Origin of the sequence: Heliomarina baculiformis (genome assembly GCF_019966545.1) — a bacterium.
GTDB lineage: Bacteria > Pseudomonadota > Alphaproteobacteria > Rhodobacterales > Rhodobacteraceae > Heliomarina > Heliomarina baculiformis.
Window position 1 is genome coordinate 419,051 of sequence record NZ_JAIMIC010000003.1, and the last position, 164,777, is coordinate 583,827.

Consider the following 164,777-nt stretch of genomic DNA (forward strand, 5'->3'; position numbering starts at 1 on the left):
GCGGTGCTGGGGCTCGCCGTGGGCTATGTGGTGAAATACAACCTCGACCGGCGGTTCGTGTTCTCGCCCCCGGCGCGCGAGGCGGCATCATGATGTCGGCACGGTCCTTTACCGCCTATTTCGTGCTGCTCTTTCTTGTGCTGTCCCTTGTTCTTGTGCTGGTCTCGATGCAGGAGACCGGCGGGCGGCTGATCTATGTGCTGGACGATCCCTATATCCATCTCGCCGTGGCCGAGAATATCCTGAGGGGCGGGTACGGGGTCAATTTTCCGGAAGTCTCCTCGCCTTCCTCCTCTATTCTTTACCCGTTCCTGCTGAGCCTGACCCTGCTTCTGGGTTTTGGCGAGTGGGGGCCGCTTTTGCTGGGGCTCGGCGCGACCGTGTTGTCGATCCTGCTGCTGGCGCCGCTGCTGTTCCGGACCTGTATCGGAACACGTCCCGGGGCAGGGGTGCTTTTCGTGGTGATGCCGCCGCTCTTCCTGCTGGCGCTCAACGCTTTCGTGCTGCCGCTGACCGGGATGGAGCATCCGCTGCATGTGCTGGCCGTCGTGCTGATCCTGTGCGGGCTGGTCGATTACGCCGAGACGGGAAAAGTGTCGATCGGGCTTGGCATCGGGATCCTGCTGGGGCCGCTGATCCGGTTTGAGGGGTTCGCTTTCTCGGTTGCCGCGATTCTGGCGCTGCTGTTCACCCCGCGCTGGCGGGCGGGGCTGCTGATCGGGGCGCTGCTGCTCGCGCTGACGGTCTGCTACGTGCTGTTCGCGAAATGGACGGGCCTGCCGCTGCTGCCAAGTTCGGTGCTGGTGAAGTCGCGGGTGACCTCCACGGCCTATGACCGGTCGATGGTGAGCGCGCTGGCCGATGTCTATTTCGCGGTGCGCTATGCCCTGAGCAGCAAGGCCGGCGCCCTGATCGCCGTCGGGGGCAGCCTGCTGCTGCCGTTCTGCTTTTTGAAAACCCGTTACGCGGTGCCGGCGATCGCGCTTTGCGCTCTGCTGGCGGCGCATCTGGCGTTCGGCAATTTTGGCTGGTTCGGGCGTTACGAGATCTATGCGCTCACCGGGCTGTGCCTTGGGATCGCGGTCTATTACGGGCATTTCTTTCTGAACGGGACAGTCGCCCAGCGGGTGCTGGTCATCCCCTGCCTTCTGATCACCATCGCGGCGATGGAATATGTCGAGCTGACCTTCCGGGTGCCGGCTGCCTCGCGCAATATCTATGAACAGCAGTACCAGATGCATCGTTTCGCCACCGAGTTCTTTCCCGAACGCGTCGCGGTCAACGATCTGGGCTGGGTGACCTATCGCAACGATCTTTATGTGCTGGATCTCTGGGGGCTGGGGTCGGAGGATGCCCGGCGTGCCGTGGTCAGCAACGGGCGCAACGCGGAGTTCATGCGCGAGATCACCGAGCGCAACGACATCGTCTACGCGATGATCTACGATATCTGGTTCCTCGAGGGCGTGCCGCCGGAATGGTGCCGGATTGCCCAGCTCGACACGATCAAGGTGGCCGCGGCCAGCGGAGAAGTCGCCTTTTATCTGCTGGACCCGGGCCGCGAGGCAGAGATGCGCAGCGCGCTCGAGGCTTTTTCAGATGCCTTGCCAAACGGACCCAGTCTGGAGATATATCCCTGTAATGAGTGAGCTTTCGGGCTGGGGGCGGTTCCCCAGACACAAGACGCAACTGGCGGCCCCGCGCAGCGAAGGGGCCATTACCGCCCGCGTGGCGGAGGGCCGCGCTATCGCGCGGGGCAACGGGCGGGCCTATGGCGACAGTGCCGTGGGGGCCCGGCAGACTGTGTCGATGCGCTATTTCAACCATATGCTGTCTTTTGATGAGAAAACCGGGGTGCTGGTGGCCGAGGCCGGGGTCATTCTTGGCGATGTGATCTCGGCCTTTCTGCCGCGCGGCTGGTTTCCCGCAGTCACGCCGGGGACGAAATTCGTCACCCTCGGCGGCATGATCGCGGCGGATGTGCATGGCAAGAACCACCACAAGGACGGCAGTTTCGGCAATTTCATCGACTGGATCGAGCTGATCGGGCCGGATGGCACCCTGCGGCGCTGCTCGCCCCGGAGCAATGACGAGCTGTTCCGCCGCACCATCGGTGGCATGGGGCTGACCGGGGTGATCCTGCGCTGCGCGATCCGGCTGCGCCCGGTGGAAAGCGCCTGGATCCGCCAGACCATGCAGCCGCTGGAAAATCTCGACGCGGCGCTCGAGGCCTTTGAGGCGGCGGATGCGGCGACCTATTCGGTGGCCTGGATCGACTGTCTGAGCCAGGGCGACAGGCTGGGCCGGTCGCTTCTGATGCTGGGCGAACATGCCACGGCGGCAGAGCTGAGCGAGGACAAGGTCCGCTACCCGTTCGAGACGCCGCGCAAGAACAAGAAGACCGTGCCCTTCGATCTGCCGCAGGGGGTGCTGAGCCAATACACGGTGCGCGCCTTCAACGCGCTTTACTACTGGAAGGGCGCCCGTCAGAGCGGCGAGTCGCTGGTCGACTGGGACACCTATTTCTACCCGCTCGACGCGATTCTCGGCTGGAACAGGATCTACGGGCGCAAGGGGTTCATGCAGTTCCAGTGCGCCCTGCCGCTGGAGAGCTCGCCCGAGGGGCTGCGCGCCCTGCTCGAGGCGACGTCCGAAGCCGGGGCCGGATCTTTCCTCGCGGTGCTCAAACGCTTTGGCGAACAGGAAAGCCCGTTCTCCTTCCCGATGCTGGGCTATACGCTGGCGCTGGATTTTCCGGTGAACGCCAAGACGCTGGCGCTGATGGAAGAGCTCGACCGGATCACGCTGGATCACGGCGGGCGGTTCTACCTTGCCAAGGACAGCCAGATGAGCGCCGAGACGCTGCATCGCTCCGATCCGCGCGCGGCCGACTATGCCGCCTACCGTGACAGCGAGGGCCTTCGGGCCCCGTTTCAATCCCGACAGTCTGAAAGGCTCTCCCTATGACCAAAGGCCCTGTCCTGATCCTCGGTGCGACCTCCGACATGGCGCAGGCGGTGGCGCGGTCCTATGCCGCCCTTGGCCACCCGCTGCAACTGGCCGCGCGCCGTCCCGAGGCGCTGGAAAAGCTCAAGGCCGATCTGGAACTGCGCCACAGCGTGCCGGTGAGCCTGCACGCCTTTGACGTGCTGGACACGGGCAGCCATCCGGCTTTCATCGAAACCCTGCCAGCGCTGCCCGAGATCGCGATCTGCGCGGTGGGGATGATGGGCGAGCAGGTCGAGAACGAACAGGACATGGCGGCGGCGGCGCAGGTGATGCGCAGCAATTACGAGGGTCCGGCCACGATCCTTGCGCTGCTGGCCAACCGTTTCGATGCGCGCGGGTCGGGACAGATCGTCGGGATCAGTTCCGTCGCGGGGCTACGGGGGCGGGCGACGAATTACGTTTATGGCTCGGCCAAGGCCGGGTTCACCGCCTTTCTGTCGGGGCTGCGCAACCGGTTCGCCAAGCGCAACGTGCATGTGCTGACGGTGCTGCCCGGTTTCGTCGCCACCCGCATGACCGAGGGCATGGACCTGCCGCCACGCCTGACCGCCGAACCCGAAGAAGTGGCCGAGGCGATCGTGAAGGCGCTGAGCAAGGGGCGCAACGTCATCTACGTGCGAAAGATCTGGTGGCTGATCATGGCGATCATCACCTCGATCCCCGAGGCGATCTTCAAGAAGCTGCGGATCTGACCCGGGCGGCTGTCGGGCCAGTTTATAACGCTTTGTTTTCGAAGGGGAGACATCCTTCGGGGTGGCGCCATCTGTCACGCTGATAATGTAAGTTATGTTAATTTTAGCAACGTGACCCCACTGGTGGTTTGCCAGCAACAGGGGCTGATTACATGCGGTTGTGGATTTGCCTTTCGATTCGCAGCGGATAAGCCTGATGCCACTGAGCGTCAGGCAAACTGACGCCGTGTGATGGAGCAGGACATATGAATTATCAGGCAATGGGCGCGATCTGCGCCCTGATGGTGTGTGGAACGGGTCTGCAGGCGATGGAGCTGACCGGCGGATCGCTGGAAATCGGCTATTCGGCCTTCAACGACCAGACAGATCTCAACCGTACCGCCATCAAGGGTCAGGCAGAGGTGGGATTCAATCGCAATCTGGCCGCGCAACTGGATCTGGGCAGCTATAACTTTGGCCTTGTTGACGAAACAGGTACCAATTTCACGCTGCACGGTATCTATCACCTGAACGGGGAGACCTCCTTTGGCGTCTTCTACGCGCGGGACGATATCTTCAATGGCAGCGCCGACCAGATCGGTATCGAAGCCGGTTTCGACGTGTCCGAGGCTTTCGCCGCAGAAGTCTATGCGTCGACAGGTGACAACGCCGGGGCCGACGGGACAATGTTCGGATTCGATCTGGGGTATGACATCTCGGACCGGGTAAAATTGAACGCCGGACTGGATCGCGCGAATTACGATCTTGGCACGGATCTTACGCGTTTCAGCATCGGCGCGGAATACAACACCGGCGAGTATGGCAATTTCTACGCCGAAGTCGGCAGCCTCGACATCAGTGCATTCGGCCTGAACGGCTCGGAGGCCTATGTCGGTCTCGGCTTCCGGCTGGATTTCGGCGCCGAGCGTGGCGCGACCTTTGGCCAGCGCGGTCTGCTGGACATGCTGCCGGGGCTGTAAGCCTTTGCAGACGGGCCGGGCCGGAAACGGCTCGGCCCCGGCTTGTCTGAAATGTCTCGAACCGGACGTGGCATTTTTCTAGGGGAGCGCGCGTTTCGATCCCTGCTCTTTTCCCGCCCCCGTCCTCCTCAACCATCTTGCATCCTCGGCGCGCGGAGCCGACAGTTCGGGGAGGAGATTTACCCGGGCGTTTCCGCAGGTTATGACGCGCCGGCACAGGAGATTTGTTCATGAAGATTGCGATGATCGGCACCGGCTATGTCGGCCTTGTCTCGGGCGTGTGTTTTTCCGATTTCGGGCATGAGGTGGTCTGCGTCGACAAGGATCCGCGCAAGATCGAGATGCTCGAACAGGGGCGCGTGCCGATCTACGAACCGGGGCTTGATACCTTGATGGCGAAGAACGTCGAGGCCGGGCGGCTCTCCTTCACGCTCGATCTCGCCGCCGCGCTTGAAGGCGCGCAGGCGGTGTTCATCGCGGTCGGCACCCCGACCCGGCGCGGCGACAACCATGCCGATCTGACCTATGTGATGGCCGCGGCCGAGGAGATCGCGCGCACCGCCGATCACTACATGGTCGTGGTGACCAAATCGACCGTCCCGGTGGGCACCAACCGGCAGGTGAAGGAGGTCATCGCAAAGGCCAATCCCGATCTCGATTTCGACGTGGCCTCGAACCCGGAATTCCTGCGCGAAGGGGCGGCGATCGACGATTTCATGAAGCCCGACCGCGTCGTCGTCGGGGTTGAGAACGACCGCGCCGCCGAGGTGATGAACGAGATCTACCGCCCGCTCTACCTGCGCGATTTCTCGATCATCGCGACCGATCTGGAATCGGCGGAAACCATCAAATACGCCGCCAATGCCTTTCTCGCGGTCAAGATCACCTTCATCAACGAGATCGCCGCGCTCTGCGAAAAGACCGGCGCGGACGTCAAGGAAGTGGCCAAGGGCATGGGGCTCGACAACCGCATCGGCAACAAGTTCCTGCATGCGGGGCCGGGCTATGGCGGGTCGTGTTTTCCCAAGGATACCAAGGCGCTGGCGCGGATCGGGCAGGATTACGCGGCGACCATGCATATCACCGAAACGGTGATCCAGGTGAACGAGGACATCAAGCGGCGGATGATCGACAAGCTGCGCGATCTCTGCGGCGGCAGTTTCAACGGCAAGACCGTGGCGGTGCTGGGCGTGACCTTCAAGCCGAACACCGACGACATGCGCGACGCGCCAAGCCTGACCATCGTGCCGGCCCTGGTCGGCGGCGGCGCGCGCGTGCGCGTCTGCGACCCGCAGGGCAAACGCGAGGGCGAGGCGCTGCTGCCCGGCGTGACCTGGATCGAGGACCCCTACAAGGCGGCGAAAGAGGCCGACCTGCTGGTGATCCTGACCGAATGGAACGAGTTCCGCGCGCTGGACCTCAGGGCGCTGGCGAAGACGATGAACGACCCCCGCCTCGGCGATCTGCGCAACATCTACACACCCGAGGATGCCCGCAACGCCGGGTTCGTGGCCTATGACAGCGTCGGGCGCGAGGGGTTTGGCGGGATGTGAGGGGGGAGTGTCGCCAATGACGGGGCATTTCATCATGCAGGATGTGGTAAAAATCTGGTCCTATTAGGAAATGGAACGGAGAGTGCCTATCGAAAATAGATACGTGGGCATTCGCTGGAGCGCAGCGGGGCATCGTTGTGCGGGTTTCACCGCAGACACGCGGTCACAAAGTTCGCATTGGACTGGATCAGGCTGAGAAAAGAACAGCGTTCCGATAGGTTGCTAGGAGCACATCATACCGGCGCAATCCGCCCGAAGCGCGCTGTCAATTATGCTCCTGCCACCGCCGCCTAAATGGCATTGGCGCGGCGCATGGCCCATCATCGGGCTCGGACGTGGACAGATGCTAGGCAAGCCATGTCAGGTTGATGTCGACGAATGCGCGAATCTTCCCGCGCTGCTCGTCCGGCACATCATCGATCTGGGCTGACAAAAAAAACTTGCGAGACAAATGCGACTGTCGTCGTCCAGAGCCTTTTCGAAAGATCCCCGAATAGGCAAGCAAGCAGGCCGCTGGTACATCATTGGTCCGGGCAACCGGCTCATGGGCCGCCTTCAGATTCTCGCAATTCCGTCTGACCACGGCGGAGCCAACAGCAGCCTTGCTGAGAAATAGTGATCAAGGCTGGGGCCCTGGTGCCGACCTTCGCCGCCATGTCCCTGAAATTCAGGCCACAATAGCCATGAGCCTGCGCCAGCGTGCGCGCTGTGGCGAGTTATCTACCAACTGGTAGGTAGAGCCGTGAACGATGATGACGATTCATGACTTTGGCCTCTACCCTGCGCGCGTTCGCATTCCTGCAACCAACCTATCGCGCACGGTAACGAGCCGAAGTTATTGCCAAAGCGAACGAAGAACCTGAAAATGAGGATTGTCAGGTGACCCCGGCGTCGCGTATGCGATGAGATCGCCAGACATGAGCCGGTCGAACAGAGCACGCTTGAGATCGTTTCAAGCGCTATTGGCTGTTCTTGCGGTTGCCTGCCGCCGCATTTTGATTGAGGAGATGTGCCTAAGCTCTGCTTCGGGCCAACGACGACCACCGGGAGTCGTACGGGGCCGTCCGCGCGCATCGGGTTGCTGCCTTTTGAGGTCCTCCCATTTCTGCCATTGGTCTGGCAGAAATTCCTTCATCGCAGACAAATCTGGCACGGCGCCCTTTGGAGGTAGCGGAAGTACTGCGGTACGCGACACGTGTGAAGCCATCCTCGTAGTTAAGACGGACGTGCCCCCCCGCCACATTTCCTGAATTGTGCCCTCTCATCATGGGAGTATTCTAACGCGTGCTGCTGAAAACCGCTCCCGAAGTTTTGGCGTAGCCTTGCGCGCGGCAGTTTGGAGAGAAAGCGGTTCCCGCAAATTTTGGGGGGTGATGTAGAGGGCTTAAAAGTTGAACCGCAATGAAAATGGACGAGTTTTAGTGCGACCCGGGTTCGCTTCCTTGGCCAGATTAATAGCCCAGTTTCAGGGTGCAATGACACCGCGGTGCTCGGGATCAGATCAAACAGAACAATACGGATTTCTAAGAAATCGGAACGCGCTCGTTGCTCATACTCAAGCGACATCCAAGCTTAATTCTAAACCTCGAAAGCTCCTTATAAGTCATTGCTTAAATTTTGTATTTAGGTTGAGAAAGCCCGCCAGCCTAAGATCCAAAGCCAGCCGATCTGTTTACGGCCGATGCGTGCCGCGCGCCGAAAAACAGTTCGACGGCAGAGAAAACCCATCGACCACGGTTGTATTCGATAGGCGCGCCCGTGGCCGACAGGATCACCGAAATGACCCGCGCGTGTCGGTAAGCATATAGCAGTGGTGTGAAACGGTGTGAAACGCAGTCCATCTTCTGCAAGGGCATCCATAACCGGGGTAGGAACTGGCTCCCCGAACGTACCCGGCTGGCCATAGCCGAGGTCGTCAATCAGGATAACAAGGACGTTGGGTGATCCTTCGGGCGGCGTCACCGGCTAGGGGTGATCCTAGGTCGAGCCTTCGAAGGTTTCCGTGATAACGCCTTCGAAAGGCGCAGGCGGCAACGGCAAGATGGAGCCGTCGCGCGGTGCATCTTGTGCCCATACTGCCGTTGCTGACGCAATGAGCAGGAGGACAGCACCTCCTTTAAGCGCGCGACTGAAATAAAATTGCTGGGTCATATGCTTGCCTACGCAATCTTTGAATCAAATTCTGTCGCTAAGTTAAAATACAATCTATACATGTATCGAGTAATAATTATTCTTTCAAAAGGTAACCCGCCAACCACTCTCGGCAGTATGTCGGAGGATACCAATGAAGCGTTACGCGGGCTCCGTTCTGAGTCCAATCAGACGCGGAGGTGGAGATGCGAACGGCAGGTATGTCCCGTTGCAACCTATCGGAGCATGCGGCTTCTAGAACTTAATTTGTTGCTTGCAAATGGTTGTACGCTTTGCGGCAGAAAGCGGACGTTGAGAGTATCGGTTCGAATGTCCGTTCATCCAGCCTTTGTCTAACCTCTTCTGCCATTCGTCGTGCCGAGATAGACAGACGAGATGATGATCGCGAGTGCTGCGAAACGTTGGATGGTCATCGCCTCATTCAGCAGTAACACGCCAAGGAGTGCGCCACCCACCGGAACGGCAAAGTTTACCTGAGACATACGTGTAGCGCCGAGCCGGGGCACAAGAAAAAAATAAATCAGATTTGCGCAGGCCGTTGAAAACAGACCAAGATATAGAATAGCGCCAAGTGAACCCATAGTTGGTTCAATTGCTCCTATGTCTGCGTCCGAAAGGATAACGAACCCGGTCATGAAAAGAGTTCCGACAATCATGGAACCGGTGGCCATTTCCAAGGCAGGGCGTTTGACAAATCGGCGGATGTATACGGTGGAAGCGGCGTAGCACAGGGTCGCTCCAACAATCGCAAGCTGCCCGATCAGGTGTTCGCCTATGCCGGCGAGCGCTGTAGGCCCCACGAGAATGACTACACCGCATAACCCTCCCAAGACGCCAAGCGTTGTCCGAAGCGTCAATGTTTCCTCCGGGACGATCGCCGCCGCAAGCACCAAAGTGGCCATTGGCGCGACACCTATCAGGATCGAGGCAAGAGCGCTGTCGACTGTTTGCTCACCAAAGGTGATCAGCAAGAAAGGCAGCGCCGAGCCGAGCAGACCTGTAATTGTGTATGAAACCCAGTCTCGTATGTCCTTGGAGAGCACCATTTTGCGGAGCTTCAATACGGCATAGATGACAACGCTGCCAACAAACAGGCGCCCCAGAACAAGGACTGAAGGGTCTAGGTTGGAAACTCCGATTTTTATTACCGCATAGGACGAACTCCACATTGCTGCGAGTAAGAACCAGAGAGTTATATTGAGCGAGTTTTGCTTGCGCATGAGGTGACCAACAGCTACTGCTACGATAAACGTAGCGATAGAGCGCTTTCAAAACAGTAGCAAGAGAAATATGACGGATATTAACCGAAGATCAGTCGTGAAGGGCGGGGTTCCAGTCCGCGGGTCCACAACCGGGCAACCAATTATGGTTCTGTTTGACCTTCTCAGCCGCCGTTGGGCGATGGGCATCTTGTGGAATCTCGCCAGCGAGCCGCGAACTTTCCGAGATCTTCAAGCCCGGTGCGGGTTAGCATCCCCCAGTGTCTTGAACACCCGCCTGAAAGAGCTTCGTGAGGTTGGCCTGATAAAAAACGGTGAGGGCGGTTACGAACTGACCGCCACCGGACGGGAGTTGTTCGCGCATTTAGAACCACTCGGAGACTGGGCGATGGAATGGGTGCCAACGCTCTAAGCCGACATTCGGGCATCGCGCAGCATCGGTGAACCTCTGCGCGAAGCCGTCATTCGTCTCTGCCAGACAAAAGATGCAAATCGCTGGACGACGCGGGCGTGTACTCATTGGACTCCCGCGCCAAGTTTGATGCGGACTTCATTTGCGGCTGATGAGTCAGCCTCGAACAAAAATGGGGTCGAGCAAGGAGCTTGAAGGACGGAAAAGCTCTCTCCATCGGGATGCGGAAGGAGCGTTGTGCTTGGGCCCCGCAGCGGTGATCTGGGAGACGTGGGCGCAACAAGGGCAATCAGGTACGTCTCGCCTTTCAACCGGTCAGGTTCGGCAAACGTAGAATTGTCCCAAACCGCCGTAACTTCGTCTGAGCTGTCACCTTTTAAGACTTGCTCAACATGGATTTCGAAGCGGGCGTAATCACTCGGATACGCTATCTGGGATTTTAGAATTTTATTGATCTGTGGGTTTGCGTCATCCGCCAAACGCTGAATCTTTTCCTGACGGCGTTCGTTTGCGTTAGCGTTCAAAACAATCGCGTATTTTTTTACCGTGCCTATGACGATCAAGTCTGCCAGCTCGATATCTTGGATATTGATCGGTGTCTCGATCCGACATGCAAGCAGAGGTCCCGGGATCGTCCCAAGAAACCCGATGACGCAGAATATCCAAACCGAAAATCGCATTCAACAGCTTGTCCAGAGACGAGCCGTTGCCGTCAACCGGTCATACGTGGGCCGTTTGTGGACATCTGGAACGAAACCTCAAATGCGATGAGGAATGCAAAAAAAAACCGCCACCGAAATCCGGTAGCGGTTCCAATTATCCTTGATGTTCGATTAGAAGTCCCAGTCTTCGTCCTCGGTCGCGACGGCCTTGCCGATCACATAGGAAGAGCCGGAGCCCGAGAAGAAGTCGTGGTTTTCGTCCGAGTTCGGCGAGAGAGCGGCCATGATTGCCGGGTTCACGCGGCAGGCTTCGTCCGGGAAAAGCCCTTCGAAGCCAAGGTTTTGCAGCGCCTTGTTCGCATTGTAATGGAGGAAATTCTTGACGTCCTCGGTCAGGCCCAGCGGATCGTAAAGCTGCTCGGTATAGCGCGCCTCGATGTCGTAGAGATCGAAGATCAGCGAGAAGGCGAAATCCTTGATCTCCTGACGCTCGGCCTCGCTCAGCCGCTCCATGCCGCGCTGGAACTTGTACCCGATGTAATAGCCGTGGATTGCCTCGTCGCGGATGATCAGACGGATCAGGTCGGCGGTGTTGGTCAGGCGTGCACGGCTCGACCAGTGCATTGGCAGGTAGAAACCGGAATAGAACAGGAAGCTTTCAAGGAAGACGCTGGCGACCTTTTTGCGCAGCGGGCTCGAGGTCGCGTCATATTCGTCGAGGATCAGGCGCGATTTGGCCTGAAGATGCTCGTTCTCCGAAGACCAGCGGAACGCCTCGTCCACCTGATCGGTCTGGCAGAGCGTTGAAAAGACCGAAGAATAACTGCGCGCATGCACCGCTTCCATAAAGGAGATATTGCTCAGCACCGCCTCTTCGTGGGGCGTGATCGCATCCGCCATCAGGGTCGGCGCGCCGACCGTGTTCTGGATCGTGTCAAGCAGGGTCAGGCCGGTAAAGACGCGGATCGTCAGCGTCTGTTCCTGCGGCGTCAGCTGCGACCAGCTTTGGATGTCATTGGACAGCGGCACTTTTTCCGGCAGCCAGAAATTGACTGTCAGGCGGTTCCAGATCTCGAGATCCTTGTCGTCTTCCAGACGGTTCCAGTTGACGGCACGGGGCACGGCTCGGGTCGCGACAGTATCTTTCATGCGGGGCACCTTATGGCAGGCAGGTTCGGGGGCAGGCGGCCCGGGGATGCAACACCGGGACGGGAATCATGGGGCAGGGATGCCTAGAGCGAGCAGGAGACGCAACCTTCTACCTCGGTCCCTTCCAGCGCCATCTGACGCAGGCGGATGTAGTAGATCGTCTTGATACCCTTCTTCCAGGCATAGATCTGCGCCTTGTTGATGTCGCGGGTCGAGGCTTCGGCCGGGAAGAACAGGGTCAGTGACAGGCCTTGGTCGACGTGCTGGGTTGCCGCCGCATAGGTGTCGATGATCGCTTCGGGGCCGATCTCATAGGCATCCTTGTAGTACTCAAGGTTGTCGTTGGTCATGTAGGGCGCCGGGTAATAGACCCGGCCGATCTTGCCTTCCTTGCGGATCTCGATCTTCGAGGTGATCGGGTGAATAGAAGAGGTCGAGTTGTTGATATAGCTGATCGATCCGGTCGGCGGCACAGCCTGAAGGTTGCGGTTGTAAAGCCCGCCTTCCATCACCCTGTCGCGCAGCGCGGCCCAGTCCTCGCGGCTCGGGATCTCGATCCCGGCGGCTTCGAACAACCCGCGCACCTTGTCGGTCTCGGGCAGCCAGTCTTGCGAGACATAGCGGTCAAAGAAGCTGCCGTCGGCGTATTTGGAGTCCTCGAACCCTTTGAATTTCTCGCCTTTTTCGACCGCCAGCGCATTCGACGCCCGCAGGCAGTGGAACAGAACGGTGCAGAAATAGATATTGGTGAAATCGACCCCCTCGGGCGATCCGTAATGGATGCGCTCGCGGGCGAGGTAGCCGTGCAGGTTCATCTGACCAAGACCGATCGCATGACTCTGCGCATTGCCGTGGCGGATCGACGGCACGGAATCGATGCTGCTCATCTCGCTCACCGCATTCAGGGCGCGGATCGAGGTTTCGACCGTCTTGCCCAGATCGCCGCCATCCATCGTCTTGGCGATGTTGAGCGATCCGAGGTTGCAGGAGATGTCGCTGCCCATATGGGCATAGCCGAGGTCGTCGTTGAACTCGGAGGCCTCGTTCACCTGCAGGATTTCCGAGCAGAGGTTCGACATGTTGATCCGGCCCGCGACGGGATTAGCCTCGTTCGCGGTATCCTCGAACAGGATATAGGGGTACCCCGACTCAAACTGGATCTCAGCGATGGTCTGAAAGAACTTGCGCGCGTTGATCTTTTTCTTGTGGATCCGCGGATTATCGACCAGCTCGTGATATTTCTCGGTGACCGAGATTTCCGAGAATGCGCAGCCATAGACCTTTTCCACGTCATGCGGCGAGAACAGGTACATGTCCTCGTTTTTCTTGGCGAGCTCAAACGTGATGTCCGGGATCACAACGCCAAGGCTCAGCGTCTTGATGCGGATCTTTTCGTCGGCATTCTCGCGCTTGGTATCGAGGAACCGCAGGATGTCGGGGTGGTGCGCGTTCAGATAGACCGCGCCGGCCCCCTGACGGGCGCCCAGCTGGTTGGCATAGCTAAAGCTATCCTCCAGCAGCTTCATCACCGGGATCACGCCCGAAGACTGGTTTTCGATCCCCTTGATCGGTGCGCCATGCTCGCGGATGTTGGTCAGCATCAGCGCCACGCCACCGCCGCGCTTGGACAGCTGCAGCGCCGAATTGATCCCGCGCCCGATGCTTTCCATGTTGTCTTCCAGACGCAGCAGGAAACAGGACACGAATTCGCCCCGTGCCTTTTTCCCGGCGTTGAGGAAAGTCGGCGTCGCGGGCTGGAAACGCCCGTCGATGATCTCTTCCATGATCTTGAGCGCGAGCGTTTCGTCGCCCCGCGCCAAAGTCAACGCGACCATGACGACGCGATCCTCGAAACGCTCAAGATACCGCTGCCCGTCCCATGTTTTCAGCGTGTAAGAGGTGTAATACTTGTAAGCGCCGAGAAAGGCGGGAAAGCGGAACTTCTTGGCCCATGCCGCATCCCAGATCTTGCGCAGGAAGGTCGGCTCGTACTGATCCAGCACAGCGCATTCGTAGTAACCTTCCTCGACGAGATAACCGAGCTTTTCCTCGAGCGAGTGAAAGAACACGGTGTTCTGGTTCACATGCTGAAGGAAATACTGGCGCGCCGCCTTGCGATCGGCGTCGAACTGAATCTTGCCGTCCTCGTCATAGAGGTTCAGCATCGCGTTCAGCGCGTGAAAGTCGAGGTTCGCGGTTAGGCTGGAATCGAGCATTCTTGTCCCCAAAATGTCTCAAGCCCGGCCTGGACGCGGGCGATATCGGTATCGGTTCCGGCAAGCTCGAAACGGTAGAGCACCGGCACATTGCATTTGCGGGCGATGACGTCGCCCGCCTGCGCGAAGGTCGCGCCGAAATTCCGGTTTCCCCCGGCAATTACGCCGCGCAGCAGGGCGCGACGTTCAGGAGCGTTCAGAAAGCGGATCACCTGCCGGTGCACCGCGCCCCGCCCATGCGCATCCGCATATGTCGGGCAGATCAGAACGTAAGGCGCGCGGATATCCGGGAAAGCCTCGGTCTCGTCAATGGGGATTCGGTCCGCCGCGAGGTCAAGCTTTTCCATAAAGCGCCGGGTATTGCCCGATCGCGAAGAGAAAAAGACAAGCCCGCCCATGGCTTAGAATCCCCATCCGGAAAATTTACGAAAGACGTCCGATCATGTCCGGACGGAACCCGGCCCAGTGCTCGTCCCCGGCGATCACGACCGGAGCCTGACGATAGCCCATTTCCTGAACCCGTTCCATAGCGGCGGCGTCCTGAGTCAGGTCGACCACGTCGTAGTTCAGCCCGCGTGCATCCAGCGCGCGAGTGGTTGCGGTGCATTGTACGCATGCCGGTTTGGAATACACTGTGATCGTCATTGTCTGGTCCCTTGCCAATTTTCAGAGCCGTCTGAGTCGGGACCCGAAGAGAGGCGCTTTTGCCCCTGTCTTCCCTCCCGGACCCACCGTCCGTGGTCGTCATCTTCGCCGCTTTGGCAGGTCTCCTGACTTCGCGGCTCAATCGCCTTGGCCCGCCTTCCCGGAACGTGAATTCCAGTGGTTTCGGGCCTTGGCTCGCCGCTTACAGTTGCGGGGGCAGTGCCGGATTCTCACCGGTTTCCCTCTTTGCTGACGAGTCACCTCGTGAGCACCAAAGCTACAGCATATTGTGTCAGGGGCGGGCGGTGTGTCAATATCTAGAGGCGGCCGCTGGGGCGATTTTTTTCATTATGACGGAGAAAGGTGACTGCCATGTGATGGTCGCTCAGTCTGGGCGGGCGATCTTGGACGCGTCGCGTCAGGGGCGCGGTAAAAGTCCGGCAAAAGGGCTGCCCCACGAAAATGCCCAAGCCCGTCGCTAAAGGCAACTCCCAAATCGCCCAATTGCGACAGGCAGGATCGGTTGACCAAATTTAGGGCGTGTTGCGCCGGGAGCAGCCGCGCCAATGCACCGCATCAAGCCCTCTTCCCCTGCGGCGGGAATCCGCGCTACATCGGCAGCATGACCCGCAGACCGGCCCATCTCCTGCTGACCAGCCTTGCCGCGCTCCTGATCGCGCTGGTCAGTGTCATGTCTGCCCACCTGATGGCGCCCGACCGAGACGAACCTGCGCGTGAGATGGCCGCTCTCAGCCTTGGGCTCAGCTACGATGACATCTGTGGTGACCTTGAGGCAGCCCATGACCATCGCTGCCCGTTCTGCCGATTGCTGCCCGAGGCGCCGGATATGCGCCCCGAACTGGCCGAGGGTCAGCTGCGCTATTCGACCGATCTGGCGCAGCTTTCAGACCTGACAGCTACCGCCCAGACGGGCAATCCGAATATCTCCGCGCGCGCGCCCCCGGCGCTGATCTGATCCCCACGCCCGGTATCCGGGCAAATCCGATCAACCGGCCCTAGGGCCGCGCAATTTCCCCGTATCCGGCAAAAGAACCGCCTGCGGGGCTACTGGAGATACAGATGACCAAATCCCTTATTGCCGCAGGCCTCCTGACGGCGCTCGCCACCTCCGCCATCGCGCATTCCACGTTGGAACAGGCCGAGGTTGCGGCTGGTGCGACCACCAAGATCACCCTGCGTGTGCCGCATGGCTGCAACGGGCAGGCGACTCATACCGTAGAGCTGCGCCTGCCCGACGGGTTTTACGCGGCCAAGCCCATGCCCAAGGCGGGCTGGACGCTCGAAACCGAAACCGCGGAATACGCCACGCCATACGAAATGCACGGTCACACTATGACCGAAGGCGTGCAAAAGGTGACGTGGTCGGGCGGCAATCTCGAAGACGGCTGGTACGATGAATTCACCGTGCGCGGTACTGTGGGCCGCGACGTGGCTCCCGATACGGTTCTGTACTTTCCCGCTGTGCAGATCTGCGCCGATGGCACGGCTGACTGGACCGATACCTCCGGGTCGCACGACGTGCCCAACCCGGCCCCCAAGCTGACCGTCACGGCCGCTGAAATGCACGCCGGTCACGGTCATGGCGGTCACGGGGATAAAGCGGGTGAAATCACCCTTGGCGACCTGACGCTGTCGGGCGGTTTCTCTCGCGCCACGCTGCCCAACGCCCCTGTCGCGGGCGGTTTCATGACCATCGTGAACAATGGCGACGGCGACGACCGGCTTGTCGCGGCCTCGTCCCCGGCATCGGGCCGGACCGAGATCCACGAGATGAAGATGGAAAACGACGTGATGAAGATGCGCGAACTGGCCGATGGTCTGCCGATCCCGGCGGGGGCAACGGTAAAGCTGCAACCGGGCGGCTACCACATCATGTTCATGCAGATCGAAGAGCCTTTTGTCGAAGGTGAAACCGTCAACGCGACCCTGACCTTTGAAAAAGCGGGCGAGGTGACCGTGCCGCTTGCCATCGGCGCACCGAACGCGCGCAGCGGCGGTCATGGCGATCACAGCGGCCATTCCGGCATGGCCAAGGAGTAATCATGGCCCGTAAAAACCTTTTAATCCTTTTGCTCTGGGGGGCGGCGATTGTCGCCCTCGGCGCGTTTCTCTGGGTCCGCGTGCTAGAGCCGCGCATGACGCAAACGGTCGGAGACACGCTGGGGCAGGGGGATTATACCCTGACCACCACCGAGGGCGATACCTTTACCCAAGACAGCCTTGCGGGCGCGCCTTCGGCCGTCTTCTTCGGCTTTACCCATTGCCCCGATGTCTGCCCCACGACGCTCGGCGACATCCTGACCTGGCAAGAGGAACTGGGAGAAGAGGGCAGCCCCCTGCGCGTCTTCTTCATCACTGTCGATCCAGAGCGTGACAGTGTCGATGCGCTGCGCGACTACGTGTCATGGGTGCCGGGCGTGCAGGGTGTGTCCGGTCCGCGGGAAGAGATCGACAAGGCGATCCGGGCCTTCCGCATCTATGCCTCCAAGGTGCCGCTCGAAGACGGTGGCTATACGATGGACCATTCCGCCAGTGTTCTGCTCTTTGACGAAGATGGCCGGTTCTACGAACCTGTCGGCTATCAGGAAGACCCCGACCGCGTCCTCTCCAAGCTGCGGCACCTTACGCAGGGGTGAAATCCGCGTGCCGGGGAGTTTCCTCGGCACGCTTTCCTTTCGACGACTGTTAAACCCAAACAACAGGTTCATCTCCTCGTCAAAAGATCGGTGCACTACAGTATTGCGAATAATTCTCATTTGCATTACTTGACTTCTGCGACTGCGTCGCATTTACGTAATGACAAGCCCTTAAAACTCAGCGGAGCCTTGAATGGCACAGACCATATTGAAACGACTGGCCCTTGGCGCGGCGACGACGCTTGCCCTTGCAACGGGCGCGCAGGCCGATCAGTTCAAGGTCGTCACTACCTTCACCATCCTTGCGGACATGGTGCAGAACGTGGCGGGCGACGCGGCCGAGGTCGTTTCCATCACCAAGCCGGGGGCGGAAATTCACGGCTACCAGCCGACGCCGCAGGACATCGTGCGCGCCAGCGGGGCGGACCTCATCCTCTGGAACGGCATGAACCTCGAACGTTGGTTCGAACAGTTCATCGCCAATCTCGGTGACATGCCTTCGGCGGTGCTCTCCGACGGAGTCGATCCGGTCTCCATTGCCGAGGGCGACTACGAAGGTCTGCCCAACCCGCATGGCTGGATGGGTGTCGATAACGCCATGGTCTACGTCGACAACATCCGCGACGCCCTTTCCGAACACGATCCGGACAATGCCGAAACCTATGCCGCCAATGCTGAAACCTACAAACAGCAGATCACCGACACCGTCGGCCCGCTGCGCGATCGGATCAAGGCGCTGCCGGAAAACCGCCGCTGGCTCGTTACCTGCGAAGGCGCGTTCAGCTACCTGACCCGCGATTTCGACCTGAAAGAGGCCTATCTCTGGCCGATCAACGCCGATCAGACCGGCACGCCGCAACAGGTGCGCCGTGTCATCGACACCGTGCGTGACAACGACATACCGGCGGTCTTCTGCGAAAGCACCGTGAACCAGTCGCCCGCCCAGCAGGTCGCGCGGGAAACCGGCGCGAGCTATGGCGGGATGCTGTATGTCGACAGTCTAAGTGCCGCAGACGGACCGGTGCCCACCTATCTCGATCTTCTGCGGATCGATGCGGAAACCATCGCGAATGCGCTGGCACCCGCCGCGAACTGAGCTAAAGTTTTCCAGACACCAACAGGGTGTGACCCGGTAAGGACCCCCGATGCTCGACCAGCCCGCCGAAACCACGCAGCCCGCTTTGGGCACGATGGACGGCATCACCGTCCGCGATGTGACCGTAACCTATCGCAACGGCCATACGGCACTGCATGATGCCAGTTTCGAAATCCCGCGCGGCACCATCACCGCGCTTGTTGGCGTGAACGGGGCGGGCAAGTCCACGTTGTTCAAGGCGATCATGGGTTTTGTCCCGGCGGCGCGGGGCGAAATCACCCTGCTTGGCAAAACCGTCAAGCAGGCGCTGCGCGAAAATCTCGTCGCCTATGTGCCCCAGTCCGAAGAGGTTGACTGGTCCTTTCCGGTGCTGGTCGAAGACGTGGTGATGATGGGGCGCTACGGCCATATGGGCTTTCTGCGCCGCCCGCGTCAGGCTGACCGCGACGCGGTGGATCAGGCTCTGAGGCGCGTGAATATGCTCGACTACCGCCACCGCCAGATCGGAGAGCTGTCCGGCGGGCAGCGCAAACGCGTTTTCCTTGCCCGGTCGCTGGCACAGGAAGGGCAGGTGATCCTGCTCGACGAACCCTTTACCGGGGTCGACGTGAAGACCGAGGACCAGATCGTGGCCCTGCTGCGCGAACTTCGCGACGAGGGGCGGGTGATGCTTGTGTCCACCCATAACCTCGGATCGGTGCCTGAATTCTGCGATCGCACGGTTCTGGTCAAGGGCACGGTGCTGGCCTATGGCGAGACCGAAGACATCTTTACCCGGGACAACCTCGAAAAGGCGTTCGGCGGCGTGCTGCGCCACTTTACCCTTGGCGGCGATGCGCTCCACGACGACGACGACCCGCGTGAGCTGCGCATCATCACCGATGACGAACGTCCCTTTGTGCAATACAGCCAGCGCAAGTCGAAGAGTGTCAAAAAGACCGTCTCCAAGGACGGCACCAAGGAAAGCGCCGAATGATCGCTTTCCTGCTCGAACCCTTCAGTTACGGCTACATGTTCAACGCCATGTGGGTGTCGGCGCTGGTGGGCGGTGTCTGCGCCTTTCTCTCTGCCTATCTGATGCTGAAAGGCTGGTCACTGATCGGCGATGCGCTTTCCCATTCCGTGGTGCCGGGGGTTGCCGGGGCCTATATTCTCGGTCTGCCTTTTGCGCTTGGCGCGTTCATCTCGGGCGGGCTGGCCGCCGGGGCGATGCTGTTTCTCTCCGGGCGCTCCGGGCTAAAGATCGACGTGATCATCGGCATCATCTTTACCTCTTTCTTCGGGCTGGGCCTGTTCATGGTCTCGCTCGCGCCCATGTCGGTCAGCATCCAGACCATCATAATGGGAAATATCCTTGCCATCACCCCGGGCGATACACTGCAACTCGCGATCATCGGGGTGGTTTGCCTTGTAGTGCTGCTGGCCAAGTGGAAAGACCTGATGGTCGTGTTCTTTGACGAAAACCATGCCCGCACCATCGGTCTCAAGCCCGACCTGCTGCGCGTTGTTTTCTTCATGCTGCTCTCTGCCGCGATCGTTGCGGCGATGGTGACAGTGGGTGCATTTCTCGTCATCGCGATGGTGGTGACACCGGGGGCGACGGCCTACCTTTTATGCGACCGTTTTCCGCGCCTTATCGCGGTCTCGGTCCTGATCGGCACGCTGACCAGTTTCCTTGGCGCCTATCTCAGTTACTTCCTCGACGGGGCCACCGGCGGCGTCATCGTCTGCCTGCAAACGCTGCTCTTTCTCGTGGCCTTTGTCTTTGCGCCGAAACACGGGATATTGGCCGCCCGCCGCAAGGCGAGCGCCGCGCTGGATCGGTCCCCGCTCGAAACACGGGAGCTGCGCCCGTGATCGAAAGTATGCTGTTCCCCTTTCAGTTTCCCTTCATGCAGAACGCCTTCTGGATCGCGCTGCTGGTGGCACCGCCAACGGCGCTCTTGTCCTGTTTCCTTGTGCTCAAGGGATGGGCGCTGATGGGCGACGCGGTCAGCCACGCCACGCTGCCCGGCGTGGTGCTGGCCTGGATGCTGGGCCTACCGCTGATCGTCGGGGCCTTTGTCGCGGGCATGTCCTGCGCGCTGGCGACGGGATACCTTTCCTACAACAGCCGGGTCAAACAGGACACGGTGATGGGCGTGGTGTTTTCCGGCATGTTCGGCCTTGGCATCATCCTCTACACCTCGATCCAGACCAACGAGCACCTCGACCACGTGCTATTCGGCAATATGCTGGGCGTCGGACCGCAGGATCTCTGGACATCCGGTCTGATCGCGCTGGTGGTTTCTGCGCTGCTGGTGCTGAAATGGAAAGACCTGCTGCTTCATGCCTTCGACCCGGCGCAGGCTCAGGCCTCGGGATTGCGGACAAACTGGCTGCACTACGGGCTGCTCTGCGCGCTCTCGCTCACCATCGTCGCGACGCTCAGTTCCGTCGGGCTGATCCTTGCGGTGGCGCTGCTGGTGACACCGGGCGCGGTGGCGTTTCTGCTGGTGCGCAGCTTTGGCGCGATGATGGTCGTGTCTCTGATCATCTGCCTGTTCTCGATGCTGGCCGGTACCTATGCCAGCTTTTATCTCGACAGCGCCCCGGCGGCGACCATCGTGCTGATCCTGACGGGTATCTTCGTGCTGGCTTTCCTGCGGCGCCTGATCCTCGCCCGCGCTACCTCGCGCCGGATCGCGCAGGGCTGAGCCGCGCCGAAGAAACCGTAATGCTGCACGGTTGATGTACAGGGGGTGTACAGATGCTGTACGGCTTGTGCACAGCCCTTTTCGCCCCTGGCAGCCCTCTGCCCATTCGCCGCATCGCGGCAGGCGATTCCGGGTTGATCCTCCCCTTTGCTCCCACTAGTAAGACGCAAATTTCATCAGGCTGCCCCTTGGCGGCCTGTCAGTATATGCGAGGATGCACATGCAAGTCACCGAGACCCTGAACGAAGGTCTGAAACGCGGCTACGCGATCACCGTCAGTGCGAGCGAGCTTGACGACAAGGTCAATGAAAAGCTGGCCGAAGCCCAGCCCGAAGTCGAGATGAAGGGCTTTCGCAAGGGCAAGGTGCCGATGCCGCTGCTGAAGAAGCAGTTCGGCCAGCGCCTGTTGGGCGAAGCGATGCAGGAAACCATCGACGGTGCGATGAACAAGCACTTTGAAGACAGCGGCGACCGTCCCGCCATGCAGCCCGAGGTCAAGATGACCAACGAGGACTGGAAAGAAGGCGACGACGTGCAGGTCGAAATGTCCTACGAAGCACTGCCCGAGATCCCCGAGCTCGACCTGAAATCGGTCAAGCTGGAAAAGCTGGTGGTCAAGGCCAAGGACGAAGACATCGACGAAGCCCTTGAGAACCTTGCGAAAAACGCACAGGACTTTGAGGCCAAAGACGGCGCGGCCGAAGATGGCGACCAGGTCGTGTTCGATTTCGTCGGCAAGGTTGACGGCGAAGCTTTCGAAGGTGGCAGCGCCGAGGATTACCCGCTGGTTCTGGGCTCGGGCAGCTTCATCCCCGGCTTCGAAGAGCAGCTGGTCGGCGTGAAAGCCGGTGACGAAAAAGCCGTAACCGTGACCTTCCCCGAGGAATACCAAGCTGAGCATCTGGCCGGTAAAGAGGCCGTGTTCGACTGCACCGTCAAGGAAGTGAAAGCCGCGAAAGCCGCTGAAATCAACGACGATCTGGCCAAGAAATTCGGCGCCGAAGATCTCGCCGCGCTCAAGACCCAGATCTCCGAGCGTCTGGAAGCCGAATATGCCGGTGCTGCCCGCGCGGTTCAAAAGCGTGCGCTGCTCGACGCGCTTGACGGTATGGTCAGCTTTGATCTGCCGCCGAGCCTTGTTGACGCAGAAGCCGGTCAGATTGCGCACCAGCTGTGGCACGAGGAAAACCCCGACGTGCAGGGCCACGATCACCCCGAGATCGAGACCACCGACGAGCACAAGAAACTGGCCGAGCGCCGCGTCCGTCTGGGCCTGCTGCTGGCCGAGTTGGGTCAAAAGGCCGAGGTCGAAGTGACCGATGCCGAGATGAGCCAGGCCGTCATGAACCAGGCCCGTCAGTACCCGGGTCAAGAACGCCAGTTCTTTGAATTCGTTCAGCAAAACCCGCAGATGCAGCAGCAGCTGCGCGCGCCGATCTTTGAAGACAAGGTTGTCGACTATGTCTTTGAACTGGCCGAGGTCAGCGAGAAAGAGATCGACAAGGACGAGCTTCAGAAAGCTGTCGAGGCGCTTGAAGAAGAATAAGCCTTGCGCTTTTGTGATTTTCAAAGGGCTGCCCCTCCGGGCGGCCCTTTTTCTTTGCGTCTGTGAAACCCCGAAGTTTAACTGTTCCAACCCCGGCATCCAAAGCGAAGCGGTACGGTCGATTCAGGAAAGCGGCGAAGATATCCGGTACTGCTCTGAATAATTTATAGAAATCTACCTTAGGTTGAGTTATCTTGATGATATTTCAATCGGGGGCTTTTAGATGAAAAATAAACTTTTGGCGGAATTTTTCGGGACCTTCTGGTTGGTCCTTGGGGGCTGCGGCAGCGCGGTGCTGGCGGCTGGCGTGCCGGATGTCGGGATTACGTGGCTTGGCGTGGCACTGGCTTTTGGTCTGACAGTGCTGACGATGGTCTTTGCGCTCGGGCATATCTCGGGCGCGCATTTCAACCCGGCGGTCACGCTTGGGCTCGCGCTTGCAGGGCGTCATCCGATGGGGCAGGTGCTGCCCTACTGGGGCGCGCAGGTGGTCGGCTCGATTGTCGCCGCGTTTGTCCTGTTCCTGATCGCCTCTGGCGCGGCCGGGTTCACGGGGACGGGTGGCTTTGCGACTAACGGCTATGGTGAACTGTCGCCAATGGGCTATTCGATGAGCGCCGCTCTCATCACAGAGGTCGTGCTGACGGCGTTCTTCGTGCTGGTGATCCTTGGGGCGACCTCGGGCAATGCGCCGGTCGGTTTCGCCGGGGTGGCCATCGGTCTTGCGCTGACGCTGATCCACCTGATCTCGATCCCGGTCACCAACACATCGGTGAACCCGGCGCGATCAACCGGCGTGGCGCTCTTTGCCGAAACGGCGGCACTGAACCAGCTCTGGCTGTTCTGGGTAGCCCCGCTGGCGGGTGCCGCGCTGGGGGCGGCGATCTGGACGGTGATGGAACCTGCGCGGCTCAAGGCGACGGCCTGAACCGCTTGTCGGGCCGGTAGCCCCGGCCCGATCCGCTAACGAAACAGATTAGCCAATGCCGGTTTCTTCCAGCATGCCGCGCCGTTTGGCTTCGTAATAATAGCCGCGCGAGTAATGTTTCACCGCGTTGTCAAAGCTGCCGTCAGCCAGCAACCATGCCCCGCGCAGGTACTTACCCGCGTATTTGAGGTTTGTTTCCGCGTCGAGCAAATCCATCGGTTCGCCCTGGAAGCCCATCGACCGGGCCGTTGCGGGCAGGATCTGGAGCAAGCCGTAATAGGGCCGGTTGATCGCCTCGGGGCGATGCGTGCTTTCACGGATCGCGAGACGGTGCACCAAGGGGCGCGGGATTTCATAAAGATCGGCGTATTGGTTGATCAGGCGGCGCAGCTCGGGTGTTTCGTTGGGATAAAGCGGCGGGCCTGCGCGTGTGACCGTATCGTTGCCAGTGCCGCTGCACGCGGCGAGGGGAGAGACGAGGGGCAGCGCTGCAATGGCTACAGTTCGGCCCAGAAAACGGCGACGCGAAAATACCTGCATTTATCCATCCTGAATGTTGCGAAGGCAATTTAGCCAACCGGGATTATCTGGCAAGTCGTTAAAAATTCCATAGGCTGTGCTTTGCCGAAGCCCGAGTGGCCTTGAGAAGGATCACTTTTCCGGTTTTGCCGATGTGGAGTGTTAAAAGCTCTCGGGCCGTTCCAAAGTGCCGGACTGAGTGTTTCGGTTTCAGGTTCAGGCAATGTAATCAATGGCTTACTTGCGGATTCTTGCAAGTGAGAAGTGCCGTTACGTGCGCACTGAAGGGACTGCAACGGCGCGAAAGATTAAGGCTGGCATGGACTGGCAAAGCCTTAAAAACAAAAAAGCCGCGCGAAACCGCGCGGCTTTAATTCAATACGACAGGTTCCGTGATCAGGAAGCGGTGTTCTCGTCGTCCTCGGAGGGCGTTTCCGCGACACCGGCAGTTTCCGCCAGATCGTCGTCGTCGGAAGCGGCGCTGCCGATATCGTCGAACAGTTCCTGGATCTCGAATTCAGCTGCTGCTTCTTCCTCGGCGGCCAGTTCCTGAATGGACTTGCCGGAAGCCTGGAGCTCGGCCTCTTCGGGCGAACGGGCAACGTTCAGCTCGATGGTGACCATGACTTCGGGGTGCAGGTGCACTTCGACTTCGTGCAGACCCAGTTCCTTGATCGGCGTACGGATAATGACCTGCTTGCGGTCGATCTTGTAGCCGGCTTCGGTTGCGGTATCCGACGCGTCACGGGTGGTGACGGAGCCGTAGAGGTTGCCGCCATCGGAGGCCTGACGAATCACGACGAACTGCTGACCATTCAGCTTTTCGCCCAGAGACTCAGCTTCTTTGCGGGTCTCGAGGTTGTTGGCTTCGTACTGGGCTTTCTGTGCTTCGAAGGCTTCGATGTTCGCCTTGGATGCGGTCAGAGCCTTGCCCTGCAGCAGGAGGTAGTTGCGTGCATATCCGGGCTTAACGTCGACGACGTCGCCCATCTGGCCAAGTTTGGCCACACGTTCCAGAAGGATAACTTGCATGTCTCTCTCCTTACTTCACGGCGTAGGGAAGCAGGGCGAGGAAGCGGGCGCGCTTGATGGCGCGGGCCAGTTCGCGTTGCTTCTTGGCCGAAACGGCGGTGATACGGCTGGGCACGATCTTGCCACGCTCGGAAATGTAGCGCTGCAGAAGACGGGTGTCCTTGTAGTCAATCGCGGGAGCATTGTCGCCCGAGAAGGGGCAAACTTTGCGACGGCGGAAAAATGGTTTGGTAGCCATGATTTAGCGTCCTTTTCTCAAGCGTTCGGATCAGCGGCGTTCGCGGCGGTCGCCACGGTCGCGGTCATCGCGTTTCTGCATCTGGACCGACGGGCCTTCCTTGTGCTCGTCGACCTTGATGGTCAGGACGCGCATCACGTCGTCGTGCAGGCGCATCAGACGTTCCATTTCCTGAACGGCGGTTGCAGGCGCGTCGGAACGCAGAAAGGCGTAGTGGCCTTTGCGGTTCTTGTTGATCTTATAGGCCATCGTCTTGACGCCCCAGTACTCGTGATCAACGAGGTTGCCGCCGTTGTCGCTGAGGACCGAGCCAAAGTGTTCGATGAGGCCTTCGGCTTGCGTGTTGGACAGATCCTGACGCGCAATCATGACATGCTCATAGAGTGGCATGCGTACTCCTGTTTATATCAAGGCGCATTTCAAAGGAGGGGCCTTAGCCTTTTGCGGCCCCACCACGAGAGACTGCGCGGTTCATATGTTTTCGCAAAAGGAAGGGCTCATATACACGCTTTACCGCTCAGGGCAAGCCTGTGTTTCTGCGCGCCACCTGTGGGTTGGGTAATGCTCTTTTTCCGGTGCCCGTAGATTTCCCCGCCCGCGCCGCAATCTAGTCGTTTTGTTAACGATAGATGTCAAACAACAGCCGGAGCCCCAGCGGTGCCCGGCGGGTGGTGGAACGGGTGCAGTGCAAATGACGCAGCGACGAGGGCTGGAAAGCGCAGGCTTTGACGATCACCCGCCGGTGATGCTGACCTTTGCCGCCAACTGGCCGCTGCGCATCGTATTATTCCGTGTTGCGGGAACGGCGCTTGTCCTGAGCGCGGCCGGCATCTGGCTGTTCGTTGATCAGGTCGCAGATGGGCAGATGGTTATGTTCAAGCTGGGCACCTCGCTTTTCTTCTTTCTATGTGGGCTTGCGCTCTTGATGCGTAACCACGTCGATAACCAACCCGATGCCTATTTCGATCCGATCCGCCAGGAAATCCGCGTGCTCCAGAAGGACGACAGCGGACGGCCCCGGACGATCCTACGCCGCAGCTATGACAGCATTGGCGGTGTCGAGTTCTTTCCAGATGCGGTCGAGGTCTTTGACCTGGACGGAAGCCTGCTGATGCGGCTTGCCACTGGCGATGATCTGGTTCGCAACAGCCTGCGCGCCCAGTTGGGCGGTCTGGCAAAACCGGACGCCTGAAGGCGACCGGGCAGAGTTGTGTGTTAACGAGTATCGGGCCGGCCTCCGGGGGCCGGCCCAGTTTGTTTCTATCCCCATACGTTGCGTTGGTTTGCTGCGCGCTATATGCCACGCAAAAATGGATGAGGATGTTTTTCATGAGCAAGGCACTGGTATTCCCCGGGCAGGGGGCGCAGGCGATTGGCATGGGGCAGGCGCTGGCTGAGGCCTATCCTGCGGCTCAGGCGGTATTCGACGAAGTGGACGATGCGCTTGGCGAACCGCTGAGCAAGCTGATCTGGGACGGCGAAATCGAAGAGCTGACCCTCACTCAAAACGCGCAGCCCGCCCTGATGGCGACATCCATTGCCGCCCTGCGGGCGCTGCAGGCCGAGGGTGTCTCGGTTCAAAAAGCGGCCTTTGTTGCAGGGCATTCGCTGGGGGAGTATTCCGCGCTTGCGGCGGCAGGCAGCCTGAGCGTGGCCGATGCCGCGAGGCTGCTGCGGACACGCGGACGCGCCATGCAAGAGGCCGTGCCGGTCGGTGTCGGCGCGATGGCTGCCATTCTGGGCCTTGATCTGGAGGCGGTCCGCGAGGTCGCAGCCGAAGCGGCCCAAGGCGAAGTCTGCGAAGCTGCCAATGACAATGACCCGGCTCAGGTTGTGGTTTCGGGGCATCGGGCGGCTGTCGAACGGGCGGTCGAGATTGCCAAGGCAAAAGGCGCCAAGCGCGCGATGCTCTTGCCGGTGAGCGCCCCGTTCCATTGTGCGCTGATGGCCCCGGCGGCCGAGGTCATGGCCGAGGCGCTGGACGCGGTGGAAATCAAGGAGCCTGTCGTGCCTCTGGTCGCGAACGTGATCGCGGCACCGGTCAGTGACCCGGCCGAGATTCGCCGTCTTCTGGTCGAACAGGTCACCGGGGCGGTCCGCTGGCGCGAGAGCGTGGCCGCGATGGCGGCGGCAGGCGTGGACGAAGTCTGGGAAATCGGTTCGGGCAAGGCCCTGTCGGGCATGATCCGCCGCATCGAACGGTCGATTTCCTGCAAGGCGGTCGGCACGCCGGACGATGTCCGCTCGGTCATCGTCGGCGGCTGAGGTCAGGCGATTTCGGGGAGGTCGACCGCTGTGCCGATCTGGCGGGCGATCTGCTGCCTGATATAGGGAGCAGAATCGTCCGGCATGATTTCGATCATCGTAACGCCGGCGCGGCGCAGGGCTTCTCTCTTGACCGCATCGCGCATGAAAGCGCCGTTCTGGAAATGGCCGGAGCCCTGGTATTCGATCGCGGCGGCAATGAAACCGCTGCGATCTATAATCGCGATGTCGAGCCGCTTTGAATTGATGCAGGCAAAGGCCGCATCCGCATCGGTTTTCTTGTCGGCAGTGGTGCGCAGCAATTCGCCGAGGCTCGTTTGTGCCATGACACGGTGTCCCTGGCCGAGTTCGCGGCAATAGTTTTCCACGATGGGCAAAATTCGCGCCTCTTCCTTGTTCAGAAGGCGCACCTTTTGAAACTTGGCCTTGTTGATGACCGCGAGTTGCTGGACTGGGTCATGCAGGGCCGGTCTGGCAGGCTCCGCCGATTTCTTCTTGCGGGCCTGAATGGCGTTGAAAGCTGCTGAATAGGAAGACCGTTTGCGCGGATAGCGCGATTTATAGCCGGACTTGCCTGAAGGGTATTTCGACCGCCTGCGTTGAAATAGATTTCGTATCGCGATGGCAGCGCAGGTCATGGCAACGACGAGGATAATGATCTCTGCCAGCGGCAACTGGCCAAGCAGGCTGGTGCCGGGCAGATCGATGCCGGTATCCCGGGCTTCGACGGTCTTCCACATCGGTTCGATATCCTTGAAATCAATGTTTGGCGGTGCAATACGCACCGGGGATAGACCGCGAATTGGGAATTTTTAGGGCCAAATCGCCTCAAACGGGAGTTTTGCATGTTTGATCTGACGGGGAAATGCGCGCTGGTCACCGGTGCTTCGGGTGGTATTGGCGGTGAAATCGCGAAAACCCTGCACGCGGCAGGGGCCGTGGTCGGCCTTTCGGGCACACGCGTGGAGCCGCTGGAAGCGCTGGCTGCCGAATTGGGCGACAGGGCGTTCGTCCTGCCCTGTAACCTCAGCGATGCCGACGCGGTTTCGGGTCTGGTCAAGCAGGCCGTAGAGGCGATGGGGTCGGTCGATATTCTTGTGAACAATGCGGGCATCACGCGGGACAACCTGTTCATGCGCATGTCGGACGAGGAATGGCAGAGCGTCATCGACGTGAACCTGACCGCTACCTTTAAGCTGTGTAAAAGCGCGCTGCGGGGCATGATGAAGGCGCGCTGGGGCCGGATCATCAACATCAGCTCGGTCGTCGGTGCGACCGGGAACCCGGGCCAGGGAAATTACGCGGCGTCCAAGGCGGGCGTAATCGGCATGTCGAAATCGCTGGCCTATGAAGTGGCAAGCCGCGGGATAACCGTGAACGCGGTGGCGCCCGGATTCATCACCACGGCGATGACCGACAAGCTGACGGATGAGCAAAAGTCAGGGATTCTGACCCAGGTGCCCGCAGGGCGCATGGGTGACGCGTCGGAAATCGCGGCGGCAGTGTTGTATCTTGCCAGCCCCGAAGCGGCCTATGTCACTGGAAGTACCTTGCATGTTAATGGCGGTATGGCCATGTTCTAGGCGGGGAAGGGGGCGCAGGGAAAGCGTTTGCCATTGTCGCTGCGTATGCTATAGGCGGCGCAGATTCCGGCAGGTGGAGCCAATCGGCCCCTTTTTGTCGTCCCCGGATAATCCGGGAAATAGCCGCTCCGTTACGGGGTGAAACGGAACCCATCCCAAGCGGGTAAGGGCAGAATAGGGCAAATAGCCCGGCAAAGAATGAGGAACGGACATGAGCGACGTCGCAGACCGCGTTAAGAAGATCGTTGTGGAACACCTGGGTGTTGAAGAAGAGAAAGTGACCGAGAACGCGTCGTTCATCGACGATCTTGGCGCGGACAGCCTTGACACTGTTGAGCTGGTCATGGCGTTCGAAGAAGAGTTCGGGATCGAGATCCCCGATGATGCGGCCGAAACCATCCAGACTTTCGGCGATGCAGTGAAATTCATCAAAGAAGCATCCTAAGCCTTTCAGGATACTCTTTTAAACGGCGTCTCCCGGCAAGGAGGCGCCGTTTTTCGTTTCAGCGCCGAGTTGCCTCTTGCGCTTGTCGGGCGGGAATTGTCCATTGGTCTGAACGAGGCAGGCAGAAAGGACGGGCGCCAAATGATCCGATCCATTCCGAACATAAACACGTCACGGCTGGCATTGCGGGCGATGCGTCCCGAGGATTTCGACCATTACGCTGAAATCGCAACTTTGCCCGAGACTTTGCGCAACCTGAGCGGACCGGCGTGGGGGCGTCGTCGGGCCTGGGAAGCCTTTCTGCGTAATGCCGGGCACTGGCAGATGACCGGGTTCGGTCAATGGGCGGTGACAGAACTGGCGACGCGGCGCATGATCGGCCACGTGGGGTTCTTTTACGGCACTGAGCCGGTTGGTGAAGATTTCGATTCCTTTCCCGAGGCGGACTGGCTGCTGGTGCCCGAAGCGCAGGGTAAGGGGCTTGCCATCGAAGCGGCCAATGCGGCGCATGATTGGCATGACCGGGTCATTCCCGGTGCCCTTGTGATCCGCATCAATCTGCGTAACACGCCGTCCCTGCGCATGGCCGACCAGTTGGGGTACGGAGAGATAAGACGGACCGGTGAAGGCGACGATCCCGTGATCCTGATGCGGCGCAATGGTCCGCCGACGACGCGATAAACTCGACAGGTCTTGTGCGGCAATTATGCGAATTGGCGCGACGTAAGCTCACTTTATGGTAGAGTGATCGGAAGATCGCTAAGACTGTGGAGGACAGCCATGTTGATTTATCCCACCATCGAAATGCTGAATGGCCAGTGCGTGACGCTGGACAAGGGCGACCTTGAGCAACCGTCCATCTGGCACGTAGACCCGGTGAAACTGGCGGAGGAGTTCGCGGCAGCCGGGGCAGAGTGGATGCATCTGACCGATCTGGACGGGGTCATGGGGAGTGACCGCAACACCGCCCTCGTCGAGCAGGTGATCCGGTCTGCAGGGATACCCGTTCAGCTTGGAGGTGGTTTTCGCAGCCGGGAGGCTGTCGAGCGCTGGATCGACAAAGGTGCGGGACGAATCGTCATTGGCACGCTTGCCGTACAGGATCCCGAGCTGGTGCGTGTTCTGGCCAAGTATCATCCGGACCAGATTGTCGTCGCGCTTGACGTGTTCGAGGGCAGAGTGATGACGGAAGGCTGGCGCCGGTCCAGCGCCTTCAGCCCCGAGCAGGTGATCGAGGCTTTTGCCGATGTGCCGTTGGCCGCGATCATCGTGACCGACGTGGCAAGCGACATCGTGCAGGTCGAAGCGCAGCTTGGTCTGATTTCGGGGTTGGCGCAGATTTCACGTACTCCGATTATTGCCAGCGGCGTGGTGCGGACGGAGGATGACATTTCCCGGCTCAAGTACGTAGGGAACATTTCCGGCGCACTGGTCGGGCGAGCGTTGTTTCGCAAGACTATCGATCTTGGTGAGGCTCTTGCCGTGGCGCGGCCCGGGACCGAACGGGTTGCAGCCTTTATCTAGTGGTCCTGACGCGAAAATTACCTCATTGTTGAGCCGGTAGGCGCATTTGCGCGGAGTGTCCGGGGCTTGCACTCTTGCCCCTGAGCCCCTGTGCAGGGTATGAGCGGTTCGCGATTGGAAACGATATAGCAGTAATTCAACAGGCAGAAGGGCAGTTCATGCGCAGAGTTGTCGTAACGGGGCTGGGGTTGGTAACTCCTCTGGCAGATGGCGTCGAGCAAAGCTGGTCGCGGATTCTTGACGGGCAGTCAGGGGCAGGACCGATCACGCAGTTCGACACGGAAGGGCTGGCCACGACCTATGCCTGCGAAGTGCCGCGCGGTGACGGCGAGAACGGGACGTTCAATGCCGACAAGTACATGGCCCCCAAGGAACAGCGCAAGGTCGATACCTTCATCATGTTCGGGATTGCAGCGGCCAAGCAGGCAGTCGAGGATTCCGGCTGGATGCCAACCGAAGAGGAAGACCTTTATCGTACCGGTGTGCTGATTGGTTCCGGCATCGGTGGTCTGAACTCAATTGCGAATACGGCTGTAATGATGGAAGAGAAAGGTCCGCGCCGGGTTAGTCCTTTCTTTGTCCCGGGGGCGCTGATTAACCTGATCTCGGGTCAGGTGAGCATCGAGTACGGCTTCAAGGGGCCGAACCATTCGGTCGTTACGGCCTGTTCGACCGGTGCCCATGCCATCGGCGACGCCAGCCGCATTATCGCCCTTGGCGATGCGGATGTGATGGTTGCCGGGGGTGCCGAGGCAGCAATCTGCCGGATCGGTATCGCCGGGTTCAACGCCTGCAAGGCGCTGTCGACCAAGCGCGCGGATGATCCCACCAAGGCAAGCCGCCCCTATGATGCGGATCGTGACGGCTTCGTGATGGGCGAAGGTGCCGGGATCGTGGTATTGGAAGAATATGAACACGCCAAGGCGCGTGGTGCCAAGATCTATGCAGAAGTGCTTGGATATGGAATGTCGGGCGACGCTTATCACATCACGGCCCCTTCCGAGGATGGCAACGGTGCGGAACGGTCCATGCGGGCCGCACTGAAGAATGCCAAGCTGGAAGCAAGCGATATCGATTATATCAACGCGCATGGCACCAGCACGATGGCCGACACGATCGAACTTGGCGCGGTCGAACGTCTGATGGGCGATGCGGCGGACAAAGTGACCATGTCCTCGACCAAATCGGCGACCGGGCACCTGCTGGGCGCGGCCGGGGCGATCGAAGCCATTTTCTCGATCCTTGCGATCCGCGATCAGGTCGCACCGCCGACGATCAACCTTGATAATCCGGCGGTGGAAACCCCGGTCGACCTCGCGCCGAATGCAAAGCGTGAGCGTAAGATCGACGTCGCCCTGTCGAATTCCTTTGGCTTTGGCGGTACCAACGCCAGCGTCATTTTTGGAAAGATGGGCTGATGTGGCGCAGCCTTGCCTCGAACATGCTGACCTTTCTGGTTGTGGGGCTGTTCCTGATCGGTGGAATCGTGATCTGGGGACAGTCGCAATACACGTCCTCTGGTCCGCTGAGCGATGCGATCTGCCTGCGGGTCAAGAGCGGATCGAACATGTCCGAGGTCAGCCGGCAACTGGCTGATCAGGGTGCGGTCACCAATCCCGCGATCTTTCGTATCGGAGCGGATTACACGGAAAAATCCAGCCAGTTGAAGGCTGGCAGCTTTCTGATCGAGGAAGGCGCCTCGATGCAGGAGATCGTGGATAGCGTCACCCGTGGCGGTGCGAGCACCTGTGGCACCGAGATCGTCTATCGCGTCGGTGTGACCAGCATCGAGGCGCGTGTGCGCGAACTTGATCCAACCACGAACGAATTCGTGGAACGGGCAGCTTTCGATCCTGCTGGCGAAGAGGTGCCAGAGGTTTTCACCGCGCGCCGTGCGGAGTCCGATACACGCTATCGGGTGGCTCTGGCCGAGGGCGTGACGAGCTGGCAGGTGGTCGAAGCGCTCAAGGCGATGGACATGCTTGAAGGCGAGGTGGCAGAGGTGCCGGCGGAAGGAACGCTTGCGCCTGACAGCTACGAGATTAGCGAAGGCGCCACGCGTGACTCTGTTCTGGAGCGCATGAAAGCGACCCAGTCGGCCCGGCTGGCTGCCGCTTGGGAAGCGCGGGAACCGGATCTGCCGCTTGAGACGCCGCAGGATCTGCTGATCCTCGCGTCCATCGTCGAAAAGGAAACCGGCGTGCCGAGTGAGCGCGGGGAGGTTGCCAGTGTCTTCGTCAACCGGCTGAATGCGGGTATGCGTCTTCAGACCGACCCGACGGTCATCTATGGTATCACGAAGGGCCAAGGCGTTCTGGGGCGCGGCCTGCGGCAAAGCGAGCTTCGCCGTGCTACACCGTGGAATACCTATGTAATCGAAGGGCTTCCCCCGACGCCGATTGCAAACCCGGGTCAGGCGAGCCTTGATGCAGCAGCGTCTCCGACGGCGACAGATTACGTGTTCTTTGTTGCTGACGGCAGCGGGGGGCACGCGTTTGCGACGACGCTTGAGGACCATAATCGCAACGTGGCGAAATGGCGCCAGATCGAAGCGGAGCGGGCGAACAATTAAGATAGCGTTACTGGCCACCGTGCGGCGTTAATGAGAATTCCGTAATGATCGCACGGTGTTACAGGTCTTTGTTAACCTAAATTAACTTGACATACCGACCGGTCTTATGTAGGTTTTTCCTATGATCGGAGAAGAAAAGTCAGCCACGGGCAAGCGCCCGGAGGCTGATTTTTTTTTCCGTCATGCTGCTTCAGAACCTTGGGTGTAAGGATAAAAGGCCGAAATGACCGACAAGACCTCAGAAAAACGACTGTCTGAAGCGACGCAAATACTGCGCTCGCTTCGGGACTCGGTGTGTAGGGTCCGTCAACAGGCAGAAATACTCATGGAAAACTTACAGGAAGGGGAATTCTCGAGTCTTGAACGAATGAGAGAACAGATCGTGGCAATCGAAGGATTGATCCGTATCTGTCAGAAAACGGAGATCAGCCTTGTCGAGCATTTGGAAAAGGACGCAGGAGGCCAACGAACCGGGAATTTCCTCAACCTCGAAGATGCCCGGGCAGAAGTTGAGAGCAGACTCGCTCGCATCTATGCCGAAAGAGGTGTGGGAGACCTTCCTGAATGAACTGAGCGAGCAGGAAATCTGCGCACTGCCATACCTATTTGATTTCTGGGCCTTGCCCCATCAGAGAGCGCCAGAGGGTAAGTGGCGCTCTTGGCTGGTACTGGGCGGGCGCGGTGCTGGCAAGACCCGCGCCGGTGCTGAATGGGTGCGCAGCCAGGTCGAAGGAGCGCGTCCTGCCGACAAAGGCAAGGCGTCGCGCATTGCCCTTTTGGGAGAGACCTATGATCAGGTGCGCGAAGTCATGGTCATGGGAGACAGTGGCATTCTGGCCTGTTCGCCGCCGGATCGCAGACCGGAATGGCGGGCGAGCGAGCGTAAGCTGGTCTGGCCCAACGGCGCTGAGGCTCAATTCTTTTCAGCGCATGATCCGGATGGGCTTCGCGGACCGCAGTTCGATGCAGCATGGGCCGACGAACTTGCCAAGTGGAAGAAGGCTCAGGCCACGTGGGATATGCTGCAATTCGCTTTGCGGCTAGGGTCGGACCCGAGGGTTTGTGTCACCACTACGCCAAGAAACGTTCCCGTTCTCAAGGATCTGATGGCGCTGAAGTCAACCGTGACAACGCAGGCGGCGACCGAAGCGAACCAGGCCAATCTCGCCAAGAGCTTTCTTGCCGAGGTGCGGGAACGCTATGCCGGGACGCGACTGGGACGGCAGGAGCTTGACGGAGTACTCGTCGCGGATACCGAGGGCGCGTGGTGGACCGGGGAAATGCTTGACAGGGCGCGCTGCCTGTCGGTGCCGCCGCTTGACCGTGTTGTCGTTGCCGTCGATCCGGCGGTCTCGTCAGGTTCCAAAGCGGATGCCTGCGGAATCATCGTTGCCGGTGCGCAGGTTCAGGGGCCGCCGGAGGACTGGCGGGCCTATATCCTTGCCGATTGCACGATCAAGGGCGTGGGGCCGGTCGGATGGGCCTGTGCAGCGATTGCGGCGATGGATGCCCATGGGGCGGAAAAGCTGATCGCCGAGGTCAATCAGGGCGGACAGTTGGTCGAAGAGGTGATCCGGCAAGTCGATCCGCTGGTTCCCTACAAGGGCGTTCACGCGACACGCGGTAAGGTCGTGCGGGCCGAGCCAGTCGCGGCATTGTATGAGCAGGGGCGCGTGCGACACGTCGAAGGTCTGAGCGAGCTTGAAGAACAGATGGGTCTCATGACATCGCGCGGCTATGAGGGAGAAGGCTCTCCGGATCGGGTGGATGCGCTTGTCTGGGCGGTGCATGAGCTGCTGATCGCGCCTGCCAACCAATACCGCCGTCCACGGGTCAGGATCCTTTGAACCCCACCGTACGGTCACTTTTTCGGGCGTTAGCACTTGGCGGCTATTCAGTATGCCAAGCGACCGGAGCGGCCTTTGCGGGGCTGCCGGAGATTGAGCCAAGGAGCATCAGAGATGGTTTTGGATTTCCTGCGGAAGGCAAGCGAGCGCGACGCGCTGGAACAAAAGGCCAGCGCCACGGGGCCGGTTGTCGCGTTCCAGTCGAGCGGCCGCGTCGCATGGAGCGCGCGGGATACCGTTTCGCTGACCCGGACCGGATTTGCCGGGAACCCTGTCGGTTTCCGGTCGATCAAGCTGATTGCCGAAGCGGCCTCGGCCATTCCGCTCGTGCTTCAGGATTGCACGCAGCGTTACGATACCCACCCGGTATTGGATCTCGTACGTCGGCCGAACCTAGGGCAAGGCCGGGCCGAGCTTTTCGAAGCCCTGTTCTGTCAGTTGCTGCTGAGCGGGAATGCCTATGTTGAAGCCGTTCTGGGGGAAGAGGGTCTTCCGCTCGAGCTGCATGTGCTGAGATCCGATCGCATGCGTGTGGTGCCGGGGCCGGATGGCTGGCCCATCGCTTACGAGTATTCTGTGGCCGGGCGCAAACACAGGTTCGACGTGGGCGCGGCGGGTTCTGCAATCTGCCATGTAAAGAGCTTTCATCCGCAGGATGATCATTATGGTTTGTCGCCGATGCAGGCAGCAGCGATGGCAATTGACGTGCACAACAGCGCCTCGCGCTGGTCCAAGTCGCTTCTTGATAACGCGGCACGTCCGAGCGGGGCTTTGGTCTATCGCAGTACGGATGGCTACGGGTCGATGGCAGAAGATCAGTTCCAGCGCCTGTCGGAAGAGATCGAGGCAAATTATCAGGGGGCGCGGAATGCGGGCCGTCCGATGGTGCTTGAAGGGGGGCTGGACTGGAAGCCGATGGGATTCAGCCCCAGTGACATGGAATTTCAGAAAACCAAGGAAGCAGCGGCGCGCGAGATAGCGCTGGCTTTCGGGGTGCCGCCGATGTTGCTCGGTATTCAGGGGGATGCCACCTATGCGAACTACCAAGAAGCCAACCGGGCGTTCTTCCGTCTGACTGTGCTGCCGCTGGTGACACGTGTCAGCAGTGCCTTGTCCAACTGGTTGTCGGAATTCACGTCCGAAAACCTCGATCTGAAACCGGATCTCGATCAGGTGTCGGCGCTGGCCGCCGAACGCGATGCGCAATGGGCACGGGTCAGCAATGCGGATTTCCTGACCGATGGCGAAAAACGCGCATTGCTTGGTCTGCCGGCTTTGCCTGAAGGGGAGAAGGATGAGTGAAAACTGGAGGAAATACGAGCCATTCGAATGTGCGCCGGGGCTGAAATTGGCAGCGCATGAGAAGGTTTGCCAGATCCATCAGGATAACATCGATAAGCGGCTGGATCGACTGGAAGAACTGATTGAGCGACTCGAAAGACGTCTTTGGTTGGCGGTATACGGGGTGGCTGCCGTCATCCTCGCCCAGGCGTTTCAATCTGTCATCGTCTCGTCTCAGTGAGACAGTTCACGAAAATACAGAATGAGGAAGGCGTCATGGAGAGTGAGTATGGACTGGAGCACAAATTCCAGAAGTTCGGAGGCGGCATCCGAATTCGCGACAAGTCGGTGATCGAAGGATATGCCAGCCTGTTCGGAGAGCCCGATCAGAGTGGCGATATCGTGCAGAAAGGCGCTTATAGCGAAACCATCCGCAAGATCTGCGCGGCCGAAGACCGGGTAAAAATGTTATGGCAGCACGATCCCTTGCAGCCGATCGGTGTATGGGACGAAGTGCGGGAAGACGGGCGCGGTCTTTGGGTCAAGGGGCGCTTGCTTGACTGTACGCAGCGCGGACGCGAAGCCGCCGCCCTTATCGAAGCCGGGGCGATCGATGGATTGTCTATCGGATACAGAACGATCAGATCGACGAAGGATGACAGGGGCCAGAGGCTTCTGACCGAACTGGAGCTTTGGGAAGTTTCGCTTGTGACTTTCCCGATGCTGTCCAGCGCGCGTGTCGCCTGCAAGGGGGAAGACCCCGCCGCGGATGACAGCCTGCGTGAACTGGCAGCTGCTTTCGAGGCGGCGCGACTGGAACTGGCAGGCCGGTAAGGCTGCTTTCCGAAAATTGAAACAGAGGATGTTCGCATGAACAAGACCGAGACGAAGGCTCGGGCCGGGGAAGATCTGTCACCGGTTCTGGCGCTGAAACGGGCGGTGACCGGATTCATCGAAGACTTCGGCGGTTTCCAATCCGCCATGGAAGCGAAACTGAAACAAACGGAAGAGCGACTGACAATGCTGGATCGAAAATCACAATTGGCGGCGCGTCCGCATCTTGCCGGGTCTACCGATCATGGGGCTCCGCATTGCAAGGCTTTCAACGCTTATCTGCGGTCCGGCGATGACGACGCATTGCGCGGGCTTGAAATCGAAAGCAAGGGATTGTCCACCGTAGTCAACAGCGATGGTGGCTACCTTGTCGACCCGCAGACATCCGAACGTGTTCAGTCCGTGCTGTATTCGACCGCTTCCATCCGATCGATTGCCTCTGTGGTCAACGTCGAAGCGACGACATACGACGTGCTTGTGGATCACGCCCAGATTGGTGCGGGATGGGCAAGCGAGACTTCTGCTGTCGCGGAAACCGCGAGTCCGCAGCTGGACCGGATTTCAATCCCCCTGCATGAACTCTGCGCTTTGCCAAAGGCGTCGCAGCGGCTGCTTGACGACAGTGCTTTTGACGTCGAAGGCTGGCTGGCGGGGCGTATTGCCGATAAATTCGCCCGTGCCGAGGCGGCCGCATTTATCGACGGCGACGGCATAGACAAGCCGCGCGGCATTTTGGATCACACCAAGGTCGATAACGGGTCCTGGTCATGGGGGAACATCGGTTATGTCGCAACCGGGGTCGATGGCGAAATCGGCGATGCCGACGCGATCGTCGATTTGATCTATGCGCTGGGCGCGCAGTATCGGGCCAATGCGACCTTTGTGATGAATTCCCGAACGGCCGGCATGGTGCGGAAGCTGAAGGATGCGGACGGTCGGTTCCTGTGGTCTGACGGCATGGCTCAGGCCGAGCCCGCCCGCCTGATGGGGTACGCGGTTGTCGTGGCCGAAGACATGCCTGACGCCGAGAGTGACAGTTTCTCGATCGCATTCGGCGATTTCAATGCCGGGTATACGATTGCCGAGCGTCCTGACCTGCGTGTGCTGCGCGACCCGTTCAGCGCGAAGCCGCATGTACTTTTCTACGCGACCAAACGCGTCGGCGGAGACGTTTCGGATTTCGCCGCCATCAAGCTGTTGAAGTTCGGCGTCGTCTGAACCTTCCGCCCAAGATGAGGCCGGATCGCCGGCCTCATGCCGGGGGCGTCTCACCAAAAGCCGTTCCAAGTTGTCCTGCTGGGCGATCCTCGTCGAGCAATGTCGGATAATCAGCCCGTGCAATTCACGAGGGCCGTATCGGATAGGCGGAATTTACGGAGTGAATTCATGATGTTGATCGAAGAGGCAACTTTGCCTGATACGGCTCTGCCGGTTGATCAGTTCAAAGCACATCTACGTCAGGGAAGCGGCTTTGCCGAAGACGGTTTGCAGGATGCTGTTATCAAGGGGTTCTTGCGTGCGGCCATTGCCGCCATCGAAGCGCGCACGGGTAAAGTCTTGATTTCGCGCGCCTTCCTCTGGACGCGATCCGGTTGGCGCGACCGGTCCGGGCAAACCTTGCCTGTCGCGCCGGTCAACGCCATCACGCAGGTGACGCTAATCAACGCGTTGGGTCAGGAGACGGATGTTCCGCTCAGCCAGTTCCGGCTTGAGCAGGATAGTCAGAGACCGCGCATCCGCCCTGTCGGTGGCGTGCTTCCGATGGTGTCGCTTGGTGGGTCGGTGCGGATCAGGTTTATTGCCGGATTTGCCGAGGTCTGGGACGCCTTGCCGGCAGATCTTGCACAAGCCGTGCTGCTGCTTGCAGCACATTACTATGAATACCGAAACGAAACGGTTCTGAGCGACGGTTGCATGCCTTTTGGTGTGGCAAGCCTTGTCCAGCGTTACCGGCCATTGCGGGTGACGCCGGGGTATGGCCAATGACCTTGCCCAACCTGAACCGGCTGCTGATGCTGGAAACGCTTGAACGTGTGCCGGACGGTGGTGGCGGTTACGCCGAGGTCTGGGTGCCGCTTGGCCATCTCTGGGCCAATGTCAGTGCCCGTACGGGTCGGGAAAGGTCCGAAGCGGGCGTGCCGGTTTCCGCGATGAGCTACAAGATCGTCGTGCGGGGATCACCCCATGGGGCGCCTTCGCGGCCGAAGCCGGACCAGCGGTTTCGGGAAGGTCCGCGGTTGTTCCTAATACGGGCCGTGGCCGAGCGCGATGATAACGGAAGATACCTGACCTGTTTTGCGGATGAGGAGATCGTCACATGAGCTATGGCGAGGGAGATGCGCTTCAGGCGGCGGTCTATCAAAAACTCAGCTCCGACCCGGAGATACAATCGCTTGTCGGCAGCGCGGTTTATGATGCCCTGCCAAGCGGTACGATACCCCAGACCTATATCGCTTTAGGCGAGGAAGACGTCCGAGATAGGTCGGATGTGACGGGGCACGGTGCCATCCACCGGTTTCGCGTATCGGTGGTCACCGAAGCTTCGGGATATGCGGGCGCCAAGGCCGTTGCGGCTGCGATCAGCGATACGCTTGTGGATGCGGATCTGACGCTCAGCCGTGGCCGTCTTGTTGGTCTCTGGTTCGAACGGGCAACTGCAAGGCGCAGCGGCACGGCAGGAAGCGCCCGTCGCATAGATCTTCGGTTTCGCGCACGCGTCGAAGATTACTAAATTCATAAATCTGGAGAGGCACAATGGGCGCTCAGAACGGGAAAGACCTTTTGGTCAAAGTCGACATGACTGGCAGCGGCCAGTTTCAATCCATCGCCGGTCTGCGCGCGACGCGGGTCAGTTTCAACGCGGAAACCGTGGATGTCACCAGTCTGGAGAGCCAGGGAGGATGGCGGGAGCTGTTGTCCGGCGCGGGGGTGAAATCGGCGGCGATTTCGGGTTCGGGCATTTTCCGCGACGAGGGAACCGATGAACGTGCGCGTCAACTCTTCTTTGACGGGGAAACACCAGATTTCCAGATCGTTATACCCGATTTCGGCATCGTCGAAGGCCCGTTTCAGGTGACCTCGATAGAATATGCCGGAAGCCACAACGGTGAGGCGACCTATGAGATGTCACTGGCAAGCGCCGGTGCGCTGACCTTCAGCGCGCTGTGAACAAGATGGCCAACCCTTATTCGGGCGAAGTCAGCCTTGTGATCGACGGCCAGGAGCATGTGCTCAAGCTGACGCTGGGCGCCCTGGCAGAGCTGGAGGCTTCAATGAAGGCGGGCTCGCTGGTCGACATGGTTCAGCGGTTCGAAAGCGGTGCTTATTCCAGCTCCGATGTTCTGGCCCTGATTCTTGCCGGGTTGCGAGGTGGAGGATCTGCACTGGATGCCCAGGCGCTGCTGACGGCGGATATAGAGGGTGGACCGATGGCGGCGGCGCGGGTTGCGGCCAAATTGCTCGCCCGCGCTTTCATGGTGCCGGGCGAGGCATGACAACCCTCGATTGGCCTGCATTGATGCGCGCCGGGCTTTACGGGCTGCGCCTGACACCGGAACAGTTCTGGAAACTTACACCCGCCGAACTTCGGCTGATGCTTGGGCAGGGTGGAATGACAGGCGCGATGGACCGCAAAGGTCTTGATCGATTGCTGAATGCTTTTCCGGACGAGGTAACAGGAGAGTAAAATGGCTGACCGAGACGGAATTGATGAGCTCGATGATCGCGCCGAGGCACTGGAAGATAGCCTGAGCGCGGCTGCCAATATGGCGGCAGGCTTTGATAGCGAATTGCAACGGATGAGGGAGTCACTCGCCGCCACCGGTGCAGATGTCGCCGTTCTCGAGCGAGGACTGTCCAAAGGGCTGCGGCGGGCTTTCGACGGCGTGGTCTTTGACGGAATGAAGCTGAGCGACGCTCTGGAGACGATGGCGCGCTCGATGGTCCAGACCTCGTATTCCGCTGCGATGCGCCCGGTGACCAACCATTTCGGCGGGCTGATGGCCAAGGGGGTAAATTCAATCGTCGAGGGTCTTCTTCCATTCGAGAATGGAGCCGCTTTCAGTCAGGGCAGGGTCATGCCTTTTGCCCTTGGGGGCATCATTTCGGGAGCAACGACATTTCCGATGCGCGGCGGGATCGGACTCATGGGGGAATCCGGTCCTGAGGCGATCATGCCGCTTGCGCGGGGTGCTGACGGAAAACTGGGCGTAAAGGGCGGCGGTAGCTCGGTGAATGTCGTCATGAATATCACCACGCCCGATGTACAGGGCTTTCAGCGCAGCCAGGGACAGATCGCGGCACAGATGGGCCGGGCGCTGGGGCGCGGAAACCGGAACCGCTGAAACTTAGGGAGATGAGGCATGAATTTTCACGAGGTCAGGTTTCCCGCTAGTCTGAGTTTCGGGTCCATCGGGGGACCTGAACGACGCACGGATGTCGTCACTCTTGCCAACGGGTTCGAAGAACGCAACACGCCATGGGCCCATTCGCGTCGCCGCTATGACGCCGGGCTTGGGATGCGGTCGCTGGATGATATCGAAACACTAATCTCGTTTTTCGAGGCGCGGCGTGGACAGATGTACGGGTTCCGCTGGAAGGACTGGTCCGATTTCAAATCGAGCCGCGCAACTGTCGAACCGACATTTCAAGATCAGGTGATTGCTATTGCGGATGGCGATACCGTCTCATTCCAATTGGCCAAGACCTATCGCTCGGGAAGCTACGAGTACAAGCGTCCGATCAACAAACCGGTTTCAGGCACGGTGCGCATCGGGGTTGAGCAGGATGAGATGCAGGAAGCTATCGATTACAATGTCGATTTTGCCACCGGTGTCGTGACGTTTTCCTCGCCTCCGGTGGAATCGGCCCGTATCACTGCCGGCTTCGAATTTGATGTACCAGTCCGATTTGACGCCGACCGGATACATACAAGCGTCGCGAGTTTTCAGGCGGGTGACGTGCCGAACGTGCCGGTTGTCGAGGTCCGTGTCTGATGGGAGGTTTAGGTGCGGATTTGCAGGCGCATTTGGCGTCGGGTGTCACAACGCTCTGCCGTTGCTGGTCGATCACGAGGGCCGATGGCGAGATATACGGGTTTACCGATCACGATTGCGATCTGGTTTTTGACGGTGTCACGTTCATGGCCAATACAGGGCTTTCCGCAATGGCGCTGCAGCAGAGCACAGGCCTGTCCGTCGATAACAGCGAGGCGCTGGGCGCCCTGAGCGATGCCGCGATCCGCGAGGATGACATCGAGGCTGGCCGGTTCGATGACGCCGAAGTGCGCGCATGGTTGGTCAACTGGTCGAACACATCTTCGCGCTGGCTTCAGTTTCGGGGCAACATCGGTGAGATCAAACGGGGCGCTGGCGCATTCCGGGCCGAGCTGCGCGGATTGACCGAAAAGCTCAACGTGCTGATCGGGCGAGTCTACCAGAAGCCCTGTACAGCGGTACTGGGGGATGCGTCCTGCACCTTCGATTTGACGCAGCCGGGTTATGCGTTGGATATCGAGGTCGAGCGCGTCAGCGATGCGCAACAGTTCGATTGGAAATTGATCGAAGGCTTTGAAGACGGTTGGTTCTCGCGGGGTCGATTTTCCGTCCTGACGGGCAAAGCGACCGGTCTTTGGGGAGCAGTCAAGAAGGACCGGAAACTGGGAGAGGCGAGACAGGTTCAACTGTGGCGGCCTCTTCGCGGTCAGGTCTTGTCGGGCGATATGATCCGGCTAGAAGCCGGATGCGACAAGCTATTCGAGACCTGCCAGCTCAAGTTCAATAATCTTCTGAATTTTCAGGGTTTTCCGGACATTCCCGGCGAGGACTGGGTCATGTCGGTTCCCCGTCAATCGGGCGTGAATACAGGGGGGAGCCGCAGATGACGGTGTTGGCGGATCAGATCGTTCAGACGGCCAGAGACTGGATCGGTACGCCCTATCGGCACCAGGCCTCTGTCCTCGGGGCGGGGGCAGACTGCCTTGGTCTTGTTCGGGGTGTGTGGAGGACGCTCTATGGACGCGAACCGGAAATTGTGCCTGCCTACAGCTACGATTGGTCTGAGGTTCAGGGAAAGGAGCGGCTCTGGGCGGCAGCCGCCCGGCATTTGTCCGAGAAAGAAGCTGGCGTTGTATTTCCGGGCGATCTGATCCTTTTTCGGATGCGCAAGCGGGCCGTTGCCAAGCATCTTGGCATTCTGGTGCAGCTTACCCCTTATCCGACCTTTGTTCATGCCTATAGCGGCCATGGTGTTGTCGAGAGCATGCTTAGCGCGCCTTGGCGTCGCCGTGTGGTCGCGAGCTTTGAATTCCCTAGGGAGGTCGGGTAATGGCGACAATTCTTTTATCCGCCGCAGGCGCGGCCATCGGTGGGTCGGTTGGGGGCGCCGTAGCGGGCCTGTCATCTGCCGTATTGGGCCGTGCGGTTGGCGCGACTGTCGGGAAGGTCATCGACCAACGGCTGCTTGGGCAGGGATCGGAGCCTGTCGAAACAGGCCGGGTCGAACGGTTCCGATTGACCCAGGCCAGCGAAGGGGAAGCGATAGCGCAGGTTTACGGTCGCATGCGGGTTGGCGGGCAGGTGATCTGGGCGTCTCAATTCCGCGAAACCTCAATGACGACCGGAGGCGGCGGAAAGGGCGCGCCAAACGCGCCGAAGACTACTCGTTACAGCTACAACGTATCGCTGGCCATCGCACTGTGTGAAGGGGAGATCGCAAGCGTCGGTCGCATCTGGGCGGATGGGGAAGAGGTTTCGCGCGAGGATCTCAATATGCGCATCTACAAAGGCACGTCAGACCAGTTGCCGGACCCGGTGATCGAGGCTACCGAGGGCGCTGGGCAGGTGCCCGCCTACCGCGGTACCGCCTACGTTGTCATGGATAATATTGCGCTGGAGCGGTTTGGAAACAGGGTCCCCCAGTTTTCTTTCGAAGTTGTTCGGCAGGAACAGAAGAACGCAGACACATATGTGCAGGACCTTGCGCAGATTGTGCGGGGCGTTGCACTGATCCCGGGCACCGGAGAATATTCGCTTGCGACGACAGCCGTTCATTATGATGGGGGGCCGGGCAGCAAGTGGACAGCCAATGTACATACACCCTCTGGCCTCAGCGACTTCGAGACCTCTATCCAGTCGCTGTCGGAAGAATTGCCCAATTGTAGGGCCGGCTCTCTGGTTGTCTCATGGTTTGGGGGTGATCTCCGCTGTGTTTCCTGCCCGATAGTACCAAAGGTCGAACGTGCCGAATTCGACGGTGGTAATATGCCATGGCGCGTTTCTGGCCTGACCAGAGCCACGGCAGAGACCATCGCGCGCGTGGATGATCGTCCTATATACGGCGGCACGCCGGCGGATGCCTCTGTGGTGGAAGCGATCCGTCACATGAACGCAAACGGTATCGACGTGCTGTTCTATCCGTTCATACTTATGGATCAGAAACAGGGCAATACATTGCCGGATCCCTGGTCTGGCGCAGAGGAGCAACCGCATCTCCCATGGCGGGGCCGCATCACGCTGTCACAGGCACCGGGCCAGCCCGGCAGTCCGGATGGCACGGCGACAGCAGATGACGAAGTCGCGGCGTTTTTCGGGTCAGCTCAGGTTGCGGATTTCTCGATTGGCGATGGCGTGGTCACCTATTCCGGGGCCGAGAATTGGGGACTCCGTCGGTTCATCCTGCACTACGCGGCTCTTTGCGCTGCGGCCGGTGGCGTGTCGTCCTTTTGCATCGGCTCCGAAATGCGCGGGTTGACCCAAATCCGCGGCACGCTGGGCTTCCCGGCCGTTCAGGCATTACGGCAGCTGGCGGCGGATGTGCGTGTCATCCTCGGAGCGGATACCCGGATCAGCTACGCCGCCGACTGGTCCGAGTATTTCGGATATCAGCCGCAAGATGGAAGCGGTGACAGGTACTTTCACCTCGATCCCCTTTGGGCGGATGATAACATCGATTTCATCGGGATCGATAACTACATGCCGCTTTCCGACTGGCGGGACGGGGATACCCATCTGGACAGGCAAGCGGGCTGGGAGAGTATTTACGATCTGGACTACCTGCGCGCCAATGTCGAAGGCGGCGAAGGGTTCGACTGGTACTATCACTCATCCGAGGCGGAAGCTGGCCAGATTCGGACCGAGATCATGGATCAAGCGCATGGGGAACCGTGGATCTGGCGGTACAAGGATCTCAGGAGCTGGTGGCAGAACAGTCATCACGAGCGCATCGGCGGAGTGCGCCAATCCACGCCGACCGATTGGGAGCCGCGTTCAAAACCGATCTGGTTTACCGAACTCGGCTGTGCCGCCGTGGACAAGGGAACCAACCAACCGAACAAGTTCGTCGATCCCAAGTCGTCAGAATCGCGATTGCCCAAGTACTCAAACGGTCAGCGTGACGACTTTATCCAAGGCCAGTATCTGAGGGCGATCCTCGGCCATTGGGGAGAAGCTGCAAACAACCCGATTTCCGATATTTACGATGGCCCGATGATAGATCTCGGCCATGCCTTTGTCTGGGCGTGGGACGTGCGGCCCTATCCGGCCTTTCCTAACAATCAGGAACTCTGGGCGGATGGAGAGAATTACCTGCGCGGTCACTGGTTGAATGGCCGGGTCGGCGCACGCACTCTGCGCTCCGTTGTCGAAGAACTCTGTTCGCGCTCCGGGATTAACGCCGTGAATGCAGAGAGGCTGTACGGTGTCGTTCGTGGATATACGGTCGATCGGGTCAGCAACGCCCGCGCGGCGCTGCAGCCTCTCATGCTGCGGTATGGCTTCGATGTGATCGAGAAGGACGGGGTCTTGGAGTTTCGGCTGCGGGATGGCAAGAACCCCATTGTGCTTGAAGCCGAACGCCTTGCGTTAACGTCGGAGATGGACGGCTCTTTCGAGCAGCTCCGCGCGGCCGAGGCGGAAACCACGGGACGTATCCGTATCCGTTTCATCCAGTCCGGCGGGGATCATGACATCGTTGCCGAAGAGGCCGTGTTGCCAGATCAGGCAACGCACGCAGTTTCCGCCAGCGATCTGCCCATTGCCATGACCCGTGCCGAGGGCCGTCAGGTCGCCGAACGCTGGCTGAGCGAGGCGCAGCTGGCGCGAGACACCATCCGTTTTGCCCTTCCGCCCTCTCGGCTGGACCTCGGCGCCGGGGACATCGTTTCAGTGGCAGGGGACCAACTGGAAGGCGACGCCTTGTACCGCATAGACCGGGTCGAACACATGGAATTGCAATTGATCGATGCGGTACGCATCGAGCCTTCGGTTTACGAACTGCCGGAGATTGCAGGAAAACTGGCCGGACAACGCGCCTTTGCGGCGCCGACACCGGTACTGCCCTTGTTCATGGATCTATCGCTTATGCGCGGCGACGAGGTGCCGCACGCGCCCCATCTAGCTGTAACGTCACAGCCCTGGCCGGGAACGGTCGCCGTGTACAGTTCGGAAAGCGATGATAATTTCGTTCTGGATGAAATCATTGCGGCGCGCTCTGTAATAGGAACTATCGAAACGCCCTTGCGCTGGGCGCGCCCCGGGTTGTGGCAGAATGGGGCGCATCTGCAGGTCAAACTCATTTACGGCGCACTCGAAAGCCGACCCGAGGATGCCGTGCTTAACGGCGCCAATGTTGCCGCCATCGGCGATGGTGCGCCCGGCAACTGGGAACTTATCCAGTTTCGCGACGCCGAACTGATCTCACCCGATACATATTGGCTAAGTGGTTTCCTGCGCGGGCAGGCGGGAAGCGACCCCTTGGCAGCTGATCCTTGGCCGGTCGGCAGCTGGTTCGTTCTGCTGGACGGGACCGCACCGCAGATCGACCTTGCCAGCACCAAACGTCGCATCGCGCGGCACTACCGGATCGGACCGGCGCGGCGCCCTGTGGATGACCCGTCCTATGAACATATCGTTGCGTCATTCGACGGTAACGGTCTCCGCCCATATGCGCCTGCGCATGTGCTTGCCAAGAAAGTAAGTGGCGGCGCGATAAGCCTGACCTGGATCCGCCGGACCCGTATCGACGGAGACGACTGGAATACGCCCGAGGTGCCGCTGGGCGAAGAGCAAGAGCTTTACCTCATACGTGTCTGGCAATCCGGCGATCTGCTAAGGCAAATCGAGGTCTCGCTACCGGCGTGGACTTACTCGACAGGTGCTCAGGCCGCAGACGGATTGCAGGCCGACACAGACTTCGATGTCGAAGTCGCGCAGGTATCCGCGCGCTACGGTCCCGGCCTGTTCCGCAGGATCACGGTAGCCGGGTAGGGAAATGCGTCCACTGCTACACGGAGATGTCTCGAATGCCGCCCGGGCGCTGCTGGCGAGCGCACCCGGGCGCCGTCAGGCGCTGTGCCAGCAGATGGTGCGAGAGGCGGAACTGGCGGACCGGCATGTTCAGCGAACAGGACGCCTTCATCCCGAATGGGGGAACGGATCTCTCATGATGGCGGCGCGAAAGTACCGGCTGGCCAGTGAACCCGGTTTCGACAATGTCGAATTCATCGAGTGTTTTCAGACCGTTCTTGAGCAACTTAAGCTGGCTCTCCTGAAGGATCAGCGGTCAAACCCCTAAATCTGCATCAGCGAAGAATCCCTGTTTTTTACCAAACCGATTGACCATTCGGTTCCGGAATTAAGGCCATCACAGATTTGCGTTTGGGCATAAGAGCGAATACTGGCTAAGATGAACCTGTATTCATCTGACCGGAATCTCGGAAAACAAGGATTCACCTATGGCTGAGACCCGTACCAAACTGGCAAGCGTCGACCCTGTCTGGGATCGCATCACAAGCGAAGCACGCGAAGCGGTTCAGAATGAACCTTTGATGGGCGGGCTTATCCATGCCTGCATTCTTCATCACAAGACATTGGACAAGGCCCTTTCGTATCGAATCTCGGCCAAGCTGTCCTCGAATGAAATGTCGATGGCGATCCTGCGCGAAATCGCGGATCAGGCATTTTCGGAAACGCCCGAGTTAATTCAGGCCGCGCGAGCGGACCTTGTTGCCATCTATGAGCGTGATCCAGCCTGCCACAGGCTTCTGCAGCCGGTGCTCTACTTCAAGGGCTATCAGGCGGTGCAAGCTTACCGCGTCGGTCATTGGCTCTGGATGCAGGGGCAGCGCGATCTGGCCTATTTCTTCCAGATGCGCATTTCCGAAATATTTGGCGTCGATATTCATCCAAACGCCCGGATCGGCAAGGGGATAATGATTGACCATGCCCATTCCATTGTGATCGGCGAAACTGCGGTTGTTGGTGATAACGTATCGATGCTGCATTCGGTGACCCTTGGCGGGACTGGCAAGGAAGAAGAAGATCGTCACCCCAAGATCGACGATGGCGTGCTTATTGGCGCGGGGGCCAAGGTGCTTGGCAATATCCGCGTCGGTCATTGCAGCCGGGTGGCCGCGGGTTCGGTTGTTCTGGCCGATGTGCCGGCTTGCAAGACGGTCGCCGGGGTACCAGCCAAGATCGTGGGCGACGCAGGTTGCGACCAGCCTGCGACCAACATGAACCAAAGCCTTAAAGGCTGCGATTGTTCTGACTGAACGTTGAAAAGGCCGCCTTACGGGGCGGCCTTTTTCATGCCAGCGCGTGGTAGGTTCACGCCTCTATCGGCAAACCAAGCCTTGGATTGCGCTTTGCCGCGTACCAAGCTATCCCAAGCATCGCGATCCCGCCAAGAGCGAGAGCGGCACCAACCTGACCGGTAACTCCCCAGCCATAACCCGCCGCCAGCGCCTGACCGGCAAGACACGGCCCCAGCGCATTGCCCGCGTTAAACGCCGCGTGGTTCATGGCGGCGGCGAGTGTCTGTGCGGTTCCGGCAACCTCCATCAGCCGCATCTGGATGGGCATGACCAGCCCGGCGGTCATCCCCATGATCAGGATCGCCAGCGTCATCAGCATCCAGTTGCCCACGACAGCGGTGTAGAAAAGCGCGGCGAGGATCATGCCGATCAGCAGCACAAGCGCGCCTCCGAAATGGGACCAGTTCGCAAGCCGTCCGGCGAGAAAATTCCCCAGCGTCGCGCCGATGCCAAAGGCGGAAAGGGCAAGCGGGATGCTCCACACCGGCGCATTCGCAGAATCGATCATCGCGGCAGACAGGTAAGCATAGACGGCGAATACCGCGCCGAACCCGATTGCAGCGACCAGCAGGGTCAGCAGCACGTCGCGATTTGCCAGCGCGCTCAACTCGCTCAGCGGGTTCAACGTCTTGTCGCGCGGCACTGAGGGCGCGACACGGAACAGCATCAGCGCCGAGATTACTGTCACGGCGCCGACGATCACAAAGCACCAGCGCCAGCCAAAGCTTTGTCCGATTGCACCCGCGGCGGGCACGCCGATGACGTTGGCAATGGTCAGCCCGGTCAGAACCTGCGCAATCGCGGCCGCGCCGCGTCCCTTCGGGGAAAGCTGCGCGGCAAACAACATGGATACCCCAAGCAGCGTCCCATGGGGCAGACCGGACAGGAACCGGGACGCGACGAGAAGATCCAGATTGGGCGCAAATGCCGAGGTCAGATTTGCAACCCCGTAAAAAGCGACGAGCAAGAGGACCAGCGTCTTGCGATCCAACCATGCGCCCAGAACGGCCAAAATCGGCGCGCCGATGACAACTCCGATGGCGTAGGCGCTGACCGCATGTCCGGCAGCAGGTTCGCTCACTCCGAGATCAAGCGCGTAATAGGGCAAAAGACCCATCGCGGCGAATTCGGCGACACCAACGGCAAAAGCACCAATCGCAAGAGACAGGATCGTCAGCCGCGCCTGACGGTCGAAATGAGACATCGGAAACCCCGGGGTTAGAAAGCAGGCCCGTCGCGGATTTCCGCAGCGCAGCAATTTCGAACCTAAAGAATGTTGGCGCTATCGCAAGCGTGCCCGGTGCATGGGCGGCATGAGACTTTTGCATGGCTCATGGGCGGAAACGAAAAACCCCGGCCGCCTGACGGGAAGGCCGGGGTGATTTCTGTTCTGTCGTGCCGGTCAGGCGAGCATGACCATCGGGTTTTCAAGGTTCTCGACAATGGCCTGCAAGAGCTGCGCGCCGAGCGCGCCGTCTATGACCCGGTGGTCGACCGACAGGGTGACGGACATCACCGTTGCCACGGTCACTTCGCCGTCTTTTCCGATCACCGGCTTTTTCACACCGGCCCCGACCGCAAGAATCGCACCATGAGGCGGGTTGATCACCGCGTCAAAGTTATCGATCCCGAACATGCCAAGGTTGGAGATGGCAAAGCTGCCGCCCTGATATTCATGCGGCGCAAGCTTGCGGTCGCGGGCACGGGTGGCAAAGTCTTTCATCTCGGCGGACAGCGCCGAGAGCGATTTCATCTCTGCGTCCTTCAGAACCGGGGTGAACAGACCGCCTTCGATGGCGACTGCAACCGCCACGTCCGAAGGTTTCAGCTTTAGCATCCGGTCGCCTGCCCAGACCGCATTGGCATCCGGCACCGATTGCAGCGCCAGAGCGCAGGCCTTGATGATAAAGTCGTTGACCGACAGCTTTACACCGCGACCTTCAAGCTGCTTGTTCAGATCAGCGCGGAACTTCATCAGCGCGTCCAGCTTGATGTCGCGCCGCAGGTAGAAATGCGGGATCGACTGCTTGGCCTCGGTCAGGCGCGCAGCGATGGTTTTGCGCATCCCGTCAAGCTTGACCTCTTCGTAGTCGCGGCCTTCGTACATCTTGGTCACGGCTTCGGTGGATGGGCCCTGCGCCATCGCGGCGGGGGCCGCCGCCGCTGCCGGAGCGGCTTTTTCGGCCGCCGGTGCAGGTGCCTCACCCGGTTTCGCGGATTCCACGTCTGCCTTCACGATCCGCCCATGCGGACCCGATCCCTTGATCGAGCCAAGATCCAACCCCTTGTCCGCAGCGATCCGACGCGCGAGAGGCGACGCAAAGATGCGCTCGCCATCCTTGTCCGGGGCAGGGGGCGCCTTTGCGGCGGGCTTTTCCGGTTCGGCTTGCGCCTCTTTCGGTACCGGCTTTTCGGCCGGTTTCTCGGCGGTTTCCGATTTTTCGGGAGCCGAGGTCTCACCGATATCATCGGCGCTTTCACCCTCTTCCAGCAGCACGGCGATGGGCGTGTTCACCTTTACCCCTTCGGTGCCCTCGGCGACGAGGATCTTGCCGACGGTGCCTTCGTCCACCGCCTCGAATTCCATCGTCGCCTTGTCGGTCTCGATCTCAGCCAGCAGGTCGCCCGAGGATACGGTATCGCCCTCCTTGACCAGCCATTTCGCCAGCGTGCCCTCTTCCATGGTCGGGGACAGGGCGGGCATCAGGATTTCCGTAGGCATCTCGCGCGCTCCTTACCGGTAGGTGACTTTATGGACCGCCTCGATCACCTCGTCGGTGGTCACCAGCGCCAGTTTCTCGAGGTTTGCCGCATAGGGCATCGGGACGTCCTTGCCGGTACAGTTGATCACCGGCGCATCGAGATAGTCAAACGCCTCTTGCATGATGACCGAGCTGATGTAGCTGCCGACCGAGCCCTGCGGCCAACCTTCTTCGACGGTGACGCAACGGTTGGTCTTTTTGACCGACCGGATGATCGCATCCGTATCCATCGGGCGCAGGGTCCGCAGGTCAAGCACCTCGGCATTGATCCCGTCCTCGGCCAGCTTGTCGGCGGCTTCGAGCGCGTATTGCATCCCGATGCCAAAGCTGACGATCGTCACGTCATCGCCCTCACGCCAGATCCGGGCCTTGCCAAACGGCACGGTATAATCGTCGATATCCGGCACCTCGAAAGTGCGACCGTAAAGGATCTCGTTTTCGAGGAAGATCACCGGGTTTGCATCGCGGATCGCGGTTTTCATCAGCCCCTTATAGTCCGAGGCCGAATAGGGCATCGCCACTTTCAGGCCCGGGATCTGCATGAACCAGGCGGCATAGTCCTGGCTGTGCTGCGCCGCCACGCGGGCGGCTGCCCCGTTCGGGCCACGGAAGACCATTGGCGCCCCCATCTGACCGCCCGACATGTACAGCGTCTTGGCGGCAGAGTTGATGATCTGGTCCATCGCCTGCATCGCGAAGTTGAAGGTCATGAACTCGACGATGGGTTTCAGCCCGCCAAAGGCCGCCCCAACCGCGACACCGGCAAAACCGTGCTCGGTAATCGGCGTGTCGATCACACGTTTGGGGCCGAATTCGTCCAAGAGTCCCTGGCTGATCTTGTAGGCCCCTTGATACTCGGCGACTTCCTCGCCCATCAGGTAGACGTCCTCGTCACGGCGCATCTCTTCGGCCATCGCGTCGCGTAGCGCTTCGCGGACCGTCTGCTTCTTCATTTCGGTGCCTTCCGGCCAGTCGGGCGACGTGTCCGCTGGTTTCGACTTAGGCGCCTCGGCTGCCGGCTTCTCCTCCGGGTTGTCGGGCTTGGCTTCTTCCTTAGGTGCCGAGGAAACCTCGATATCGTCGGCGCTTTCGCCTTCTTCGACCATTACGGCGATGGGGGTGTTCACCTTGACGCCCTCGGTGCCTTCCTCAATCAGGATCTTGCCGACGATACCTTCATCGACTGCTTCGAATTCCATCGTGGCTTTGTCGGTCTCGATCTCTGCGAGGATATCGCCCGAGGAAACCGTATCGCCCTCTTTGACGAGCCATTTCGCCAGAGTGCCCTCTTCCATTGTTGGTGACAGGGCCGGCATCAGAATTTCGGTTGCCATCTCAGTTCACCTCCTGTGGAATTTCGGTGGCATAGATGTCGGTCCACAGCTCCTCGACGGCAGGTTCGGGGCTTTCCTTGGCAAACTCAGCCGAGGCGTTGACGATCTCTTTGATTTCCTTGTCGATTTCTTTCAGCTTGTCCTCGGTGATGGACTTGCCGCTCAACAGCTTGGCGCGGACCTGTTCAATGGGGTCGCGTTCCTCGCGCATTTTTTGCACTTCTTCGCGGGTCCGGTACTTGGCCGGGTCCGACATGGAGTGACCGCGGTAGCGATAGGTCTTGATTTCGAGGATGTAGGGACCGTCGCCTTTGCGGCAGTGGGCCACCGCGCGCTCTCCGGCCTCTTTTACAGAGATCACGTCCATCCCGTCGACCATCTCGCCGGGGATACCAAAGGGTTCACCGCGCTTGTGGATTTCATCGGTTGAGGTCGAGCGTTTCTGTGACGTGCCCATCGCATACTGGTTGTTCTCGATCACAAAGATCACCGGCAGCTTCCAGAGGGCGGCCATGTTGAAGCTTTCGTAAACCTGTCCCTGGTTCGCGGCGCCGTCCCCGAAATAGGTGAATGTTACGCGGCCGTTTTCCTTGTAGCGATCGGCAAAGGCCAGACCGGCGCCAAGCGGCACCTGCGCGCCCACGATGCCATGCCCGCCGTAAAAGTTCTTCTCTTTCGAGAACATGTGCATCGAGCCGCCCTTGCCCTTTGAGTAACCGCCTTCGCGGCCCGTCAGTTCGGCCATGACGCCCTTTGGGTCCATGCCGCAGGCCAGCATATGCCCGTGGTCACGATAGGAGGTGATCCGCTTGTCGCCTTCCTCGGCAGCGGCCTCGAGTCCGACAACAACGGCCTCCTGTCCGATGTAAAGGTGACAGAAGCCGCCGATCAGGCCCATGCCATAAAGCTGGCCGGCCTTCTCCTCGAAACGGCGGATCAGCAGCATGTCGCGATAATAGGATAACATCTCCTCGGGGGAGACCTCGGATTTCTTCGTGGTTTTTCGGGCGGCCATATCTCTGAACTCCCCATCTGGAAACATAGTTTAGTGTTAAACTATTCTATAGGGCAGATTATAGAGCGTTGCGAGCAATTTAAACCCCGCACGGCAAGACCGGCAGATATTTGGAAAAATTGTTACGAAACAGAGAGGCGAGGGGGCGTTCAGCGGATGACGATCTCATCAGCGCGCAGCAGGCCAAGCACGTCGCGCGCCTGCTGGTCGAGCAGATCCAGATCGAGGTAGTTGTCGGAGAGCCGCTTGGTGAGGTTTTCCATCACCTTGATATCCGACTGGAGCGCGGCGAGATCGCGGCTGAGCGTGTCGGCCTCGGCGGCGATTTCCACGCGTCGGAACAGCCCATAATTGCCCTGCACGGCCGCAAAGGTGAAATAGGCGCTCAGCGCAAAAGCCAGTGCGAAAAAGAAGATACCGCCTAAGCCGGGACGTGTGGAACGGGTCAACTGCTGCCTCTCATGCGCTCTTTTTGTAAACGCTTGATCCACTATGACACAGGTGATTCGCCAAGTGAATCCCCTGTTTCCAAAAATGAGGGCGCAGGCGTCATTTTTCGCCTACGCCCCGCTTTTCGCAGATGGGCCGATCAGCCTGCGTTTGAGGCCGTGTAGATGCCTTCGATGGTCTCATCCAGCGTGGCGTCGAAATCTTCGTCGCTCTGCTTGGCGTCGAGCCCTTCGGTCAGCGCCCGCGAGAAAGAAGCGATGACGCCGGTGTTCTTGGAGAGCCGCTCGTTGGCTTCTTCACGGCTGTACCCGCCCGAGAGTGCCACAACCCGCATCACCCGGTTATGGTTGACCAACGGCTGATACAGATTCTCGGTTTCGGGCAGGGTCAGCTTGAGCATGACCTTGAAGCTTTCCGGCAGCTCGTCGAGACGGCGCAGCAACTGGTCGAGCAGGATGCCTTCGGCTTCTTTCTTGTCGGCGATGCTGATGGTCACCTCGGGTTCGATGATCGGCACCAGATCGTGCTTGAGCACCTGCTCGCCGATGTCGAACTGCTGATCGACGACCTTTCGGATGCCTTCCGCCGAGGCTGCGTTGATCACCGAACGCATCTTGGTGCCAAAAATCCCTGCCTCCTTGGCGCGGCTGAGCAGTTCATCGAGGCCGGGCATCGGCTTCATCAACTGAACGCCGTCTTCTTCGTCTGCAAGGCCCTTGTCGATCTTGAGAAACGGCACCACGCCGCAGTCTTCCCAGAGGTACTGAGCCGACGGCTTGCCGCCGATTTCGCGATCCATGGTCATTTCGAACAGGATCGCACCGATAACCCGCTCTCCGGTAAAGGCCGAAGAGGTCACGATCCGCGAACGCATCGCATGGATCAGGTCGAACATCTCCGCTTCGGAGCTGTATTCGTCTTCCTCGATCCCATAGAGGCGCAGCGCCTTGGGGCTTGACCCGCCGCTTTGATCGAGCGCCGCGATAAAGCCTTTGCCAGAGGTCATCTTTTGCGTCTGTTCGGAATTGGACATAATGTTTTTCACTCGCATTTCGGGGCAGGCCGTTCTTGGCCGGAATCCATCGTTCACAAGGTCTTAGGCAATGCCTGACCTTGATTCAATGCTGGTGGCGCTAACTGCCTCCGTCACGCTTTCAGTGCGGCGACTCCGGGCAGGGTTTTGCCCTCCATCCATTCAAGAAACGCACCCCCTGCGGTCGAGATATATGTGAAATCATCCGACGCGCCGGCCTTGTTCAGTGCGGCCACGGTGTCACCGCCACCGGCGACGGTAATCAGTTTGCCCGCGCGGGTCAGGTCCGCCGCCGCCTTGGCGGCCGCATTGGTGGCAGCGTCAAATGGAGCGATCTCAAAGGCGCCCAGAGGTCCGTTCCAGATGACGGTTTTGGCGCGCTCGAACACCTGAAGGATATGCGATACCGAATCCGGCCCAGCGTCGAGGATCATCGCGTCGTCCGGCACGTCCTCGGTCTTGACGGTCTCACTCGGAGCGTTTTCCGCAAACTCGCGCGCAACGACCGCGTCGCGCGGCAAGAGAAGCTCGCACCCGGTTTTGGCCGCCTTGGCCGCGATTTCGCGGGCGGTATCGGCAAGGTCGTGCTCGCAAAGCGATTTGCCTACGTCGATGCCGCTGGCGGCAAGAAAGGTATTGGCCATACCACCGCCGATCACCAGCACATCGACCTTTTCAATCAGGTTCGAGAGGAGATCGAGCTTGGTCGACACCTTGGCGCCGCCGACGACGGCGACAACGGGACGTTCCGGGTCGCCAAGTGCGGATTCGAGCGCGGAAAGCTCGGCCTCCATCAGCCGACCGGCGCAGGAGGGCAGCAGTTGTGCGACGCCTTCGGTCGAGGCGTGTGCCCGGTGCGCGGCGGAAAAGGCATCGTTGCAATAGACATCACCAAGCTCGGCGAATTCCGCCGCCAGTTCGGCATCGTTCTTTTCCTCGCCGGGCTGAAAGCGCGTGTTCTCCAAAAGCAGAACAGAACCCTCGGGCAGGGCACCGACAGCAGCGCGGGCGGCATCGCCCCGGCAATCGGCGCAGAACATGACCGGCGCCTCAAGCGCGGCGGCAATCGGTTCGACCAGCGGACGCAGCGACATCTCGGGGACATGTTTGCCCTTGGGACGTCCGAAATGCGCCAGCAGGATCGGTTTGCCACCCGCTTTCAGAATGTCCTTAAGCGTCGGGACAATGCGCTGGATGCGGGTATCGTCGGTGACTCGCCCGTCTTCCATCGGAACGTTGATATCAACCCTCACCAGCACACGTTTGCCGTTCAGATCCATATCGTCCAGCGTGTTCCAGCCCATATCGCTCCCTTTCCTTTGGTGTCAGCAAGGTTTTTCCTGCATTTGCGGCACGGGTCAATGGTTCACTTGGCTTTCCCGCCCGCGAGCCTTAGGTAATCCGCCAAAGGTTAAAAGACAGGAGAGCCCGATGGCCGAGATCAAAGACCCGGAAAACACGATCCTGATGGAGCTGAAAGACGGCACCGTCACGATCGAACTCATGCCCGATGTGGCCCCCAAACATGCCGAGCGGATGAAGGAACTGGCCCGCGCCGGTGAATATGACAACGTCTGCTTTCACCGCGTGATCGAAGGCTTCATGGCCCAGACCGGCGACGTTCAGCACGGCGATATGGAGGACGGGTTCAACATCCGCATGGCTGGTACCGGCGGCTCCGAGCACCCGGATCTGCCCGCCGAATTCTCTAAGCTGCCCCATGACCGTGGCACCCTTGGCGCGGCCCGGTCGCAGAACCCGAATTCGGCCAACTCGCAGTTCTTCATCAACTTCAAGGACAACCATTTCCTGAACGGTCAGTACACGGTTTATGGCCGCGTCATTTCTGGCATGGAACATGTGGATGCGATCACCCGGGGCGAGCCGCCAGCGGATCCTGACCGTATGATCAGCGTCAAGGTGGCCGCAGATGTTTAAGCCTGCGCTGACCGCTGCGGTGCTGCTGGCCGCCGGGCCCGCGCTGGCCACAGGCCTTGAGATCGAAGTCGCGGGCGAAAACTCGGGCACGATCACCATCGACCTGCTGGAAGATGTCGCGCCTCAGCACGTGGAGCAGATCACCGCTCTGGCCGAGGCAGGGGCCTATGATGGCGTGGTGTTCCACCGCGTGATCGACGGTTTCATGGCCCAGACGGGTGACGTGGAGTTCGGCAAGCTTGGCGATGACATGCGCCGAGCAGGCACCGGCGGATCGGATCGCCCGGACCTGCCAGCTGAATTCTCGGACATTCCTTACGAACGCGGTATCGTCGGCATGGCCCGGTCGCAGAACCCGGATAGCGCCAATTCGCAGTTCTTCATCATGTTCAATGATTACCCGAGCCTGAACGGTCAGTACACGGTCGTGGGTCGGGTGACCGACGGCATGGATGTTGTCGATGCGATCAAGCGCGGCAAAGGCCCCAACGGGGCCGTGATCGGTGAGCCGGACCGCATGGTCAAGGTAACCGTTACCGAATGAAAATTTTTGCGCCGGGGCGGGGTTCCGGCGCATTACGCTCAAAGTTCAGGTGTCCGGCTTGCCTGCTTTGAATGCGTACCGGCATCAAGACTGATTGCTGAGCACAGCCGCGAGGCTTAAATCGCGCGATGGCTTTCCTGCAGTGCTTCCCGCGTATGGTCCCGGTTAACGGTTGCCAGCACCCTTTGGGCAAGTTTCGCGGTCGATTTGCGCGCTGTCAATGATCCGGCTGCCAGAGCTCAAGACGGATCATCGGTTTTGAGCAATGCGTTAAGGCATCTTCAACATCGACAACCCGCGCTAAGAGTAGCTCGTTGCTTCAGGCATTTGCAGGACCGAAATTAGTGCAGGTTACTGACCAAAACGGTGTCAAAACGTCCCCAAACGAAAAAGGCCGGCCGCCTTGCGGGCGGACCAGCCATCTTTTTATCCGTATTACGGCTACCTTCGTTCAAGCAGCAGCCCAGTTTACTTAGCCGATCAGGATGCGTTCGATTTTGGCGCGGCGGCAGCGGGTTGCGGTGCTGCGGCTGCTGCCGGGTTGCCGGTCTGCTTGGCACCCGAGCGGCTGGGGTTCAGCGGGTCGTCCTGACGCTGCACGGAACCTTCGAAATGCGCGCCGCTTTCAATGGCGATGGTCTTGTGGATGATGTCGCCTTCGACACGGGCGGTCGAGGTGAGACGAACCTTGAGACCACGGACACGGCCCACGATACGGCCGTTCACGACGACATCGTCTGCCGTCACTTCGCCCTTGATGGTGGCGGATTCGCCGATGGTCAGCAGGTGCGCGCGAATGTCTCCTTCGACAGTTCCTTCGACCTGGATGTCGCCGCTGGTCTTGATGTTGCCGGTGATGTGCAGATCGGCAGACAGGGTCGACGCGGGCGGTTTCGCCTTGGGCGAGCTGGTCTTGTAGTCACTTGCGGAAGGAGCACCAGTCGACGTGGACGGGGCAGGGGACGCGTGGGACTCGTCAGCGCTCTTGGAGCCGGGCTCGTTGATTTTGCTCTTTGAAAACATTGTTCGCAGCCTTGATGTAGATCATGGGGTTAACGGGCGTTCCGTCCACACGCACTTCGTAGTGCAGATGGGTGCCGGTGACCCGACCGGTATTACCCATATCACTGATGTGATCCCCGCGCGAGACCCTTTGTCCGACCTTCACACGAAGCTTTGAGTTGTGAGCGTAATAGGTTTCGATCCCGAAGGCGTGCTTGATCTTGATCAGTCGGCCAAAGCCCGACATCCAGCCCGCATGCGACACGACACCGTCGGCCGTGGCATAGATATTGGTGCCCATCGGACCCGCGAAATCCGACCCGTTATGCATGCGGCGTCCGCCGGTCTTGGGGTCGCGCCGGTAGCCGAAACCGCTGGTATAGCGAACGGCGTCGCGGATCGGGCTGGCAAAGGGCGCTTTCTTGGCTGCGATGCGATACATGTTCAGCAGATCCATCTGCGTCAGCAGTTTGTTGGCGCGCATTTCATCGGCCGAGGGTTCTTCGCCCCGTGTCGAGAAGGTCAGCGGCGTGAGGGGGCCGCCCTGGCCACTGTACCCGCGGCGCACCTGGTCGAGCAGACGGTCCGTCGAGAGACCCGCGCTCTTGAACATCTCGTCCAGCGGTACGATGGAAACGGCCATCGCGTCTTCGAGCTGGCCAAAGATCTGATCGTTCTTTTCTTCGAGCAGCCGCAGCTCCAGTTCCATCTCGTTGCGCTGCTCGATGGCGTTACGCGCGTCGGCATAGATCCGGTCGCGTTCTACCGCGGTCTCTTCCAATGCCTCGGACATGAAATTCAGCGGCTCGGGTGAGCTGCTGGCGACGCGGCTGGTTTCTTCGGATGTTTCCTCTTGCAGCGCGGCCAGCGCTTCGCGGGCGGCTTCGCGGTCCTGCATCGTGTCGCGCAGGGTGGACTGGATCACGTCAATGCCGGTGGCCAGTTCATCACGGCGGGTTTCGGATGCCAGCAGTTCGGACTGCATGCGCGAAATCTGCGCCAGCGCTGTGTTGAACCGTTCCTGCGCAGCTACGGCTTCGGCGGCGCGCATGTCGCGCTCGCTGCTGATCGCGTTCAGCCGGTCCTGAAACAGCTGCTGGTCGAGCTTTGCCTGATCGCGGAAGTTGCTCGCGCCGATCGTGTCCATAACGACGATGGCCGTGGCGACAATGGTCCAGCCGACGATTGCGGTCACGCCAGCATAGGCAACAAGCTGAATTTCGGGTTTGAGGCGGATAAAACGCGTATCAGAGTCGGATTTGAGGAAGATACGTCGTTCAGGAAAGAGTCTTTCCAACGTTGTGTGTATCTTGATTGCCAGCCGTGTCCGCACGCTGTGCTCCTTGTCCCATCCCACCCAAGTTGGCGCGCATTCCCCAATGCTTGCACCACGGACCATTGCATATCGTCGTGATACCCGTTGAGCAAGCGGCCATCCCGCAACACCGGCAGGTAAGCGCGGAATTTGAGCAAATTGGCAAAAAACCGCCGAGATGCAAGGACATGAGTTTTAATGTCATGTTAACCACCGAAGTGCTTCAGCGGCTTTTCGCGGCGTGGTTTACCATTCACGGCGATGGTGTCGAAACTGCCGGAAACGACGCGGACTAAATGAATTATTCGGCTTTAATGAATTGTTACTTACAATTGATGCGGAAGACATGCGCCATTTAAACGAATTGCTCGTCAGGCTTTGTCTTCAATTGATCCGATCGATCGCGAAATAAGATCAATTCCATCCGCGATGGGCAAGTTCGCGCCCGAATAGCCAACTCATGAGAGGTTACCCGCCAATTCGGCAGGCGGGGTTCGAATTGTTTTGGTCAGTAACCCAAGTCTTTCGCTAGTTTTGTGCCGTCGCTGGCGGCGCCAATCGCCTATGAGCGGTCTAGTTGGCCATCGACCGCTATTCTTGCCATGCGAGTATGTCCGCATGGCAAGGTGTAACGTTGAGACTAAAGAAGCTTTAACCGCCGCAACGTGCAATCCAACGTAATTACCTAGAGGGCGCGCACAGCCGCAAGCACTTCGTCGACATGGCCGTCGACCTTCACCTTGGGCCAGATCTCTTTGATCATGCCGTCCGCCCCGATGAGGATCGTCGAGCGTTCAATCCCCCAGAAAGTCTTGCCGTACATCTTCTTTTCTTTCCAGACGCCGTAATCCTCGCAGGTCGTGCCCTCGGCATCGGACAAAAGAGGGGTCGTCAGCGAATGTTTTTCGACAAAGTTGTCGTGCTTTTTCACGCTGTCCTTCGAGATGCCGAACACCTTCGCGCCTGCGGCTTCGAAGGCGGGCATTTCGCTTGAAAAGCCGATCGATTCCTTGGTGCAGCCCGGGGTGTTGTCCTTGGGATAGAAGAACAGCACAACAGGCGAGCCGCGCAGCTCGGACAGTGTGACCGTTCCGCCGCCATCCCTCGGCAGGGTGAAATCAGGGGCGGTATCGTTGATGTCGGGCATTGAATGGCTCCGCGAGTTGGGACAAATGTGAATTTCATAATAACGCGTTATCGGCGACAATAAAGGCGTGCAGGCGGAAATGAACGGGTTGCGCTATCGTGACTGAGGGCGATCAGAATGCACCGGAGCCGCCACCGCGCGGCGCCCGGCGCAAGCGAAGACTGGCCCTTAAAGCCTGTCTGATATCGCTTGTCTTCATTGTCCTGCTCGGGGCGGTCGCCGCCGGTGGCGTTTACATGATGATCGGCCGGACGATGAGCGCGCCGTTTTGGGTGCAGGAGCGTATCGAGGACCGTTTCGAGGCGGATTTCGCGCCGCTTCAGATCGAGTTCGACGAGCTTGAATTCGTGCTCGGCACCGGCTGGAGGCCACGAATCCGGTTGCAAAACACCGCTATCAGCGACGGCAGCGGGCGCGAGATCGTCCGGCTGAACCGAATGGGGGCCAGCCTTGCCATGCGGCCCTTGCTCAAGGGTAGTGTCCAGCCGAAACGGATCTACCTGTCGGGCGTGCTAGCAACCCTGCGCCGAGATGCCGATGGCAAGATGGCGCTGCTCTTCGGGGATGGCGCGACGCCGTTTCGCAGCGCGGCCAACCTGCCGCAGCTTCTCGATTCATGGGCCCAGACCCTGCGCCAGCCAAAGCTGAGCGCCCTGACATCGGTTTCCGTCGACGGGGTCACGCTGCGCTACGAGGATCTGTTTCAGGGCCGCGCATGGACACTTGATGGCGGGCAGTTGTCGATGGACCGCGACGGCGACGAATTGCAGATATCCTCTAGCGCGGGCCTGCTGGGCGGCAGCGATCTGGCCGGTCTGGTCGAGGCGAATTTTACCAGCCGCATCGGTGACGTCGCCGCGCGTTTCGGCATTTCGATCCGGGATATCGCGGCGCCCGACATTGCCGCGCAAAGCGTCGCGCTTGGCTGGCTGGGCGTTCTGCGGGCGCCGATCTCGGGGTCGCTTCGCGGGCAGGTTGATGAGAGGGGCAAGCTCGGCCCCCTATCGGCGACGCTTCAGATTGGGGCCGGGGCAGTGCAGCCCAATCCCAACGCGCGCCCGATCCCCTTTGACGGTGCCCGCAGCTATTTCACCTATGATCCGGCGGGGCAGGTGCTGCAATTCGACGAACTTTCGATTTCGAGCGCCTGGGGCTCGGGGTTTGCCGAGGGTCGCGCTTATTTGGGCAATGCCGAGGGCGAGGTGCTCAAGGAAATGGTGGGGCAATTCCGGTTCAGCGAACTGGTGCTGCAACCGGCTGACCTTTATGAAAAGCCGCTTGAAATCGACAGCGCCAGCGCCGATTTCCGTCTCGAACTCGACCCGTTCCGCCTGCAACTGGGCGAATTGCTGATCGGCGACGATGAGAGCGAGTTGAATATGTCGGGCCATATGTCGGCGGGCAGCAAGGGCTGGCAGATCGCCATGGACGCCCATCTGAACGAAATGACGCCCGAAAGGCTAATCGAGATCTGGCCCGACGGTGCCGCCGCCAAACCGCGAAAATGGGTCACGGATAATGTCCGTAGCGGCCTGTTGCGCGACGTGAACCTCGCGTTGCGGATCGAGCCAAAGCAGAAGCCGGAAGTTTACGTCGATTTCGATTTTGAGGATGCCGAGGTCAAGTTCCAGCGTCACATGCCGACGATGACCGGCGCTTCGGGGCAGGCGACGCTGGCAGAGAACCGGTTTGTCGCGACCGCGAGCTCCGGCATTGTGACCGCCGACGAGGGCGGCGCGGTGGATGTCTCGGGGACGTCCTTTATCATTCCGGACATCGGAATCCGTGAGGCGGCGCCGGGCATCGTTCGGTTCCGGGGCAGCGGACCGATCACCGCCGCCCTGTCGCTCCTGAACCGGCCGCCGCTTTCGGTGATGGACAAGACGTCCCTTCCGGTGGACCTTGCCAAGGGTAATATCGAGCTGACCGGAACACTGGCGACTCCGCTCAAGAAGGGCACGCCTTTCGAAAAGGTCGAATTCCATTTCGACGGCAATATCGAACAGGTCGAAAGCTCGGTTCTGGTGCCCGAGCATGTTGTGAATGCGGACAAGCTCCGTATTCGCGGCGATCAGGGGCAGGTCATCATTTCCGGCGATGGCGCGATTGACGGCGTGCCCGCGACGGTCGCCTGGCGTCAGCCCATTGGCAAGGGGGCACCCAAGGCAAGCCGAGTCGAAGGCAATATCGAACTTTCCCAAGAACTGCTTGATACGTTCCGGATCGCATTGCCTAAGGGCAGCGTTTCGGGGCAGGGCGATGCCGGTTTCACGATCGACTTTGCGCCGGACACGCCGCCCGCGCTGAACATCGAATCCGAACTTGTCGGGGTGGATCTGCGCGTGCCGCAGATCGGTTGGCGCAAGGGGCCGGACACGGCCGGGAAGCTGACCCTGTCTGCAACGCTGAGCCAGCCGCCCAAGGTCGAAAGCCTGTCCATCGAGGGCGCCGGTCTCTCGGCGCAGGGAGCGGTCAGCCTGACCGGTGACGGTGATCTTGAACGGGTCAGTTTTGGCTCTGTCCGGATGGGTGGCTGGCTGAACGTGCGCGCCGATCTCGTCGGACGCGGAGAGGCCCCGCCGATTTTGCGCGTCTACGGCGGCACGCTTGATATGCGCAGCGCCCAGTTCGGCTCTGGCGGCGGCGGTGGCGGCGGGGCCTCCAGCCCAATGGAGGTGTCGCTCGACCGGTTGCAGATCACCGATACCATGGCGCTGACCGGCTTTTCCGGCAGTTTCACCACGACGGGCGGGCTGAACGGCGAATTCCGGGGACGGGTGAACGACGGCACTGCGGTGACCGGGCGCGTGGTGCCGCAAAAAGGGCGCAGCGCTTTCCGGCTCTTGTCGCAAGACGCGGGCGGTGTGTTTCGCTCCGCCGGTATTCTGAAACAGGGGCGTGACGGCAGTTTCGAACTAACCCTCGTGCCAGCCGATCAGCCTGGCTATTTCGACGGCCAGCTAAGGGTCGAGAACACGCGGGTCGAGGACGCCCCGGCGATTGCCGCGCTGCTCAATTCGATCAGCGTCATTGGTCTCCTCGACGAGATGACCGGGCAGGGGATCCAATTCTCCGAAGTCGATGCCCGGTTTCTTCTCGGGCCGTCGCAGCTCACGCTTTATTCGTCCAGCGCGGTGGGTCCGTCGATTGGTATCTCGATGGACGGGACATTCGATGTGCGCAATGCGCTGCTGAACATGCAGGGGGTGATCTCGCCCGTTTATCTGCTGAACTCCATCGGATCGGTGCTAACACGCAAGGGCGAAGGCCTGCTTGGCTTTAACTTTACCCTGACGGGACCGGCGGCGGACCCGAAGGTCGGGGTCAACCCTCTGTCGGCACTGGCCCCCGGTGCGATCCGCGAGATCTTTCGCGCACCTGCACCGACTAGGCCCGACGGTACCACCCCGGCGACAAGGAACGCGCCGACTGCGAAACCGCCGGCAGGCGGATTTGGCGAAGGGGCCGGGGGCGGGCGATAAGAGACAGTGGTCAATCGCCGCGACAGGGCCTATAGCGCGGCGTCATGAAGCTTTCTGATTTCGATTTCGACCTGCCGAATGACCGTATCGCCCTGCGCCCCGCTGTGCCGCGCAGCTCGGCGCGCCTTTTGGTGGCTGATCGCGGGACAATCAACGACGCCCATGTCCACGACCTGCCGGACTGGCTGTGCTCGGGAGACCGGCTGGTGTTGAACGATACGCAGGTAATCCCTGCACGGCTCACCGGTCAGCGACGTCGCAGCGGCGCCCAGGGTGATACGGCAGCGCGGATCGAACTGACGCTGCTCGAACCGCGCGCCGATGGTTGCTGGACGGGGTTAATCAAACCGCTGAAGAAGATACGGCCCGGCGAGACGATCCATTTCACCGACGCGCTTTCGGCCGAGCTGGTCGGGGTCGAAGAGGGACAGGGCATCGTGCGGTTCAATCTTGCCGGTGGCGATTTCGACGCCGCGCTCGAAGAGGCCGGGCAGATGCCGCTGCCGCCCTATATCGCCTCGCAACGGCCAGCGGATGCACAGGACAAGACCGATTACCAGACAGTATTCGCGCGTGTCCCCGGAGCGGTGGCCGCGCCGACCGCATCGCTGCATTTCGACGACGCCTTGCTGGCGCAACTGAAAGAGCGCGGCGTGGAATTCACGCATGTGACGCTGCACGTGGGGGCGGGCACTTTCCTGCCGGTCAAGGTCGAGGATGTGACCACCCACAAGATGCACGCCGAATGGGGCGAGGTCAGCGAACAGGCCGCTGCCGAAATCGCCGCGACGCGCGCGAGTGGCGGGCGCGTGATACCCGTCGGCACGACGGCGCTGCGCCTTATCGAAAGCGCGGCGCGCGGTGGCGAAATCGCGCCGTGGCGGGGCGAGACCGATATCTTTATCTACCCGGGTTTCGAATTCCACGTGACAGACGCGCTGATGACGAATTTCCACCTGCCGAAATCCACGCTTCTCATGCTTGTATCCGCGTTGATCGGTTATGAAGAAATGCGCGTTATCTACGACCATGCGGTCAAAACCGGATACAGGTTTTTCTCCTATGGCGACTCCTCGCTTTTGATCCCGCGCTGACCGTCGCCCGCGCCGTTGTGCAGGGTGAAACCGCGCGGTCAGTTCTGGGGTTGCGGCGCTACTGTGACTTGGTATGTCGCGGCCAAAGGGGATTTCCCCGCGGATGAGTCGGACAAGGGGCACTGGAAGCCCCGCGTGTAGCAGAGGTGTGTGATGTTTCAGGTATTGTCGAGCGCATGGGCGCTATTGCTGGGGCTTGGGCTCCTGATGATCGGCAACGGCCTGCAGGGTACGTTGCTGGGCGTGCGCGGCGATATCGAGGGCTTTTCGACACTCGAGCTTTCCTTCGTGATGTCTGCCTATTTCGTCGGCTTCCTCGGCGGGTCGCGTATGGCGCCCGACATGATCCGTCGCGTTGGACACGTCCGCGTTTTTGCGGCGCTGGCCTCGCTGATTTCCTGCGTGATGATTCTTTATCCGCTGCTTACGCATCCGATCTACTGGGTGCTGGGCCGCATCGTCATCGGGTTCTGTTTTTCGGGCGTGTATGTGACTGCTGAAAGCTGGCTCAACAACGCAGCCGATAACGACAACCGTGGCAAGGCACTGTCGCTTTACATGATCGTGATGATGCTTGGCGTGGTGCTGTCGCAGGCACTGATGATCGTGGCCGACCCGTCGGGGTTTGAAACCTTCATCATCGCCTCGGTGCTGATCTCGATTTCCTTCGCGCCGATTTTGCTGTCGATCAGCCCGACGCCGGCTTTCGAATCCACCAAGCCTAAGTCACTGGCCGAGATCATGCGTATCTCTCCTCTTGGCTGTGTCGGCATGTTCCTGCTTGGCGGCGTCTTTGCGGCCCAGTTCGGGATGAGCGCGGTTTACGGGGCTAAGGCCGGTCTTACAGTGCCGCAGATCTCGATCTTTGTCGGGACATTCTATGTGGGCGCGCTGCTGATGCAGTACCCGTTGGGATGGCTGTCGGACCGGATGGATCGTCGTTTTCTGATCTTTATCGTTGCGGCTCTTGGGGCCGTTGCCTCTCTGCTGGGCATGGTATTCGGCGGCGTATTCATCTTTCTTCTGGTGGCCGCATTTGTCATCGGCGGCACCACAAACCCGCTCTACTCGTTGCTGATCGCCCATACCAACGACTTCCTCGAGCATGAGGACATGGCCGCGGCCTCGGGTGGGCTGGTCTTTATCAACGGGGTCGGCGCGATCTCTGGCCCGCTGATCACCGGCTGGCTGATGGAGGACCGTATATTTGGACCGGCAGGGTATTTCCTGCTTCTTGTGGTCCTGCTGGCGGCGCTGGCGCTCTATGCGCTCTACCGGAACACGGTCCGGCCCTCTGTCTCTGTCGAAGAAGCTGGCAACGTCGCACCGATGTGGCCTGCCTCGACCGCCATGGCCGTCGAGATTGCGCAGGAATTCACCATTGATACCGAAACAGAGGAACAAAACCCTTCTTAAGCTGGGATTTATGTCGTGCTTGTCGCAAATTGTTACTGTAACACTCGTGTAAACAGTCGATACTCTCAGAATTGAATTAGGGTGTTTTAACAGATCTGGAGTGGACCCATGCTTGGCCCTGAAGATGTATTGAGTTTCTGGTTGGACGATGTAGGCCCAAAAGGATGGTACGAGGTCGACGAAGACCTCGACGCGCGCATTACAGAAAAGTTCAAATCCATGTGGGAAGGCGCGGGTGAGGGGAAATACTCTCTCTGGCTCACGTACCCCAGCGGCGCCTTGGCCTATATTGTGTTGCTCGATCAGTTCCCCCGCAACATGTTCCGCAATTCGCACCTTGCCTTTGCAACCGACAAATGGGCGCTGGCAGCGGCGAAAGTGTCGATTTCCAAGAACTGGGATCTCAGGATCGACGAGCCTGCGCGACAGTTCTTTTACCTGCCTCTCATGCATTCCGAAAACCTGAGCGATCAGGACCGGTGCGTGCGTTTGTTGTGCGAGCGTATGCCCGAAACAGGGGCGTCGAATCTGCTGCATGCCCGGGCGCATCGTCAGGTGATACGGAAGTTTGGTCGTTTCCCACATCGAAACAAAGCGCTGGATCGCGCGCCAACTGGTTCCGAAACAGAATATGTGTCTGCCGGCGGATACGGACAGACCGTGCGCGAGCTTCAGGCCGCAGAGTAGTTGTTTTTCCGTAACTTACGCGGCTCTCCTTTCGGGCCGCGCGCGTTCTACGCGGGGTTGCATCAGGAATTTCAGGAACCCGTCTGCGGCGGGGTACGTTAAAATTCCGCAAGCAGGCTGGATAAATCCTGTGGCCGGAGCGGCTCTGCCCTGAGAGGGGTATGTCGTTCCACCAGCCTGCGGCGTTGACTGAGACAGGACGTTTGAATGGTATTTAAGTTTAAGAGTCTCATAGCGTTTCTGATCGTCTTCCTGTCTGCTTGCACCCAAGTCCAACAACCCGGCCCCGACACCCAGATCATTGCCATAGGCGACAGCGTCATGGCGTGGAACGGGCGGCAAGGGGCGGCCGTGCCGGACGTGGTCCAGGAAATCACCGGGCTCAGAACGCGGAATCTCGCGGTGTCCGGTGCCAAGTTCAGCAACGCGAATCCCGAACAGGTTGCAGAAGGCTATGACGTGCGGGCTCAATATGTACCCGGCGATTGGGAGTGGGTTCTGTTCAATGGAGGGGCCAACGATCTGATGGGAGAATGCGGCTGCAAGCAGTGCGAAGATACACTGGACGCGATGATCTCGGAAAGCGGGACCAGCGGGTCCATGCCTGCCTTTTTGCGCCCCATCGCCGAGGACGGGCACAAGGTCATGATCATGGGCTATTACAATAGTAGCGAGCGTCCGAATTCCTTTGATGCCTGCGGGTACAACTTTGACCAGCTCGCCGAACGGCAGCAGCGCTTTGCCAATGCGACGCCGGGCGTCTTTTACGTGGACGGTCGCAAGGTGATCGACCCGAGCGATCAAAGCCACTTTTTCATCGACCATGTGCATCCTTCCCGCATGGGGTCGCGTCTGTTGGGTGAGCTGGTCGCAGCGGGCATGAAATCCGCGCGTTAACCCGTTTCGCCCATGCGGTGTCAGCCCGGCATTGATGCACTGCCGGAAGTGGTTTAATGGTGAACTAATTTTCATACCTTTCCCGGGGACCTGACATGGCAGCCAAATCCTTTGATCTGATCGTAATTGGGGCGGGGCCGGGCGGCTATGTGGCCGCGATCCGTGCAGCGCAGCTTGGCCTGAATGTCGCGATTGTCGAACGCGAGCATATGGGCGGCATTTGCCTCAACTGGGGCTGTATCCCGACCAAGGCGCTGCTGCGCACCTCCGAGGTGTATCACCTCATGGAACGGGCCAAGGAATTTGGCCTGAGCGCCGACAAGATCGGGTTCGATCTGGACGCGGTGGTCAAGCGCTCGCGCCAGGTGGCGGGGCAGCTTTCGGGTGGCATCGGCCATCTGATGAAGAAGAACAAGATTACGACCGTAATGGGTGAGGCCAAGCTGACCGGCAAGGGTAAGGTCGCGGTCAAGACCGATAAGGGAACCGAGGATCTGACCGCCAAGAACATCGTTCTGGCAACCGGTGCTCGCGCACGGCAATTGCCTGGGCTTGAGGGCGATGGCGATCTGGTCTGGACCTACAAGGACGCGCTCGCCCCCAAACGCATGCCTAAAAAGTTGCTGGTGATTGGCTCGGGCGCGATCGGCATTGAATTTGCAAGTTTTTATCACACGATGGGCGCCAAGGCGACGGTGGTCGAGGTGATGGACCGGATTCTGCCGGTCGAAGACGCAGAGATCAGCGCCTTCGCCAAGAAGCAGTTCACCAAGCAGGGTATGGTCATCAAGGAAAAGGCGACGGTCAAGAAACTCGATCGTGCCAAGGGCAAGGTGACGGCGCATATCGAGATCGGTGGCAAGACCGAGACCGAGGAATTCGACACGGTTATCTCGGCGGTTGGTATCGTCGGCAACGTGGAAAACCTTGGGCTGGAAGAGCTTGGTGTGAAGATTGACCGGACCCATGTAGTGGTGGATGAATACTGCCGCACCGGGGTCGAGGGGCTGTATGCTATCGGCGATATCGCGGGCGCGCCCTGGCTGGCGCACAAGGCCAGCCACGAAGGCGTCATGGTTGCCGAGCTGATCGCGGGCAAGCATCCGCATCCCGTCAAACCCGAAGCCATAGCGGGCTGCACTTATTGCCAGCCGCAGGTCGCCAGCGTCGGCTATACCGAGGCCAAGGCCAAGGAGCTTGGCTACAAGATCAAGGTCGGCAAGTTTCCCTTTATCGGCAACGGCAAAGCGATTGCGCTCGGGGAGCCCGAGGGCATGATCAAGACGATCTTTGACGAAAAGACCGGCGAACTTCTGGGCGCGCATATGGTCGGGGCCGAAGTGACGGAACTGATCCAGGGGTATGTGGTCGGTCGTCAGCTTGAAACCACCGAAGAGGACCTGATGAACACGGTCTTCCCGCACCCCACACTGAGCGAGATGATGCATGAATCCGTGCTCGATGCCTTTGATCGCGTGATCCATATGTGAGCTCAAATTGGCCGAAAATCGCGATGCACAAGCTGTACACCACCTGTACACCCCCTGTGCATCGCGGTGTCGGACTCTGGCGGTATTTGCGCATTCAGCGGCGTGGGCGCAGGCCCGGAATTTTCTTTCATTTTGAGCAAGTGCTGACTAGGACTGGGGCGTCGAGCGGGGGCCGACGGCGGGAAAACGCGCGATGCCTAGTCTGAACCGGGTAAAGATGATGAAAGCCAGCCGCGCGATGATCCGCGCGCTTGGTCCCGAGGGGCTTCACGTGGCCGAAATTTCGGGCAAATGGGGCCAGCAGTTTGGTTTTGGCTGCTACGAGCGGTTTCACTTTCCCAAGCATGATATCTGCCTTGGCCCCTTTCTGGATGATGCCGGGCAACCCCGCCAGTTCGACCTGATCCTTGCCAATCAGGTCTGGGAACATCTCGACAAACCCTATGCCGCGACGCGCCACGTGCGTGAGATGCTGCGCCCTGGCGGGCATTTCTGGCTGGCCGTGCCGTTTTTTGTGCCCTTCCACGCGGCACCGGTGGATTGTTCCCGGTGGACGGCGCGGGGGCTAAAGAACCTGCTGATCGAGGCCGGTTTCGACGAGAACGCGATCGAGGTCGATCAATGGGGCAATCGCGCAGCGGCCAAACGCAACCTTGAGCCCGGCTGGCCGCCCGCCTATGACCGCAAAAGCGACAGCCTGCTGAATGAACCGGATATGCCGATCTGCGCCTGGGCCCTGGCAAGAAAGACCTGATTTATGGAAACAACGTCATTCGGCCGCGTTCTGGGGTTATGGGCCGCGGGGTTGGGGGCTGCCGCGCAGTTCGGCAAGGTTTCGGTCAGCTACCCGCTCTTGGCGGAACATTACGGTTCGACCGGGGCAGCGCTGGGGTTTGCGGTGTCGCTTGTCGGCTTCGTCGGCGTGATCTTTGGTGTGACGGCGGGGTTGATCGTGGCGCGCGTCGGCTATCGCCGGGCGCTGCTGGCTGCGCTGGGGCTGGGTGTGGTGATGTCCGCCTATCAGGCGAGCCTGCCGGCACTGCCGCTGTTCCTTGTGAGCCGGGCGCTTGAAGGGGCGTCGCATCTTGCCATCGTGGTCGCCGCGCCGACGCTGATTGCACAGATAAGCGTGCCGCAACATCGGGGGTTCACCCTGTCGCTGTGGTCGACATTTTTTGGCGTGGCCTTTGCCTTTCTCGTGCTGGTCGGTGAACCGCTTGCCCGGCAACATGGGGTGGGGGCGCTGTTCGGCGCCCATGCGATCTATATGGCCGTGATGGCCGTTCTGATCGCCGTGGCGCTGCCGCGCGATGTGATCGGTCCGCGCGATTTGCCGCTAAGTCTTGGCTCGGTTCTGCGGGACCACGGGCGGATCTACTCCTCTCCCAGGTTGAGCGCGCCTGCACTGGGGTGGGTCTGTTACGCGGCGGCCTGGGTCGCGACGCTGACCATCATGCCGCTGTTCATGCCCGAGGAAAGCCGTGCAATGATCGTGGGGACGATGCCTTTGGCCGGGATCGCGACCTCGATGACGCTTGGGGTGTGGTTGCTGCGGCGTTTGCCCGCTGTCCGGGTGATCATGGCCGGTTTTGCGTTGAGCTTCACCGCCAGCGTTTTGATCTGGTTGACTGGCGCGGGGTGGTCCTACCTGATGCTGGCAATGTCGCTGGGGCTGGTGCAGGGCGCAAGCTTTACCGCGATCCCGCAGCTGAACCCCACACCGCAGGGGCAGGCGATGGCCAATGGCGCGCTGGCGCAGATGGGCAATCTGGGCAATACGCTGGGGACACCGGTTCTTGCCCTGCTGGTGGCCGGACAGGGGCGCGGCGGTTTCATGATCTTTGCCGGAACGGTTTTTGCCTGCGGATTCGGCATCCATCTGCTGCTTTCACGGCTGCGGGCCCGGAATACCGATTGAATGTTCCTATAATGTTCTGAAAATGCTATTGGAGACTCACGAGGTCCGTCCTATGTCTGACGTGACAACCCGGGGGCATCATGGCCGAGCTGAAATATATCGAAGTGCGCGGCGCGCGCGAACACAATCTCAAAGGCATCGACGTGGACATTCCGCGGGACCAGCTGGTGGTGATCACCGGGCTGTCCGGATCGGGTAAGTCCTCTCTCGCCTTTGATACGATCTATGCCGAGGGGCAGCGCCGCTATGTCGAATCCCTGTCGGCCTATGCGCGGCAGTTCCTCGACATGATGGAAAAGCCCGACGTGGATCATATCAGTGGTCTGTCCCCGGCGATTTCGATCGAACAAAAGACGACATCGAAGAACCCGCGGTCGACCGTGGGCACCGTGACCGAGATTTACGACTACCTGCGTCTGCTGTTCGCGCGGGCGGGGACGCCCTATAGCCCCGCCACCGGCAAGCCCATCGAGGCGCAGCAGGTGCAGGATATGGTCGACCGGATCATGGACATGGAGGAGGGCACGCGGGCCTATCTGCTGGCGCCCATCGTGCGTGACCGGAAAGGCGAATATCGCAAGGAATTCCTTGAGCTTCGCAAACAGGGCTTTCAGCGCGTCAAGGTAAACGGCGAGTTTCACGAACTTGACGAGCCGCCGACGCTCGACAAGAAATTCCGTCACGAGATCGACGTGGTCGTCGACCGCATCGTGGTGCGCGAAGGTCTTGAGACGCGGCTGGCGGATAGCTTGCGCACCGCGCTGGATCTGGCGGACGGGATCGTCATTATGGAGACGGCAACGGACGAGCCAGAGCGCATCACCTTCAGCGAGAAATTCGCCTGTCCGGTGAGCGGGTTTACCATCCCTGAGATTGAACCGCGCCTGTTCTCGTTCAACGCGCCGGTCGGGGCCTGTCCGGATTGCGACGGGCTTGGGGTTGAACTGTTTTTCGACGAACGGCTGGTAGTGCCGGATCAGAACCTCAAGGTCTATGACGGGGCGCTGGCGCCGTGGCGTAAGGGCAAATCGCCCTATTTCCTCCAGACCATCGAGGCCATCGCCAAGCATTACGGGTTCGACAAGAACGCCAAGTGGAAAGATCTGCCCGAGAAGGTGCAGAACGTGTTCCTCTACGGGTCGGGCAAGGAAGAGATCCAGTTCCGCTATGATGAGGGCGGGCGTGTGTATCAGGTGTCGCGCGTCTTCGAGGGCGTGATTCCCAACATGGAGCGGCGCTATCGCGAGACCGACAGCAACTGGGTCCGCGAAGAATTCGAACGCTATCAGAACAACCGGCCTTGTGGCACATGCCACGGTTATCGGCTGCGGCCTGAAGCGCTTGCGGTTAAGATCGCCGATCTGCACGTGGGTCAGGTGGTCGAAATGTCGATCCGCGAGGCGCTCGACTGGGTGACGCATGCGCCGGAAAGTCTGGGCAAGCAGAAGAATGAAATTGCGCGGGCCATTTTCAAGGAGATCCGTGAGCGGCTTGGTTTCCTGAATAATGTTGGTCTTGAGTATCTTACACTGTCGCGTTCAAGCGGTACGTTAAGTGGCGGCGAGAGCCAGCGGATCCGACTGGCGAGCCAGATCGGGTCGGGTTTGCAGGGCGTTCTTTATGTTCTGGATGAACCTTCGATTGGCTTGCACCAGCGCGACAACGACCGGCTTTTGACGACGCTCAAGAACCTGCGCGATCAGGGAAACACGGTGATCGTCGTTGAACACGACGAAGAGGCGATCCGCGAGGCGGATTACGTCTTCGATATCGGCCCCGGTGCCGGGGTGCATGGCGGTCAGGTCGTGAGCCACGGCACGCCGGCCGAGATTGCTGCCGATACGCAATCGGTCACCGGGCAGTACCTTGCCGGGACGCGCGAAATCTCGGTGCCTGCCGAGCGGCGCAAGGGCAAGAAGAATAAGGCGGTGACTGTGGTGAAGGCCACTGGGAACAACCTCAAGGAGGTGACGGCCGCTTTCCCGCTGGGCAAGTTTGTCTGTGTCACCGGGGTGTCCGGTGGCGGGAAGTCGACGCTGACGATTGAAACGCTGTTCAAGACCGCCTCGATGCGGCTGAACGGAGCGCGACAGACACCTGCGCCCTGCGAGACGATCAAGGGGCTGGAGCATCTGGACAAGGTGATCGATATCGACCAGCGGCCCATCGGTCGGACTCCCCGGTCGAACCCGGCGACCTATACCGGTGCGTTTACCCCGATCCGGGACTGGTTCGCCGGCTTGCCCGAAGCCAAGGCTCGGGGCTACAAGCCCGGGCGGTTTTCCTTCAACGTCAAGGGCGGCCGCTGCGAGGCCTGTCAGGGCGATGGTGTCATCAAGATCGAGATGCACTTCCTGCCGGATGTCTATGTCGAATGCGAGACCTGCAAAGGTGCGCGATACAACCGCGAGACACTGGAAATTCAGTTCAAAGGCAAAAGTATAGCCGACGTTCTTGATATGACAGTTGAAGACGCGCAGGAGTTCTTTAAGGCGGTGCCGAGCATCCGTGAAAAGATGGATGCGCTGATGCGCGTCGGGCTTGGTTATATCAAGGTCGGTCAGCAGGCCACGACCCTGTCTGGTGGTGAAGCGCAGCGGGTGAAGCTGTCGAAGGAGCTGTCGAAACGCTCGACGGGCAGGACGCTCTATATCCTCGACGAGCCGACAACGGGGTTGCATTTCGAGGATGTGCGCAAGCTTCTTGAGGTGCTGCATGAGCTTGTGGATCAGGGCAACTCGGTGGTGGTGATCGAGCACAATCTTGATGTCATCAAGACCGCGGATCACCTGATCGACATCGGCCCCGAAGGCGGCGATGGCGGTGGCCGGATCGTTGCTGAAGGCACGCCGGAGGAGGTGGCCGAAGTGGATGAGAGCCACACCGGCCGCTATCTGAAGCCCATGCTGACGGCAAAGAAGGTCGCGGCGGAATAAGAAAACCGCCGACCCGAGCGGGACGGCGGTTTCTTTAAAAACTTACTTATTAACCTACGACTGGGTCAGTTGAGGAGGCGGTTGGCAAGCCCGATCACTGCAAGAATTTCGCTGGTTTCGCGGTCGACCTGATAGACGCCATCGCCGACGCGGTAGTAGGTGGCGTTCGGGTCAAGGCCGTAGCGCTGGGGACGCTCGATGACCACATAATCGCTGTCGACGCGTTCTCCGATGCGATATTCATAATGATCGTCGTACTGGTCATTTTCGTAAATTGGATCGAGCTGCTTTTTCGCCTGACCGGGGGGAACGCAGGGCGGGTTCTTTTTGGCTAGACCCGGCGGACAGCTCGACGCGACCTGTTGTGCGTTTGCTTTGTTCGGTTTGCCGTTGTTGGCGAGGGCGATACCGGGAAGGGTCAGCGCAACTGCGGCGCAAAGGGGCATGACAAAGTTCAAAGGTTTCATCGTTAAATCCTTTCTGTTGCTGGACTAACACCGTTCCGCGGCGAGGGGTTCCCGGTTAATGCGCCCAGAGCAAGAATCCGCTTGCTTCGCCGGTAGTCCGCTTATTGCGTCCAATTGCTTCTGAACTGCTCGTGTGAGCACGGTTCAGGAGGGCGCGCGCGCAACTTTCATCGGCCCTCCGGTTTCCAGAGCGGCATCAGTATTTTTGAAGAATATACAGAGGATTATTGCGTGACCGTCGGGCGCAGCGTCTCGAAAATTGGCGCGTAGATCGGTTCGGTACGCAGCAGCGGTTTAGCCAAGGGGCGACGTCCATTGCGATCTTCGAAATGGTTGAAAGCGTCGTCGAAACCCGCGTCGTCCTGATCGATCCGGTCAAAGCTGTCTTCGATCTCATCCGCTGCGGTGGGCGCGATCAAAAGGGGGAGCGCGCAGGCCGATGCGATGGCTTCGGAGATACAGCTTCCCGTTCCAACCTCATCCTCAGCGGTCATGATCCGAGCACTGGCCTGAGCCGGTACATAGGTCATGAGCGATACAAGAATGCTCAGGATGATGGTGTGGGAGAGGTTCATTGGCGCGGCTCGTCAGCTGTAATTGACGACCAACGTTCGCCGCGCCATTCTGGTTCCCTGCCGTTTCCACGAACGGCAAGAATAATTTTATTAACCCTCGCGGTTGCGCTTTTCGAACCGGGGGAGCATCGCGCTGAAGTCGCGGCCCTTGCCGTCTTCTTCTTCGACAAAGCGCGCATAGAGGGCCTGTGCAAGCTGCCCCATGGGCGTATCCGCATCGGCGCTTTCGGCGGCCTGCTGCGAGAGGCGCAGGTCCTTGAGCATCAGATCGGCAGCAAATCCGGGCTTATAGTCGTTATCGGCAGGGCTTTCCGGCCCGATGCCGGGGGCAGGGCAATAGGCGTTCATCGACCAGCTATAGCCCGATGAGGTCGACACCACGTCGAACATCTTTTGCCGATCGAGGCCCAGCTTGTCGGCAAGGGCGAAGGCCTCGCAGGTGGCGATCATGGTGACGCCAAGGATCATGTTGTTGCAAATCTTGGCGGATTGCCCCGCACCGGCGGCACCGCAATGCACGGCCTTTTGGCCCATGATGTCGAAAAGCGGCTCGGCCCGGGCGAACGCAGCATCAGAACCGCCTGCCATGAAGGTCAGCGTGCCGTTGGTGGCGCCGCCGACACCGCCCGACACGGGCGCGTCGACTGCCAGCATCCCGGCCTCTTCGGCCTGCGCCGCGACGGCGCGGGCGCTGTCCACATCGACGGTTGAGCAATCGACGAGGGTTGCGCCGTGGCGCATGGCGGGAATGATCTGATCGGCGACGCTGCGCAGGATGTCGCCGTTGGGCAGCATGGTGATGACCACGTCGGCACCTTCGACCGCGGCGATGGCACTCTCGGCGATGTCGACGCCGTTGATGCTGACCTTGGCCGTGTCAAAGCCGGTGACGTTGTGCCCGGCCTTCGCGAGATTGGCCGCCATCGGGCCACCCATATTGCCAAGTCCGATAAATCCGATGTTCATGTCGCCTCTCCTCAAGCGTCGAAAGTCAGCTCGTCCGCGCCCAGCGGCGCCAGCATGTCCTGGACTTCGTCGTTGGTGACGTCGTCGAGGCTGCTGTGCTTCCACTTGGGGTTGCGGTCCTTGTCGATGATCTGGGCGCGGATGCCTTCGAGGAAATCGCCATGTTCCATCGCGCGCCATGTAAAGCGGTATTCGAGTTTCAGCGCGTCCTCGATGGTGCTGTCGAAATCGAGACGGCGCAGGATCTCATGGTGGCAGGCGACCGCGAGGGGGCTGGCGCGGCGCAGGGCTTTGGCAGCGGCCTGCGCAAGATCCGAGCTGTCGCCTTCGAGCGAGTCGAGCATGGCGGCGGGGGTGACCTGATTGAAATGCCGCGCCATCTCGTCGAGATGTTCGGAAATCGGGGCGTGGGGCGCGTCGAGTTCGACAAGCTGGACGGCACTGTCTGCGATCATCTGCGTCTTGAGCGCCTCCCAGGTGACTTCGGGCTGGAACACCGCGCCGAAACCGAGGATCGCATCGCTTGATTGCAGCCGGTGCCCGGTCAGACCGACCCATGTGCCAAGGCCGGGGCGGAGACCGTTCATTTGTGCAAGCAGCTGGCTGCCGCCCACGTCCGGTACAAGCCCGATGCCGCATTCGGGCATGGAGATCTGGCTGGTTTCGCCGACGATGCGGGTCGAGCCGTGACAGCCGACGCCGACGCCGCCGCCCATGGTAAAGCCCTGCAGAAAGCTGATCACCGGCTTGGGGTGATTGGCAATACGCGCGTTCATCCGGTATTCGTCGCGCCAGAACTGGCGGCCATAGGCGTAATCGCCTTCGGTCCCGGTGCGGTAGAGTTCGGCGATGTCGCCGCCGGCGCAGAAGGCCTTGCCGCCCTTGGCGTCGATCAGAACCTGTTTCACGCCGCTGGCCCCGGCCCAGTCGATCAGCGCCCGGTCGATGGCGAGACACATGTCATAAGTCAGCGCGTTCAGCGCCTTGGGCCGGTTGAGCGTGATATGACCGGTCTTGTTCTCGATCCGGATGTCGATATCGCTCATTTCGAGGCCAGCATTTGTCGGGCAACGATAACGCGCATGATTTCATTGGTCCCTTCGAGGATTTCGTGAACGCGCAGGTCGCGCACCAGTTTCTCGATCCCGTAATCGGCGAGGTAGCCGTAGCCGCCGTGCAGTTGGAGGCACTGGTTGACGATCTTCGAGCCCGCCTCGGTCACGAATTTCTTGGCCATGGCGCAGAACTTGGTGGCGTCGGGCGCTTTCTGGTCCAGCTTCCACGCTGCCTGCCGCAGGAAGGTGCGGGCGGCCTGCAATTCAATCTCCATATCCGCGAGGCGGAACTGGAGGCCTTGGAACTGGTCGATGCTCTGGCCGAATGCCTTGCGCTCGGACATGTAGACAAGCGTCTGGTTCAAGGCGGTCTGGGCCGCGCCGAGCGAACAGGCGGCGATATTGAGGCGTCCACCGTCCAGCCCCATCATCGCGTATTTGAATCCTTCGCCCTCGGTGCCGACGAGGTTTTCGGCCGGAACCTTGCAATCGTCGAATTGCACCTGCGCGGTGGGCTGGCTGCGCCATCCCATCTTGTCCTCGAGCGCACCAAAGCTGAGCCCGGGTGTGCCGTCTTCGACATAGAGCGTCGAGACACCCTTGAACCCGTCATCGCCGGTGCGGACCATGCAGACGTAGGCGTCAGAGTATCCGCCGCCGGAGATAAACGCCTTGGTGCCGTTGACCGTGTACCCGTCATTGCTCCGCTCTGCGCGGGTCTTGAGTGCGGCGGCGTCAGAACCCGACCCGGGTTCGGTGAGACAATAAGAGAGCACCAGTTCCATCGGGAGGGCGCGGGGCAGGACACGCGATTTCAGCTCGTCACTGCCGAAACTGTCGATCATGCGCGCACACATGTTATGGATCGAGAGAAAGGCCGCCACCGAGGGGCAGGCCATGCTCAGCGCCTCAAATACCAGCGTCGCATCGAGCCGCGAGAGACCTGAGCCGCCGGAATCCTCATCCACGTACAGACCACCGAAACCAAGCGCGCCGATTTCCGGCCAGAGAGACTTGGGGATCGTGCCTTCCGCTTCCCATTTCCGGGCGTTGGGGGCGATCTTTTTCTGGCCGAAATCGTGGGCCATATCGAAGATGGCCACCTGTTCTTCGTTCAGCGCAAAATCCATGATCCCTCCCAGACTTGGATATCGTGATATAACAGTCGCTTCTTGGGTACTCTGCATGCGCGGGGCGTTCAAGGTGGTAGCTTGCAAAGCGGGTTTGCAGAAACGCGGGGAGGGCGGTCCGGTTGAGGATTGACTGATTCTGTCGGGGCGCGGGCTGAAATGTGGAAATTTGGTGGCAGGGGGCGGTAACAGATTGGTGACTTTCGGGGCTAACGTTTCGTCGGCCTGATAGACGGTGCGTTCCGGAAGTTATTTTTGCAATTTTCGGTTGCGTTTTACGGCGGCGAGAGATCGGCTATGAGAGTTGGGAAGCGATCCTGCGACCGCGAGGGCTTCGTTGAAAAAATGAATATTTACATAAAGTTCTATCTTTTTAACCTGAAGATCCTGACCGGTCAGCCTGCTCCTGTTTGGCGTCATCTGCTGCAAGCTGTCGACGTAATCCTGCTGGATACACGTATTACGTGTGTGCGGAAACAAAGCCGTAAACAATGGGTATGACTGTATAAAACCTTTGGAAGTAAGTGGTTTTATGGTAAATAAAGCGGGACTGTCGAAATTGTATCAGTCTGTTTCTTGTTGTGGGCAAGTCCCACGAGGGGGTTAATTTGAAGAAGTTAATGTATGTCGCGGCAGCTGCCGCAACACTCTTGATCGGGACGTTGAACGCCGCTTCGGCTGCCCCGGTTTACTATTGCAGCGATGGCGGTATCGATCTGGCGGCGGACGGCTGCATTTCCGGAACGGCTAAGGGTTATCCCAACGGCGGCGATGGAATCTACTCCAACGCTGGCGGCGGCGATGACGAAGCTTCGGTCGAAGCGGCAATCCTGGGCGCAACCGGCACGGCCGTTGACATCTCGCTTTATGGTAAAAGCGACGACAACGCCGGCCTGTTCTCGATCACCGGGTCGACCTCGGGCAACTGGGACGTGCTCGATAATCTCGTCAATATCGCTTATATCACCGTGAAGGCGGCAAATTCCTTTGCGCTGTACGACGTAGGTTTCGTGAACTCCGGGTCGTTCTCGACTCTGGGTATCCTGAACAACGGCGGCCAACAGCCGGGTTTCTCGCACATCTCGTTCTGGACCGCGCCCGAGTCGCTGACATCGGTTCCGGTTCCCGCAGCGGGCTGGCTTCTGATTGCTGGCATGGGCGGTTTTGCAGCCATGAAACGACGCAAGAAAGCCTGATCAACCAGGCTTTTACTTGCGCAAGAGAGCGGCCCACGGGCCGCTTTTTTTGTGACAGACGCTTTGGCTTGAGATAAACGGGCGTTGGTAACAAGGGTTTCAGGCGAGCGCCGGGGCAGATGATTCTACTTTGACGGCCAGAAGGCCCCCCAACTGCCCGGGTGCTCAGCGCCCTCATTCCCTCTATCTCCGGAAACAATGAAAGATGTCCTGTTGGACTGTCGCCGTTATTCGGCGCTTTTCCTCGGTTTTGGCGATGAATCTTGCACGGATGCCGTCTGTGTCAGAAATATGGCGAAACCGGGGTCGACCTATGACCTTGCTGTCGGAACCACCTGCCGAGAGCCGACCCGACTGGTTGAAGTTTGGTAATGTATCGAGTGTTGAGATGTACAAGCGGCCTGCCTTTATCGCCACGATCCTGTGCGCCCTTTTCCTGACCTCTCCGACCGGCCAGATCTCGGCGCGATCGATTGTCGATGCCGGGTCGGCCAATTATTTCAATGAAATGCCGGGCACGGTGATCGAAGCCGAAACCGAGGAAGAGGCTAAGGAAACCACGCGGCGCGGGCGCGATCCCAACCTCGTACTGGTGGCCTGTATCCCATCGCCGGTGGAAACCGGTATCTGCCTCGCGCGTGCCGAACCTGTCCTGTCCAAGCCGGTGCGCGTGCTGGGGGCCTGCATCGCTTCGCCCAATTTCGATATCGGTCATTGCGGTATCGGAGAGGCGCAGCTGGCGGCCATCGTCATGCCGCCTGTCGTGGGCGCCGATGACCCGACACGCATCGTGCCGACCCCTTCGGTCTTCGCGTTGAGCTATCCGACGACACCGGTGAAACCCACCGCGCCGGGGATCCGCGTGTCCAGCCCGACCCCGGGTTATACGCCGCTGCCGGTCGATCCGGGCAAGCCAGGCGTGGTGCCGCCTTTCGTGCCCTCGATCGAGACCGGCGGCAACCCGAACCCGCCAAGCGTGGGCCGTCCCGAAACACCGCCGGAGGTGGCACCGGTGCCGCTGCCCGCGCCCGGACTGATGCTCTTGGGCGGACTTGGCTGCCTCGCGCTCAAGCGGCGCCGCAAGGCCTGAGCCAGATCCTACAGGTTATCTCGCAAGGCCTCCACATAAACGCTGGGGGCCTGGGTGCATCCAAACGGTTCGCCTCATGTGCTTGCGATCGCTGAACGCGATCTCCGGCATCCCGCCTGACACTCACCCGCGCATGAATCGCCGACGTGCCTCGACCGCCGTGTTGTAGCGCTGGTCAAGCTCGGCGATCAGCGCCATGGCAACCCGCTTTTCCTCTTCGCTGCGGGCATTGCGATAGGCTTCTCGCGCGGGCTCCAGCAGTTTCTTGATCTGAAATTCCTCGGGCAGGGTGCCGGACTCGGCCATGATCCGCACAGCCACCTGTGTCGCCATATCCGTATAGGCCATGCCCGACCGGTCCGGCAGCGGCTGTCCCGCACCATCGAGCGTTTCGAACTGGCCCTCGGCAATGGCCTTGCTGATCTGGCTTTCCACGATCTGGTTGAGCGAGCGGGCCATCATTACCTCATTGAAAAAAGCGGTACGGTGCCGTTATCGCAGCTTTTGCGCCGTGGGTCACGCTGCCGCTTCGCCGCAGGCACCGGACTTATCCACCTTCTTTGGGTTCCAAAATATCCCGGGGGTGAATTGCCCGCAGGGCAAGAGGGGGCTGGCCCCCGTCATGCGCAACAAAAAGGCCCGGGCGCAACACCCGGGCCTTTGAAATTCACTTGATGGTTTGGATCAATCCATCGGTTTGAAGTGGAACTCGCCGCCTTCCTTGAGGCCGGAGGGCCAGCGGGCGGTCACGGTCTTGGTGCGCGTGTAGAACTTGAACGCATCCGGCCCGTGCTGGTTGAGATCGCCGAATACCGATTTCTTCCAGCCACCAAAGGTGTGATAGGCCAGCGGCACCGGGATCGGGACGTTGATGCCGACCATGCCGATATTGATCCGGTTGGCGAAATCGCGGGCCGTGTCACCGTCGCGGGTAAAGATCGCGGTGCCATTGCCATATTCGTGGTCCATCGCGAGCGACAGCGCCTCTTCATAGGTCTTGGCGCGCACGGTGGACAGGACCGGTCCAAAAATCTCGGTCTTGTAGATGTCCATGTCCTTGGTGACATTGTCGAACAGGTGTGCCCCGACGAAATAGCCATCCTCATAGCCCTGCAGCGAGAAATCGCGGCCGTCGACCACCAGTTTCGCGCCCTGATCGACACCGGTCTGCACCAGCCGCAGGATGTTTTCCTTGGCGGCTGCGGTGACGACGGGGCCGTAATCCACGTCCGACCCGGCAGTATAGGGGCCAACCTTCAGCTTTTCGATCCGGGGTACCAGTTTCTCGATAAGGCGGTCGGCGGTTTCGTCACCGACGGGAACGGCAACGGAAATCGCCATGCAGCGTTCGCCTGCCGCGCCGTAACCTGCACCGATCAGCGCATCTGCGGCCTGATCCATATCGGCGTCGGGCATGACGATCATGTGGTTCTTGGCGCCGCCAAAGCACTGGACGCGTTTGCCCTGCGAACAGCCGGTGCCATAGATGTATTCGGCAATCGGGGTCGAGCCGACAAAGCCGATCGACTGGATCACATCATGGTAAAGGATAGCGTCCACGGCTTCCTTGTCGCCATTGACGACTTGCAGGATGCCCTTGGGCAGACCGGCTTCTTCCATCAGCTCGGCGAGCATCAGCGGCACCGAAGGGTCACGCTCGGAGGGCTTGAGGATAAAGGCGTTGCCGCAGGCGATGGCGGGCGCGAACATCCACATCGGGATCATGGCCGGGAAGTTGAACGGCGTGATGCCCGCCGTCACCCCGAGCGCTTGGCGCATGGAGTACATGTCGATGCCGGGGCCGGCATTGTCGGTATATTCGCCTTTCAGCATCTGCGGCGCGCCGATGCAGTATTCGACAACCTCGAGGCCACGCTGCACGTCACCGGCGGCGTCGGGCAGGGTCTTGCCATGCTCGCGGCTCAGCGCTTCGGCCAATTTGTCCATGTCGCGGTTCAGCAGGTCGACGAATTTCATCAGCACGCGGGCGCGGCGCTGAGGGTTGGTGGCGGCCCATGCGGGCTGGGCCTCGGCTGCGATCTGAACAGCCTTGTCGAGTTCGTCCGCAGAGGCGAGCGGCACCTTGGCCTGCACTTCGCCGGTCGCGGGGTTCATGACGTCGGCAAAACGGCCGGACGTGCCTTTGATGTGCTCGCCGCCGATATAATGGGTCAGTTCCTGCATGTTCAGAATCCTCCAAGTTACATTTGGGCGCACGATAGGCTTGCAAAAATCCAATGGAAAGTGGCAAGATTTCAAAAGCGTTTTGCGTTTTTGCAAGGTTTACCCGCATGGCCGACCCGCAATGGGATGATCTCAGGATATTTCTCGCCGTTGCGCGTGAAGAAAGCCTTTCCGGCGCGGGACGCATTTTACGGCTTGATCCGGCCACTATCGGGCGTCGGATCGCCCGGCTGGAAGCGGCGGTCGAGATGCCGCTTTTCGTGAAATCGCCGCAGGGCTACCGGTTGAGCGCCGCCGGAGAGCAGCTGATGCGGCACGGGGAATCCGCCGAACGGGCGTTGCGCATGGGCGTGGAATCGCTGACCGGAACCAGCAGCGGGCGGCTGACCGGCCAGATCCGGCTGGGCGCGCCGGATGGGTGCGCTAACTACCTGCTGCCGAGAATCTGCGCGGGGATTGCCCGCGAACACCCCGATCTCGACATCCATATCGTTGCGCTGCCACGCGTCATCAACCTGTCGCGGCGCGAGGCGGATATGGCGATCACTGTCAGCGCCCCCACGGCGGGGCAGCTTCTGGTGCAGAAGATCACGGATTATCACCTCCATCTGGTGGCGGCCCGGTCTTACCTGCGCGAGCAGGCGCCATTTGCCACGGTCGCCGACCTCAAGGGGCATCCGGTGATCGGCTATATCCCTGATATGATTTTCGATTCCGAGCTGGACTACCTGGCCGAGCTGAACGTGGCGCGGGTGCCGCTGGCGTCGAATTCCGTTCCGGTGCAGCTGAACCTCGTGGCCGAAGGCTCGGGGCTTTGCGTGGCGCATGATTTCGCCCTGCCGTTTCACAAGGGCCTGCGCAAGGTGCTGGAAGATGAAATCAGCATGACGCGCAGCTTTTACCTTGTCCGGCATCAGGGCGACCAGAAGAGCGACCGGCTGAACCGGTTCTCGGCGTTGCTGCTGGACGGGATGCGCAGCGAAGTCGCCCGACTCGAAAGCCTTACTTGACTTGCAGCCCTACGGGCGCAAGCTTGAGTTGTAGAACCGGCAATGAGGAGGTGCCCATCGATGCTTGTCCAGCAGATACTCAATTCAAAGGCCACGACCGGCGTGTTGACCGTCAGCCCGGATGCGAAGGTTTCCGAGGCGGCGAAAGTCCTTGCGGATAATCGTATCGGGTCGGTGGTCGTGTCGGCGGATGGGGGCAAGACGGCGGCTGGAATCCTGTCGGAGCGCGATATCGTTCGCGAACTGGCGGCACATGGCAAGGACTGCCTTGATGCGCCCACCAAGAATTACATGACGACCAAGGTCGTCACCTGTACGAGCCAGACATCTGCGCAGGAACTGCTGAGCCAGATGACAGAGGGCCGTTTCCGTCACATGCCTGTCGTGGAGGATGGCAAGCTGATCGGGCTGGTGACGATCGGTGACGTGGTCAAGGCGCAGCTTTCTGAACTTGCGATGGAAAAACAGGCCCTTGAAGGCATGATCATGGGTCATTGAAAGCGACTTCCCCTTGCATCTTGGGCTGCAATGGTATTTGCAGGTGCGGCATGACGACCAGGGCAGGGGGGAGATGCCATGCGCATTGGATTGTATCCGGGTACTTTCGATCCGATCACATTGGGTCATATCGACATTATTCGCCGGGCCTCCGCTCTTGTAGACAAGCTGGTCATCGGGGTTGCAATCAATCGCGACAAGGGACCACTGTTTTCGCTTGAAGAGCGTGTTGCGATGATTGAGGCGGAATGCGTGACCCTTTCACATGAGACGGGGGTCGAGATCGTTGCCCATCCCTTTGAAAACCTGCTGATCAAATGCGCCGAGGATGTCGGTGCGGGGATCATCGTGCGCGGGCTGCGTGCCGTGGCGGATTTCGAGTACGAATTCCAGATGGTTGGCATGAACCGGGCGCTGAACAAGGAAATCGAGACGGTGTTCCTGATGGCCGATGCCAAGCGTCAGGCGATTGCGTCGAAGCTTGTGAAAGAGATCGCGCGTCTGGACGGTGATGTTTCGAAGTTCGTGACGCCGATGGTCAATGACGCTCTGATCGAACGGATGAAAAAGAAGTAATCCAAGGCACGGCGACCTGGCGGCGCGTGCTGCGCACGCATTCCATTATTAATTTAGTTTTGGCGAGCTGTGTTGGGTCGACCCGGTTAACTGCGCCTTCCTGCCGGCGGGGGCTAGCGCCAGAAGGCGATCCAGTCGAGCAGGGCATAGACCTTCTTTCCCAGATAGACCATGTGTTCGGTCCCGAAGATCAGCATGTCTATGCCGACCGCCGCTAGGATGAGGATGGCCAGCACAAGCGCGATCTGATTGGTCATACGGTTCCACGGGCCCAAAAGCAAAAGTCCCGCCAGATATGCCTGACGGGACCCGAAAGCTCAAGCTGTGGGAATGGCTTAGCTGTGCAGGCGGCCCATGACCACGGCGACGTCGGCCATGCGGACCGAGAAGCCCCATTCGTTGTCGTACCAGGCCAGCACGCGCACCATGCGGTCGCCGATGACGCGGGTCTGGTCGGGGGCGAAGATCGAGCTTTCCTCGGTATGGTTGAAGTCGATAGAGACTTTGGGTTCAGGGTCATAGGCCATGACCTTGCCCATCGCGCCCTTGGCGGCGGCAGCCACGGCTTCGTTCACCTCGTCTGCGGTCACGTCGCGACCGGCGCGGAAGGTCAGGTCCACGGCGCTTACGTTGGGGGTGGGGACGCGGATGGCGGAGCCGTCGAGACGGCCCTTCATGCTTGGCAGCACTTCGCCAAGTGCTTTGGCGGCACCGGTCGAGGTCGGGATCATCGCCATCGCGGCGGCGCGGGCGCGGTAGAGATCGCTGTGACGGCGGTCGAGCGTCGGCTGGTCGCCGGTATAGGAGTGGATCGTCGTCATCAGACCGTGTTCGATGCCGAATGCCTCATCCAGAACCTTGGCGAGCGGGGCGAGACAGTTGGTGGTGCAGGAGCCGTTGGAGACCATGCGGTCATCGCCGGTCAGGGTGTTATCGTTCACACCGAAGACGACGGTTTTCTGAACATTCTTGGCGGGAGCGGAGATGAGAACCGATTTCGCACCCTGATCGAGGTGGACACCGGCCTTTTCGCCGTCGTTGAAATTGCCGGTACATTCGAGGACGACATCGCAACCGGACCAGTCGAGTTCATTGGGATCGTAGGTCGAGAACATCTCGATCTCGCCCCGGCCCAGATCGAGGGTGCGGTCGCCGACGCGGATGTCATGACCAAAGCGGCCGTGGATGCTATCGTAGCGCAGAAGATGCGCGGCGGTATCAAGCGGCCCGGTGGCATTGGCCTTGACCACGCGAATGTCGTTGCGCCCGCTGGACGCGATGTGGGATAGGGTGCAGCGGCCAATCCGCCCAAATCCGTTGATACCAACATTAATCGTCATGAAAAGCTCCGCCGAAAAGATTCCGTTAACGTGGATATAGACAGGGCTTGCTAAAGGCTAAAGAGAAAAAATAGAAGTTTTTCATTGTGTTAGCGCAAACTTCGGATGTTTGCGCTCACGCTTGCCCTGTGGTGCTTTTGCGCTAGGCTCTGGGCGAAACAAATTGAAGCAGGAGCTGGGCATGAGCGGCCTTTTGGCATTGTTGGACGACGTTGCAGGAATTGCCAAGATCGCGGCGGCCTCGGTGGATGATGTGGCGAGCCAGGCGGTCAAGGCCGGGTCCAAGGCGGCGGGCGCGCTGATTGACGACGCCGCCGTCACGCCGAAATATGTTCATGGCTTTGCAGCATCGCGCGAATTGCCGATCATCTGGCGGATCGCGAAGGGGTCGCTCAAGAACAAGCTGTTATACCTGCTGCCCGTGGGGCTTTTGCTGAGTGCCTTTGCGCCATGGCTCATTTCGCCGCTGCTGATGCTGGGGGGCGCGTACCTTTGTTTCGAAGGGGCCGAGAAGATATGGCACTGGCTGTTCCCGTCTAAACACCACGAGGTTTTCCCCGAGGACAAGCCCGGCGACCCCGCGCATCTTGAAGAGGAAAAGGCCCAGGGCGCGATCAAAACCGATTTCATCCTGTCCGCCGAAATCATGACCATCGCGCTGGCCGCGATTCCGCCGAGCAATTTCTGGATGGAGGCGGCGACGCTGGCCACGGTCGGGGTGATGATCACCGTGGTCGTCTATGGGGCCGTTGCGCTGATCGTCAAAGCGGATGACGTGGGGCTGTTTCTGGCCGAGAAAGGTAATCTTGGTCTGACCCGGTCGCTGGGGCGCGGGATCGTGAAGGTGATGCCGTGGCTCATGAAACTGCTGACCATCGTCGGGACGGCGGCCATGCTTTGGGTGGGCGGTTCGATTGTCATTCACGGGATGGAGGAGCTGGGCTTTGGATGGCTGGGCCACCATATTCACGACGCGGCGGCTTACCTCGCCCATCAGGTGCCTGTCGCCTATGAGGGCGCGGTGGAATGGACAGCCAAGGCTGCGATGGACGGGGTGTTTGGCCTTGCACTGGGAATGCTGCTGATTCCGCTAGCCACCAATGTCATCGTGCCGGTCTGGACGAAGGTCACCGGTAAATCACCTGCCGAGGGGCATTGAGAACTTCTTTTGCCCGGTGGACGTGATCAATTTTCGGGGTGCAACTGAATAATTACTGATTAGACACTCATAGGTTGAATTTAGTGGTGTGAAAATCGCTTAAGTAATGCATAATCAGTGCCATCCGCCGGTGCAATTTTTGCGCGTTGGGGAGGCGAATCAATGTGTTGTCTGGTCAAGTATCTGTTTATTTGCGCTGCTGCAGCGATGCCGGTGAGTCTGGCGGCGCAGGAAAGCAAGGGACCGCATGTTCTCGAAGTGTTTCTTGGCACGACCTATGCTGATCACCACGGCGAAAGCGAGCATGCCTTTTCGGTCGGCGTGCAGTATGGCTATGAGATCAAACGCGGTGTTTCGGTTGGTGTTCTGGCCGAATACGCGACTAACTCGCTTGATGCCTGGGTGGTCGGAGTTCCCGTCGTGGTCAATCTTGGCGAGACCCCGTGGCAGGTGACGCTGATGCCGGGGGCCGAGCTGGTTGGCGACGAACAGGAGTTCCTGTTCCGCACCGGGCTTGGTTATGAATTCGAGATGCAGGGCGGCTATGCGCTGAAACCCGAAGTCAATCTTGACTGGGTGGACGGGGAAACCTCCGTGGTCGCGGGCGTGGCGGTTGGGTTTCGTTTCTGACACCACTCGCGGCGCTTGAGGCCCGGCGAAAATGGAAACCCCCCGCCAAGTCCGGCGGGGGGTTCTTTCTTGCGGTGGGACGCCTTGGTGTGTGGCTTAGCCCTTGCGGCGGCGCGCGATGAACAGGCCGCCAAAGGCAGTCACAAGCAGCGGCAGGCCAGCGGGCAGCGGGACCTGCGATACCGAATAGAGGCTCGCGAGACCGGCTGTGGTGTATTCGCTCCCATCGCCAAAGGACCAGAATTCGAAGTTCAGGAACTGGCCCGCGACGACGCCATTGCTGGTCTGAAGCGTCAGGTCGACAAGGTCACCGTCGAGTTCAAAGCTGAGCAGATCGGTCATAAGATAGCTGGCAAGCTCGACCGTGTCGAACCCGTCGCTGCCGTCGATCACGCCGGTGCTGATCGTACCGGAGGTAAGGCTGTCGATGGTCAGCAGGTCATCGCCCGCGCCATAAAGAATATCGCCGATGACCGCGCTGTTCCCGGTCAGCTCGATCGCGCTATTGCCCTGACCGGGGGCCAGATCGACGGCGCGGCCGCTGCGGCCATAGAGCGTACCGGAGTTGATCACGGTGATTTCGGACGTCGCGGCCTCATCGGCGCCGATGGCATAGCGGCCCTCGATATACCCCGCGTTTTCGATGAGCAGCGGCTTGGCCGGGCGGGGCGCATCGCGGCTGTTGTCGAATTCGCTGTCGACGTCGATGCCTGCGCCTTCGGGACCGGTCGAGATGATCCGGCCAGTGGCGTAGTTGAAGATTTCGCCTTCGTCGATGTCGACGCCATCGTCGCTGCCCTGAATCAGGCCATAGTTATAAACCTGACCCGAAGCGAGCTGTGTGCCGTCCTCGTCTTCGATATCGTCGCGCAGGCGGATCGAGCCGTAGTTGTACAGGGTGAAATCGTCGCGCGCCTCGATGACTTCCTCGCCGCCTTCGATGGTGCCGCGGTTGATCACAGTTGAGCCCTGACCGCGGACCTGAATGGCGCGGCCTTCAAGCGAGGAGATCAGCCCGTCGTTTTCGATATAGCTTCCCGGCGCTGCCTCTTCGGTGCGGATGGTTTGTCGGCGGGAGGTAATGGTCCCGCTGTTATGCACGGTCAGGCCGCCTTCGAAACCGTCGAGCGCGTGGATTGCCCGGTCACCGCTGGAGATGGTGCCGGTGTTGTTGACGGTCAGGTTTTCGCCGACGCTGGTGATCGCATTGGCATTCTTGCGGTCATCGCTGATGCTGATGGTGCCCATGTTCTCGACCGTGACGTTGGTGCCGTCCAGTTCCAGCGGAGCGTCGTCACGGTCGCTGCTTTCGACCGAACCGGTTGCCGTCACGAAGACGGTCAGGTTATCGCTGGCGTCGCTGACCGTGTCCGAGGCGGGGGTGTAGCAGATCAGGACGGGGTTGCCACCGCTGATCGCTGACGTGCAGCTGGCGGCCTGCGCAAGACCCGGTAGCGACAGGGCGAGCAGGGCGGTTGTGGTCAGAAGGGTATTTCGGGACATTGCGTACTCCGCTGTAACAAGTGCTTGCACCTTTTCCGGCGCAGTCCCGCTGTCTGTGGTTTGGCGATGTAACGCTGGTATTACAGGTCGTGCAAAATGTGGCGAAATCTGGGCAAATTTATCCAGTGGGGCGCCGTGTGCCCGGTTGTCGGGCTGCGCGATGGTGGCGCGGCAACGGGAGATTGCAGGAAAAGCGGTCCGGCTGAAGGGGCTGAGCATACCGGGGCTGGGAGGCTTATGGGTTGTTATGAAATGCAAAAACGCGCCGCCGAGGCGACGCGTTTTCGGATTTTCAGCCAGTCGGCGCAGATTTTAACCAAGTAGTTCCTTGGCTTTCGCCACAGTCGCCTCGGCGGTGATGCCGAATTTCTCGAACAGAACATCTGCCGGGGCGGAGGCGCCGAAGCTGTCCATACCGATGAACCCGGCTTTTTGCTCGCGGCCGCGTTCGCCCAGCAGCCAGCGGTCCCAGCCCTGACGCACGGCGGCTTCGATGCCGATGCGGATCGGGCCGGCGGGCAGGACACGGCGGCGATAGGATTCATCCTGCTCGGCGAAAAGCTCCATGCAAGGCATGGAAACGACGCGGGTGCCGATCCCTTGCTCTTCGAGCGTCTCGCGGGCTTCGAGAGCGACGGAGACCTCGGAGCCCGTTGCGATCAGGATGACCTGACGCTTGCCGGTGGCTTCGGCCAGCACATAGGCGCCCTGTGCGGTGAGGTTCTTTTGCTTGTGCTCAAGGCGCACGGTCGGCAGGCCCTGACGGGTCAGTGACAGCACCGACGGCGTCTTTGTCGAGGTCAGCGCCAGTTCCCAAGCTTCGGCAGTTTCGACCGTGTCGGCGGGGCGGAAGACCCATGTGTTCGGTGTCGCACGCGAAATCGCGAGATGCTCGACCGGCTGGTGGGTCGGGCCGTCTTCGCCGAGACCGATGGAATCGTGGGTCATAACGAAGACAGTCGGCACTTTCATAAGCGCGGCAAGGCGCATGGCGGGACGGGCGTAGTCTGTGAAGCACATGAAGGTGCCGCCATAGGGGCGGATCCCACCATGCAGCGCCATACCGTTCATCGCCGAGGCCATGCCGTGTTCGCGGATGCCGTAGTGAATGTAGCGGCCCTTGCGGTTCTCGGGCAGGAAGATGCCCAGATCGCCGGTCTTGGTATTGTTGGAGCCGGTCAGGTCAGCCGAGCCGCCCAGCGTTTCGGACATGATCGGGTTCACGACCTCGAGTACATGTTCGGAGCTGGCGCGGGTGGCGACCTTGGGAGCGGTTTCCGAAGTCTGCTTTTTCAGCGCCTTGATCGTCGCCGAGAGCTTTTTCGGCGCTTCGCCCGCATAGACGCGGTTGAATTCGTTCTGCTTGCGCTCGGAGAGGGCGGAGAAACGCTCTTTCCACTCGGCATGGGCCGACGCGCCGCGCTTGCCGATTTCTTCCCATGCGGATTTGGTTTCCGCAGGCACTTCGAACGGGCCGGTCGTCCAGCCATAGGCGGATTTCGCGGCGGCCATCTGTTCGCCGTCGGTCAGCGCGCCGTGACCCTTGGAGGTGTCCTGCGCGGCGTGGCCAAGGGCGATATGGGTCTTGCAGGCGATCATGCTCGGCTTGCGCGAGGATTTCGCCTTGGTGATCGCGGCGTCGATGGCCTCGGGGTCGTGACCGTCGATTTCGATGACCTGCCAGCCGGACGCCTTGAAACGTGCGGGCTGGTCGGTGGCATCGGCAATGTCCACGGTGCCGTCGATGGTGATGTTGTTGTTATCCCAGAAAACGATCAGTTTGCCGAGTTCCAGACGACCGGCGAGGGTGATCGCCTCTTGGCTGACACCCTCCATCAGGCAGCCATCGCCGGCGATGGCATAAGTGTGGTGATCGACAACCTTGCGGCCATACTGGGCGCGCTGGACTTCCTCGGCAATGGCGAAGCCGACGGAATTGGCGATGCCCTGACCGAGCGGGCCGGTCGTGGTTTCGATCGCTTCGGCGAGGAAGTTTTCCGGGTGACCCGCGGTCTTGGCGCCCCATTGACGGAAATTCTTGATCTCCTCGAGGGTGATTTCGCTGTAACCGGTGAGGTAGAGCAGCGAGTAGAGCAGCATCGAGCCGTGCCCGGCCGACAGGATGAAACGGTCGCGGTCGGGCCAGTTCGGAGCGGCGGCATCGAACTTGAGATGCTTTTCGAACAGGACCGTGGCGACATCGGCCATCCCCATCGGCATGCCGGAGTGCCCGGAGCTAGCTGCGTGAACGGCATCGAGCGTCAATGCGCGGATCGCCGCCGCCTTGCTCCAGTGGTCGGGGTTTTTGCTGCGTAATGCGTTGAGATCCACGGCGCGTTGTCCTTTAGAAAAGAGAAATCTTTGCCGCTGAATATCAAGAGAGGGCCAAAGATCAAGGTATAGCGCCCGGCAAGGTTCAGCATCACATAAGGACAGGCGGGCAAGCCTCTGAAATCTAAAGGGAGGAAATTTGCAATCGCATTGGGTAAAGTGGCAATAATTGGGCGCTTTCATTGATTCGTCCCGACCGGGTCGGCATCAGGGATCGACCGGAAGACGCAGAGCGCCGCAAAAGAAACGGGGTTGAGGGCATGAGTAGTATCGAAGAATTGCAGGGCCGGATTTCGGTCGCCTTGGCCCGTATCGGCTCGGGCGTTGAAACGCTGGCGCAACGGAGCGCGAGCGCCGAGCCGGATCCGGATCTGGCCCGCGCGCTGGCCGAGGAACAGCAGACCGTGGCCCAGATCAAGGAACGGCTGCGGCAGCTGAACCTGAAACACATCGAAGAGACCGAGTCGCTCAAGGCGCAGCTGAACGAGGCGCGTGCGGCGGTTCCGGAGACCGGAGCGGATCAGGATCTGATCGCAGAGCTGCGCGCCCAGATGACGGCGCAGGCCGAGGCGCTGGCCAAGCTGGACGGCGACATGCAGCGCGTGCGCCATGCCAATGATGCGCTGCGCAAGTCGAACGCGGCGCTGCGCGAGGCGAATGAAGCCGGGGTGGGCGAACCCGATCTGATCAACAAGGCGATGCTTGCCGAACTGGAAAGCCTGCGCGCCGCCCGCGCGCTGGACATGTCCGAGGCGGGCGCGGTACTTGCCCGGCTTGAACCGCTGCTGAAGGCAAGCGCGCAATCGGAAGGGGAGCTCACATGATGCCCGAGGTTACGATCAATATCGGTGGCCGGTCCTTTGAGGTTTCCTGTCAGGAAGGCGAGGAAAGCTATCTGCATTCCGCCGCCAAGATGCTGGACGACGAGGCGCAGATCCTGTCGGACCAGATCGGGCGCATGCCCGAGGCGCGGATGCTGCTGATGGCGGGGCTGATGCTGGCGGACAAGACGGCGTCGTTCGAGGACAAGATCCGCGACATGGAAACCAAGCTGGCAGAAAAGGACGCCGAGCTTGAACAGTTGCGCGAGATGCCCGCGCCCGAGCCGGAACGCATCGAAGTGCCGATCGTGCCGCCGACAGTGCTTGACGCGCTGGCGGAAATTGCCGCGCAGGCCGAGGCGGTTGCCACCAGCGTCGAGGAGCAGACGGCCGAGTAATCGGCCGCCTTTGCGGGTCGCGTGTCAGAAGTCCGACAGTGCCTCAGGCATCCAGTGGACTTCCTTGCGGCTCGCCTTGAAAAAGCAGCGCCCATATTTTTTCAGATTTGCCTGATCGATTTCAAAGCCGAGACCGGGGGTCTGTGGCATGTTGAACCAGCCGTGGTCGTGCAGGAAGGGCTGGGTAAAGATCATGTCGCGGCCTTCTGGCGTCCAACCAGGCGGCGAGACCGGGTATTCGAACAGCGCCTCGCCCGCAAAGCCACTGGCTGCAAAGACATGCGCATTGGCGATGAAGCCGAAGCCGTTCGACCAGCAATGCGGGGTGAACTTCAGCCCTTGTTCGCGGCATAGCCTGGCTATTTTCAGGCTTTGCGCGATGCCTCCGGCCCACATCGCGTCCGGTTGGTAGATGTTGTAACAGCCCATTTTCAGCATCCGCGCGAGCTCCCGGTATCCCATCAGGTGTAGTTCGCCCCCGGCAACGGGGACGCGGGAATAGGCGGTGAGCCGGGAGATTTCCTCGTGCCATTCGCCAAAGAGAGGTTCCTCGACCCAGGCAAGGCCGACATCGGCGGCGGCATCGACGAAGCGTTTGGCGCGGTCGAGTGACCACAGCGGCGCGTCGCCGTTCTGGGTCAGCCGAAAGGCCTGATTGCAGTCGACCGAAATTTTCATCCGTCCCTGCATATAGGTCGCGATGTCCGAAATATGTTCGATATCAACGGCTTCATCGAAATCATGAACCCGGATCTTCATGATCTTGAAGCCTTCGGAGAGTCGCTCTTCGGCTTCGTCGCGCCGGGCCTGCGGGTCTTTCAACTCGCCCGCAGAGGCATAGAGCGGGAGGCGATCGTCCGTGCCGCCGAGATATTTGTAAAGCGGCAGACCGGCGGTCTTAGCTTTGATGTCCCAGAAGGCCGGTTCGAGCCACCAATTGAAATTGCCACCGGCGGCCATGATCTGGATGCGCTCGGAGAGGGTTTCGATATCGCTTGCGTCCTGACCAAGGAAGAGGCCTGCCAGCAGATCGCCGAGACCGGCGCGCTCGCGTCCTGCCGCCGGAAAGCCGCTCCAGCCTTCGACGCCGTCATCGGTGATGAAGCGGACAATACACATGGAAACCTGCGTTCTGATCGTGCCGGGTATCCAGGAGGGGGCGTGCGGGGCAGGCAGCGGCGTCTTGACGAGGTAGAGTTCGACGCGGTCGAGCACTTGCATATCGAGTCCTTTCACAGGGTTCTGCGCGCTTTTGGTTGTCGGGGGGTGCGCGAGGCCGTAGGCAGAACGCTATGAAGAGATTGGTTTGGTCGATATATCCAATTAAGCAAAACTGAGGGACCAATTCTCGAGTCGGAGAATTGGAGTGATGAGCTCAAAGTTGGTTGGAAGCCTGCGCCTGCCCGGATCGGCAACGCGGATAGCGTCGGCAAGCACAGGCTTGACCCTAAAAAGAAAAACCCGCCGGTGAGGGCGGGTTTTCATAGGTCTCGAATGTCCGCAAGATCAGCCGTTGGCTTCGCGGATCTTGTTCGCGGCGTCTTTGTCATAGGCGACGCCGTTTTCGTCGAACAGGGTATCGAGTTCGCCGGACAGGGTCATCTCGGTGATGATGTCGCAACCGCCCACAAATTCGCCTTTGACGTAAAGCTGCGGGACGGTCGGCCAGTCGGAGAAATCCTTGATGCCCTGACGGATCGAGTCATCGGCCAGCACGTTCACATCGGCGAAATTGACGCCCATGTAGTTCAGCACGCCTGCGACACGGCTGGAGAACCCGCATTGCGGCATTTCTTTGGTGCCCTTCATGTAGAGCACAACGTCATTGGCGGTGATCGTTTGCTGGATCTGGCTGGCGATGTCCGTGGTTTCGGTCATTTGCATGTTCCTTTGCTCATCGTGGCGCGGCCGTGGTCGGCTTGGCCGTGGCGTTGACGCCAATATAGGTGTTCCGGCGGCCATGGTCTACGGGGGGCCGGGTTTGCGTGGATCAGGCGGGCGCCTTGGTGGTCAGGGCAAGCGCGTGCAGCTCTCCGGCAGGGCCGTCCATCTTGCCTTTCAGAGCGGCGTAGACGGCGCGCTGCTGCTGTACGCGGTTCTTGCCGCGAAAGCTTTCGTCGATCACCTCGGCCGCGTAGTGATTACCGTCGCCGGCCAGATCGGTGATGGTGATGCTGGCATCGGGAAAGCTCTCTCGGATCAGGGCTTCGATGTCATGGGCTTGCATTGCCATACTGGCGGACTCCTTTGTGAAATTCAGATGTAGGATGCCTGACGCGCGGACACAAGGCGAGGGCAGAGCGTGGCTATTAGATCGGGATTGCCCGGATCTGCAAGCCGGTTGGTCAGCAGCGGTGCATCAGACGTCGAGGTTGACCCAGACCGGGACATGGTCTGACGGTTTTTCGTGGCCACGGATTTCGGAATCGATGCCGGTATCTGTCAACCGGTCGGCGCATTGCGGGGTCAGCAGAAAGTGGTCGATGCGGATTCCGTCGTTCTTGTTCCAGGCACCGGCCTGATAGTCCCAGAAGGAATAGTGACCGGGCCCCTGCACCCGCGCGCGGAAGGCTTCGGTGAAGCCGAGATTCAGGATGCGACGGAAAGCGCTGCGGCTTTCGGGCAGGAAAAGCGCATCTTCGCGCCATGCATCGGGGCGTTTGGCATCCTCGGCCTGCGGAATGATGTTGTAATCGCCTGCCATGAGAGCAACTTCCTCACCCTCGAGCAATTCTTGCGCACGAGCGCGCAGACGTTCCATCCATGCGAGCTTGTAGTCATATTTTGGCCCCGGCGCCGGATTACCGTTGGGCAGGTAGAGACCACAGATACGCAGCGCTTCCTTGTTCACGACGGTTGCCTCGATCCAGCGCGCCTGATCGTCATCGTCATCTCCGGGGAGCCCGCGCCGCACGTCTTCGAGGGGGAACTTTGACAGGATGGCGACGCCGTTGAACGATTTCTGGCCATGAGTTTCGACCTGATAGCCACGGTCTTCGAAGAGGTCGCGGGGAAAGGCTTCGTCGACGGATTTGATTTCCTGCAGGAGAACAACGTCGGGCTGGGCGTCATCCAGCCATGCCGGAAGCGCGGCGGCACGCGCCTTGATCCCGTTGATGTTGAAGGTGGCCACTTTCATGGTGATTACCCCGTCCCGATCTGGTTCCGATGCCCGATCTATGACCCAGCCGGAGGCCCGGGACAAGGCGTAGCAGGTGATTCGCCTGTCAGAAACTGGTGTTGCATTTTCACAACTCAATTTCGACCCTGACGCGCGTCAGGTCTGCCGCGCATCCGCACTAGAAGATTAACAGACGGACTCGGATGCGCTTCACGTCCGGAGACAGTTGCGGACTGTGGATAAGAATTTTTGCGCTGACCAGATTCTTGACGGAACGCTTTAGCGTCATCGTTTTGCTTAGCAATTTTGATGTGGATAACTGGGTCCCTTTGGGGAGCGCACCAGAAAAAACTCTTAGTAACTCGGCGTCAAACTGCAAACCTGAGGAGGTGATCCACCAACTTCGAAACGAGGAGATTTCCAGATGACTGCACTTCAAAAAACTTACGAAACCGTCAATTTTTCTCTTGCACCCACTGCGAGCATGTTCGGTGGCGACGCGACAGAGATGTATTCCTCGGCGTCTTTGCCCAGCAAGGCAGGGGATGCGATCCGTGGTGATGCGACCGCGCTTTTCTCCTCGGCATCGACGCCTTGCGGGGACGTTTCAGCCACCGGCGGCGCGCTGACGGGGATGTTCTCCTCGGCGAGCTGAGGGGCCATTCGGGTCGATAGCGTGGGAACGGCGTTCGTGGACGCCATTTGAAAGGTACTAGAATATGTCGAATGTCATCCACCTGAACCTGGCCGCCCATCGCCAAACACGAGATCAGCGACTTGGCGCGCTGATCTCGAACTTTGCCAGTCAGCGTCGCGTTCCCGATGATGTTTTCTGGCTTAAGGAAAATGCCGAGCTGCTGAACATCCTTGAATGTACGGGCACCCATGTCGGCGCCGAGAGGCTGGCGCCGCATGAAGGGTTCTATGCTTCCGTCGAGCGCCGGGTAAGTTTTTTCCCACAGTATTACCGCTTTCTGCTGTCGATCTGCCTTGATCTCGAAGATCTGGGCATGCCGGGCGACAAGGGCGAGGCGCTTGCCGCCTGGGTGGCACGCGAAGAACTTGTCGGGGCCGAGCTGTCGGATCTGCAACGCGCCGAGGCGCGCCGGTTGCTGCAACGCCGCGGTGCATGGGATGCGCGTGACGATGCGGCGCTGGTAAACCGGCTGCATGAGTTCATGGAGCGCACGCGGACATTTGCGATTCCCAACAAGAAAGCATGTTACGAGCTGACCCATATCGTCTTTTACCTGAGCGAATACGGTCGTCGTGACCCCGAGATCACAGAAGCGTCGAAGGAAAGTCTTGAATTCGCTGGACTTCTGGCTTTTCTCGATCAGGACGCCGATCTGCTGGCTGAAATCTGCATCGCCTTGCGCTATGCTGGCGTGGAACCGTCGGCGATATGGGAGGGATGGCTTGCCCGCGATACCCACCAATTCTTAATCGAGACAGGTCAGAATGCGCGGGCGGCAGACGATTACCATACCTATTTCGTGGGCAATTGGGCGATGGGCCAGTGCGGAGACCAGATTTTCACTCAGGACGTGGCGCCGGGGCGCCTTTCCTTTCATCGACCCGTCCAAGCGGCAGCGCCACTGCGCCAGATCTCGGAATATCTCTTCCACCTGAGGGAGTCCCGAAGCGATGACTGGTACCTGATGCGCCCGCTGGTCGAGAACTGCCTTTCCGAAGAAGGCTATGCCATCCTTAAAGAGGCGCAGTCGAGTTCCCCCCGGTTCGACGCCTTTTTTGCACAGTTTGCCCGAGCCAGCCAGCAGGATGCCATCGTGCGGGAGACCGTGCTGTGAGCGGGGCGCAGAAAGCCCTTATGGGGGCCATGCTCGCGGCGTTCTACACGGTTTTGATTTCCTGCGCTGATGCGATCACCAAGCTGATTGCGGGCGGATATGCGGCACCGCAGCTTTACGCGATTTCCGGGTTTCTCGTCGTGATGATGTGCCTTGGCGCGAACCGCTTTTCGGGCACGAGGGTTCGAGGGTTGCTGACGGTTTGCCCGCGCGCGATGGGGCTGCGCTCAGTTGCGACCGTGCTTGCCGCTCTATCGTTCTTTTACGCCTTCAAATTGCTGCCCTTTGCCGACGTGTTCATTTTCATCGGCCTCATGCCAGTCATGGCGGGGCTGATGTCAGGGCTGATTCTTGGCGAAAAGGTACGTCCGGGTGCATGGATTGCGCTGATGGCTTGTTTCACGGGCGTACTTTGCCTGTTTCCGGAAGGGATCCGCGCGATGCAATGGGGGCATGCCTTTGCCTTTGCCGCGACCTGTTTCGGGACATTCTCTATCGTGCTGGCCCGTTATATCGGGCGCTGGGAAAGCAATGCGCTGGCGCAGGTGTTCTATCCCAACCTCGCGATCTTCGTGTCGATGGCCGTGGTGCTGCCTCTGGTCTGGAAACCGATGCCGATTGCCGATCTGGGGTGGGTTGCGGCCTATGCGGCGATCCTGTTCGGCGCGCGCTGGCTGCTGGTCGTCGCCTTGCGGTTGCTCGCTGCCTATGCGGTAACGCCGATGATGAACCTGCAGTTTGTCTGGATGGTCCTGCTGGGCGCACTCTTTTTCGGCGAAATGCCGGGAGCCGAGACCTATCTTGGGGTCGCGATCGTGATCGGGTCGGGGCTGTTCCTGATCTGGGATCAATTCGTGCCGGCGACGGTAGATATCAAAGCCCAGCCGGCGGTGTCGCCCCGCCGATGAGCCGATAGATCACATCGAAAAGGACGTGCCGCAGCCGCAGGACGAGGTTGCGTTGGGATTGTCGATCACGAAACGCGCGCCGATCAATTCCTCGGTAAAGTCGATGACCGCGTTGGACAGGAAGGGCAGGGAGATGTTGTCGACAACGACTTTCTGACCGTGACCTTCGAGAACGAGATCATCCTCGGCCGGTTGATCAAGCGCGATTTCATACTGGAATCCAGAACATCCGCCACCCTCTACCGCAACACGCAGCGCCTTGCCTTGCGTGGCTGCGCCGATTTCGGCGAGGCGTTCGAACGCGCGATCTGTGACTTTCGGGGGCAGTTGCATTTCCGGGCTCCGGCAGCGGTTTCCTTATCTTCTGGTCTACAATATAGAAACTCAGACGACAGGCGACAAGGATGAGTAACAATGTGGGCGCCTTATGCCTCGGATCCGGCAAAAACCAGGGGACGGTTGATACCGGAAGAGGAAAGCAGTTTCCGATCGTGTTTCCAGCGCGACCGGGACCGGATCATTCATGCCAGCGCCTTTCGGCGGCTGAAGCATAAGACACAGGTCTTTATCGAACACGAAGGCGATTACTTTCGCACGCGGCTGACCCATTCCATCGAGGTGGCTCAGGTGGCGCGGACGATTTCCGGGGCGCTGGGGCTGAATGCCGAGCTGACCGAGGCGGTCGCGCTGGCCCATGATCTGGGGCATCCGCCGTTCGGTCACACGGGCGAGGATGCCCTGGAAGAGCTGATGCGCCCCTATGGCGGGTTCGACCACAACGCCCAAGCGATCCGTATCGTGACCCATCTGGAACGACATTACGCCGATTTCGACGGGTTGAACCTGTCATGGGAAACACTGGAAGGGCTGGCCAAGCATAACGGCCCGGTGACCGGAGAATTGCCGTGGGCACTGGCGGCCTATGCGGAAAAGCATGACCTGGAACTCGACAGCTATGCGAGTGCCGAGGCGCAGGTGGCGGCGATTGCCGATGACGTGGCCTATAACCACCACGATCTGCATGACGGGCTGCGGGCCGAGCTGTTTTCGACCGACGAACTTGCCGAGCTGCCGATCCTCGACAGGAATTTTGCCGAGGTGGACCGGCTTTATCCGGGGTTGAACTATTACCGGCGCAGGCACGAGGCACTGCGGCGCTTTTTCGGGGTGCTGGTCGAGGACGTGATTAATTTCGCGCGCATTCGTCTGGACGAGATCAATCCGCAATCGGTCGAGGATGTGCGCGGGGCAGGGCGCACGATCATCCGCTTTTCCGACGAGGTGTTTACCGATCTCAAAGAGATCCGCGACTTTCTGTTCCAGCGCATGTATCGTGCTCCAAGCGTTGTGGAAGTTCGGGCCCAGGTGACGCAGGTGGTCCGTGATTTGTTCCCTCATTTCATGGCGCATCCCGAGCTTTTGCCCAAGCAATGGCGCAAGGATGTCGAGGAAGCACAGGGCGAAACCGAACTTGCCCGGATCGTGATGGACTATGTCGCTGGCATGACCGACCGTTTCGCATTGCAGGAACACGCGCGTTTGCTGGGAACCGAATTAGACCCAAACCGTTCCCCTCTCTAGGGGCTTGAAAAGGATGACAGAATGGCCGTTGCTGATGGGGCGATAACACCGGTGATGGCCATCGCGCTTGCCGGCTCAATGGGGGTCGGCGCACAATGGCTGGCTTGGCGTCTCAAGCTACCTGCAATCGTCCTGATGTTGATGGCCGGGGTGCTGATTGGCCCGGTCTTCGGGATTTTCCGTCCAAATGAAGTCTTTGGCGATCTGACGCAGCCCATCATCTCCATTGCCGTTGCGATAATTCTGTTCGAAGGCGGGCTGACGCTATCGCTTCATACGCTGCGCGAGGTGCAGCAGGGAGTTATGCGCCTTGTGGTCATCGGCGCGCCGTTGGGGTGGCTGCTTTCGACGCTGGCCCTGCATTACGCGGCAGGGCTGAGCTGGGAAAGTTCGGCGGTGTTCGGCGGTATCATGGTGGTGACGGGGCCGACGGTGATCGCGCCGCTGCTGCGGCAGGCGCGCCTCTCGCGCCGTCCAAGCGCGCTTTTGCAATGGGAAGCGATTCTGAACGACCCGATTGGCGCGATGGCGGCGGTTCTGGCGTTTGAAGTGGTCGCGCTTCTTAACCTCGACGTCGATACGACGAGCGAGGCGATTTTTCACGTCGGTGGTGGCGTTCTGGTGTCCATCCTTGCGGGGTGTGCGGCGGGCCTGTTCCTGTCCTGGGCATTCCGGCGCGGCAAGGTGCCGGAATACATGAAGGTGCCTTTCATCGTCGTTTTCCTGCTGGGGGTCTTTGCGCTTTGTAATGCGTTGCTGCACGAAAGCGGATTGCTCGCGGTGACGGCGATGGGGGTGATCCTCGCCAATGCGAACCTGCCATCATATGACGAGATGCGGCGGTTCAAGGAGCACGCGACGATCCTGCTGGTTTCGGGGGTGTTCATCATTCTCGCGGCTTCGCTCGATTTCTCGAGCCTAGAACAGCTCACTTGGCGGGCCGCTATCTTTGTGGCGGTTGTGATCCTGATCGTGCGGCCGCTGACGGTTTACCTGTCACTGGTGAAAAGCGATGTGAGCTGGCGCGAACGCACGCTTGTGGCCCTGACCGGGCCGCGCGGCGTTGTGCTCGTGGCGGTGGCAGGGTTGTTCGGCGACCGGCTGGTCCAGACAGGGATCGAGGATGGGGCGCTGATCGCACCGCTTGCCTTTGCTTTGGTGGCCGCCACAGTTGTCGTACATGGGTTCTCGCTGGCGCCGCTGGCACGGTTGCTGGGGCTGAGGGGGGCCGAGCAACCCGGTATCCTTTTGGTTGGCGGCTCGCCCTGGAGTACGGCCTTTGCCGAGGCAGTGAAGCGGACCGAGGTGCCGGTGCTGATCAGCGACCGAAACCGCTCGCATCTGCGTAAAGCCCGTAGCCTTGGGATCGAGACATTCTTTGGCGATGTCCTGTCCGAAACCGCGGAGCAAAAGATAGAGAACGCGCATTACGCGCGTTTGGTGGCCGTTTCCGACAATGATGCCTATAACACGCTGGTGGCCACCGATCTGGGCCCGGAATACGGGCGAGACAATGTCTTTCAGCTTCAGCGCGAGAACGCGGAGGCAACGCGAAATTCTCTGCCGGCGTCCCTTGGGGGCAGGATATTCGCACAAGGTAAGACCTATGAGGAACTGGAAACCAATTTCCGTGCGGGATGGGAATTCCGCGTGACGAAGCTTTCCGAAGAGTTCACCTACCTTGACTGGCGCGGGCAGCGGCCGGATGCAATCATCATGATGATCGTTTACCCGGATGGCACATTGCGCTTTCCAGGACCGGATACCGATGTCGCCGGGGGCAAGGGGGCGCAGATCGTGCACATGTCGCAAAAACTGCCCGAAGACAAAAAAACGCAGGAGAAACTGTCGCCTCTTGCCGCAGGCCAGGAAGAGCAGGGCGCGTGAGGCGTTGACCTTGAGGGTGCGCGTGCTAAACCCCGCGCATCTTTACAGGAAGCCGACATGAACCTCTTTGCCAATATCCGTACGCTTGTTCTGGACAGTCTTGAAACCCTCGTGCGCGAAGGCGCGCTGCCCGAGGGGCTGTCTTACGACAATGTCACGGTTGAGCCGCCGCGAGATGCGGCGCATGGTGATATGGCGACCAATGCGGCAATGGTGCTGGCCAAGCCAGCCGGGCTGAAGCCCCGCGATATTGCCGAGGCGCTGGCGCGCCATCTTGAGGCAGATGAGCGGATTGAGGGTGCCGAGGTCGCGGGGCCGGGCTTCCTGAACCTGCGCTTGTCGCCGGTTGTCTGGCAGGAAGTCGTGGCGACGGCGCTGAGCGAAGGCACAGCCTATGGCCGCTCTGACATGGGGCAGGGCAAGAAGGTCAACGTGGAATACGTGAGCGCGAACCCCACGGGTCCGCTGCACGTAGGCCATACGCGGGGCGCGGTATTTGGCGACGCGCTGGCCAGCCTGCTGGCCTATGCGGGCCACGATGTGACGCGCGAATATTATATCAATGACGGTGGTGCGCAGGTCGATGTGCTGGCGAGGTCGGTTTACCTCAGATACCTTGAGGCGCTGGGGCAGGAAGTTGCTTTTGAAGACGGGACCTATCCGGGCGACTACCTGATCCCGGTCGGTGAGGCGCTGGCTAAAGAAAAGGGCGACGCCTGGGTCGATCAGCCCGAGGATGTCTGGCTTGAAGAATTGCGGGACTATGCCACCGACGCGATGATGGCGCTGATCCGCGAGGATCTGGCCGCGCTTGGCGTCGAGATGGACGTGTTCTTTTCGGAGAAATCACTGTACGGCACCGGGCGGATCGAGGCGGCGCTGGCCGATCTTGAAGCCAAGGGGCTGATCTATGAGGGCGTGCTTGAGCCGCCGAAAGGCAAGACGCCGGAAGACTGGGAGCCGCGCGAGCAGACGCTGTTCAAATCGACCGAACACGGCGATGACGTGGATCGGCCGGTCAAGAAATCCGACGGCGGCTGGACCTATTTCGCGCCGGACATCGCGTATCATTACGACAAGGTTTCCCGGGGCTTCGACGCACTGATTGATGTGTTTGGTGCGGATCACGGCGGTTATGTCAAACGGATGAAAGCGGCGGTGTCCGCACTTTCGGGCGGATCGGTGCCGCTGGATATCAAGCTGACGCAGCTGGTGCGGCTCTTCAAGAACGGCGAGCCGTTCAAGATGTCGAAACGGGCGGGTAATTTCGTCACGCTTCGCGATGTGGTCGATCAGGTTGGGCCGGATGTAACCCGCTTTGTGATGCTGACCCGCAAGAACGACGCGCCGCTTGATTTCGATTTTGACAAGGTGCTGGAACAGAGCCGCGAGAACCCGGTGTTCTACGTGCAATACGCCAATGCTCGGGTGATGAGCGTATTGCGCAAGGCGGCCGATGCCGGGATTGTCGCCGATGACGCGACACTCAGGGCCGCGGACCTTGCGGGGTTGACCCACGAGGCCGAGATCAACGTTGCCAAGAAGCTGGCGGAGTGGCCCCGGCTGGTCGAAATCGCGGCGCGGACCAACGAGCCGCATCGCGTTGCCTTTTACCTTAACGAGCTGGCCGCCGATTTCCACGCCCTGTGGAACCGGGGCAACGACGCGACCGAGCTGCGCTTTATCCAAGAGGGTGATAGCGCGGCAAGTCAGTCAAAAATGGCTCTGGCACGGGCTGTTTCCGTTGTTATTTCCGCAGGTCTTGGTATTCTTGGCGTCACACCGGCGCAGGAGATGCGGTAACAAAATCGCCCAGAGCGCCGGGCTGAGGCAGAAGCAAGAAAACCGGAGCGTGCGCTTGGCACGCAATTCGGGCAGCGAGGCGACATGGCGGATATCGAGTATTCCGGCGCGTATGACGCGCAGGGTTCTGAACATGCACAAGGTGGCGGATTCGGCCGGCTGGTGAATATTGCCGGCGGGCTGGCGTCCATTGCACTGGTCGCGGGTGTCGGTGTCTGGGGCTACAAGCTCTTGATGCGGGACGTCAGCGGTGTGCCGGTGGTGCGGGCCTTGGAAGGACCGATGCGGATCCAGCCCGAGGATCCGGGCGGGCGGCAGGCAGACCATCAGGGACTGGCGGTCAACGCGGTTGCCGCGCAAGGCACGGCGGCAAAACCGGCCGAGCGGCTGATGCTGGCACCTAAACCGGTTTCCCTGAGCGATGAAGACAAGCCGATGGGCGAGTTGATCAAGGCCTCGGCCCAGAGCAAATCGGCTGAGACGAGCGAAAGCGTGGATCATCTGGTCGCGAAACTCGTAAAGGATGCGACCCCGATTGATGGTGTTTTAAACGATGAGGCGGACGGCGCCGAGATCGTCCAGCCTGAACCGCTTGCCGCTGTGGATGCGGATAACCTGATCGAGGCTGAGCCGGCGGTCATGACAGGACCGGGTTTGCCTCAGTCGCTGCGCCCGATGGTGCGACCTGCGCGGACAGAACGCCGGACGGCCCCAGCGCCGGCAGTCGCCTCTGAAACGACAGAAGTCACGGCCGATACGCTTCCGGCGGGGACGCGGCTTGCCCAGCTCGGGGCGTTTGAAAGCCCGGAAGTTGCGCGCGAGGAATGGGCGCGGTTGAACGTCAAGTTCGAGGATTACCTCGAGGACAAGGACCGCGTGATCCAGAAGGCCGAGAGCGGCGGTCGCACATTTTACCGGCTGCGCGCGATGGGTTTCGACGATCTGAACGATGCGCGTCGGTTCTGTTCGGTACTTGTGGCGGAAAACGCGGACTGCATTCCGGTGACCACGCGATGAATTTCGGCGCGACGATCCTTGATGCCGAGGGTACGCGGCTGTCTTCCGAGGAAAAGGCGTTCTTTCGCGATGTGAACCCCTTTGGTTTTATCCTGTTCGCGAGGAATATCGAGACGCCGGACCAGATCCGCGCGCTGTGCGATGACTTCCGCGAAACCGTCGGACGCGAGGCGCCGATTACTATCGATCAGGAAGGCGGACGGGTGCAACGTCTGCGTGCTCCGATCTGGCGCGAATGGATGCCGCCACTGACCCATGTGGAGCAGGCCGGAGACCACGCCGAGCGGGCGATGTACCTGCGTTACAGGTTGATCGCGCATGAATTGCGGGCGCTGGGGATCGACAGCAACTGTGCGCCGATGGTCGATGTCGCGGTCAGCGAAACCCATGATTTCCTGAAAAACCGGTGCTATGGCTACGACCCCGAAACCGTAAGCCGACTTGGCAGAGCGGTTGCGCAGGGCATGTTGGACGGGGGCGTTCTGCCGGTGCTCAAGCATATTCCGGGGCACGGGCGCGCAACGCTCGACAGCCATTATGACCTGCCGCATGTCAGTGCCGATCCGGCGCTGCTCGACATTACCGATTTCACCCCGTTCCGGGCGCTGAATGATCTCCCGATGGGGATGACGGCGCATCTAGTCTATGACGAGATCGACAGCCTGCCCGCGACGGTATCGCCCAAGATGATGGGGGTGATCCGCGAGCAGATGGGCTTTGACGGGCTGATCATGACCGACGATATTTCTATGAAAGCGCTTAAGGGCGATCTGGGAGAGTTGTCGAAGTCGGCCATTGAGGCAGGCTGCGATGTGATCCTGCATTGCAACGGCACGCTGGACGAGCGTAAGCAGGTGGCCGAGGCTGCCGGCGTGATGGGCGACGTGGCGCAGAGCCGCGCTGAGGCAGCGGTCGCCGCGCGCCATGAGCCGGACAGCATTGACATAGAGGCGCTGGAGGCCGAGCTTGACCGCCTGATGGGCGGAAAGGTTTATGGCTGAGGACGAGTTCACCGAAGAAAAGCTTTCAGTCAGCGACCGGCTGGCCGCCGAGGCGCTGATCGTCGATGTAGACGGCTTCGAAGGGCCGCTCGACGCGCTCTTGATGCTGTCGCGGACGCAGAAGGTCGATCTGCGCAAGATCTCGGTGCTCGATCTGGCGCGGCAATACCTTGCCTTCGTGGACCGGGCCAAGCAGCTGCGTCTGGAGCTGGCCGCGGATTATCTTGTCATGGCGGCCTGGCTGGCGTTCCTGAAGTCGCGCCTGCTGTTGCCACCCGATCCGGCGGATGAAGGCCCCTCGGGCGAGGAGCTTGCCGCACACCTCGCTTTCCAGCTCGAGCGGTTGCAGGCGATGCGCGATGCCGCTGCCCGTCTGATGGCGCGGGACAGGCTGGGGCGCGATTTCTTTGCGCGTGGACAGACCGAAGTTGTCGCCCGTGTGCGCAGCGTGAAATACACGGCGACCCTGCTGGACCTGACGCAGGGGTATGCCCGCATCCGAACCCGCGATGAATTCCGCCCCTTTGTCATGGACCGGGACAATGTCTTTACCATGGAGCAGGCGCTTGACCGGATGCGGGGCCTGATCGGCTATGCCGCCGACTGGACCGAGATTTCCAGCTATCTGCCTGAAGGGTGGGAGATGGACCCGGTACGCCGGCGTTCGGCCACGGCGGCAACTTTCGCGGCCTCGCTTGAATTGGTAAAGGAAGGGCATCTTGAGATCCGCCAGAGCGAGGTCTTTGCCCCGATAGAATTGCGCAAGAGGACCTAATGGCCGTGAGCGACGAGACTGAACCGCAGGAAGATACGCTGTTCGAAGCGCCGGTCATGGCCGAGCAGGAACGCATGGTCGAAGCGGTCCTGTTCGCGAGCACCGAGCCGATCACCGTGCGCGAGCTGGAAGCGCGGATGCCGCATGGGTGCGACGCGGCCGAAGCATTGGTGCGGCTGCGCAAGCGCTATGAAGGGCGAGGCGTGCGGGTGGTCAAGATCGACGACGCCTGGGCCATGCGTACGGCACCGGACCTGGGCTACCTGATGCAGAAGGAAACGGTAGAGACGAGGAAACTGTCGCGTGCCGCGATCGAGACCCTTGCGATCATCGCCTATCACCAGCCCGCCACCCGGGCCGAGATCGAGGAAATTCGGGGGGTTTCCGTGTCTCGCGGGACCATCGACCAGTTGCTTGAAATGGAATGGATCCGATTTGGCCGTCGCAAGATGACGCCGGGCCGCCCGGTGACTTTTGTGGTCACGCCCAGCTTCCTCGATCATTTCGGGCTGGAAAATGCCCGTGATCTGCCAGGGCTCAAGGAATTGCGCTCGGCCGGGTTGCTAGAAAACCGTCCGCCACCGGGCGCATTCTCGGTTGCCGAAGAGGAAGAAGAGGACGAGGCAACCACCGGTCAGTCCGAACTTTTCGAGGATTAATCGGGATTTTACCCTAAAATCTGCAAAATTGCGGATTAGGTTACGCGCGAAAGCAAGGGAAACCGCCATGAATGCAAACCAGATCCTCGACATGATCGTCAAAACCGTCGTTCGGAGGCTGGTTGGCACGGGCGTCAAGGCCGGTATGGATGCGGCCAGCGGCAAGATGCGCCAGCGCGGGCGCGGGCATCAGGACCGCTATCTGGCAGATGAGCAGGAAAGCGATATCCGTCCCAGTCCGATGCAGCCGGGAAACGCGCCCAAATCTGCGGAAGAACTGGAAGAGCAACGCCGCCGTGAAGCGCGACGCGCTGTACGACAGGCACGGCGGGCTGCGCGTGAGAACAACAACGGCTGATTTGCCGTTCAGGTGCTTTTGAAATGTTTGCTAAGCTTCAGGCCCTGACCCTGGTAGTTCGAGGCAATACCCGCGCCGTAGAGCTGGGTTGGCAGGTCGGCCATACGTTCGTAGACGAGGCGGCCGACCACCTGACCGTGTTCAAGTACAAACGGTGCCTCGTGACAGCGCACTTCGAGCACGCCGCGTGAGCCTGAGCCTCCGGCGGCGTCATGGCCGAAGCCCGGATCGAAGAATCCGGCGTAATGCACACGGAACTCGCCTACCATCGCAAGATATGGCGCCATCTCGGCGGCATATTCCGGCGGGATATGAACGGCTTCGCGGCTGACAAGAATGTAAAAGGCACCCGGGTCGAGGATGATACGGCCCTTGTCGGTGTGCACTTCTTCCCAGTATTCGCGCGGGTCATATTCACCGATACGGTCCAGATCGATAACGCCGGTATGCGGTTTGGCACGGTAGCCAACGAGCGTCGTGTCCTTAAGCGCGAGATCGACGGAAAAGCCGAGTCCTTCCTTGATGACGGCAGGCCCATCCACGAGCGGTGTCTTTTCATGGAGCGCGGTCAGTTCGGAATCGCTGAGCACCGCCTGACCCGAGCGGAACCGGATCTGGTTCAGGCGCATCCCGGGACGGACCAGAACCGAGAAGGAGCGCGGGCAGATTTCGGCGTAAAGCGGACCGTTGTAGCCGGAGGGAATCCGGTCGAACTCGGTTCCGCCATCGGTGATCGTGCGTGTGAGCAGGTCGAGCCGTCCGGTCGAGCTCTTGGCGTTGGCGACCGCCTGAATATCGTCGGACAGAGCCAGCGATTCCATCAGCGGGACAAGATAGACGCAGCCCTTTTCCAGAACGGCGCCGTCGCTGAGGTCGATCCGGTGCATCTCGAACTCTTCAAGACGCTCGGTCACGCTCTTGCCACGCCCGGCCAGAAAAGAGGCTCGGACGCGATAGGCGACCGTGCCAAGCCTCAGGTCGAGGCTGGCCGGCTGAACCTGCGCGGGGATCACCGGCGGATCGGCCTTGATGGCACCCGTGGCGATCATCGTCTCGATAGTCTGGTTTGGGCAAACGCCGGTCAATGCACACACTCCCGCCCACGAGGGGGAGAGGGGCGTTGATATCGTCGGTAGATTTTGGTCGGGCTAGCAGGACTCGAACCTGCGACCTTCCGTCCCCCAGACGGACGCGCTACCAGGCTGCGCCATAGCCCGACGATGGGCGTTACATACCCGTTTTGAAGCGGGGGACAAGAGCAAATCACCACAATATCCTCAGGAGATGCGCGTACCCGCAGCCCGATCCAGCCAGCGCCGCAATTCCTGTGTCAGCGCGGCGACCTCGCTCCGGTTTTCTTTCGGAATAGCATTCGTGCGGGACAGCAGAGATAGGGTTCCGGCGGAAACGGGCAGGGCGCTTTCATCCGCGACCTCAGGTACATCGACGATTTCCGGGCGCAGGTTCTCGATAGAATCACCGGAAGGCTCCGACCCGGGGAGGGCTGCATCTTGTTGGAGATTCGCGGGTTCGTCCGTAGCCGGGGAATGCATTTCGTTCTCGCCGAGCGATGTCGTGGCGGCATCGGCGGTTGCGGGTTCCAATCCTGCGTTGTCTTCCAAACCGAACATGGTGGATGGTGCCGGGTCGGGGGGCTGCGTTGGCTCGGGAGCGTCAAATTCCGCAGCATCCGAAGAAAAGGATTCGTCGGTTTCGACTGGCGCGGCGGTATCTGCGCGGGTTGCTTCCGTTCTTGCTTCATCGGCGGGCGACTGTGGCGCAGCGGAATTTTCTGCCTGCCGGTGCTGGGGCATGTCCATCGGCAGTTCGGGCGAGGTGAAATCCTCCCCATTGTGCTTCGTGGCATTGCTCTGTTCCGCTGCCGGCTCTGGATCCGGACGGGATTTGAATGGTAGGACGGTACCCGCGCCAGCGCCGGTTGTTGCTGAAGCCGCAGTTGCATCGGGCGTTTCGGGAGCAGTCGAACCGTCGAAGGAGTCGAGTGGTTGCGAGAGGTTGCAGACATGTGCAACCCCTTGTTCACGAATGATCTTTTGGGCGCCTTTGATGGTCATCCCGTCTTCGTGCAAGAGCTGTTTGATACCGCCGAGAAGCTGCATGTCGGCGGGGCGATAGTAACGGCGGCCGCCCGCGCGTTTCACCGGCTTGATCTGTGCGAACTTGCTTTCCCAGAAACGCAGGACATGAGGCTGAAGGTCAAGCCAGTCCGCGACCTCGCTAATGGTGCGAAATGCATCGGGGGACTTGCTCATCTTTCAGTGCCCAGTTCAGGATTTGTTACCGTCTGCAACACGATCTTTCATTAGATGCGACGGGCGGAAGGTCAGGACGCGCCGCGGCTGGATTGGTACTTCTTCGCCGGTCTTGGGATTACGCCCGACCCGCGCCGATTTCTCACGCACGCTGAACGTACCGAAAGAAGAGATCTTGACCTGTTCACCACGTACCAGAGCGTCGGACATGTATTCGAGCATGCTTTCGACGAGTTGTGCGCTTTCATTGCGAGAGAGGCCGACTTCACGGAACACGGCCTCGCTCAGATCCATACGAGTCAGAGTCTTGTCGCCCATTGTGATCCCCCTGTGGTTTTATCCAGCATAGGGGCTGCACAATTTGCGAGTCAACATCAATGAGTTGTAAGGGCTTGGAATTGCTATTTAATGCAAAGCTTTGGCGTTACCAGCGCAGGACAACGGCGCCCCATGCCAGCCCGCCGCCGATCGCTTCGGTGACAAGCAGGTCGCCCTCTTTGATCTGCCCGCGCTGCTTTCCAACCGACATGGCCAGCGGAATCGATGCGGCAGAAGTGTTTCCGTGATCCTGAACCGTGACCACGACCTGGGACATGGGCAGGGCCATCTTCTTGGCCGTGCCTTGGATGATGCGAATGTTTGCCTGATGCGGCACGATCCAGTCAACATCGGAACTGGTTAAGGAAGCTTTATCAAGAGCTGCCTCGGCGGTGGCGGCCAGCTTCTCGACCGCGTGTCGGAACACTTGGTTGCCCTGCATGCGCAGGTAACCGGTGGTTTTGGTGGAAACTCCGCCATCGACGTAGAGGAGGTCGCGGTAGCGACCGTCGGAATGCAGATCCACGGAAAGGATGCCGCGATCATCGGACGTGCCCTGACCCTCTTTCGTTTCGAGGATGAGTGCGCCGGCGCCGTCACCGAAGAGCACGCAGGTGGACCGGTCCGTCCAGTCCATGATCCGGCTGAAGGTTTCGGCCCCGATAACGAGAATCCGGTCGCACTGGCCCGAGGCGATCAGCGCGTTCGCATTGGCCAGCGCATAGACGAACCCGGCGCAGACAGCCTGAACGTCAAAGGCAAAGCCGCGCGTCATGCCAAGAGCGGCCTGAACCATTGTCGCGGCGGACGGAAAGGTGAGATCGGCAGTCGAGGTCGCGAGAATGATCGCATCGACGGAATCAATCTCGATTCCTGCGTCTTTCAGAGCGGCCTGCGCGGCCTTGGTCGCAAGGTCCGAGGTGCCTTCGCCTTCGGCGGCGAAATGGCGTCGCTCGATACCGGAACGGGAGCGAATCCATTCGTCGGTTGTGTCTAGCGTGGCTTCGAATTCGGCGTTGGGCACTACTCTCTCGGGGAGGTAGTGGCCAACCCCCGTCACAACCGCTCTGCGTGTCATGCCCGTCCTTCTTTTCTTTCTTCCGTCGGCTTTTCGGACGGAGCCTGACCATCATGGGAAAGCTTGCCGACAGATGCAACCCGAGCCGCCAGTTTTTCCGAGAAGCCGGACTGGGCGAGTTGAAAGGCAAGTTTGATTGCAGAGGAAACGCCGGTCGCATCGGCGCTGCCGTGCGATTTGACAATAGTACCGTTCAGACCGAGGAAAACGCCGCCGTTCACCCGCCGGGGATCGATGCGTTTTTTCAAGCGCCGCAAGGAGGTTATCGCCAGAACCGAGGCAAGACGCGACATTGGAGAATACTTGAAGGCCTCGCGCAGCAGGTCTCCGATCAGGCTGGCCGTGCCTTCGCCGGTCTTGATGGCGACATTGCCGGTGAAGCCGTCGGTGACAATCACATCTGCGACATCTCCGGGGATGTCGGAGCCTTCGACGAATCCGACAAAATCGAACCCGTTATCGTCGGCAACCTGAGAGATCAGGCCGTGCGCTTCCTTCAGCTCGGTGCGGCCCTTATGTTCCTCGGTGCCGACATTGAGCAGGCCGATCCGGGGGCGCGACAGGTTAAGCCCGTTGCGCGCGTAGGAGGCGCCCATAAGAGCGAATTGCAGGAGGTCGCGGGCATCGGCACGCACGTCGGCTCCGACATCTAGCATGACGTTGAACGCCTGCGGATTGCGGGACGGCCACATGATGGCAATGGCGGGGCGATTGACGCCGGGCAAGCGGCGCAGGCGGATGGTCGACAGCGCCATGAGCGCCCCGGTATTGCCGCAGGAGACGGCAGCCGCAGCTTCGCCTTCGCGCACCGATTCGATGGCGGACCACATGGAGGTGCCTTTGCCATTTCGGACGACCTGGCTTGGCTTGTCCTCCATCGTGACGACATCGGCGGCATCGCGGAAGGTTACACGTTCAGAGAGGCCGCGCCGACGCGCGACCAGCGGTTCAAGCTCTGACTTGGGGCCGTGCAGAATAAACCGGATCTCCGGGTTCTTCTTGGCAGATTCGGCGATGCCGGCGACAACAGCTTGTGCGCCCGCATCCCCACCCATCGCATCCACGGAGATCGTGGTGCGCCGGTCAGAACTATTGGTTTGATCAGGCTGGGCTGTCATTCAATTGCCCGCCGCCTTTGCTCAAGCCGCGTCTTCGTCCAGGTCGATTTCGTCGACTTGTGCGACAATTTCCTTGTCGTCATAGTGGCCGCAGGCGGCACAAACGTGGTGAGGACGCTTCAACTCGCCGCAGTTCGGGCATTCGTTGGGGTTCGCCGCGACCAGTGCGTCATGTGCGCGGCGGTTGTTGCGGCGCGATTTCGATACTTTGTTCTGTTGGACGGCCATGTCTCAACCTTTATCTCATGTTACGTCGCGGGCGATCCCGGCGACCTCTGTTTCAATTCTTCAGCAGTGTGAAGCGGCGTGACGTGCGTTTAGGGCGGTACCCCAGCAATGTCCAACCATAAATCCGATGAAGGCGCGAAAATACGTCGAAATCTGCATAGTGCAAGTTCTTTTTCACGCGACCCTGCGGAACATGATCGGCAGCTGGCGCTCAGCTATCCTTTTTCAGCGCGTCCCGCAACCCGGCAAGCCCGGCAAAGGGCTTTACGTCCTCGTCGCTGAGCGGCGTCGTACCGGGCGCGGCAAAGGTTGCATCGCCGGGTTCCGCATTTTCTTTCCGCGGGTAGAGCGGCAGGGAGAGGGCCAGCGCCTCGGCCATGACAACGGCAGGATCGATGACACTGCCAAGTGGTTCGAGGGTTTCATCCTCGGGCATCTCGACTTCGTCCCCTTCGGGTTCGGGCATGTTCGCAAGGTAGGTGCGACGGACGGGCACGTCGATCCTGGTCGTGACCGGTTCCAGTGTCACGACGCAGGGCTGAACGACGGTGGCGCCGAGTTTGCCGGTCAGAACCCAGTCGCGTTTGCCTTCGGCCGCAATTTCACCGACGAAAGAAAGCTTGCGCAGGGCAAGGAGATCAAGCTCTTGTGCCAGTGCGTCCAGTTGCGCGGAATTGGGCCGAAGCTCGAAGGGAGTCGGCGTGTTCTGGGAAAGGTCGGCAACCCGTAGGGCAGAAGGTCTGGTCATATCGGCGCTTTCGTTTCTTGAACCGGTGGCGCGAAGCCGTTATGCGACATAGAAGCCATAAGTGGTCAAGGCAAGAGGGTGACAAGCGTATGATACCAGTACACGGAAAGTATGTACGGCAAGCGGTATTGGCAGGAATCGTCGCCTTGACCTGTACGGCCTGCGCTTCGATCTATCGCAATCACGGGTATGTCCCCACGGCTGATGACCTTGCTGCCATCCGGGTTGGCGTCGATACACGTGACACCGTGACCGAGGCAATTGGAACGCCAGGTGCGAGCGGTGTGCTCGACAGCAGTGGCTATTACTATGTTGCGACCCGGATGCGCCATTACGGCGGGTTCGCCCCAACGCCGGTTTCCCGCAATCTCGTCGCGATCAGCTTTGATCAGCGTGGTGTTGTTCGAAACATCTCGCGCTACGACCTTGAAGACGGGCGCGTGATTCCGCTGGAACGTCGGGTCACAGATAATGGCGAATCCGACAGTACCTTCCTGCGTCAGCTGCTTGGGAACCTTGGTCGCATCGGACCGGGATCGCTGGTTCCCGAAGAATAAACGGCATATCTGCTTATTCTTCACGGCACTGATACATCTTGTGGATAGCCGGGGTCGGGACTACCGTTTCAGGTACCGTCAGCGCGAGGCCCCGATGCATCCTGTCATGCCCCCAATGACCCGCGGAAACTATCGCGTTTACGTGGCGCAAACGCGCGAAGATATCGCCGAGGCGCAGGTCTTGAGAGGGCTAGCTTTTGGTTCAGGCGGTGTTGATCGCGACGACTATGACGCGTCTTGCGCGCATGTTCTGGTGCGGGAGAAGCAAAGTTGGACGCTGGTCTGCTGTTTTCGGATGCTTCTGTTGGAAGACGGTCGGGACGTTTTCCGCAGTTACTCGGCCCAGTTCTATGAGTTGTCCGCTTTGCAGAACTTTACCGGTCGAATGGTCGAGATGGGGCGATTCTGTATTCATCCGGACTGGCATGACCCAGACATCCTGCGGCTAGCCTGGGGCGCGATGACGGCTTTTGTCGATGCGAACCGAGTCGATATGCTGTTTGGGTGTTCTTCCTTTGCCGGAACTGAAACCGGTGACTATCTGGACGCTTTTGCCATGCTCAAGGCGCGGCATCTGGCGCCGAAGCGATGGTGGCCAAGGATCAAGGCTGCCGAAGTTTTTCGTTACGCCGCGCGGTTGCGGCGCAAGCCGGATCTGAAGAAAGCGATGTCGGGCATGCCGCCGCTGCTGCGCACTTATCTGTCGATGGGCGGCTGGGTCAGCGATCATGCGGTGGTCGACCGGCAGATGAATACGCTGCATGTTTTCACCGGTGTCGAAATCTCGGCAATTCCACCGGCCCGCAAGCGGTTGCTGCGCGCCGTTGCGCAATAGGGCACGGGCGATATCGGCGACTCGTTGACAGTTCTGCGCCTATGTCATAGCGCAGCGAAATGGCCCAGATCCCCCTTTTACAGCTCTCCGATATTTCCTTGACCTTTGGCGGCGACCCGTTGTTCGACGCGCTCGATCTGGTCGTTCAGCCGGGCGACCGGGTGGCGCTGGTCGGGCGTAACGGATCGGGCAAGTCGACCCTGATGAAAGTCATGGCCGGGCTGGTGGAACCGGACAGCGGCACGATTGTGGTCCCGCCGGGCCGGACCGTGGGGTACATGGAGCAAGACCCGGACATGGCGGGCTGCAATACGCTGGGGGAATTCGCGACCCGCGATCTTGATCCGGGCGAGCTTTACAAGGTCGAGCGTGCCGCCGAAGGGTTGAAGTTCGACCCCGACCGGCTGGTTTCGACCGCCTCGGGCGGGGAGCGGCGGCGTGCTGCGCTGGCCGGGCTGATGGCCCGGGCGCCTGATCTGATGCTGCTGGACGAGCCGACCAACCATCTTGATATCGAGGCGGTGCAATGGCTTGAGCGCGAGTTGAAATCGACCCGCGCCGCTTTCGTCATGATCAGCCACGACCGTGCCTTTCTGCGTGAATTGTCGCGCGCGACGCTCTGGATCGATAGGGGCAGCGTGCGTCGGCTGGAAAAAGGGTTCGAGGCATTCGAGGCCTGGCGCGATCAGGTCTGGGAAGAAGAGGACATGCAGCGCCACAAGCTGAACCGCCTCATCAAGTCCGAGGCGCGTTGGGCGGTCGAGGGCATCAGTGCGCGGCGTAAGCGCAATCAGGGCCGGGTGCGCGCCCTTGCCGATCTGCGGGCCGAACGGGCGAACCAGATCCGACGGCAGGGCACGGCGGATCTCAACCTCGATTCGGGACCGAAATCCGGCAAGAAGGTCATCGAGGCCTTTGATGTCTCGAAGTCATTCGGCGACAAGAAGATCGTGACTGATTTCAGCCTGAGCATTCAGCGTGGCGACCGCGTGGCCTTTGTCGGGCCGAATGGCGTAGGCAAGACGACCCTGCTCAAGGTGCTGCTGGGACAGGAAAAGCCCGACAGCGGTGAGATCCGGCACGGCACGAATCTGGAAATTGCGGTCTTCGATCAGGCGCGTGCGCAGCTTGATCCCGATATGTCGCTTTGGGAATCGCTGACCGGCGACAGCGATATGCGCGTGTCAGGTCAGGCGGATCAGGTGATGGTGCGGGGCAATCCGCGCCACGTGGTCAGTTATCTCAAGGATTTCCTCTTTGACGAGTCGCAGGCGCGGGCACCGGTGCGCGCCCTGTCAGGCGGCGAAAAAGCGCGGCTTTTGCTGGCGCGGTTGATGGCGCGGCAGAGCAACGTGCTGGTGCTTGACGAGCCGACCAACGATCTGGATGTTGAAACGCTCGACCTGCTTCAGGAGGTTCTCGACGACTATGACGGGACCGTTCTGCTGGTCAGCCACGACCGCGATTTCCTTGACCGTGTTGCCTCGGCCACCGTGGCGATGGAAGGCAACGGCCAGGCTGTCGTCTATCCGGGCGGGTGGAGCGACTACGTGCGCCAGCGTGGAGAACGCGCGCCAAAGGTGGAAGAGAAATCAAAGCCCTCTGAGGTGAAGGTAAAGCAGTCCGGTGAAAAGAAGAAAGGGCTGTCCTTTACCGAGAGGCACCGGCTGGAAGCATTGCCGTCGGAGATCGAAAGGCTTGAGGCTGAGATCGCCAAGCTGGAACAGCTTATGGCAGATCCGGAGCTTTACAGTCGCGAACCGCTGAAATTCAAAAAAGCGACCGAGGCGTTGGTCGAACGGCAGGAAAAGCTGTCCGCCGCCGAGGAAGAATGGCTGTTGCTTGAGGATAAGGCCAGCGCGGAAGCAGGTTGATCCGCGCTGGACCCGACGCGATCAGCGCATACGCAGCGCGCCGTCGATACGGATGGTTTCGCCGTTGAGATAGCCGCATTCGACAATGAACCCGGCCAGACGGCCATATTCCGACGGATCGCCAAGACGCGGCGGGTTCGGCACATCGGCGGCGAGTTGCTTTTGCACATCTTCCGGCAGGCCGGCCAGCATCGGGGTCATGAAAATGCCGGGTGCAATGGTCATCACGCGGATGCCGACGGAGGCCAGATCACGCGCCATTGGGACGGTCATGCCCACGACGCCGCCCTTGGAGGCGGAATAAGCGACCTGACCCTTTTGCCCCTCAAAGGCAGCAACGGACGCGGTCGAGATGATGACACCGCGTGCGCCATCGCTTTCGGGTTCGTTCTTGGCCATGGCAACCGAGGCGAGCCGCGAGACGTTGAACGTGCCGACAAGGTTCACGTCGAGCGTTTGCTTGAACTTATCAAGGGGGTGCGGACCGTCCTTGCCGGATGTCTTAATGCCAAAGGCGATACCGGCGCAGTTTACCGTCGCGGTGATCTTGCCCATTTTTTCCATCGCAAGATCGATGGCCGCCTGCACCGACTCTTGGTCGGTGACGTCTGTCTTGGCAAAGTAACCTTTCAGTTCCTTGGCAACGGCTTCGCCGCGTTCCGCGTCACGATCCAGAATGGTGACCTGCGCGCCCTGCGAGGCGAAATAGCGGGCGGTCGCTTCGCCCAGTCCGGAAGCGCCGCCGGTGATGACCGCAGCGGTAGTGGACAGTTTCATGCTTCATACTCCCCTTGAAGAACTTCGCCTTGAATAATCACGGGCACGGGCGGGTGTCCAGAGAGGCGAGGTCAGGTGAGAAAGCTCTGCCTGTCGAGCCGCGCGAGAGGACGCAGTGCAGTGCCCAGCGGCGGAAACCATGCCCATGTGCCGCCAAGTCGGCGGCATCTGGCGCCGCATTCAAGCTTGAAACGGGCAAGTCCGGGGGCGTGAACGGAATCGATCAGCCCTAGGTCGAATCTTTCGTATCCTTTTGATTTCAGCCATTTAGCGGCGTTGTGCAGCAAAAGGTTATGCGCCGACAAGGATTTCCCCCTCGGGGTCGTATAGCCGATGTGGTAGGTCGCGGCCGTACCGTGGCACAGCACCAGTATTCCGGCGACGGGAACTTTGCCCTCTTGCGCGGTGAAAAGTTTACCAGCGCCGGGATTGGCGCGACAGTATGCAAGCGTGAGCGCGATTGGCCAGCTTCGATAGCCGCGTGCCTGTCGCTGGGCAAGATCAGCCTGCAAGAGCCAGTGATCACTGGATTGCGGCATGATCTGGCGGGTAACCCGCAACTCTTGAGCCTCGGCATGGCGCAACCGATTTCGCCATTTCTGGTGCATGACGCCAAGCAGATCCTGATCCAGATGCCATTCGGCGACGCTGGCAGGCGTGAGAATCGGCACGGCACCCATATCTTCAAGTTCCGGAGAGGGATGGTCGGGCGTGATCAGCATGAGCGACCGGCGAACCCCTTTGCTGTTGCGGAACTGCGAGAGGTCACGCGACCTCAGGTCGACGCGTGACAACAGGTTGACCGCGAATCCTATGGAGAAGCGGCGACGCAGCATCAACAGGGGCGTATTGCCTTCGAAAAAGAGGTGGTTTTGCCCGATCGCGCGAAGCGTTCTGGCATAGTTGGCATGCTGTTGAAGCGGCTGAGGTAGCGCACGGTCAGAAGAATCGAACATGCCCGCTATTTACGCGCCATTAACCTAAAAGCGCGTTAATGGCCGTATGAAGCAGAAAGACACCTTGCGGCGCACCCCCAGCGCCAAAATTGCGGCCCCGGCTCGCCCAACACGGGCCGGGACTTTGCTCTTGGCGATTGGACTGTCGATACCGGTCTTTCTGATCCTGACCGCTATCGACTGGCTGCTCTAGTCGTTGAGTTGCACCAGCGCATGGCGTTTGCGCCCGGCGCTGATCTTGACGGGCGAGGCGAGGGCGCTCGCGTCGAGCATCATTCCGGCATCCGTCAACGGAGCATCGTCCAGACGGGCGCCGTTCTCGGCGATCAGGCGCTTGGCTTCCTTGCCCGACTTGGCGAGACCGGAGCGGACGATCACCTGCACGATGGAAATACCATCACCGATTTCCGCGCGGGTCAGGCCAAGCGTCGGAAGATCATCGCCGACGCCACCTTTTTCAAAGACTTCGCGGGCGGTGGCCTGAGCGGTCTGCGCTGCCTCGGCTCCGTGGCAAAGGGTCGTGACCTGATCCGCAAGGATGATCTTTGCCTCGTTGATCTCGGATCCAGCCAGGGCCCCCAGTCTTTCGCACTCATCCACCGGCATTTCGGTGTAGAGCTTGAGGAAGCGCCCGACGTCCGCATCGGTTGTATTGCGCCAGAATTGCCAGAACTCGTAGGGGCTGAGCATATCGGCATTCAGCCACATCGCACCTCCTTGGCTCTTGCCCATCTTGCGCCCGTCCGACGTGGTCAGCAGCGGTGACGTCAGTCCATAGATTTCGTGATCGAGCACCCGGCGGGTGAGGTCGATGCCGTTCACGATATTGCCCCACTGGTCCGACCCGCCCATCTGCAGGATGCAACCATAGCGGCGGTTAAGCTCAAGAAAATCATAAGCTTGCAGGATCATGTAGTTGAATTCGAGGAAGGACAGCGACTGTTCGCGATCCAGCCGCGATTTCACCGACTCAAAAGACAGCATACGGTTCACCGAGAAATGGCGACCGATATCGCGCAGGAACTCGAGATAGTTCAGATCGTCGAGCCATTCGGCGTTGTTGAGCATGATGGCATCTGCCGAGCCTTCGCCATAGCTGAGGTACTTGGCAAAGACGTTTTTCATGCTGGCAATGTTGTCGTCGATCGCCTCGGGGGTGAGCAGGGGGCGTTCGTCCGAACGGAAAGACGGGTCGCCCACCTTAGTGGTGCCGCCGCCCATGAGGGTGATCGGCTTGTGCCCGGTCTTCTGGAACCAGCGCAGCATCATGATGTTGAGCAGATGCCCCACATGCAACGACTTGGCGGTCGCGTCATAACCGATATAGGCAGGCTGACCAGGCACCATCAAAGCCTCGTCGAGACCCTGATAATCGGTGCAATCGGCGAGATAGCCACGTTCCATCATGATGGCGATGAAATCCGATTTGGGGTGGTAGGTCATGTCTTGCCTCCGGTTTCAATTCAGGGTGAGTGTATAGGGGGCTGGGCAGTGAAGGAAAAGGCCATGAATTCGGCCATTCGGCAGGGCGGCGTGCTTCGGGCGCTGGGGGCGATGAGCGGCACATCGCTAGACGGTGTGGATGCGGCAATAGTAGAGACAGACGGGCATCGGATCACCGGTTTCGGAGAGCATGGGTATCGCGGCTATTCGAGCGATGAACGCAGGATTTTGCGGGCCGGGCTGGGTGTCTGGACCGGTGAGCCAGTGGAGCTTGCCGGTGACGTGGTTGATGTCGCGCATTACGAATTGCTGAGCGGTTTTAAGGACGTGGACATCGTCGGGTTTCATGGCCAGACGCTTGCCCATGAGCCGCGCGGACGGGGAACTTTGCAGGTGGGGGACGGCGCCGGTCTTGCGGAGGCGCTGAACCGACCCGTTGTCTGGGACTTTCGCAGTGATGATGTGCGGATGGGCGGCGAAGGCGCCCCGCTTGCGCCGTTTTTTCATTTTGCCTGTGCCAAGTGGATCGGCGCAAAGGAGCCTTTGTGTTTCCTGAACCTTGGCGGGGTTGGAAACCTCACCTATGTCGATCCGGGTTTCGTCCGGCCGGAGGAGGTCGGGGCGCTCTTGGCCTTTGATACGGGGCCAGCGAATGCGCCCGTCAACGACTTGCTGCAGGCCCGCCTCGGGCTTGAGATGGACCGGGACGGCGAGATCGCCCGCGGAGGGGACGTGGAAGAGGGTGCTTTGGAATTGTTCCTGGCCGAGCCGTATTTCGCCCGTATGCCTCCAAAATCGCTGGATCGGAACGATTTCGCCGAGATGATCAAGCTGGTTGGTGAGCTGGGAGATTCGGATGCCGCGGCAACCCTGACCGGCATGGCGGCTGCAGCCGTGGTTCAGGGCCTTGAACACTGCCCACGTCCGCCTGCGCGTGTCCTTGTCACGGGGGGAGGGCGGCTTAATCCGGTGCTTATGGAAATGCTGCGGGTCGGGCTCGACTGTCCGGTGGACCCAGTCGAGGAGGTGGGCTTAGATGGCGACATGCTTGAGGCGCAGGCTTTTGCCTATCTCGCGGTGCGTGTCGCAAGGGGCTTGCCGACATCCTGCCCCGGAACCACAGGCGTGCGGGCACTGGTCGGGGGCGGCGTCGTATCTTTTCCGGGCGCATAGGTCGAAGGAGTCTTTTGCTCAGGCGTTGGACACCCATATTGGCGTGACATAACCACCCTTTAGGCGGGCAGGTCGCGTCGCTCTTTGGATATTTTTTGACCCAAAGAAGAGGGATGCGGCGTCTAACTGCGGGGAATATCCAATTCGGGTTCGGCGAGCGTGAAGCCGGCAAAGTCGAAGCCGGGGCTGACCGTACAGCTGACGAGCGTGAAATCGCCGGTGCTGCGTGCGGCCTGCCAATGATGTTCCGGCACTATCAGCTGTGGCTCGCCCTCGCTTAGATCGGGGGTCAGGAGGTGGTCGATCGCCGGGCCGGTTTGCTTTTCGGCGATAGAAAGGACCAATGGCGCACCTGAATGATAGAGCCAGATCTCGGTGGCATCCACCTTGTGCCAGTGGCTAGCCTCGCCTGATTTGAGCAGGAAATAGATGCAGGTACCGGTTGGCCTTCCGTCATTACCGGCGATCCAGGTCTGGCGATAATGTCCGCCTTCGGGATGGGGCGAGAGGTTCAGTCGGGTGATGATCTGATCAGCTGTCATGGCGCAAGGATAGGGGCTGGTTTGGCGGTGCGCTATGGTATTCTTGCGCGATGCACTTATGTTTGCGGGCATGAGCATGCAGATATCTTTCGACAACAGTTTCGCTCGCCTGACAGGCGGTTTCTACGCGCGGCAGGATCCCGTGCCGGTGCGGGAACCGAAGCTGGTGGCTTACAACAGTGACTTGGCGCGGGTTCTGGGGCTTCCGGAAAAGGAGCTGCCGGAATTCGCGGAGATTTTTGCCGGAAACCGGGTGCCGGACGGCGCGGAACCTTTGGCCCAGCTCTATTCCGGTCATCAATTCGGGCAGTATAACCCTCAGCTTGGCGATGGCCGCGCGATACTGCTGGGCGAAGTTGTCGGTGAAGATGGCATACGACGGGATATCCAACTTAAAGGGGCGGGTCGCACCGCGTTCAGTCGCATGGGCGACGGCAGGGCATGGCTTGGTCCGGTTCTGCGCGAATACGTGGTTTCCGAAGCGATGCACGCCCTTGGCATTCCGACGACACGGGCCTTGGCCGCAGTTGAGACCGGAGAGGTTGTTCTGCGCGACGGGATGCTGCCAGGCGCGGTTCTGACCCGGGTTGCCAAGAGCCATCTGCGTGTCGGAAGCTTTCAGGTTTATGCTGCGCGCGGAGAGACAGAGAACCTCAAGACGCTTACGCAATATGCGATTGACCGGCATTATCCCGAAGCGGAAGGACCCATGGGGCTGTTGCGTGCGGTGCGCGATGCGCAGGCGCGGCTTATCCCGGCCTGGATGGCCGTGGGTTTCATCCATGGGGTGATGAACACGGATAATGCGTCGATCGCCGGGGAAACCATCGACTATGGCCCGTGCGCCTTTATGGACGTGTACCATCCGAATACGGTTTTCAGTTCCATCGACCAGATGGGGCGCTATGCCTATGCGAACCAGCCCGATATCGCGGTCTGGAACCTTGCCCAGCTTGCAACGGCCCTGATCCAGCAGATGGAGGATCGCGAGGCGGCGGTGGAAGAGGCGACCGAAATTGTTCACGCCATGCCGGAATTGATGCGACAGGAATGGCTGCGGCGGTTTGCAGCCAAGCTGGGCATCAGCGATGTTCGCGAGGAAGATGCTGCGCTGGTCGCGGATCTGTTGACCCGGATGGCGCATCAGCAGGCGGATTTCACCAATACCTTCCGTTCGCTTGGAACAGACAAGGCGCGTGACCAGTTCACCGACCCGGGTGCTTTCGATCAGTGGGCCGACGGGTGGAAGGCGCGGTTGGAGTGTGAGCCGGACCCCGAGGCGCTTATGCGCGCGTCCAATCCTGCCTTTATTCCCCGTAACCACCGTGTTGAGCAGATGATCGAGGCGGCTGTGAAAGGCGATTACGCGCCGTTTCACCGGCTGAACTCGGTGCTGTCTAATCCGTATGAGGATCAACCCGATCATGCGGATCTGCGCCGTGTGCCGACGCCCGAGGAGGTCGTTCCCGCGACCTTCTGCGGGACCTAGCGGCGGTTAATCAGGAATATCCCTGCGGCAACAAGGACGAGTGCGACGAACACGGCTGGCCCGATCCTTTCGCCAAGGATGAGCCATCCGAAGAGCACCGCGAGAACCGGCGACAGGAAACTGAAAGAGGCGACGGCACTGGCGCGATAGATGGTGAGCAACCAGAACCACACAAGGAAGCCAAGGCTTGCCACGCAGATCGCCTGAAATGCCAGACCGGCCCAGTGGATGGGCTGGGGATCGCGCAGGAATTCTCCATAGAACGGTGCGGCCAGCAGCAGGATCGGCGCGGATATAGCCACCTGAAACAGCAATTGCGTGGCCGGCGGAACATGTACCAGCGGGGTCATGCGCACGACAAGCGGTATACTGGCCCAGATAAAGGACGCCATAAGTGCCAGAATATCTCCGAGGAGTGACGCCTGACCGTTGGAGCGGTCGGAGAGCGCCAGAACGACACCGGTGACTGCGAGGGCCATGCCGAGAATGCGAAGACCGCTTAGCTTTTCGCCGGGAAGGGCGAAATGGCTCACGAGGGCCAGCCAGACCGGCATTGTGTAGAAGATGATCGACGAGCGCGAAACGGTGGTATGATCGAGGGCGGTGAACAAGCAGAGGAATTCAAGCGCGAATAACCCGCCAGAGATGATACCCCAGGTCCAGGCTGAGCGCGGGATGTGTAGCGAGGTGCCGCGCCATTTCATCCAGATCAAGAGCACAATCGCCGCGCCGACCGAGCGCAGCCCTGCCTGGAAAGCAGGGGCAAAACCTCCGCCGGTGATCTTGATGACGACCTGGTTGAATGCGAGGAGTGTCGCGAACCCGATCAGGGCCGCTGCCCCGAATCCGTCAATGGCACGCTTTTCTTCCATGCGGCCAAAGGAGCCGTAGCCCCGAACCAAGTCAAGCGCCGAATGTCTGGGGCTTGGGTCTACCGGGGTTGGTGGGATTCTCGTTGTGAACCAAGGGAGTGGCGACTCTGACTGGCAGGGAACTTTTGCCAATCAGAGAGAGCACCTTGCCGACGTGTCTCTACGTCGCCAAGATTGATGGTTCAGGCTGCGGCGCGGTTGTTGCTGGCGGGCCGACGGCGACGGCGCGACTGGCTTTTGCCGGGGGCGTTACCCCCTCCGCCATTGCCGCCGCCATTATTGCCACTGCCACCGCTGCGACGACGCTGACCACGGCCTTTGCCCTTGGGCTTATCCGGCGCTTCCATGGGCGACCAGGGACGACCCGAAGCGACGGGGATGCTGATCCCCATGGTTTTCTGGATCGCCTTCAATTCGTCCATCTCATCCGGTGCGCAGAATGCAACGGCGGCACCGTCTTTGCCCGCGCGCGCGGTGCGTCCGATCCGGTGCACGTAGTTGTCCGGTACGTTGGGAAGGTCGTAGTTGTAGACGTGTTTGACGTCCGGGATATCCAGACCGCGGGCGGCAACGTCTGTCGCGACCAGAACCCGGACATCACCGGATTTGAAAGCCGCGATGGCCCGGTCGCGCTGACCCTGACTCTTGTTGCCGTGGATCGACATGGCGGCAAAGCCACGTTTTTCCAGCGTTTTCATCAGCTTTTCCGACCCATGCTTCGTGCGCCCGAATACGAGGGCGCGTTCCTCGCGATGCTTGTCGAGCAGTTCGATCAGCAGGTTGGTCTTTTCCGCTTTGGCGATAAAATGCACTTCTTGCGTGACCTTGTCGGCGGCCTTGCCCGGGGGGGTGACTTCGACCCGGATCGGGCTTTTCAGATAGCTCTGCGCCAATTCGTTCATCTGCTTGGGCATGGTGGCCGAAAACAGCATGGTCTGACGTTCTTCGGGCAGCAGCGCCGCGATCTTGCGCAGGGCATGGATAAAGCCGAGGTCAAGCATCTGGTCCGCTTCGTCCAGAACGAGGAAGGTGCAGGTCTGCAGCTCGACAGCGCGGCGGTCGAGTAGGTCGAGCAGACGGCCCGGCGTCGCCACCAAGAGGTCGGTGCCGCGTTCAAGGCGCTTCATCTGCGCATTTATCGACTGGCCGCCGACGACAACGCCAACTTTCAGAGGCGTATTTTCGGTCAGACCGCGCAGGTGTGTGGCGATCTGGGTAGCCAGTTCGCGAGTCGGTGCGAGGACGAGACCACGCACGGTGTATTTCTCCGGCTTCTTGCCGAATTCCAGCATCTGTTTGACGATGGGCACGCCAAAGGCGGCGGTTTTGCCGGTGCCGGTCTGGGCCAGACCAAGAACATCGCGCCCGTTCAGGGCGTGGGGGATGGCCTGTTTCTGGATCGGGGTCGGCTCGGTGATGCCCATCTCTGCAAGGCGGGCAACCAGCTTGGCCGGCAGATCCATCATATCAAAATCGCTCAAGTCATATCCTTTCGGTACGACGACGCCCTTGCGCCACACGCACCTGTTTCGCCACCGTACAGGTGGCCGTTGGGGACGCCTTTCCTCGGGCCGCCGGGCAGAATGCCGCAGACAGGCCGGATTGGCGCTTTGGCCCCACGCGTGATTTTGGGAACACGGTTTAATCGCTGTCTTGGTCAGAGGCCCATTCAGGGCAGCAGGGGCATATGGCCCATGCGTCTGCTCACGCGGCAGAAGACGGCGGTTGAAGCGCAAATGGACCTTCGCTCCCTTAAAGTCAACCTTTGCAGAGGCAGAAAACCCGGTGGATCGAAACCGTTGCATTGGGTACACCATAGTTCAGGACAGAAGACGGGAACTGCCATGACGCAGACAATCATCGACCGTTGCGAGGCCAAGGGCCTTCGTATAACGGGCCAGCGCCGCGTGATTGCCCAGGTGCTGGAGGACAGCAGCGATCACCCCGATGTCGAAGAACTTTACGCGCGGGCCAGTGCGGTCGACAGCGGCATATCGCTGGCAACGGTCTATCGTACGGTCAAGTTGTTCGAGGAATCCGGCATTCTGGAGCGTCTGGAATTTGGCGATGGCCGCGCCCGCTACGAGGACGCGACACGCGAACACCACGACCATCTTATCGACGTTCAGACCGGTGACGTGATCGAATTCGTCGACCCCGAAATCGAAGCCCTGCAGGAAAAAATCGCCGCCAAACTTGGCTATGATCTGCGCGGGCATCGGCTTGAATTGTACGGGGTGCGTCGCAAGAAATCCTGATCCCGATCCGCCTAGGGTTGCCGCCCAAGCATTAGCGGGATCAGTCCGATCAGGATGACCAACCGCATGATATGACAGGCCGCGACAAAACCCGGATCCGCCTTGAGTACGGCGCCCAATGCGATCATGGTTTCAAGCCCGCCGGGCGCGAAAGCAACCAACACATGGGCGACCGGCATACCCAGCATGTACGCGACCGGAGCGGCGGTCAGCACGGCCACGATGGCCGCGATCACCGTTATCGTCACCCCGGCTAGAAGAGCGCCTTTAGCGTCCGCGCGCGTCATCCCGGAAAACCGTGTACCAATCACCGTGCCAAGCGTCATGAAAGCCGGGGTCAAAATCCAGGACGGCACACCCCCGTCGATCTGCGCGGTCACATGGGTAAGACCGGAGACAGCCATGCATCCCATCAAGAGCGGGGCAGGCACCTTCAGCCTTTGGAAAACCAGCCCGACGGCTACGCCCCCCGCTGATAGTACCACAAGTTCCCATAGCATCATAGGCGGCCCTCCCATCGCGCCGATATTGCGCAGGGGGTATCCCATCGCCTGCGCCACGAAGGGAACTATGAGCGTCAGCGCAAGCAGTCGCGTGCTTTGTGCAAGAGCGATTTTGCCGATATCCGTGCCGGTCGTTTCGGCAAGGCTCATCACGAAGCTCAGGTGACCGGGCGCGGCGGCGAGCACAGCGGACCGGTGATCGAATCCAAAGATGCGGGTAAGTGTTATTCGTGAGATCAACATCGTAGCGAAAAGCCCGGCCGCCAGTGTCACAAAGGCCAAGGGCCAGTGGAGAATCGCGGCGCTTGCGTTGGGGTCGAACCCGGCTCCGATACCGACACCAAGCAGCACGAAACAGACGTTGCGGATACGATCGTCGACATGAACGCGGACGCCGGCAATGCCGACAATACTCACCAGCAGCGCGGGCCCGACGATGATCGGCGCGGGCATGGAAAGCAACCATGCCAGACCCGCCCCGATGGCGCCGATACCCAGCGAAAAAAGAGACACCCGTAACGGCGGCGGAACTGAATTTGGCTGCATGATCCGGGCTTTACCACCCGGTATAGCGGCCTGCAATTCAAAGCGCTTGCAAGGTGTCCGGCTTTCGTGCAGGGCGATGAAGGAACTGGCACAGAGAAGGTAGAGATCATGGACAATCTGCGTGGAGCGGTGCTCATGACGGTTGCCATGTTCCTGTTCGCGCTTGAAGACATGTTCATCAAACTCATGGCTGGCGCGATGCCGACCTGGCAGATCGTCCTGTCGCTTGGGCTGGGCGGATCGGCGATCTACGCGGTGCTGATCCTTTTGCGCGGTCAGTCCCTGTTCACGCGCGGATACCTTTCTTTTCCGGTGTTCATGCGGTGCCTCGGCGAACTGATCGGCACCACCGGGTTCGTCACGGCGCTTGCCTATACACCGATCTCTTCGGCCTCGGCGATCCTGCAGGCGACACCGCTTGCGGTGACGCTGGCCGCGGCAGTCTTTATGCGGGAACCCGTCGGTTGGCGGCGATGGAGCGCGATTTTCATTGGTTTCCTCGGTGTCCTGCTGGTTGTGCGACCGGGCATGGAAGGGTTTAACGCGCTGTCGCTATTTGCCGTGATCGGTGTGATTGGTCTTGCGCTGCGGGACATTTCGACAAGGGGCGTTCATGGTCAGGTTTCCACCTACCAGCTCAGTTTTCTGGCCTTTCTGACGTTGATCCCGACATCTCTGATACTTGGTTTTGTCACGCAAGATACGCCTGTGGTGCCGGACAAGATGCTTTGGGCTCTGATCGTCGGTTCAATCGTGTTCGCGGCGCTGTCTTATTACGCGATCGTGGCGGCAATGCGGATCGGTGAGGTGTCCTTTGTGACGCCATTTCGCTACTCGCGAATGCTATTCGCGCTTCTCGTCGGTTTCTTTGTGTTCGGCGAACGTCCTGACGGGCTGATGCTTTTGGGGGCGGCGATCATCGTAGCATCGGGCATCTATACTGTTCTTCGCGAACGCAAATTGCGCATTCGGGCGTGACGGGTCTTTTCCTGCGGGCCAGCGCCCGGTAAGACGCAGTAAAGTTTTTCAGACAGGGTTAGATTTGCCATGAGCACCATCATCGACATTCACGCGCGCGAGATCCTCGACAGCCGCGGGAATCCCACGGTCGAGGTCGACGTGATCCTTGAGGACGGCACGATGGGCCGTGCCGCTGTGCCCTCCGGCGCCTCCACCGGCGCATACGAGGCCGTCGAAAAGCGCGATGGCGACAAGGCCCGGTACATGGGCAAGGGTGTGCTCGAGGCCGTCGCCGCGGTTAACGGTGAGATTTCCGATCTCCTTATCGGCTTCGATGCGACCGAACAGGAAGGCATCGATGCGGCGATGATCGAGTTGGACGGCACCGATAACAAGGGCCGTCTGGGCGCAAATGCTATTCTTGGTGTTTCGCTGGCTACGGCCAAGGCAGCAGCGGATTTCACCGCACAGCCGCTGTTCCGCTATGTTGGCGGCACCTCGGCGCGGATGCTGCCGGTGCCGATGATGAATATCATCAATGGCGGTGAGCATGCGGACAACCCAATCGACATCCAGGAATTCATGATCATGCCGGTCGCGGCAGAAAATATCCGTGATGCGGTGCGTATGGGTTCTGAAGTGTTCCATACCTTGAAAAAGGAACTTTCGAGCGCTGGCATGTCGACCGGTCTGGGCGATGAGGGCGGATTTGCACCAGAACTCGGCTCGACTCGCGAGGCGCTGGATTTCATCCTGAAATCCATCGAGAAGGCCGGTTACAAGCCGGGTGAGGATATCTACCTCGCGCTCGATTGCGCGGCGACGGAATACTTCAAGGATGGCAATTACGTCTTTGCTGGAGAAGGCAAAACGCTTAGCCCGGATGAGAACGTCGCCTATCTGCAGGCGTTGGTAAACGACTATCCGATCGTCTCGATCGAAGACGGGATGAGCGAAGATGACTGGGACGGCTGGAAAGCTCTGACCGACGCTCTCGGTGACAAGGTTCAGCTTGTCGGGGACGACCTGTTCGTGACCAATCCGGCTCGTCTGGCGGAAGGCATTGCCAAGGGATGCGCGAACTCCATGCTGGTTAAGGTGAACCAGATCGGCACGCTCTCGGAAACGCTCAAGGCTGTCGATATGGCGCACCGCGCACGTTATACGAACGTTATGAGCCACCGGTCGGGCGAAACCGAAGACGCTACAATTGCCGATCTCGCGGTGGCGACAAATTGCGGTCAGATCAAGACCGGTTCGCTTGCCCGCTCCGACCGGCTTGCCAAGTACAACCAGCTGATCCGCATCGAAGAGGCGCTTGGCGAGACGGCGGAATACGCTGGCGCAAGCATACTCAAGGGCTGATGTAGAATGAAAAGAAAAACCCCACGGTTTCAAAGCCGTGGGGTTTTTGTTGCGGTGTCTGATTAAGAGCAGGGCGCCGTGTAGTAGGTACCGTCGCCGCGTGCATATGCGCAGCTTTGCGCTGCAGAGTTCTGTGCGACAACTGTACCGGCAGCGGCTCCGCCGAGTGCAGCAATCAGTTTCCAGTCATCGTCGGCTTTGAGTGCATCCGCTGCGATCAAACCGGCCGCAGCACCGCCAGCGACGCCTGCGACTGTGCGCTGATCATCTGTGAGTTGCATGTCGCCACAAGCCGATACCAGCAGGGATGTCGCGCCCAATGCGCCAATGATCCACGATTTCATATTGGAGACTCCTTGTCCTTTGTCTTTGGTCCGGCAATTGCCAGACCCTTTTAGCCAAGCGTTATCCTTGGCCGGCACGCATTAACGCGAAGGCCCGTCATGTGTTCCTGAAAAGTATTGATGGAACTCTTCTGCCAGCAAGAATTTGCTGACATCGGTCGGTAGCGCGCCGCTTTAGGACCGCAACCGCTTGGACATTATCACATAGCTTTCGCGTGGGCGAAAACCGATGCGTTCGTACAGTTTGATCGCGCGGGTATTGTCGCGATCAACTTCGAGATGGATCGTGTTCAATCCGGCTTCGGCCAGTTTGGCGGGCAGTGTTTGCATGACCTCACTGGCGATCCCACGACCACGGACGGCTGGCCTCAGGTATATCTCGTCGATGAACCCGTCGAGGCCACCGTATTCAACTGACCAGGTGAAGGTCAGAACGATATAGCCAATCGGTGCCCGCGCTGGCCCGATCAGATAGGCTACCCCGTGCGGAATACCCTCCAGCAGGGGAAGCAGCCCGCTCTGTCTTTGATCGGGCGATAGTTCGATCCCTTCCTCTTGGTGGAAGGCGGCGACCAAGGCGTCGAGCCGGTCGAAATCCTCAGGCTTGGCAAGGTGAATAGCGGTCACAATCGGGCCAGCCTTTCGGTCAGGAGGGCAAAGAAACCCTCCGCATCGATGTCGCCGATAAAGGTCGCATTCGGCTTGCGGTCGGTCACCACCCACCAGTCGGCGACGGTCATGCCGAGCGTCAGTTCCGAGGTGGTTTCAATTTCGACATTGATGTGCCGGCCGCTGAAAAGCTCAGGCTTCAAGAGATATGCCGTTACGCAGGGATCATGCAGAGGGGCCCCGGCCGAGCCGTATTTTTCCTTGTCGAACCGTTCGAAGAAATCCGTCATCTCGGCAACAGCGACGCCGACCGGGGTGCCAAGTGCCCGGAAAGCGTCATTCCGTTCCTTGGTGACCAACGCCTTATGCGTGACATCAAGCGGCATGACCGTGATCTTGATACCGGATTTAAACACGATGTCAGCGGCTTCGGGGTCGACGTAAATGTTGAACTCGGCCGTGGGTGTGATGTTGCCGACCTCAAAATAGGCGCCGCCCATCAGAACGATTTCCTGCAACTTTTCCGCTATATCCGGGGCTTTTTGCAGCGCTGTCGCGATGTTTGTCAATGGCCCCAGCGGGCACAGAGTGACGGTCCCTGCCGGTTGTTCCCGCAGGGTTTCGATAATGAATTCGACGGCGTGTTCGGGCGCGATCTCCATGGTCGGTTCAGGAAGCTTTGGCCCGTCCAGCCCAGTCTTGCCATGCACATGTTCCGCAGTAACCAGATTGCGGCCCAGCGGCCTGTCGCAGCCCGCATAGACGCCGATATCCGTCCGCCCGGCGAGTTCGCAGACAATCCGCGCGTTGCGCGTGGTCAGGTCCAGAGGCACATTGCCCGCCACGGTCGTGAGACCGAGAACCTCGATCTCTTCCGGGCTCGACAAGGCAAGAAGGATGGCAACCGCATCGTCCTGCCCTGGGTCTGTGTCGATTATGATTTTTCTTGCGGGCATGACATTCTCCGGTTCTTGCGAGGCCGGACAGTGTCAATCCGGGTCCGTAATGTCCAGCCGCAAGCGGGCTAGGGTTTGGCCGGATAGCCGAAAGCTTCGAAATCCGCTTGGTAGAGGTCATGAATCGCAGCGATGCTGGCATCATCCAGATCTTTGGTCGTAGCCTTGCGCTTGGGGGAGGCATTTACATGCGGCAGCGCCGAGGAAAGCCCCGTGGCCGCGCGAACCTTCGGGAAATCGGCGGCTATTTCTTCGAGCGGCAGAATCAGTTTCACTGCAATTTCACCGTCGGCGTCGATAACGAAATCCCGCTGTGGCCGCACAAAGTGGAAGCGGCCCTTGTAGCCATGATTTTCCTGTTCGTAACTGCTTGCATAAGAAAACTGTTTGCGCAGCCAGATTTGCACGAAATCGGATAGGTGGTCGGCGAATTTCAGGTAGTTGAAAAGCGAGGTCACCCGCGCGAAGGGGTTCCGAACGACGGCAAAGCTGAAGTAACTCTCAAGCTGCTCTTCGGTGAGGTATCTGTAGCGCAGGTATTCGCGCAGCGTGAGGTGCCCGAGCAGGGGCGGGCCTAGTCGCGGGTCTTCATTGCGCCGCAATAAAAGGGGTGCCCGCGTTTCCCATGTCAGATCGAGATCGTGGAGAAAGGCCGTCTCGATGCTTTGACCGCCACATTTCGGAATGTGAACGAAAAGGGTCTTGTGATGATGAGAAATCAAGTTCCGACCTTACCGTTTCTCTTTAGCTTTTCTTCGGCTTTCACCTCATCCCAAAGCCGGTCCATTTCTGCCAGGTCGCTGTCCTGAGGCCGCTTGCCCGATTGGGCAAGCCGGTCCTCAATTGCCTGAAAACGTCTTGTGAATTTGGCATTGGTACGGCGCAGCGCGGCTTCTGGGTCGATCTTCAAGTGGCGGGCGAGATTGGCCATGACGAAGAGCAGGTCACCGAATTCTTCTTCTACATGGTCAGCGTCCAGGGTTTCGCGTGCTTCGACCAGCTCGCGGGTTTCCTCCAGCAGCTTGTCCAACACCTGTTCCGTCTCAGGCCAGTCAAATCCTACGCGTGCCGCCCGTTTCTGGAGTTTCACGGCCCGAAGAAGGGCGGGAAGGTTCGGGGCAACACCGTCCAACGCGCCCGTCTGCTTCTTGTCCTTGCGTTCTGCGGCCTTGATGCTTTCCCAGTCGCGAGTCTGCTGTTCTGCTGACTTCTCGCGGGATTCGTGTCCGAAAACATGGGGATGCCGCGCGACCATCTTGTCTGAGATATTGCGTACAACGGATTGGAAGGAAAAAAGATTTTCCTCCTCTCCCATCTGGGCGTGATACACGGTTTGCAGCAAGAGGTCCCCCAACTCGCCTTCAAGCTCAGACCAAGATTCGCGTTCGATGGCATCAGCGACTTCATAGGCTTCTTCGATCGTATATGGTGCGATCGAGCTGAAATCCTGCTCGATATCCCAGGGACAGCCGGTTTCCGGATCCCGCAGGCGCCGCATAATCTCAAGAAGCCGTTCTAACCCCGCGTCGCGGTCGTGAATCAGGGCGTCATCGGGCATTGCAGCGGCCTTTGGTTCAGTGTCAGATAGCATCGTCTGTGCCTACCCAAGGATTTGCATCGAATGCCCGTTGTCAACCGAATTGCCGAGTTTTCCAAGGATATGTCAGAGTGGCGAAAGCACCTGCATACAATCCCGGAGCTTGGCCAAGAATGTCACGAAACCGCGGATTTCGTCGCCGAGCGACTGAAGGAATTCGGCGTGGACGAGATTCACCGCGGTTTCGCGAAAACGGGTATCGTGGCGATTATAAACGGGCAGGGGAACGGTCCTACGATTGGTCTGCGTGCAGACATGGATGCTCTGCCGATTGTCGAGGCCACCGGGCTGGATTATGCCAGTCAGAAACCGGGCAAGATGCATGCCTGTGGCCATGATGGGCACACGACCATGCTGCTGGGCGCCGCGCGCTATCTCGCTGAAACGCGAAACTTTTCCGGTCGGGTCGCGCTGATTTTCCAGCCTGCCGAGGAAACCGGCGGTGGCGCCGAAGTCATGGTCGAAGAAGTAATCATGGACCGGTTCGAAATTTCCCAAGTGTACGCGTTGCATAATGCGCCGGGAACGGAAGCTGGCAGCTTTCGCACAACACCGGGGCCGATCATGGCCGCGGTTGATACGTTCCACATCAATATCAGGGGCGTAGGCGGACATGCGGCAATGCCGCATAACACCCGCGACCCGGTCATGGCGGCTGTATCGATCGCTCAGGCGATTCAAAGCATAGTAAGCCGTAATCATTTTGCTTTGGATGATCTGGTTGTGTCGCTCACACAGATTCATACAGGTTCCATAGACAACGTTATCCCCGATACAGCCTACCTGAACGGCACGGTGCGAAGCTTTCGGCCATCGGTTCAGGAGATGGTTATAGAGCGCATGGAGATGATCACGGCGGGTCAGGCTGCAAGCTACGGTGTGGATGCCGAACTGAACTATGTGAAAGGCTATCCTGCCACGGTGAATGATCCGGCCAAGACCGCATTCGCAGCAGAAATCGCCCGTGAGGTCGCTGGTGACGCCCGGGTTCAGGATAACGCGGAGCGCGAAATGGGCGCTGAAGATTTTGCCTTTATGCTGAATGAGCGACCGGGTGCCTACCTATTCATCGGTCAGGGGCATACCGCCGGGCTGCACCACCCGCAGTACAATTTCAACGATGAGATCGCGCCGGTCGGTGCATCCTTTTTCGCCCGGCTGGTGGAACGCGCCCAGCCGGCGGCCGCGAGGTAAGTTATGGGGCTTGAAGACGCTAAAAACCAGGTAGATCAGGCGTTTACTCGCGAAAGTTTGCGCGGAGGCAGCTTTGAAAACACCTTTGGTGGCGCGACATCGTTTCTGCGTCGTCGCTACACCAAGGATCTCACCGGCGTGGATATTGCTGTAACGGGGGTGCCGTTCGATCAGGCCGTCACGAACCGGCCCGGGACACGCCTTGGGCCGCGTGCCATCCGCGAGGCGAGCGCCCTGCAGGCTTTTGACCCACCGTATGGGTGGCCCTTCGACGTGATGGCGGATTTCGATATCATCGACTACGGAGATCTCGCGTTCGACTATGCGAATGTCCCTGCGTTTCCTGACCGGTTGACGGATCATATCCGAACCATCCTTGCGGCTAACGTGGCGCCGGTCACATTGGGGGGAGACCACTATATTTCCTTCCCGATCCTCAAGGCGATGGCCGAGAAACACGGCCCGATGTCGCTGGTGCACTTCGATGCGCATAGTGACACCTGGCAGGACGATGACATGTCGCGTGTCGATCACGGCACCATGTTCTACAAGGCGGTCAAAACCGGCATTGTCGATCCTTCGCGGTCGATACAGGTGGGGATCCGAACCTATAACGAGGACCCGTTGGGGGTGTGCACAATCGATGCACCATCTGTACACAAAATGGGTGCCGAAGCGGTCGTCGAACAAATCAAGTCAGTGGTCAAGGATCACCCGGTTTACCTGACGTTTGACATCGATGCCCTGGATCCGGCCTATGCTCCGGGGACGGGAACGCCGGTGTGGGGCGGGTTGACCAGTGCGCAGGCGGCAGCGATGTTGCGCGGATTGGCAGGCATCAACATTGTTGGTGGCGATGTGGTAGAGGTCTCGCCGCCCTTTGACACGACAGGGGCCACAGCCATCGCCGGCGCACATGTGGCTGTCGAACTACTCTCACTTCTGGGATGGAATATGCGGAAATGACCGAATTTAACCAACCGCTCAGCGGAAATGATCTCGCCCGGTTCTCGGGGCCGAACACGTTCATGAGACTGCCGCAGGCTGGCGGGCTGAGCGGGCTTGACGTCGCCCTGCTGGGCATTCCGATGGATATCGGAACCTCCTGGCGTTCGGGCACCCGTTTCGGGCCGAAACAGATTCGCGCGGAAAGCGCCATGATCCGTCCCTACAACATGGCGACCGGCGCGGCGCCGTTTGAGCATCTGCAGATTGCAGACATTGGCGATCTGGCCATCAATACGTTCTCTCTTTCAGATACTATTCGCATTATTACAGAGACTTACGATTCGATGCTCTCTAATGACCTTATCCCGGTTGCGATGGGCGGCGATCACACGATGACCCTTCCGATCTTGCGTTCCATCGCTAAGAAACACGGTCCTGTCGCGCTGGTGCATGTGGATGCCCATGCGGATGTGAATGACGAGATGTTCGGCGAAAAAGAGGCCCATGGCACGGTGTTTCGTCGCGCCTATGAGGAAGGTCTGCTTCAAGCGGACAAAGTATACCAGATCGGCCTGCGCGGTACGGGCTATGCCGCGACCGATTTCACCGAAGCGCAGGGGTGGGGCTTTCAGATCTTTCAGGCGCATGAGCTTTGGGGACGGTCGCTTGATCAGTTAGGAGCCGAGATCCGCCGGGATATCGGCGATCGGCCTGTCTACATCACCTATGATATCGACAGCCTTGATCCGGCATACGCGCCGGGCACCGGGACGCCGGAGATCGGTGGCCTCACCACGCCGCAGGCGCTTCAGCTGATCCGGGCACTGCGCGGAGCGTCGATTGTCGGTTGTGATCTTGTCGAGGTTTCGCCACCCTATGATACGTCGGGTAACACGGCGCTTACAGCAGCGAACCTGATCTACGAGATGCTTTGCATCCTGCCGGGCGTTGCCGCGAGCTGAATGCTTTCATTGTCGGTGCGGGAACCGGGCGTTACGCCGCACTGACAACTACCTTCAAACGCTGCATGCTGGCTCAAGGGACAGAAGCGGCTGGACGTAATGGTTAAGATCTTGACAGGCTTGTGGATTCTGCTTTGCGTGGTTGTGGTTGCCGACGGTTATGTCCGCTTGGCGCCAAGTGACCCCAAGGTATGGCACAAGCCTCTCAAGTTTATTGAAAACAAGGAATTGGCGGGTGGCGTTGAACGCGTGATCGAAGGTTCGCCAGCCGATCTGGCGCGGCTCGACAGTATCATACGGCAAACGCCCAGAACAAAGGTTCTGGCTGGAAGTGTTGATGATGCGCATCTTACCTATGTAACCCGCAGTGCTGTTTTCGGCTTTCCGGATTACACGACCGTGGAGTTGACGGATGGGCAGATCAGGATTTTTGGACGCTTGCGTTTCGGACGGTCAGACCTTGGCGTGAACCGAAATCGTGTCGATGGCTGGCTGAGTGCTTTGCAGACGCGATGAAACGCAGCCCTCGGTGATCTCACGCCACATAGGCACATTCAGAGACATCTGGCATTGGGCCATGAACATGCGACCGTCCACATGCAGGCAGATGGTTTCGCCCAGTTCGATGCGATTGCCGCCGGTGTCGGTGCAGTAGCAATCCTGAACCTTTCCGCCGGGGCCGATCACATCGGCTGAAAGGGGCGTTGCCGCGAGCATGCAGATGAGAAATATACGTTTCATGTGGCCGAAGTTACCATAACCTTGGCCTTGACCAAACAGAATTGATATCGGACACCCCGCCAATGGTCCCAGAAGATCGCCTCATCCAGATTGACCAGCGTTTCCAGTATCTGGAGGCGGCGATGTCCGATGGAAGAGGTGATATCGCGAAACTGGCCAAGGAGTATTCATCGCTTAAACCGGTGGTCGAACAGATCTCCCATTGGCGACAGATCCGCGACGGGATCGAGGACGCGAAGGCGATGCTAAGCGACCCAGACATGAAGGATCTGGCCGAAGAAGAGCTGGGCGATTTGCAGGAAAAATTGCCCGAGGTGGAGCACGCCCTGCAACTTGCCCTCTTACCGCGTGACGAAGCCGACGTACGTCCTGCGATGCTTGAAATCCGTCCTGGTACCGGCGGTGACGAAGCGGCGCTTTTCGCCGGTGATCTGCTGCGCATGTACCAGCGCTATGCCGAGGAACGTGGCTGGAACTTTGACATCATCGAACAGCAGCTGACCGAGCTTGGCGGTATCAAGGAGGTGGTTGCGCATATCAAGGGCGAAAACGTATTCGCGCGTCTCAAGTATGAAAGCGGTGTTCACCGGGTTCAGCGGGTTCCGACAACCGAAAGCGGCGGTCGCATCCATACCTCCGCTGCGACGGTAGCGGTTCTGCCCGAGGCCGAAGACGTCGATATCGTAATAGATCCCAATGATATACGGATCGACACGATGCGATCTTCAGGGGCGGGCGGGCAGCACGTCAACACCACGGATTCGGCAGTGCGTATCACCCACATACCGAGCGGAATCGTTGTGACCAGCTCGGAAAAATCACAGCACCGTAACCGCGAAATTGCCATGCAGGTCCTCAAGACGCGCCTTTTTGATATGGAACGTCAGCGGGTGGACAGTGAGCGTTCTGCCAGCCGCGCGGCACAGGTCGGCAGCGGTGACAGATCCGAACGCATCCGAACCTACAATTTTCCGCAGGGGCGGATGACCGATCACCGGATCGGCCTGACACTTTACAAGCTCGACCAGATCATGGCGGGCGATCTTGACGATATCGTCGATGCCCTGACGGCCGATGATCAGGCGCGTCTCCTTGCCGAGATGGGCGCATGACTGCCGGTGAGGCGATGGCAAATGCCGCGGCCCGGTTGCGGGCGGCCGGCATTCCCGATCCGGCGCGTGATGCGCGAATCCTTCTCGCGCATGCAGCCCGGGTCGAGGCGAGCCGTGTGACGCTGATCGCACCGGAAGATCTTGCCCCTGAAATCGAGGAGCGATTCGAACAACTGATAGCGTTACGCTCAATCCGCGTGCCGGTATCGCAACTGATTGGTGAGAGAGCCTTTTATGGGCGCCGTTTCAAGGTGAGCCGTGACGTGCTGGATCCGCGCCCCGAAACCGAGACCCTCATCGAAGCGGCCCTGTCCGAACCGTTTCGAAATCTCCTTGATCTTGGGGTCGGTTCCGGTTGTATCCTCGTAACCCTGCTTGCCGAACAACCGCATGCCCAAGGGGTGGGGATCGATATATCCGAGGCTGCCTGCCTGCAGGCCAGCGCCAACGCAGTGTTGCACCGGGTCGCGCATCGGGCGCAGATTCTGAAATCAGACTGGTTTCAATCGGTTAACGGACAGTTCGATCTTATCGTATCAAATCCGCCCTATATTGCGCTCGACGAGTGGGACGGGCTTGACGCGGGGGTGCGCGAGCACGAGCCCGAAATGGCACTGACCGATGGGGGCGACGGTCTGGGGGCTTATCGTGAGATTGCGCGAGGCGTCGGTCAGCACCTGATGCCGCGGGGGCGCGTCCTGCTTGAAATCGGCCCGACGCAGGGCGCCGCCGTATCGGAGATGCTCGGGCAGGCGGGGCTGAATGAGATCTCCGTGATCCAGGATCTGGATGGGCGCGATCGCGTCGTTTCTGCCCGTCGCACCTGAATTTACTTGGGAATTCCCCCTTGGCAGCAGCAATTCGCCGTCAAAAAAGGAACAATTCTAACGAAAAATGCGTACAAGGACTTGTCTGGCGGCCCAGAACGTGTTTTTTCATTCTTGTTGCTTCGGTAGATGCTATGGCGGCTCCCATGCAACGCAAGCCCAAAAAGTCGATGATCCGGCGTATTACAGAACGCAAGAGGCGTGAAACGGATCATACGTCAAAGCAGACAAGGCTGACAAAAAGTACATGAGATCTTCTAAATCACGTTCGCGTTCCAAATCGAACCGCAACCGAGGGTCATCCAACGGCGGCGGCAATGTGGTCAATCGGGTATTCGACAGCTCGGGGCCCGAAGGCAAGGTGCGTGGTACGCCGCAGCAGATTATTGACAAGTACAACCAGCTCGCCCGTGACGCGCAGCTGGGTAACGACCGCGTTGCAACCGAGAATTTCCAGCAGCATGCGGAGCACTACCTGCGCCTGCTGAGCTCGGCCCAGAAGGAAATGGACCAGCGCCGCGAAGAGCAGGAACGCCAGAACCGCGAACGTCAGGCCGAACGGGACCGCGAACGTCAGGATCGTGGCGATCAGGACGGGCAAAAGCAGGCACCGGCACAGAACCACGGGCAGCAGGGGAACCAAACTCGCTCTGATGACCTGTCTCAGACGCCGCAGCCCGATGTTCTCGAAACTGCGGAAACGGCGGACTCCGACGAAGACAGCGGATTGGTCGAAACGCCCGAAAGCAAACCCAAGAAACCGGCGCGCAAGCCGCGTGCACGCAAACCTGCGGCTGACGCGGATACCCCTGCAGCAGAGGGCGAAGCCGAGGCTCCTGCACCGCGCAAGCCCCGTACGCGCAGCGCCAAATCCAAAGAGGCGCCTGCTTCTGACAAAGGCCTGGAAGACGCGCCCAAGGACGGCAACGCGCCCGAAGCGGCTGAATAAGCCGCTCAGTCCCTGCTGTTTTTCTCTATTTCGCGGGCGAGAGCACAGAAACCTTCCAAGGAAATCTGCTCCGCCCGGTCGGTCGGGTTCAACCCGGCCGCGCGCAGCATGTTCTCGATATGAGGCGAGAGTCCTTTGAGCGAGGCGCGCAGCATCTTGCGCCTTTGATTGAAGGCCTGCGCCACGACGCGGGACAGTACCGCAGCATCCGCCGGAAAGCGCGGTTCGGGCAGTGCCGTCAGATGGACGACGGCACTGGCGACTTTTGGCGGCGGCGTAAAGGCACCGGGAGGCAGCGACATGGCGATACGTGCCTCTGCCCGCCATTGCGCAAGAATGGCAAGTCGGCCATAGGCCTTGCCGCCGGGCTGTGCCACGATCCTCTCGGCAACCTCGCGCTGGAACATCAGCGTCAGGCTTTCCCAGAAGGGCGGCCATTCTTTTGGTGTAAGCCAGCGCACCAACAGCTCAGTCCCGATATTGTACGGAAGATTTGCCGCAATTCGGATTGGCGGTGTCAAATGCACCAATGGGTCGATTTCAAGCGCGTCGCCCTCGATGACCTGGAGCTTGCCCGGATAAGCCTTTGCGATCTGAGCGAGCGCAGGAATGCAACGACTGTCCTTCTCAACCGCAAGAACTCGCCGCGCGCCTTCGGACAGAAGTCCACGTGTCAGCCCTCCGGGGCCGGGCCCGATCTCAAGCACATCGCATCGGGATAGATCCCCTGCCTGCCGGGCGATTTTCGCAGTCAGGTTCAGATCCAGCAGGAAATTCTGGCCGAGCGACTTTCGGGCCGACAATTGATGCTCGGCAATAACAGACCGCAGAGGCGGGAGTTCGTCGATCGCGCTCATCTGCTCGCCCCTTCTTTGGGTTCTAAAATATCCCCGCCGGAGGCATCCGGCAGTGGCGAAGGGTTCCGGCCTTCGTTGACATGCCTCATGGGGTCGCCATCCGCCGGGCAAGCTTCAGCGCTTCGATCAGGCTGGAGGGATTCGCCAGCCCCTTTCCTGCGATATCGAAAGCCGTGCCGTGATCCGGGGAGGTGCGCACAAAGGGAAGGCCCAGCGTTACATTCACCCCCATGTCGAAATCAAGCGTCTTGATCGGGATAAGCGCCTGATCGTGATACATGGCGATCACCGCGTCATAGCGAGTGCGGGCGGCTGCGTGAAAAAGCGTGTCCGCAGGATGCGGTCCGGTCAGCCCATAACCTTCCTCTGTCATCGTACGGATGAGGGGCACGATCCAGTCCAGTTCTTCCCGGCCCATTGCGCCGCCTTCGCCAGCATGCGGGTTCAGCCCTGCGATGGCAATTCTGGGATTGGAGAGGCCAAACCGGGATTTGAGCCCTTCATGAGTGATCTCGATCGTGCGGCGCAGTCCGGTTGGTGAGAGAGCTTTGGGAACGTCGGACAAGGCGATGTGAATCGTTGCAGGAACCACGCGCAACTGGTCGCTGGCAAGCATCATGACAACCTCGTCGACGCCAGCCAGTGCGGCGAGAAATTCGGTATGACCGGGATATGCAAATCCCGCGCCGTCAATCAGCGCTTTCTTGTGGATGGGGGCAGTGCAAAGCGCCGATGCGTCTCCGGACCGGACCAGGTCGACCCCGCGCTCGATGGCGCTCATCACCCCAGAGGCGTTGGCGGGATTCGGAATGCCCGGTACCGTTTCATCCGCGAAGGGATGATCGAGAACAGGCAGGGCAGAGGCCGCAACCAATCGCGCTTGCGAAGGGTTTCCGATGATCTCGAAGGTGGTGTTTTCCGGCAAATGGCGCGGGTCGCCGATCCAGAAGAACGGACAGTCCTCCCGAAGCACATGCCAAGCTTTTGCCGCGAGTTCCGGGCCGATACCCGCAGGTTCACCACAGCTCAGCGCGATCGGCGCGTCGGTCATTTCTCGACGATCAGTGCATCCGCGCGTCGCTGAGCCAGGGCGCTGTCTGCATAGGATTGCAGTCGTTGCTGCGTCAGAAAATTGCCGATGTCATCGCGGGTTGCGTCTTTGTTCACGGCGGCGGTACGTCCGCAGAGCATCAGAACCACAAGTGTCTGTCCGTTCGAACGTGTCAGCGCGGTCGAGGTTTCGTTTTGGTCCAGCTTCGCCAGTTCAAGAGCGATGTCTCGGGGAATCGCACCCGGCGCCTGGCTCTGACGCTGGAATACGCCCGGCGTTTCGATGCCGGGAAGACCGTAGAAGTCGTCGCAACGGTCGACCTGTGCCAGAACCGAAGCTGCGGCTGCCTGTGCCTCGGCCGAGCGTCCGCCGGGAACCATGTAGGTGGCGTAATCGATGCTCGAATAACTTGGCGTGCCGCCCGTTATCTCCTGAATTCCGCGCATCTGGAATATGGCCACGGCGTTCGGAAGCGGAATGGGTTGCGTGGTCTCGCCAGGGTTGAGTTCCATGATGACGGGGCGAAGCTGCTCTGGCAGATTGTTGATGGGCAGCCAGTCGAGCCGACCGCCGGAATTGCGGGTTTCCGACGCGGAATATTGGCTGGCGGCCTGCGAAAACGCATCGTAGCTGTTCAGCCCCGCGATTTCATTCGCCAGCTGTTCGACCTGCGGCAGGTTATCGGGGGTGAAGGGGATGATGACTTCAGAAAGCAGAACGCTGACGCTGCCTGATGAGGGATTATTGGCGAGAGCGCGATCTATCTCGGCCTGGCTCGGGCGGGCCTGCTCGCCATAGCGGCCACGGATATATTCCCGCCAACCCAGATTGATTCGTACGAATTCGCGCAGGGTTTCCGGCTCGACCCCGCCCTGTGCGAGGGTGCCGAGGAATTCCTGCGTGGTCATCTGCGTGCGGGCGGCGAAGTCGCTCATTCCCTGTTCGAGCTGTTCCGGCGTGACGACCACATCGAACTCTTCAAGGATCTGTGCGCGCAGGCGGTCTTCGATCAGGGCCTCGCGGGCTTCTTCCTCGGGATTGCCGGGTGCGCGGAGCAATGCCATGAACCGGGCGCGCTGGCCCAGTTCGTAATTGGTGATGACATCGTCATTCACGATGATTGCCGGGGCAAAAAGGTTCTGCGCTGTACCGGCGACTGGTGCCGAGACCAGTGCCAGCGATGCCAGCGCGCATTTCATCCATCTGGACAAACCCCGTCCGACCGAAAATCCGAAATTCAACTGCATGACCGCCTGTACTTCTCTTTTTCACCTTGGACGGAGAACCCGTTCAACTCGATGGTAAACCCGAAATCTGTCGTGGGCTCAATACTTGTCGAGGATGTATAGCGCCGGTTAACCGCCAAATCGACCGTAACACATTCGTTACGGTAGACGAATCCAAGCCCCGCCCGTGTTGCCCGTGCATCCGAGATATCATAACGGAGATTGGCATTCGCAGTCCATCCCGTCCCGATTTCGTAACCGCCACTCAGCCAGACTTCGGAGAGGGCGTCGGTGCGGTTCTCCTGGGCATCTTCGTCCAGCCAAAGGTATGTACCACTGAGCTGGGCCGTCTCTCCGAGCCAGTCGCCGCGCAATTCGGCCTTGGTGACGCCAAAAGATTCGTTCAGCAGGGTGCGCGCGCTTACGGCCAATTTGTTACCCATCTTGAGCTGACCGGCGAGCAGCAGATCGGAACTGGTGCCGGTCAGGCCGGAAGACTGCGTGAAATCGGGTTGCGCCTCTTCGCGGATTACCTGCCCGAAAGTCGCATAGGTTTCCCATCCGCCGCGCGCATAATTTGACCAGTTGAACCCGTAGGCGATGGCAAGCCCGTCTTCGCGCCGGTCGAGCCCGGGAAAGCGGGAGAGTTCAAGCAGGTTGCCTTGATCGAATTCGGCGTAGGTGCTTTCTTCGTTCGGTACCGTGGGCCCGATCACGTTGCTCCAGCCGATCTGAACGAGGGGTTCAAGAAATTGGTTCCCGCCATTGGCGGTGCCACGGGTCATCGGCAGGGACAGCTTGAGCGCCGAATGTGGAGTCACCCGGTCGATCCGGTTGTCAAAGGTGCTGTCCTGAATGACTTCGTAGGCGTCGCCGGCAAGACCAATTTCCCAATCCGCCCGCACCCCGCCGCGCAGAATCCAGCTGCGCTGCCAGCTCATGTCGACGGTGGCGCGGTTCATGTCCCGGCCGAATACATCATCATTAGATGTTCGGTGCAGGCCGGTGACGTCAAAGCCGACCCGCAGTTCACCGCCGATCGCGTCCGGAAAAAAGCGTCTTTCGAGTCCCGCCTTCAGCACGATAGTGGGCAATAGCGATTCATCGTCGGTATCGCGCAAAGAGTCATAGTTTATGAGGCGCGCCCGAAAGGCACTGCGGACCTTGTAGCGGCTGACGGAGATTTCGCTTTGAAGCCGGTCAAGATCGGGCAGCCCGTAATCGACGAGATAGGCATTGTCTGAGGTCGTCTGGATCTGGAAGTCGAGGTCATAACCGCGGGGCAGATCGAAATGCCCGTTGCCAAAGAGGTATCCGCGCGAGGTGCCGACGATCAGGTCATCCTTTGTATAGGCGCCTTCCAGTTCTATCCGGCCATTTCGGAAAGCCTGTCGATAGCGATACCCCAGCGTGCGGGTACTGGAGGAAACATACGGGGCGAGCGTCAGGTCCGCGTGGTCGCCCAGCATGAAAAAGTAGGGAACGCGGACTCCTGTACCAAGAGTGGATGTCGTGCGCACGGAAGGGATCAGGAATCCGTTCGCGCGTTCAAGACTGGGGTCGGGGAGCCGCATGCCCGGCAAGTAGAAGATCGGCACGTCGTAGACGAGGAACTGCGCCTCTTCGAAGTAAAGTTGCTGTTCCTGCTGGTCGTGCGTGATTTTGCGCGCGCGGATCTGCCAGAGCGGCGGTCGGCCGTCGCCGCAAACCTCGCAAGAGGTAACGGCCGTTTTGTAAAGCTGGGTGTAGCGCCCGTTGACGCGGGCCATTTGCAGCGAGGCCATCTGGACCTGCTGGTTCAGAACCATGCGGGCACCGGTCAGAAGACCGTTTTGCAGACCTCTGTCGAGTTCGGCAAAATCAGCGAAAACGGTGATCTCGCCGCCCTGGTCAATGCGGATCGGGCCCTCGACCGTCAGCGTCTCGCTATCCTGATCGAAGGTGATGCGTTTCGCGCGCATGCGGATATTGTCTTGAAATGCCTCGACATTGCCTTCAGCGACCAGCGTGCGGTCGGGCGTGACGTAGACATCGTCGGCGACCAGCACCGCAGGCGGCCGGGCCGCCGTCTGCTGGGCCTGGACGGCCGGCACCGCGGCGGAGGATACCAGAGCGAAAGAGAGGAGCGCGGCGCGCAAGTAGGGCAGGCTCATCCGTCCTCCACGTGAAGCAAGAGGCCGAGTGTCAAGAGGATCGAGGCAATCGGCGGGCCCCAAGCCGCGAGCAGAACCGGGATCTGGCCGTTCTCTCCGAGGATCTGCGCAAAGTTACGAATGAAATAGAGCGCGAAACCGAGAAGGACCGCTGAGATTACGGCGATCCCGGTGCCGCCGAAACGGGCGTGGCGCATGGTAAAGGACGCGCCGACCAGAACCATCGCCATGAGAAACAGGGGGCGGGCCAGTTCGACCTGGTACCAGACCTCGTGCCGCTTGGTCGAAAACCCTGCCAGTCGCAACGCGCGGATCGTGTCCGGCAGGTCATAGATCGAAATGCCGGCGGGTCTTCCAAGGCTTTCGCGCACGCGGTCCTGCGTCAGGGTCGTGGGGACCTGCAGTTCCTCATGGTGAGTGGCTGTGCTCTCCGGATTTTGGCCAGATCGAAGCTCCCACACCTTGGCATCGGACAACAGCCATTCGTTGGGTTCGAGCCGTGCGCTCCTGGCGTCGATGCGCCGCACTGGACCGCCTTCGGGGGCATAAGACAGGAAGGTCACGTCAAACAGGATGACTTCGTTCACGCCGCCGTAGCCGGTGGCATGGATAACAGATTGCCCTTGAGTGCTGCCCTGCCGAAGCCAGAGCCCTTCACCGCTGATCGACAGGGTGGAAGGGCCGCCGGAGCGGTAATTGTCGGAAAGCTGCTGCGCCCTGTTCGATGTGGCCGCAGCGATCGGGTTCAGCGTGCTGACCGCCAGCACACCGATTATGAAAGCGACGGTGGCTGGTGCGGCGAGGGCGCGGATGCCTGACCGGCCCGTCGCACGGGTGACAACAAGTTCGCTGCTGCGCGCGAGACCGATGAAGAGCACGATGGTCGACATGATCATCAAGAGCGGCAGCACTTCCTTGATCGCAGTAGGCGCGTTCAGCATGGTAAGCGCGAGCATCTGTGCAAAGCTGATGTCGAGTCCTTCAAACCGGCGCAATTGCTCGATCAGATCGATGAGCATAATCAGCGTCAGGAAAACCCCACCGATCATCAGGAAACTCTGCAGGAAACGGCGCGCGAAATATCTGTCGAGTATCATGTGGCGCCCTCCAATGGAGGTGTTTGCCGACGGGGACGAAACCGCAGTGGTCGACCTGCGAACCGCAGGAACAGGGCCGATATGGCAATGCCCAGAAGGGTCGGCAGGTAGAGCAGCGGCCACCTAGAGGCGTTTTCAAGCACCGGGTCGGAAATCACACCGCGCATCGCTTCAAGAAGGATCAGCAGCAGGAAGGCGAACAGAGCCTGTCTCCAGACACCGAAACGCGAAAAGCTGCCCAGCATGAGCGTGGAATAGCCGATCAGTGCGACCGCGATACAGACGGTGGCACGGGAAAAGCGCAGGTGCAATTCCTCGGCAAGCTGACCGCGGGTGAAACCTTCGTTCTCGGAAATTTCGCTCGCCTGCGTCATCAGATCGGGAGTGGATATGGCACGGATGCTACGGGTTGTGCGGTCCTCGATCTTGATCAGCTTGCTGATGTCATACGTGAAATCGGCGAAAAGCGTGGTCGAAAGTTCTTGCGTTTCCGTGTTCAGACGCTGGGCCATACCATCGACCATGATCAGATCGGTCCGGCCCGCGTCGCGCACCAGAAAGGCACGTGTACCGGTGTAGGTCGCGTTTACCGTCGGATCGCGGCGGTCAGAGAGAAATACATCGTTGAGCGTACCATCCGGGTCGATCTGGCGGATGTAAAAGGTCACACCGGGCGATGGATGCAGGAAACTGCCCTCGGTCAGCAGCCGGGCGGTCAGGTTGCGCGCGATTTCGACCTCTCTCTGGGCGAGCTGCTTGATGGAGGCAGGAAGAAGTACGTGGGTCAGCACACTCATCATCAGCATCGCGATCAGGCCGAAAACCAGTGCGGGGCGGGCCAGCCGCCAGGGGCCGGTGCCGGTGGCCTGCATCACTGTCAATTCGCTTTCCGAATTCAGCCGGTTGGTGACATAGACGGTGGCTGCGAATGCTGCCATGGGCAGAACCATGCGGATCAGGTTGGGCAGGGTAAGTGCAGAGAATTCGAAGAAAACCATCGCTGACTGGCCGTCGCCGATCAATCGGTCGAACAGGACAACAGCCCGGTTGATCCAGAAGACAGCGACAAGGATCAGGGCAAAGAATCCAAAGAACAGAAGGTATTGGGAAAGGACATATCTGTCGTAACGTGACACGATTATCCTCTCTGCTCCTGTACCGACTGCTTTGGTTTTACGCGATCTTAGTGGAAATGCAGATCGGGGAAAACTGCTATCTGGTCAAGGCCTGACTGGCGCGCTAGGTCTTGATGAGCAGAAAACTGGAGCTGAGAATGAGCATGCCGACCCCAATCAAATTCCTGGAAACCGATCTTGACGCGATGGCTGAGGCGAATGGCCGTCTGGTGGTCATGGTGACACCGGATGGCAAGCTCGATCAGGCGGCGCGTCGGGCCAATCGGTTGTCCAAGGGGGCGGTCGCGCGTTTCGTCGAGAGTGAGGGGTTCGACAAGGTCAAATCCGGGCAGGTCGTATCGCTTGGCTGGCCCGCAGGAATGGCGGCCGAAGCGTTGGATATCCTGATCATCGAGCGTAACGCGGGAGCGGTCGAAATCCGCAAGGCTGGGGCCAAGCTTGCGAAGCTAAAAGGCGACAAGCCGCTCAACGTCATGGCGGGCAACCTAAAGGGCGCCGCTGAACTGGCGCTCGGGATCGCGCTTCGTGATTACAGCTTCAATACTCACAAGACGTCGGAGAAGGCTGACGCGGCGATCGGAGAAGTGACGATCTACCATAATGTGCCCGAAGATATTCAGGCTGCCGCCAAGCCCCTGCTGGCGGTTGCGGAAGGCGCGCATTTCACCCGTGATCTGGTCAATGAACCGGCTAATGTGCTGACCACGACCGAATTCGCGAACCGGTTGGAAGAAATGAAGTCGCTGGGGCTCAAGATCGAGGTTCTGGAGGAGAAGGATCTCGAGAAGCTCGGGATGCGGACATTGCTGAGCGTCGGGCAGGGGTCGGACAGCCCCTCCAAGGTCGTCGTTATGGAGTGGAATGGCGGTGAAAAGGGGGCGGCGCCGCTCGCGCTGGTCGGGAAGGGTGTCGTGTTCGACACCGGTGGCATTTCGCTGAAGCCTGCGGGCGGCATGGAAGATATGACGATGGATATGGGCGGCGCTGGCGTCGTTTCCGGCGTCATGCGGGCGTTGGCGCTGCGCGGGGCCAAGGCGAACGTGGTTGGTCTGGTCGGGCTTGTGGAAAATATGCCCTCCGGCAACGCGACACGTCCGGGCGATGTGGTGAAATCCATGAAGGGCGATACCGTCGAAATCATCAATACCGATGCGGAAGGGCGGCTCGTCCTTTGTGATGTGATGTGGTACGCGCAGGATCGGTTCAAGCCGGCTGGTATGATCGATCTGGCCACGCTGACCGGCGCGATCATCGTTGGTCTCGGCCACGATAATGCCGGGGTGTTCTCGAATGACGATCGGCTTTGCAATGCCTTCCTGAAAGCAGCCGAAGCCGAAGGCGAGGGCGCGTGGCGGATGCCGCTGGGACAGGGCTATGACGACCTTTTGAAATCGCGGATTGCCGATATGAAAAACGTCGGCGGCAGGCCGGGTGGTTCGATCACTGCGGCTCAGTTTCTCAAGCGGTTCGTCAAGGATGAAACTCCTTGGATTCATTTGGACATTGCCGGGGTTGCCTCGCTTAAGTCCGAATCCGATTACGCGCCCAAGGGTGCGACGGGCTGGGGGGTTGCCGCGCTGAACCGTCTAGTTTCGGATATGTTCGAAAGCTGATCGATGGGCGCTGCCTATTTCTATCACCTGACCCGTGCGCCGCTTGAGCACACGCTGCCTGTGTTGCTTGGCAAGGCGCGCGGGGCAGGGTGGCGTGTTGCGGTGCGCGGGGTGGAAGCGGCGCGTATGGCCTATCTGGATGACCGCCTTTGGCATGGGCCCGAGACCGATTTCATGGCGCACGGTCTGGCTGGGGGTGCCCACGATGCAGAGCAGCCGATCCTTTTGACGACATCGGAACTGGGCAATGATCCGGCATGTCTGATGGCGGTGGACGGCGCCCCGGTTTCGCCGGACGAGGTGCGAAAGATGGAACGGGTCTGCATCCTGTTCGACGGAAACGATCCCGAAGCGGTGCAGGTGGCGCGGGGCCAGTGGAAACACCTCACCTCGGAAGGGTGCAGCGCGCAATACTGGTCCGAGGCCGCCGGTCACTGGGAAAAAAAGGCAGAGTCGAATTGATCCTTTGTCTCGGTAATTTACCGCGTCAGGATCATCTCACCGCCTGAGATTTCGATCTTTTGAAACCTGTGCAGGTAGGTCATGCCAAGCAGGGATGTCTCCATCTCGCCATCGTTGATCGAGGCGCTGATGTTGCTGTCAATGAACGGCCCAATCGCAACTGTTTCGATCGTGACCGGTGCAACGCGAACCACCCCGTTTGCCGTTTGAGCGCGACGGTAAAAGGGCGCGTTTTCGATATCGATGCCGGCTGTTTCCGCGTCCTGCCGTGTCAGAACCATGTCACTTGCGCCTGTATCTACAACGAACCGGACCGGTTCGCCATTGACTTCGAGCGTCAGGTAATAATGGCCGTCCGGCGCGCGCGGGGAAGTGATTTCGCCAGTTTGGCTGCTGACGTTCTGACGGAATGTCCCGCTGCGTTCGATATCTTTCCAGAGGCCGAATCCCGCGACCACACCAACAAAGAGCAGCGCCCAGACAACGACTTGCTGAAGGATACGGTTCAGCGACTGACGGCTGCCCCGGAACATCCAGAAAAGGATCACGGCGCCCAAAAGGCTCAGGAAAACTAGCCTTGCTATCTGGTCGGGGGTCACAGCTCACCTGCTCAAGTTCAGTTCAGACAGATATAGGTCGGAGCAAAAGCGTTTCTAGGCGGCGAAGCCAAAGGCGCGCAGCCCGTCGAGCACGAATTGCACCGACAGCGCGGCAAGCAACATACCAAGAAGCCGCGTCACCACGGTAATGCCGACGCGGCCAAGTGCGCGTTCGAGAAGGCCGCTGACGAGAAAAAGAAGGAACGCGATGAAAATCACGCAGATCGTTACAGCGATTGCAAGCAAGGGCCCTTCAATACCTTCACGCTGGCCCGCCAGCAGGATGATCGAAGCGATGGCACCTGGGCCGCTGATGAGGGGGATGGCGAGGGGGAAGACAGAGGGATCTTCGAGGTCTTCATCGGTCTTATCCTCACGGCGTCTTGTCCGCCGTTCGAACAGCATGTCGAGCGCCGTCAGAAATAGTAGCACACCACCGGCGACGCGGAAGGCTGGCATGGAAATGCCGATGAAGCCGAGGAGCTGCTCTCCAATCAGTGCGAAAAGGGAAAGGATTACGGCTGCAATGACACAGGCCCGTATCCCGATGGAACGACGCGCACGATCGCTCATCCCCTGCGTCAGAGCGACGAAAAGGGGTGCGAGGCCAAGGGGGTCGATCACCACGAACATCGTGACGAAGGCCGTGATCAAAAACGCGGTATCCAAGAAAGCTTGCCGTGCCAGATGAAGAGACAGTTGGCGGGAACCTAGATTCCCAGGCAATCATTGTCGAGGTTCAAGGCAAATCAGGCGTGATCGGGCTTGGGACGAGGGATCAGCGGGAACAGCATGGTTGCGACAGTTCCACTTCCTACGGTGCTTTGCAGGTCAAGACCGCCACCGCATTGCCGACAGAAACCGGACGCGACCGAAAGCCCAAGCCCGTCCCCCTTGCCCACGGGTTTGGTGGTAAAGAAAGGCTCGGTCGCCTGACGCAGCACCTCTTCGGACATGCCCTTACCATCGTCCGCGATGCTGACCGCGACATAGTTTCCGTCCGCCAGTGTTTCGCTGCCGCCAAAGCCTGTGACCTCTTTGCCGATCAGGTGCACGACATGAGTGGCGATTGCGACGACGCCACCTTGGGGCATGGCGTCGCAGGCATTGTTGAACAGATTGACAAAGCATTGATTGAAATGCGCTTCGTCAATGCGGACATGGGCACCGGGAGATTCCAGATCGGTTTCGAGAATGACGTTGGAGACCCGGAGAATGTAAAGTGTCGTCAGAAACGACCCCACCAATTTGTCGATTTCCACGAGATGCGCATCGAGCCGCGATTTACGGCCATAGGCCAATAATTGTCGAGTGACGTGGACAGCGTGGTTCGACGCGTTAATCGCTTGTTTCAATTCACTGCGTTGTCGCGAATCCAGGTCGGACGTCTCGATCAATTCGAGGTTTCCAAGAATGACGGTCATCGTATTATTGAAATCATGTGCTACGCCGCCGACAAGCTGGCTTAACGCCGTCATTTTCTGTGCGTGGGCAACTGCGCTATCGGTGACGACTTTCTTGCGTTCGCTGGCCAATACCTTTCTCTCAGCAGCGGCGGCCCGGTTTTCCAGCGCATTGACCCGATCGGCAAAATAGATGCTGGCCGCGCTGGTGAAGATGATCATGAAGAAAGCGAGCCCGGCCAGTTTCAGGTTGAGGGAAATGCTGGAAATAAGCCCAATGGCAAGTGCTGCCCCACTAAAGACCAAGGGCACGATTACAAGTATCGGAAGAATTCGGCGTAGCATGACGCTGCCGTTTTCGGATGATAGCAGGATTCGTAGCCATCCGAATTTCTTGAACTTCAGCAGATGCGCAAACATCAAAAGCTCGAAGCTGATGGCGGTATGGATCGCCATGCTTGTGAAATTCTCATCTGAAAACAGCAGGGTTGCGTTGAACAGATAGCCCAGCAGGGGCAGGGCGCAGATGCAAATCCCGATGGATAGCAGCGAGAATTTCAAGCGCCGCACCCACTGTAGCTCGACCGTGGACAAAAGCAGGCAGGTGGCTACAGTGCCACAGCAAATTAGGGTAAATACCGACATTTCGTCGTCGGAGAGCATGTCCGAATGCAGCAGCGGCATCAGACGGGACTGTGCCATGAGAAGGTAGATCGCAGCGGCACAGATCAGCGAGTTTGCCCGTATAGCCTGACCGGCTGGGGAAAAGGAATTGCCGAAGACGCCTATCGCGCCGAACAGAACCGCAAGGGCAGTCTCGGGAACCATGGCGGGGTATTCGGGAAGAACGCGGACCAGAAAACCCACCCCCAGCCCCCAGCCGAGGAGGAGGTTCAGAAAGGCAATTGCACCTGCAATAACTGCAAGAGTCTTGGATAAATGAGTTGTGACCAGTGATTCCCAGGCAAATCGGTTCTTTAAGACTGTATTAATATACATCAACCACTAAGGGGATGTTTTCCCCTTACTCCACCGTTTCTAGCCACCCATTCATGGGTGCATGTTAATAGTTAACGAACTATTAACAACTCGGTCGGCGGATATTAATGCCCTCAGCGACTTCAGGAGAGTCTGTCAGTTGGTTTAATCATTGATTCAATTGATTTATTTTGCCTGAGCGGCTTCGAGTTTTTCGAGCGCTGTCATCCAGAGCGTTTCCGCCCGTTCAAGCCCTTCCATGACCTCGGCGTATTTCTTCTGCCATACTTCCATTTCGCCACGCTTGGACGTTTCATAGAGTTCCGGGTCGGCGAGTTTCTTGGCAAGCCGGTCTCGCATTTCGTTAAGCTTGGCTACGCGTTCCTCGCCTTTGCGCACGTCGCTGCGCATGGACTGGATGGCCTCGCGAGACGGTTTTTTGGCTTCGGTTTTTTCCTGCTTCGCGGATTTCTTCACCGGTTTGTCGCGTGACAGCAGAAGGGTGCGATACCCTTCAAGGTCATCCTCGTAGGGTTTGACCGTTCCATCCGACACCAGCCAGAGCCGGTCGGCAACCAGTGACAGTAGGTGCATATCGTGGCTCACGAGAATGACGGCGCCGCTGTAATTGGTCAGAGCCTCGACCAGCGCCTCGCGGGATTCGATATCGAGGTGGTTGGTCGGTTCGTCTAGGATCAGCATATGCGGTGCGTCGATCGTCGCGATCAGTAGGGAAAGCCGGGCCTTCTGGCCGCCCGAGAGCCTGCCGACGAGCGTGTCGGCCTGATCGGCGGTGAGGCCGAAACCCGCAAGGCGGGCCCGCCAGCGGCCGGGCCCTTCGGAAGGGCGCAGGCGGCGCAGATGGTCCAGCGGGGTTTCATCGACGTGCAGCTCGTCCACCTGATGCTGCGCGAAATAACCGATGCGCAGCTTGGTGGAACGGGTCATCGTGCCAGCCTGCACCGCAAGGCGGTCGGCCAGCATCTTGGATAAAGTGGATTTGCCCTGACCGTTCTTGCCGAGGAGCGCAATGCGATCATCCTGATCGATGCGCAGGTTCAGGCGGCTTAGAACGGTCGTGTCGCCATAGCCGGTACTGCCATTTTCGATATTGATAATCGGTGGCGAGAGCTCGTCAGGCTGAGGGAAGGTGAACACGAGCTTGGCGGCCTCTTCGGGGGCCGTGATCATGTCCATCTTCTCGATCATCTTGATCCGGGCCTGAGCCTGCTTTGCCTTGGACGCCTTGGCTTTGAAACGATCGACGAACTTTTGCAGGTGATCCTTACGGGCCTGCTGTTTCTTGGCCATCGAAGCCTGTACCGCGCGCTGTTCTGCCCGCTGGCGGACGAACTGGTCATAGGGACCGGTCCAGTAGGTCAGCTTGCGATCTTCAAGGTGCAAGATCCCGTTCACGGCGCGGTTCAGCAGGCCGCGGTCGTGGCTGATGATGATGACCGTATGGGGATATCGGCTCAGGTAGTTTTCGAGCCAGAGCGCACCTTCGAGATCGAGGTAGTTGGTCGGTTCGTCGAGCAGCAAAAGATCGGGCTGGGCGAAAAGCACGCCGGCCAGCGCCACACGCATCCGCCAGCCACCGGAATAGGCCGAACAGGGCCGAAGCTGGTCTTCGTCGTCAAAACCAAGCCCTTTCAGAATCGAGGCCGCGCGCGACTCGGCGGACCATGCGTCGATATCGACCAGACGTGTCTGGATCTCGGCAATTCGTGTCCCGTCGGTTGCGGTTTCCGCTTCGGCCATGAGCGCCGCGCGCTCGGTATCGGCGGCAAGCACTGTATCGATCAGCGATACCTCAGAGGAGGGGACTTCTTGTGCGATCCCGCCTATGCGCGCCTTGAGCGGCAGTGAAATGGATCCCCCTTCGAGTGCCAGTTCATTGCGGATTAGGCGGAAAAGCGTGGTTTTCCCGCTGCCATTGCGACCGACAAGGCCAACCTTGTGTCCTTCGGGGATAATGGCAGTGGCCCCGTCGAACAGGGGGCGGCCTTCTACGGCATAGGTGATATCGTTGATACTGAGCATGCGCGGCGCTTTAGCAGAGGCTTCGACGCGGTGAAAGCGGAGTCGTGCGTTCGATCAGTCGCTTTGAGAAGATTGCGGATCGCTGCCGCGATTGCGCCTGTTTCTAGACCTTTCCAAGAGAATTGAGCCGTGTTAGTCGGGCGCCGACGCAAATTCAGCCCGGGCGCAACGCCGGGGCCGCAGCTATGGAGACGCCACGATGGCATTGGAACGCACTTTCTCGATCATCAAGCCCGACGCAACCCGCCGCAACCTGACCGGCAAGATCAATGCCAAGTTCGAAGAGGCGGGTCTGCGAATCGTTGCGCAAAAGCGGATTCACATGACCGCCGCTCAGGCTGGCGTATTCTACGCGGTTCATGCTGAACGCCCGTTCTATCAGGAACTCTGCGAGTTCATGTCTTCCGAGCCGGTTGTCGTTCAGGTTCTCGAAGGCGAAGACGCAATCACTAAGAACCGTGAAATCATGGGCGCCACCAACCCGGCCGATGCTGCTCCGGGTACAATCCGCGCGGAATTCGCTGAAAGCGTTGGCGAAAACTCGGTGCACGGTTCCGATGCGCCTGAAACCGCCGCCGTCGAAATCGCTTACTTCTTTTCGGGTCTTGAACTGGTCGGTTGATCAGACGAAATTTGATCTTTTCAAAGGCGTGCCTGCGGGCGCGCCTTTTTTCTTACCGTATCGCTTTGATAAATTGTTCTGTTCAGCGTGACGCTGCTCGAGATGGCTTCGGATCAGTGCCACGTTGCGCCTGTTGGCTTTGAAACCGACGTCGAACAGGTCGCCAACCAGTGGTACTGCACCAATCACCCAGTCAATTACAGTATTGACCCCCATACGGAATTTCATGCTGGTCGGTACGCCCATACGGTGGCCGCGGTAGACGATATATGCGGCAGGAAGAAGAGCCGCCGTGTCGCCAACGCCGGGGATTAGGCCGAGAATTGAATCCAAGCCCACACGCATGTTGACGATGGGAAGCCTGAAAAACGTATCCATACGGTGTGCAATTCGTTCAAGCTTTTCCAGTTCGATGAAATCCGGATGCAGGACAACGTCGCCCAGGGCATGATCCGCGCCGGTTCGGTTTTCTTCCTCTGAGAATCCTTGTTGCATCGTCGTAAACTCCGCTATCTATGATCTGACAACGTGCTGATTGCGGACCCGGTTCCGATCTGGGGGCTACCCTAAGTTGTTTGTCAGTTGCATACTTCAGGTTCTGTTCATGGTTTTTGTCTTTTACGCATCAATAATCTCGCGAGTTTCCGGCTGGGAGATATCGGCGTGAGCAGCGTTCAGGCAACGCCGGTCAGCAAAGAACCTTTCAACGCCTGGCTTCACTACCAGCACTGGGCTGATCCGGTTCTGACCTTTGGTTTTCCGCAGGATGGCACGCACTTTCCCGGCTTTCCGGTGAACCAGCTGCGGGCCCTTTCCGACAGCCAGCAAGATGCCGTGTGTGGGATATTGCCAGACATCTCCAGCTTTACCTTGCTCGGGTTCGAAGAAAGCAAAGCGCCGACCCTCCGCTACATAACGGATCGCAAGGCTTATGGCGCCAGCGCGTTCTTTCCATCGGCCGACGGTTCCGGTGGCGACGCGTTTTTTGGTCCCAACACTGATGACCCCACTCCGGGAAACGAATCTTATCTCTATTTCATACATGAGATCGGCCATACGCTTGGGCTGGAACATGGCCATATCTACAAGCGCTTCGCGCGCTCGGATTACAACTCGCAAGAGTTCTCGATCATGACCTATGCCGATTATGTCGGGGATACGGATATCTCGTCCTACGACAGCGGCAATATCGACTGGGCGCAAAGTTATATGCAGTTCGACATTGCAGCTTTGCAGTTCCTCTACGGTGCGAATTACGCTGAAAGCGGCTTTGGGTGGAGCGGGGATACGATCTATGGTTTTGACCCGCAGACGGGTGAGATGTCGATCAACAATCACGGGCAGGGCGATGTCGCCGGCAACCGGATCTTTCGCACCATCTGGGATGGTAACGGGAATGACACCTACGATCTTGGGAATTATGCCACCAACCTGTCTCTCGACCTGAGACCGGGAAAGTTCTCGACTTTTTCATCCACGCAACTGGCTGATCTGAATCGCTTTGACGACGATCTGGCCTTTATGGCGCGGGGAAATCTTGCCAACGCCAGACTGGTTGATGGCGATGAACGTGCCCTGATCGAAAACGCGTTGGGCGGGGCCGGAAACGATCGGATCCGCGGTAATAATGCTGACAATATGCTGTCAGGAAATGAGGGGAACGACAGGATCTTTGGCGGTAAGGGCGAGGATCTCCTTTTTGGAGAGAATGGTCGCGACCGGCTCAAGGGGAACGGCGGCTGGGATGAGCTTTACGGCGGTATCGGTGACGACCGCTTGAAGGGAGGCAAAGGCGCTGACGTTCTGAATGGCGACGATGGTGATGATCTGCTATTCGGTGGGCGCGGACGAGACACCATCAACGGAGGGGCGGGCTCCGATCAGCTGACCGGCGGTAGTGGGCGCGATACCTTTGCCTTTGATGCGTTGGGGCGTGGTGGCGAGAATACGATCCGAGATTTCACCACAGGCAAGGACAAGATCGATCTGACCGGTGTTTCTGAGTTTGATCTGGAATTGAAACTGAACGGCATTTTCGCCGTTTCCATGGCAACTGTCATCTCAGTCCAAGAGACAGACGGGACCCGGATCGAAGTCGATCGGGACGGAGACGAGCATTCGAACCTGTCGATCTTTCTTTCTCAGGTCTTTGAGCTGCGCGAAGGCGATTTCCTGCTTTAAGTTCAGGCTGCTGGTCACTCGTTGACACCCTGACGCCTGTGCAGGATGATCCGCGCGGGAGGATCGAATGACAACGAATACGATGAGCGATGGCAAGGCAATTGCCACAAGCTTTGACCTTGCATCGCCGCCGCCGGGCTTTGTCGACGATCCCTTTGAGATCTACGACGCGCTGCTTGCCCATGCCCCGGTTTTACGTCAACCGGACGGCTCGGTGCTCCTTTCGCGCCATGCGGATCTTGAACGGATCTACAAGGATACGACCCTCTATTCCTCCGATAAGAAAGTTGCTTTCGCTCCGAAATTCGGTTCGGATTCCGCCTTGTACGAACACCACACGACATCGCTCGTATTCTCGGATCCGCCCTTGCACACACGGGTTCGGCGGATCATGACGTCTGCTTTGACACCGCGTGCTTTGCAGCGGATGGAACCCGGTCTGGTCGATACGGTGGATGTGCTTTTGGATGAGATGTCCGGGAAAGAAGAAACCGACATCATCGAAAATTTTGCCTCGGCCATTCCAATCCAGATCATTGGTAACCTGCTGGACGTGCCGATGTCGGAACGGGGCCCGCTGCGCGACTGGTCGCTGGCAATCCTTGGCGCTCTTGAACCCTCTCTGTCCAAGGATCAGCTTGATCTGGGCAATCGTGCCGTCGTCGAATTCAAAACCTATCTCGAAGATCTGATCGCACGGCGCAGGCGCTCTCCGGGCGATCCGGAAACTGACGTGCTGACTAGGTTGATCAATGGTGACGGGGCCGAAGGCACGTTGAGTGAGACCGAGCTTATCCAGAACTGTATTTTCATTCTGAATGCGGGGCATGAAACGACGACGAACCTGATCGGGAACGGTCTGGCGATTTTGAACGACTATCCCGATCAAAGACGAAAGCTGCTGGAGGAACCGGACGTGATTGCGCCCGCTATAGAGGAATTCCTGCGATTTCGCTCGCCCAACCAGCTGGGCAACCGGGAAACCACCGCAGAGGTCGAGATCGGTGGGTTGACGATTGCGCCCGGTACGAACCTTCACCTTTGCATCGGGGCTGCTAACCGCGACCCTGAAGTCTTCGAAAATCCGCAAAAGCCGGACATTACCCGCAAACCAAACCGCCATCTTGCCTTCGCCGGTGGGCCGCACGTCTGTGTCGGCCTGACACTTGCACGGATGGAGGGGCGCATTGCAATTTCGCGGTTTCTGAGCCGTTATCCAGAGTACCGGATTTTGAAGGGACGGGCGGGAGGCGGCAGGATGCGTTTTCGTGGGTATGCCTGCCTGCCTGTTGACCTCAGCTGAGAACGAGGGGCGCGAGCATATCGGGCGAGGCACCGGGTCAGCAGATTGCATCGCCGGTTCAATTCATCTTCACCTCTGGTCGGTATTGTCCGGGAGGTCCGAGGTGGACGCAACTGACCAGCGCCATATCGAAGTCTCGAAGCCAGTGCCTTCTGGAGAGCGTGCTGCGAACACTCCGACTTTCGCTCGAGTTAAATGCATGGCCCAAAACTCGAAATCGGTTTTGACGACCTCATCGCAACGGCGGGCAGCTGTTTCGCCCAGAATATTTCGCTTTATCTACAGGGCGCATCCTTGCGATTCCAACAAATGTTACCCGTCCCGCGGTGTATAGCTCCAAGGATGGCGCGTCAGTTCGAATACGGTTTGTATTCGGCGCCCCATGGCAACATTACTAGTTCGTGACAGTTGCTCCAACCGGTTCAGGAGCGCATATTTTAGCCCCTTCGATGAACAAGTGGTGTGAAAAAGGATGAACGTTATTTTGATGCACTTCCTCCGGCCGTCGGACCATTCGGTCTTAAACGCGTCGACGAAGTGCTTGCACATCGCTCAATCCACCTTGATCGTGTGGCAGCGATGGATTCCACTATTGCAGTGTTTATCTTTACGCTTGGTTTGACCGAGATCTGAGAGCACTGGGAGACCGGACAGATATATCCTGTCGTGCCGGGCGTGATTACGGGCGAATTTGATCCGGCCATTCATCAGTTTCACAACCATTATTTGAAGAAGTGCTGAATGTCCTAGAGGAGGTTATCCAATTTATGCGGCTCGTGAATCCAGCGCTTCGCTTCATCCTGAGTGTTTCTCCGGTTTCGCTGACGGCCACTGCAAGCGGGCTAAAATTTTTTGTCCCTTACGACCTATTCCAAGTCGGTTCTGCGCGCCGTTGCAGGCAAACCTGCCGCGACCGATCCGGGTGTCGATTATTTCTCTGCCTTTGAACTCGTCGCGGGTTTGCCGTTCGGCGCTAGAGGGGTCGAGCTAAACTTGCGTTCCGTCAGACAGACGCGGTGGACCCTGTCATGAGGGTGTTTTTAAGCCCATAGGGTTTCACTGGGGGGCATCGAAATGTCCAAAATGCTGACGTGCTCGGCGCAAGCGATCTGCCGACGAACACTGGTAAGAGGCCATGTTTGAAGTATATTCCTGGCGATGAAGCTGCGTGTCATTCGCAATTCGCATGTTTCCATGATCATGCGCGCCAGCCTGCCCGACAAGTTACCCAATCTGGAGTAGATGTTCTTTGCCAAGCTAGGACGTGGACAGGAAGTCATCCGTTTGTGCGGCTCTGAAACCCTTGAGGCTTGGCGAGAACATCGCCGGGTACTCCGACGGCACGACATGCCTGAGATACGTAAGCAGAGGGAATTTGATAGCTTTGTATGTCGATATGTCCGCGACGGTTTTGCAATCATAGGCATGGTCACGGACCATTGGATCTTTAGCTGGCCGGGGGCCCACACACGATCCGGCGTCCCATATTTGTCTGAACCCGCAATCTTGGCCACTCTCACGGCAAGGATTTGCGAAGATCCTAGCCATGACATTCTGGATAAAATTTGTAGGGTCTGCGACATGCCCTTAGTGATTGCGCCACAACCTTGCCCATCCAAAGCGGACCTCAAGAGCACTCGAGAGTTTCAGCGCTTCAAGCGTTTCATTAACAGGCCGTTGGAAACTAGCGGGCTACGCTGCTGGATCAGGCAAATCGCAACATTTTCGAGTCTGTAGAGGGGGTACAGTTCTTCCTCAACCTGGGGAAATCATCAGGCACGGATTCGTGACGGATGAAAGTTTTACGCGCGATATTGGTCGGCTCGATGCCGATGGCAAGCAGCCCACAAGCTATATACTCCATGCCAACCGAGAATATAGGGCGATGATTTTGGAAGAATATAGACGCTTGGTAACAGTCGGTTGACCCTTTGCAATTTGAAAACCGCAGACGTCAGTGCTTCTTATGCCACCTTGAATATTGCCTCAAATGATAGGGATCTCATCGAAAGCCGACGGGACAATTTTAAGAATTTGTTTGAACACTGCCGTGCTATGAGCGGAAGAAATCGAAAATCTCAAGCTGTTGGAAAATGGATCTGGAAAGGACCGCAAACGAGCTGTCTCGATCGCCAAACAGGGACGCAATGCCCTAATAACTAATTCGGAACACTCGGAAAGGTTCGACCCAGTTGCGCATCGGCAAATGGGAACCTATGAGCGAAGAGCCCAAATGCAGTGAGACAATTTTGACCAGATATCCCGATCTTTTTATCCTTCGGCACGGCGAAACGGAATGGAATCTTGCGGGGCGAATGCAAGGGCATCTGGATAGCCCGCTGACCGTACTGGGACGTGAACAAGCCCGGAAGCAGGGGCGGTTGCTCTCGCAGGTGGTGACCGACGCATGCGCATGGTTTTCCTCTCCGCAAGGTCGCGCATTCAATACTGCTCAGATCGCTGCGCCAAATGGTCGGCACATTCAACAGGATATCCGTTTGAAAGAGATAGGGATGGGGGATTGGACCGGTATGACCCGGCACGAAATCGGACAGGTGCGACCGGATCTTTTCGAGGAAGGAGCAGCCCCTCTGTCTTACTACGGGCAAGCGCCGGGAAGCGAGAGCATCGAGGCCGTCGCCGAGCGTGCGCGTGATTTCCTGTTGTCGCTCACGACACCTGCGGTGATTGTCACCCACGGTATCACGAGCCGGGTTCTCCGCTGTGTCGCGCTGGATCTGGATCCTTCATGTTTTGCCCAACTGAACGGCGGGCAGGGCATCGTCTATGCGATCCGCAATGGCGATTACGGTGCTCTGGATGATGACGGATGACGAAGCGAGGCTTTTCCCTAGTTTTGACGGGAAATCCTCTTGCGCAGTTGCGCAACCTCCGTTAAGTCCGCGTCGCACGGGTGATTAGCTCAGTTGGTAGAGCGCTTCGTTTACACCGAAGATGTCGGGAGTTCGAGTCTCTCATCACCCACCATAATTCCTTGGTATAACAAATTCGTCGCGGTGCGTTCCGCCGTCTGTTTCCCGAATTCGGCAAGAAGCAGCATCGATCCAGTGTTCATCTGTTGTGCAATCGCGTGTCTGGCGTCGCTTTTTGACACGCACCCGAGCATGAATGGGACCGCCGCGAGGCGCTCTTTAGTGACGTCATCGATCAGGTTGAACCCGCGGAACCGCTGGCCATTCGTGAACTGGTCATGGTCGAAATCCAACGAACTGCGAATTAGGCCGTGCCGTGGCCAAGAGGCACGAAACCTTGGTCTTGAAAACTGGTCTTAAAAGTAAAACTGGACAACGCCCATCGCAATCCCGGCGGATTAATCCGATACTTTCTTCACAAATTGAGATTTCAAGCTCATCTGACCAATTCCCGGAACCTTGCAATCTATGTCGTGATCGCCATCGACCAACCTAATGCCGCGAACCTTGGTCCCAACCTTAACCACCGACGAAGAACCTTTGACTTTCAAGTCCTTGATCACGATGACTGTGTCGCCGTCCACAAGGACATTCCCGACGCTGTCGCGAACCTCTGGCGCTGTGTCGGCTCGCTCATCCGGTACCCATTCGTATCCGCATTCTGGGCAAATCAATAAGGCATCGACCTGATAGACGAAAGTCGAGGAGCATTCGGGGCAGGGTGGTAACGTATCGGTCATCATGTTGGCCAATAGACTGATGGCAGTCTGGAGAACAGCAGAAACTCTCCTCCATCAGGAACTTAAGACCCAGACTTGCCTTTTATCCCGTCTGAAACCCGAAAAGGCTTCAAGGGCCTCGAATAGGTAGCGACATAGCTTCTTGATGAGTGCCAACGTTGGTTTGGGCTGCCATGCCTACCGTTCTTCAAATAGATTGCTCTGTGAAATTCATGGCAACGGGTGGCATTTTCTGCGAACGTTTTTGCATAAACCGTCGATTAACCGGTGTTCCCGTAATGCGATGCTTTGCTCTGCTCGGTCTTCCCGCAGTACTTGTTGGTTGCACAGAAGCCGAAACTACAGCCTTGATCGAAGTTCCCTCGGCCTATTCCTGACGAGAACGCGCTGTCGCCACGATGTCTGTGGGATTTGATGAGACGGTAGCCCGTCCAGTTAACACGGACATCTTTGGTACTCAAAAATAATGAGGTGGACGCAGACGGCCTGCGATTCCGTTGCACCTTGAATTCCGAAGGCGATATGGACCTGTCGCGGTTTGATGCCGCTCCTTTGATAGCATTTACTGCAACAAAGGAGACTGACTATGGGACTGAAACG

At 59.5% G+C, this 164,777-nt stretch carries 167 protein-coding genes, 2 tRNA genes and 1 riboswitch (1 of these 170 cut by a window edge); of the genes, 98 read left to right on the plus strand and 71 right to left on the minus strand.

Going from position 1 to position 164,777, the window contains the following annotated elements; genetic code table 11:
* The 6 genes from MF268_RS09035 to MF268_RS09060 all read left to right on the plus strand — a co-directional run.
* Window positions 1-93, plus strand: the 3' portion of a protein-coding gene (locus tag MF268_RS09035) for a GtrA family protein (RefSeq protein ID WP_238370541.1). The gene continues 330 nt to the left of window position 1, outside the view; 93 of the gene's 423 nt are visible here — the last part of the coding sequence; the start codon falls outside the window, past its left edge; it ends in the stop codon at window positions 91-93.
* Window positions 90-1,646 carry a hypothetical protein gene (locus MF268_RS09040; protein WP_238370542.1) on the plus strand — a complete coding sequence of 519 codons (1,557 nt, stop codon included), beginning with the start codon at window positions 90-92 and terminating at the stop codon, window positions 1,644-1,646. The genes MF268_RS09035 and MF268_RS09040 overlap by 4 nt, the downstream gene beginning before the upstream one ends.
* A complete protein-coding gene (locus tag MF268_RS09045) occupies window positions 1,639-2,964 on the plus strand; it encodes an FAD-binding oxidoreductase (protein WP_238370543.1) in 1,326 nt (441 codons plus the stop codon). The genes MF268_RS09040 and MF268_RS09045 overlap by 8 nt, the downstream gene beginning before the upstream one ends.
* On the plus strand, window positions 2,961-3,698 hold the full coding sequence (locus tag MF268_RS09050; RefSeq protein WP_238370544.1) for an SDR family oxidoreductase: 738 nt from the start codon (window positions 2,961-2,963) through the stop codon (window positions 3,696-3,698). The genes MF268_RS09045 and MF268_RS09050 overlap by 4 nt, the downstream gene beginning before the upstream one ends.
* Window positions 3,699-3,943: 245 nt before the next feature.
* Entirely contained in the window at window positions 3,944-4,657 is a 714-nt protein-coding gene (locus MF268_RS09055) for a hypothetical protein (RefSeq protein ID WP_238370545.1), read from the plus strand.
* Between the two features lie 230 nt (window positions 4,658-4,887).
* Window positions 4,888-6,210, plus strand: a complete 1,323-nt coding sequence (locus MF268_RS09060; protein ID WP_238370546.1) for a UDP-glucose dehydrogenase family protein — start codon at window positions 4,888-4,890, stop codon at window positions 6,208-6,210.
* Window positions 6,211-7,833: 1,623 nt separating this feature from the next.
* On the opposite strand, the gene MF268_RS09065 is transcribed toward MF268_RS09060, so the two are convergent.
* Window positions 7,834-8,172, minus strand: coding sequence for a sulfatase-like hydrolase/transferase (locus MF268_RS09065; protein WP_238370547.1), 339 nt, complete (start codon window positions 8,170-8,172; stop codon window positions 7,834-7,836).
* Between the two features lie 521 nt (window positions 8,173-8,693).
* Window positions 8,694-9,581 (minus strand): DMT family transporter, encoded by an 888-nt coding sequence (locus tag MF268_RS09070; RefSeq protein ID WP_238370548.1) that lies wholly within the window; start codon window positions 9,579-9,581, stop codon window positions 8,694-8,696.
* 145 nt (window positions 9,582-9,726) lie between these two features.
* On the opposite strand from MF268_RS09070, the gene MF268_RS09075 reads away from it, so the two are divergent.
* A complete protein-coding gene (locus tag MF268_RS09075) occupies window positions 9,727-9,993 on the plus strand; it encodes a winged helix-turn-helix transcriptional regulator (RefSeq protein WP_273544960.1) in 267 nt (88 codons plus the stop codon).
* A 104-nt stretch (window positions 9,994-10,097) separates the two neighbouring features.
* Here MF268_RS09075 and MF268_RS09080 read toward each other — a convergent pair whose 3' ends face one another.
* The 5 genes from MF268_RS09080 to nrdH form a co-directional block, all read right to left on the minus strand.
* Window positions 10,098-10,673 (minus strand): hypothetical protein, encoded by a 576-nt coding sequence (locus tag MF268_RS09080; protein ID WP_238370549.1) that lies wholly within the window; start codon window positions 10,671-10,673, stop codon window positions 10,098-10,100.
* 153 nt (window positions 10,674-10,826) lie between these two features.
* Window positions 10,827-11,804, minus strand: a complete 978-nt coding sequence (nrdF, locus tag MF268_RS09085; RefSeq protein ID WP_238370550.1) for a class 1b ribonucleoside-diphosphate reductase subunit beta — start codon at window positions 11,802-11,804, stop codon at window positions 10,827-10,829.
* A gap of 83 nt (window positions 11,805-11,887) precedes the next feature.
* Complete coding sequence (gene nrdE / locus MF268_RS09090; protein ID WP_238370551.1) at window positions 11,888-14,020, minus strand: class 1b ribonucleoside-diphosphate reductase subunit alpha; 2,133 nt, start codon at window positions 14,018-14,020, stop codon at window positions 11,888-11,890.
* Complete coding sequence (nrdI, locus tag MF268_RS09095) at window positions 14,002-14,418, minus strand: class Ib ribonucleoside-diphosphate reductase assembly flavoprotein NrdI (RefSeq protein ID WP_238370552.1); 417 nt, start codon at window positions 14,416-14,418, stop codon at window positions 14,002-14,004. Before nrdI ends, nrdE begins: the two co-directional genes overlap by 19 nt.
* A gap of 25 nt (window positions 14,419-14,443) precedes the next feature.
* Window positions 14,444-14,665, minus strand: coding sequence for a glutaredoxin-like protein NrdH (gene nrdH, locus MF268_RS09100; RefSeq protein ID WP_088632611.1), 222 nt, complete (start codon window positions 14,663-14,665; stop codon window positions 14,444-14,446).
* Between the two features lie 98 nt (window positions 14,666-14,763).
* A riboswitch (cobalamin riboswitch) is annotated at window positions 14,764-14,956 on the minus strand.
* Between the two features lie 331 nt (window positions 14,957-15,287).
* Here nrdH and MF268_RS09105 point away from each other — a divergent pair.
* The 9 genes from MF268_RS09105 to aqpZ all read left to right on the plus strand — a co-directional run bounded on the left by MF268_RS09105 (window position 15,288) and on the right by aqpZ (window position 23,588).
* Complete coding sequence (locus tag MF268_RS09105; RefSeq protein ID WP_238370553.1) at window positions 15,288-15,641, plus strand: hypothetical protein; 354 nt, start codon at window positions 15,288-15,290, stop codon at window positions 15,639-15,641.
* A 104-nt stretch (window positions 15,642-15,745) separates the two neighbouring features.
* Complete coding sequence (locus tag MF268_RS09110; RefSeq protein ID WP_238370554.1) at window positions 15,746-16,726, plus strand: DUF1775 domain-containing protein; 981 nt, start codon at window positions 15,746-15,748, stop codon at window positions 16,724-16,726.
* Window positions 16,727-16,728: 2 nt separating this feature from the next.
* A complete protein-coding gene (locus MF268_RS09115; protein ID WP_238370555.1) occupies window positions 16,729-17,322 on the plus strand; it encodes an SCO family protein in 594 nt (197 codons plus the stop codon).
* A gap of 193 nt (window positions 17,323-17,515) precedes the next feature.
* Window positions 17,516-18,418: a metal ABC transporter substrate-binding protein gene (locus tag MF268_RS09120; protein ID WP_238370556.1), complete on the plus strand. Its 903-nt coding sequence runs from the start codon at window positions 17,516-17,518 to the stop codon at window positions 18,416-18,418.
* A 49-nt stretch (window positions 18,419-18,467) separates the two neighbouring features.
* On the plus strand, window positions 18,468-19,394 hold the full coding sequence (locus tag MF268_RS09125; RefSeq protein WP_420485423.1) for a manganese/iron ABC transporter ATP-binding protein: 927 nt from the start codon (window positions 18,468-18,470) through the stop codon (window positions 19,392-19,394).
* Window positions 19,391-20,275: a metal ABC transporter permease gene (locus MF268_RS09130; protein ID WP_238370557.1), complete on the plus strand. Its 885-nt coding sequence runs from the start codon at window positions 19,391-19,393 to the stop codon at window positions 20,273-20,275. The genes MF268_RS09125 and MF268_RS09130 overlap by 4 nt, the downstream gene beginning before the upstream one ends.
* Window positions 20,272-21,114, plus strand: a complete 843-nt coding sequence (locus tag MF268_RS09135) for a metal ABC transporter permease (protein ID WP_337926796.1) — start codon at window positions 20,272-20,274, stop codon at window positions 21,112-21,114. The genes MF268_RS09130 and MF268_RS09135 overlap by 4 nt, the downstream gene beginning before the upstream one ends.
* 220 nt (window positions 21,115-21,334) lie before the next feature.
* Window positions 21,335-22,660: a trigger factor gene (gene tig / locus MF268_RS09140; RefSeq protein ID WP_238370558.1), complete on the plus strand. Its 1,326-nt coding sequence runs from the start codon at window positions 21,335-21,337 to the stop codon at window positions 22,658-22,660.
* A gap of 223 nt (window positions 22,661-22,883) precedes the next feature.
* Window positions 22,884-23,588 carry an aquaporin Z gene (aqpZ, locus tag MF268_RS09145; protein ID WP_238370559.1) on the plus strand — a complete coding sequence of 235 codons (705 nt, stop codon included), beginning with the start codon at window positions 22,884-22,886 and terminating at the stop codon, window positions 23,586-23,588.
* A 48-nt stretch (window positions 23,589-23,636) separates the two neighbouring features.
* On the opposite strand, the gene MF268_RS09150 is transcribed toward aqpZ, so the two are convergent.
* From MF268_RS09150 to rpsF, 4 genes are all read right to left on the minus strand, one after another.
* The gene (locus MF268_RS09150; RefSeq protein WP_238370560.1) at window positions 23,637-24,128 is read right to left on the minus strand and encodes a transglycosylase SLT domain-containing protein; all 492 of its coding nucleotides are present in this window, start codon (window positions 24,126-24,128) and stop codon (window positions 23,637-23,639) included.
* A 375-nt stretch (window positions 24,129-24,503) separates the two neighbouring features.
* On the minus strand, window positions 24,504-25,139 hold the full coding sequence (gene rplI, locus MF268_RS09155) for a 50S ribosomal protein L9 (protein ID WP_238370561.1): 636 nt from the start codon (window positions 25,137-25,139) through the stop codon (window positions 24,504-24,506).
* 10 nt (window positions 25,140-25,149) lie between these two features.
* Window positions 25,150-25,377 carry a 30S ribosomal protein S18 gene (gene rpsR, locus MF268_RS09160; RefSeq protein ID WP_025061827.1) on the minus strand — a complete coding sequence of 76 codons (228 nt, stop codon included), beginning with the start codon at window positions 25,375-25,377 and terminating at the stop codon, window positions 25,150-25,152.
* Between the two features lie 30 nt (window positions 25,378-25,407).
* A complete protein-coding gene (rpsF, locus tag MF268_RS09165) occupies window positions 25,408-25,767 on the minus strand; it encodes a 30S ribosomal protein S6 (protein ID WP_238370562.1) in 360 nt (119 codons plus the stop codon).
* Between the two features lie 301 nt (window positions 25,768-26,068).
* Here rpsF and MF268_RS09170 point away from each other — a divergent pair, with 301 nt between their 5' ends.
* A complete protein-coding gene (locus MF268_RS09170) occupies window positions 26,069-26,569 on the plus strand; it encodes a hypothetical protein (RefSeq protein ID WP_238370563.1) in 501 nt (166 codons plus the stop codon).
* A 137-nt stretch (window positions 26,570-26,706) separates the two neighbouring features.
* Window positions 26,707-27,642 carry an ACP S-malonyltransferase gene (gene fabD, locus MF268_RS09175; protein ID WP_238370564.1) on the plus strand — a complete coding sequence of 312 codons (936 nt, stop codon included), beginning with the start codon at window positions 26,707-26,709 and terminating at the stop codon, window positions 27,640-27,642.
* A 2-nt stretch (window positions 27,643-27,644) separates the two neighbouring features.
* On the opposite strand, the gene MF268_RS09180 is transcribed toward fabD, so the two are convergent.
* On the minus strand, window positions 27,645-28,382 hold the full coding sequence (locus MF268_RS09180) for a DUF2726 domain-containing protein (RefSeq protein ID WP_238370565.1): 738 nt from the start codon (window positions 28,380-28,382) through the stop codon (window positions 27,645-27,647).
* Window positions 28,383-28,487: 105 nt separating this feature from the next.
* Here MF268_RS09180 and fabG point away from each other — a divergent pair, with 105 nt between their 5' ends.
* From fabG to cysE, 25 genes are all read left to right on the plus strand, one after another.
* Window positions 28,488-29,225 carry a 3-oxoacyl-ACP reductase FabG gene (gene fabG / locus MF268_RS09185; RefSeq protein ID WP_238370566.1) on the plus strand — a complete coding sequence of 246 codons (738 nt, stop codon included), beginning with the start codon at window positions 28,488-28,490 and terminating at the stop codon, window positions 29,223-29,225.
* Between the two features lie 211 nt (window positions 29,226-29,436).
* Window positions 29,437-29,670, plus strand: coding sequence for an acyl carrier protein (locus MF268_RS09190; protein WP_088632595.1), 234 nt, complete (start codon window positions 29,437-29,439; stop codon window positions 29,668-29,670).
* 141 nt (window positions 29,671-29,811) lie between these two features.
* Complete coding sequence (locus MF268_RS09195) at window positions 29,812-30,351, plus strand: GNAT family N-acetyltransferase (protein WP_238370567.1); 540 nt, start codon at window positions 29,812-29,814, stop codon at window positions 30,349-30,351.
* 99 nt (window positions 30,352-30,450) lie between these two features.
* Window positions 30,451-31,194 carry a 1-(5-phosphoribosyl)-5-[(5-phosphoribosylamino)methylideneamino]imidazole-4-carboxamide isomerase gene (locus MF268_RS09200; protein ID WP_238370568.1) on the plus strand — a complete coding sequence of 248 codons (744 nt, stop codon included), beginning with the start codon at window positions 30,451-30,453 and terminating at the stop codon, window positions 31,192-31,194.
* 158 nt (window positions 31,195-31,352) lie between these two features.
* Complete coding sequence (gene fabF / locus MF268_RS09205; protein ID WP_238370569.1) at window positions 31,353-32,612, plus strand: beta-ketoacyl-ACP synthase II; 1,260 nt, start codon at window positions 31,353-31,355, stop codon at window positions 32,610-32,612.
* Window positions 32,612-33,766, plus strand: coding sequence for an endolytic transglycosylase MltG (mltG, locus tag MF268_RS09210; RefSeq protein ID WP_238370570.1), 1,155 nt, complete (start codon window positions 32,612-32,614; stop codon window positions 33,764-33,766). Before fabF ends, mltG begins: the two co-directional genes overlap by 1 nt.
* 223 nt (window positions 33,767-33,989) lie before the next feature.
* Window positions 33,990-34,334 (plus strand): hypothetical protein, encoded by a 345-nt coding sequence (locus MF268_RS09215; protein WP_238370571.1) that lies wholly within the window; start codon window positions 33,990-33,992, stop codon window positions 34,332-34,334.
* Window positions 34,300-35,613 carry a DNA-packaging protein gene (locus tag MF268_RS09220; protein WP_238370572.1) on the plus strand — a complete coding sequence of 438 codons (1,314 nt, stop codon included), beginning with the start codon at window positions 34,300-34,302 and terminating at the stop codon, window positions 35,611-35,613. Before MF268_RS09215 ends, MF268_RS09220 begins: the two co-directional genes overlap by 35 nt.
* 114 nt (window positions 35,614-35,727) lie before the next feature.
* Window positions 35,728-36,915 carry a phage portal protein gene (locus MF268_RS09225; RefSeq protein WP_238370573.1) on the plus strand — a complete coding sequence of 396 codons (1,188 nt, stop codon included), beginning with the start codon at window positions 35,728-35,730 and terminating at the stop codon, window positions 36,913-36,915.
* Window positions 36,908-37,135, plus strand: coding sequence for a GTA head formation protein, RCAP_rcc01685 family (locus MF268_RS09230; protein WP_238370574.1), 228 nt, complete (start codon window positions 36,908-36,910; stop codon window positions 37,133-37,135). The genes MF268_RS09225 and MF268_RS09230 overlap by 8 nt, the downstream gene beginning before the upstream one ends.
* A gap of 35 nt (window positions 37,136-37,170) precedes the next feature.
* Window positions 37,171-37,728, plus strand: a complete 558-nt coding sequence (locus MF268_RS09235; RefSeq protein WP_088632588.1) for an HK97 family phage prohead protease — start codon at window positions 37,171-37,173, stop codon at window positions 37,726-37,728.
* Window positions 37,729-37,764: 36 nt separating this feature from the next.
* Entirely contained in the window at window positions 37,765-38,946 is a 1,182-nt protein-coding gene (locus MF268_RS09240) for a phage major capsid protein (RefSeq protein WP_238370575.1), read from the plus strand.
* A gap of 168 nt (window positions 38,947-39,114) precedes the next feature.
* Window positions 39,115-39,714: a head-tail connector protein gene (locus tag MF268_RS09245; RefSeq protein WP_238370576.1), complete on the plus strand. Its 600-nt coding sequence runs from the start codon at window positions 39,115-39,117 to the stop codon at window positions 39,712-39,714.
* Window positions 39,711-40,049, plus strand: coding sequence for a head-tail adaptor protein (locus MF268_RS09250; RefSeq protein ID WP_238370577.1), 339 nt, complete (start codon window positions 39,711-39,713; stop codon window positions 40,047-40,049). The genes MF268_RS09245 and MF268_RS09250 overlap by 4 nt, the downstream gene beginning before the upstream one ends.
* Window positions 40,046-40,459, plus strand: a complete 414-nt coding sequence (locus tag MF268_RS09255) for a DUF3168 domain-containing protein (RefSeq protein WP_088632584.1) — start codon at window positions 40,046-40,048, stop codon at window positions 40,457-40,459. Before MF268_RS09250 ends, MF268_RS09255 begins: the two co-directional genes overlap by 4 nt.
* A gap of 23 nt (window positions 40,460-40,482) precedes the next feature.
* Window positions 40,483-40,896 carry a phage major tail protein, TP901-1 family gene (locus MF268_RS09260; RefSeq protein WP_088632583.1) on the plus strand — a complete coding sequence of 138 codons (414 nt, stop codon included), beginning with the start codon at window positions 40,483-40,485 and terminating at the stop codon, window positions 40,894-40,896.
* 5 nt (window positions 40,897-40,901) lie between these two features.
* Window positions 40,902-41,222, plus strand: coding sequence for a gene transfer agent family protein (locus MF268_RS09265; RefSeq protein ID WP_238370578.1), 321 nt, complete (start codon window positions 40,902-40,904; stop codon window positions 41,220-41,222).
* A complete protein-coding gene (locus tag MF268_RS09270) occupies window positions 41,219-41,413 on the plus strand; it encodes a rcc01693 family protein (protein WP_238370579.1) in 195 nt (64 codons plus the stop codon). The genes MF268_RS09265 and MF268_RS09270 overlap by 4 nt, the downstream gene beginning before the upstream one ends.
* 1 nt (window position 41,414) lies before the next feature.
* The gene (locus MF268_RS09275) at window positions 41,415-42,071 is read left to right on the plus strand and encodes a phage tail tape measure protein (RefSeq protein WP_238370580.1); all 657 of its coding nucleotides are present in this window, start codon (window positions 41,415-41,417) and stop codon (window positions 42,069-42,071) included.
* An 18-nt stretch (window positions 42,072-42,089) separates the two neighbouring features.
* Complete coding sequence (locus tag MF268_RS09280) at window positions 42,090-42,722, plus strand: DUF2460 domain-containing protein (RefSeq protein ID WP_238370581.1); 633 nt, start codon at window positions 42,090-42,092, stop codon at window positions 42,720-42,722.
* A complete protein-coding gene (locus tag MF268_RS09285; protein WP_238370582.1) occupies window positions 42,722-43,609 on the plus strand; it encodes a DUF2163 domain-containing protein in 888 nt (295 codons plus the stop codon). Before MF268_RS09280 ends, MF268_RS09285 begins: the two co-directional genes overlap by 1 nt.
* The gene (locus MF268_RS09290) at window positions 43,606-44,052 is read left to right on the plus strand and encodes an NlpC/P60 family protein (protein ID WP_238370583.1); all 447 of its coding nucleotides are present in this window, start codon (window positions 43,606-43,608) and stop codon (window positions 44,050-44,052) included. The genes MF268_RS09285 and MF268_RS09290 overlap by 4 nt, the downstream gene beginning before the upstream one ends.
* A complete protein-coding gene (locus MF268_RS09295; RefSeq protein ID WP_238370584.1) occupies window positions 44,052-47,990 on the plus strand; it encodes a baseplate multidomain protein megatron in 3,939 nt (1,312 codons plus the stop codon). The genes MF268_RS09290 and MF268_RS09295 overlap by 1 nt, the downstream gene beginning before the upstream one ends.
* 4 nt (window positions 47,991-47,994) lie before the next feature.
* Window positions 47,995-48,297, plus strand: coding sequence for a DUF7742 family protein (locus MF268_RS09300; RefSeq protein ID WP_238370585.1), 303 nt, complete (start codon window positions 47,995-47,997; stop codon window positions 48,295-48,297).
* Window positions 48,298-48,457: 160 nt separating this feature from the next.
* Window positions 48,458-49,276 carry a serine O-acetyltransferase gene (gene cysE, locus MF268_RS09305; protein WP_238370586.1) on the plus strand — a complete coding sequence of 273 codons (819 nt, stop codon included), beginning with the start codon at window positions 48,458-48,460 and terminating at the stop codon, window positions 49,274-49,276.
* A gap of 55 nt (window positions 49,277-49,331) precedes the next feature.
* Here cysE and MF268_RS09310 read toward each other — a convergent pair whose 3' ends face one another.
* The 7 genes from MF268_RS09310 to MF268_RS09340 all read right to left on the minus strand — a co-directional run bounded on the left by MF268_RS09310 (window position 49,332) and on the right by MF268_RS09340 (window position 57,216).
* Window positions 49,332-50,522, minus strand: a complete 1,191-nt coding sequence (locus tag MF268_RS09310) for an MFS transporter (RefSeq protein WP_238370587.1) — start codon at window positions 50,520-50,522, stop codon at window positions 49,332-49,334.
* A gap of 198 nt (window positions 50,523-50,720) precedes the next feature.
* The gene (locus tag MF268_RS09315; protein WP_238370588.1) at window positions 50,721-52,040 is read right to left on the minus strand and encodes a pyruvate dehydrogenase complex dihydrolipoamide acetyltransferase; all 1,320 of its coding nucleotides are present in this window, start codon (window positions 52,038-52,040) and stop codon (window positions 50,721-50,723) included.
* 12 nt (window positions 52,041-52,052) lie between these two features.
* On the minus strand, window positions 52,053-53,414 hold the full coding sequence (locus tag MF268_RS09320; RefSeq protein WP_238370589.1) for a pyruvate dehydrogenase complex E1 component subunit beta: 1,362 nt from the start codon (window positions 53,412-53,414) through the stop codon (window positions 52,053-52,055).
* Between the two features lies 1 nt (window position 53,415).
* Entirely contained in the window at window positions 53,416-54,429 is a 1,014-nt protein-coding gene (gene pdhA, locus MF268_RS09325) for a pyruvate dehydrogenase (acetyl-transferring) E1 component subunit alpha (RefSeq protein ID WP_238370590.1), read from the minus strand.
* Window positions 54,430-54,578: 149 nt separating this feature from the next.
* Window positions 54,579-54,878 (minus strand): FtsB family cell division protein, encoded by a 300-nt coding sequence (locus tag MF268_RS09330; RefSeq protein ID WP_088632570.1) that lies wholly within the window; start codon window positions 54,876-54,878, stop codon window positions 54,579-54,581.
* Window positions 54,879-55,018: 140 nt separating this feature from the next.
* Window positions 55,019-55,912 (minus strand): fructose bisphosphate aldolase, encoded by an 894-nt coding sequence (locus tag MF268_RS09335; protein WP_238370591.1) that lies wholly within the window; start codon window positions 55,910-55,912, stop codon window positions 55,019-55,021.
* Between the two features lie 113 nt (window positions 55,913-56,025).
* Window positions 56,026-57,216 carry a phosphoglycerate kinase gene (locus MF268_RS09340; protein ID WP_238370592.1) on the minus strand — a complete coding sequence of 397 codons (1,191 nt, stop codon included), beginning with the start codon at window positions 57,214-57,216 and terminating at the stop codon, window positions 56,026-56,028.
* 127 nt (window positions 57,217-57,343) lie between these two features.
* Between MF268_RS09340 and MF268_RS09345 the strand changes: the two genes are divergently transcribed.
* Window positions 57,344-57,850 carry a peptidylprolyl isomerase gene (locus MF268_RS09345; protein ID WP_238370593.1) on the plus strand — a complete coding sequence of 169 codons (507 nt, stop codon included), beginning with the start codon at window positions 57,344-57,346 and terminating at the stop codon, window positions 57,848-57,850.
* Entirely contained in the window at window positions 57,843-58,394 is a 552-nt protein-coding gene (locus MF268_RS09350; RefSeq protein WP_238370594.1) for a peptidylprolyl isomerase, read from the plus strand. Before MF268_RS09345 ends, MF268_RS09350 begins: the two co-directional genes overlap by 8 nt.
* A 480-nt stretch (window positions 58,395-58,874) precedes the next feature.
* Here the strand turns inward: MF268_RS09350 and MF268_RS09355 are convergent, their stop codons facing one another.
* The 3 genes from MF268_RS09355 to MF268_RS09365 all read right to left on the minus strand — a co-directional run bounded on the left by MF268_RS09355 (window position 58,875) and on the right by MF268_RS09365 (window position 61,858).
* Window positions 58,875-59,417 (minus strand): bactofilin family protein, encoded by a 543-nt coding sequence (locus MF268_RS09355; RefSeq protein WP_238370595.1) that lies wholly within the window; start codon window positions 59,415-59,417, stop codon window positions 58,875-58,877.
* Window positions 59,371-60,729 (minus strand): DUF5930 domain-containing protein, encoded by a 1,359-nt coding sequence (locus MF268_RS09360; RefSeq protein WP_238370596.1) that lies wholly within the window; start codon window positions 60,727-60,729, stop codon window positions 59,371-59,373. Before MF268_RS09360 ends, MF268_RS09355 begins: the two co-directional genes overlap by 47 nt.
* A 667-nt stretch (window positions 60,730-61,396) precedes the next feature.
* Window positions 61,397-61,858, minus strand: coding sequence for a peroxiredoxin (locus MF268_RS09365; protein WP_238370597.1), 462 nt, complete (start codon window positions 61,856-61,858; stop codon window positions 61,397-61,399).
* Between the two features lie 98 nt (window positions 61,859-61,956).
* Here MF268_RS09365 and MF268_RS25375 point away from each other — a divergent pair, with 98 nt between their 5' ends.
* The 9 genes from MF268_RS25375 (at window position 61,957) to uvrA (ending at window position 75,778) form a co-directional block, all read left to right on the plus strand.
* Window positions 61,957-65,340 (plus strand): YhdP family protein, encoded by a 3,384-nt coding sequence (locus MF268_RS25375; RefSeq protein WP_238370598.1) that lies wholly within the window; start codon window positions 61,957-61,959, stop codon window positions 65,338-65,340.
* A 44-nt stretch (window positions 65,341-65,384) separates the two neighbouring features.
* Window positions 65,385-66,434: a tRNA preQ1(34) S-adenosylmethionine ribosyltransferase-isomerase QueA gene (gene queA / locus MF268_RS09375; RefSeq protein WP_238370599.1), complete on the plus strand. Its 1,050-nt coding sequence runs from the start codon at window positions 65,385-65,387 to the stop codon at window positions 66,432-66,434.
* 153 nt (window positions 66,435-66,587) lie between these two features.
* Window positions 66,588-67,850, plus strand: a complete 1,263-nt coding sequence (locus tag MF268_RS09380) for an MFS transporter (RefSeq protein ID WP_238370600.1) — start codon at window positions 66,588-66,590, stop codon at window positions 67,848-67,850.
* 108 nt (window positions 67,851-67,958) lie between these two features.
* A complete protein-coding gene (locus MF268_RS09385) occupies window positions 67,959-68,537 on the plus strand; it encodes a DUF924 family protein (RefSeq protein WP_238370601.1) in 579 nt (192 codons plus the stop codon).
* 207 nt (window positions 68,538-68,744) lie between these two features.
* Complete coding sequence (locus tag MF268_RS09390) at window positions 68,745-69,434, plus strand: SGNH/GDSL hydrolase family protein (RefSeq protein ID WP_238370602.1); 690 nt, start codon at window positions 68,745-68,747, stop codon at window positions 69,432-69,434.
* Between the two features lie 95 nt (window positions 69,435-69,529).
* Entirely contained in the window at window positions 69,530-70,924 is a 1,395-nt protein-coding gene (gene lpdA / locus MF268_RS09395; RefSeq protein WP_238370603.1) for a dihydrolipoyl dehydrogenase, read from the plus strand.
* Window positions 70,925-71,117: 193 nt separating this feature from the next.
* Window positions 71,118-71,678, plus strand: a complete 561-nt coding sequence (locus tag MF268_RS09400) for a class I SAM-dependent methyltransferase (protein WP_238370604.1) — start codon at window positions 71,118-71,120, stop codon at window positions 71,676-71,678.
* A gap of 3 nt (window positions 71,679-71,681) precedes the next feature.
* A complete protein-coding gene (locus MF268_RS09405) occupies window positions 71,682-72,842 on the plus strand; it encodes an MFS transporter (RefSeq protein ID WP_238370605.1) in 1,161 nt (386 codons plus the stop codon).
* 80 nt (window positions 72,843-72,922) lie between these two features.
* Window positions 72,923-75,778: an excinuclease ABC subunit UvrA gene (gene uvrA / locus MF268_RS09410; protein ID WP_238370606.1), complete on the plus strand. Its 2,856-nt coding sequence runs from the start codon at window positions 72,923-72,925 to the stop codon at window positions 75,776-75,778.
* 65 nt (window positions 75,779-75,843) lie between these two features.
* Here uvrA and MF268_RS09415 read toward each other — a convergent pair whose 3' ends face one another.
* The 5 genes from MF268_RS09415 to MF268_RS09435 all read right to left on the minus strand — a co-directional run bounded on the left by MF268_RS09415 (window position 75,844) and on the right by MF268_RS09435 (window position 79,971).
* Window positions 75,844-76,245 carry an excinuclease ABC subunit A gene (locus MF268_RS09415; RefSeq protein ID WP_238370607.1) on the minus strand — a complete coding sequence of 134 codons (402 nt, stop codon included), beginning with the start codon at window positions 76,243-76,245 and terminating at the stop codon, window positions 75,844-75,846.
* A gap of 224 nt (window positions 76,246-76,469) precedes the next feature.
* On the minus strand, window positions 76,470-76,820 hold the full coding sequence (locus MF268_RS09420) for a hypothetical protein (RefSeq protein ID WP_238370608.1): 351 nt from the start codon (window positions 76,818-76,820) through the stop codon (window positions 76,470-76,472).
* Between the two features lie 90 nt (window positions 76,821-76,910).
* Window positions 76,911-77,786: a 3-hydroxyisobutyrate dehydrogenase gene (mmsB, locus tag MF268_RS09425; protein ID WP_238370609.1), complete on the minus strand. Its 876-nt coding sequence runs from the start codon at window positions 77,784-77,786 to the stop codon at window positions 76,911-76,913.
* Between the two features lie 11 nt (window positions 77,787-77,797).
* The gene (locus MF268_RS09430; protein ID WP_238370610.1) at window positions 77,798-78,832 is read right to left on the minus strand and encodes an enoyl-CoA hydratase/isomerase family protein; all 1,035 of its coding nucleotides are present in this window, start codon (window positions 78,830-78,832) and stop codon (window positions 77,798-77,800) included.
* Window positions 78,829-79,971, minus strand: a complete 1,143-nt coding sequence (locus MF268_RS09435; RefSeq protein WP_238370611.1) for an acyl-CoA dehydrogenase family protein — start codon at window positions 79,969-79,971, stop codon at window positions 78,829-78,831. The genes MF268_RS09430 and MF268_RS09435 overlap by 4 nt, the downstream gene beginning before the upstream one ends.
* Before the next feature lie 608 nt (window positions 79,972-80,579).
* On the opposite strand from MF268_RS09435, the gene MF268_RS09440 reads away from it, so the two are divergent.
* Together MF268_RS09440 and MF268_RS09445 are read left to right on the plus strand one after the other, a co-directional pair.
* Window positions 80,580-81,167: a VPLPA-CTERM sorting domain-containing protein gene (locus tag MF268_RS09440; protein ID WP_238370612.1), complete on the plus strand. Its 588-nt coding sequence runs from the start codon at window positions 80,580-80,582 to the stop codon at window positions 81,165-81,167.
* A 313-nt stretch (window positions 81,168-81,480) separates the two neighbouring features.
* Window positions 81,481-82,257 carry a VPLPA-CTERM sorting domain-containing protein gene (locus tag MF268_RS09445; RefSeq protein ID WP_238370613.1) on the plus strand — a complete coding sequence of 259 codons (777 nt, stop codon included), beginning with the start codon at window positions 81,481-81,483 and terminating at the stop codon, window positions 82,255-82,257.
* 123 nt (window positions 82,258-82,380) lie between these two features.
* Here MF268_RS09445 and MF268_RS09450 read toward each other — a convergent pair whose 3' ends face one another.
* Window positions 82,381-82,716: a DnaJ family domain-containing protein gene (locus MF268_RS09450; protein WP_238370614.1), complete on the minus strand. Its 336-nt coding sequence runs from the start codon at window positions 82,714-82,716 to the stop codon at window positions 82,381-82,383.
* Between the two features lie 225 nt (window positions 82,717-82,941).
* Window positions 82,942-84,441 carry a CoA-acylating methylmalonate-semialdehyde dehydrogenase gene (locus MF268_RS09455; RefSeq protein ID WP_238370615.1) on the minus strand — a complete coding sequence of 500 codons (1,500 nt, stop codon included), beginning with the start codon at window positions 84,439-84,441 and terminating at the stop codon, window positions 82,942-82,944.
* 107 nt (window positions 84,442-84,548) lie between these two features.
* Here MF268_RS09455 and MF268_RS09460 point away from each other — a divergent pair, with 107 nt between their 5' ends.
* The 3 genes from MF268_RS09460 to coaD all read left to right on the plus strand — a co-directional run bounded on the left by MF268_RS09460 (window position 84,549) and on the right by coaD (window position 86,525).
* On the plus strand, window positions 84,549-85,451 hold the full coding sequence (locus MF268_RS09460; RefSeq protein ID WP_238370616.1) for a LysR family transcriptional regulator: 903 nt from the start codon (window positions 84,549-84,551) through the stop codon (window positions 85,449-85,451).
* A 60-nt stretch (window positions 85,452-85,511) separates the two neighbouring features.
* Window positions 85,512-85,949 (plus strand): CBS domain-containing protein, encoded by a 438-nt coding sequence (locus MF268_RS09465; protein ID WP_238370617.1) that lies wholly within the window; start codon window positions 85,512-85,514, stop codon window positions 85,947-85,949.
* A gap of 78 nt (window positions 85,950-86,027) precedes the next feature.
* On the plus strand, window positions 86,028-86,525 hold the full coding sequence (gene coaD, locus MF268_RS09470) for a pantetheine-phosphate adenylyltransferase (RefSeq protein WP_238370618.1): 498 nt from the start codon (window positions 86,028-86,030) through the stop codon (window positions 86,523-86,525).
* 113 nt (window positions 86,526-86,638) lie between these two features.
* Here the strand turns inward: coaD and MF268_RS09475 are convergent, their stop codons facing one another.
* Window positions 86,639-86,782: a hypothetical protein gene (locus MF268_RS09475; protein WP_238370619.1), complete on the minus strand. Its 144-nt coding sequence runs from the start codon at window positions 86,780-86,782 to the stop codon at window positions 86,639-86,641.
* A 78-nt stretch (window positions 86,783-86,860) separates the two neighbouring features.
* Window positions 86,861-87,865 carry a type I glyceraldehyde-3-phosphate dehydrogenase gene (gene gap / locus MF268_RS09480; protein WP_238370620.1) on the minus strand — a complete coding sequence of 335 codons (1,005 nt, stop codon included), beginning with the start codon at window positions 87,863-87,865 and terminating at the stop codon, window positions 86,861-86,863.
* Window positions 87,866-88,046: 181 nt separating this feature from the next.
* On the opposite strand from gap, the gene MF268_RS09485 reads away from it, so the two are divergent.
* Complete coding sequence (locus MF268_RS09485; protein WP_238370621.1) at window positions 88,047-89,024, plus strand: DUF808 domain-containing protein; 978 nt, start codon at window positions 88,047-88,049, stop codon at window positions 89,022-89,024.
* 207 nt (window positions 89,025-89,231) lie between these two features.
* Window positions 89,232-89,654, plus strand: a complete 423-nt coding sequence (locus tag MF268_RS09490) for a hypothetical protein (protein WP_238370622.1) — start codon at window positions 89,232-89,234, stop codon at window positions 89,652-89,654.
* Window positions 89,655-89,750: 96 nt separating this feature from the next.
* Here the strand turns inward: MF268_RS09490 and MF268_RS09495 are convergent, their stop codons facing one another.
* Window positions 89,751-91,157, minus strand: coding sequence for a VPLPA-CTERM sorting domain-containing protein (locus tag MF268_RS09495; protein WP_238370623.1), 1,407 nt, complete (start codon window positions 91,155-91,157; stop codon window positions 89,751-89,753).
* A 96-nt stretch (window positions 91,158-91,253) separates the two neighbouring features.
* Here MF268_RS09495 and MF268_RS09500 point away from each other — a divergent pair, with 96 nt between their 5' ends.
* Window positions 91,254-91,481 (plus strand): hypothetical protein, encoded by a 228-nt coding sequence (locus tag MF268_RS09500; RefSeq protein ID WP_238370624.1) that lies wholly within the window; start codon window positions 91,254-91,256, stop codon window positions 91,479-91,481.
* Here the strand turns inward: MF268_RS09500 and tkt are convergent.
* A complete protein-coding gene (gene tkt, locus MF268_RS09505) occupies window positions 91,470-93,488 on the minus strand; it encodes a transketolase (RefSeq protein ID WP_238370625.1) in 2,019 nt (672 codons plus the stop codon). The two genes, MF268_RS09500 and tkt, sit on opposite strands and share 12 nt — an antisense overlap.
* 260 nt (window positions 93,489-93,748) lie before the next feature.
* On the opposite strand from tkt, the gene MF268_RS09510 reads away from it, so the two are divergent.
* Together MF268_RS09510 and MF268_RS09515 are read left to right on the plus strand one after the other, a co-directional pair.
* A complete protein-coding gene (locus MF268_RS09510; RefSeq protein ID WP_238370626.1) occupies window positions 93,749-94,312 on the plus strand; it encodes a hypothetical protein in 564 nt (187 codons plus the stop codon).
* The gene (locus MF268_RS09515) at window positions 94,312-94,707 is read left to right on the plus strand and encodes a cell division protein ZapA (protein WP_238370706.1); all 396 of its coding nucleotides are present in this window, start codon (window positions 94,312-94,314) and stop codon (window positions 94,705-94,707) included. The genes MF268_RS09510 and MF268_RS09515 overlap by 1 nt, the downstream gene beginning before the upstream one ends.
* Before the next feature lie 24 nt (window positions 94,708-94,731).
* Here the strand turns inward: MF268_RS09515 and MF268_RS09520 are convergent, their stop codons facing one another.
* The 4 genes from MF268_RS09520 to xth form a co-directional block, all read right to left on the minus strand.
* A complete protein-coding gene (locus MF268_RS09520; RefSeq protein WP_238370627.1) occupies window positions 94,732-95,928 on the minus strand; it encodes a mandelate racemase/muconate lactonizing enzyme family protein in 1,197 nt (398 codons plus the stop codon).
* Window positions 95,929-96,213: 285 nt separating this feature from the next.
* Complete coding sequence (gene grxD, locus MF268_RS09525; RefSeq protein WP_238370628.1) at window positions 96,214-96,585, minus strand: Grx4 family monothiol glutaredoxin; 372 nt, start codon at window positions 96,583-96,585, stop codon at window positions 96,214-96,216.
* 112 nt (window positions 96,586-96,697) lie between these two features.
* On the minus strand, window positions 96,698-96,940 hold the full coding sequence (locus MF268_RS09530; RefSeq protein ID WP_088632534.1) for a BolA/IbaG family iron-sulfur metabolism protein: 243 nt from the start codon (window positions 96,938-96,940) through the stop codon (window positions 96,698-96,700).
* Window positions 96,941-97,066: 126 nt separating this feature from the next.
* The gene (gene xth / locus MF268_RS09535) at window positions 97,067-97,846 is read right to left on the minus strand and encodes an exodeoxyribonuclease III (RefSeq protein WP_238370629.1); all 780 of its coding nucleotides are present in this window, start codon (window positions 97,844-97,846) and stop codon (window positions 97,067-97,069) included.
* Window positions 97,847-98,252: 406 nt separating this feature from the next.
* Between xth and MF268_RS09540 the strand changes: the two genes are divergently transcribed.
* The 3 genes from MF268_RS09540 to MF268_RS09550 all read left to right on the plus strand — a co-directional run bounded on the left by MF268_RS09540 (window position 98,253) and on the right by MF268_RS09550 (window position 100,547).
* Window positions 98,253-98,483, plus strand: coding sequence for a DUF6749 family protein (locus MF268_RS09540; protein WP_238370630.1), 231 nt, complete (start codon window positions 98,253-98,255; stop codon window positions 98,481-98,483).
* 64 nt (window positions 98,484-98,547) lie between these two features.
* Window positions 98,548-99,639 (plus strand): DUF6902 family protein, encoded by a 1,092-nt coding sequence (locus MF268_RS09545; RefSeq protein WP_238370631.1) that lies wholly within the window; start codon window positions 98,548-98,550, stop codon window positions 99,637-99,639.
* Window positions 99,636-100,547 carry a DMT family transporter gene (locus tag MF268_RS09550; protein WP_238370632.1) on the plus strand — a complete coding sequence of 304 codons (912 nt, stop codon included), beginning with the start codon at window positions 99,636-99,638 and terminating at the stop codon, window positions 100,545-100,547. Before MF268_RS09545 ends, MF268_RS09550 begins: the two co-directional genes overlap by 4 nt.
* A 9-nt stretch (window positions 100,548-100,556) precedes the next feature.
* On the opposite strand, the gene MF268_RS09555 is transcribed toward MF268_RS09550, so the two are convergent.
* Window positions 100,557-100,880 carry a HesB/IscA family protein gene (locus tag MF268_RS09555; protein ID WP_088632529.1) on the minus strand — a complete coding sequence of 108 codons (324 nt, stop codon included), beginning with the start codon at window positions 100,878-100,880 and terminating at the stop codon, window positions 100,557-100,559.
* Window positions 100,881-100,961: 81 nt separating this feature from the next.
* Here MF268_RS09555 and MF268_RS09560 point away from each other — a divergent pair, with 81 nt between their 5' ends.
* From MF268_RS09560 to MF268_RS09595, 8 genes are all read left to right on the plus strand, one after another.
* Window positions 100,962-102,128, plus strand: coding sequence for a deoxyguanosinetriphosphate triphosphohydrolase (locus MF268_RS09560; protein WP_238370633.1), 1,167 nt, complete (start codon window positions 100,962-100,964; stop codon window positions 102,126-102,128).
* A gap of 21 nt (window positions 102,129-102,149) precedes the next feature.
* Window positions 102,150-104,015 (plus strand): cation:proton antiporter, encoded by a 1,866-nt coding sequence (locus MF268_RS09565; protein ID WP_238370634.1) that lies wholly within the window; start codon window positions 102,150-102,152, stop codon window positions 104,013-104,015.
* Window positions 104,016-104,072: 57 nt separating this feature from the next.
* The gene (gene argS / locus MF268_RS09570) at window positions 104,073-105,818 is read left to right on the plus strand and encodes an arginine--tRNA ligase (protein WP_238370635.1); all 1,746 of its coding nucleotides are present in this window, start codon (window positions 104,073-104,075) and stop codon (window positions 105,816-105,818) included.
* An 84-nt stretch (window positions 105,819-105,902) separates the two neighbouring features.
* A complete protein-coding gene (locus tag MF268_RS09575) occupies window positions 105,903-106,835 on the plus strand; it encodes an SPOR domain-containing protein (RefSeq protein ID WP_238370636.1) in 933 nt (310 codons plus the stop codon).
* Window positions 106,832-107,836, plus strand: a complete 1,005-nt coding sequence (nagZ, locus tag MF268_RS09580; RefSeq protein WP_238370637.1) for a beta-N-acetylhexosaminidase — start codon at window positions 106,832-106,834, stop codon at window positions 107,834-107,836. Before MF268_RS09575 ends, nagZ begins: the two co-directional genes overlap by 4 nt.
* Entirely contained in the window at window positions 107,829-108,611 is a 783-nt protein-coding gene (locus MF268_RS09585; RefSeq protein ID WP_238370638.1) for a segregation and condensation protein A, read from the plus strand. The genes nagZ and MF268_RS09585 overlap by 8 nt, the downstream gene beginning before the upstream one ends.
* Window positions 108,611-109,270 (plus strand): SMC-Scp complex subunit ScpB, encoded by a 660-nt coding sequence (gene scpB, locus MF268_RS09590; RefSeq protein WP_238370639.1) that lies wholly within the window; start codon window positions 108,611-108,613, stop codon window positions 109,268-109,270. The genes MF268_RS09585 and scpB overlap by 1 nt, the downstream gene beginning before the upstream one ends.
* A 67-nt stretch (window positions 109,271-109,337) precedes the next feature.
* A complete protein-coding gene (locus MF268_RS09595) occupies window positions 109,338-109,628 on the plus strand; it encodes a hypothetical protein (RefSeq protein ID WP_238370640.1) in 291 nt (96 codons plus the stop codon).
* Window positions 109,629-109,636: 8 nt separating this feature from the next.
* On the opposite strand, the gene MF268_RS09600 is transcribed toward MF268_RS09595, so the two are convergent.
* From MF268_RS09600 to MF268_RS09635, 8 genes are all read right to left on the minus strand, one after another.
* A complete protein-coding gene (locus MF268_RS09600; RefSeq protein ID WP_238370641.1) occupies window positions 109,637-110,713 on the minus strand; it encodes a 2'-deoxycytidine 5'-triphosphate deaminase in 1,077 nt (358 codons plus the stop codon).
* Between the two features lie 55 nt (window positions 110,714-110,768).
* A tRNA-Pro gene (locus MF268_RS09605) sits at window positions 110,769-110,845 on the minus strand.
* Window positions 110,846-110,905: 60 nt separating this feature from the next.
* Window positions 110,906-111,901 carry a MerR family transcriptional regulator gene (locus tag MF268_RS09610; RefSeq protein ID WP_238370642.1) on the minus strand — a complete coding sequence of 332 codons (996 nt, stop codon included), beginning with the start codon at window positions 111,899-111,901 and terminating at the stop codon, window positions 110,906-110,908.
* Between the two features lie 15 nt (window positions 111,902-111,916).
* On the minus strand, window positions 111,917-112,219 hold the full coding sequence (gene ihfA / locus MF268_RS09615) for an integration host factor subunit alpha (RefSeq protein ID WP_088632519.1): 303 nt from the start codon (window positions 112,217-112,219) through the stop codon (window positions 111,917-111,919).
* A 106-nt stretch (window positions 112,220-112,325) separates the two neighbouring features.
* On the minus strand, window positions 112,326-113,297 hold the full coding sequence (locus tag MF268_RS09620; protein WP_238370643.1) for a beta-ketoacyl-ACP synthase III: 972 nt from the start codon (window positions 113,295-113,297) through the stop codon (window positions 112,326-112,328).
* Window positions 113,294-114,415, minus strand: a complete 1,122-nt coding sequence (gene plsX, locus MF268_RS09625) for a phosphate acyltransferase PlsX (protein ID WP_238370644.1) — start codon at window positions 114,413-114,415, stop codon at window positions 113,294-113,296. Before plsX ends, MF268_RS09620 begins: the two co-directional genes overlap by 4 nt.
* A 21-nt stretch (window positions 114,416-114,436) precedes the next feature.
* On the minus strand, window positions 114,437-114,643 hold the full coding sequence (gene rpmF / locus MF268_RS09630) for a 50S ribosomal protein L32 (protein WP_088632516.1): 207 nt from the start codon (window positions 114,641-114,643) through the stop codon (window positions 114,437-114,439).
* Between the two features lie 211 nt (window positions 114,644-114,854).
* On the minus strand, window positions 114,855-115,391 hold the full coding sequence (locus tag MF268_RS09635) for a YceD family protein (protein ID WP_238370645.1): 537 nt from the start codon (window positions 115,389-115,391) through the stop codon (window positions 114,855-114,857).
* 146 nt (window positions 115,392-115,537) lie between these two features.
* Here MF268_RS09635 and MF268_RS09640 point away from each other — a divergent pair, with 146 nt between their 5' ends.
* From MF268_RS09640 to MF268_RS09650, 3 genes are all read left to right on the plus strand, one after another.
* A complete protein-coding gene (locus MF268_RS09640) occupies window positions 115,538-115,948 on the plus strand; it encodes an outer membrane protein assembly factor BamE (RefSeq protein ID WP_238370646.1) in 411 nt (136 codons plus the stop codon).
* 106 nt (window positions 115,949-116,054) lie between these two features.
* Window positions 116,055-116,783 (plus strand): GNAT family N-acetyltransferase, encoded by a 729-nt coding sequence (locus MF268_RS09645; RefSeq protein ID WP_238370647.1) that lies wholly within the window; start codon window positions 116,055-116,057, stop codon window positions 116,781-116,783.
* A 59-nt stretch (window positions 116,784-116,842) separates the two neighbouring features.
* Entirely contained in the window at window positions 116,843-118,657 is a 1,815-nt protein-coding gene (locus MF268_RS09650) for an ABC-F family ATP-binding cassette domain-containing protein (RefSeq protein WP_238370648.1), read from the plus strand.
* A gap of 21 nt (window positions 118,658-118,678) precedes the next feature.
* Here MF268_RS09650 and MF268_RS09655 read toward each other — a convergent pair whose 3' ends face one another.
* The 3 genes from MF268_RS09655 to tyrS all read right to left on the minus strand — a co-directional run bounded on the left by MF268_RS09655 (window position 118,679) and on the right by tyrS (window position 121,833).
* Window positions 118,679-119,434 carry a 3-hydroxyacyl-CoA dehydrogenase gene (locus MF268_RS09655; protein ID WP_238370649.1) on the minus strand — a complete coding sequence of 252 codons (756 nt, stop codon included), beginning with the start codon at window positions 119,432-119,434 and terminating at the stop codon, window positions 118,679-118,681.
* Window positions 119,435-119,505: 71 nt separating this feature from the next.
* Complete coding sequence (locus MF268_RS09660) at window positions 119,506-120,390, minus strand: GNAT family N-acetyltransferase (RefSeq protein ID WP_238370650.1); 885 nt, start codon at window positions 120,388-120,390, stop codon at window positions 119,506-119,508.
* 189 nt (window positions 120,391-120,579) lie between these two features.
* Window positions 120,580-121,833: a tyrosine--tRNA ligase gene (gene tyrS / locus MF268_RS09665; RefSeq protein WP_238370651.1), complete on the minus strand. Its 1,254-nt coding sequence runs from the start codon at window positions 121,831-121,833 to the stop codon at window positions 120,580-120,582.
* A gap of 63 nt (window positions 121,834-121,896) precedes the next feature.
* On the opposite strand from tyrS, the gene MF268_RS09670 reads away from it, so the two are divergent.
* Complete coding sequence (locus MF268_RS09670; protein WP_238370652.1) at window positions 121,897-123,006, plus strand: anhydro-N-acetylmuramic acid kinase; 1,110 nt, start codon at window positions 121,897-121,899, stop codon at window positions 123,004-123,006.
* A gap of 122 nt (window positions 123,007-123,128) precedes the next feature.
* Here the strand turns inward: MF268_RS09670 and MF268_RS09675 are convergent, their stop codons facing one another.
* Window positions 123,129-123,548, minus strand: a complete 420-nt coding sequence (locus tag MF268_RS09675) for a cupin domain-containing protein (RefSeq protein ID WP_238370653.1) — start codon at window positions 123,546-123,548, stop codon at window positions 123,129-123,131.
* A gap of 70 nt (window positions 123,549-123,618) precedes the next feature.
* On the opposite strand from MF268_RS09675, the gene MF268_RS09680 reads away from it, so the two are divergent.
* Window positions 123,619-125,037: a protein adenylyltransferase SelO gene (locus tag MF268_RS09680; protein ID WP_238370654.1), complete on the plus strand. Its 1,419-nt coding sequence runs from the start codon at window positions 123,619-123,621 to the stop codon at window positions 125,035-125,037.
* On the opposite strand, the gene MF268_RS09685 is transcribed toward MF268_RS09680, so the two are convergent.
* Window positions 125,034-125,909: a DMT family transporter gene (locus tag MF268_RS09685; RefSeq protein ID WP_238370707.1), complete on the minus strand. Its 876-nt coding sequence runs from the start codon at window positions 125,907-125,909 to the stop codon at window positions 125,034-125,036. The two genes, MF268_RS09680 and MF268_RS09685, sit on opposite strands and share 4 nt — an antisense overlap.
* A gap of 182 nt (window positions 125,910-126,091) precedes the next feature.
* Window positions 126,092-127,390 carry a DEAD/DEAH box helicase gene (locus tag MF268_RS09690; RefSeq protein ID WP_238370655.1) on the minus strand — a complete coding sequence of 433 codons (1,299 nt, stop codon included), beginning with the start codon at window positions 127,388-127,390 and terminating at the stop codon, window positions 126,092-126,094.
* 363 nt (window positions 127,391-127,753) lie between these two features.
* Here MF268_RS09690 and MF268_RS09695 point away from each other — a divergent pair, with 363 nt between their 5' ends.
* The gene (locus MF268_RS09695) at window positions 127,754-128,167 is read left to right on the plus strand and encodes a Fur family transcriptional regulator (RefSeq protein WP_088632505.1); all 414 of its coding nucleotides are present in this window, start codon (window positions 127,754-127,756) and stop codon (window positions 128,165-128,167) included.
* A gap of 11 nt (window positions 128,168-128,178) precedes the next feature.
* On the opposite strand, the gene MF268_RS09700 is transcribed toward MF268_RS09695, so the two are convergent.
* Window positions 128,179-129,216, minus strand: a complete 1,038-nt coding sequence (locus MF268_RS09700; RefSeq protein WP_238370656.1) for an AbrB family transcriptional regulator — start codon at window positions 129,214-129,216, stop codon at window positions 128,179-128,181.
* A gap of 108 nt (window positions 129,217-129,324) precedes the next feature.
* Here MF268_RS09700 and MF268_RS09705 point away from each other — a divergent pair, with 108 nt between their 5' ends.
* Both MF268_RS09705 and eno read left to right on the plus strand, forming a co-directional pair.
* Window positions 129,325-130,194 carry a DMT family transporter gene (locus tag MF268_RS09705; protein WP_238370657.1) on the plus strand — a complete coding sequence of 290 codons (870 nt, stop codon included), beginning with the start codon at window positions 129,325-129,327 and terminating at the stop codon, window positions 130,192-130,194.
* 69 nt (window positions 130,195-130,263) lie between these two features.
* Window positions 130,264-131,541, plus strand: coding sequence for a phosphopyruvate hydratase (gene eno / locus MF268_RS09710; RefSeq protein ID WP_238370658.1), 1,278 nt, complete (start codon window positions 130,264-130,266; stop codon window positions 131,539-131,541).
* A 62-nt stretch (window positions 131,542-131,603) separates the two neighbouring features.
* Here eno and MF268_RS09715 read toward each other — a convergent pair whose 3' ends face one another.
* The 5 genes from MF268_RS09715 to mazG all read right to left on the minus strand — a co-directional run bounded on the left by MF268_RS09715 (window position 131,604) and on the right by mazG (window position 135,008).
* Window positions 131,604-131,885 (minus strand): glucose-6-phosphate isomerase, encoded by a 282-nt coding sequence (locus tag MF268_RS09715; RefSeq protein ID WP_238370659.1) that lies wholly within the window; start codon window positions 131,883-131,885, stop codon window positions 131,604-131,606.
* A gap of 174 nt (window positions 131,886-132,059) precedes the next feature.
* Window positions 132,060-132,515: a GNAT family N-acetyltransferase gene (locus MF268_RS09720; RefSeq protein WP_238370708.1), complete on the minus strand. Its 456-nt coding sequence runs from the start codon at window positions 132,513-132,515 to the stop codon at window positions 132,060-132,062.
* Entirely contained in the window at window positions 132,509-133,450 is a 942-nt protein-coding gene (locus tag MF268_RS09725; RefSeq protein ID WP_238370660.1) for a nucleoside hydrolase, read from the minus strand. The genes MF268_RS09720 and MF268_RS09725 overlap by 7 nt, the downstream gene beginning before the upstream one ends.
* Before the next feature lie 68 nt (window positions 133,451-133,518).
* On the minus strand, window positions 133,519-134,172 hold the full coding sequence (locus tag MF268_RS09730; RefSeq protein WP_238370661.1) for a sulfotransferase family 2 domain-containing protein: 654 nt from the start codon (window positions 134,170-134,172) through the stop codon (window positions 133,519-133,521).
* On the minus strand, window positions 134,169-135,008 hold the full coding sequence (mazG, locus tag MF268_RS09735; protein ID WP_238370662.1) for a nucleoside triphosphate pyrophosphohydrolase: 840 nt from the start codon (window positions 135,006-135,008) through the stop codon (window positions 134,169-134,171). The genes MF268_RS09730 and mazG overlap by 4 nt, the downstream gene beginning before the upstream one ends.
* Window positions 135,009-135,071: 63 nt before the next feature.
* Here mazG and MF268_RS09740 point away from each other — a divergent pair, with 63 nt between their 5' ends.
* The 4 genes from MF268_RS09740 (at window position 135,072) to MF268_RS09755 (ending at window position 138,667) form a co-directional block, all read left to right on the plus strand.
* Window positions 135,072-136,241: a M20 aminoacylase family protein gene (locus tag MF268_RS09740; RefSeq protein ID WP_238370663.1), complete on the plus strand. Its 1,170-nt coding sequence runs from the start codon at window positions 135,072-135,074 to the stop codon at window positions 136,239-136,241.
* Window positions 136,242-136,244: 3 nt separating this feature from the next.
* Window positions 136,245-137,207 carry an agmatinase gene (speB, locus tag MF268_RS09745; protein WP_238370664.1) on the plus strand — a complete coding sequence of 321 codons (963 nt, stop codon included), beginning with the start codon at window positions 136,245-136,247 and terminating at the stop codon, window positions 137,205-137,207.
* Complete coding sequence (gene speB, locus MF268_RS09750) at window positions 137,204-138,151, plus strand: agmatinase (RefSeq protein ID WP_238370665.1); 948 nt, start codon at window positions 137,204-137,206, stop codon at window positions 138,149-138,151. The genes speB (MF268_RS09745) and speB (MF268_RS09750) overlap by 4 nt, the downstream gene beginning before the upstream one ends.
* A 99-nt stretch (window positions 138,152-138,250) precedes the next feature.
* Complete coding sequence (locus MF268_RS09755) at window positions 138,251-138,667, plus strand: DUF1499 domain-containing protein (RefSeq protein ID WP_238370666.1); 417 nt, start codon at window positions 138,251-138,253, stop codon at window positions 138,665-138,667.
* On the opposite strand, the gene MF268_RS09760 is transcribed toward MF268_RS09755, so the two are convergent.
* On the minus strand, window positions 138,605-138,892 hold the full coding sequence (locus MF268_RS09760; RefSeq protein ID WP_238370667.1) for a hypothetical protein: 288 nt from the start codon (window positions 138,890-138,892) through the stop codon (window positions 138,605-138,607). The two genes, MF268_RS09755 and MF268_RS09760, sit on opposite strands and share 63 nt — an antisense overlap.
* A gap of 62 nt (window positions 138,893-138,954) precedes the next feature.
* Here MF268_RS09760 and prfA point away from each other — a divergent pair, with 62 nt between their 5' ends.
* The 3 genes from prfA (at window position 138,955) to MF268_RS09775 (ending at window position 141,780) form a co-directional block, all read left to right on the plus strand.
* Window positions 138,955-140,004, plus strand: coding sequence for a peptide chain release factor 1 (gene prfA / locus MF268_RS09765; protein ID WP_238370668.1), 1,050 nt, complete (start codon window positions 138,955-138,957; stop codon window positions 140,002-140,004).
* Window positions 140,001-140,831 (plus strand): peptide chain release factor N(5)-glutamine methyltransferase, encoded by an 831-nt coding sequence (prmC, locus tag MF268_RS09770; protein ID WP_238370669.1) that lies wholly within the window; start codon window positions 140,001-140,003, stop codon window positions 140,829-140,831. The genes prfA and prmC overlap by 4 nt, the downstream gene beginning before the upstream one ends.
* A gap of 247 nt (window positions 140,832-141,078) precedes the next feature.
* Window positions 141,079-141,780, plus strand: a complete 702-nt coding sequence (locus MF268_RS09775) for a DUF4167 domain-containing protein (protein ID WP_238370670.1) — start codon at window positions 141,079-141,081, stop codon at window positions 141,778-141,780.
* 5 nt (window positions 141,781-141,785) lie between these two features.
* Here the strand turns inward: MF268_RS09775 and rsmA are convergent, their stop codons facing one another.
* The 6 genes from rsmA to lptF form a co-directional block, all read right to left on the minus strand.
* Complete coding sequence (rsmA, locus tag MF268_RS09780) at window positions 141,786-142,637, minus strand: 16S rRNA (adenine(1518)-N(6)/adenine(1519)-N(6))-dimethyltransferase RsmA (protein WP_238370671.1); 852 nt, start codon at window positions 142,635-142,637, stop codon at window positions 141,786-141,788.
* Window positions 142,638-142,722: 85 nt separating this feature from the next.
* Complete coding sequence (gene pdxA, locus MF268_RS09785) at window positions 142,723-143,688, minus strand: 4-hydroxythreonine-4-phosphate dehydrogenase PdxA (RefSeq protein WP_238370672.1); 966 nt, start codon at window positions 143,686-143,688, stop codon at window positions 142,723-142,725.
* Complete coding sequence (locus MF268_RS09790) at window positions 143,685-144,935, minus strand: peptidylprolyl isomerase (RefSeq protein ID WP_238370673.1); 1,251 nt, start codon at window positions 144,933-144,935, stop codon at window positions 143,685-143,687. The genes pdxA and MF268_RS09790 overlap by 4 nt, the downstream gene beginning before the upstream one ends.
* Window positions 144,926-147,067: an LPS-assembly protein LptD gene (locus MF268_RS09795; protein ID WP_238370674.1), complete on the minus strand. Its 2,142-nt coding sequence runs from the start codon at window positions 147,065-147,067 to the stop codon at window positions 144,926-144,928. The genes MF268_RS09790 and MF268_RS09795 overlap by 10 nt, the downstream gene beginning before the upstream one ends.
* Complete coding sequence (lptG, locus tag MF268_RS09800) at window positions 147,064-148,164, minus strand: LPS export ABC transporter permease LptG (RefSeq protein ID WP_238370675.1); 1,101 nt, start codon at window positions 148,162-148,164, stop codon at window positions 147,064-147,066. Before lptG ends, MF268_RS09795 begins: the two co-directional genes overlap by 4 nt.
* The gene (lptF, locus tag MF268_RS09805; protein ID WP_238370676.1) at window positions 148,161-149,300 is read right to left on the minus strand and encodes an LPS export ABC transporter permease LptF; all 1,140 of its coding nucleotides are present in this window, start codon (window positions 149,298-149,300) and stop codon (window positions 148,161-148,163) included. Before lptF ends, lptG begins: the two co-directional genes overlap by 4 nt.
* Window positions 149,301-149,437: 137 nt before the next feature.
* Between lptF and MF268_RS09810 the strand changes: the two genes are divergently transcribed.
* Complete coding sequence (locus MF268_RS09810; RefSeq protein WP_238370677.1) at window positions 149,438-150,913, plus strand: leucyl aminopeptidase; 1,476 nt, start codon at window positions 149,438-149,440, stop codon at window positions 150,911-150,913.
* Between the two features lie 3 nt (window positions 150,914-150,916).
* Window positions 150,917-151,375, plus strand: coding sequence for a DNA polymerase III subunit chi (locus MF268_RS09815; RefSeq protein WP_238370678.1), 459 nt, complete (start codon window positions 150,917-150,919; stop codon window positions 151,373-151,375).
* 17 nt (window positions 151,376-151,392) lie between these two features.
* Here MF268_RS09815 and MF268_RS09820 read toward each other — a convergent pair whose 3' ends face one another.
* The 4 genes from MF268_RS09820 to MF268_RS09835 form a co-directional block, all read right to left on the minus strand.
* Window positions 151,393-151,974, minus strand: coding sequence for a retropepsin-like aspartic protease family protein (locus MF268_RS09820; protein WP_238370679.1), 582 nt, complete (start codon window positions 151,972-151,974; stop codon window positions 151,393-151,395).
* 54 nt (window positions 151,975-152,028) lie between these two features.
* Window positions 152,029-152,643 carry a MarC family protein gene (locus MF268_RS09825; protein WP_238370680.1) on the minus strand — a complete coding sequence of 205 codons (615 nt, stop codon included), beginning with the start codon at window positions 152,641-152,643 and terminating at the stop codon, window positions 152,029-152,031.
* A gap of 80 nt (window positions 152,644-152,723) precedes the next feature.
* On the minus strand, window positions 152,724-154,244 hold the full coding sequence (locus tag MF268_RS09830) for a sensor histidine kinase (RefSeq protein WP_238370681.1): 1,521 nt from the start codon (window positions 154,242-154,244) through the stop codon (window positions 152,724-152,726).
* Between the two features lie 297 nt (window positions 154,245-154,541).
* Window positions 154,542-156,398, minus strand: a complete 1,857-nt coding sequence (locus MF268_RS09835; protein ID WP_238370682.1) for an ABC-F family ATP-binding cassette domain-containing protein — start codon at window positions 156,396-156,398, stop codon at window positions 154,542-154,544.
* Between the two features lie 199 nt (window positions 156,399-156,597).
* Here MF268_RS09835 and ndk point away from each other — a divergent pair, with 199 nt between their 5' ends.
* Window positions 156,598-157,020, plus strand: a complete 423-nt coding sequence (ndk, locus tag MF268_RS09840; RefSeq protein WP_238370683.1) for a nucleoside-diphosphate kinase — start codon at window positions 156,598-156,600, stop codon at window positions 157,018-157,020.
* Here ndk and MF268_RS09845 read toward each other — a convergent pair whose 3' ends face one another.
* Window positions 157,021-157,515 carry a DUF4112 domain-containing protein gene (locus MF268_RS09845; protein WP_238370684.1) on the minus strand — a complete coding sequence of 165 codons (495 nt, stop codon included), beginning with the start codon at window positions 157,513-157,515 and terminating at the stop codon, window positions 157,021-157,023. It abuts the gene before it with no gap.
* 168 nt (window positions 157,516-157,683) lie between these two features.
* On the opposite strand from MF268_RS09845, the gene MF268_RS25380 reads away from it, so the two are divergent.
* The 5 genes from MF268_RS25380 to MF268_RS09870 all read left to right on the plus strand — a co-directional run bounded on the left by MF268_RS25380 (window position 157,684) and on the right by MF268_RS09870 (window position 163,492).
* The gene (locus MF268_RS25380; protein WP_238370685.1) at window positions 157,684-159,201 is read left to right on the plus strand and encodes a M10 family metallopeptidase C-terminal domain-containing protein; all 1,518 of its coding nucleotides are present in this window, start codon (window positions 157,684-157,686) and stop codon (window positions 159,199-159,201) included.
* A gap of 67 nt (window positions 159,202-159,268) precedes the next feature.
* Window positions 159,269-160,504, plus strand: a complete 1,236-nt coding sequence (locus MF268_RS09855) for a cytochrome P450 (RefSeq protein ID WP_238370686.1) — start codon at window positions 159,269-159,271, stop codon at window positions 160,502-160,504.
* Between the two features lie 462 nt (window positions 160,505-160,966).
* The gene (locus tag MF268_RS09860; protein WP_238370687.1) at window positions 160,967-161,137 is read left to right on the plus strand and encodes a hypothetical protein; all 171 of its coding nucleotides are present in this window, start codon (window positions 160,967-160,969) and stop codon (window positions 161,135-161,137) included.
* A gap of 1,559 nt (window positions 161,138-162,696) precedes the next feature.
* Window positions 162,697-163,338 carry a histidine phosphatase family protein gene (locus tag MF268_RS09865; protein ID WP_238370688.1) on the plus strand — a complete coding sequence of 214 codons (642 nt, stop codon included), beginning with the start codon at window positions 162,697-162,699 and terminating at the stop codon, window positions 163,336-163,338.
* A 78-nt stretch (window positions 163,339-163,416) separates the two neighbouring features.
* A tRNA-Val gene (locus tag MF268_RS09870) sits at window positions 163,417-163,492 on the plus strand.
* 343 nt (window positions 163,493-163,835) lie between these two features.
* Here MF268_RS09870 and MF268_RS09875 read toward each other — a convergent pair.
* Entirely contained in the window at window positions 163,836-164,177 is a 342-nt protein-coding gene (locus MF268_RS09875) for a zinc ribbon domain-containing protein YjdM (RefSeq protein WP_238370689.1), read from the minus strand.
* Window positions 164,178-164,777: the final 600 nt, after the last annotated feature.

Excerpts from the sequence above, each read along its gene's own strand:
- MF268_RS09040 (WP_238370542.1), top strand. The coding sequence starts at position 90 with ATGATGTCGGCACGGTCCTTTACCGCCTATTTCGTGCTGCTCTTTCTT.
- MF268_RS09045 (WP_238370543.1), top strand. The coding sequence starts at position 1,639 with ATGAGTGAGCTTTCGGGCTGGGGGCGGTTCCCCAGACACAAGACGCAA.
- MF268_RS09050 (WP_238370544.1), top strand. The coding sequence starts at position 2,961 with ATGACCAAAGGCCCTGTCCTGATCCTCGGTGCGACCTCCGACATGGCG.
- MF268_RS09055 (WP_238370545.1), top strand. The coding sequence starts at position 3,944 with ATGAATTATCAGGCAATGGGCGCGATCTGCGCCCTGATGGTGTGTGGA.
- MF268_RS09060 (WP_238370546.1), top strand. The coding sequence starts at position 4,888 with ATGAAGATTGCGATGATCGGCACCGGCTATGTCGGCCTTGTCTCGGGC.
- MF268_RS09070 (WP_238370548.1), bottom strand. The coding sequence starts at position 9,581 with ATGCGCAAGCAAAACTCGCTCAATATAACTCTCTGGTTCTTACTCGCA.
- MF268_RS09075 (WP_273544960.1), top strand. The coding sequence starts at position 9,727 with ATGGTTCTGTTTGACCTTCTCAGCCGCCGTTGGGCGATGGGCATCTTG.
- MF268_RS09080 (WP_238370549.1), bottom strand. The coding sequence starts at position 10,673 with ATGCGATTTTCGGTTTGGATATTCTGCGTCATCGGGTTTCTTGGGACG.
- nrdF (WP_238370550.1), bottom strand. The coding sequence starts at position 11,804 with ATGAAAGATACTGTCGCGACCCGAGCCGTGCCCCGTGCCGTCAACTGG.
- nrdE (WP_238370551.1), bottom strand. The coding sequence starts at position 14,020 with ATGCTCGATTCCAGCCTAACCGCGAACCTCGACTTTCACGCGCTGAAC.
- nrdI (WP_238370552.1), bottom strand. The coding sequence starts at position 14,418 with ATGGGCGGGCTTGTCTTTTTCTCTTCGCGATCGGGCAATACCCGGCGC.
- nrdH (WP_088632611.1), bottom strand. The coding sequence starts at position 14,665 with ATGACGATCACAGTGTATTCCAAACCGGCATGCGTACAATGCACCGCA.
- MF268_RS09105 (WP_238370553.1), top strand. The coding sequence starts at position 15,288 with ATGACCCGCAGACCGGCCCATCTCCTGCTGACCAGCCTTGCCGCGCTC.
- MF268_RS09110 (WP_238370554.1), top strand. The coding sequence starts at position 15,746 with ATGACCAAATCCCTTATTGCCGCAGGCCTCCTGACGGCGCTCGCCACC.
- MF268_RS09115 (WP_238370555.1), top strand. The coding sequence starts at position 16,729 with ATGGCCCGTAAAAACCTTTTAATCCTTTTGCTCTGGGGGGCGGCGATT.
- MF268_RS09120 (WP_238370556.1), top strand. The coding sequence starts at position 17,516 with ATGGCACAGACCATATTGAAACGACTGGCCCTTGGCGCGGCGACGACG.
- MF268_RS09125 (WP_420485423.1), top strand. The coding sequence starts at position 18,468 with ATGCTCGACCAGCCCGCCGAAACCACGCAGCCCGCTTTGGGCACGATG.
- MF268_RS09130 (WP_238370557.1), top strand. The coding sequence starts at position 19,391 with ATGATCGCTTTCCTGCTCGAACCCTTCAGTTACGGCTACATGTTCAAC.
- tig (WP_238370558.1), top strand. The coding sequence starts at position 21,335 with ATGCAAGTCACCGAGACCCTGAACGAAGGTCTGAAACGCGGCTACGCG.
- aqpZ (WP_238370559.1), top strand. The coding sequence starts at position 22,884 with ATGAAAAATAAACTTTTGGCGGAATTTTTCGGGACCTTCTGGTTGGTC.
- MF268_RS09150 (WP_238370560.1), bottom strand. The coding sequence starts at position 24,128 with ATGCAGGTATTTTCGCGTCGCCGTTTTCTGGGCCGAACTGTAGCCATT.
- rplI (WP_238370561.1), bottom strand. The coding sequence starts at position 25,139 with ATGCAAGTTATCCTTCTGGAACGTGTGGCCAAACTTGGCCAGATGGGC.
- rpsR (WP_025061827.1), bottom strand. The coding sequence starts at position 25,377 with ATGGCTACCAAACCATTTTTCCGCCGTCGCAAAGTTTGCCCCTTCTCG.
- rpsF (WP_238370562.1), bottom strand. The coding sequence starts at position 25,767 with ATGCCACTCTATGAGCATGTCATGATTGCGCGTCAGGATCTGTCCAAC.
- MF268_RS09170 (WP_238370563.1), top strand. The coding sequence starts at position 26,069 with ATGACGCAGCGACGAGGGCTGGAAAGCGCAGGCTTTGACGATCACCCG.
- fabD (WP_238370564.1), top strand. The coding sequence starts at position 26,707 with ATGAGCAAGGCACTGGTATTCCCCGGGCAGGGGGCGCAGGCGATTGGC.
- MF268_RS09180 (WP_238370565.1), bottom strand. The coding sequence starts at position 28,382 with ATGTGGAAGACCGTCGAAGCCCGGGATACCGGCATCGATCTGCCCGGC.
- fabG (WP_238370566.1), top strand. The coding sequence starts at position 28,488 with ATGTTTGATCTGACGGGGAAATGCGCGCTGGTCACCGGTGCTTCGGGT.
- MF268_RS09190 (WP_088632595.1), top strand. The coding sequence starts at position 29,437 with ATGAGCGACGTCGCAGACCGCGTTAAGAAGATCGTTGTGGAACACCTG.
- MF268_RS09195 (WP_238370567.1), top strand. The coding sequence starts at position 29,812 with ATGATCCGATCCATTCCGAACATAAACACGTCACGGCTGGCATTGCGG.
- MF268_RS09200 (WP_238370568.1), top strand. The coding sequence starts at position 30,451 with ATGTTGATTTATCCCACCATCGAAATGCTGAATGGCCAGTGCGTGACG.
- fabF (WP_238370569.1), top strand. The coding sequence starts at position 31,353 with ATGCGCAGAGTTGTCGTAACGGGGCTGGGGTTGGTAACTCCTCTGGCA.
- mltG (WP_238370570.1), top strand. The coding sequence starts at position 32,612 with ATGTGGCGCAGCCTTGCCTCGAACATGCTGACCTTTCTGGTTGTGGGG.
- MF268_RS09215 (WP_238370571.1), top strand. The coding sequence starts at position 33,990 with ATGACCGACAAGACCTCAGAAAAACGACTGTCTGAAGCGACGCAAATA.
- MF268_RS09220 (WP_238370572.1), top strand. The coding sequence starts at position 34,300 with ATGCCGAAAGAGGTGTGGGAGACCTTCCTGAATGAACTGAGCGAGCAG.
- MF268_RS09225 (WP_238370573.1), top strand. The coding sequence starts at position 35,728 with ATGGTTTTGGATTTCCTGCGGAAGGCAAGCGAGCGCGACGCGCTGGAA.
- MF268_RS09230 (WP_238370574.1), top strand. The coding sequence starts at position 36,908 with ATGAGTGAAAACTGGAGGAAATACGAGCCATTCGAATGTGCGCCGGGG.
- MF268_RS09235 (WP_088632588.1), top strand. The coding sequence starts at position 37,171 with ATGGAGAGTGAGTATGGACTGGAGCACAAATTCCAGAAGTTCGGAGGC.
- MF268_RS09240 (WP_238370575.1), top strand. The coding sequence starts at position 37,765 with ATGAACAAGACCGAGACGAAGGCTCGGGCCGGGGAAGATCTGTCACCG.
- MF268_RS09245 (WP_238370576.1), top strand. The coding sequence starts at position 39,115 with ATGATGTTGATCGAAGAGGCAACTTTGCCTGATACGGCTCTGCCGGTT.
- MF268_RS09250 (WP_238370577.1), top strand. The coding sequence starts at position 39,711 with ATGACCTTGCCCAACCTGAACCGGCTGCTGATGCTGGAAACGCTTGAA.
- MF268_RS09255 (WP_088632584.1), top strand. The coding sequence starts at position 40,046 with ATGAGCTATGGCGAGGGAGATGCGCTTCAGGCGGCGGTCTATCAAAAA.
- MF268_RS09260 (WP_088632583.1), top strand. The coding sequence starts at position 40,483 with ATGGGCGCTCAGAACGGGAAAGACCTTTTGGTCAAAGTCGACATGACT.
- MF268_RS09265 (WP_238370578.1), top strand. The coding sequence starts at position 40,902 with ATGGCCAACCCTTATTCGGGCGAAGTCAGCCTTGTGATCGACGGCCAG.
- MF268_RS09270 (WP_238370579.1), top strand. The coding sequence starts at position 41,219 with ATGACAACCCTCGATTGGCCTGCATTGATGCGCGCCGGGCTTTACGGG.
- MF268_RS09275 (WP_238370580.1), top strand. The coding sequence starts at position 41,415 with ATGGCTGACCGAGACGGAATTGATGAGCTCGATGATCGCGCCGAGGCA.
- MF268_RS09280 (WP_238370581.1), top strand. The coding sequence starts at position 42,090 with ATGAATTTTCACGAGGTCAGGTTTCCCGCTAGTCTGAGTTTCGGGTCC.
- MF268_RS09285 (WP_238370582.1), top strand. The coding sequence starts at position 42,722 with ATGGGAGGTTTAGGTGCGGATTTGCAGGCGCATTTGGCGTCGGGTGTC.
- MF268_RS09290 (WP_238370583.1), top strand. The coding sequence starts at position 43,606 with ATGACGGTGTTGGCGGATCAGATCGTTCAGACGGCCAGAGACTGGATC.
- MF268_RS09295 (WP_238370584.1), top strand. The coding sequence starts at position 44,052 with ATGGCGACAATTCTTTTATCCGCCGCAGGCGCGGCCATCGGTGGGTCG.
- MF268_RS09300 (WP_238370585.1), top strand. The coding sequence starts at position 47,995 with ATGCGTCCACTGCTACACGGAGATGTCTCGAATGCCGCCCGGGCGCTG.
- cysE (WP_238370586.1), top strand. The coding sequence starts at position 48,458 with ATGGCTGAGACCCGTACCAAACTGGCAAGCGTCGACCCTGTCTGGGAT.
- MF268_RS09310 (WP_238370587.1), bottom strand. The coding sequence starts at position 50,522 with ATGTCTCATTTCGACCGTCAGGCGCGGCTGACGATCCTGTCTCTTGCG.
- MF268_RS09315 (WP_238370588.1), bottom strand. The coding sequence starts at position 52,040 with ATGCCTACGGAAATCCTGATGCCCGCCCTGTCCCCGACCATGGAAGAG.
- MF268_RS09320 (WP_238370589.1), bottom strand. The coding sequence starts at position 53,414 with ATGGCAACCGAAATTCTGATGCCGGCCCTGTCACCAACAATGGAAGAG.
- pdhA (WP_238370590.1), bottom strand. The coding sequence starts at position 54,429 with ATGGCCGCCCGAAAAACCACGAAGAAATCCGAGGTCTCCCCCGAGGAG.
- MF268_RS09335 (WP_238370591.1), bottom strand. The coding sequence starts at position 55,912 with ATGTCCAATTCCGAACAGACGCAAAAGATGACCTCTGGCAAAGGCTTT.
- MF268_RS09340 (WP_238370592.1), bottom strand. The coding sequence starts at position 57,216 with ATGGGCTGGAACACGCTGGACGATATGGATCTGAACGGCAAACGTGTG.
- MF268_RS09345 (WP_238370593.1), top strand. The coding sequence starts at position 57,344 with ATGGCCGAGATCAAAGACCCGGAAAACACGATCCTGATGGAGCTGAAA.
- MF268_RS09350 (WP_238370594.1), top strand. The coding sequence starts at position 57,843 with ATGTTTAAGCCTGCGCTGACCGCTGCGGTGCTGCTGGCCGCCGGGCCC.
- MF268_RS09355 (WP_238370595.1), bottom strand. The coding sequence starts at position 59,417 with ATGTTTTCAAAGAGCAAAATCAACGAGCCCGGCTCCAAGAGCGCTGAC.
- MF268_RS09365 (WP_238370597.1), bottom strand. The coding sequence starts at position 61,858 with ATGCCCGACATCAACGATACCGCCCCTGATTTCACCCTGCCGAGGGAT.
- queA (WP_238370599.1), top strand. The coding sequence starts at position 65,385 with ATGAAGCTTTCTGATTTCGATTTCGACCTGCCGAATGACCGTATCGCC.
- MF268_RS09380 (WP_238370600.1), top strand. The coding sequence starts at position 66,588 with ATGTTTCAGGTATTGTCGAGCGCATGGGCGCTATTGCTGGGGCTTGGG.
- MF268_RS09385 (WP_238370601.1), top strand. The coding sequence starts at position 67,959 with ATGCTTGGCCCTGAAGATGTATTGAGTTTCTGGTTGGACGATGTAGGC.
- MF268_RS09390 (WP_238370602.1), top strand. The coding sequence starts at position 68,745 with ATGGTATTTAAGTTTAAGAGTCTCATAGCGTTTCTGATCGTCTTCCTG.
- lpdA (WP_238370603.1), top strand. The coding sequence starts at position 69,530 with ATGGCAGCCAAATCCTTTGATCTGATCGTAATTGGGGCGGGGCCGGGC.
- MF268_RS09400 (WP_238370604.1), top strand. The coding sequence starts at position 71,118 with ATGCCTAGTCTGAACCGGGTAAAGATGATGAAAGCCAGCCGCGCGATG.
- MF268_RS09405 (WP_238370605.1), top strand. The coding sequence starts at position 71,682 with ATGGAAACAACGTCATTCGGCCGCGTTCTGGGGTTATGGGCCGCGGGG.
- uvrA (WP_238370606.1), top strand. The coding sequence starts at position 72,923 with ATGGCCGAGCTGAAATATATCGAAGTGCGCGGCGCGCGCGAACACAAT.
- MF268_RS09415 (WP_238370607.1), bottom strand. The coding sequence starts at position 76,245 with ATGAAACCTTTGAACTTTGTCATGCCCCTTTGCGCCGCAGTTGCGCTG.
- MF268_RS09420 (WP_238370608.1), bottom strand. The coding sequence starts at position 76,820 with ATGAACCTCTCCCACACCATCATCCTGAGCATTCTTGTATCGCTCATG.
- mmsB (WP_238370609.1), bottom strand. The coding sequence starts at position 77,786 with ATGAACATCGGATTTATCGGACTTGGCAATATGGGTGGCCCGATGGCG.
- MF268_RS09430 (WP_238370610.1), bottom strand. The coding sequence starts at position 78,832 with ATGAGCGATATCGACATCCGGATCGAGAACAAGACCGGTCATATCACG.
- MF268_RS09435 (WP_238370611.1), bottom strand. The coding sequence starts at position 79,971 with ATGGATTTTGCGCTGAACGAAGAACAGGTGGCCATCTTCGATATGGCC.
- MF268_RS09445 (WP_238370613.1), top strand. The coding sequence starts at position 81,481 with ATGACCTTGCTGTCGGAACCACCTGCCGAGAGCCGACCCGACTGGTTG.
- MF268_RS09450 (WP_238370614.1), bottom strand. The coding sequence starts at position 82,716 with ATGGCCCGCTCGCTCAACCAGATCGTGGAAAGCCAGATCAGCAAGGCC.
- MF268_RS09455 (WP_238370615.1), bottom strand. The coding sequence starts at position 84,441 with ATGCAGGAACTGACCCATTATATCGGCGGCGAGCACATCAAAGGCACG.
- MF268_RS09460 (WP_238370616.1), top strand. The coding sequence starts at position 84,549 with ATGGCCGACCCGCAATGGGATGATCTCAGGATATTTCTCGCCGTTGCG.
- MF268_RS09465 (WP_238370617.1), top strand. The coding sequence starts at position 85,512 with ATGCTTGTCCAGCAGATACTCAATTCAAAGGCCACGACCGGCGTGTTG.
- coaD (WP_238370618.1), top strand. The coding sequence starts at position 86,028 with ATGCGCATTGGATTGTATCCGGGTACTTTCGATCCGATCACATTGGGT.
- MF268_RS09475 (WP_238370619.1), bottom strand. The coding sequence starts at position 86,782 with ATGACCAATCAGATCGCGCTTGTGCTGGCCATCCTCATCCTAGCGGCG.
- gap (WP_238370620.1), bottom strand. The coding sequence starts at position 87,865 with ATGACGATTAATGTTGGTATCAACGGATTTGGGCGGATTGGCCGCTGC.
- MF268_RS09485 (WP_238370621.1), top strand. The coding sequence starts at position 88,047 with ATGAGCGGCCTTTTGGCATTGTTGGACGACGTTGCAGGAATTGCCAAG.
- MF268_RS09490 (WP_238370622.1), top strand. The coding sequence starts at position 89,232 with ATGCCGGTGAGTCTGGCGGCGCAGGAAAGCAAGGGACCGCATGTTCTC.
- MF268_RS09495 (WP_238370623.1), bottom strand. The coding sequence starts at position 91,157 with ATGTCCCGAAATACCCTTCTGACCACAACCGCCCTGCTCGCCCTGTCG.
- MF268_RS09500 (WP_238370624.1), top strand. The coding sequence starts at position 91,254 with ATGTGGCGAAATCTGGGCAAATTTATCCAGTGGGGCGCCGTGTGCCCG.
- MF268_RS09510 (WP_238370626.1), top strand. The coding sequence starts at position 93,749 with ATGAGTAGTATCGAAGAATTGCAGGGCCGGATTTCGGTCGCCTTGGCC.
- MF268_RS09515 (WP_238370706.1), top strand. The coding sequence starts at position 94,312 with ATGCCCGAGGTTACGATCAATATCGGTGGCCGGTCCTTTGAGGTTTCC.
- MF268_RS09520 (WP_238370627.1), bottom strand. The coding sequence starts at position 95,928 with ATGCAAGTGCTCGACCGCGTCGAACTCTACCTCGTCAAGACGCCGCTG.
- grxD (WP_238370628.1), bottom strand. The coding sequence starts at position 96,585 with ATGACCGAAACCACGGACATCGCCAGCCAGATCCAGCAAACGATCACC.
- MF268_RS09530 (WP_088632534.1), bottom strand. The coding sequence starts at position 96,940 with ATGGCAATGCAAGCCCATGACATCGAAGCCCTGATCCGAGAGAGCTTT.
- xth (WP_238370629.1), bottom strand. The coding sequence starts at position 97,846 with ATGAAAGTGGCCACCTTCAACATCAACGGGATCAAGGCGCGTGCCGCC.
- MF268_RS09540 (WP_238370630.1), top strand. The coding sequence starts at position 98,253 with ATGACTGCACTTCAAAAAACTTACGAAACCGTCAATTTTTCTCTTGCA.
- MF268_RS09545 (WP_238370631.1), top strand. The coding sequence starts at position 98,548 with ATGTCGAATGTCATCCACCTGAACCTGGCCGCCCATCGCCAAACACGA.
- MF268_RS09555 (WP_088632529.1), bottom strand. The coding sequence starts at position 100,880 with ATGCAACTGCCCCCGAAAGTCACAGATCGCGCGTTCGAACGCCTCGCC.
- MF268_RS09560 (WP_238370633.1), top strand. The coding sequence starts at position 100,962 with ATGTGGGCGCCTTATGCCTCGGATCCGGCAAAAACCAGGGGACGGTTG.
- MF268_RS09565 (WP_238370634.1), top strand. The coding sequence starts at position 102,150 with ATGGCCGTTGCTGATGGGGCGATAACACCGGTGATGGCCATCGCGCTT.
- argS (WP_238370635.1), top strand. The coding sequence starts at position 104,073 with ATGAACCTCTTTGCCAATATCCGTACGCTTGTTCTGGACAGTCTTGAA.
- MF268_RS09575 (WP_238370636.1), top strand. The coding sequence starts at position 105,903 with ATGGCGGATATCGAGTATTCCGGCGCGTATGACGCGCAGGGTTCTGAA.
- nagZ (WP_238370637.1), top strand. The coding sequence starts at position 106,832 with ATGAATTTCGGCGCGACGATCCTTGATGCCGAGGGTACGCGGCTGTCT.
- MF268_RS09585 (WP_238370638.1), top strand. The coding sequence starts at position 107,829 with ATGGCTGAGGACGAGTTCACCGAAGAAAAGCTTTCAGTCAGCGACCGG.
- scpB (WP_238370639.1), top strand. The coding sequence starts at position 108,611 with ATGGCCGTGAGCGACGAGACTGAACCGCAGGAAGATACGCTGTTCGAA.
- MF268_RS09595 (WP_238370640.1), top strand. The coding sequence starts at position 109,338 with ATGAATGCAAACCAGATCCTCGACATGATCGTCAAAACCGTCGTTCGG.
- MF268_RS09610 (WP_238370642.1), bottom strand. The coding sequence starts at position 111,901 with ATGAGCAAGTCCCCCGATGCATTTCGCACCATTAGCGAGGTCGCGGAC.
- ihfA (WP_088632519.1), bottom strand. The coding sequence starts at position 112,219 with ATGGGCGACAAGACTCTGACTCGTATGGATCTGAGCGAGGCCGTGTTC.
- MF268_RS09620 (WP_238370643.1), bottom strand. The coding sequence starts at position 113,297 with ATGACACGCAGAGCGGTTGTGACGGGGGTTGGCCACTACCTCCCCGAG.
- plsX (WP_238370644.1), bottom strand. The coding sequence starts at position 114,415 with ATGACAGCCCAGCCTGATCAAACCAATAGTTCTGACCGGCGCACCACG.
- rpmF (WP_088632516.1), bottom strand. The coding sequence starts at position 114,643 with ATGGCCGTCCAACAGAACAAAGTATCGAAATCGCGCCGCAACAACCGC.
- MF268_RS09635 (WP_238370645.1), bottom strand. The coding sequence starts at position 115,391 with ATGACCAGACCTTCTGCCCTACGGGTTGCCGACCTTTCCCAGAACACG.
- MF268_RS09645 (WP_238370647.1), top strand. The coding sequence starts at position 116,055 with ATGCCCCCAATGACCCGCGGAAACTATCGCGTTTACGTGGCGCAAACG.
- MF268_RS09650 (WP_238370648.1), top strand. The coding sequence starts at position 116,843 with ATGGCCCAGATCCCCCTTTTACAGCTCTCCGATATTTCCTTGACCTTT.
- MF268_RS09655 (WP_238370649.1), bottom strand. The coding sequence starts at position 119,434 with ATGAAACTGTCCACTACCGCTGCGGTCATCACCGGCGGCGCTTCCGGA.
- MF268_RS09660 (WP_238370650.1), bottom strand. The coding sequence starts at position 120,390 with ATGTTCGATTCTTCTGACCGTGCGCTACCTCAGCCGCTTCAACAGCAT.
- tyrS (WP_238370651.1), bottom strand. The coding sequence starts at position 121,833 with ATGACCTACCACCCCAAATCGGATTTCATCGCCATCATGATGGAACGT.
- MF268_RS09670 (WP_238370652.1), top strand. The coding sequence starts at position 121,897 with ATGAATTCGGCCATTCGGCAGGGCGGCGTGCTTCGGGCGCTGGGGGCG.
- MF268_RS09675 (WP_238370653.1), bottom strand. The coding sequence starts at position 123,548 with ATGACAGCTGATCAGATCATCACCCGACTGAACCTCTCGCCCCATCCC.
- MF268_RS09680 (WP_238370654.1), top strand. The coding sequence starts at position 123,619 with ATGAGCATGCAGATATCTTTCGACAACAGTTTCGCTCGCCTGACAGGC.
- MF268_RS09685 (WP_238370707.1), bottom strand. The coding sequence starts at position 125,909 with ATGGAAGAAAAGCGTGCCATTGACGGATTCGGGGCAGCGGCCCTGATC.
- MF268_RS09695 (WP_088632505.1), top strand. The coding sequence starts at position 127,754 with ATGACGCAGACAATCATCGACCGTTGCGAGGCCAAGGGCCTTCGTATA.
- MF268_RS09700 (WP_238370656.1), bottom strand. The coding sequence starts at position 129,216 with ATGCAGCCAAATTCAGTTCCGCCGCCGTTACGGGTGTCTCTTTTTTCG.
- MF268_RS09705 (WP_238370657.1), top strand. The coding sequence starts at position 129,325 with ATGGACAATCTGCGTGGAGCGGTGCTCATGACGGTTGCCATGTTCCTG.
- eno (WP_238370658.1), top strand. The coding sequence starts at position 130,264 with ATGAGCACCATCATCGACATTCACGCGCGCGAGATCCTCGACAGCCGC.
- MF268_RS09715 (WP_238370659.1), bottom strand. The coding sequence starts at position 131,885 with ATGAAATCGTGGATCATTGGCGCATTGGGCGCGACATCCCTGCTGGTA.
- MF268_RS09725 (WP_238370660.1), bottom strand. The coding sequence starts at position 133,450 with ATGCCCGCAAGAAAAATCATAATCGACACAGACCCAGGGCAGGACGAT.
- mazG (WP_238370662.1), bottom strand. The coding sequence starts at position 135,008 with ATGCCCGATGACGCCCTGATTCACGACCGCGACGCGGGGTTAGAACGG.
- MF268_RS09740 (WP_238370663.1), top strand. The coding sequence starts at position 135,072 with ATGCCCGTTGTCAACCGAATTGCCGAGTTTTCCAAGGATATGTCAGAG.
- speB (WP_238370664.1), top strand. The coding sequence starts at position 136,245 with ATGGGGCTTGAAGACGCTAAAAACCAGGTAGATCAGGCGTTTACTCGC.
- speB (WP_238370665.1), top strand. The coding sequence starts at position 137,204 with ATGACCGAATTTAACCAACCGCTCAGCGGAAATGATCTCGCCCGGTTC.
- MF268_RS09755 (WP_238370666.1), top strand. The coding sequence starts at position 138,251 with ATGGTTAAGATCTTGACAGGCTTGTGGATTCTGCTTTGCGTGGTTGTG.
- MF268_RS09760 (WP_238370667.1), bottom strand. The coding sequence starts at position 138,892 with ATGAAACGTATATTTCTCATCTGCATGCTCGCGGCAACGCCCCTTTCA.
- prfA (WP_238370668.1), top strand. The coding sequence starts at position 138,955 with ATGGTCCCAGAAGATCGCCTCATCCAGATTGACCAGCGTTTCCAGTAT.
- prmC (WP_238370669.1), top strand. The coding sequence starts at position 140,001 with ATGACTGCCGGTGAGGCGATGGCAAATGCCGCGGCCCGGTTGCGGGCG.
- MF268_RS09775 (WP_238370670.1), top strand. The coding sequence starts at position 141,079 with ATGAGATCTTCTAAATCACGTTCGCGTTCCAAATCGAACCGCAACCGA.
- rsmA (WP_238370671.1), bottom strand. The coding sequence starts at position 142,637 with ATGAGCGCGATCGACGAACTCCCGCCTCTGCGGTCTGTTATTGCCGAG.
- pdxA (WP_238370672.1), bottom strand. The coding sequence starts at position 143,688 with ATGACCGACGCGCCGATCGCGCTGAGCTGTGGTGAACCTGCGGGTATC.
- MF268_RS09790 (WP_238370673.1), bottom strand. The coding sequence starts at position 144,935 with ATGCAGTTGAATTTCGGATTTTCGGTCGGACGGGGTTTGTCCAGATGG.
- MF268_RS09795 (WP_238370674.1), bottom strand. The coding sequence starts at position 147,067 with ATGAGCCTGCCCTACTTGCGCGCCGCGCTCCTCTCTTTCGCTCTGGTA.
- lptG (WP_238370675.1), bottom strand. The coding sequence starts at position 148,164 with ATGATACTCGACAGATATTTCGCGCGCCGTTTCCTGCAGAGTTTCCTG.
- MF268_RS09810 (WP_238370677.1), top strand. The coding sequence starts at position 149,438 with ATGAGCATGCCGACCCCAATCAAATTCCTGGAAACCGATCTTGACGCG.
- MF268_RS09815 (WP_238370678.1), top strand. The coding sequence starts at position 150,917 with ATGGGCGCTGCCTATTTCTATCACCTGACCCGTGCGCCGCTTGAGCAC.
- MF268_RS09835 (WP_238370682.1), bottom strand. The coding sequence starts at position 156,398 with ATGCTCAGTATCAACGATATCACCTATGCCGTAGAAGGCCGCCCCCTG.
- ndk (WP_238370683.1), top strand. The coding sequence starts at position 156,598 with ATGGCATTGGAACGCACTTTCTCGATCATCAAGCCCGACGCAACCCGC.
- MF268_RS09845 (WP_238370684.1), bottom strand. The coding sequence starts at position 157,515 with ATGCAACAAGGATTCTCAGAGGAAGAAAACCGAACCGGCGCGGATCAT.
- MF268_RS09855 (WP_238370686.1), top strand. The coding sequence starts at position 159,269 with ATGACAACGAATACGATGAGCGATGGCAAGGCAATTGCCACAAGCTTT.
- MF268_RS09875 (WP_238370689.1), bottom strand. The coding sequence starts at position 164,177 with ATGACCGATACGTTACCACCCTGCCCCGAATGCTCCTCGACTTTCGTC.